The sequence below is a fragment of the Pseudomonas sp. IT-P44 genome, from assembly GCF_949768225.1.
Taxonomy (GTDB): Bacteria; Pseudomonadota; Gammaproteobacteria; order Pseudomonadales; family Pseudomonadaceae; genus Aquipseudomonas; species Aquipseudomonas migulae.
In genome coordinates this window covers 1-230686 of sequence record NZ_CATKQM010000101.1, presented here as the reverse complement: position 1 = coordinate 230686, position 230686 = coordinate 1, and the positions used below count along the sequence as shown (strand labels likewise).

At 60.1% G+C, this 230686-nt stretch carries 201 protein-coding genes, 1 tRNA gene and 1 riboswitch (1 of these 203 cut by a window edge); of the genes, 104 read left to right on the top strand and 98 right to left on the bottom strand.

Features of this window, described 5'->3' with window-relative positions; all coding sequences use genetic code 11:
• The 15 genes from pilG to madM form a co-directional block, all read left to right on the top strand.
• Nucleotides 1–282 carry the 3' portion of a twitching motility response regulator PilG gene (pilG, locus tag ACM6IO_RS30070; protein ID WP_008026200.1) on the top strand. It extends 123 nt beyond the left edge of the window, so only the last 282 of its 405 coding nucleotides appear in the window; its start codon lies beyond the left edge, outside the window; it ends in the stop codon at nt 280–282.
• A gap of 58 nt (nt 283–340) precedes the next feature.
• Nucleotides 341–706: a twitching motility response regulator PilH gene (pilH, locus tag ACM6IO_RS30065; protein WP_007897961.1), complete on the top strand. Its 366-nt coding sequence runs from the start codon at nt 341–343 to the stop codon at nt 704–706.
• A 10-nt stretch (nt 707–716) separates the two neighbouring features.
• Entirely contained in the window at nt 717–1250 is a 534-nt protein-coding gene (locus tag ACM6IO_RS30060) for a chemotaxis protein CheW (RefSeq protein ID WP_008026202.1), read from the top strand.
• Between the two features lie 145 nt (nt 1251–1395).
• Nucleotides 1396–3453: a methyl-accepting chemotaxis protein gene (locus ACM6IO_RS30055; protein ID WP_008026203.1), complete on the top strand. Its 2058-nt coding sequence runs from the start codon at nt 1396–1398 to the stop codon at nt 3451–3453.
• Nucleotides 3454–3490: 37 nt separating this feature from the next.
• Nucleotides 3491–9502 (top strand): Hpt domain-containing protein, encoded by a 6012-nt coding sequence (locus ACM6IO_RS30050; RefSeq protein WP_414912722.1) that lies wholly within the window; start codon nt 3491–3493, stop codon nt 9500–9502.
• The gene (locus ACM6IO_RS30045) at nt 9495–9950 is read left to right on the top strand and encodes a chemotaxis protein CheW (RefSeq protein WP_008045056.1); all 456 of its coding nucleotides are present in this window, start codon (nt 9495–9497) and stop codon (nt 9948–9950) included. The genes ACM6IO_RS30050 and ACM6IO_RS30045 overlap by 8 nt, the downstream gene beginning before the upstream one ends.
• A 201-nt stretch (nt 9951–10151) precedes the next feature.
• Nucleotides 10152–11822, top strand: a complete 1671-nt coding sequence (gene mdcA, locus ACM6IO_RS30040) for a malonate decarboxylase subunit alpha (RefSeq protein ID WP_008026213.1) — start codon at nt 10152–10154, stop codon at nt 11820–11822.
• Nucleotides 11822–12697: a triphosphoribosyl-dephospho-CoA synthase gene (locus ACM6IO_RS30035; protein WP_280162421.1), complete on the top strand. Its 876-nt coding sequence runs from the start codon at nt 11822–11824 to the stop codon at nt 12695–12697. Before mdcA ends, ACM6IO_RS30035 begins: the two co-directional genes overlap by 1 nt.
• Nucleotides 12697–12996 (top strand): malonate decarboxylase subunit delta, encoded by a 300-nt coding sequence (locus ACM6IO_RS30030; RefSeq protein WP_008026217.1) that lies wholly within the window; start codon nt 12697–12699, stop codon nt 12994–12996. The genes ACM6IO_RS30035 and ACM6IO_RS30030 overlap by 1 nt, the downstream gene beginning before the upstream one ends.
• Nucleotides 12989–13840 (top strand): biotin-independent malonate decarboxylase subunit beta, encoded by an 852-nt coding sequence (locus ACM6IO_RS30025; RefSeq protein ID WP_008026220.1) that lies wholly within the window; start codon nt 12989–12991, stop codon nt 13838–13840. Before ACM6IO_RS30030 ends, ACM6IO_RS30025 begins: the two co-directional genes overlap by 8 nt.
• Nucleotides 13837–14640, top strand: coding sequence for a biotin-independent malonate decarboxylase subunit gamma (mdcE, locus tag ACM6IO_RS30020; RefSeq protein ID WP_223434056.1), 804 nt, complete (start codon nt 13837–13839; stop codon nt 14638–14640). The genes ACM6IO_RS30025 and mdcE overlap by 4 nt, the downstream gene beginning before the upstream one ends.
• Complete coding sequence (locus tag ACM6IO_RS30015) at nt 14634–15254, top strand: malonate decarboxylase holo-ACP synthase (protein ID WP_414912721.1); 621 nt, start codon at nt 14634–14636, stop codon at nt 15252–15254. The genes mdcE and ACM6IO_RS30015 overlap by 7 nt, the downstream gene beginning before the upstream one ends.
• Nucleotides 15251–16162 (top strand): malonate decarboxylase subunit epsilon, encoded by a 912-nt coding sequence (gene mdcH, locus ACM6IO_RS30010; RefSeq protein WP_414912720.1) that lies wholly within the window; start codon nt 15251–15253, stop codon nt 16160–16162. Before ACM6IO_RS30015 ends, mdcH begins: the two co-directional genes overlap by 4 nt.
• Nucleotides 16163–16227: 65 nt before the next feature.
• Nucleotides 16228–16644 (top strand): malonate transporter subunit MadL, encoded by a 417-nt coding sequence (gene madL, locus ACM6IO_RS30005; protein WP_192227557.1) that lies wholly within the window; start codon nt 16228–16230, stop codon nt 16642–16644.
• Nucleotide 16645: 1 nt separating this feature from the next.
• Nucleotides 16646–17410 (top strand): malonate transporter subunit MadM, encoded by a 765-nt coding sequence (gene madM, locus ACM6IO_RS30000; RefSeq protein ID WP_008026230.1) that lies wholly within the window; start codon nt 16646–16648, stop codon nt 17408–17410.
• A gap of 112 nt (nt 17411–17522) precedes the next feature.
• Here madM and ACM6IO_RS29995 read toward each other — a convergent pair whose 3' ends face one another.
• Entirely contained in the window at nt 17523–18437 is a 915-nt protein-coding gene (locus ACM6IO_RS29995; RefSeq protein ID WP_414912719.1) for a LysR substrate-binding domain-containing protein, read from the bottom strand.
• 235 nt (nt 18438–18672) lie between these two features.
• Between ACM6IO_RS29995 and trhA the strand changes: the two genes are divergently transcribed.
• Nucleotides 18673–19290, top strand: coding sequence for a PAQR family membrane homeostasis protein TrhA (gene trhA, locus ACM6IO_RS29990; RefSeq protein ID WP_008033324.1), 618 nt, complete (start codon nt 18673–18675; stop codon nt 19288–19290).
• A 113-nt stretch (nt 19291–19403) separates the two neighbouring features.
• Here trhA and ACM6IO_RS29985 read toward each other — a convergent pair whose 3' ends face one another.
• Nucleotides 19404–20123 (bottom strand): 16S rRNA (uracil(1498)-N(3))-methyltransferase, encoded by a 720-nt coding sequence (locus tag ACM6IO_RS29985; protein ID WP_192416729.1) that lies wholly within the window; start codon nt 20121–20123, stop codon nt 19404–19406.
• 151 nt (nt 20124–20274) lie between these two features.
• The gene (locus ACM6IO_RS29980) at nt 20275–21681 is read right to left on the bottom strand and encodes an adenosylmethionine--8-amino-7-oxononanoate transaminase (protein ID WP_008045039.1); all 1407 of its coding nucleotides are present in this window, start codon (nt 21679–21681) and stop codon (nt 20275–20277) included.
• A gap of 223 nt (nt 21682–21904) precedes the next feature.
• Between ACM6IO_RS29980 and ACM6IO_RS29975 the strand changes: the two genes are divergently transcribed.
• The 3 genes from ACM6IO_RS29975 (at nt 21905) to ACM6IO_RS29965 (ending at nt 25104) form a co-directional block, all read left to right on the top strand.
• A complete protein-coding gene (locus ACM6IO_RS29975) occupies nt 21905–23671 on the top strand; it encodes a flavin monoamine oxidase family protein (RefSeq protein ID WP_192227561.1) in 1767 nt (588 codons plus the stop codon).
• Nucleotides 23672–23923: 252 nt separating this feature from the next.
• Nucleotides 23924–24475, top strand: a complete 552-nt coding sequence (locus ACM6IO_RS29970) for a cytochrome b (protein WP_414912718.1) — start codon at nt 23924–23926, stop codon at nt 24473–24475.
• 32 nt (nt 24476–24507) lie between these two features.
• Nucleotides 24508–25104, top strand: coding sequence for a YceI family protein (locus ACM6IO_RS29965; RefSeq protein ID WP_008033318.1), 597 nt, complete (start codon nt 24508–24510; stop codon nt 25102–25104).
• A gap of 238 nt (nt 25105–25342) precedes the next feature.
• On the opposite strand, the gene ACM6IO_RS29960 is transcribed toward ACM6IO_RS29965, so the two are convergent.
• From ACM6IO_RS29960 to ahcY, 4 genes are all read right to left on the bottom strand, one after another.
• Nucleotides 25343–27217, bottom strand: coding sequence for a DEAD/DEAH box helicase (locus tag ACM6IO_RS29960; protein ID WP_223434062.1), 1875 nt, complete (start codon nt 27215–27217; stop codon nt 25343–25345).
• Between the two features lie 222 nt (nt 27218–27439).
• Complete coding sequence (locus ACM6IO_RS29955) at nt 27440–28255, bottom strand: substrate-binding periplasmic protein (protein WP_226298183.1); 816 nt, start codon at nt 28253–28255, stop codon at nt 27440–27442.
• Between the two features lie 196 nt (nt 28256–28451).
• Nucleotides 28452–29297 (bottom strand): methylenetetrahydrofolate reductase [NAD(P)H], encoded by an 846-nt coding sequence (gene metF / locus ACM6IO_RS29950; RefSeq protein ID WP_008045026.1) that lies wholly within the window; start codon nt 29295–29297, stop codon nt 28452–28454.
• Nucleotides 29298–29488: 191 nt separating this feature from the next.
• Nucleotides 29489–30898 carry an adenosylhomocysteinase gene (gene ahcY / locus ACM6IO_RS29945; RefSeq protein WP_008045025.1) on the bottom strand — a complete coding sequence of 470 codons (1410 nt, stop codon included), beginning with the start codon at nt 30896–30898 and terminating at the stop codon, nt 29489–29491.
• A gap of 23 nt (nt 30899–30921) precedes the next feature.
• Nucleotides 30922–31020: riboswitch (S-adenosyl-L-homocysteine riboswitch) on the bottom strand.
• Nucleotides 31021–31218: 198 nt separating this feature from the next.
• Between ahcY and ACM6IO_RS29940 the strand changes: the two genes are divergently transcribed.
• Together ACM6IO_RS29940 and ACM6IO_RS29935 are read left to right on the top strand one after the other, a co-directional pair.
• On the top strand, nt 31219–31611 hold the full coding sequence (locus ACM6IO_RS29940) for an acyl-CoA thioesterase (protein WP_008033312.1): 393 nt from the start codon (nt 31219–31221) through the stop codon (nt 31609–31611).
• Nucleotides 31612–31793: 182 nt separating this feature from the next.
• Nucleotides 31794–32672 (top strand): formate/nitrite transporter family protein, encoded by an 879-nt coding sequence (locus tag ACM6IO_RS29935; RefSeq protein ID WP_414912717.1) that lies wholly within the window; start codon nt 31794–31796, stop codon nt 32670–32672.
• A 57-nt stretch (nt 32673–32729) separates the two neighbouring features.
• Here the strand turns inward: ACM6IO_RS29935 and ACM6IO_RS29930 are convergent, their stop codons facing one another.
• Together ACM6IO_RS29930 and ACM6IO_RS29925 are read right to left on the bottom strand one after the other, a co-directional pair.
• Nucleotides 32730–33449, bottom strand: a complete 720-nt coding sequence (locus tag ACM6IO_RS29930) for a hypothetical protein (RefSeq protein WP_192227565.1) — start codon at nt 33447–33449, stop codon at nt 32730–32732.
• A gap of 285 nt (nt 33450–33734) precedes the next feature.
• Nucleotides 33735–34904: an MFS transporter gene (locus ACM6IO_RS29925; RefSeq protein ID WP_192227566.1), complete on the bottom strand. Its 1170-nt coding sequence runs from the start codon at nt 34902–34904 to the stop codon at nt 33735–33737.
• A 283-nt stretch (nt 34905–35187) separates the two neighbouring features.
• Between ACM6IO_RS29925 and ACM6IO_RS29920 the strand changes: the two genes are divergently transcribed.
• Together ACM6IO_RS29920 and ACM6IO_RS29915 are read left to right on the top strand one after the other, a co-directional pair.
• A complete protein-coding gene (locus ACM6IO_RS29920) occupies nt 35188–36021 on the top strand; it encodes an EamA family transporter (RefSeq protein ID WP_414912716.1) in 834 nt (277 codons plus the stop codon).
• 41 nt (nt 36022–36062) lie between these two features.
• Nucleotides 36063–36446: an MAPEG family protein gene (locus ACM6IO_RS29915; RefSeq protein WP_008045013.1), complete on the top strand. Its 384-nt coding sequence runs from the start codon at nt 36063–36065 to the stop codon at nt 36444–36446.
• A gap of 173 nt (nt 36447–36619) precedes the next feature.
• On the opposite strand, the gene ACM6IO_RS29910 is transcribed toward ACM6IO_RS29915, so the two are convergent.
• Nucleotides 36620–37804: a murein transglycosylase A gene (locus ACM6IO_RS29910; protein ID WP_223556599.1), complete on the bottom strand. Its 1185-nt coding sequence runs from the start codon at nt 37802–37804 to the stop codon at nt 36620–36622.
• A gap of 128 nt (nt 37805–37932) precedes the next feature.
• On the opposite strand from ACM6IO_RS29910, the gene ACM6IO_RS29905 reads away from it, so the two are divergent.
• A complete protein-coding gene (locus ACM6IO_RS29905) occupies nt 37933–38382 on the top strand; it encodes a c-type cytochrome (RefSeq protein WP_008033302.1) in 450 nt (149 codons plus the stop codon).
• A 128-nt stretch (nt 38383–38510) separates the two neighbouring features.
• Here ACM6IO_RS29905 and ACM6IO_RS29900 read toward each other — a convergent pair whose 3' ends face one another.
• The 4 genes from ACM6IO_RS29900 to ACM6IO_RS29885 form a co-directional block, all read right to left on the bottom strand.
• Nucleotides 38511–38906, bottom strand: a complete 396-nt coding sequence (locus ACM6IO_RS29900; RefSeq protein WP_008045011.1) for a DUF1090 domain-containing protein — start codon at nt 38904–38906, stop codon at nt 38511–38513.
• A gap of 98 nt (nt 38907–39004) precedes the next feature.
• Nucleotides 39005–40678 carry an NAD-dependent DNA ligase LigB gene (gene ligB, locus ACM6IO_RS29895; protein ID WP_192227568.1) on the bottom strand — a complete coding sequence of 558 codons (1674 nt, stop codon included), beginning with the start codon at nt 40676–40678 and terminating at the stop codon, nt 39005–39007.
• 256 nt (nt 40679–40934) lie between these two features.
• Nucleotides 40935–42125: a methionine adenosyltransferase gene (metK, locus tag ACM6IO_RS29890; protein ID WP_008033298.1), complete on the bottom strand. Its 1191-nt coding sequence runs from the start codon at nt 42123–42125 to the stop codon at nt 40935–40937.
• A gap of 18 nt (nt 42126–42143) precedes the next feature.
• The gene (locus ACM6IO_RS29885; protein ID WP_207284861.1) at nt 42144–43139 is read right to left on the bottom strand and encodes an ArsR/SmtB family transcription factor; all 996 of its coding nucleotides are present in this window, start codon (nt 43137–43139) and stop codon (nt 42144–42146) included.
• A 260-nt stretch (nt 43140–43399) separates the two neighbouring features.
• On the opposite strand from ACM6IO_RS29885, the gene tkt reads away from it, so the two are divergent.
• The 6 genes from tkt (at nt 43400) to fba (ending at nt 49754) form a co-directional block, all read left to right on the top strand.
• Nucleotides 43400–45397, top strand: a complete 1998-nt coding sequence (gene tkt, locus ACM6IO_RS29880; RefSeq protein WP_414912715.1) for a transketolase — start codon at nt 43400–43402, stop codon at nt 45395–45397.
• Between the two features lie 183 nt (nt 45398–45580).
• Entirely contained in the window at nt 45581–46633 is a 1053-nt protein-coding gene (epd, locus tag ACM6IO_RS29875; RefSeq protein ID WP_008033294.1) for an erythrose-4-phosphate dehydrogenase, read from the top strand.
• Between the two features lie 12 nt (nt 46634–46645).
• Nucleotides 46646–47809, top strand: a complete 1164-nt coding sequence (locus ACM6IO_RS29870; protein ID WP_008033293.1) for a phosphoglycerate kinase — start codon at nt 46646–46648, stop codon at nt 47807–47809.
• A gap of 34 nt (nt 47810–47843) precedes the next feature.
• Entirely contained in the window at nt 47844–48065 is a 222-nt protein-coding gene (locus tag ACM6IO_RS29865) for a hypothetical protein (RefSeq protein ID WP_008033291.1), read from the top strand.
• 56 nt (nt 48066–48121) lie between these two features.
• The gene (locus ACM6IO_RS29860; RefSeq protein ID WP_414912714.1) at nt 48122–48454 is read left to right on the top strand and encodes an MliC family protein; all 333 of its coding nucleotides are present in this window, start codon (nt 48122–48124) and stop codon (nt 48452–48454) included.
• A 235-nt stretch (nt 48455–48689) separates the two neighbouring features.
• A complete protein-coding gene (gene fba, locus ACM6IO_RS29855) occupies nt 48690–49754 on the top strand; it encodes a class II fructose-bisphosphate aldolase (protein ID WP_007981624.1) in 1065 nt (354 codons plus the stop codon).
• A gap of 192 nt (nt 49755–49946) precedes the next feature.
• Here the strand turns inward: fba and ACM6IO_RS29850 are convergent, their stop codons facing one another.
• A complete protein-coding gene (locus ACM6IO_RS29850; protein WP_192227569.1) occupies nt 49947–50615 on the bottom strand; it encodes a polysaccharide lyase family 7 protein in 669 nt (222 codons plus the stop codon).
• A gap of 321 nt (nt 50616–50936) precedes the next feature.
• On the opposite strand from ACM6IO_RS29850, the gene ACM6IO_RS29845 reads away from it, so the two are divergent.
• From ACM6IO_RS29845 to ACM6IO_RS29835, 3 genes are read left to right on the top strand one after another with little or no spacing between them, the layout of a single operon-like run.
• Nucleotides 50937–53060: a putative bifunctional diguanylate cyclase/phosphodiesterase gene (locus ACM6IO_RS29845; RefSeq protein ID WP_192227570.1), complete on the top strand. Its 2124-nt coding sequence runs from the start codon at nt 50937–50939 to the stop codon at nt 53058–53060.
• 46 nt (nt 53061–53106) lie between these two features.
• Nucleotides 53107–53598, top strand: coding sequence for a YgjP-like metallopeptidase domain-containing protein (locus ACM6IO_RS29840; RefSeq protein ID WP_032832888.1), 492 nt, complete (start codon nt 53107–53109; stop codon nt 53596–53598).
• A 15-nt stretch (nt 53599–53613) separates the two neighbouring features.
• Nucleotides 53614–53910, top strand: coding sequence for a winged helix-turn-helix domain-containing protein (locus ACM6IO_RS29835; RefSeq protein ID WP_008033286.1), 297 nt, complete (start codon nt 53614–53616; stop codon nt 53908–53910).
• A 98-nt stretch (nt 53911–54008) separates the two neighbouring features.
• On the opposite strand, the gene ACM6IO_RS29830 is transcribed toward ACM6IO_RS29835, so the two are convergent.
• Nucleotides 54009–54461 (bottom strand): GNAT family N-acetyltransferase, encoded by a 453-nt coding sequence (locus ACM6IO_RS29830; RefSeq protein WP_414912713.1) that lies wholly within the window; start codon nt 54459–54461, stop codon nt 54009–54011.
• Between the two features lie 256 nt (nt 54462–54717).
• Here ACM6IO_RS29830 and ACM6IO_RS29825 point away from each other — a divergent pair, with 256 nt between their 5' ends.
• Nucleotides 54718–55455, top strand: a complete 738-nt coding sequence (locus tag ACM6IO_RS29825) for a substrate-binding periplasmic protein (RefSeq protein WP_008033284.1) — start codon at nt 54718–54720, stop codon at nt 55453–55455.
• Nucleotides 55456–55572: 117 nt separating this feature from the next.
• Here the strand turns inward: ACM6IO_RS29825 and yccS are convergent, their stop codons facing one another.
• The 12 genes from yccS to betI all read right to left on the bottom strand — a co-directional run bounded on the left by yccS (nt 55573) and on the right by betI (nt 71597).
• Complete coding sequence (gene yccS / locus ACM6IO_RS29820) at nt 55573–57756, bottom strand: YccS family putative transporter (RefSeq protein ID WP_192227573.1); 2184 nt, start codon at nt 57754–57756, stop codon at nt 55573–55575.
• Between the two features lie 240 nt (nt 57757–57996).
• On the bottom strand, nt 57997–59175 hold the full coding sequence (locus ACM6IO_RS29815; protein WP_192227574.1) for an NAD(P)/FAD-dependent oxidoreductase: 1179 nt from the start codon (nt 59173–59175) through the stop codon (nt 57997–57999).
• 132 nt (nt 59176–59307) lie between these two features.
• Nucleotides 59308–60645 carry an ATP-dependent RNA helicase DbpA gene (gene dbpA, locus ACM6IO_RS29810; protein ID WP_230427581.1) on the bottom strand — a complete coding sequence of 446 codons (1338 nt, stop codon included), beginning with the start codon at nt 60643–60645 and terminating at the stop codon, nt 59308–59310.
• Nucleotides 60646–60750: 105 nt separating this feature from the next.
• Nucleotides 60751–62178, bottom strand: coding sequence for a multidrug transporter subunit MdtD (gene mdtD, locus ACM6IO_RS29805; RefSeq protein WP_223413605.1), 1428 nt, complete (start codon nt 62176–62178; stop codon nt 60751–60753).
• Between the two features lie 112 nt (nt 62179–62290).
• A complete protein-coding gene (locus ACM6IO_RS29800; protein ID WP_253405274.1) occupies nt 62291–63628 on the bottom strand; it encodes a TldD/PmbA family protein in 1338 nt (445 codons plus the stop codon).
• A complete protein-coding gene (locus ACM6IO_RS29795; protein WP_223554212.1) occupies nt 63628–65070 on the bottom strand; it encodes a TldD/PmbA family protein in 1443 nt (480 codons plus the stop codon). The genes ACM6IO_RS29800 and ACM6IO_RS29795 overlap by 1 nt, the downstream gene beginning before the upstream one ends.
• Before the next feature lie 215 nt (nt 65071–65285).
• On the bottom strand, nt 65286–65636 hold the full coding sequence (locus ACM6IO_RS29790) for an AzlD domain-containing protein (RefSeq protein WP_414912712.1): 351 nt from the start codon (nt 65634–65636) through the stop codon (nt 65286–65288).
• The gene (locus tag ACM6IO_RS29785; protein WP_192227579.1) at nt 65633–66355 is read right to left on the bottom strand and encodes an AzlC family ABC transporter permease; all 723 of its coding nucleotides are present in this window, start codon (nt 66353–66355) and stop codon (nt 65633–65635) included. The genes ACM6IO_RS29790 and ACM6IO_RS29785 overlap by 4 nt, the downstream gene beginning before the upstream one ends.
• Nucleotides 66355–67356: a hypothetical protein gene (locus tag ACM6IO_RS29780; RefSeq protein WP_192227580.1), complete on the bottom strand. Its 1002-nt coding sequence runs from the start codon at nt 67354–67356 to the stop codon at nt 66355–66357. Before ACM6IO_RS29780 ends, ACM6IO_RS29785 begins: the two co-directional genes overlap by 1 nt.
• Nucleotides 67357–67537: 181 nt before the next feature.
• A complete protein-coding gene (betA, locus tag ACM6IO_RS29775; RefSeq protein WP_192227581.1) occupies nt 67538–69241 on the bottom strand; it encodes a choline dehydrogenase in 1704 nt (567 codons plus the stop codon).
• 182 nt (nt 69242–69423) lie between these two features.
• Nucleotides 69424–70896 (bottom strand): betaine-aldehyde dehydrogenase, encoded by a 1473-nt coding sequence (gene betB, locus ACM6IO_RS29770; protein ID WP_008033273.1) that lies wholly within the window; start codon nt 70894–70896, stop codon nt 69424–69426.
• A gap of 107 nt (nt 70897–71003) precedes the next feature.
• Nucleotides 71004–71597, bottom strand: a complete 594-nt coding sequence (betI, locus tag ACM6IO_RS29765; protein ID WP_008033272.1) for a transcriptional regulator BetI — start codon at nt 71595–71597, stop codon at nt 71004–71006.
• Between the two features lie 379 nt (nt 71598–71976).
• Here betI and ACM6IO_RS29760 point away from each other — a divergent pair, with 379 nt between their 5' ends.
• Nucleotides 71977–73926: a BCCT family transporter gene (locus ACM6IO_RS29760; RefSeq protein WP_414912724.1), complete on the top strand. Its 1950-nt coding sequence runs from the start codon at nt 71977–71979 to the stop codon at nt 73924–73926.
• Between the two features lie 202 nt (nt 73927–74128).
• On the opposite strand, the gene choV is transcribed toward ACM6IO_RS29760, so the two are convergent.
• From choV to ACM6IO_RS29745, 3 genes are all read right to left on the bottom strand, one after another.
• Nucleotides 74129–75307: a choline ABC transporter ATP-binding protein gene (gene choV, locus ACM6IO_RS29755; protein WP_008044794.1), complete on the bottom strand. Its 1179-nt coding sequence runs from the start codon at nt 75305–75307 to the stop codon at nt 74129–74131.
• A complete protein-coding gene (gene choW, locus ACM6IO_RS29750; protein ID WP_008033268.1) occupies nt 75304–76149 on the bottom strand; it encodes a choline ABC transporter permease subunit in 846 nt (281 codons plus the stop codon). Before choW ends, choV begins: the two co-directional genes overlap by 4 nt.
• Nucleotides 76150–76215: 66 nt before the next feature.
• Nucleotides 76216–77163: a choline ABC transporter substrate-binding protein gene (locus tag ACM6IO_RS29745; RefSeq protein ID WP_008033267.1), complete on the bottom strand. Its 948-nt coding sequence runs from the start codon at nt 77161–77163 to the stop codon at nt 76216–76218.
• A 437-nt stretch (nt 77164–77600) separates the two neighbouring features.
• Between ACM6IO_RS29745 and ACM6IO_RS29740 the strand changes: the two genes are divergently transcribed.
• The gene (locus ACM6IO_RS29740) at nt 77601–78977 is read left to right on the top strand and encodes an L-serine ammonia-lyase (RefSeq protein ID WP_207284848.1); all 1377 of its coding nucleotides are present in this window, start codon (nt 77601–77603) and stop codon (nt 78975–78977) included.
• 518 nt (nt 78978–79495) lie between these two features.
• On the top strand, nt 79496–80599 hold the full coding sequence (locus tag ACM6IO_RS29735) for a GlxA family transcriptional regulator (protein ID WP_008033265.1): 1104 nt from the start codon (nt 79496–79498) through the stop codon (nt 80597–80599).
• Here the strand turns inward: ACM6IO_RS29735 and aac(6') are convergent, their stop codons facing one another.
• From aac(6') to ACM6IO_RS29700, 7 genes are all read right to left on the bottom strand, one after another.
• Entirely contained in the window at nt 80600–81046 is a 447-nt protein-coding gene (gene aac(6'), locus ACM6IO_RS29730) for an aminoglycoside 6'-N-acetyltransferase (protein ID WP_192227583.1), read from the bottom strand.
• Nucleotides 81047–81100: 54 nt separating this feature from the next.
• The gene (locus ACM6IO_RS29725; protein WP_008033263.1) at nt 81101–81364 is read right to left on the bottom strand and encodes a hypothetical protein; all 264 of its coding nucleotides are present in this window, start codon (nt 81362–81364) and stop codon (nt 81101–81103) included.
• Nucleotides 81365–81736: 372 nt separating this feature from the next.
• Nucleotides 81737–82900, bottom strand: a complete 1164-nt coding sequence (locus ACM6IO_RS29720) for a gamma-butyrobetaine dioxygenase (RefSeq protein WP_414912711.1) — start codon at nt 82898–82900, stop codon at nt 81737–81739.
• A 13-nt stretch (nt 82901–82913) separates the two neighbouring features.
• Complete coding sequence (locus ACM6IO_RS29715; RefSeq protein WP_414912710.1) at nt 82914–83390, bottom strand: thioesterase family protein; 477 nt, start codon at nt 83388–83390, stop codon at nt 82914–82916.
• Between the two features lie 137 nt (nt 83391–83527).
• Nucleotides 83528–84493, bottom strand: coding sequence for an L-carnitine dehydrogenase (locus ACM6IO_RS29710; RefSeq protein WP_008044808.1), 966 nt, complete (start codon nt 84491–84493; stop codon nt 83528–83530).
• A 135-nt stretch (nt 84494–84628) separates the two neighbouring features.
• Complete coding sequence (locus ACM6IO_RS29705; protein WP_414912709.1) at nt 84629–85516, bottom strand: 3-keto-5-aminohexanoate cleavage protein; 888 nt, start codon at nt 85514–85516, stop codon at nt 84629–84631.
• A gap of 89 nt (nt 85517–85605) precedes the next feature.
• A complete protein-coding gene (locus ACM6IO_RS29700) occupies nt 85606–86550 on the bottom strand; it encodes a choline ABC transporter substrate-binding protein (RefSeq protein WP_008033257.1) in 945 nt (314 codons plus the stop codon).
• A gap of 194 nt (nt 86551–86744) precedes the next feature.
• On the opposite strand from ACM6IO_RS29700, the gene ACM6IO_RS29695 reads away from it, so the two are divergent.
• Complete coding sequence (locus ACM6IO_RS29695; protein ID WP_008033255.1) at nt 86745–87692, top strand: GlxA family transcriptional regulator; 948 nt, start codon at nt 86745–86747, stop codon at nt 87690–87692.
• A 132-nt stretch (nt 87693–87824) separates the two neighbouring features.
• Here ACM6IO_RS29695 and ACM6IO_RS29690 read toward each other — a convergent pair whose 3' ends face one another.
• Nucleotides 87825–88241: a DUF3010 family protein gene (locus ACM6IO_RS29690; protein ID WP_008033254.1), complete on the bottom strand. Its 417-nt coding sequence runs from the start codon at nt 88239–88241 to the stop codon at nt 87825–87827.
• 80 nt (nt 88242–88321) lie between these two features.
• Entirely contained in the window at nt 88322–88723 is a 402-nt protein-coding gene (locus tag ACM6IO_RS29685) for a lysozyme inhibitor LprI family protein (protein ID WP_223413619.1), read from the bottom strand.
• A gap of 235 nt (nt 88724–88958) precedes the next feature.
• Here ACM6IO_RS29685 and ACM6IO_RS29680 point away from each other — a divergent pair, with 235 nt between their 5' ends.
• From ACM6IO_RS29680 to ACM6IO_RS29645, 8 genes are all read left to right on the top strand, one after another.
• Nucleotides 88959–89936, top strand: coding sequence for a dipeptidase (locus tag ACM6IO_RS29680; RefSeq protein WP_008033250.1), 978 nt, complete (start codon nt 88959–88961; stop codon nt 89934–89936).
• A 78-nt stretch (nt 89937–90014) separates the two neighbouring features.
• A complete protein-coding gene (locus ACM6IO_RS29675) occupies nt 90015–90545 on the top strand; it encodes a DUF5943 domain-containing protein (RefSeq protein WP_008033249.1) in 531 nt (176 codons plus the stop codon).
• A gap of 15 nt (nt 90546–90560) precedes the next feature.
• The gene (dgcA, locus tag ACM6IO_RS29670) at nt 90561–92621 is read left to right on the top strand and encodes a dimethylglycine demethylation protein DgcA (RefSeq protein WP_008033247.1); all 2061 of its coding nucleotides are present in this window, start codon (nt 90561–90563) and stop codon (nt 92619–92621) included.
• A gap of 173 nt (nt 92622–92794) precedes the next feature.
• Nucleotides 92795–94744 (top strand): dimethylglycine demethylation protein DgcB, encoded by a 1950-nt coding sequence (gene dgcB, locus ACM6IO_RS29665; RefSeq protein WP_414912708.1) that lies wholly within the window; start codon nt 92795–92797, stop codon nt 94742–94744.
• The gene (locus tag ACM6IO_RS29660) at nt 94744–95964 is read left to right on the top strand and encodes an electron transfer flavoprotein subunit alpha/FixB family protein (protein WP_008044814.1); all 1221 of its coding nucleotides are present in this window, start codon (nt 94744–94746) and stop codon (nt 95962–95964) included. The genes dgcB and ACM6IO_RS29660 overlap by 1 nt, the downstream gene beginning before the upstream one ends.
• A 15-nt stretch (nt 95965–95979) precedes the next feature.
• Nucleotides 95980–96750, top strand: a complete 771-nt coding sequence (locus ACM6IO_RS29655; RefSeq protein WP_192416772.1) for an electron transfer flavoprotein subunit beta — start codon at nt 95980–95982, stop codon at nt 96748–96750.
• Between the two features lie 63 nt (nt 96751–96813).
• Nucleotides 96814–97380 carry a GNAT family N-acetyltransferase gene (locus tag ACM6IO_RS29650; protein WP_414912707.1) on the top strand — a complete coding sequence of 189 codons (567 nt, stop codon included), beginning with the start codon at nt 96814–96816 and terminating at the stop codon, nt 97378–97380.
• Nucleotides 97381–97456: 76 nt separating this feature from the next.
• Nucleotides 97457–98620: a retropepsin-like aspartic protease gene (locus ACM6IO_RS29645; protein ID WP_414912706.1), complete on the top strand. Its 1164-nt coding sequence runs from the start codon at nt 97457–97459 to the stop codon at nt 98618–98620.
• 810 nt (nt 98621–99430) lie between these two features.
• On the opposite strand, the gene gbcA is transcribed toward ACM6IO_RS29645, so the two are convergent.
• Nucleotides 99431–100726, bottom strand: a complete 1296-nt coding sequence (gene gbcA / locus ACM6IO_RS29640; protein ID WP_414912705.1) for a glycine-betaine demethylase subunit GbcA — start codon at nt 100724–100726, stop codon at nt 99431–99433.
• Between the two features lie 281 nt (nt 100727–101007).
• Here gbcA and gbcB point away from each other — a divergent pair, with 281 nt between their 5' ends.
• The gene (gene gbcB / locus ACM6IO_RS29635) at nt 101008–102108 is read left to right on the top strand and encodes a glycine-betaine demethylase subunit GbcB (protein ID WP_414912704.1); all 1101 of its coding nucleotides are present in this window, start codon (nt 101008–101010) and stop codon (nt 102106–102108) included.
• Nucleotides 102109–102229: 121 nt separating this feature from the next.
• Here gbcB and ACM6IO_RS29630 read toward each other — a convergent pair whose 3' ends face one another.
• Together ACM6IO_RS29630 and ACM6IO_RS29625 are read right to left on the bottom strand one after the other, a co-directional pair.
• A complete protein-coding gene (locus tag ACM6IO_RS29630) occupies nt 102230–103054 on the bottom strand; it encodes an SDR family oxidoreductase (protein WP_414912703.1) in 825 nt (274 codons plus the stop codon).
• Nucleotides 103055–103434: 380 nt separating this feature from the next.
• Nucleotides 103435–104475: a low specificity L-threonine aldolase gene (locus ACM6IO_RS29625; protein WP_008035042.1), complete on the bottom strand. Its 1041-nt coding sequence runs from the start codon at nt 104473–104475 to the stop codon at nt 103435–103437.
• A 133-nt stretch (nt 104476–104608) separates the two neighbouring features.
• Between ACM6IO_RS29625 and ACM6IO_RS29620 the strand changes: the two genes are divergently transcribed.
• From ACM6IO_RS29620 to ACM6IO_RS29580, 9 genes are all read left to right on the top strand, one after another.
• On the top strand, nt 104609–105319 hold the full coding sequence (locus ACM6IO_RS29620) for a TraX family protein (protein ID WP_414912723.1): 711 nt from the start codon (nt 104609–104611) through the stop codon (nt 105317–105319).
• A 284-nt stretch (nt 105320–105603) separates the two neighbouring features.
• Complete coding sequence (gene glyA / locus ACM6IO_RS29615; RefSeq protein WP_008035038.1) at nt 105604–106857, top strand: serine hydroxymethyltransferase; 1254 nt, start codon at nt 105604–105606, stop codon at nt 106855–106857.
• Nucleotides 106858–106880: 23 nt separating this feature from the next.
• Nucleotides 106881–108131 carry a sarcosine oxidase subunit beta gene (locus ACM6IO_RS29610; protein WP_007947735.1) on the top strand — a complete coding sequence of 417 codons (1251 nt, stop codon included), beginning with the start codon at nt 106881–106883 and terminating at the stop codon, nt 108129–108131.
• A gap of 14 nt (nt 108132–108145) precedes the next feature.
• Entirely contained in the window at nt 108146–108475 is a 330-nt protein-coding gene (locus ACM6IO_RS29605) for a sarcosine oxidase subunit delta (RefSeq protein WP_008035036.1), read from the top strand.
• Complete coding sequence (locus ACM6IO_RS29600) at nt 108472–111489, top strand: sarcosine oxidase subunit alpha (RefSeq protein WP_008035035.1); 3018 nt, start codon at nt 108472–108474, stop codon at nt 111487–111489. Before ACM6IO_RS29605 ends, ACM6IO_RS29600 begins: the two co-directional genes overlap by 4 nt.
• A gap of 136 nt (nt 111490–111625) precedes the next feature.
• A complete protein-coding gene (locus ACM6IO_RS29595; protein WP_008035033.1) occupies nt 111626–112258 on the top strand; it encodes a sarcosine oxidase subunit gamma in 633 nt (210 codons plus the stop codon).
• 116 nt (nt 112259–112374) lie between these two features.
• Nucleotides 112375–113232: a formyltetrahydrofolate deformylase gene (gene purU / locus ACM6IO_RS29590; RefSeq protein ID WP_008035031.1), complete on the top strand. Its 858-nt coding sequence runs from the start codon at nt 112375–112377 to the stop codon at nt 113230–113232.
• 197 nt (nt 113233–113429) lie between these two features.
• Nucleotides 113430–114629 carry a formaldehyde dehydrogenase, glutathione-independent gene (gene fdhA, locus ACM6IO_RS29585; protein ID WP_008035029.1) on the top strand — a complete coding sequence of 400 codons (1200 nt, stop codon included), beginning with the start codon at nt 113430–113432 and terminating at the stop codon, nt 114627–114629.
• 185 nt (nt 114630–114814) lie between these two features.
• Nucleotides 114815–115363, top strand: a complete 549-nt coding sequence (locus ACM6IO_RS29580; protein WP_192227599.1) for a DUF2780 domain-containing protein — start codon at nt 114815–114817, stop codon at nt 115361–115363.
• Nucleotide 115364: 1 nt separating this feature from the next.
• On the opposite strand, the gene ACM6IO_RS29575 is transcribed toward ACM6IO_RS29580, so the two are convergent.
• Nucleotides 115365–116252: an acyltransferase gene (locus ACM6IO_RS29575; protein WP_414912702.1), complete on the bottom strand. Its 888-nt coding sequence runs from the start codon at nt 116250–116252 to the stop codon at nt 115365–115367.
• A 310-nt stretch (nt 116253–116562) separates the two neighbouring features.
• Between ACM6IO_RS29575 and ACM6IO_RS29570 the strand changes: the two genes are divergently transcribed.
• The 4 genes from ACM6IO_RS29570 to creD all read left to right on the top strand — a co-directional run bounded on the left by ACM6IO_RS29570 (nt 116563) and on the right by creD (nt 120814).
• Entirely contained in the window at nt 116563–117066 is a 504-nt protein-coding gene (locus ACM6IO_RS29570; protein WP_008045158.1) for an ATP-dependent zinc protease, read from the top strand.
• Nucleotides 117067–117140: 74 nt separating this feature from the next.
• Nucleotides 117141–117821: a two-component system response regulator CreB gene (gene creB / locus ACM6IO_RS29565; RefSeq protein WP_414912701.1), complete on the top strand. Its 681-nt coding sequence runs from the start codon at nt 117141–117143 to the stop codon at nt 117819–117821.
• The gene (creC, locus tag ACM6IO_RS29560; protein WP_414912700.1) at nt 117821–119239 is read left to right on the top strand and encodes a two-component system sensor histidine kinase CreC; all 1419 of its coding nucleotides are present in this window, start codon (nt 117821–117823) and stop codon (nt 119237–119239) included. The genes creB and creC overlap by 1 nt, the downstream gene beginning before the upstream one ends.
• 204 nt (nt 119240–119443) lie before the next feature.
• Entirely contained in the window at nt 119444–120814 is a 1371-nt protein-coding gene (gene creD, locus ACM6IO_RS29555) for a cell envelope integrity protein CreD (RefSeq protein WP_207284833.1), read from the top strand.
• 211 nt (nt 120815–121025) lie between these two features.
• Here the strand turns inward: creD and ACM6IO_RS29550 are convergent, their stop codons facing one another.
• From ACM6IO_RS29550 to ACM6IO_RS29515, 8 genes are all read right to left on the bottom strand, one after another.
• Nucleotides 121026–121655, bottom strand: coding sequence for a glutathione S-transferase (locus tag ACM6IO_RS29550; protein ID WP_008045154.1), 630 nt, complete (start codon nt 121653–121655; stop codon nt 121026–121028).
• A gap of 157 nt (nt 121656–121812) precedes the next feature.
• The gene (locus tag ACM6IO_RS29545) at nt 121813–121992 is read right to left on the bottom strand and encodes a hypothetical protein (RefSeq protein ID WP_008045153.1); all 180 of its coding nucleotides are present in this window, start codon (nt 121990–121992) and stop codon (nt 121813–121815) included.
• Nucleotides 121989–123119 carry a PepSY-associated TM helix domain-containing protein gene (locus tag ACM6IO_RS29540; protein WP_008045147.1) on the bottom strand — a complete coding sequence of 377 codons (1131 nt, stop codon included), beginning with the start codon at nt 123117–123119 and terminating at the stop codon, nt 121989–121991. Before ACM6IO_RS29540 ends, ACM6IO_RS29545 begins: the two co-directional genes overlap by 4 nt.
• A 69-nt stretch (nt 123120–123188) precedes the next feature.
• The gene (locus tag ACM6IO_RS29535) at nt 123189–125597 is read right to left on the bottom strand and encodes a TonB-dependent siderophore receptor (protein WP_414912699.1); all 2409 of its coding nucleotides are present in this window, start codon (nt 125595–125597) and stop codon (nt 123189–123191) included.
• Between the two features lie 237 nt (nt 125598–125834).
• Entirely contained in the window at nt 125835–126806 is a 972-nt protein-coding gene (locus ACM6IO_RS29530) for a FecR domain-containing protein (protein ID WP_008035007.1), read from the bottom strand.
• Nucleotides 126803–127321: an RNA polymerase sigma factor gene (locus tag ACM6IO_RS29525; protein ID WP_032829214.1), complete on the bottom strand. Its 519-nt coding sequence runs from the start codon at nt 127319–127321 to the stop codon at nt 126803–126805. The genes ACM6IO_RS29530 and ACM6IO_RS29525 overlap by 4 nt, the downstream gene beginning before the upstream one ends.
• A 247-nt stretch (nt 127322–127568) precedes the next feature.
• Nucleotides 127569–128276 carry a PolC-type DNA polymerase III gene (locus ACM6IO_RS29520; RefSeq protein ID WP_414912698.1) on the bottom strand — a complete coding sequence of 236 codons (708 nt, stop codon included), beginning with the start codon at nt 128274–128276 and terminating at the stop codon, nt 127569–127571.
• Nucleotides 128273–130213: a putative nucleotidyltransferase substrate binding domain-containing protein gene (locus ACM6IO_RS29515; protein ID WP_414912697.1), complete on the bottom strand. Its 1941-nt coding sequence runs from the start codon at nt 130211–130213 to the stop codon at nt 128273–128275. Before ACM6IO_RS29515 ends, ACM6IO_RS29520 begins: the two co-directional genes overlap by 4 nt.
• Before the next feature lie 253 nt (nt 130214–130466).
• Between ACM6IO_RS29515 and ACM6IO_RS29510 the strand changes: the two genes are divergently transcribed.
• Nucleotides 130467–130913 (top strand): response regulator, encoded by a 447-nt coding sequence (locus ACM6IO_RS29510; protein ID WP_414912696.1) that lies wholly within the window; start codon nt 130467–130469, stop codon nt 130911–130913.
• Nucleotides 130914–131124: 211 nt separating this feature from the next.
• Here ACM6IO_RS29510 and ACM6IO_RS29505 read toward each other — a convergent pair whose 3' ends face one another.
• Complete coding sequence (locus ACM6IO_RS29505) at nt 131125–133302, bottom strand: malate synthase G (protein ID WP_008045142.1); 2178 nt, start codon at nt 133300–133302, stop codon at nt 131125–131127.
• A gap of 554 nt (nt 133303–133856) precedes the next feature.
• Here ACM6IO_RS29505 and ACM6IO_RS29500 point away from each other — a divergent pair.
• Nucleotides 133857–134375 (top strand): glycine cleavage system protein R, encoded by a 519-nt coding sequence (locus tag ACM6IO_RS29500; RefSeq protein WP_008045141.1) that lies wholly within the window; start codon nt 133857–133859, stop codon nt 134373–134375.
• A 215-nt stretch (nt 134376–134590) separates the two neighbouring features.
• On the opposite strand, the gene rarD is transcribed toward ACM6IO_RS29500, so the two are convergent.
• From rarD to ACM6IO_RS29475, 5 genes are all read right to left on the bottom strand, one after another.
• The gene (gene rarD, locus ACM6IO_RS29495; RefSeq protein WP_192227612.1) at nt 134591–135478 is read right to left on the bottom strand and encodes an EamA family transporter RarD; all 888 of its coding nucleotides are present in this window, start codon (nt 135476–135478) and stop codon (nt 134591–134593) included.
• 155 nt (nt 135479–135633) lie between these two features.
• The gene (locus tag ACM6IO_RS29490) at nt 135634–136608 is read right to left on the bottom strand and encodes a serine/threonine protein kinase (protein WP_008034976.1); all 975 of its coding nucleotides are present in this window, start codon (nt 136606–136608) and stop codon (nt 135634–135636) included.
• A 182-nt stretch (nt 136609–136790) separates the two neighbouring features.
• On the bottom strand, nt 136791–138692 hold the full coding sequence (locus tag ACM6IO_RS29485) for a PhoX family protein (protein WP_192227613.1): 1902 nt from the start codon (nt 138690–138692) through the stop codon (nt 136791–136793).
• Between the two features lie 58 nt (nt 138693–138750).
• Nucleotides 138751–139515, bottom strand: coding sequence for a TOBE domain-containing protein (locus tag ACM6IO_RS29480; RefSeq protein WP_414912695.1), 765 nt, complete (start codon nt 139513–139515; stop codon nt 138751–138753).
• Between the two features lie 171 nt (nt 139516–139686).
• On the bottom strand, nt 139687–140427 hold the full coding sequence (locus ACM6IO_RS29475; protein WP_414912694.1) for a ComF family protein: 741 nt from the start codon (nt 140425–140427) through the stop codon (nt 139687–139689).
• A 92-nt stretch (nt 140428–140519) separates the two neighbouring features.
• Here ACM6IO_RS29475 and bioB point away from each other — a divergent pair, with 92 nt between their 5' ends.
• The 10 genes from bioB (at nt 140520) to ACM6IO_RS29425 (ending at nt 153100) form a co-directional block, all read left to right on the top strand.
• The gene (bioB, locus tag ACM6IO_RS29470) at nt 140520–141575 is read left to right on the top strand and encodes a biotin synthase BioB (RefSeq protein ID WP_008024223.1); all 1056 of its coding nucleotides are present in this window, start codon (nt 140520–140522) and stop codon (nt 141573–141575) included.
• 137 nt (nt 141576–141712) lie between these two features.
• Nucleotides 141713–142891: an 8-amino-7-oxononanoate synthase gene (gene bioF / locus ACM6IO_RS29465; RefSeq protein ID WP_414912693.1), complete on the top strand. Its 1179-nt coding sequence runs from the start codon at nt 141713–141715 to the stop codon at nt 142889–142891.
• On the top strand, nt 142884–143615 hold the full coding sequence (locus tag ACM6IO_RS29460) for an alpha/beta fold hydrolase (protein WP_008035901.1): 732 nt from the start codon (nt 142884–142886) through the stop codon (nt 143613–143615). Before bioF ends, ACM6IO_RS29460 begins: the two co-directional genes overlap by 8 nt.
• A complete protein-coding gene (bioC, locus tag ACM6IO_RS29455; protein ID WP_414912692.1) occupies nt 143608–144420 on the top strand; it encodes a malonyl-ACP O-methyltransferase BioC in 813 nt (270 codons plus the stop codon). The genes ACM6IO_RS29460 and bioC overlap by 8 nt, the downstream gene beginning before the upstream one ends.
• On the top strand, nt 144417–145097 hold the full coding sequence (bioD, locus tag ACM6IO_RS29450) for a dethiobiotin synthase (RefSeq protein WP_414912691.1): 681 nt from the start codon (nt 144417–144419) through the stop codon (nt 145095–145097). The genes bioC and bioD overlap by 4 nt, the downstream gene beginning before the upstream one ends.
• A 120-nt stretch (nt 145098–145217) precedes the next feature.
• Nucleotides 145218–145514 (top strand): hypothetical protein, encoded by a 297-nt coding sequence (locus ACM6IO_RS29445; protein WP_008024213.1) that lies wholly within the window; start codon nt 145218–145220, stop codon nt 145512–145514.
• A 278-nt stretch (nt 145515–145792) separates the two neighbouring features.
• Nucleotides 145793–147598, top strand: coding sequence for a phenylacyl-CoA dehydrogenase (locus ACM6IO_RS29440; protein ID WP_008024212.1), 1806 nt, complete (start codon nt 145793–145795; stop codon nt 147596–147598).
• 274 nt (nt 147599–147872) lie between these two features.
• A complete protein-coding gene (locus ACM6IO_RS29435) occupies nt 147873–149159 on the top strand; it encodes a GGDEF domain-containing protein (RefSeq protein ID WP_008035909.1) in 1287 nt (428 codons plus the stop codon).
• 90 nt (nt 149160–149249) lie between these two features.
• Nucleotides 149250–151046, top strand: a complete 1797-nt coding sequence (locus tag ACM6IO_RS29430; RefSeq protein WP_414912690.1) for an acyl-CoA dehydrogenase C-terminal domain-containing protein — start codon at nt 149250–149252, stop codon at nt 151044–151046.
• Between the two features lie 275 nt (nt 151047–151321).
• Nucleotides 151322–153100, top strand: coding sequence for an acyl-CoA dehydrogenase C-terminal domain-containing protein (locus tag ACM6IO_RS29425; protein ID WP_008024204.1), 1779 nt, complete (start codon nt 151322–151324; stop codon nt 153098–153100).
• 227 nt (nt 153101–153327) lie between these two features.
• On the opposite strand, the gene ACM6IO_RS29420 is transcribed toward ACM6IO_RS29425, so the two are convergent.
• On the bottom strand, nt 153328–154248 hold the full coding sequence (locus tag ACM6IO_RS29420; protein WP_008024202.1) for a LysR family transcriptional regulator: 921 nt from the start codon (nt 154246–154248) through the stop codon (nt 153328–153330).
• A gap of 169 nt (nt 154249–154417) precedes the next feature.
• Between ACM6IO_RS29420 and ACM6IO_RS29415 the strand changes: the two genes are divergently transcribed.
• The 4 genes from ACM6IO_RS29415 to ACM6IO_RS29400 all read left to right on the top strand — a co-directional run bounded on the left by ACM6IO_RS29415 (nt 154418) and on the right by ACM6IO_RS29400 (nt 156855).
• Nucleotides 154418–155701: an aspartate aminotransferase family protein gene (locus tag ACM6IO_RS29415; protein ID WP_414912689.1), complete on the top strand. Its 1284-nt coding sequence runs from the start codon at nt 154418–154420 to the stop codon at nt 155699–155701.
• A gap of 241 nt (nt 155702–155942) precedes the next feature.
• Nucleotides 155943–156299: a type II toxin-antitoxin system RelE/ParE family toxin gene (locus ACM6IO_RS29410; protein WP_192227621.1), complete on the top strand. Its 357-nt coding sequence runs from the start codon at nt 155943–155945 to the stop codon at nt 156297–156299.
• On the top strand, nt 156292–156612 hold the full coding sequence (locus ACM6IO_RS29405; protein ID WP_207284820.1) for a helix-turn-helix domain-containing protein: 321 nt from the start codon (nt 156292–156294) through the stop codon (nt 156610–156612). The genes ACM6IO_RS29410 and ACM6IO_RS29405 overlap by 8 nt, the downstream gene beginning before the upstream one ends.
• 84 nt (nt 156613–156696) lie before the next feature.
• Entirely contained in the window at nt 156697–156855 is a 159-nt protein-coding gene (locus ACM6IO_RS29400) for a YqaE/Pmp3 family membrane protein (RefSeq protein WP_207284819.1), read from the top strand.
• A 112-nt stretch (nt 156856–156967) separates the two neighbouring features.
• Here ACM6IO_RS29400 and ACM6IO_RS29395 read toward each other — a convergent pair whose 3' ends face one another.
• The 10 genes from ACM6IO_RS29395 to ACM6IO_RS29350 all read right to left on the bottom strand — a co-directional run bounded on the left by ACM6IO_RS29395 (nt 156968) and on the right by ACM6IO_RS29350 (nt 167961).
• Entirely contained in the window at nt 156968–158794 is a 1827-nt protein-coding gene (locus ACM6IO_RS29395) for a prolyl oligopeptidase family serine peptidase (protein WP_414912688.1), read from the bottom strand.
• On the bottom strand, nt 158760–159935 hold the full coding sequence (gene pqqE, locus ACM6IO_RS29390; RefSeq protein WP_226298153.1) for a pyrroloquinoline quinone biosynthesis protein PqqE: 1176 nt from the start codon (nt 159933–159935) through the stop codon (nt 158760–158762). Before pqqE ends, ACM6IO_RS29395 begins: the two co-directional genes overlap by 35 nt.
• Nucleotides 159907–160182, bottom strand: a complete 276-nt coding sequence (pqqD, locus tag ACM6IO_RS29385; RefSeq protein ID WP_008024193.1) for a pyrroloquinoline quinone biosynthesis peptide chaperone PqqD — start codon at nt 160180–160182, stop codon at nt 159907–159909. Before pqqD ends, pqqE begins: the two co-directional genes overlap by 29 nt.
• Entirely contained in the window at nt 160179–160931 is a 753-nt protein-coding gene (gene pqqC, locus ACM6IO_RS29380) for a pyrroloquinoline-quinone synthase PqqC (RefSeq protein ID WP_192416808.1), read from the bottom strand. Before pqqC ends, pqqD begins: the two co-directional genes overlap by 4 nt.
• 129 nt (nt 160932–161060) lie before the next feature.
• Entirely contained in the window at nt 161061–161972 is a 912-nt protein-coding gene (gene pqqB, locus ACM6IO_RS29375; protein ID WP_192227626.1) for a pyrroloquinoline quinone biosynthesis protein PqqB, read from the bottom strand.
• 72 nt (nt 161973–162044) lie between these two features.
• Nucleotides 162045–162119, bottom strand: coding sequence for a pyrroloquinoline quinone precursor peptide PqqA (gene pqqA, locus ACM6IO_RS29370; RefSeq protein ID WP_009045898.1), 75 nt, complete (start codon nt 162117–162119; stop codon nt 162045–162047).
• 155 nt (nt 162120–162274) lie between these two features.
• Nucleotides 162275–164701, bottom strand: a complete 2427-nt coding sequence (pqqF, locus tag ACM6IO_RS29365; protein ID WP_414912687.1) for a pyrroloquinoline quinone biosynthesis protein PqqF — start codon at nt 164699–164701, stop codon at nt 162275–162277.
• A gap of 48 nt (nt 164702–164749) precedes the next feature.
• On the bottom strand, nt 164750–165544 hold the full coding sequence (locus ACM6IO_RS29360) for a carbon-nitrogen hydrolase family protein (protein ID WP_008027017.1): 795 nt from the start codon (nt 165542–165544) through the stop codon (nt 164750–164752).
• A gap of 12 nt (nt 165545–165556) precedes the next feature.
• Nucleotides 165557–167239 carry a flavin monoamine oxidase family protein gene (locus ACM6IO_RS29355; RefSeq protein ID WP_414912686.1) on the bottom strand — a complete coding sequence of 561 codons (1683 nt, stop codon included), beginning with the start codon at nt 167237–167239 and terminating at the stop codon, nt 165557–165559.
• Between the two features lie 260 nt (nt 167240–167499).
• On the bottom strand, nt 167500–167961 hold the full coding sequence (locus ACM6IO_RS29350) for an Lrp/AsnC family transcriptional regulator (protein ID WP_008027020.1): 462 nt from the start codon (nt 167959–167961) through the stop codon (nt 167500–167502).
• Nucleotides 167962–168135: 174 nt separating this feature from the next.
• Here ACM6IO_RS29350 and ACM6IO_RS29345 point away from each other — a divergent pair, with 174 nt between their 5' ends.
• Together ACM6IO_RS29345 and ACM6IO_RS29340 are read left to right on the top strand one after the other, a co-directional pair.
• Entirely contained in the window at nt 168136–170490 is a 2355-nt protein-coding gene (locus tag ACM6IO_RS29345; RefSeq protein WP_414912685.1) for a glucose/quinate/shikimate family membrane-bound PQQ-dependent dehydrogenase, read from the top strand.
• A gap of 145 nt (nt 170491–170635) precedes the next feature.
• Entirely contained in the window at nt 170636–171283 is a 648-nt protein-coding gene (locus tag ACM6IO_RS29340; RefSeq protein WP_414912684.1) for a peptidase M41, read from the top strand.
• A gap of 69 nt (nt 171284–171352) precedes the next feature.
• On the opposite strand, the gene ACM6IO_RS29335 is transcribed toward ACM6IO_RS29340, so the two are convergent.
• Entirely contained in the window at nt 171353–171661 is a 309-nt protein-coding gene (locus ACM6IO_RS29335; protein WP_414912683.1) for a DUF3077 domain-containing protein, read from the bottom strand.
• Nucleotides 171662–171987: 326 nt separating this feature from the next.
• Nucleotides 171988–172152 carry a hypothetical protein gene (locus tag ACM6IO_RS29330; protein ID WP_414912682.1) on the bottom strand — a complete coding sequence of 55 codons (165 nt, stop codon included), beginning with the start codon at nt 172150–172152 and terminating at the stop codon, nt 171988–171990.
• 34 nt (nt 172153–172186) lie between these two features.
• On the opposite strand from ACM6IO_RS29330, the gene ACM6IO_RS29325 reads away from it, so the two are divergent.
• The gene (locus tag ACM6IO_RS29325; RefSeq protein WP_008027032.1) at nt 172187–172492 is read left to right on the top strand and encodes a helix-turn-helix domain-containing protein; all 306 of its coding nucleotides are present in this window, start codon (nt 172187–172189) and stop codon (nt 172490–172492) included.
• Between the two features lie 77 nt (nt 172493–172569).
• Here ACM6IO_RS29325 and ACM6IO_RS29320 read toward each other — a convergent pair.
• The 5 genes from ACM6IO_RS29320 to rpsU all read right to left on the bottom strand — a co-directional run bounded on the left by ACM6IO_RS29320 (nt 172570) and on the right by rpsU (nt 181122).
• A tRNA-Ile gene (locus ACM6IO_RS29320) sits at nt 172570–172646 on the bottom strand.
• A gap of 15 nt (nt 172647–172661) precedes the next feature.
• Nucleotides 172662–176408: a bifunctional diguanylate cyclase/phosphodiesterase gene (locus tag ACM6IO_RS29315; RefSeq protein ID WP_223452638.1), complete on the bottom strand. Its 3747-nt coding sequence runs from the start codon at nt 176406–176408 to the stop codon at nt 172662–172664.
• Nucleotides 176409–176530: 122 nt separating this feature from the next.
• Nucleotides 176531–178378 carry an RNA polymerase sigma factor RpoD gene (rpoD, locus tag ACM6IO_RS29310; protein ID WP_008027035.1) on the bottom strand — a complete coding sequence of 616 codons (1848 nt, stop codon included), beginning with the start codon at nt 178376–178378 and terminating at the stop codon, nt 176531–176533.
• Nucleotides 178379–178445: 67 nt separating this feature from the next.
• Entirely contained in the window at nt 178446–180425 is a 1980-nt protein-coding gene (dnaG, locus tag ACM6IO_RS29305) for a DNA primase (RefSeq protein WP_253405187.1), read from the bottom strand.
• 481 nt (nt 180426–180906) lie between these two features.
• Nucleotides 180907–181122, bottom strand: coding sequence for a 30S ribosomal protein S21 (rpsU, locus tag ACM6IO_RS29300; RefSeq protein ID WP_002551877.1), 216 nt, complete (start codon nt 181120–181122; stop codon nt 180907–180909).
• A gap of 199 nt (nt 181123–181321) precedes the next feature.
• Here rpsU and tsaD point away from each other — a divergent pair, with 199 nt between their 5' ends.
• Nucleotides 181322–182347: a tRNA (adenosine(37)-N6)-threonylcarbamoyltransferase complex transferase subunit TsaD gene (gene tsaD, locus ACM6IO_RS29295; RefSeq protein WP_008027039.1), complete on the top strand. Its 1026-nt coding sequence runs from the start codon at nt 181322–181324 to the stop codon at nt 182345–182347.
• A gap of 23 nt (nt 182348–182370) precedes the next feature.
• On the opposite strand, the gene plsY is transcribed toward tsaD, so the two are convergent.
• A complete protein-coding gene (gene plsY / locus ACM6IO_RS29290) occupies nt 182371–182940 on the bottom strand; it encodes a glycerol-3-phosphate 1-O-acyltransferase PlsY (RefSeq protein WP_008035949.1) in 570 nt (189 codons plus the stop codon).
• A gap of 74 nt (nt 182941–183014) precedes the next feature.
• Between plsY and folB the strand changes: the two genes are divergently transcribed.
• Together folB and folK are read left to right on the top strand one after the other, a co-directional pair.
• Nucleotides 183015–183371 carry a dihydroneopterin aldolase gene (gene folB, locus ACM6IO_RS29285; RefSeq protein ID WP_008027044.1) on the top strand — a complete coding sequence of 119 codons (357 nt, stop codon included), beginning with the start codon at nt 183015–183017 and terminating at the stop codon, nt 183369–183371.
• A complete protein-coding gene (folK, locus tag ACM6IO_RS29280; protein WP_226298150.1) occupies nt 183362–183880 on the top strand; it encodes a 2-amino-4-hydroxy-6-hydroxymethyldihydropteridine diphosphokinase in 519 nt (172 codons plus the stop codon). The genes folB and folK overlap by 10 nt, the downstream gene beginning before the upstream one ends.
• 97 nt (nt 183881–183977) lie before the next feature.
• Here the strand turns inward: folK and ACM6IO_RS29275 are convergent, their stop codons facing one another.
• The 11 genes from ACM6IO_RS29275 to ACM6IO_RS29225 all read right to left on the bottom strand — a co-directional run bounded on the left by ACM6IO_RS29275 (nt 183978) and on the right by ACM6IO_RS29225 (nt 198172).
• On the bottom strand, nt 183978–185207 hold the full coding sequence (locus tag ACM6IO_RS29275; RefSeq protein WP_008027047.1) for a multifunctional CCA addition/repair protein: 1230 nt from the start codon (nt 185205–185207) through the stop codon (nt 183978–183980).
• 63 nt (nt 185208–185270) lie between these two features.
• Nucleotides 185271–186833, bottom strand: a complete 1563-nt coding sequence (locus ACM6IO_RS29270; protein WP_008027050.1) for a SpoVR family protein — start codon at nt 186831–186833, stop codon at nt 185271–185273.
• A complete protein-coding gene (locus ACM6IO_RS29265; RefSeq protein ID WP_008035961.1) occupies nt 186830–188101 on the bottom strand; it encodes a YeaH/YhbH family protein in 1272 nt (423 codons plus the stop codon). The genes ACM6IO_RS29270 and ACM6IO_RS29265 overlap by 4 nt, the downstream gene beginning before the upstream one ends.
• Before the next feature lie 204 nt (nt 188102–188305).
• Nucleotides 188306–190228 (bottom strand): PrkA family serine protein kinase, encoded by a 1923-nt coding sequence (locus ACM6IO_RS29260; protein ID WP_008027052.1) that lies wholly within the window; start codon nt 190226–190228, stop codon nt 188306–188308.
• 296 nt (nt 190229–190524) lie between these two features.
• Nucleotides 190525–190854, bottom strand: a complete 330-nt coding sequence (gene glpE / locus ACM6IO_RS29255; RefSeq protein WP_008027054.1) for a thiosulfate sulfurtransferase GlpE — start codon at nt 190852–190854, stop codon at nt 190525–190527.
• A gap of 33 nt (nt 190855–190887) precedes the next feature.
• Nucleotides 190888–191772 (bottom strand): symmetrical bis(5'-nucleosyl)-tetraphosphatase, encoded by an 885-nt coding sequence (locus ACM6IO_RS29250; RefSeq protein ID WP_226298148.1) that lies wholly within the window; start codon nt 191770–191772, stop codon nt 190888–190890.
• Nucleotides 191772–192152: a Co2+/Mg2+ efflux protein ApaG gene (apaG, locus tag ACM6IO_RS29245; RefSeq protein WP_008027059.1), complete on the bottom strand. Its 381-nt coding sequence runs from the start codon at nt 192150–192152 to the stop codon at nt 191772–191774. The genes ACM6IO_RS29250 and apaG overlap by 1 nt, the downstream gene beginning before the upstream one ends.
• A gap of 123 nt (nt 192153–192275) precedes the next feature.
• Nucleotides 192276–193094: a 16S rRNA (adenine(1518)-N(6)/adenine(1519)-N(6))-dimethyltransferase RsmA gene (gene rsmA / locus ACM6IO_RS29240; protein WP_192229278.1), complete on the bottom strand. Its 819-nt coding sequence runs from the start codon at nt 193092–193094 to the stop codon at nt 192276–192278.
• The gene (pdxA, locus tag ACM6IO_RS29235) at nt 193091–194080 is read right to left on the bottom strand and encodes a 4-hydroxythreonine-4-phosphate dehydrogenase PdxA (RefSeq protein WP_192229279.1); all 990 of its coding nucleotides are present in this window, start codon (nt 194078–194080) and stop codon (nt 193091–193093) included. Before pdxA ends, rsmA begins: the two co-directional genes overlap by 4 nt.
• On the bottom strand, nt 194077–195393 hold the full coding sequence (gene surA, locus ACM6IO_RS29230) for a peptidylprolyl isomerase SurA (RefSeq protein WP_192229280.1): 1317 nt from the start codon (nt 195391–195393) through the stop codon (nt 194077–194079). Before surA ends, pdxA begins: the two co-directional genes overlap by 4 nt.
• Nucleotides 195374–198172 carry an LPS-assembly protein LptD gene (locus ACM6IO_RS29225; RefSeq protein WP_192229281.1) on the bottom strand — a complete coding sequence of 933 codons (2799 nt, stop codon included), beginning with the start codon at nt 198170–198172 and terminating at the stop codon, nt 195374–195376. The genes surA and ACM6IO_RS29225 overlap by 20 nt, the downstream gene beginning before the upstream one ends.
• Nucleotides 198173–198302: 130 nt before the next feature.
• Between ACM6IO_RS29225 and ACM6IO_RS29220 the strand changes: the two genes are divergently transcribed.
• The 3 genes from ACM6IO_RS29220 to ACM6IO_RS29210 are packed head-to-tail and all read left to right on the top strand — an operon-like array spanning nt 198303 to nt 200759.
• Nucleotides 198303–199322 (top strand): aminoglycoside phosphotransferase family protein, encoded by a 1020-nt coding sequence (locus ACM6IO_RS29220; protein ID WP_192229282.1) that lies wholly within the window; start codon nt 198303–198305, stop codon nt 199320–199322.
• The gene (murU, locus tag ACM6IO_RS29215) at nt 199319–199990 is read left to right on the top strand and encodes an N-acetylmuramate alpha-1-phosphate uridylyltransferase MurU (RefSeq protein ID WP_223415943.1); all 672 of its coding nucleotides are present in this window, start codon (nt 199319–199321) and stop codon (nt 199988–199990) included. The genes ACM6IO_RS29220 and murU overlap by 4 nt, the downstream gene beginning before the upstream one ends.
• A 1-nt stretch (nt 199991) precedes the next feature.
• Nucleotides 199992–200759 carry a TerB family tellurite resistance protein gene (locus ACM6IO_RS29210; RefSeq protein ID WP_008035968.1) on the top strand — a complete coding sequence of 256 codons (768 nt, stop codon included), beginning with the start codon at nt 199992–199994 and terminating at the stop codon, nt 200757–200759.
• 118 nt (nt 200760–200877) lie between these two features.
• Here ACM6IO_RS29210 and ACM6IO_RS29205 read toward each other — a convergent pair whose 3' ends face one another.
• On the bottom strand, nt 200878–201870 hold the full coding sequence (locus tag ACM6IO_RS29205; RefSeq protein WP_192229284.1) for an alpha/beta hydrolase family protein: 993 nt from the start codon (nt 201868–201870) through the stop codon (nt 200878–200880).
• Nucleotides 201871–201943: 73 nt separating this feature from the next.
• Between ACM6IO_RS29205 and ACM6IO_RS29200 the strand changes: the two genes are divergently transcribed.
• The 14 genes from ACM6IO_RS29200 to ACM6IO_RS29135 all read left to right on the top strand — a co-directional run bounded on the left by ACM6IO_RS29200 (nt 201944) and on the right by ACM6IO_RS29135 (nt 217875).
• Nucleotides 201944–204340: a PAS domain S-box protein gene (locus ACM6IO_RS29200; protein WP_192229285.1), complete on the top strand. Its 2397-nt coding sequence runs from the start codon at nt 201944–201946 to the stop codon at nt 204338–204340.
• Between the two features lie 144 nt (nt 204341–204484).
• Nucleotides 204485–205114 carry a response regulator transcription factor gene (locus ACM6IO_RS29195; protein WP_003210977.1) on the top strand — a complete coding sequence of 210 codons (630 nt, stop codon included), beginning with the start codon at nt 204485–204487 and terminating at the stop codon, nt 205112–205114.
• A gap of 337 nt (nt 205115–205451) precedes the next feature.
• The gene (locus tag ACM6IO_RS29190; protein WP_008027079.1) at nt 205452–206576 is read left to right on the top strand and encodes an ABC transporter ATP-binding protein; all 1125 of its coding nucleotides are present in this window, start codon (nt 205452–205454) and stop codon (nt 206574–206576) included.
• Nucleotides 206577–206620: 44 nt separating this feature from the next.
• Nucleotides 206621–207664, top strand: a complete 1044-nt coding sequence (locus ACM6IO_RS29185) for an ABC transporter substrate-binding protein (protein WP_008035977.1) — start codon at nt 206621–206623, stop codon at nt 207662–207664.
• 207 nt (nt 207665–207871) lie between these two features.
• Nucleotides 207872–209119, top strand: a complete 1248-nt coding sequence (locus tag ACM6IO_RS29180) for an ABC transporter permease (RefSeq protein ID WP_008027082.1) — start codon at nt 207872–207874, stop codon at nt 209117–209119.
• 13 nt (nt 209120–209132) lie between these two features.
• The gene (locus ACM6IO_RS29175) at nt 209133–209957 is read left to right on the top strand and encodes an ABC transporter permease (RefSeq protein WP_008027084.1); all 825 of its coding nucleotides are present in this window, start codon (nt 209133–209135) and stop codon (nt 209955–209957) included.
• A gap of 217 nt (nt 209958–210174) precedes the next feature.
• The gene (locus tag ACM6IO_RS29170) at nt 210175–211323 is read left to right on the top strand and encodes an iron-containing alcohol dehydrogenase (RefSeq protein WP_223416347.1); all 1149 of its coding nucleotides are present in this window, start codon (nt 210175–210177) and stop codon (nt 211321–211323) included.
• Between the two features lie 80 nt (nt 211324–211403).
• Nucleotides 211404–212078 carry a ribulose-phosphate 3-epimerase gene (gene rpe, locus ACM6IO_RS29165; protein ID WP_008035979.1) on the top strand — a complete coding sequence of 225 codons (675 nt, stop codon included), beginning with the start codon at nt 211404–211406 and terminating at the stop codon, nt 212076–212078.
• Nucleotides 212075–212893 carry a phosphoglycolate phosphatase gene (locus tag ACM6IO_RS29160; RefSeq protein WP_084318377.1) on the top strand — a complete coding sequence of 273 codons (819 nt, stop codon included), beginning with the start codon at nt 212075–212077 and terminating at the stop codon, nt 212891–212893. Before rpe ends, ACM6IO_RS29160 begins: the two co-directional genes overlap by 4 nt.
• A 71-nt stretch (nt 212894–212964) precedes the next feature.
• Nucleotides 212965–214446: an anthranilate synthase component I gene (gene trpE, locus ACM6IO_RS29155; RefSeq protein ID WP_192229287.1), complete on the top strand. Its 1482-nt coding sequence runs from the start codon at nt 212965–212967 to the stop codon at nt 214444–214446.
• A 107-nt stretch (nt 214447–214553) separates the two neighbouring features.
• Nucleotides 214554–215147, top strand: a complete 594-nt coding sequence (locus tag ACM6IO_RS29150; RefSeq protein ID WP_008027095.1) for an aminodeoxychorismate/anthranilate synthase component II — start codon at nt 214554–214556, stop codon at nt 215145–215147.
• Between the two features lie 9 nt (nt 215148–215156).
• On the top strand, nt 215157–216206 hold the full coding sequence (gene trpD, locus ACM6IO_RS29145) for an anthranilate phosphoribosyltransferase (RefSeq protein WP_008027097.1): 1050 nt from the start codon (nt 215157–215159) through the stop codon (nt 216204–216206).
• Nucleotides 216203–217039 (top strand): indole-3-glycerol phosphate synthase TrpC, encoded by an 837-nt coding sequence (gene trpC, locus ACM6IO_RS29140; protein ID WP_253405170.1) that lies wholly within the window; start codon nt 216203–216205, stop codon nt 217037–217039. Before trpD ends, trpC begins: the two co-directional genes overlap by 4 nt.
• A gap of 134 nt (nt 217040–217173) precedes the next feature.
• Complete coding sequence (locus ACM6IO_RS29135; RefSeq protein WP_414912681.1) at nt 217174–217875, top strand: biotin/lipoate A/B protein ligase family protein; 702 nt, start codon at nt 217174–217176, stop codon at nt 217873–217875.
• Here ACM6IO_RS29135 and crp read toward each other — a convergent pair.
• Nucleotides 217872–218516, bottom strand: coding sequence for a cAMP-activated global transcriptional regulator CRP (gene crp / locus ACM6IO_RS29130; protein WP_008027103.1), 645 nt, complete (start codon nt 218514–218516; stop codon nt 217872–217874). The genes ACM6IO_RS29135 and crp overlap by 4 nt on opposite strands.
• A 231-nt stretch (nt 218517–218747) precedes the next feature.
• Here crp and ACM6IO_RS29125 point away from each other — a divergent pair, with 231 nt between their 5' ends.
• Complete coding sequence (locus tag ACM6IO_RS29125; RefSeq protein ID WP_007941657.1) at nt 218748–219170, top strand: OsmC family protein; 423 nt, start codon at nt 218748–218750, stop codon at nt 219168–219170.
• 239 nt (nt 219171–219409) lie between these two features.
• Nucleotides 219410–220204, top strand: a complete 795-nt coding sequence (speD, locus tag ACM6IO_RS29120) for an adenosylmethionine decarboxylase (RefSeq protein WP_008027106.1) — start codon at nt 219410–219412, stop codon at nt 220202–220204.
• 116 nt (nt 220205–220320) lie between these two features.
• Here speD and coq7 read toward each other — a convergent pair whose 3' ends face one another.
• The 6 genes from coq7 to hemJ all read right to left on the bottom strand — a co-directional run bounded on the left by coq7 (nt 220321) and on the right by hemJ (nt 224921).
• Nucleotides 220321–220968, bottom strand: a complete 648-nt coding sequence (coq7, locus tag ACM6IO_RS29115; protein WP_008027108.1) for a 2-polyprenyl-3-methyl-6-methoxy-1,4-benzoquinone monooxygenase — start codon at nt 220966–220968, stop codon at nt 220321–220323.
• 181 nt (nt 220969–221149) lie between these two features.
• Nucleotides 221150–221488: a histidine triad nucleotide-binding protein gene (locus ACM6IO_RS29110; protein ID WP_008027110.1), complete on the bottom strand. Its 339-nt coding sequence runs from the start codon at nt 221486–221488 to the stop codon at nt 221150–221152.
• An 81-nt stretch (nt 221489–221569) separates the two neighbouring features.
• Nucleotides 221570–222358: an SDR family NAD(P)-dependent oxidoreductase gene (locus ACM6IO_RS29105; protein ID WP_414912680.1), complete on the bottom strand. Its 789-nt coding sequence runs from the start codon at nt 222356–222358 to the stop codon at nt 221570–221572.
• Nucleotides 222359–222453: 95 nt separating this feature from the next.
• Entirely contained in the window at nt 222454–223398 is a 945-nt protein-coding gene (locus tag ACM6IO_RS29100; protein WP_414912679.1) for a DUF805 domain-containing protein, read from the bottom strand.
• A gap of 92 nt (nt 223399–223490) precedes the next feature.
• Nucleotides 223491–224459, bottom strand: a complete 969-nt coding sequence (locus ACM6IO_RS29095) for an NAD(P)H-dependent flavin oxidoreductase (RefSeq protein ID WP_192229290.1) — start codon at nt 224457–224459, stop codon at nt 223491–223493.
• Between the two features lie 33 nt (nt 224460–224492).
• A complete protein-coding gene (hemJ, locus tag ACM6IO_RS29090; protein ID WP_192229291.1) occupies nt 224493–224921 on the bottom strand; it encodes a protoporphyrinogen oxidase HemJ in 429 nt (142 codons plus the stop codon).
• 135 nt (nt 224922–225056) lie between these two features.
• Here hemJ and argC point away from each other — a divergent pair, with 135 nt between their 5' ends.
• Together argC and erpA are read left to right on the top strand one after the other, a co-directional pair.
• A complete protein-coding gene (gene argC / locus ACM6IO_RS29085; RefSeq protein WP_008027118.1) occupies nt 225057–226091 on the top strand; it encodes an N-acetyl-gamma-glutamyl-phosphate reductase in 1035 nt (344 codons plus the stop codon).
• A 168-nt stretch (nt 226092–226259) separates the two neighbouring features.
• Complete coding sequence (erpA, locus tag ACM6IO_RS29080) at nt 226260–226610, top strand: iron-sulfur cluster insertion protein ErpA (protein WP_007947969.1); 351 nt, start codon at nt 226260–226262, stop codon at nt 226608–226610.
• Between the two features lie 66 nt (nt 226611–226676).
• Here the strand turns inward: erpA and ACM6IO_RS29075 are convergent, their stop codons facing one another.
• Both ACM6IO_RS29075 and ACM6IO_RS29070 read right to left on the bottom strand, forming a co-directional pair.
• Nucleotides 226677–227768 (bottom strand): anhydro-N-acetylmuramic acid kinase, encoded by a 1092-nt coding sequence (locus ACM6IO_RS29075; protein ID WP_414912678.1) that lies wholly within the window; start codon nt 227766–227768, stop codon nt 226677–226679.
• A 3-nt stretch (nt 227769–227771) separates the two neighbouring features.
• A complete protein-coding gene (locus ACM6IO_RS29070; protein ID WP_008027123.1) occupies nt 227772–229190 on the bottom strand; it encodes a peptidoglycan DD-metalloendopeptidase family protein in 1419 nt (472 codons plus the stop codon).
• A gap of 211 nt (nt 229191–229401) precedes the next feature.
• On the opposite strand from ACM6IO_RS29070, the gene tyrS reads away from it, so the two are divergent.
• Entirely contained in the window at nt 229402–230601 is a 1200-nt protein-coding gene (tyrS, locus tag ACM6IO_RS29065) for a tyrosine--tRNA ligase (RefSeq protein ID WP_414912677.1), read from the top strand.
• The last annotated feature ends 85 nt before the right edge of the window (nt 230602–230686 follow it).

Sequence of the window (230686 nt, the reverse complement as noted above, 5' to 3'; positions counted from 1 at the left end):
GATGCGCTGGCGAAGATTGCCGATCATCATCCCGGCATCATCTTTGTCGACATCATGATGCCGCGTCTGGATGGCTATCAGACCTGCGCTTTAATCAAGAACAACAGTGCGTTCAAGTCCACGCCAGTGATCATGTTGTCGTCCAAGGACGGGTTGTTCGACAAGGCCAAGGGGCGCATCGTCGGCTCCGACCAGTTTTTGACCAAGCCTTTCAGCAAGGAAGAACTGCTTAACGCGATCCAGGCCCATGTACCGGGCTTCGCCGCCGTTTTGCCGCAGTAGGACACGCACAGTGACGCTCGGCCAGCGGGCCCGGCGTCGACAAGAAATGGGGAAAACCATGGCACGTATTCTGATCGTCGATGATTCGCCGACCGAAATGTACAAACTGACCGGCATGCTGGAAAAGCACGGTCATGAAGTGTTGAAAGCCGAAAACGGCGCCGACGGCGTGGCCCTGGCCCGTCAGGAAAAACCCGACGCCGTGCTGATGGACATCGTCATGCCCGGCCTCAACGGTTTCCAGGCGACCCGTCAGTTGACCAAAGACCCGGAAACCGGGCACATCCCGGTGATCATCATCACCACCAAGGATCAGGAAACCGACAAGGTCTGGGGCACGCGCCAGGGCGCCAAGGATTACCTGACCAAACCGGTCGACGAAGACACCCTGATCAAAACCCTGAACAACGTGCTGGCCGGTTGATCACCCGACCATGACCGAGTCGTTGACCGCCTTCGAACTGCTGCTGCAGATCGACCAGCGCTGTCGTCTGCTGGCGGCGGATCTGCCGTCGCAGCCAACCCGACAGGACAGTTGGAGCGGCATCGGTTTTCGTTTGGGCGAGGCGTGGTACGTCGCGCCGATGGGTGAAGTCAGCGAAGTCCTGCATGAACCGCGCTTCACCCAGTTGCCGGGGGTCAAGCCTTGGGTCAAGGGCGTGGCCAACCTGCGTGGGCGCTTGTTGCCGATGATGGATTTGAGTGCCTTCTTCGGGCACGAGTTGTCGGCGGTGCGCAAGCAGCGGCGGGTGCTGGTGGTGGAGCATAACGAGGTGTTTGCCGGGTTGATGGTCGATGAGGTTTTCGGCCTTCAGCACTTTGCCCAGGACAGTCTGGAGCCGGTGGATAACTTGAGTGGCCCGATTGCACCGTTCATCAAGGGCCGGTTTCAACGCGAGCAGAATTGGCAGGTGTTCAGCCCGTTTGCGCTGGTGCGGTCGCAAAGCTTCATGCATGTAGCGCTGTAAACGCGGCAACGCCGATCCTGTAGGAGCGAGGCTTGCCCGCGAAGAACGATAACGCGGTATTCCTGCAAGACCGCTTCGCCTGCTTCGCGGGCAAGCCTCGCTCCTACAGGGGCTTGGGTGAATTGGGTAGTACAGGCGAGGACCGATGATAAAAGCTAAAACAGGCAAGCCAGAAGGATCGCGCAGCCGCTCGCAGATCATCGCGCTGTTCATCGCGCTGATTGTCTTCATCATGCTGCTGTTCGCCAACTTCGCTTACCTCAACACCCAGGCCTCGTACGATAAACAGTACATCGGCCACGCCGGTGAGCTGCGCGTGCTGTCCCAGCGCATCGCCAAAAACGCCACTGAGGCCGCTGCCGGCAAGGCTGCGGCGTTCAAGTTGCTCAGCGATGCGCGCAACGATTTTGCCCAGCGATGGGGCTATCTGAAGAAAGGCGACCCTTCCACCGGGCTGCCGCCGGCACCGTCCGCCGTGCGCCCGGAAATGCGCGCCGTGCAACTGGATTGGGAGCGCGTGCTGAAAAACACCGACGCGATCCTTTCCAGCGAACAGACGGTTTTGTCGCTGCATCAAGTCGCCGCCACCCTCGCTGAAACCGTGCCGCAGTTGCAGGTCGAGTACGAAAAAGTCGTCGAAATTCTCCTGCAGCGCGGCGCGCCCGCCGCTCAGGTGGCGATGGCCCAGCGTCAGTCGTTGTTGGCCGAACGTATCCTCGGTGCGGTAAACACTGTGCTGTCCGGCGACGAGAATTCGCAACAGGCCGCCGACGCGTTTGGCCGTGACGCCGCGCGTTTCGGCCTGGTGCTCACGGGCATGCTCCAGGGCAACCCTGCACTGAAAGTCAGCCAGGTCGAAGACCACGATGCTCGTGCCCGCTTGATCGAGATTTCCGAGCTGTTCGAATTCGTCTCGGGTTCGGTGGATGAAATCCTCGAAACCTCGCCGGAACTGTTCAAGGTCCGCGAATCGGCGACCAACATATTCAGCCTGTCGCAAACCCTGCTCGACGAAGCCTCGCACCTGGCCTCCGGGTTCGAAAACCTCGCCAGCGGGCGCAATACAGACACCATTGGTGGCTACGTGCTGGGTCTGGCGGCGCTGATGTCGATCATCCTTATCGGGATGGTGATGGTGCGCGAAACCAATCGTCAGTTGCGCGAAACCGCCGAGAAGAACGAGCGCAACCAGAATGCGATCATGCGCCTGCTCGACGAGATCGAAGACCTGGCCGACGGCGACCTGACCGTGACCGCTTCGGTGACCGAAGATTTCACCGGGACCATCGCCGATTCGATCAACTATTCCGTGGACCAGCTGCGCGATCTGGTGGCGACGATCAACCTCACCGCCGGTCAGGTCGCCGCCGCCGTGCAGGAAACCCAGGCCACTGCCATGCACCTGGCGCAGGCCTCGGAGCATCAGGCGCAACAAATCAGCGAAGCCTCCACCGCGATCAACGACATGGCGCAGTCCATCGATCAGGTGTCGGCCAACGCCGCCGAATCCTCGGCGGTGGCCGAGCGCTCGGTGGAAATCGCCAACAAGGGCAACGAGGTGGTGCACAACACCATCCACGGCATGGACAACATTCGCGAGCAGATCCAGGACACCGCCAAGCGCATCAAGCGCTTGGGCGAGTCTTCGCAAGAGATCGGCGACATTGTCAGCCTGATCGATGACATTGCCGACCAGACCAACATTCTTGCACTCAACGCCGCGATCCAGGCCTCCATGGCCGGTGATGCCGGGCGCGGTTTTGCGGTGGTGGCCGACGAGGTGCAACGGTTGGCCGAGCGCTCGTCCGCCGCGACGCGGCAGATCGAAACCTTGGTGCGGGCGATCCAGGCCGACACCAACGAAGCGGTGATTTCCATGGAGCAGACCACCACCGAAGTGGTGCGTGGCGCGCGTCTGGCGCAGGATGCCGGTGTGGCTCTGGAAGAAATCGAAGGCGTGTCGAAAACCCTCGCGGCGTTGATCCAGAGTATTTCCAACGCGGCACAACAGCAGACGTCTTCGGCCGGGCAGATTTCCCTGACGATGAACGTGATCCAGCAGATCACCACGCAGACCTCGTCCGGTTCCACCGCTACGGCCGAGAGCATCGGCAACCTGGCGAAAATGGCCAGCCAGCTGCGACGTTCGGTGTCCGGTTTCACCTTGCCGGCCGCCAAGGCGCAGACTGTGGATAAAGTGTGAGGCGCCCGAGGGCGTTCGAACGATGAACGGAGTGGTTATGGGTGATCGGCACGACTATGTGGCCCTTGAGTGGGTCAAAGGCGAGATTGCCGAAACACTGAAAGTGGCTCACCAGGCGATTGAAACGTTGCTTGATGACCCTCAGGCGACGCACGCCCTCAGTGAATGCCTGGCGTGCATCCATCAGGTTCACGGCAGCTTGCAGATGGTCGAGTTCTACGGCGCGGCCCTGCTCGCCGAAGAAATGGAACAACTGACCGCCGCCTTGCAGCAGAACCGCGTCATTCATCGTGACGAAGCGATCCACTTGTTGCTGCAAGCGATCGGTCAATTGCCGATCTATCTCGACCGCGTACAAGGCGCGCGCCGCGACCTGCCGCTGGTGGTGTTGCCGTTGATCAACGACCTGCGCAGTGCCCGTGGCGAAAGCCTGTTATCGGAAACCAGCCTGTTCACCCCGCAATTACCGGACTTGCCGCCACTGGATGACGAGGCGCTGGCGTTGCTGGAGCCGGCGGACCTGCCGAACGTGCTGCGCAAATTGCGCCAGATGTTGCAGATGGCCCTGGTCGGGTTGCTGCGCGAACAGGATGACGACACCCATCTCGGTTACCTGAGCACCGTATTTTCACGCCTCGAAGGACTGTGCGGGAATGCGCCGCTGAGCCCTTTGTGGCACGTTGCCTCGGCGCTGGTCGAAGGCATGCGCGGCGGCTCGATCGCCAACAGCCCGGCCCTGCGCAGCCTGTTCAAGGACGCCGACAAAGAACTCAAGCGCCTGCTTGAGCAGGGCATGTCCGCGATCAATCAGCCGGCACCGCCGGAGTTGCTCAAGAGTTTGCTGTTTTACATCGCCAAAGCCGAACACCCCACCGGGCAGATGCTGACCATGAAAGATCGCTATGGACTGGACGATGCGCTGCCTGACAGCGCGATGGTCGACGAAGAACGGGCACGGCTGGCCGGCCCAGATCGTGATGCCATGCGCTCGGTGCTGGCCGCGCTGTGCGAAGAACTGGTGCGGGTCAAGGAACGCCTTGACCTGTTCGTGCGCAGCGACCGCCAGCATGCCTCGGACCTCGATAGCTTGCTGGCGCCCTTGCGGCAAATCGCCGACACCCTGGCGGTGCTCGGTTTCGGCCAGCCGCGCAAGGTCATCATCGATCAGCTTGCGGTGGTGTTGAGCCTCGCTCAGGGGCAACGCGAACCCAACGACGCGATCCTGATGGATGTCGCCGGCGCCTTGCTCTACGTCGAGGCGACGCTCGCGGGGATGGTCGGCACGGTCGAGCCGGAGAGCCAGGAAGACAGCCGCCTGCCGACCACCGACCTGACGCAGATCCACCAGATTGTGATCAAGGAAGCACGCATCTGCCTGCAACAGGCCAAGGACATGATCGTCGACTACATCGACGCCGACTGGGACCGCCAGCATTTGCAACCGTTGCCGGCCTTGCTCACCCAGGTGCGCGGCGCGCTGGCGATGATCCCGCTGAGCCGTGGGGCGAGCCTGATCGACGCCTGCAACCACTTTATCCGCGAGCATCTGCTGCTGGAGCCGGACCAGCCTGGCTGGCAGGCGCTGGACAGCCTGGCCGACGTCATCACCAGCATCGAGTATTACCTTGAACGCCTGAGCGACGACGCTGAAGCGTCCGGTGAACAATTGCTCGACGTTGCGGAAAAGAGCCTGGCAGCGCTCGGCTTTTTCCCCAGCGAACACAATGTCCCTGTGCTGGATGAAGTGCTAAGCCCGAGTGAGGCGCAGGTGATGCAGGACCAGCAGGAACTGGACGATCCCGACGTCGTCCAGACCCTGGCCGATGTCCTCGCCAACCCGGTGTCGGCGGTCAATCCACCCGCCCTGAATACGCCGGGCAGCCTGTTGCCACCGCCTCCGGGTGAAGAACCGGTGGACGATGAACTGCGCGAAGTCTTCCTCGAAGAAACTGACGAGGTCCTGGAAATCCTCCGGGAATACTTGCCGCGCTGGGCGGCCAACCCCGAGAGCGAATCGACCCTGGGCGAACTGCGCCGAGCTTTCCACACCCTCAAAGGCAGTGGCCGGATGGTGCGCGCGCTGGTGCTGGGTGAGCTGGCGTGGGCCGTGGAAAACCTGCTCAACCGCGTGCTGGAGCGCAGCGTTGAGCCGGGGCAGGCGGTGCAGCAACTGCTCGGCGATGTGCTGAACCTGCTGCCGGAACTGGTGGCTGAATTTGCCGGCAATGCTCAGCGACAGCGCAACGACGTCGACCAATTGGCCGCCCGTGCCCACGCGCTCGCCAAGGGTGACAAGCCGTTGGCCGATGAGGACGTGCAGGATGTCGCCGCCCTCGATCCGTTGCTGCTGGAGATCTTCCGCAACGAAGCCGAAACCCATCTGGCCAGCCTCAACCGCTTCCTCGATCAGGCCGCCGAACATGTGCCGTTGCAGGCCAGCGACGAACTGCAACGTGCCTTGCACACGCTCAAAGGCAGCGCCTCGATGGCCGGCGTGTTGCCGATTGCCGAGCTGGCGACGCCGCTGGACAAACTGGCCCGTGAATACAAGGCGCACCTGATCGCGCTGGACCTCGACGAAGTCGAACTGCTGCTGGAGGCCGAAGGCGTGTTCCGCGTCGGGCTGCGACAGCTCAAGGTCGATCCGTTGGCCGAGATTCCCGGGGCCCGTTCGTTGATCGAAAGAACCCAGGCGCTGCTGGCTGAACGCCTGGAAGCCCTGTTGAGCACGCCGAGCATGGCGCTCAGAACCAAGCGCGATCCGCAGTTGATCAACAATTTCCTGGCCCAGGGCATGGACATCCTGCTGGACGCCGAAAGCCTGTTGCAGCGTTGGCAGCAGCACCCCGGTGAACGTCAGGAACTCAGCGCACTGTTGGATGAATTGACCACCCTCGGCGAAGGCGCGCACCTGGCCGATCTGCATCCGGTGGATGAGCTCTGTGAAGCCTTGCTCGATCTCTACGGCGCTGTGGAAGAAAGCAGCCTGGCGGTCAGCGACCGGTTTTTCCACGAGGCGCAAAGTGCCCACGAAGCGCTGATCAACATGCTCGACGAACTCGCGGCCGGTCAGGAAGTCAGCCCGCAACCGGAGCGTATCCTGGCCTTGCGCGGCTTGCTCGATGAGAGCCTCGACCCATCGGCCATGGGCCTGATCCGCAGCGACGGCAGCCGCACCCTGAGCATTCGCGAACTGGGCGACGCCACCGCCGAACTTGAGCGCGCGCTACCCCCTGTAGGAGCCGGCTTGCTGGCGATGGATTCACAGACTCCGCGTTTATCCGATGAAAACGCGTCATCGTTAACGACCATCGCCAGCAAGCCGGCTCCTACAGAGAGCAGCGCTGTTGATCTGGACGACGAGATCGTTTCGATCTTCCTCGAAGAGGCGGTGGACATCCTCGAAAGTGCCGGTCAGGCCTTGCAGCGCTGGCTGAAAGACCCGGACAACGCCGCGCCGTTGTTGTCGTTGCAGCGGGATCTGCACACGCTCAAGGGCGGTGCGCGGATGGCCGAAGTCGAGCCGGTCGCAGGCCTCGCCCATGAGCTGGAAAGCCTTTACGAAGGGCTTGTCGATCGCCGTTACAGCCACAACGAAACCCTGGCGCAGCTGTTGCAGCAGAGCCATGACCGACTGGCGCAACTGCTTGAGCAATTGCAGCACCACAAGCCACTGGGTGATCCGGGTGAGCTGATCGAAGCCATTCGCCAGTTCCGCCAAGGCAACGCCAGTACGCCAGAAGTCGTCGAGCCTGTGCGGGCCGAGGACTCGCCGGGGCATGATCCGGAGTTGCTGGAGATCTTCCTCGAGGAAGGTTTCGACATCATCGAAAACTCCGGCGCTGCGCTGGTTCGCTGGCAGGCCGAACCTGCCAATCGTCAGGAAATGGAAACCCTGCTGCGCGATCTGCACACCCTCAAGGGCGGTGCGCGGATGGTGGAAATCGGCCCGATCGGCGACCTCGCCCATGAGCTGGAATTTCTCTACGAAGGCTTGTCCGCCGGTGTGTTGAAACCGACCGCCGCGCTGTTCGGCCTGCTGCAAAGCAGCCATGACCGACTGGCGCAGATGCTCGACGCGACCCGCGCCGGTCAGCCGTTGCCACCAGCGGATCGGCTGATCGATGCGATCAGGAATTTCAGCCATCCGGAAGTGCTGGAAACACCCGTTGCCACACCGGTTGCACCCAAGGTCGAGCCGCTTGCGCCACAAGCCGATACCGGTGCCGACATGGTCAAGGTCTCGGCGGAACTGCTCGACGATCTGGTTAACCTGGCCGGGGAAACTTCGATCTTCCGTGGCCGCATCGAACAGCAGGTCAACGATGCTCGCGTGGCGCTGAACGAAATGGAAACCACCATCGAGCGCATGCGCGACCAATTGCGCCGGCTCGATACCGAAACCCAGGGCAGGATTCTCAGCCGCCAGCAAGTCGACGCCGAACGCTCGGGCTACGAAGAATTCGACCCGCTGGAAATGGACCGTCACTCGCAGTTGCAGCAGCTGTCGCGGGCGCTGTTCGAATCCGCTTCCGACCTGCTCGACCTCAAGGAAACCCTCGACCGGCGCAATCAGGACGCGGAGAACCTGCTGCAACAGCAAGGCCGCATCAACACCGAATTGCAGGAAGGCCTGATGCGCTCGCGCATGGTGCCGTTCGAGCGGATGTTGCCGCGCTTGAAGCGCATCGTCCGCCAAGTCTCCAGCGAGCTGGGCAAGGAGGTGGAGTTCGTGGTCGGCAACGCCGAAGGCGAGATGGACCGCAACGTCCTCGAACGCATGGCCGCGCCGCTGGAACACATGCTGCGCAACGCGGTGGACCATGGTCTCGAATCCGCAGACGTGCGCATCGCGGCCGGAAAACCGGCGCAAGGGCGGATCACCCTCGACCTGTCCCGCGAGGGCGGCGACATCATTTTCGACATCCGCGACGACGGCGCCGGCGTGCCGCTGGACGCGGTGCGGCGCAAGGCAATCAAGCGCGGGCTGCTCGCCGCTGACAGCGATATCAGCGACCGCGACGTGCTGCAGTTCATCCTGCAACCGGGGTTCTCCACGGCCGAGAAAATCACCCAGATTTCCGGGCGCGGCGTGGGCATGGACGTGGTTCATGAAGAAGTCCGGCAACTCGGCGGCACGATGAGCATCGACTCTGTGGCGGGGCAGGGCGTGCATTTTCGCATTCGCCTGCCGTTCACCGTGTCGGTCAACCGGGCGCTGATGGTGCAGTGCGGTGAGGATCAATATGCGATCCCGCTGAACACCATCGACGGCATCGTGCGTGTGTTGCCCAACGAACTCGAAGGGCATTACCGGCTCGATCCGCCGACTTACAAATACGCCGGGCAGCACTATGAACTGTGTTACCTCGGTGAACTGCTGAAAACCAGCACACGCCCGAAACTGTTGGGCCAGAGCCTGCCGTTGCCGGTATTGCTGGTGCAATGCAACGAGCGCCACATCGCCGTGCAAGTCGATGCCATGGCCGGCACCCGCGAAATTGTGGTGAAAAGCCTCGGCCCACAATTTGCGGCGGTGCAGGGTTTGTCCGGGGCGACGATTCTGGGCGATGGCCGCGTGGTGCTGATTATCGATCTGCTGGCGCCGATCCGCGCGATGCAGGCGCAGGTGCCGCAGCGACGGCTGCTTCAAGACCCTGAACCCGAGCCGCACAAGCCCTTGCTGGTCATGGTGGTCGACGACTCGGTCACCGTGCGCAAGGTCACCAGTCGTTTACTCGAACGCCACGGCATGAACGTACTGACGGCCAAGGACGGCGTTGATGCCATGCTGCTGCTCGAAGACCACATGCCGGACCTGATGCTGCTGGACATCGAAATGCCGCGCATGGACGGTTTCGAAGTCGCCACCCAGGTGCGCGCCGACGAGCGACTGCAACACCTGCCGATCATCATGATCACCTCACGCACCGGCCAGAAACACCGCGACCGCGCCATGGCCATCGGCGTCAACGACTACCTCGGCAAGCCGTATCAGGAATCGGTGCTGCTCGAAAGCATCGCCCTGTGGAGCAAAACCCATGCTTGAGCATCGCACCAGCAACCTCACCGGGCTGCTGCTACCCCTGGCCGACCGCAACCTGATTTTGCCCAACGTCGCGGTAGCGGAGTTGATCGACTATCAGCCGGGGGCTTTCGATCTCGATACTCCGCCGTGGTACCTGGGGCGGGTGAGTTGGCGGGAGCGGCAGATTCCGTTGCTCAGTTTTGAGTCGGCGTGCGGCGATAAAATCGTCATTGGCGAGCGCGCGCGGATCGTGATTCTCAATGCCCTGGGCGGGCGGCCTGAGCTGAAATTTATCGCGTTGCTGGTGCAGGGGATTCCTCGTTCCTACAAGCTCGACAGTCAGCTCAGCTATGTGGATGTGCCGTTATGTGCGCTGGAACAGGCGGCGGTGCAGGTGGGCGATCAAGTGGCCAAGGTGCCTGACTTGCTGGCGCTGGAGGAGTTGCTTGTGAGTGCCGGGTTGACCTGACTGGCCCCTTCGCGGGCAAGCCTCGCTCCTACAATGGATCGGGGCGCACACAAAACCCCTGTAGGAGCGAGGCTTGCCCGCGAAGGCGTCTGTCCTGCCAACCATTACCCTGACCGTAACGATCCGTCTCTCTGCTTGATTGATGCCCCCCACCCAACCCTCCTAAGGTGACTCCCACGACAGCGAACCCGTGGAGTGGTCATGACAACAACAATATCCCCCGACTCGCGATGGACGCGGCGGCGCAGCGAAAAGCAGCGGCGTCTGGCGTTGGTCAAGGGCCTGGCTGACGGTGTGGTGCTGCCCACCGACAACATCGTGGCCGCGCTGGAGGCACTGATCCTGCCCGGCGACCGCGTGGTGCTGGAGGGCAACAACCAGAAGCAGGCGGATTTTCTTTCGCGCTCCCTGGCCAAGGCCGATCCTGCCAGGCTCCACGACCTGCACATGATCATGCCCAGCGTTGGGCGCTCCGAGCATCTGGACCTGTTCGAACGCGGCATCGCCCGCAAGCTCGATTTCTCTTTCGCCGGCACCCAAAGCCTGCGCATCAGCCAGTTGCTGGAAGACGGCCTGCTGGAAATCGGTGCGATCCACACCTACATCGAGCTCTACGCACGATTGGTGGTCGACCTGATTCCCAACGTCGTGCTCTCGGCCGGTTTCATGGCCGACCGCGCCGGCAACATCTACACCGGCCCCAGCACCGAAGACACGCCGGCATTGATCGAACCAGCGGCCTTCAGCGACGGCATCGTCATCGTTCAGGTGAACCAGCTTGTCGATGACGTTACTGACCTGCCTCGCGTCGACATCCCCGCGTCCTGGGTCGATTTCGTGGTGGTGGCCGACAAGCCGTTCTACATCGAGCCGCTGTTCACCCGCGACCCACGGCACATCAAGCCTGTGCACGTGCTGATGGCGATGATGGCGATCCGCGGAATCTACGAAAAACACAACGTGCAGTCGCTGAACCACGGCATCGGTTTCAACACCGCCGCCATCGAACTGATCCTGCCGACCTACGGCGAATCCCTCGGCCTCAAAGGCAAGATCTGCCGCAACTGGACGCTCAATCCACACCCGACCTTGATCCCGGCCATCGAAAGCGGCTGGGTCGAAAGCGTGCATTGCTTCGGCACCGAACTGGGCATGGAAAACTACATTGCTGCGCGGCCGGACGTGTTCTTCACCGGGCGCGACGGGTCGCTGCGTTCCAACCGGATGTTCAGCCAACTGGCGGGGCAATACGCGGTGGACCTGTTCATCGGCGCGACCCTGCAAGTCGATGGCGACGGCCATTCTTCCACCGTGACTCGCGGGCGCCTGGCCGGTTTCGGCGGGGCACCGAACATGGGGCATGACCCGCGTGGGCGGCGTCACGGCACGCCGGCCTGGCTCGACATGCGCCACGGCGATGCGCCGGAACCCTTGCTCGAACGCGGCAAAAAACTCGTGGTGCAAATGGTCGAAACGTTCCAGGAGGGCGGCAAACCGACCTTCGTCGAAACCCTCGACGCGATTGAAGTGGCGAAGAAAAGCGGCATGCCGCTGGCGCCGATCATGATTTACGGCGACGACGTCACCCACCTACTGACCGAAGAAGGCATCGCCTATTTGTACAAGGCGCGTTCGCTGGAAGAGCGTCAGGCAATGATCGCCGCCGTCGCTGGCGTGACTGCCATCGGCCTGCGTCACAACCCGAAAGACACCGCCCGGATGCGTCGCGAAGGCTTGATCGCCTTGCCTGAAGACCTCGGCATCCGTCGCACCGACGCCACCCGCGAATTGCTCGCCGCCAAAAGCGTGGCCGATCTGGTCGAGTGGTCCGGTGGCCTCTACAACCCGCCCGCCAAGTTCAGGAGCTGGTAATGCACGCATTCAACCTGCAACCCAAACCTCTGTCGCTGGCCGAACGGCTGGCGGACCTGGCAGTGGACGCGCTGATCGACGAAGCGGACCTGTCGCCGAAACCGGCGCTGGTGGATCGTCGCGGCAATGGCGCACACACCGATTTGCACCTCGGGCTGATGCACGCTTCGGCGTTGTCGCTGTGGCCAGCATTCAAGGAAATGGCGGAATCGGCCATCGCGTTTGGCGAAGTCGGTGTACCGCTGCGCGAAGCGATTGGGCGGATTGGCCGGGAAGGCGAGCAAACCATGCTCGCCACCACTAACGGTGTGAATACACATCGGGGCGCGATCTGGGCGTTGGGCCTGCTGGTCACTGCCGCCGCGCTGGACTGCTCGAATACCCACGCAAGCACGGTGACGTTGCGGGCAGCCCGACTGGCGATACTCGACGACCGTTTCGCCCCGCGTCCTCTGAGCCACGGCGCGCAAGTCGCCCAACGTTACGGCGCGCGTGGTGCCCGTGAAGAAGCCCAACTCGGTTTCCCTTCGGTGATTCAACGCGCACTGCCGCAACTCAAGCGCAGCCGCGCTGCCGGCCATGGCGAACAGAACGCCCGGCTCGATGCGCTGCTGGCGATCATGACTCAACTGAGTGACACCTGCGTGCTCTACCGCGCCGGCGAACAAGGCCTGCACACCATGCAACTCGGCGCCCAGGCAGTACTCGACGCGGGTGGCAGCGCCAGCCTCGCCGGTCGCCGGCGCTTGCATGAACTGGACGAACAATTAATCGCGTTGAATGCCTCGCCCGGCGGCGCTGCGGACTTGCTCGCAGCCTGCCTGTTCATCGACCGCATTGCGTCGGCTGACGGCATCAACCAGGGAGCGTTTTGATGGAAACCTTATCCTTTGAATTCCCCGCCGGGCAGCCGCCACGCGGTCGCACGCTGGTGGGTTGTGTCGGTTCGGGCGATCTGGAAGTGCTGATCGAACCGGGTCAGGCCGGCAAGCTGACCATCAAGGTGCAGACCTCGGTCAATGGCGCCGAACAACGCTGGCAGCATCTGTTCGCACGGATGTTCGACGGCCAGACACCACCGGCAATGGCCATCGATATCCACGATTTCGGCGCGACCCCCGGCGTGGTGCGCTTGCGTCTGGAACAAGGCTTTGAGGAGATCGGCCATGACTGACAGTGCAGCGCTCCTCCACAAGCACAGCTTCATCGAACTCGGCGCCCGACACCGGGCGAAAGCCTTGCTCGACGCCGGTACCTTCCGCGAATTGCTCGACCCGTTTCAACGCGTCATGTCGCCGTGGCTGTCGCGCCAGGGCGTGGTGCCACAAGCCGATGACGGCGTGGTGATTGCCAAGGGCAGCCTCGGCGGTTTGCCGGTGGTGATCGCTGCCATCGAAGGCGCTTTCCAGGGCGGCAGCCTCGGCGAAGTCGGCGGGGCGAAGATTGCCGGTGCGCTGGAGCTCGCCGCTGAAGACAACCGTAACGGCATTCCAACCCGCGCCGTGTTGCTGCTGGAAACCGGCGGCGTGCGCTTGCAGGAAGCCAACCTTGGGCTGGCGGCAATTGCCGACATTCATGCGGCGATTGTCGATCTGCGGCAGTACCAACCGGTGATCGGCGTGGTGGCGGGCAGCGTCGGCTGCTTTGGCGGGATGTCGATTGCCGCCGGGTTGTGCAGCTATTTGTTGGTGACTCAGGAAGCACGGCTTGGCCTGAACGGCCCACAGGTGATCGAACAGGAAGCCGGGCTTGAGGAATACGACTCCCGCGACCGTCCTTTCATCTGGAGCCTGACCGGTGGCGAGCAACGCTTTGCCAGCGGTCTGGTGGATCGCTTTGTCGCTGACGATGTGGCGCAGGTCCGACAGCAGGTCAGTGAATTGCTGCAACAAGGCTTGCCGGAACAACAACGCAGTCGTCAGGCCGATCTGTTCCTGCAACGACTGGCCCGCCTGGACGCCGAACCGCAAATCGATGCGGCGACGGTTCGCGATCTGTATCAAGGAGAGCGCTCATGAATTCGTATTCCCTGAGAGGTTTGAACTGGTTCAACGCCTTGAGTGCAGGCGCGAAACCGGTGGAGGGTTTGCCTGCATCACTGAAAGCCGCTGATGGTGTGGTGGGCGAACAACCGGTCCGGTTTATCGCAGTGGTGGCAGATCCCGACAACCGTTTCGTCCGCGCTCGCAACGGTGAAGTGGGTTTGCTGGAAGGTTGGGGCTTGGCCAAGGCTGTGGATGAAATCATCGTGGCTGACGCTGATAAATCGCATAAGCGCGCCGTGATCGCGATCATCGATGTGCCGAGTCAGGCTTACGGTCGGCGCGAAGAAGCGCTGGGCATTCATCAGGCACTGGCCGCTGCGGCGGACAGTTATGCCCGCGCCCGGTTGGCTGGCCACGCTGTGATTGGTTTGCTGGTGGGCAAGGCGATGTCCGGAGCGTTTTTGGCTCATGGCTACCAGGCTAACCGGCTGATCGCCCTGCGTGATCCGGGCGTGATGGTGCATGCGATGGGCAAGGCGTCAGCGGCGCGGGTGACCTTGCGCAGTGTCGAAGAATTGGAAGCACTGGCCGCCAGCGTGCCGCCGATGGCGTATGACATCGACAGCTACGCCAGTCTCGGTTTGCTGTGGGAAACCTTGTCGGTGGACCAGATTGAGCAGCCAACATCAGCGGATCTGGCGCGAGTGACGGAATGCCTGAATCTGGCGATTGGCGATGTTGCCGCAAGCGGTCGCGATTTGAGCAGCCGTTTGGGCGCGAGCAACCGCGCCGCGTCGAGCACGGTTCGCCAACTGCTGAGAGCGCAGTGGTGAACACGTTTCTGGCTCACGACCTGCTGTGGGGGATGACCCCGGAGCAGTTGCCTGCGCAGGCGCCTGCGTGGGTGATCGAGTCGATCCGCGTGGGTCAGCCGGTGGTGGTTCGGCGTGCGGTGAGTACGCCGGGTTTTATCGCGGTCGGGGTGCGTGGTCGGTTGCGTGAGCAGCGGTATGCGACGGTGATGGCGGTCGATGCGGTTCAGCGTCGGGTCACACCGGAAGCGCTGTGTCATGTCTCGATCGATCGGGATTTGCCCGCCGTGCAGGCCCTCAACCAATTGCGGCCGTTGCTCGATGACTGCGGTTGGGTGTGGGGCGTCAGCGGCAGTGCCGGGTTTGAATTGGCCAGTGGCATTGTTGCCTTGCATGAGGGCAGCGATCTGGATTTGGTCCTGCGTACGCCGCAGGTTCTGGAACGGTTAAAGGCGCAGGGACTGCTGAAGATTCTGGACAGCGCCGCGTGCCAGGTGGACATGCAATTGCAGACGCCATTTGGCGCCGTCGCCCTGCGTGAATGGGCCGGTCCTGCGCGTCGGGTGTTGCTGAAAAACGCGAGTGAAGCCTGCCTTGTGATCGATCCGTGGAACCCGCAGGAGCAAGCAGCGTGAGCAGTTTGTTGGTGTTCCCCGGCCAGGGCGCGCAGCAGCCGGGCATGCTCCATCGTTTGCCTCGCGAGACGGTGATCGAGGCGAGCGAAGTGCTTGGCGAAGACGCATTGCTGCTGGATTGCGCTGAAGCATTGAAATCGACACGGGCGGTTCAGCTGTGCCTGTTGATTGCCGGTGTCGCGGCTTCGCGTCAGTTATCCATGACGCCGGATTACGTGGCGGGCTTGTCCATTGGTGCTTATCCGGCCGCCGTGGTTTCGGGTGCCTTGAGCTTCAGCGATGCGCTGCATCTGGTCAGCTTGCGCGGTGAATTGATGCAGCAGGCTTATCCACACGGCTACGGCATGACCGCGATCATCGGTCTCGATTTATCTACAGTGGAAGGCTTGCTGGCGCAGGTTCACAGCGTCGACACGCCGGTTTACCTGGCCAACATCAACGCCGATAACCAGGTGGTGATTGCCGGCAGCGACGGCGCGATGAAGGCCGTCGCCGAGTTGGCGAAAGGACGCGGCGCAGGCCTGGCCAAGCGCCTTGCCGTCAGCGTGCCGTCGCACTGCCCGCTGCTGGATGCGCCGGCGAAAATCCTGGCCGAAGCTTTCACCAGCGTGCAGTTGAAAAGCCCGACGGTGGGCTATCTGAGCGGCAGTCGCGCCCGGCCAATCATCAACATTGAAGCCCTGCGCGAAGACCTGGCTTACAACATGTGCCGCATCGTCGATTGGCGCGGCACGGTACAAAGCGCCTACGAGCGCGGCGTACGGCTACAAATCGAACTGCCGCCCGGTGCGGTGCTGACCGGGCTGGCGCGCCGGGTGTTCGAGCAGGGCACCGTGATTGCCTTCGACGGGGCGCGGCTCGACACCTTGCAGGCGCTGTTGCGTGAGGAGGGAAGCCGCCAACTCTAGACCTCCAACTCAGGCCTTCGAACAACAAAAACAACATTCGACGATGCACTTTGAGGACTACAACAATGATTATTTACGGTGTGGCGCTGTTGGCGATCTGTACGCTGGCAGGGGTGATTCTGGGCGATGCGCTGGGCGTAATGCTGGGCGTCAAATCCAATGTGGGCGGGGTAGGGATCGCGATGATCCTGTTGATCTGCGCGCGGTTGTGGATGCAAAAGCGCGGCGGCATGACCAAGGATTGCGAGATGGGCGTCGGCTTCTGGGGCGCCATGTACATTCCGGTGGTGGTGGCGATGGCGGCGCAACAGAACGTCGTGACCGCATTGCACGGCGGCCCGGTGGCGGTGCTCGCGGCCATCGGTTCGGTGGTGCTCTGCGGCTGCACCATTGCCCTGATCAGCCGGACCCACAAAGGCGAACCGTTGCCTGATGAACCTGCGGAACTCACGCCCCTCGGCACGCCAGTAGGAGGCCGCTGATATGTTGGAAGTCATCGAGAAAGGCTTGGCAACTAACGGTCTGGTCACGGCGTTCGCGTTCGTTGGCGTGATCATGTGGGTGTCGGTGGTGTTGTCCAAACGCCTGACGTTCGGGCGGATTCATGGCTCGGCAATTGCCATTGTCATCGGCCTGGTCCTGGCGTGGGTCGGCGGCACCATGACCGGCGGGCAAAAAGGCCTGGCGGACCTGACACTGTTCTCGGGTATCGGTTTGATGGGCGGGGCGATGTTGCGCGACTTTGCCATCGTTGCCACGGCGTTTGAAGTGCAGGCCACCGAAGCGAAAAAGGCCGGGATGATCGGCGTGATTGCGCTGTTGCTGGGCACGGTGTTGCCGTTCATTGTCGGGGCGAGCATTGCCTGGGTGTTCGGTTATCGCGATGCAATCAGCATGACCACCATCGGTGCGGGCGCGGTGACGTACATCGTCGGGCCGGTGACTGGCGCGGCGATTGGTGCGAGTTCCGATGTGGTGGCGTTGTCGATTGCCACCGGGTTGATCAAGGCGATTCTGGTGATGGTCGGCACGCCGATGGCAGCGCGCTGGATGGGGTTGGATAACCCGCGCTCGGCGATGGTGTTTGGCGGGTTGGCCGGTACGGTCAGCGGTGTGACCGCCGGGTTGGCGGCGACGGATCGGCGGTTGGTGCCTTATGGCGCGTTGACGGCGACGTTCCACACCGGGCTTGGGTGCTTGCTTGGGCCATCGCTGCTGTATTTCATTGTTCGCGGGATCGTCGGTTAACCCGATGGGTCATTGTTGAATGTGCTGACGTCTTCGCGGGCAAGCCTCGCTCCTACAGAGACTGCATATCCCTGTAGGAGCGAGGCTTGCCCGCGAAGGGTGCGACGCGGTCTTAAGCCTGGCGATTGGCATACATCCGACACTCCGCCAGCAGCGCGAGCAAATTGGGGTCGCGCTCCTTGGCCTTCAAAAACACCACGCCAATGTGCTGCTGCAACCGATACTTTTCCTGCAACGGAATCAGCTTCACCCGGTTTTCATACACCGCTGCAATCCTTCCTGGCAGCAACGCATAACCCACCCCCGAACTGACCATGCTCAGCAGGGTGAAGATGTCGTTGACCTGCATCGCCACCTTCGGCTCGACCCCCGCCTGTTTGAACACCCGATTGCCATCCTGGTGCGTGGCGAAGCCTTGGGTCAGGGTAATGAACGTCTCGTCGCGGACTTCGGCCAGATCGACTTCCGTGCGTTGGGCAAACTTCGAGTCCGCCGGGGTGGCCAGGAAAATGTCATCGGAAAACAGCGGGATCTGCTCGCAATCCGGGTCGTTCACGCTCTCGTCCAAAGACACCAGGATCGCGTCGACTTCCATGTTCTTGAGCTTGTACAACAGGTCGAAATTCGAGCCGAGGATCAGGTCGATGTTGAGTTCGCTGCGGCGGATTTTCAGACCCATGATCAGTTGCGGAACGGTCTTCACCGTCAGCGAATACAACGAACCCAACTTGAAGCGCTCAGCCGAGAACCCGGCGGCTTCGCGGGTCAGACGCACGGTTTCGACCACGTCCTGAATCAGCTTTTGCGCCCGTTCTTCCAGCACGTAAGCACTTTCAAGCGGCGTCAGGTTACGACCTTCGTGCTTGAACAGCGGGCAGCGCAGGGCACTTTCCAGTGAGTGGATCGCCCGGTGCACACTGACGTTGCTGGTCTGCAACTCGGCAGCGGCGCGAGCCAGATTGCCGGTGCGCATGAAGGCGAGGAACACCTCGAGTTTTTTCAGGGTCAACTCTTCATCGATCAGCATGGGCGTGACTCTTATTCGAATGGCTCGATTGTGCCTAATTCATCTGGTTCGCGCAGACCTTTGTAGGAGCGGCCGGGCGGCGTTCCGTTTGCTGGCGATTGGGCCTCAAAATTTACGTTGATCTTGAGGCCGCCATCGCCAGCAAGCCGGCTCCTACAGTTTTGAAACATTGCGCTTTTACGCTTGAGGCCTGAGCCTTGCGCAACGCTGCATTGGATTGTGAGGTGAGCAACACATGTACCACGGGGAAAGATTGAACGCCTGGACGCATCTGGTCGGGGCGGTGGCGGCGACGGTTGGGGTGGTGTGGATGCTGGTGATTGCCGGCATGGACGGCAGCCCGTGGAAGATCGTCAGCGTGGCGATTTACGGGTTTACCTTGATGGTGCTCTACAGCGCGTCCACCGTTTACCACAGCGTGCGCGGGCGCAAGAAAGCGATCATGCAGAAGGTCGATCACTTTTCGATCTACCTGTTGATTGCCGGCAGCTATACACCGTTTTGCCTGGTGACCCTGCGCGGGCCGTGGGGCTGGACGTTGTTCGGGATTGTCTGGGGGCTGGCGCTGATCGGCATCCTTCAGGAGATCAAGCCGCGTTCGGAAGCGCGGATCCTGTCGATCGTGATTTACGCGGTGATGGGCTGGATCGTGCTGGTGGCGGTCAAGCCGCTATTGGCGGCGCTGGGCACGGCCGGGTTTGCCTGGCTGGCGTCGGGCGGGATTTTGTACACCGTGGGGATTATCTTTTTTGCCCTGGATCATCGGTTGCGGCATGCGCACGGGATCTGGCATTTGTTCGTGATCGCGGGGAGTTTGCTGCACTTTGTGGCGATTATGTTTTACGTCTTGTAGACCGTGTCGCGGCCATTCGCTAGCAGGCTAGCTCCCACAGAAATCTCCAGTGAACATGAAACTGGTGAACACCCAAAATTCAATGTGGGAGCTAGCCTGCTAGCGATGGCGGCCTAGAAATCACCCCAAAGTTGCTGGGCAACCGCCAGTGCAACCACTGGCGCAGTCTCGGTGCGCAACACCCGCGGGCCGAGGCGGGCGGCCTGGAAGCCGCTGGCCTTGGCCTGATCGACTTCGGCATCGGACAAACCTCCCTCCGGACCGATCAGGAATGCCAGACTTGAAGGTTTGGCATGACTCACCAACGGCTCAGCCACCGGATGCAGCACCAGCTTCAACTCCGCCTCGGTCTGCTTCAACCAGTCCGCCAACAACATCGGCGGGTGAATCACCGGTACCCGTGAACGCCCGCATTGCTCGCATGCGCTGATCGCCACCTGGCGCCAGTGCATCAGGCGTTTGTCGGCGCGCTCGTCCTTCAAGCGGACTTCACAGCGGTCGCTGAAGATCGGGGTGATTTCGCTCACGCCCAGTTCGGTGGCTTTCTGAATCGCCCAGTCCATCCGCTCGCCACGGGACAGGCCCTGGCCGAGATGGATCTGCAGCGGCGATTCGATTTGCCCGGCGAAGCTTTCGTCGATCTGCACCACGACGCGCTTCTTGCCGACCTCGACCAGCTTCGCGCGAAACTCATGACCCGAACCGTCGAACAGTTGCAACGCATCACCCTCGGCCATGCGCAGCACGCGGCTGATGTAATGGGCCTGGGCCTCGGGCAACTCGTGCTCGCCAGTGCTCAGGGGGGCGTCGATAAAGAAGCGGGACAGTCTCATGCGGGTTCTCTGGAAAGTGTTAAATCATCTGAATCGGTGGCGACTTCATTCGCGAGCAAGCCCGCTCCCACATTGAAATGCATTCCCCTTGTGGGAGCGGGCTTGCTCGCGAAAGCGGCAGCCCAGACACCCACAAGCTCAAGCCAATCAATCAACCCGGATCGCGGAAGCCGGGGTGGAAATCCTGCGGCACCGACACGCTCACACTGTTGCGTGTCGCAATGTCGATCCCTTCACTGGCTACTTCCGCCAGAAAGTCGATCTGCTCCGGGGTGATCACGTACGGCGGCAGGAAATACACCACGCTGCCCAGCGGTCGAAGTAAAGCACCGCGTTCCAGCGCGTGCTGGAACACCTTCAAGCCACGACGTTCCTGCCACGGATAAGCTTCTTTGGTCGCCTTGTCCTTGACCATCTCGATGGCCAGCACCATACCGGTCTGACGCACTTCCGAGACGTTCGGATGATCGGCCAGGTGCGCGGTGGAGGAGGCCATGCGCTGGGCCAGCGCCTTGTTGTTCTCGATCACGTTGTCTTCTTCGAAGATATCCAGTGTCGCCAACGCCGCCGCGCACGCCAGCGGATTGCCGGTGTAACTGTGCGAATGCAGGAACGCGCGCAAGGTCGGGTAGTCGTCGTAGAACGCGCTGTAGACATCTTCCGTCGTCACGCACGCCGCCAGCGGCAGGTAACCGCCAGTCAGGGCCTTGGACAGGCAGAGGAAGTCCGGGCGGATGCCGGCCTGTTCGCAGGCGAACATCGTTCCGGTGCGGCCGAAGCCGACGGCGATTTCGTCGTGGATCAGGTGCACGCCATAACGGTCGCAGGCTTCGCGCAGCAGTTTCAGGTAAACCGGGTGATACATGCGCATGCCGCCGGCACCCTGGATCAGCGGCTCGACGATCACCGCCGCGACGGTGTCGTGATTTTCGGCCAGGGTCTGTTCCATCGCGGCGAACATGTTCCGCGAATGCTCTTCCCAGCCCATGCCTTCAGGGCGCAGGTAGCAATCGGGGCTCGGCACCTTGATGGTGTCCAGCAGCAACGCCTTGTAGGTTTCGGTGAACAGCGGCACGTCGCCCACCGACATCGCCGCCATGGTTTCGCCATGGTAACTGTTGGTCAGGGTGACGAAGCGCTTCTTGTTCGGCTGGCCGCGGTTGAGCCAGTAGTGAAAGCTCATTTTCAGCGCGACTTCGATGCAGGACGAACCGTTATCGGCGTAGAAGCATCGGGTCAGGCCTTCCGGCGTCATCTTCACCAGACGCTCGGACAACTCGATCACCGGCTGATGGCTGAAACCGGCGAGGATCACGTGTTCCAGCTGATCGACCTGATCCTTGATGCGCTGGTTGATGCGCGGGTTGGCGTGGCCGAACACGTTGACCCACCAGGAGCTGACGGCGTCGAGGTAGCGTTTGCCTTCGAAGTCTTCCAGCCACACGCCTTCACCGCGCTTGATCGGGATCAGCGGCAACTGTTCGTGGTCTTTCATCTGGGTGCAGGGATGCCACAACACGGCGAGATCGCGTTGCATCCACTGATTATTCAGGCCCATTTCCAGTCTCCTCGAGGCGGTCCGCGACAGGCGCGGACATACAATCGCGCAAGCCTATGCAATGCGTGGCATCGGGACAACCCATTGTGTCGAATGAGCTACTTTGTATAGGGCGATAGACGTCGCTGGCGGCCCTTTGATGGCTAACGTATTCTTCGCGGTTCTTTGAGTCGTCTGACTCGCAAAACCGCTTTTTTCTACGTGTATTTCCGGAGTTCGCTGAATGTCTGCTGGTTGGCTGCGCGCCTGTGCGCTGGTGATGTTGGGGCTGTTCAGCGTGTCTGCGCTGGCCAAGGATAAAACGGCGATCGTGATTGGCGGCGGGCTCTCGGGCCTGACGGCGGCGTACGAACTGCAGAACAAGGGCTGGCAGGTCACCCTGCTGGAAGCCAAACCGACCCTGGGCGGTCGTTCCGGCATGGCCACCAGCGAATGGATCGGCAACGACAAGACTCAGCCGGTTTTGAACAAGTACGTATCGACCTTCAAGCTGAGCACCACGCCGGCCCCTGAATTCGTGCGCACGCCGAGCTACCTGATCGACGGCGTGTATTACACCGCCGCTGACCTGGCCACCAAAGAGCCGGCCACCGCTGACGCGCTCAAGCGTTACGAGAAGACCCTGGACGACCTGGCGCGCTCGATCGAAGACCCGCTGAACCCTGCCGCAACCAGCGCGCTGCATGCCCTGGACCAGATCAACGTCTCCAACTGGCTCGACCGTTTGACGTTGCCAGCCACGGCTCGTCAATTGATCAATCAGCAAATCCGTACCCGTTATGACGAACCTTCGCGCCTGTCGTTGCTGTACTACGCACAACAGAGCCGGGTTTACCGTGGCGTGTCCGACCGTGACCTGCGCGCTTCGCGCCTGCTGGGCGGCAGCCCGGTGCTGGCACAAGCCTTCGTCAAACAGCTGAAAACCATCAAGACCAGTTCCCCGGTCTCGTCCATCACCCAGGACAAGGACGGCGTGACCGTCAAGGTCGGCAGCGTCGGCTATCAGGCTGACTACGTCGTGGTCGCGGTGCCGTTGCGCGCCCTCAACAAAATCGTGATGACCCCGGCGCTGGATGCCCAACACATGGGCGCGATCAAAGGCACCAACTACGGTTGGCGCGACCAGATCATGCTGAAGTTCAAGACGCCGGTCTGGGAAAGCAAGGCGCGCATGTCCGGCGAGATCTACAGCAACACCGGCCTGGGCATGTTGTGGGTCGAGCCGGCGCTGAAGGGTGGCGCCAACGTGGTGATCAACCTGTCCGGCGACAACGCACGAGTGATGCAGGCCTTCGGCGACAAGCAGATGGCCGATCAGGTGCTGATTCGCTTGCACACGTTTTATCCACAGGCGCGCGGTTCGTTCACCGGTTATGAAATCCGTCGCTACAGCACCGACCCGTCGATGGGCGGCGCTTACCTGGCCTTCGGTCCGGGCCAGATCAGCAAGTTCTGGCGCCTGTGGGAACGTCCGCTGCAACGCGTAGCGTTCGCTGGCGAACACACCGACACCTTGTACCCGGGCACTCTGGAAGGCGCGTTGCGCACTGGTCAGCGTGCAGCCGGTCAGGTTGAAGACCTGGCGGCCGGCAAGTCGTTTGAACCGGCGAAGGTTGTTCCGGCAGCGACTGCTGCAGCAGCCGGCGCAGTGGCGGCGAAGAAAGGCAACTTCTTCAGCAACCTGTTCGGTGGTTCCTCGGACGACGACAAGAAGCCGGAACCCGTGAAAGCGCCAGAGCCCGTCACACCGCCAGCCCCGGCACCGGCTCCAGTAGCAGCCCCGGCCCCTGCGCCAGTGGAAGCGCCGAAACCTGCCGCACCGGTGAAAGCCGAGCCGGCCAAGAAGGCTGCGGCCAAGGCACCGGCGAAAAAGCCTGCGGCCGAAACCAAAAAGGCCCCGGCGAAACCGGCGGCAAAGAAAGCTGAAGCGGCGAAGAAACCAGCAGCCAAACCTGCTGCAACTCCGGTAGCTGATACCAAAGCGCAGTAAGCGTCTGGATTAAAGAAACGCGGCGCAAATGCCGCGTTTTTTTATGCCTGAAGAAAAGAATTGAATAAATCTCATGGCATTGGTGTTCTTGATCTGGACGTCATTTTTTTTCACACATTGGTCGTTAATCTTTCCTTAACTCACCGATTTCAGACTCTTGATCGTATTTCTCGATATTTCAAAGCGAAATTTTCCGCTTTAATTCGATAGATAACTCGATAGTCTTGGTCGCAATTCTCACAGGATTTGGGCATGCAGCTACGTAACTCTTCTTCCCGCTACGGTTGGGTCAGCATCTTCATGCACTGGGGCGTGGCGCTGGCGGTCTTCGGTCTGTTTGCACTGGGCCTGTGGATGGTCGATCTCGACTACTACAGCACCTGGCGCAAAGATGCGCCGGAGTTGCACAAGAGCATTGGCCTGGTGTTGCTGGCCGTGATGGTGCTTCGGGTGCTGTGGCGCTTTATCAGCCCACCACCGCCAACGCTGGAAAGCTATGGCCGGCTGACGCGCATCGGCGCGAAGTTTGGCCATTCGTTCCTGTACCTGGGTCTGTTTGCTGTGATGATTGCCGGTTACCTGATTTCCACCGCAGATGGTGTCGGGATTCCGGTGTTTGGCCTGTTCGAAGTTCCTGCACTGGTTTCCGGACTACCGGACCAGGCAGACACCGCCGGTGAGATTCATCTGTATCTGGCATGGGTGCTGGTAATTTTTTCCGGTCTCCATGCGTTGGCAGCATTGAAGCACCACTTTATCGATCGTGATGCGACCCTTACTCGAATGCTGGGTCGCAAAGCCTGAAGTTCAACCTCGACTCCAAAGGAATAGAAAGCATGTTGAAAAAGACCCTCGCCGCTCTGGCAATCGGTTCCGCTCTGCTGTCCGCCGGTAACGTAATGGCAGCTGATTATGTCGTCGACAAGGAAGGCCAGCACGCCTTCGTTGACTTCAAGATCAGCCACCTGGGCTACAGCTTCATCACCGGTACCTTCAAGGATATCGACGGCAAGTTCAGCTTCGACGCTGCCAAGCCTGAAGACGCCAAGATCGAGTTCAATGTGAACACCGCCAGCGTCTTCACCAACAACGCCGAACGCGACAAGCACATCGCCAGCGGTGATTTCCTGAACGCGAGCAAATTCGCTAAAGCCACCTTCGTTTCCACCAGCGTCAAATCCACCGGCAAAAACGCCGCTGGCAAAGACACTGCGGACGTGGCGGGTGATCTGACCATCGCTGGCGTGACCAAGCCAGTCGTGGTCAAGGCGACCTTCCTGGGTGAAGGCAAGGATCCATGGGGCGGCTACCGTGCCGGCTTCGAAGGCACCACCAACCTCAAGCGTTCCGATTTCGGCAAGCAGAAAGACCTGGGCCCAGCGTCCGACGCGGTTGAACTGTACGTGACGTTTGAAGGTGTCAAAGCGAAGTAATTTTCGCGCCTGACACAAAAACGCCCCCGATCTCACGATCGGGGGCGTTTTTTATTGCCAAGCGTAATCTGCGTCGCACCACGAATCCTGTAGGAGCGAGGCTTGCCCGCGAAAGCGCCAGCGGCCTCACCACAGAAATCCGGTTGACCCCTTCGCGGGCAAGCCTCGCTCCTACGAAGAGCAGAAAAAAATGCCCCGGATCGTGAGATCAGGGGCATTTTTCATTGCTGGGTAAAACTCAGCGGTTGCGAGTCAGCAACGCTGGTTTCTCACCGCGCGGACGGCCTGGCAATTGATCAAGCTGTTCAGGCGTCGGGAAACGATCGGTTTTCGACTCCTTGTGAATGATCTTCGGAGCCGGGCCACGCGGGTTTTGCACAGCCGGTTCCGAGCGTGACTGCTCGTCACGTGCCGGGCGACGGTTGCGGCCTTCTTCGCGACGGGCCTGACCGTCACGTGGCGCGCCGTTGCGTGGACCGCTGCGCTTGGCTGGCGGCGTGCCAGTGGAGGCGCCGTCGCTGCTGCGTGGACCGCTTTGGCGACCCTGAGGCTTGCCGCCGGTGCGTGGAGCACCTGCGCCAGCGGCCGTGCCTTGTGCCGGAGCACCCGGACGGCGGCCACGGCCCTGGGCCGGTTTGGCTTGAGGCACGTAGTCGACGCGGTTACCGAAGTTATCGATATCGTCGTCCAGGAACTCGTCCGGAGCGCGATCAGCGGCAGCGCGTGGCGCCGGGCGCTGTTGCTCGCGGGCAGGCGTGCCTTCGCGTGGCTTCTGCTCACGTGCCGGGCGCTCGCCACGGCCGCTGGCCGCCGGTTTTTCCTTGCCGCCCTTGTCCTTGCCCTTGTCTTTACGACCGCCACCACCGCCGCTGCCGTTCGGACCGTCGCCGCGCGGGCCACGTGGGTTGCGCGGGTTACGCACGTCCGGACGCTCGCGCACTTCCGGCTTCTCGGCTTCCACGGCGCTGGAATCGAAGCCCATCAGGTCGCCGTCGGCGATTTTCTGCTTGGTCATGCGTTCGATGCTTTTCAGCAGTTTTTCTTCGTCCGGAGCCACCAGCGAGATCGCCTCGCCCGAACGACCGGCACGGCCAGTACGGCCGATACGGTGCACGTAATCTTCGTCGACGTTCGGCAGTTCGAAGTTGACCACGTGTGGCAACTGGTCGATGTCGAGGCCGCGTGCAGCGATGTCGGTAGCGACCAGGATGCGCACTTCGCCGGCCTTGAAGTCGGCCAGGGCTTTGGTGCGCGCGTTCTGGCTCTTGTTACCGTGGATGGCGACAGCGCTGAGGCCATGTTTATCCAGGTACTCGGCCAGGCGGTTGGCGCCGTGCTTGGTGCGGGTGAACACCAGCACCTGTTCCCAGGCGCCCGCAGTGATCAGATGCGCCAGCAGCGAACGCTTGTGGTTGGCTGGCAGGCGGAAAACCCGTTGCTCGATACGCTCGACCGTGGTGTTCGGCGGCGTCACTTCGATGCGTTCCGGGTTGTGCAGCAGCTTGCCGGCGAGGTCGGTGATGTCCTTGGAGAACGTCGCCGAGAACAGCAGGTTCTGACGCTTGGCCGGGAGGCGGGCCAGGACCTTCTTCACGTCATGGACAAAGCCCATGTCGAGCATGCGGTCGGCTTCGTCCAGTACGAGGATTTCCACGTGTGACAAATCGACGCTGCCTTGGCCGGCGAGGTCGAGCAGGCGGCCAGGGCAGGCCACCAGCACGTCAACACCACGGGACATGGCCTGAACCTGTGGGTTCATGCCGACGCCGCCGAAGATGCAGGCGCTGACGAACTTCAGGTCACGGGCATAGACCTTGAAGCTCTCGTGTACTTGAGCCGCGAGTTCGCGGGTAGGGGTCAGGACCAGTACGCGCGGTTGACGCGGGCCATGACGCTGGGATTTGTCCGGGTGACCGTTAGGGAACAACCGCTCCAGGATCGGAAGGGCGAAGCCACCGGTTTTGCCAGTACCTGTCTGAGCCGCAACCATCAGGTCGCGACCTTGCAACACGGCGGGAATGGCCCGCTGTTGCACCGGAGTAGGCTCGGTATAGCCCGCTGCCTCGATGGCGCGGACTAAAGCCTCGGAGAGACCGAGGGAAGCAAAGGACATGAGTAATCCTGTTTTAGTTAGGGCTTGGCCCAATGGGAGTCTTGCCTGGCGCGAATGGCGTTTAAGAGGACGCAATCCCGTCCGGTCCTGCTGGGCCTCGAAGGCTCGTCTGGAGCGCTCGCGCGGGCTGAAAAGCTGCGCTGTAGCGGGGTCGAGATGCCTTGAACAAGTCCGAGCGTCCGGGCGTGAGCCTGGCGGGAAGGCCGGAGTATAACAGAGCAATCACTGCGCGCCGCTTTCCTGCTGCTCAACGGTTTTTTCGCGGGCAGCGGTGGCCCCGGCAGTTTTCGTGCTGGTAGCCGGATCGGCGCCATAACGGGCGCTCAGTTCGGCGTACGCGGGTTCGCGCTTGAATCGTTTGAGCTCGGCGCCGAAACGCTGCACCAGCAAATCCATGCCCGCGTTGCGGCGCACTGCCAGAAACTGGCTCTGCTGGCTGATGACGGTCGGGTTTTCGCTGATCTGGTCGCGGATATTCAATTCGTCGAGCAAATGCTGGCCCACCCGGCGGTCGGTGATCAGCAGGTCGATCCTGCCGCGCACCAGTTTGCCGAAGTTGGCTTCATGGGTGGGCGCCGGTTCGCGCGTGAACAGCGTCGATTCACGGAAGTCCGGGCTGTACAGATAGCCCGGCGAGGTGCCTATCGTCAGGCCTTTCAGATCGTCGAGGGTGCGAAACGGATGCGGGCGTTCGTTGGCATAGAACAGCACGAACTGGACTTCCGAGAGCGGTTCGCTGGGGTAGAGCAGGGTCGCCTCGCGCTCGTCGCTGTGAAAAATGTCCAGCGCGCCATCGGCCTGGCCGGTTTCAAGCATCGACAGGCAGCGTTTCCACGGCAGGAACTGCCACTCGACTTCGATCCCCAGGCGCTTGAAGACGATGGCCGTGGTTTCGTAGTCCAGGCCCAGTGATTTGCCATTTTCCTCGTAGACATAAGGCGCCCACGGTTCAGTGACAATGCGTAGCTTCTCGCCCCGAGCGGCGAAGCTCAGGCAAGTGAAAACCAGCACGGCAATTAACTGTGGGATCAAAGGCATGGGCTTGAGATTACGACGAGAAACGGGAAAGAGCCAGAAACCGACTGCAGATGCTCTATCTCCGTGTGTTGCATCACAATAAAAGTACGTAGAAAGCAAAAAATCGCAGCCTTCGACCGCTCCTACAGGGATTAAACATGCCCGAATGTAGGAGTGGCCGAAGGCTGCGATCTTTTGATCTTGCTTTAAACGTTTATCAGCGCGGCAACTTCAGGTTGTTCCACACCGCCAGACTCGCTTCAGCCTGGTTCAGTGTGTAGAAGTGCAGCCCTGGCGCGCCACCTTGCAGCAGGCGTTCGCACATTTCGGTGATGACTTGTTCACCAAAGCCTTGAATGCTCTGGGTGTCGTCGCCGTAGGCTTCCAGTTGCTTGCGGATCCAGCGCGGGATTTCCGCACCGCAGGCATCGGAGAAGCGCGCCAGCTTGCTGTAGTTGGTGATCGGCATGATGCCCGGCACGATCGGGATGTTCACGCCCATCGCCCGTACACGCTCGACGAAGTAGAAGTAGCTGTCGGCGTTGAAGAAGTACTGGGTGATCGCACTGTCGGCGCCAGCGTTGGCTTTGCGCACGAAATTGGTCAGATCGTCTTCGAAATTGCGCGCTTGCGGATGCATCTCCGGGTAGGCGGCGACTTCGATGTGGAAATGATCACCGGTCTCTTCACGAATGAATTGGACCAGGTCGTTGGCGTGGCGCATTTCGCCGCTGGCCATGCCCATGCCCGAAGGCAGGTCACCGCGCAGGGCAACGATACGCTTGATGCCGGCAGCCTTGTATTGCGCCAGCAGGCCGCGCAAGTCGTCCTTGCTGTCGCCTACGCAGGACAGATGCGGTGCGGCAGGGACTTTGACTTCGCTTTCGAGCTGCAACACGGTGTTGAGGGTTCGATCACGGGTCGAACCGCCAGCGCCATAGGTGCAGGAGAAGAAATCGGGGTTGTACGTGGCCAGCTGACGAGCAGTGGCGAGCAGCTTTTCATGCCCAGCGTCGGTCTTCGTAGGGAAGAACTCGAAGCTGTAGCGACGGTCTTGGGACATGGTCATATCCTTGGAAACGCGTAAGCCTTGCAGTCGCCACGTTTACTGTAGGAGCGAAGCTTGCTCGCGAAAGCAACAACACGGTGCTTCAGAAACAACGCGGTGATGCTTTCGCGAGCAAGCTTCGCTCCTACAGGGGAGCGTGGTTTCTGCTTAAGTCCGCTCCCATGGGGAGCGGACAGCAGGTCGAATCAGTAGCGGTAAGCGTGCGGCTTGAACGGACCTTCGACAGTCACGCCGATGTAGTCGGCCTGGGTCTTGGTCAGTTGAGTCACGACGCCGCCGAAACCGCGGACCATTTCCAGGGCCACTTCTTCGTCGAGTTTCTTCGGCAGTACTTCAACAGTCAGGCGCTCGGCTTTCTGGGCTGGCGACAGGTCGGCGTACTTCTGGCCGAACAGGAAGATCTGCGCCAGAACCTGGTTGGCGAACGAACCGTCCATGATGCGGCTTGGGTGACCGGTGGCGTTACCCAGGTTAACCAGACGGCCTTCGGCCAGCAGGATCAGGTAGTCGTCGTTCTGGGCATCGAATGCGCCAGGACCGGTACGGTGGATTTTGTGAACCTGTGGCTTCACTTCTTCCCATGCCCAGTTCTTGCGCATGAAAGCGGTGTCGATTTCGTTGTCGAAGTGGCCGATGTTGCAGACAACAGCGCGCTTCTTCAGGGCTTTGAGCATGTTCGCGTCGCAAACATTGACGTTGCCGGTGGTGGTCACGATCAGGTCGATCTTGCCCAGCAGCGCTTTGTCGATGCTTGCTTCGGTACCGGTGTTGATACCGTCGATGAACGGCGAAACCAGTTCGAAACCGTCCATGCAGGCTTGCATGGCGCAGATCGGGTCGACTTCGGAGACTTTAACGATCATGCCTTCCTGACGCAGGGACTGAGCGGAGCCCTTGCCCACGTCGCCGTAACCGATGACCAGCGCTTGCTTGCCGGACAGCAGGTGGTCGGTGCCACGCTTGATCGCATCGTTCAGGCTGTGACGGCAGCCGTACTTGTTGTCGTTCTTGGACTTGGTCACCGAGTCGTTGACGTTGATGGCCGGGATTTTCAGCTCGCCCTTGGCCAGCATGTCCAGCAGGCGGTGAACGCCGGTGGTGGTTTCTTCGGTCACGCCGTGAACGCGATCCAGAACCTGTGGGTACTTGTCGTGCAGCAGCTGGGTCAGGTCGCCGCCGTCGTCGAGGATCATGTTGGCATCCCAAGGCGCGCCATCTTTCAGGATGGTTTGCTCCAGGCACCACTCGTACTCTTCTTCAGTCTCGCCTTTCCAGGCGAATACCGGGATGCCAGCAGCGGCGATAGCAGCAGCGGCCTGATCCTGAGTCGAGAAAATGTTGCAGGACGACCAGCGAACTTCGGCACCCAGGGCAACCAGGGTTTCGATCAGCACGGCAGTCTGAATGGTCATGTGGATGCAGCCGAGAATCTTGGCGCCTTTGAGCGGCTGCTCACCGACGTACTTGCGGCGCAGACCCATCAGGGCTGGCATTTCGGATTCAGCGATGATGGTTTCGCGACGGCCCCAGGCAGCCAGGGACATGTCGGCGACTTTGTAATCGTTAAAATCTGCAGGCGTGATAACAGCGCTCATGAAGAGCCTCCATTCGTAATGTATGCGAATGGGCGCCGTTGTGCGTTTAGTGTCTGGCCGTGGCCAGTCAACGCCCCATCCGAGCCTGACAGGTTGAACCTGCTGCAGCGCCCCTCGGACAGGTGGCGGGAAAACGGTATCAATGGAACGTTACCGTTTTGAAACGGGGGCGATTATAGCGGGCTATGCTGATCTTCCAAAGCGTTTCTGTCGGTCAATGTCCGAACGGTAATCGTGACCATAGACGATGCTTAATAGAGCTCTAGTCCGGGCTCTGCCATGATGGCACCCATCATTCGGCAAGACGCTCAGGAGTGAATATGAATTTCCACACCCGCAAATGGGTAAAACCCGAAGACCTCAACCCCAACGGCACGCTGTTCGGCGGCAGCCTGTTGCGCTGGATCGACGAAGAAGCGGCGATCTACGCCATCGTCCAGTTGGGCAATCAGCGCGTGGTGACCAAGTACATTTCCGAAATCAACTTCGTCAGCGCCTCGCGCCAGGGCGACATCATCGAACTGGGCATCACCGCCACCGAGTTCGGCCGCACCTCGATCACCCTGACCTGCGAAGTGCGCAACAAGATCACCCGCAAAAGCATCCTGACGGTGGAGAAGATGGTCTTCGTCAACCTCGGTGAAGACGGCCTGCCCGCCCCACACGGCCGAACCGAGATCAAATACGTCAAAGACCAGTTCAAGGACGAGTAATGCGAGTTCCGTAGGAGCCGGCTTGCTGGCGATAGCGTAATCAGCGACAGCGCAGAAACCGAGTCGACCCCATCGCCAGCAAGCTGGCTCCTACAGAATGCGGTTTCATTTGTGGGGCCACTGAACAAGCGCCGAACCCCGCGTGTCGTACCTACATGACACGCCACCGGTTCCGGAGCTCTATGGACGCGCAAAAAGACGGCAAGACCCCGAACCTCTCGGCTGAAGAACGGCACGACGTCGAAAAAAGCCAGCCGCCACGTGCGGCTGTATTGCACGAAATCATCCGCACCCAGGGCGATCAGGAACTCGAACGCAGCGTCGCCGCGCTATGGTGGTCGGCGCTCGCCGCCGGCCTGACCATGGGCCTGTCGCTGATGGCCATGGGGTTGCTCAACTCGCGCCTGCCGGATGGTGAACACTTCAAGGTGATTGCCAGTTTCGGTTACTGCGCCGGGTTCCTTGCGGTCATCCTCGCCCGCCAGCAATTGTTCACCGAGAACACCCTGACGGCGGTGCTGCCGGTCATGACCAAACCCACCCTGAACAATTTCGGCCGGTTGTTGCGGCTGTGGTCGGTGGTGCTGGTGGGCAACCTTTGCGGCACCTTGCTGGTCGCGTATGTGATGTTGCACCTGCCGATTTTCGACACCAGGACCGACCTGGCCTTCCTCGATATCGGGCGCAAAGTCATGGAGAACGACGCGAGCAAGATGTTCGCCAAAGGCATCGTGTCGGGCTGGATGATCGCGACCATGGTCTGGATGATCCCGTCCATGGAGAGCGCCAAGATGTGGATCATCATCCTCATCACCTACCTCATGGCGCTGGGGGATTTCACCCACATCGTCGTCGGTTCGGCCGAGGTGTCGTATCTGGTGTTTGCCGGCGAGTTGCCGTGGAAGGATTTCTGGCTGGTGTTCGCAGGTCCCACGCTGGCGGGGAACATTATCGGTGGCAGCTTTATCTTTGCGCTGTTGAGCCATGCGCAGATTCGCAGCGAAAGCGGGCCGCCGAAAGATAAGGGAGGCGAGGCTGAATCAACATCCGAGGAACGCTAGGCAATGGGCCGGGCGAGTTCTCAGTGCTCGTCCGGCCTTTACGGTCCAGTGCAGCTATCAGTCAGATTCTCGGATGCCCATTTGCGTGATTGCCTCGGTCAAAACCACAGACTTCGGTCCCGTAGTTTCGGCATGCAGGCGTTTGACGGCTTGAAGCAGCTCCCGGTAGTCCGGGGCGCTTCGATGGTTGAGCTTCATCGCCAGCCACGCGGTTTTTCCGGGTGTATCGCCAACTTGATCTAAATAATGCATCGCTTCATGCATCTCTCTAGAGAGTTCCAGTCTGTCCCTCGATGTGGAAAAGGCATCAATCACTGCTTGTTTCAAGTCGTCCAAGGCGTGTTGAGCTTGCTGTCGGAAGGCGATGACTGCTTCGCAGGCTTGATCGTTCTTCAGCTCCAGCATCGCCGCTTCGAACATTTGGTCATCGAGGGCCAAGAGTGCGCCACCCATGGAATTGAAAGTGTATGTTTCGCTGGGTTCATGACCAGAGAAGGCGAGGCCTCCGGCGTTTCCACCGGTGTGCACCAGGCGCTCGATTTGGGGGCGTTTGAGGTGTATTTCGACCACGCCGTTTTCATAGCGACGGATCGACACCCCTTGATCGCTCAACGAATGCACCAGAGTTTCAGGCTGGCCCTGACCGACTTGCGTCGACCCGGTCATGAAATCACTCCAATCATTGTCAATCGGACCTGCAGATAAGCCACGGGTGGCATTGTCCGCGCTGGTCGATGGAAGCGGTGAGAGCGTTGAGGTATGTGTGAGGTTGTTCATGAGTGCCTCTTCCTTTGAGGGCGGTTCGGAAGTTGCACTTTAGGAGAGTGGCGGGGGCTCGGGAGCACGATGTATTAACTTGGAACACATGCCTCAAGTTGATTGACAAAGCCCCTCTGTATGACGCGAAAGGCTCTGTCCCGGGGCTTCCAGGTGGGCATCAGGATACCGGTCCAAGGGCCTGAAGAAACGTCACACAACGTGCGTCCAGATTGCCTTGACGCTGGCGCTCCGTTTTCTGACCGTCACAAAGGGGGCTGCCGGATGTCTCTATGACCTGTCAGGTCAGCCGGCCGGGTCCAGCGCAACGGCACCGCGACGTTGCAGATAAATGAAGAAAAGCGCTGTCAGCACCGTCAAGCCACTGACCAGCGCGCCGGTCCACGGCAAGTCCGCCAGATCCGCGCCGCTGGCGACCACCAGCCCGCCAATCCACGCGCCGGCCGCATTACCGAGATTGAAAGCGCTCTGGTTCAACGTCGAACCCAGATTGGGTGCTTCGTGCGCCTGATCAATGATCAGCAGTTGCAGAATCGGGCACAGGGCGAAGGCGAAGATCCCCCACAACACCAGCGTGATCGCCGCCGGAATCACCGAGTGACTGGTCTGCGTGAACGCGGCCAGCACGACCACCACCGCCAACGCCATGCCCACCAGTGAAGGCAGCAAGCGACTGTCGGCCAGGCGGCCGCCGAGCATGCTGCCCGCCGTCAAACCGACGCCGAACAACAGCAACATAATGGTCACGCCGTGCGGGCTGACCCCGGTGATGTCCTGCAGGATCGGCGCGATGTAGGTGAACACGCTGAACAGGCTGGTCGACGCCAGCACGCTCATGCCCAGGGCCAGCAGCACATTGACCTTGCCCAGCACCTTGAACTCGCTGGCGAGGTTGGCCTTGTCCATGGCGATGTCTTTCGGCAGCCAGACCCATTGCGCAATCGCGGCGATCACACCGATCACCGACACCGCCCAGAACGTCGAACGCCAACCGGCGTATTGGCCGAGCGCGGTGCCCAATGGCACGCCGAGCACATTGGCCAGGGTCAGGCCGGTGAACATCATGGCAATCGCCTGCGCCCGTTTGTTCGGCGCGACCAGGCCGGCCGCGACCACCGAACCGATGCCGAAGAACGCCCCGTGGCACAACGCGGTAACCACTCGGGCGGCCATCAGCGTGGCGTAGTTTGGCGCCAACGCGCACAGCACGTTGCCGAGGATGAACATCAGTGTCATGCCCAGCAGGGTGGCTTTGCGCGGCATATTGGCGGTGCCGACCGCGAGGATCGGCGCGCCGAACACCACGCCCAGGGCGTAACCGGTGATCAACAGGCCTGCGTGGGGAATGCTCACGGCGAGGTCGCGAGCGACGTCGGGCAGCAAGCCCATGATGACGAATTCAGTGGTGCCGATGCCGAACGCGGCAACAGCGAGGGCAAGCAAGGCGAGTGGCATGCGCAAGGTCTCTGTCGGTAGTCTTGACGCTGTGATCAGGCATACGCAGGCCGACGACCGTTCTCGAAGAGAGCGGGTCATGGCAGAAATTATTGGAATTAGTCTGTGCGCAACTGAGTGCGGCGTGGTCGCTTGCAGTATAAACAGCTGCTGACATATGGCGAATCAATTATCTCCCCGCCCTTGTAGGAGCACGGCTTGCCGGCGAAAGCGGTCTCAAGAACGCCTTCGCCGGCAAGCCGTGCTCCTACAGGGTGAGGATGATGAACAAAAGGAGTGTGCCGTGCTTGCAACGGCGTTGGTGTTGGTGGCGGCGCTGTTGCACGCGGCGTGGAACACCCTGATTAAATTCAGTGCGGAACGGTCGTTGGTCGTGGCCTGCATGGACAGCGTGGCGATGCTTTTTGTCGCGCTGATGCTGCCGTTCGTGGCGCTGCCACCGATTGAAATCTGGCCATGGATTCTCGCATCGGCCGCATTCGAATTGCTTTATCGCTATCTGCTGATTCAGGCCTATCGGGTGGGTGATCTCGGTTTGGTGTACCCGCTGATGCGTGGCTTGTCGCCGTTAGTGGTGCTGGCCTTGACGCTGATCTTTGCCGGGGAGGTGCTGACGAATCAGCAGATCTTCGGAATTCTGCTCATCCCGTTGGGCATGCTGTGCCTGCTGTGGCAGGGCGGTGGCGGTACGCGTTTGCCGTGGTCGATGCTGCCGGTGGTGGCGCTGATTGGCCTGTGCATTGGCTGCTACACCTTTATCGATGGCCAGGCGTTGCGGCGCTGGTCGCATCCGCTGGACTACCTGGTCTGGGTGACGTTGCTCAGCGCCTGGCCGTTTCCGCTGCTGGCGTTGGTGCGCAAGCGGCCGGCGTTCATGCTGTTCTGGCGTGAACAATGGCGCTTGGGATTGGCGGTCGGGTTCTGCGTGTTGTTCAGCTACGCTCTGGTGCTGTGGGCGATGCAGCTGGGGTCGATTGCAGAAGCGGCGGCATTGCGCGAGATCAGCGTGATTCTGGTGGTGCTGTTTGGCATGCGCTATCTGAAAGAACCTTTCGGTCGGCCGCGGCTCTTGGCCTGTGGGCTGGTGCTGATCGGCATGTTGGTGATGAAGTTTTGACCGGAATCCGGATTTTATAACTCGAAGAAAGGGACTGCGATATGACGGTTGCTCTGTGGTGCATTTTGATTGCGTTCTTCCTGCCCTATCTCTGCGTGGGTATTGCCAAGATCAGTGGCCGTTTTGGACTGAAAGACAATCATGACCCCCGGGATTTTCTCGAGTCACTGAATGGTTTGGGCCGGCGCGCCTATGCGGCGCAATTGAACAGTTTCGAAGTGACCCCGGCGTTCGCGGCGGCGGTGATCGTGGCCCACCTGGCCGGCAACGCCGAGCTGGTGACGATCAATGTGCTGTCGGTGTTGTTCATCACCAGCCGTCTGCTGTACATCATTTGCTACCTGGCGGACTGGGCGATTCTGCGGTCGTTGGTGTGGTTTGTGGGGATGGGGTTGATCGTGAGTTTCTTTGTGATTTCGGTCTGACATATCTGCGGTGTTTATTTTGGCCCCTTCGCGGGCAAGTCGGATCGCCGCCCGCTCGCTCCTACAGAGATCTGCGGCGAGCACACAATGTGTGATCGACAGCAATCCTTGTAGGAGCGAGCGGGCGGCGATCCGACTTGCCCGCGAAAGCTATCTATCTGCCGCCACAGTAATTAAGGGTTGGCTTTAACCGCATCAGCCACCTGAGGCACTTGCGGCAAGGCAGCGCCTTTGGGCCAGAGCATCCAGATTTGCCCCTGCTGTTTCATGTCGCCAGCCAGTTGCCCGGCTGCTTCGCCGGTGCCCCAGAACAAATCCGCACGGACTTCGCCGGCAATCGCGCCGCCAGTGTCTTGAGCCGCCACCGGGCGAACCAGCGCGGAGCCGTCCGGCCGCGTTGTGGATAGCCACAACAGGCTGCCCAGCGGAATCACTTTGCGATCCACCGCCGCGCTGTAACCCGCCGTCAGCGGTACGTTCAGCGAGCCGCGAGGGCCTTCATTGCTGTCCGGGTTGCGGGTGAAGAACACATAGCTCGGGTTGCTGCCGAGCAGTTCCGGAATGCGCGCCGGGTTGGCCTTGGCCCAGTCGCTGATTGCGCCCATGGTCACGTCTTCTTTCTTCAGTTCGCCTTGCTCTACCAGCCAGCGGCCGATGGGGCGATACGGATGACCGTTCTGGTCGGCATACGCAATGCGCAACTGGCGACCATCGTCGAGCTGAATGCGACCGGAACCCTGGATTTGCAGGAATTGCAGGTTCATCGGGTCGGTCAGCCACGCCACGACCGGCGCCTTGACGCCTTTGGTTTCGATGGTTGCCGCATCGTCGTAAGGCTTGAGCACGCGACCTTCGAGCCGTCCGCGCAGGCGTTTGCCTTTGAGCTCCGGGTAGATGCTGTCCAGAGAGACGATGATCATGTCCTCTGGAACCCCGTATACCGGGATGTTCGCCACGTCAGTTTGGGTCAGGCTGCCGGGGTAGACCGGTTCGTAGTAACCGGTGATCAAGCCGTTGGGATTGTCGTTGGCGGCGCGCAGGCCGTAGACGTCGAGGTTCTGTTTGAGGAAGCCGCGAATGTCACTGGCGGTTTGCGGCACGTTGGTGGCAGCGGCACAGGTCGAGCCCCAGATCGGGTCGGCCTTGAGTCGGGTGCAGGCGCTGCGCCATGAACCGAAGCCGGCGACCAGGTCGTTATCGGACACCGTCGGCAGGGCTTCCCAGGTGGCGCTGGAGTAAGTCGCCAGCGCGTGGGTCTTGGGTTTGTTGTTGTCACCGCCGGTGCAGCCTGCGAGCACGGCCACCATCGGGAGGGTCCAGGCGAGGCGGTGACGCCATGCCTTGAAACGGCTGTTCATGGAGTAATTCCTTTGTCGGTTGCCTGAGTGCTCCATGCGCTCAAACAACCCGTATTGATAATAGGGCTATTGGTCTTTGCCGATGACGCGAGGATACTGGCCGCCGTTTCCCGTGACCTGAAGCCACCATGACTCTTAAAAGACTTTCCGTTGTATTGCTGGCCTGCCTGACCTTGTCCGCGTGCGGCGGTGTCGATCCGAATTCGCCACTGGGCCAGCGCAAGGCAATCTTCAAACAAATGCTCAAGACCGGCGAAGACCTGGGTGGCATGTTGCGCGGCCGCATTCCATTCGACGGCCCGAAATTCGCTGACGGCGCGGTGAAACTCGATGCGCTGTCCCAGGAACCGTGGAAGCATTTTCCACAGGTGCGCGAAGAAGATCACACCAGCGCCAAGGGCGATGTGTGGCAGAAACAGGCACGCTTTCAGGAAATGGCCCGCACCCTTGAAGCCGCCACCGGTGAATTGGTGATTGCCAGCAAGGTTCAGCCTTACAAGGCCAGCAACCTGGGGCCGGCGGTGCAGAAGGTCGAAGATGCCTGCAGTGCGTGCCATAAAGAGTTTCGGGATCATTGATTTGCAGCGCTCTTGCTGACGCTTTCGCGAGCAGGCTCGCTCCCACATTGGAATGCATTCACCTGTGGGAGCGAGCCTGCTCGCGAAGCTCCCTGAAGAACGCTACAAATTCCTGACTTTACCTTTTCTTATTTATCCAGCTCGTCGAGCGCGTCCTGCAGTTCCTTGCGCGACTCGGCCAGTTTGTCTTTGCGCTTGTTGATCTTCTCGGGGTCGCCTTTCTTCATGGCTTTGTCGAGGTCGGCCTGGCGCTGGCTGACGTCATGCTTGGCGTCGAGGACCTTGTTTTCCCGCTCCTTCTTCAGCGAAGCGTCGGTGCAATGCGCAGTGACTTCGCTCAGTGCCGTTTCCAGGCCTGCCTGCTGTTCGGCGTTGCCATGGGATTTGGCCAGTTCGATCTGGTTGATGATGCCCTGTTTCTTGGCGGCACAACCGGTCAGCCCCGGGGCCTCTTCGACGGCCATCAGTGGCGCGGCCATCACGCTGCAAAGGGTCAGCAGGGCGAGCGGTGAAAGAAATTTCATAAAAGCTCCATGTGCAGGTGCAATCGGGTCGATAGGGCGATGGGCGTTTGAGCTCGTCGGCCTCTTTGGGTTCCCGGGCGGGCGAGAATCTGCGGTTGCTAAAAACCGTCGATCCCCGCCGCACGTAATGTGTCGCTCAAGGCCAGGACCTGCGGGTCGCGGAAAAATGCGCTCAATTGCGCCGCGCGTCCCGGGCCTATGCCGGCTTCGGCCTGCCATTGTTCGGTATTTCGTTGTGCCAGTTCCTGCCAGGAGTCGGCGAGGTTTGCCTGGCCGGTTGGTGGTAAACCCAGAGCTTTGAGCCAGCGAGCAAAAGGGCGTTGGCGGGCACTGTTGAAACTGTTTAGAAGACGAGTACTGCTGCGCTCGCCGAAGCCGTTAATGTTAGCAAGCTCTTGAGCATCGAGGGTCAACCAATCCAGCAGGCCGTTCAGGTGGCCTGTTTCGAAAAGTTTCTCCCATGTTCCTGGGCCGACATGAGGCATGGCCAACCCTTGCTTGCCGCTGAGCCAGGTCAGTCGCGCGAGAAACTGGCTTTCACAGCCCGGCGTCGGTTGCCAGCAACTCAAATGATGAAAGTCCGCTGCCAGCGGCGCGTTCAAGGCTGGGCGTTCGGCGGCGCGTAATACGACGCCGTCGAGCCGGGGAATGGTCAGTCCCGCGAGGCTGATGGACACCTGATCGCCGGGGCGGATGTCCAGCTCCTCCCAGCGCCGCAGTGAGCTGACGCTGACACGCTTGATCTGCCGGTCATCGAGCGTCACCGGTTTCAAGTCCAGCACGGGGGTGATCCGTCCGGTGCGGCCGACCTTGAAGTCGACTTTGCGTACTTCGGCCAACGCCTGGGCAAAGGGGTATTTCCAGGCGACGGCCCAGTACGGTGTTTTTGCCTGCCAGCGCTCGGCCGAAGGCCGTTGGCTCTGGCGCAGGACCACACCGTCACTGGCAAAGGGCAGGGGCGAGTGGTACCAGTAATCGCGCCAGTGTTCAGCATCGGCAACTGTCTGTACCGGCTGACTGTAAGGCGCGATGCTCGGCAAACCCAGCTCATCCAGAGCAGCGATGCGAGCAGGCAGACCGGCCGGGCCTTGTGGCCAGTCCCAGATAAACAGGCCGATGCCGGTGGCCTGCTCAGGGCTGAGTTCCTTGCGCGCCATCAAGCCGGCCACGGTGGTGCGGGCATTGAGGCTTCCGGCTTTGACTTGCACATGGTCGACCAGTCGCCAATAGAGTTCGCCTTGCACCAGCAAGTCCAGCGGGCGCGACAGTTGTCGGGGGATGGCGGGGATCAGTCGCGCCGAGGCCGTCCAGTCTTGCCCGTTTAATCCGTCGCCGCGACTGATTGCCTGGTGCAGTACGCCCTTGCGGTAGATCAGCGTCACCGCCACACCATCGACTTTGGGTTGTACCCAGATGTCCTCGCGGCTGCGCAACCAGTTTTCGACCGCATGACTGTCCCGCGCTTTTTCCAGGCCCGTGTGGGCAATGGGGTGGGTAATTTTGCCGCCAGCCGTGCGTAATGGTTCGGGCGTCAGGCCCAAGTCAAAGCAACTGCGCCATTCGGTGAGGCGAGCGAGGGCTTGATCGTAAAGTTCGTCGGCGACCAACGAGCGGCCATGGCGGTGATAACTGTCATCCCAGGTGTCGATCTGTTTTTGCAGGGTGGTGATTTCGTCCAGAGCCCTGACGGGCGGCCAGTCGGGACAGTCGGCTGCGGTTGTAGTGAGGCAAAAAAAGCTCAGAGAAAAAACAGAAAACAGGCGCAGAAGCATCGTGAGCGTCCTTGCTCAGGGGGATGCTTGAAGGCTAGTCAGTATTTTCTGGCGGGGACGGTGGGTGTTTTGCCTGGTGTTTCCGGGTGACTGGGCTGGCCTCTTCGCGAGCAGGCTCGCTCCTACAGGGAAATGCATTCCAATGTAGGAGCGAGACCGGCTTGCCGGCGATGGGGGCGACTCGGTCTCAAAGGCAAGACAATAAAAAGCCCCGCACGGCGAACCGTGCAGGGCTTTTGGTACCGCCGGGGAGGTCTTACAGGCCGGCAGCCGAACGCAGGTCGTCGGCGCGGTCGGTTTTTTCCCAGGTGAACGTGGTGAAGGTGTCTTCGCCCACGGTCTTGGTTGCCGGGGTGCGACCGAAGTGGCCGTACGCTGCGGTTTCCTGGTACATCGGGTGCAGCAGGTCAAGCATGGTGGTGATTGCGTACGGACGCAGGTCGAACACTTCGCGAACCAGTTTGACGATTTTGTCGTCGCTGATTTTGCCGGTGCCGAAGGTGTTCAACGAGATCGAAGTCGGCTGGGCAACACCGATCGCGTAGGAAACCTGAATCTCGCAACGCTCGGCCAGGCCGGCAGCGACGATGTTCTTCGCCACGTAACGACCGGCGTAGGCCGCGGAACGGTCAACCTTCGATGGATCTTTACCGGAGAACGCGCCGCCGCCGTGACGGGCCATGCCGCCGTAGCTGTCGACGATGATCTTGCGACCGGTCAGACCGCAGTCACCCACTGGGCCGCCAATGATGAACTGGCCAGTCGGGTTGATGTGGAACTGGGTGTCTTTGGTCAGCAGTTCGGCAGGCAGCACGTGCTTGACGATCAGCTCCATCACGCCTTCGCGCAGGTCTTTGTACGACACTTCAGGGTTGTGCTGGGTCGACAGTACAACGGCGTCGATACCGACAACCTTGCCGCCTTCGTAACGGCAAGTCACTTGCGACTTGGCGTCCGGGCGCAGCCAAGGCAGCAGGCCGGATTTACGGGCTTCGGCCTGGCGCTGAACCAGTTGGTGCGAGAACGTGATCGGTGCTGGCATCAGCACGTCGGTTTCGTTGCTGGCGTAGCCGAACATCAGGCCCTGGTCGCCGGCGCCCTGATCTTCAGGCTTGGCACGGTCAACACCCTGGTTGATGTCAGGGGACTGCTTGCCGATGATGTTCATCACACCGCAAGTGGCGCCGTCGAAGCCGACATCGGAGCTGTTGTAGCCGATGTCCAGAATGACGTTACGCACGATTTCTTCCAGGTCGACCCAGGCCGACGTGGTGACTTCACCTGCGATGATTGCCACGCCGGTTTTTACCAGCGTTTCGCACGCCACACGGGCGAACTTGTCTTCAGCAATGATGGCGTCCAGCACCGCATCGGAAATCTGGTCGGCGATTTTGTCCGGATGCCCTTCGGACACGGACTCGGAGGTGAAGAGGGAGTATTCGCTCATCTCGATTTTTTCCTGAATTTACCGATGGTGAGTGTCGCCAGTTGGCCGCTGAAAGTGGCGGACCTGAATCTGGAAACCATTACGTAAGCCTACATAGAGGCTTTCCCCGGGAACGAGTCCCGCAGCGGTGGCCCAACGGGCCAGATCGTCCTGTTCAAACCCCAACCAGAGATCACCGCAGGCCTCCCTGGCCCAACTCTGGTTGTGGCTACATAACTCTGTCACAAGCAGGCTACCGCCCGGTTGCAGCAATTTGGCCATGTGCTTGAGCGCATCGGCCGGCGCGGCAAAGTGGTGCAGCACCATGTTCAGTACAACGCAATCGGCCTTGAGGCTTACGCCATTCAATGCATCGGCCAGTTGCAGGCTGACGTTAGCCAGCGTTTCACGTTCGCAGACCTGCCGCGCCAATTCGAGCATCGCCTGGCTGTTGTCCAGCGCGGTGACGTGAGTGAAGCGGCGCGCCAGTTCCGGCAGAAAAGCACCGTCGCCAGGGCCGACTTCGATGGCCGTGGCGCCTTCGCTGAAGCTCAGTTTATCGAGCAAGGCCACCACGCTTTCGCGGTACTGCGGCAGGCCGGCAATCAGGTCTTGCTGGGCGCGAAACTTCTCCGCGACCCGTGAGAAAAAGTCTTGGCTGGCCGCTGCGCGTTGCCCGTGGACCTGGCCGATCCGCGACTGCACATCGGCAGGCAGGGTCAGGTTGTCCACTTCTTCGAGCAGCGCGGCGTGCAACTTGCCGCCGAGCAGGTCGGTGTGGGGCAGGGCGCGACGGTAGAAAATCGCGTTGCCTTCACGGCGCGTCGCCACCAGGTCGGCCTGGGCCAGTACCTTGAGGTGATGACTCATGCCCGACTGGCCAATACCGAAGATCTGCGCCAGCTCGAGTACGCCAAACGAGTCGTTGGCCAGCGCGCGCAATACATTCAGCCGCAGAGGATCGCCACCGGCCTTGCACAGGGCCGCCAGCTCATCGCTCTCGTCATGTTGAATGGAAGGCACGCGTAAATTCATAGGGCCAGCAGTCTAGTGACGGTCAGAAAGTACCGCAAGAGCAATATCAAAAAGTTTTGATATTGCTCGATGGGTGGCACTTCTGATGACTTGTTCCACTCTACAAACGAATAGCAGAAAGGTTTCACCAGCCGAAACCGTCTTTATCCATTGGAAAAACTCCTTCAGATGACTATCTGTCATTGCCGCGAGGCATGCCTGTGAGGGAAAATGCTCGCCTTTTTTCCGTTTCGTTTTATTCAAACCCTAGGAGATCAGCGATGCCCAGCCGTCGTGAGCGTGCCAACGCCATTCGTGCCCTCAGCATGGATGCCGTGCAAAAAGCCAACAGCGGCCATCCCGGTGCCCCGATGGGTATGGCGGATATCGCCGAAGTACTTTGGCGTGACTACCTGAAGCACAACCCGAGCAATCCATCGTTCGCCGACCGTGACCGCTTCGTGCTGTCCAACGGCCACGGCTCGATGCTGATCTACTCGCTGCTGCACCTGACCGGCTACGACCTGTCGATCGATGACCTGAAGCAATTCCGTCAACTGCACAGCCGCACCCCGGGTCACCCGGAGCTCGGCTACACCCCGGGCGTTGAAACCACCACCGGTCCACTGGGCCAGGGTCTGGCCAACGCCGTGGGTTTTGCCCTGGCTGAAAAAGTCCTGGCGGCGCAGTTCAACCGTCCGGGCCACAACATCGTTGACCACCACACCTATGTGTTCCTGGGTGATGGCTGCATGATGGAAGGCATTTCCCACGAAGTCGGCTCGCTCGCCGGTACTTTGGGCCTGGGCAAGCTGATCGCCTTCTACGATGACAACGGCATCTCCATCGACGGCGAAGTCGAAGGCTGGTTCACCGATGACACGCCGAAGCGTTTCGAAGCCTACAACTGGCAGGTGATCCGCAACGTCGACGGTCATGATCCTGAAGAGATCAAAATCGCCATCGAGACCGCTCGCAAAAGCGCGCAGCCGACCCTGATCTGCTGCAAGACCACCATCGGTTTCGGTTCGCCGAACAAGCAAGGTAAAGAAGACTGCCACGGCGCCCCATTGGGTGACGCGGAAATCGCACTGACCCGTACTGCTTTGAAGTGGAACCACGGTCCGTTCGAAATCCCGGCCGACATCTACGCCGAGTGGGACGCCAAGGAAGCCGGCCGCGCTGCCGAAGCCGAGTGGGACCAGCGTTTCGCTGCCTACTCCGCCGCTTTCCCGACCGAAGCGAACGAACTGATTCGTCGTCTGAGCGGTGATCTGCCGGCCGACTTCACCGAGAAAGCCGATGCTTATATCGCTGAAGTCGCTGCCAAAGGCGAAACCATCGCCAGCCGTAAAGCCAGCCAGAACGCTCTCAACGCATTCGGCCCGCTGCTGCCTGAGTTCCTCGGCGGCTCCGCTGACCTGGCCGGTTCCAACCTGACCCTGTGGAAAGGCTGCAAAGGCGTCACGGCTGAAGACGCCAGCGGCAACTACATGTACTACGGCGTACGCGAGTTCGGCATGACCGCCATCATGAACGGCGTTGCCTTGCACGGCGGCCTGGTGCCTTACGGCGCGACCTTCCTGATGTTCATGGAATACGCCCGCAACGCTGTGCGCATGTCGGCCTTGATGAAGCAGCGCGTGATCCACGTCTACACCCACGACTCCATCGGTCTGGGCGAAGACGGCCCGACTCACCAGCCTATCGAGCAACTGGCCAGCCTGCGCTGCACGCCAAACCTCGACACCTGGCGTCCAGCCGACGCCGTGGAATCGGCGGTGAGCTGGAAGTGCGCACTGGAGCGCAAGGACGGTCCTTCGGCCTTGATCTTCTCGCGTCAGAACCTGCAGCACCAAACCCGCAACGCGATTCAGATCGAAGAGATCTCCCGTGGCGGTTACGTGTTGAAGGACTGTGCAGGCGAGCCTGATCTGATCCTGATCGCCACCGGTTCCGAAGTCGGCCTGGCGGTTCAGGCTTATGACAAGCTGACCGAGCAGGGTCGCAAAGTGCGCGTCGTTTCGATGCCGTGCACCAGCGTGTTCGATGCCCAGGACGCCGACTACAAGCAATCGGTCCTGCCGTTGCAGGTCAGCGCCCGTATCGCCATCGAAGCCTCTCACACGGACTACTGGTACAAGTACGTGGGCCTGGAAGGTCGCGTCATCGGCATGACCACCTACGGCGAGTCGGCGCCTGCGCCAGCCTTGTTCGAAGAGTTCGGCTTCACCCTGGAAAACATCCTGGGTCAGGCTGAAGAGCTGCTGGAAGACTGATCCAGAAGTTGCGTTATCGGGGCTGACGCCTTCGCGGGCAAGCCTCGCTCCTACAAGGGATAGCGTTGTTGGCGGAATTGGGGTCATCCCGATCCTCAACAATCGCAAACCTGTAGGAGCGAGGCTTGCCCGCGAAGACGGCAGGCCTGGCGACCACATTCCCAAGCGTCATCGAGAACCCCCATGCCTCAACCGCGTCCCTACAAAGTTGCACTCAACGGCTACGGCCGGATTGGTCGTTGCGTCTTGCGTGCGTTGTTTGAGCGAGGCTCGGCGGCCGGGTTTGAAATTGTCGCGATCAACGATCTGGCGGACATGGCCAGCATCGAATACCTGACACGCTTCGACTCCACGCACGGGCGTTTTCCCGGCGAGGTGAAGGTCGACGGCGATTGTCTGCATATTAATGGCGACTGCGTGAAGGTCCTGCGCAGTGCCACCCCCGAAGGCATCGATTGGGCGTCCCTGGGCGTCGATCTGGTGCTGGAGTGCTCCGGCGCTTACCACACCCGTGAAGACGGTCAGCGTTTCCTCGACGCCGGCGCGCCACGCGTGCTGTTTTCCCAGCCGATGGCCAGCGAGGCGGATGTCGACGCCACCATCGTCTACGGCGTGAACCAGGATTGCCTGACCGGCGACGAGCTGCTGGTGTCCAACGCATCCTGCACCACCAACTGTGGCGTTCCGTTGTTGCGCCTGCTGGATCAGGCCATCGGCCTGGAATACGTGTCGATCACCACCATCCACTCGGCGATGAACGATCAGCCGGTGATCGACGCCTATCACCACGAAGACCTGCGCCGTACGCGTTCGGCGTTTCAGTCTGTGATTCCGGTGTCCACTGGTCTGGCGCGTGGCATCGAACGCCTGTTGCCGGAACTTGCCGGGCGAATTCAGGCCAAAGCCGTGCGGGTGCCGACGGTGAACGTGTCCTGCCTCGATATCACGATGCAGACCGTGAGCGATACCGACGCCACCGAGGTCAACCGGATTCTGCGCGAGGCTGCCACCAGCGGCCCGCTCAAAGGCCTGCTGGCCTACACCGAGCTGCCCCACGCAAGTTGTGATTTCAACCATGACCCACATTCGGCGATCGTCGATGCCAGTCAGACCCGAGTTTCCGGCCCACGGCTGGTGAACATCCTGGCCTGGTTCGACAACGAATGGGGTTTTGCCAACCGAATGCTGGACGTTGCAGAACACTATCTGCAAACAGCAACTTCAAAAAAACCGTAGGAAGTGCGACCCATGACCGTGTTGAAGATGTCCGACCTCGATCTGCAAGGTAAGCGCGTATTGATCCGCGAAGACCTCAACGTCCCAGTCAAGGACGGTGTTGTCACCAGCGATGCGCGAATCCTGGCCTCGCTGCCGACCATCAAGCTGGCCCTGGAAAAAGGCGCGGCCGTGATGGTCTGCTCGCACCTTGGCCGTCCGACTGAAGGCGAGTTCTCGGCCGAGAACAGCCTCAAGCCTGTCGCTGACTACCTGAGCAAGGCCCTGGGCCGCGAAGTGCCGCTGGTTGCCGATTACCTGGGCGGCGTTGACGTCAAGGCCGGCGACATCGTGCTGTTCGAAAACGTGCGCTTCAACAAGGGCGAGAAAAAGAACGCTGACGAACTGGCCCAGCAATACGCCGCCCTGTGCGACGTGTTCGTGATGGACGCCTTCGGCACCGCTCACCGCGCCGAGGGTTCGACCCACGGCGTGGCCAAGTTCGCCAAAGTTGCGGCCGCGGGCCCGTTGCTGGCCGCCGAACTGGACGCACTGGGCAAAGCCCTGGGCGCTCCGGCTCAACCAATGGCAGCCATCGTTGCCGGTTCCAAGGTATCGACCAAACTCGACGTGCTGAACAGCCTGAGCCAGATCTGCAACCAGCTGATCGTCGGCGGCGGCATTGCCAACACCTTCCTGGCCGCAGCCGGTCACCCGGTCGGCAAGTCGCTGTACGAACCGGACCTGCTGGACACCGCTCGCGCCATCGCCGCCAAAGTCAGCGTGCCGCTGCCGGTCGACGTAGTGGTCGCCAAGGAATTCGCTGAAAGCGCCACCGCCACCGTCAAGCTGATCGCCGACGTTGCGGCAGACGACATGATCCTGGACATCGGCCCACAGACCGCGGCGAATTTCGCCGAGCTGCTGAAGTCGTCCAAGACCATCCTGTGGAACGGCCCGGTCGGCGTGTTCGAATTCGACCAGTTCGGTAACGGCACCAAAGTCTTGGCCCAGGCCATCGCTGAAAGCTCGGCGTTCTCCATCGCGGGCGGCGGCGACACCCTGGCGGCCATTGATAAATATGGCGTAGCGGATCAGATCTCCTACATTTCTACCGGCGGCGGCGCATTCCTCGAATTCGTCGAAGGCAAGGTGTTGCCGGCCGTAGAAGTCCTGGAAAGTCGGGCCAAGGCCTGAGGTCGCTGATTTGACCAGGCAAAGGAGTGTTCAGATGGTCAAGACGCTAGCGCTGTTGATCGTCGCCGGTTCACTGGCGGCTTGCGGGAGTAACCCGAAGGCCGCACCGGAACCTGCGCCGCAATCGGTACAAAAAAGCTGCTACCAGGCTGACTGGCAAGCGGAAACCAACCCGGTGCTCAACAAGCGTTCCGGGCCTGATGGCCTGGACAAATACGAAACACAGACCCCCGCCAAGGAACATGGTTGTCCTTGACGGGTCTGACTCCTTACTCAGGGCTGGCAGCGTGCGCCGTCAGTCGAGGAACACGGATGAAAGGTTTTATCGCCATTACGGCGCTGGTGCTGCTGGCAGGTTGCTCGAATTTTGACCTGTTCAATCCGGCCCAATCGACGGACAGCTGGGCCACCTGGACCTGCGACAGCCAGGCCAAAGTGGTCTGGCGCTACACTGACGACAGCCATAAGGCCGTCGACGTGCGCCTCGGCGGGGCCGATCAGGTCTATCGCCTGAAGCTTGAACCAGGCGCCGAAGGTTCGCTGTACAGCAACGACATGCTGGCGTTTCACATAAAAGGTGAGGAAGGCCTGGTTTACTGGGTCGCCACCAACGATTTGATCGGCCGCGGTTGTAAAGCCGAGTAATTGAAGGCTTGTGCCAAGCCTGTAGGAGCGAAGCTCGCTCGCGAAGAGGGCGCCACATTCAACGCATGTGGTGTCAGTTAAACCGCTTTCGCGAGCAAGCTTCGCTCCTACAGGGTTTCTGCGTAATACCGAATGAGCGGACTGGATTAACCCCCGATCTGCAATAACTTGAATAGCCGCCGCCGCTCCGGCAGGCTGGCACGATTAACGACCCAAACCGGGAGAGACACACACAATGGCACTTATCAGCATGCGCCAGATGCTGGACCACGCAGCCGAGTTCGGCTACGGCGTTCCAGCCTTCAACGTCAACAACCTTGAGCAGATGCGCGCCATCATGGAAGCCGCTGACAAGACTGACTCCCCGGTGATCGTCCAGGCGTCGGCCGGTGCTCGCAAATACGCCGGCGCACCGTTCCTGCGTCACCTGATCCTGGCGGCAATCGAAGAATTCCCGCACATCCCGGTGTGCATGCACCAGGACCACGGCACCAGCCCTGACGTCTGCCAGCGCTCCATTCAGCTGGGCTTCAGCTCGGTGATGATGGACGGCTCCCTGGGCGAAGACGGCAAGACGCCGACCGACTACGACTACAACGTCCGTGTTACCCAACAAACCGTAGCCATGGCTCACGCCTGTGGCGTATCGGTAGAAGGCGAGCTGGGCTGCCTGGGTTCGCTGGAAACCGGCATGGCCGGTGAAGAAGACGGCATCGGCGCTGAAGGCGTTCTGGATCACAGCCAGATGCTGACCGACCCGGAAGAAGCTGCCGACTTCGTCAAACGCACTCAAGTCGACGCCCTGGCCATCGCCATCGGCACCAGCCACGGCGCGTACAAGTTCACCAAGCCGCCTACCGGCGACGTGCTGGCCATCGACCGCATCAAAGAAATCCACAAACGCATCCCGAACACCCACCTGGTAATGCACGGTTCGTCTTCGGTTCCGCAAGAGTGGCTGGCGATCATCAACCAGTACGGCGGCGACATCAAAGAAACCTACGGCGTACCGGTTGAAGAAATCGTCGAAGGCATCAAGCACGGCGTGCGCAAGGTCAACATCGACACCGACTTGCGCCTGGCATCCACCGGCGCGATGCGTCGCCTGATGGCCACCAACCCGAGCGAATTCGACCCGCGTAAGTTCTTCGGCGCGACCGTGACTGCGATGCGTGATGTGTGTATCGCTCGCTACGAAGCCTTCGGTACTGCCGGCAACGCTTCGAAGATCAAAGCGATTTCGCTGGAAGGGATGTATCAGCGTTATCTGAAAGGTGAGTTGAACGCCAAGGTTAACTAAGCCTTCAGCGTTTGAGTTGCACAAAAAACCCGCCGAGAGGCGGGTTTTTTTATGGGCGATGATTAATGGTCAATGCGATCCCCTGTGGGAGCGGGCTTGCTCGCGAAAGCGGTGTGTCATTCAAAATTGATGTCGTCTGACACTACGCTTTCGCGAGCAAGCCCGCTCCCACAGGTTCTGCCGTGATTCACATCACTTATCGTGATCAATATCCAGTTTGCTAAATGTCACTTTACCGCCTTCACTGGTGTACCCGGTGTTGTCCTGCACATACACCCCGGCCTTGAAGTACAGGGGTTTGACCCGCCACGTGGCGCTGATGTTGGTGTCCCACTGATAACCCGCGGCACTGATGCCCAACGCACCACCAGGGCTGAGGTGGATGAGGTAGGAGAACTCCTGATCCAGCTTCACGCCAGTGGCGATGGTGATTACCCGGCCTACGTCGTCATCGGGGTGCATGCGCACTTTGGCGACGATGTTGCCGGTCTTGGTGGTGGTCTTGTACTGATACTCGACCTTCACCATGGGTTTCTGGCTTTCGTAGGCGTGGATCTGGCCGATGACGATTTTGCCGGAGCTCGGCACCTGGTTCACCGCCAGGGTGGCGCGCAGGGAATTGTCGGCGTCCGGGTAGTACCAGTTTTTCAGGGTGCCGTTGCTGTAGGTTTCCCGTAGTTCGGTGCGGGGGTATTTGGCATTTTCGGTGCGGGTGCCGGTCACCGGCGACCAGAAAAACAGTGTGCCGGTGTCGGAGTGGAAGTATTGATCCTTGAACCCACTCACCAGTTTGGCCGTTTCAACGGTGTACGGCGGGTTACCGACGGGAACGCTGAGGTTCCAGGATGCGAGATCGATCATAGGCAAAGCTTCCACGAATTTTGCGGCACGGACGTACCAGAAGCTCTAGCACGCGCCTTTGGGGGCGGTCTTTATAAGCGTAGAAGGCTATTTTGTTAACGTCTGTCTGACAAATGGATGACGTCAAAATCCTGTTAAAAGGCCATCTTTCCCGGTTTTAGCGGGCTGTAGAGGCGACCGTTAGTCGGGCAATGAACCCTTTAGTTAAATGATGGCGTACTGATATCTTCTGCTTTCGCGAATCCCGGTCTAGAGTGAAGACGTAATATTTGTCCGGTTTTCACGAGAAACCGGCCTGACGCCCCGACATAGAGAAGCAGCATGGAATGCGCGCAACCCACGCCAGCCGAAGGCAGCTCAACCCTTTTAATCGTCGATGATTACCCTGAAAACCTGATCAGCATGCGCGCGTTGCTGCAGCGCCAGGACTGGCAGGTCATTACTGCTGCGTCCGGTTTCGAAGCCCTCGGCCTTTTGCTCGAACACGATATCGACCTGGTGCTGCTGGATGTGCAGATGCCGGGCATGGATGGCTTTGAAGTGGCGCGCCTGATGCGCGGCAGTCAGCGCACCCGTCTCACGCCGATCATTTTCCTCACCGCCAACGAACAGTCCCAGGATGCCGTGATCAAGGGCTACGCCAGTGGTGCGGTGGATTACCTGTTCAAACCGTTCGACCCGCAGATTCTCAAGCCCAAAGTCCAGGCGCTGCTGGAGCATCAGCGCAATCGCCGGGCGTTGCAGCGCCTGAGCCACGATCTGGAGGTCGCACGCGCCTTCAACGCCTCGGTGCTGGATAACGCCGCGGAAGGCATCCTGGTGGTCGGCGAGGACGGTTTGATCCGCTTTGCCAACCCGGCGATGTCGCGACTGCTCAACGCCACGGTGCAAGACCTGCAAGGCAAAGAGTTTCTGGATTACCTGCAAAAGCCACATATTCCGGTCTGGGCCGATTCAGAACTGCTGGCCGGTTACAAACGCGGCGAAACCCTGCGCCTGCACGATGCGCTATTGCGTACAGCGCCGGGCCAGCAGGTGCCTGTCGCACTTTCATGCGCGCCATTGCCAACCGAGCAACACGCGATGGTGGTGACGGTGCTCGACATGTCGGTGGTGCGTCATCTGCATCAGCAGCTGGAATTCCAGGCGGTGACCGACCCGTTGACCGGCCTGCTCAATCGCCGTGGTTTCTATCAGACCGTGGAAAACCTGCTGCTGCGCGGTGAGCGTAACGACAGCGCCTGGGTGTTGCTGTACCTCGACCTCGACGGTTTCAAACGGGTCAACGATTCCCTTGGTCACGATGCCGGTGACCGCGTGTTGCGCTGGGTGTCCGAACAGCTGAAGGCTTGCTTGCGACCCTTCGACATTCTGGCGCGCATGGGCGGCGATGAATTCACGGCGCTGCTCGATCTGGAGTTCCCCGAGCAAGCGGCCAAGATTGCCGAGAAGCTGATTGAGCGGGTGTCGATCTGTCAGCAGATCGATGGGCTGGATATCGCCCTCGGGGCAAGCATCGGCATCGCCACGTATCCGGATTGCGGGGCCAATCTCGATGGTTTGCTGCGAGCGTCCGACATCGCCATGTACGAAGCCAAGCGTGCCGGGCGTCAGCAATATCGCTTCTATGACCATGACATGAACGGTCGCGCGCGCTCACGGTTGATGCTCGAAGAAAGTGTGCGCACCGCCATCGAAAACCGCGATTTCAATCTGGTGTATCAACCGCAGGTGGCCATTGCCGGAGGGCAGATTCGCGGGTTCGAAGCCCTGCTGCGCTGGCAGCATCCGAGCGTCGGCGACGTGCCGCCAGGGCTGTTTTTGCCGTTGCTGGAAGAGGCGCGGTTGATCAGTCGCCTGGGCAGCTGGATTTATCATCGCGGCGCCGGGCAACGCAAAGCCTGGGAAACCTTGTTTGCCGAAGATTTGGTGCTGGGCGTCAGCTTGAGCAGTACACAGTTCGGCATGCCCAACCTGGTCACCGAGTTGCGTCAGGTGCTGGAGCGCCATGGCTTGCAGGCGCGGCATCTGGAGGTCGAGGTCACGGAAGAGGCCTTGATGCACAACCCCGATGAAACCCGCAAACAACTGCGCTTGCTGCGCAATCTGGGGGTGCGGGTGGCGCTGGATGATTTTGGCTCCGGGCCGTGCTCGTTGTCGCATCTGCGGGATCTGGAACTGGACACGCTCAAGCTTGACCGGCATGTGATCGCCCGGTTGCCGGACTCCTCGCGGGATGCGGCGTTGGTGCGCAATGTGATCGACCTGTGCAAGCAGTACGGGATGCTGGTGATCGCCGAAGGCGTGGAAACCATCGCGCAATATGAATGGCTGCAAGCCAATGGTTGCGAGTACGTGCAAGGTTTTCTGGTGGCGCGGCCGATGATGGCCGAGGACGTCGGCGACTTTGTGCGGCCGTTCGACTGGAGCACGTTGGTCGACTGAATTCGCTACACTGGCGGCCTTTCAGTAATTGATGTTGCCTATCCCGATGACCGCGTTGAAATACCTTCAGGCCTATCCCGTAGAGTTGCAGGACCAGGTGCGCTGGCTGATCACCGAAGGTCGGCTGGGCGATTACCTGGACAAGCGCTACCCGCAAAAGCACGACGTGCAGAGTGACAAGGCGCTGTATGCCTATGCCCTGGACCTCAAGCAGGAATACCTGCGTAACGCCCCGGCCATCGATAAAGTGTTGTTCGACAACCGTCTGGACCTGACCCATCGCGCCCTCGGCCTGCACACCACGATCTCGCGGGTGCAGGGCGGAAAACTCAAGGCCAAGAAAGAAATTCGCGTGGCCTCGCTATTCAAGGAAGCGCCTTGCGAGTTTCTGAAGATGATCGTGGTGCATGAGCTGGCGCACTTCAAGGAATCGGATCACAACAAGGCGTTCTACAAGCTGTGCGAACACATGTTGCCGGGGTATCACCAGGTCGAATTCGATTTGCGGGTGTACCTGACGTGGCGGGAAATGCAGTAGCCAAGGAGTGTGTGGATGGACGTGAGCAAGACCAAGAGCAGCTTCTATCGCCGTTTATACGTGGCGTACCTGATCGACAGTGGGCTGGCCAGCAGCGTCCCGGCATTGACCGACGTGACCGGCATGCCCCGGCGCACGGCGCAGGACACCATTGCGGCGTTGGCGGATCTGGATATCGTTTGCGAGTTCGAGCAGGAAGAGGGCGCGCGCAACCATGCCGGTCGCTATCGGATTCGCGAGTGGGGAGCGATTGATCGGGGATGGATCGAGCGGAATCTGCGGCAGATTAAAGCGGTGTTGGAGTATCCCTAGCTCCTGCGGTGTTTGATCTGGCGCCTTCGCGGGCAAGCCTCGCTCCTACAGAAACAATGAAGTCCATGTAGGAGCGAGGCTTGCCCGCGAAGAGGCCCTCAAGAACGACGCATCCCGATATGCGGAATGCCATCTTCCACGTATTCCTCACCCGCCACGACAAACCCGTACCGCCCGTAATACCCCTGCAAATGCGCCTGCGCCGACAGATAAACCGGCACATCAGGCCAACGCTTCGCAGCCTGCTTCAACGCCAGGGCGATCAGCTCATGACCCAACCCTTTGCCGCGCGCCTGCGGGGCGGTAAGCACCCGGCCGATCACCACGTCGCCGCCCTGTAATTCCGGGTCGAGCAAACGCAGGTACGCCACCAGCTGATCGCCGTCCCAGGCCATCAAGTGGCAGGTGTCACCCTCCAGATCCTGGCCGTCCACGTCCTGATAGACGCATTTCTGCTCCACAACGAAAACCTCTGAGCGCAGCTGCAGAATGGCGTACAGCTGCTCTTTGCCCAGATCACTGTGGTGCTTGCAGATCCAATCGATTGTCATCTTCACATTCCGTTGACCTAGTCGCTCCGATACTAATCGCCTGGGCGAAAGATGTCTTTATGGCAGAGAAATCTGTGACAAAGGCCAAAATGCCATCATTCAATTCGCGCGGCGTTGTCTTCTTTGTGTAATCTGGGCTGAAGCGCTGTGCAGTGGCTTCGATGAGCTAATGTTGGTACCTGGGTTTCGCCGTTACGGGGCCTTGGAGTTTTGGCTGAAAACACGTCGGGCAGCCGCCCGCTAAGGATTTTCGAGCATGCCGCGATTGCATCGAGCTTTGGCCTTGATCGGATTGCTGTTGCTGACTCAGAGCGCGGCAGCGGAAAAGCTGCGACTGGTAGCCGATGCCTGGCCACCCTTTACTGATGCGACGCTGCTCAATGGCGGCCTGGCGACGGACATTGTCAGCACCGCGCTGGCGCGAGCCGGCTATGCCAGTGACTTTGAACAGGTGCCCTGGGCACGCGCCCTGATGGGTGTGGGCGAAGGCCGTTACGATGTGCTGGTGAATGCCTGGTATACCGAAGAGCGCACCAGGCTCGGCCGGTTTTCCGGCGAGTACCTGCTCAACCGCGTGCGCTTTCTCAAGCGCAAGGACGCACCGATCGAATACAACAACCTGCAGCAGCTGCACACTTACCCGATTGCAGTGGTACGCGGTTACGCCTATTCACCGGCGTTCGATGAGGACGCCTCGCTGCAGAAGGTCCCGGTGCACAGCTTCGCCATGGCCGTGCGCATGGTCGCTGCCGATCGGGTCAAGCTGACGCTGGAAGACGAATACGTCGCGCGTTATTACCTGGCCCGGGAGTCCGCCAAGGTGCGCAATGCCGTGGAGTTCCTGCCCAAGCCGTTGAGCGAGAACAGCCTGCACATTCTGGTCAGCCTGAAAAATCCGCACCACGAAGAGATCGTGGCCAGTTTCGACCGTGAGATTGCGGAGATGAAAGCGGATGGCAGTTATGAGCAGTTGATGAAGCAGCACGGGATGTAGTTTTTGCGGTGTTGCTGATGGCCTCTTCGCTGGCAAGCCTAGCTCCTACAGGTATCGCGGCGATACTTGTAGGAGCGAGGCTTGCCCGCGAAGAGGCCGGCCCACTCACCACACATCTCAATCCTCGCCGGTGTCCTTGATCAAATGCGCCGCCAATGTCCGCAGCGGTCCCAGTTGCCGGCAGATCAACGCCAACTGCGTCTGCACCAGCCGCTGCCCTTCATCGATTTCATCCGGCATCTGCTCCAGCTCATTGGCCAGTGCCTCTTCCTCATCACTCTGAATCGCAATCGGCAGTTTGCTCGCCAACCCTTGAGCGATTTCATCGATGCTCGCCGCCAGTTTCACGCCGGCCCCTTCGATCAATTGTTCGCGCACGTCTGCCGGCAGTTGGGTTTCACGGTGTGCACCCAGTCCTGACAAATAGCTGAGCAAGGTGTGCGACAACACCAGGAAGCGGAACCCGACATCCGCCTCCTTACGGAAATGCCCCGGCTCCATCAGCATGTTGGCGAGCGTCGTCGAGAGCGCCGCATCGGCGTTGTGCGCGTTGCGCCGGGCCAGGCGATAAGCCAGGTCGTCGCTCTTGCCGGCGGCGTATTGCTGCATGATCTGGCGCAGGTAAATGCTGTTGCAGGTGAGGGTGTTGGCCAGCACTTTGTTCAAGCGTCGGCCCTGCCAGTCCGGCAGGAACAGGAACACCGCCAGGCCGGCAATCAGGCTGCCGAGCAAGGTATCGAACAGTCGCGGCAGGAACAGGCCGTAACCGTCGCCGACCTGGTTGAAGCAGAACAGCACCATCAGCGTGATCGCGGCTGTGGCCAGGGTGTAGCGGGTGGTACGGTTGATAAAGAACACTACGCCGGCGGCGATGGCGAAGCACGACTGGATCAGCGGATTCGGGAACAGATCGAACAGCGCCCACGCCACGGTCAGGCCGATGGCGGTGCCGATGATCCGCTGACCGAGCTTGCGGCGGGTCGCGCCGTAGTTCGGTTGGCAGACGAACAGCGTGGTGAGGATGATCCAGTAACCCTGCGACGGGTGAATCAAATGCACCATGCCGTAGCCGATGCTCAACGCCAGGGGCAAACGCAGGGCATGGCGGAACAGCAGCGAGGTCGGCGTCAGCTGCGTGCGCAAGCGAATCCACACATCCTTGAGGCTGCGTGGCGAACGGTCGAGCAGGCTGCTGTCGGTGGCGTCGGCGAGGGCGTCGGGGTTGCTCGCATCGCTGAGCAAACGGTCGAGGGTGCCGAGGTTGGCGGCCAGGGCGCGCAAGGAGCGCAGCAGTCCGCGCCAGGCCGGGTTGCTCTGGATGCGCAGGTGTTCGAGGGACGCGTGCAGGTCGCTGAGGGCTTCGGCAAAGCTGGCGTCATAGATGAATGGCTGGCGCATCTGGATCGATTCCGCCAGCGCTCGGCAAGCCTTGCCCTGTTGGCGCAGCAGGCGCTGACAGCGGAACAGCACGTCGCTGTGGAAAAAGGCGTCGGCCAGCGCGTTGTACGGATAGTGCGAGGAGCTGGCGCGCTCGTGGATGTCCTGAGCGAGGAAGTAGAGCTTCAGGTAACGGCTGACTTTAGAGCCCGGTCGACCGTTGCCGACCCGGTGCAGAATGATTTCCTTGGCAGCGTTCAGGGCCGCCACGACCCGACCGTTCTGCTGGGCCAGCTCCAGTCGGCGCGCTTCCACGTCCATCTGCCGGATCGGCTCGAACAGCGACGATTTCAGCTTCAGGTAAAAGCCCAGTTCGCGGAACAACCGCGCCAGGCTCTGTTGCACCGGCTGGTTGGAAAACATCGCCTGCCACAACACCGAAAGCAAACCGTACCAGGCCGCGCCGGCCACCAGCAGCACCGGTTCGTGCCAGAAATCGGTCACTGCGCCGCCGCGCTGGTCCACGCCGATCATGGTGTAGACCGACAGAATCAACGTCGCCGAGGCAATCGCGCCATAACGTTCGCCGAGCGCACCGAGCATGGTCAGGCAGAAAGCGGCCAATGCGAAAGCGATGATGAACAGGACGGGGTAGGGGAAGAGCAGTTCGACGGACAGGGCCGCGACGATGAAGCAAACCAGCGTTACGGCCAGCGAATTGAGGCGGCCCTGCCAGCTGTCGTCGGTTTCGGCCAGGGCGCTGGCGATGATCCCCAGGAACAACGGGATCAGCAGCCCCATTTCATCCTGATACCAACACAGCGCCATGCTGCCGGTCAGGGCGATGAACACCCGCACGCTGTAACTGAATTTATCCAGCGCCCAGAGGCGACGCAGGGACTGACGAAAAGGGGTCGATGGCATGAAGTGCGAGGGCCTTCCGAGGCAATGACGCTAAATTGAGCCAGTAATGACGCCGACGCAATGGCGCCGATCACATCTGACAGCAAAATCTGTTCCTTAAGTTCTATGTCGTCTGTCAGGACGCCTTCGCGGGCAAGCCTCGCTCCTACAGGTTTTGCGCCACCTGAAAACTGGCATATCACCTGTAGGAGCGAGCGGGCGGCGTTCCGACTTGCCCGCGAAGAACGATAACGCGGTACGTCAGACGAATTGCGCAGCGGCGTACCCGGAGGCCCACGCCCACTGGAAGTTGAAACCGCCCAGATGCCCGGTCACGTCGAGCACTTCACCGATGAAGTACAGCCCAGGGCTTTTCAGCGATTCCATGGTCTTGGACGAGACTTCGTTGGTGTCGACGCCGCCCAAGGTCACTTCGGCCGTGCGGTAGCCTTCGGTCCCGGCCGGCACCACTTTCCAGCTCGCCAGCTTCTCGGCGATATCGGCAATTTCCGCGTGGGTGTACTGCTTCATCGGTTTGGAAACGAACCAGTTGTCCGCCAGCAGGTTGGCCATCTTCTTGGTGAAGATTTCGCCGAGCAGGGTTTTCAACTCGCTGTTCGGCCGTTCGGCCTGCTGCTGTTGCAGCCAGCTCGGCACATCGTGATCCGGCATCAGGTTGATCTCTACCGGGTCGCCGGATTCCCAGAACGAGGAAATCTGCAAAATCGCCGGACCGCTGAGGCCGCGATGGGTAAACAGGATGTTCTCGCGAAAGCTCTGATCGTTGCAGCTCACCAGGCAATCCACCGATGTACCGGACAGTTCGGTGCAAAGCTCTTTAAGCTGATCAGTGATGGTGAAGGGCACCAGGCCGGCGCGGGTCGGCAGCAGTTCGTGGCCAAACTGCTTCGCGACCTGGTAACCGAAACCGGTGGCGCCGAGCGTCGGGATCGACAGGCCGCCCGTGGCGATCACCAAGGATTCACAGGTGATCTGGCCCAGTGTGGTGTCCAGCAGATAGCCGCTTTCCAGCTTCTCGATGGTCTGGATCGACGTGTCCAGGTGCAAGTTGACGCCAACCTGATCGCACTCGTTGAGCAGCATTTCGAGGATGTCGCTGGATTTGTTATCGCAGAACAACTGGCCGAGTTTCTTCTCGTGGTACGGCACGCCGTGCTTGGCGACCATGCCGATGAAATCCCACTGCGTGTAGCGCGCCAGTGCGGATTTGCAGAAGTGTTCGTTCTGCGAGAGAAAATTACCCGGTTCGGTGTACATGTTGGTGAAATTGCAGCGGCCACCGCCCGACATCAGGATTTTCTTGCCGGCCTTGTTCGCGTGGTCGAGCAACATCACCTTGCGCCCGCGCCCGGCGGCGGTCAGCGCACACATCAACCCTGCGGCGCCAGCGCCAATGATCACGACTTCGGTAGAGCGCAAAACGGTGTCCTCAAAAATTTCAAAACCGACATGAAACCTGTAGGAGCCGGCTTGCTGGCGATGCAAGCGCCGCGGTCCATCAGGCGGACCGCGTCATCGTTCATCGCCAGCAAGCCGGCTCCTACAAGGTGATCAGAGGATACGAACGCGCAGCGAACGGCCCTTGATCTTGCCGTCGTTCAGGCGTTGCACTGCCTGCTTGGCAACTGCGCGTTCCACGGCCACGAACGCCTGGAAGTCGAAAATCGCGATCTTGCCAACCTGCGCGCCCGGAATCCCGGCATCGCCAGTCAACGCACCCAGAATATCGCCCGGACGCACTTTGTCTTTACGGCCAGCGCCGATGACCAGCGTGCTCATTTGCGGCAGCAACGGACCACCGCCCTGGGACTTGAGGTTGTCCAGCTGATCCCAGCTCAACGGCGACTTCTGCAGTTGCTCGATGGCCTGGGCGCGGTGCGCTTCGGACGGGGCGACCAGGCTGATCGCGATGCCTTTTTCACCGGCGCGGCCAGTACGGCCAACGCGGTGAATGTGGATTTCCGAATCACGCGCCAGTTCGACGTTGATCACCATGTCCAGCGCATCGATGTCCAGACCACGCGCGGCGACGTCGGTGGCAACCAGTACCGAAGTACTGCGGTTGGCAAACATCGTCAGCACCTGGTCACGATCACGTTGTTCCAGATCGCCGTGCAGGCCGACGGCGGAGATGCCTTTGGCGGTCAGGTGATCGACGGTTTCCTGAACCTGCTGCTTGGTGAAGCAGAAGGCCACGCAAGAGGCCGGGCGGTGATGCGCGAGGACTTTGACCACGGCGTCCATGCGCTCTTCCGGAGAGATCTCGTAGAAGCGCTGCTCGATCTGCGTGTCGTCGTGAAACGCCTCGGCTTTCACTTGCTGCGGGTTGCGCATGAACTTGGAGGCCAACTGCTTGATGCCCACCGGGTACGTGGCGGAGAACAGCAGGGTCTGACGACGTTCCGGGCATTGGGCGATGATTTCTTCGATGGAGTCGTAGAAACCCATGTCGAGCATGCGGTCGGCTTCATCGAGGATCAGCGTGTTCAGGCCGTGAAGCACCAGCGAACCTTTGCGCAGGTGCTGCTGGATGCGGCCCGGAGTGCCGACGATGATGTGCGCGCCGTGCTCCAGCGAGCCGATCTGCGGACCGAACGACACGCCGCCGCACAAGGTCAGGACCTTGATGTTGTCTTCGGCGCGGGCCAGGCGACGGATTTCCTTGGCAACCTGGTCAGCCAGTTCACGCGTTGGGCAAATGACCAGCGCCTGGCAGCCGAAGAAGCGCGGATTGATCGGGTTCAGCAGGCCGATGCCGAAGGCTGCGGTCTTGCCGCTGCCGGTCTTGGCCTGGGCGATCAGGTCCATCCCCTTGAGGATCACCGGCAAGCTTTGCGCCTGGATCGGCGTCATCTGGGCATAACCGAGGGAGTCGAGGTTAGCCAGCATGGCGGCGGACAGCGGCAAAGTATTAAAAGCGGTGGCGATGGTGGTCACGGGACTGGCCTGCAAAACAAAATGTCGCGCAGTGTACCAGTCCCATGGCCATTGGCCCTAAGGTTCGATGTGTTCTTCCGGACGCTTGACGCGCCGTCCGTCTTCTCTCGACAGCTGCGAAAAGATCGTCGCGGCCAGCATTGCCATGATTCCGACGGTCACAAACGTGAGTTGGAACGCGCCCAGCACCGTGTCCACGCCGTCGTTTCCGATCTCTGCCGTGAACCCGCCGAGCAGCGCACCAGCGCATGCAACGCCCAGGCTCAGGGACAATTGCGCGACCACCGACAGCAGGCTGTTGCCGCTGCTGGCGCTGGCGTCATCGAGGTCGATCAGGGTCACGGTGTTCATCGCGGTGAACTGCAACGAGTTGATCGCGCCGAGAATCGCCAGCATGCCCAGCAGCAGCCAGTACGGCGTCTGCTCGCTGACCAGGCCCATGCTTGCCAGCATCAGCCCCAGCGCCAGGGTGTTGCCGGTCAGCACAATGCGATAACCCAGGCGCTCGATCAGTGGCCGCGCCACCGACTTCGCGACCATCGCCGCCGCTGCCAGCGGCAACATGCTCATCCCCGCCTGCGACGGCGAGTAGCCCAGCGCCACTTGCAGCAACAACGGCACGAGGAAGGGCAGTGCGCCGCTGCCGAGACGGGCGAACAGGTTGCCGAGGATGCCGACGGCGAACGTGCGGGTCTTGAACAGCGACGGCGCGAACAGCGGATTGTCGATGTGCCCGGCCCGCAGCCAATACGCCGCCAGGCATGCCATGCCGCCGAACAGCAGCAACATCACGCGCAGGTGTGGCAGGTGCAGTTCGCCGAGGCCTTCCATGGCAATGGTGATCAGCACCATCGCTGCGCCAAACAGCAAAAAGCCGAGGCTGTCGAACCGCGTGCGTTCAGTGCCGCGCAGGTCGGGGATGAATTTCCACACCGCGTAGCAACCGACGACGCCGACCGGCAGGTTGATCAGGAAGATCCAGTGCCACGTCAGGTATTCCACCATCCAGCCGCCCATGGTCGGGCCGATCAACGGGCCGAGCAGGCCGGGAATGGTGATGAAACCCATGATCCGCACCAGTTCCGAGCGCGGATAGGCCCGCAGCACCACCAGCCGCCCGACCGGCAGCATCAGCGCACCGCCCAGGCCCTGAATCACTCGGGCGCCAATCAGCATGCTCAGGCTGCTCGACAAGGCGCAGAGCAACGAACCGAAACTGAACAGCAGGATCGCGCCGAAGAAGATTTTCTTGGTGCCGAAGCGGTCGGCGATCCAGCCCGAGGCGGGGATCAGCAACGCGACGGTGAGCATGTAGGCGATGATCACGCCCTGCATGCGCAGCGGGTCTTCCGCCAGATCGCGGGCCATGGCCGGCAGGGCGGTGTTGAGGATGGTCCCGTCGAGGGACTGCATGAAGAAGGCAATGGCGACGACCCACGGCAACCAGCGGGCGGTGACAGCGTCGAGAGGCGGGCGGTTGGGCATGGGACCTCTTGTCAGTGTGAATCTGATTAACCGTGGCGGCTTCTTCGCGGGCAAGCCTCGCTCCTACAAGGTTTCGCTGTTCTTGTAGGAGCGAGGCTTGCCCGCGAAGCTTTTAGAGGGTCAAGGTCAATTTGCTGATCAGCGCGCCCGGCAACAGCGCCGATGCCGTGGCCCGCTGGCTGTAAGTGCTCGCCGACAGCAACAACTCGCGCTCTTCGGTCAACGCTTCCAGCTGCGAACCCAGCAAACTGTATGCACTGTCATCAAAACGCATGGTGCTGACCGGTGCCTGTATCTCGCCATTCTCGACCCAGAACGTCGCAAACCGCGTCATGCCGGTCATGCGTGCCATCGGTTGGTCCGAGTAATTCAGGTACCAGAGGTTGCTGATGTACAAGCCCGTGCCCAGTTGCTTGAGGATCTCGGCATCGGCAAGCGCGCCTGGCGCCATGTTCAGCGCGGTCGGCGATTCACCGCCGCTGGCGCCGTTGGCCGTCAGGCCATATTCGGCGGCGCTGCGTGAGCCGACCAATTGCGCGCCGGCCTTGCCTTCGACGATCAGCTTCAGATCACTGCGTGGATAACCTTCGCCAGAAAATGCCGGGCTCAACGAACCGCTGACTTGCTCGTCAAGGGACACCAGCGGACTGAACGAATGATCGCCCGCATAGAGTTTCTGCAACGGGCTGCTCTTGCTGGCAATCGACTGCGCCGAAAAGCCACCCCAGGACAACATGCCCATGATTTCTTCCAGCGCGGCCGGCGCCAGGTAAGCGCGATACTGACCCGGTGCCAACGTACGCAATGGTCGACCGAGGAACTCAAGCTGCTCTCGCGCCTGCTGGAAGCGCCGGGCAAACCCTTCGCTGTTCCAGTCATGGCCCGCGTAGCTGGCTTTCACCGCCTGGCCGTTTGCATGAAACAGGCTGAAGTCGAAGTTGAAGCTGTTGGCCTGATGCCAGCCGAACGCGCCTGAAGAACTGGCGAAGCCGCGACTGATCGGGCCGGCGGCGTAGAAACCCACCAGATCAAGCCCTTCGGCGGCCCGGGTGATTTCGGCGACCACCTGCTCGGTGTCCGGCAGCGGATGCTCCTGCACATTCTTGCTTTGCCAGCCGGTGTAGTTGAGCAGCAAGTACGGATCCTGCGGCAGCAGCGGCAGGGTGTCGCGCAACTGTTGCAGGCCTTCGGCCAAACGCTGGGCGTCAACGTGAGCATCGCCCGACAGCGTGATGTCGAGGTCGGCGTGGCGACCGTCGTTGATCAGTTTGAGACCGACGCTCGCCTGTTGCACCTGTCCGGCCTGCCGCACCTTGGCATGATTGAAACGCACGAAGGCCGACGACTCGGCGGCGTAGCTGAGGGTGAATTGCTCCGGTTCGCGAATCGCCTCGCGCAACCCGTTGACCAAGGCCTTGAACGAATCAGCCTGACTTTTTGAAGTGCTCATCAGGCGTCTCCCCCAAATACATCCACGTTGCTGAACACGCAGGCCGGTGATGCATGGCCGACACGGATCACCTGATTCGGTTCGCCCTTGCCGCAGTTCGGCGTGCCCAGAACCTTGAAGGTGCTGGCGTCGCCAACGGCGCTGAGGCTCTTCCAGAACTGCGCGGAAATCGCCCGGTAGTTCGGGTTTTTCACCACGCCTTTGAGTTCGCCGTTTTCGATCAACTGGCCCCATTCGCAGCCAAACTGGAATTTGTTGCGCGCATCGTCGATGGACCAGGAACGGTTGGTGCTCATCAAAATACCGTGCTCGATGTTGCCGATCAGTTGTTCCAGCGGCTGATCGCCGGGCTCGATATTGAGGTTGGCCATGCGGTCGATCGGTGGACGGTTCCAGCCGCAGGCGCGGCTGTTGGCAACACCGTCCATGCTGGCGCGGAACTGCGAAAGTGCACCGCCCAATGGACGCAGGAGCAAGCCCTGCTTGATCAGGAATTGCTTGCTCGCGGCAGTGCCGTCGTCGTCATGACCGTAGCTGGCAAGCTGCTCGGGAATGTCCGGGTCGAAGGTGACGTTCAGCAGTTTCGAACCGTACTGCAAATGGCCGAAGTCTTCGGCCTTGACGAAACTGGTGCCGGCGTAATTGCGCTCGTCACCGAGGATGCGATCGAGTTCCAGCGGGTGACCGATGGATTCGTGGATCTGCAGCATCATCTGATCAGGCATCAGCAGCAGGTCGCGCGGGCCTTGTGGCGTGTTCGGCGCGAGCAGCAATTGCAATGCTTGATCGGCAACTTTTGGACCGGCGCCGATCAGGCCGCAACGGCTGATGACATCAGCGCTGCCCTGCTGGCCGAAGTTCTCGCGGCCGAGGCTGCGGGTCTGGCTGTCGTTGCCGTCGTAGGCCGTGACATCGAGGCCCGGATAGACGAAACGCTGGGCCTGGCGCAGTTCGGCGCCGGCGCTGTTGAGGTAGATCTGCTCGACATGGGTGATGCCGATGCTGACCTGCCAGTTCACCAGTCGCTCGTCCTTGGGCACTGCCGCGGATTCGGCGCCGAGCAGTTGGTAGCAATCGCTCAGGGACGGGAAGGGCTGCTCGAGGTTCGGCGAAAAATAGTCGGCGCGGTCGCTGGAAACGGCTTGCTCACGCAGGTCGAGCAACGCGTGAGGCTTGAGCAGGCGAGCTTGTTGCTCGGCTCGGTCCAGCGCCGATTGCAGGCCTTGCGGCGACAGGTCGTTGGTCGCGGCGTAGGCTTCAACGCCGTTGACACGAACGGTCAGCATCGCGCCTTCGTCACGGCTCAGGCTCGGAGGTTCGGCAACGTTCTTGCGTACCGACAGGTACTGGCCGGACTCGCGCACGTATCGCAGAGAAAAGAATTCAGCGCCCGTGCGCAAGGCAGCAAAGCGCTGCTTGAGCTGGGGGTGGAAATCGAACATTCGGGAACCTCCTTGGTCTGGAGTGGCGATGCAGCGGTGTTGCGAAGGGGGGGTGAAACGTTTGCGTGGCGCTAGATTAGGCCTGCGTGGGGGTAGGATCAAGCGTAGAGCTGCGTAGGAAGTATTTAATCAGCGTGAAGGCCGAGGCTCGCGGGCAGACCGTGTCGTGATCTGCTCGCGATGGCATGGGTTACGGTGGTGAGAGGGGGCGGGGCTTACTGCCCGCCATAGAGGTAGACGACCGCCGTCAGATAAATCATCAGGCTGGCCAGGAAAGCGGGAAGTATTTTTCTGGTTTTGGCGACCACAACGAAGGTCCCCAGCAGCAGTATCAGCTTCAGTGCATCCAGGCTTTCAAACTGTTGCATCAGGCTCGGCGCATCCTGTTTGTTGAAGGCCGTGTCATAAATGATTACCCCCAGCATGGCTTGTGCGCTGTAGTTGATAAACCGATAAAACGAGCCGTGGGTGCGCGTCAGCGCCGTAGTGTTTTTAAAGGCAAAGGGCAGGGCGCGAAACGCCAGTGCGCTGGCGGCGGCAAAGCCGATCAAAAACCAAACTGTCATTGGCTGCGCGCTCCTTGTTTGGTCCAGGCGTTTTCAATCAACACGGTCACGCCACCGATCAAAAACGGTGTGATGAGCAAGCTGTAATCCTTGAAGAACAGCACCAGCACCGGCGCGCCGATGAAGCCCAGCCAGTAGCTGGACACTTCGGCGTAATGCGGCCAGTGTTTGCCGGCCAGTGCCGTGAACTGAAGCGGCAACAGCATCATCATCACGGCCGTGGTCACCGGCGACGCCAACCCGGCACCGGCGATGAAGCCGATGCAGGTACACACAATCGACACGGCAAATATCGGCAAGCCCACGCCGAGCATGTAAGTGAAGGGGTGATCGGTTCGTTGTTTGAAGCGGGTCATGCAGGCCGTGAATATCGACGGCGTTATCAGGATCAGCGAGGGCAGTATGTTGCTTGTCGAGACGTGCTTCAGGTACGGCGCCAGCGCGGCCGAGAGCAGCAGAAATCGCACGTTGAGCGCCAGAATGACCGGAATCAACAGCCAGCCATCGTTGTAGTTTTGTAGAAGCAAAAACTGGAGCGGCGTAGAAAATATCAACAAGGTTGTTGCCAGGGTCTGCCCCAGGGTTAACGACTGTGCGGCGCCTACCATCCCGATCGACAAATACAGAAACAGGAAGGCGACACCGAAGCTGATCGCATCCCGTGCGCCTTCCTGGAAGACCTTGGCTGACGAATGACAAGGCGGTTTTCCAGCAACCATCAGCAGGTTTCCCGCGGACAGTCGGATGCATTCAGCGCGTAATACTGCTTCCTGGGGCCTTTGCTGCGAAACAGCAGGCGAGGTGTGGTGGCCAGTGTTGAGGTGGCGGCCTGGGTGCGCACTGCATCTTCACTCATGTTCAGCATGGGGCGTGCGTGCAGAATCTTGTGGTTGGCCACGATCAGGAAGGTTCCGGTCTCGGCTGTCGAGACACTGTGCCTGGCGGTGGGCAACTGGGCTCTGATCTTGTCGAGGACATGTTGGCCGCCGTTGACCGCTCGCATCCGCTCACCGTTGTGCGGGTCGATCCGGAAGTCCAGAGAGAACCGGTAGCCGTAGTGGTCGTCGTATTCGACGACATTGCGAATTCGCTCTTTCGAACCCTTGACGTTTTTGCCGGAAATAAACCTGGCTTGCATGCCAAGCAGTGTTTCAATGTCTTCGTTATCAAGGTCGCAGAGCAAGTCCGCGGGAAAATAATAAGCCGTCGGCGTATGAGTAGTGTCTCGGCAAACTGTTAATGCCAGGAAGTCCACGCTGAGGTTTTCATACAAGTCGTCGGAATGCGGTGTGATATCTCCATAGCCATTTCCCCATTCCCGATATTTTTCTGCTGCCGGTTTAAGATATAAGGCTTTGTGTTCTTCATAGTCGTATTTGATGTCAACCAGATGGAACAAATCGGCGAGCGCTTCATGCACCGTCAGGGCCAGCCTGGGTGAATCGAGGTGGAAGATGTTCTTGATGCACACGGCGGCCACGCCGTCGTGCGCTTGCCCTAATTTATCGAAATAGTAGGCATCTTCCGGGTGGAGGTAAGTTGCAAAGATATTGATCAGCTGGATTTTCAGCTCATGAATACTCAGGTCGTGATTTTTCATCCACCACGCTTCGATCATGCCGCTGAGATAGTTGAAGTTCAGAGTGATTGTTGTTTCTTTTGCTATTGTTTGTCGGAATAAGCTGGCTGATACAGTTGGGTTTGCATAGTGGGTATTCATTATCATCCTTGATAATCAGGTTTTTGTTTGGCGCTGATCTTAATGCAACTATTAAGTTTGAAGTCCCCTATAAGTGTTGCGAGTTTTGTTGCGGGCTGGACAGGGTGGGTGGATTATTCAAGGCAATAAAAAACCGCCAGCCTCCGAAGAGGTGGCGGTTTGCGGTTTTGCAGAGCGGCTATCAGCGTGCTGTCGCGCTCACATCACGCACAGGCTTGCCTTTCACCGGTGCATCACCGGCCACGTAGTAGCTGGCAGTGCTGCGCGGCAATGGCTTGCGACCACGGATCTTGTCGGCGATTTTCTCGGCGATCATGATCGTCGGTGCGTTCAGGTTGCCGGTGGTGATGATCGGCATGATCGAGGCATCGACCACGCGCAGACCTTGCATGCCGTGCACACGGCCTTCGCCATCGACCACAGCCATCTCGTCGGTGCCCATCTTGCACGAGCAGGACGGGTGGAACGCGGTTTCGGCGTGTTCGCGGATGAACTTGTCGAGCTGCTCATCGGTTTGCACTTCAATGCCCGGGCTGATTTCGCGGCCACGGAAAGCGTCCAGTGCAGGCTGTTGCATGATTTCACGGGTCAGGCGGATGCCGTCGCGGAATTCCTGCCAGTCCTGCTCGGTGGCCATGTAGTTGAACAGGATGCTCGGGTACTCGCGCGGATCCTTGGACTTGGCCTGGATGCGACCACGGCTCGGCGAACGCATGGAACCCATGTGCGCCTGGAAACCATGCTCTTTCACACCGTTGCTGCCGTTGTAGTTAATCGCGACCGGCAGGAAGTGGTACTGGATGTTCGGCCATTCGAATTCCGGACGGGTGCGGATGAAACCGCCGGCTTCGAACTGGTTGCTGGCGCCGATGCCGGTGCCGTTGAACAGCCACTCGGCGCCGATGGCCGGCTGGTTGTGCAAGAGCAGCGACGGGTACAGCGAAACCGGCTGGGTGCAGGCGTATTGCAGGTACAGCTCGAGGTGATCCTGCAGGTTTTCGCCGACGCCTGGCAGGTCGTGGACCACCGGGATGTCGAGCTTGTTCAGCAGTTCGGCCGGGCCGACGCCGGAACGTTGCAGAATCTGCGGCGAAGCGATGGCGCCGGAGCACAGCAGCACTTCTTTGCGGGCGCGGACTTCAACGCGCTCTTCAGCGGCGCCGATCAGGTAACGCACGCCGACGGCACGCTTGCCTTCGAACAGGATCTTGTCGGTCAGGGCGTGAGTGACGATAGTCAGGGTCGAGCGCTTCTTGGCGACGTCCAGGTAACCGCGAGCGGTGCTGGCGCGACGGCCCTTCGGCGTCACGGTGCGGTCCATCGGGCCGAAGCCTTCTTGCTGGTAACCGTTCAGGTCTTCGGTGCGCGGGTAACCGGCTTGCACGCCGGCTTCAACCATGGCGTGGAACAGCGGGTTGTTGCCGGCTTTCGGCGTGGTCACGCTGACCGGGCCTTCGCCACCGTGGTAGTCGTTCGGGCCGATGTCGCGGGTTTCGGCCTTGCGGAAGTACGGCAGGCAGTTCAGGTAGTCCCAGTCTTCCAGACCTGGCAGTTTGGCCCAGTTGTCGTAGTCCATCGCGTTGCCGCGGATGTAGCACATGCCGTTGATCAGCGAAGAACCACCCAGGCCCTTGCCGCGACCGCATTCCATCCGGCGACCGTCCATGTGTGGCTCTGGATCGGTTTCGTACGCCCAGTTGTAGCGACGACCTTGCAGCGGGAACGCCAAGGCCGCTGGCATTTGCGTGCGGAAATCCATCCGGTAATCCGGGCCGCCTGCTTCGAGCAGCAGGACGGTGACGCCTTCGTCTTCAGTCAGACGGGTCGCCAGGGTGTTACCGGCCGAGCCGGCACCGATGATGATGTAATCGAATTCTTGGGACATTGAATGCACCCTCTTTGAAGTTGGTCAGGTCAGGCCTGGGCGAGTGCTGCGCACTCGATTCGCGGGCAAGCCTCGCTCCTACAGGTTTTGCGTCGAGCGCAAAATCTGCGGCAAACCTCGATCCTGTAGGAGCGAGGCTTGCCCGCGAAGGCGTCTTCGCGGGCAACACATGACTCGGGGGCTTAGAACACCGAGGCGTAATCGCCCAGCTCAACCTGTACCGATTTGATGCGTGTGAAGTTGTTCAGCGAGCTGATGCCGTTTTCACGACCCACACCGGATTGCTTGTAGCCGCCAACCGGCATCTTCGCGTCGGACTCGCCCCAGGCGTTGATCCAGCAGATACCGGCTTCCAGCTGATGAATCACGCGGTGAGCGCGGTTCAGGTCCTTGGTGACGACGCCTGCGGCCAGGCCGAAGTCGGTGTCGTTGGCACGACGGATCACTTCTTCTTCGGTTTCGTAAGTCAGGATCGCCATCACCGGGCCGAAGATTTCTTCGCGAACGATGGTCATCTCGTCGGTGCAATCGGTGAACACGGTCGGTGCGACGAACGCGCCTTTGGCGAATTCGCCGTCGGTCAGACGGCCGCCGCCGCACAGCACGCGAGCGCCTTCTTCTTTGCCTTTGGCGATGTAGCCCAGCACGCTTTCCATGTGGGCGAAGCTGACCAGCGGGCCGAAGTTGGTGTTTTCGTCTTCCGGATTGCCGACGCGGATGCGCGCAACGCGCTCAGCGATCTTGGCTTCGAAAGCGGCTTTCAGGTGGCTCGGTACGAACACGCGAGTGCCGTTGGTGCAGACCTGGCCGGAGCTGTAGAAGTTGGCCATCATCGCGGTATCGGCGGCGCGATCGAGGTCGGCGTCGTCGAAAATGATCAGCGGGGATTTGCCGCCCAGTTCCATGGTCACGTCTTTCAACGACGAAGCGGAAGCGCTGGCCATGACCTTCTTGCCGGTGTCGGTGCCGCCGGTGAAGGAGATTTTTTCGATGCGCGGGTGCTCGGTCAACCAGGTGCCGACTTCACGGCCGCTGCCGGTCAATACGTTGAACACGCCGGCTGGCAGGCCTGCCTCGGTGTAGATCTCGGCCAGTTTCAGCGTGGTCAGGGAAGTGACTTCGCTTGGCTTGAAGATCATCGCGTTACCGGCCGCCAGGGCAGGAGCGGATTTCCACAGGGCGATCTGGATCGGGTAGTTCCACGCGCCGATACCGGCCACGACGCCCAGCGGCTCGCGACGGGTGTAAACGAACGAAGTGGTGCGCAGCGGGATCTGCTCGCCTTCGATGGCTGGGACCAGGCCAGCGTAGTATTCCAGCACGTCGGCGCCGGTAACGATGTCGACATACTTGGTTTCGGAGAACGACTTGCCGGTGTCCAGGGTTTCCAGGGCGGCCAGTTCATCGTTGCGCTCGCGCAGGATGTCAACGGCGCGACGCAGGATGCGCGAACGCTCCATGGCAGTCATTGCAGCCCAGATTTTCTGGCCCTTTTCGGCGCTGACTACAGCGCGCTCAACGTCTTCCTTGGTCGCACGCTGTACTTTTGCGAGGACTTCACCGTTAGCCGGGTTGATGGCTTCGAAAGTGGCGTCGCTGCTGGCGTCGGAGTAACCGCCATCGATGTAGAGTTTTTGCAGTTCGAAACGGGCCATAGTGTCCTCGCAAGTGCATAAGTGGTTGGCGTTGACCACTGGGCGTGCCGTGTAGCGCTGGCACGCTGGTCAGTGGCGGTTCAGGGGTTGAGCGTTTTATGTGTGCTCTAACTCACCTGCTTGGCCAGTTGGAAATCCATGTATTCGTAAGCGATCCGGTGCGCCTGTTCCGTGTCGAAAGCATCTCCCGACAGCGCGCCGCGCAACCACAAACCGTCAATCAACGCCGCCAGGCCCCGGGCTGCACTGCGCGCGTCATCGAGCGGCAATACGCGGCGGAACTGGCAGCACAGGTTGGAATACAGACGGTGATCGTTGATCCGCTGCAACCTGTGCAAAGACGGGTGGTGCATGCTGGTGGCCCAGAAGGCCAGCCAGGTTTTCATTGCCGGGCCATTGACCTGGCTGGCGTCGAAGTTGCCTTCGATGATCACCTGCAGATGCGCCCGCGGGCTGGCATCTGTCAGCGCCTGACGGCGCGCGGTGACGTTCTCGCTGAGGACACTCATCAGGTACTGCGCCGTGGCAGCGATCAGGCCGTTCTTGTCCTGAAAATAGTGACTGATGATGCCGTTCGAGACACCGGCCAAACGGGCGATCAGCGCAATGCTGGCGTCCCCCATTCCGACCTGATCGACGGCCAGCAAGGTGGCTTCGATCAATTGCTGGCGGCGGATGGGTTGCATACCGACCTTGGGCATCTTGCACATCTCCTTAGGCCTTCCGGCAGACGCAAAACGTCTATCGGATTGAGGGCCAGTCTATTTTGTTTTGATTGAACGTTCAATCAACAAAGAATAAGATCTGCGACAAATCGTCGCTGCTTACAGGTTTTTCCTACGTGTAAATGGCGATAACCCGACATCCAAAACGGCTCGAAACCCCTACGCACTGGTGCTTAAGGGTTTCGGGCTTTTTTCGGGTTGTCTTTATATCACCCGCCGGTCGGCTGCCAACTAACCGATTGGTCGGGTAACGCGCTGCCTTGTGTTCTTCTCTCGCACTGCCTGGAGCATCTGTGCCATGAGTTCTGCCTCTCTAATAAAGACCCCGCCCGAGAAGGTGACGGTCAACGGTTGGGTGTTCTACACCTCTACCGCGCTGATTCTGCTGTTGACCGCCATTCTGATCATCGCCCCGCAAGAGGCTGGCAGATTGCTCGGTATCGCCCAGGCCTGGCTGTCCCGCAGCTTTGGCTGGTACTACATGGTGGTGATCGCCGCTTACCTGGTATTTGTGGTCGGCCTGGCGTTTTCGTCCTACGGCAAGCTCAAACTGGGCAGCAAGGACGACACCCCGGACTTCAGCTACGGCGCCTGGGCGGGGATGCTGTTCTCCTCGGGTATCGGCATCTCGCTGTTGTACTTCGGTGCGTCCGAGCCGCTGGACCACTACTTCAACCCGCCGGAAGGCGTTTCGGCCAGCAACCTGGCCGCACGTCAGGCGGTACAGCTGACCTTCCTGCACTGGGGCCTGCACGGCTGGGCGATCTACGCATTGGTCGGTCTGGCCGTGGCGTACTTTGCCTACCGTCATAACCAGCCGCTGGCGTTGCGTTCGGCGCTGTATCCGCTGGTCGGTGAGCGTTGGGTCAAAGGCGCGGCCGGTAACGCGGTGGACGGCTTCGGCATGTTCGTGACCCTGTTGGGTCTGGTGACAAACCTGGGGATCGGTTCGTTGCAAGTGTCGTCGGGCCTTGAAAACCTGTTCGGCATGGAACACAGCAACACCAACCTGCTGATCGTGATCATCGTGATGAGCACCGTGGCGACCATCGCTGCCGTGTCCGGCGTGGAAAACGGCATCCGTCGTCTGTCCAACCTGAACATCGTGCTGTTCAGCGGCCTGCTGATTTTCGTGCTGCTGTTTGGCCCGACCTTGCACCTGCTCAACGGCTTCGTGCAAAACGTCGGTGACTACCTGAACGGCGTGGTGCTGAAGACCTTCGACCTCTATGTGTACGAAGGCGACAGTGAGAAGTCCGACCGCTGGTTGGGCCTGTGGACTCTGTTCTACTGGGCCTGGTGGATTTCCTGGGCCCCATTCGTAGGCATGTTCATCGCGCGTATTTCCCGTGGTCGTACCGTGCGTGAACTGGTGGCCGGCGTGCTGCTGATCCCGCTGGGTTTCACCCTGGCGTGGCTGTCGATCTTCGGTAACTCGGCCCTGGACCTGGTGATGAACCACGGGGCGGTGGAGCTCGGGAAGACGGCGCTGCAACAGCCGTCCATGGCGATCTACCAGTTGCTTGAGCATTACCCGGCGTCGAAAGTGGTGATCGGCGTGTCGATTTTCGTCGGTTTCGTGCTGTTCCTGACCCCGGCGGATTCCGGCGCGGTGATGATGGCCAACCTTTCGTGCAAGGGCGGCAACGTCGACGAAGATGCGCCGCACTGGCTGCGGATCTTCTGGTCCGTTGTGATCACCCTGGTGACCATCGGCCTGCTGTTCGCCGGTAACTTCGAAGCCATGCAAACCATGGTGGTGCTGGCCGGTCTGCCGTTCTCGGTGGTGCTGGTGTTCTTCATGTTCGGCTTGCACAAGGCCATGCGCCAGGACGTGCAGATCGAACAGGAGCAAGCGGAACTGGCGGCGCGCGGTCGTCGTGGTTTCAGCGAGCGTCTGACTCAGTTGGACCTGCAACCGAATCAGTCGATTGTTCAGCGTTTCATGGACAAGCAAGTCAGCCCGGCGCTGGAAGAGGCCGTGGTGCAATTGCGTGGTAAAGGCCTGGACGTGCAAACGTTGCTGGGCAAGTCCAAGCGTTGCATGGGCGTGCGCATCGAGATGGAAGAGGGCAACCCTTTTGTCTACGAAGTGAGCCTGGACGGCTATCTGGCAGCGGCGAGCGACACGGTGTCGGCTGAAAGTGCCGATGAACCTCGCGCCCGTTACTACCGCGCCGAGGTGTACCTGCACAACGGCAGTCAGGACTACGACCTGATGGGCTTCACTCAGGATCAGATCACTCGTGACGTGCTCGATCAGTTTGAAAGCCATCGGCAGCTCCTTGGCCGGGTTTATAGCTAATAAGTTGTAAGTGACGCGGTGTTTCAGTCTGAAGCACCGCGTCGTGTTCTTCGCGGGCAAGCCTCGCTCCTACAGGTTTACGCTGGCCTTGTAGGAGCGAGGCTTGCCCGCGAAGGGGCCCGATGGGGCAATACACATCTCCCTCGATATCCCACAAACAAAAACGCCGCGATCCTGTCGCGGCGTTTTTGTGTGTGTTGCCTTACCCCAGGTTCTTGCCGAGCAGTGCGTGATACAGCTCGCTGTCGCCGAGAATCCCGACCACTTTGTTGTTGTCGTGCAGCACCAGTTTGTTGCCGGTGTGATAACGAATCTGCAGCGCATCGCGCATGCCGATGTTGGAGTCCACCAGCGTTGGGCGACGGCCCAGGCCTTCGACGGCTTGCCCCGGGATCCAGTTCTGCAGGTCCAGGCTCGCACCGTTCTGGCGTGCGCCTTTGATGGTGTTGCCTTCCGCCAGGTCCAGCCACGAATCGCCGCCCGGATCCAGGCAGACCGAACCGTTGATGCGCTTGCAGTTGTCCAGGGTGCGCATCAGGCTGCGACCGCACAAAACGTTCAGCGGATTGGTGTGGGCGACAAAGGTCCGCACATAGTCGTCCGCTGGGTTGAGAACGATTTCTTCCGGCTTGCTGTACTGGACGATCCGACCGTCTTTCATGATCGCGATACGGCTGCCCAGTTTCAGTGCTTCATCGAGGTCGTGGCTCACGAAGACGATGGTTTTGTTCAGCTTGCTTTGCAGCTCCAGCAGTTCGTCCTGCAGGCCTTGGCGGATCAATGGGTCGAGGGCCGAAAACGGTTCGTCCATCAGCAGAATGTCGGCGTCCATCGCCAGCGCGCGGGCCAGGCCCACACGTTGTTGCATACCGCCGGAAAGCTCGTTGGGTTTCTTGTTGCGCCATTGGGTCAGGCCCACCAGCTCAAGTTTTTCATCGACCAGTCGTTTGCGTTCCTTCTCCGGCCGACCCTGCATTTCCAGACCGAAACTGATGTTCTCGCGCACCGTCAGCCATGGCATCAGGGCGAACTTCTGGAACACCATCGCAATGCGCTTGGTGCGCATCATTTTCAGTTCCGCCGGGGTGCAGGAAGCGATGTCGATCTGCTTGCCTTCATGCTCGACGAACAGCTTGCCACGGCTCACGGTGTTGAGGCCGTTGATGCAACGCAGCAGGCTGGATTTGCCGGAGCCGGACAGGCCCATCAGCACGCAGATTTCGCCTTTCTCGATATCCAGGCTGGCCTTTTCGACGCCGACGATCTGCCCGGTCTTTTTCAGGATCTCGTTACGGGTCATGCCCTGGTCGAGAAGTTTCAAGGCTTCGCGCGGATCTTTGGTGAAGATCACGTCGACGTCTTCGAAGCGAATAATGCTCATGCGTCACCCCCTACTTTAGCGTCGGGTTGTTTGCAGATACGGTCGAGCATGATCGCCAGCAATACGATCGCCAGGCCTGCTTCGAAGCCCAGGGCGATATCAGCAGTGTTCAGTGCGTTGACCACGGGTTTGCCCAGGCCGTCGGCGCCCACCAGTGCCGCAATCACCACCATCGACAACGACAGCATGATGCACTGGGTGATACCGGCCGCGATGCTTGGCATGGCGTGGGGCAATTCAATCCGTGAGAGCAGCTGACGTCGCGAGCAGCCAAAGGCTTTGCCTGCGTCCATCAATTCTTCCGGGACATCGCGAATACCCAGGTAGGTCAGGCGGATAGGCGCGGCAATCGCGAACACCACCGTGGAGATCAGACCCGGGACCACACCCAGACCGAAGAGGGTCAGGGTAGGAATGAGGTAAACGAAGGTCGGTACGGTCTGCATCAGATCGAGCACCGGACGCATCAGGGTGTAGAACATCGGTTTGTGCGCGGCGACGATGCCCAGCGGCACGCCGATGACCACGCAGACCAGGGTGGCGAACAACACCTGGGCGAGGGTTTCCATGGTTTCCTGCCAGTACCCCAGATTGAGGATCAGCAGGAAGGAGGCGATGACGAAAGCAGTCAGCCCCCATTTTCGTTGAATAAAGTGTGCCAGTAGCGCGATGAGGCCGATCAATGCCAGCGGGTTGAACCAGGTCAGCGCAAAAGTCACGCCGTGGATCATCGTTTCCAGTGACACGGCGATTGCGTCGAAGGTGTTGGCGCCGTGTTGCGTCAACCATTCAACGAAGCCCGCGATGTACTGGCCTAGAGGTATTTTCTGATCAATCAGCATGGTAGTGAACGTCCGCATGCAAGGAAATAAACAGCCCGGGCGGGCGAGCCCGCCCGGCGTAAGCGATTACTGCGCGAGCTTGGCTTTAACGGCCTCCAGGCCTGGTTTACCGTCAATGGTGGTCACGCCAGCGAGCCAGGTATCGAGCACCTGTGGATTCTTCTTCAGCCAGGCCTTGGCGGCCGCGTCAGGCTTCATTTTGTCGTCCAGGACGTTGCCCATCAGCGTGCTTTCCATGTCGAGGGTGAACACCAGGTTTTTCAGCAACTGTCCAACGTTGCTGCATTCCTGGGCATAACCCTTGCGGGTATTAGTGAAGATGGTCGCCTGACCGAAGTTGGGGCCGAAGAACTCGTCGCCGCCAGTCAGGTACTTCATCTTGAATCGTGTGTTCATCGGGTGCGGTTCCCAGCCCAGGAACACCACGGCGGTGTTGCGGCGCTGGGCGCGATCGACTTGCGAGAGCATGCCGGCTTCGCTGGATTCGACCACCTTGAAACCGGCGGCTTTCAAGCCGAAGGCGTCTTTGTCGATCATGCTCTGGATCAGACGGTTGCCGTCGTTACCCGGTTCGATGCCATAGATCTTGCCGTCGAGTTCTTTCTTGAACTTGGCGATGTCGGCGAAATCTTTCAGACCTTTGTTATACAACTCTTCCGGGACGGCGAGTGTGTATTTTGCGTTTTCGAGGTTGGCACGCAGGGTGTCCACGGTGCCGGCGTCGCGGTAGGCCTTGATGTCGTTTTCCATGGTCGGCATCCAGTTACCCAGGAATACGTCCATGTTCTTGCCGTCGGCCAGCGACTTGTAGGTCACCGGCACGGAAATCATTGTGGTTTTGGTTTTGTAGCCCAGGGCATCGAGCACGACGCTGGTGGTGGCGGTGGTGACAGTAATGTCAGTCCAGCCGACATCGGAGAAGTTTACGGTACTGCACTGAGCGGGTTCTGCGGCTTGAGCCAGTAACGGCAGACTCAGCATGGCGGCCAACAACAACGACGGGGAACCTTTCATGGATGGACTCCTTGGTGTTTTTTTTGGCAGTGTTCCGACTGTGGACCACCGCACTTATAGGTTGCGGTTGGATGGCGTTTTGGAGACAGCTCTACCACGGCGCCTTGCAATCGAGTCGATACGATCATGTACCAGTGAAAATCTGACGCCTACAGGGTGCGTCGTATCCAGTACAGGGATGGTCGCATCCAGTGTCGGTGACGTCGTTTACAGATTTTTTCAGCCCCGTTTGCCCACCTGAGCCGCAAAAAAACGGCGAAAAAGCAGCGTAAAACGCACACGGCGCTGGTGGACAAGAGTGCGTCGGTACTGGACGTCGAGCGACACGGTAAAAGCCTGATGATGCAGCCATACCGGCGGATTGCAGCTTGAGCGTAGCAGCTCCGTCACCGGGCGCTTTTGCGCCTGGAGTTGGCATATCCAGGAGTTCGGCAGTAATGGCTATCAGCGTTTTCGACCTGTTCAAAATCGGCATCGGCCCTTCCAGTTCGCACACCGTGGGGCCGATGCGCGCCGCGGCGCTGTTCGTGCAAGGTTTGCGTGAACAGGGGCTTTTGGAGCAAGTGCGGCGTGTCGAGGTCCAGCTTTATGGTTCGTTGTCGGCCACCGGCATTGGGCACGGCAGCGACAACGCGGTGATCATGGGCCTGATGGGCGAATGGCCGGACGCGATCGACCCGTCGCAAATCGGCATCCGCATTGAAACCCTGCGCGAAACCCACACCCTGCTGCTGGACGGCCGCTTGCCGGTGCCGTTCATCTGGGCGCGGGACATGCGCCTGATCGACGAAAACCTGCCGTTCCATCCGAACGCCATGACCCTGGTCGCCGAAGGCGATGACGGTGAGCTGCATCGCGACACCTACTATTCCGTCGGCGGCGGCTTTGTCGTCGATGAAGCGCAAGCCACCAGCGGTGTGGTGGATCTGGATCGCACGGTGTTGCCGTACGATTTCTCCAGCGCCGCCGAGCTGCTCAGCCTCTGCCAGAAGCACAACCTGCGCGTGGCCGAATTGATGATGGCCAACGAGAAGGTCTGGCGCAGCGAAGACGAAATCCGCGCCGGCCTGATGAAACTCTGGCGGGCCATGCAGGATTGCGTCGAGCAAGGCCTCAAGCACGAAGGCATCCTGCCGGGTGGCCTGAACGTGCGCCGTCGCGCGGCCAAATTGCACCGCAGCCTGCAAGAACTGAACAAACCCAACGTCATCGGCTCGACCCTGAGCGCGATGGAATGGGTCAACCTGTTCGCCCTCGCGGTCAACGAAGAAAACGCGGCCGGTGGGCGCATGGTCACGGCGCCGACCAATGGCGCGGCGGGGATCATTCCGGCGGTGTTGCACTACTTCATGAAGTTCAGCGAGGTGGTGACGGACGCCAACGTGGTCGACTATTTCCTCGGTGCCGCAGCGGTGGGGATTCTGTGCAAGAAGAACGCCTCCATCTCCGGCGCGGAAGTCGGTTGCCAGGGCGAAGTCGGATCGGCTTGCGCGATGGCGGCGGCCGGGTTGGCGGAGATTCTCGGCGCCACGCCGGAGCAGCTGTGCAACGCGGCGGAAATCGGCCTGGAACACAACCTCGGCCTGACCTGCGACCCGGTCGGCGGGTTGGTGCAGGTGCCGTGCATCGAGCGCAACGCGATTGCTGCGGTGAAAGCGATCAACGCGGCGCAGATGGCGTTGCGTGGCGACGGCCAGCACTTTATTTCGCTGGACCGTGTTATCCGCACCATGCGGGATACCGGGGCGGATATGCATGACAAATATAAAGAGACATCGCGGGGCGGGTTGGCGGTTAGCGCGGTTGAGTGCTGAGACCGAGGCGATCCCATTCGCGAGCAAGCTTCGCTCCTACAGGGATCGTGCGGTGCTCTTGTAGGAGCGAGGCTTGCCCGCGAAGACGTCAGACCAGTCAAAACTGCGCGCTAAGTGAACACCGGATTGAAAACGCGCCACGTTTTGGCGCGTCGCTTACAGATAAGCGCATTGCAACACGTCAGGGATCCAAACCGGCCCTGACCGTCCGTCCCCTGTGCCTGCGGTGACACTCTTTCCGAAGTCGTCGCAGGCCTGTTCCCACAAGTGCTACCGATTTGCTCACACGCAACGCGGCAGAGCGCTTGACCCTGTGAATGCCACTTATAACCCCTACTCGTGACGCGGCTTATATAGACAGGCTGCGACGTCGTTTTCAGGAGTTATTGAACACGTATTCAATTTTAGGCATGGCAATTGCTCTGTCATTACAAAGCCCGTCTCCCACGCGAGAACGATGGCAATAACAAGAGCCTCCGCCTGAGGCCATCACCTGCTTTGTGTGAGGAGATACCGCGATGACGACGTTCAACTCCGGGGCTCAACCCCAGAACCGTGCGCCTCAATCCATCGGCTTTCTGCTGCTGGACAATTTCACGCTTATTTCTCTGGCCTCCGCCGTAGAACCCCTGCGCATGGCCAACCAATTGTCCGGTCGCGAGCTGTATCGCTGGACCACGCTCACCGTCGATGGCGGTCAGGTCTGGGCCAGTGACGGTCTGCAGATCACCCCCGACGCCTCCATGCACAAAGCACCTTCCATGGACACCATCATTGTCTGCGGCGGTATCGGTATTCAGCGCACGGTAACTCGCGAACACGTCTCATGGCTGCAAAGCCAGGCGCGTCAATCCAAGCGTCTGGGTGCGGTCTGCACCGGCAGCTGGGCCCTGGCGTGCGCCGGCCTGCTGGACGGTTTCGATTGCAGCGTGCACTGGGAATGTCTGGCCTCGATGCAGGAAGCTTTCCCGCGTGTGGCGATGAGTACCCGCCTGTTCACCCTCGACCGTAACCGTTTCACCAGCTCCGGCGGCACCGCGCCGCTGGACATGATGCTGCACCTGATCAGCCGCGATCACGGGCGTGAACTGTCCGCCGCGATTTCGGAGATGTTCGTCTACGAGCGTATCCGCAACGAACAGGATCACCAGCGCGTGCCGCTCAAGCACATGCTCGGCACCAACCAGCCGAAGTTGCAGGAAATCGTCGCGCTGATGGAAGCCAACCTCGAAGAGCCGATCGATCTCGACGAACTGGCGGTGTACGTCGCCGTGTCACGTCGGCAACTCGAGCGGTTGTTCCAGAAATACCTGCACTGCTCGCCGTCGCGTTACTACCTGAAACTGCGCCTGATCCGTGCTCGGCAGTTGCTCAAGCAAACGCCGATGTCGATCATCGAAGTAGCGTCGGTGTGCGGTTTCGTATCCACGCCGCACTTCTCCAAGTGCTACCGCGAATACTTCGGCATTCCGCCGCGTGACGAACGCGTAGGCTCCAACACCACGCAACAGGTGGCGATGATGCCGCTGCCGCAAGCATTGGTGCTGTCGCCGTTGTCCGGGCCGTTGTCGGCATTGAGTCAGGCGCGCAACGAGTCGACCTTCGCCAGCGTAAGGCTCTGATCAGAGCTGACGCCTGAAAAACACGACGCGCTCGGTTTCCTCGAAACCGAGCGCCTTGTGCGTCTCCTGGCTCGGCAGGTTGTCGACGTCAGTGTCCGAGGCCATTTCCACGCATCCACGTTCCCGTCCCCATTGCGCCACGTGTTCGATCAGGCGTGCGGCCACTCCATGGCGGCGCTGCTGCGGCACCACGTAGATACCTTCCAGGAACACCACCGGCGAGCTGTCGGTGCCATTGACGTAATCGTGGCGCAATGAAGCTTCGGCCAGGCCGACGGGTTGCTCACCCGCGTCGTAGGCGACGAAGTTGATATAGCGTTGCGGCTGACGCAGCTGTTCGGCGATTTCGTCTCGATGCTCCTGTTCCGAAGCATCAGGCCAGAGTGCCTGGCGCAAAGGCAGCCAGCCCGCTTGTTCGCCGGACTGGCAGTGTTGGATTCGGAACATCAGCGATCGCTCGTGGTGGTCAGGAAGCCACCACTCTAGCAAACCGCCGACGTGTCAGGCGCGGTGGCTTTGTTGGTATTCAGCCAATGCCGGCAGCAGCTGCTTGTCGATGGCCTGACGCACTGCCGGCAGGATGGTCGCGCTGCTGGTGTACATCTGCTTGACCATGGTGCGCAGCACCGTCGCACGTTCGTTGTTCAATCCTCTTACCGCGCACTCGCAAGCCTGCTCGGCGGTGGAGCCGTTCGGTACTTGAAAGCCCAACGATTTCAGCTGGCCCAACAGGTCTTCCTGGTCAATCAAATCGGCGTGCATCATGACGCAATCCTTCTTCAGGGAACGGTGTCGTGGTTCGATTCTCGTAGGGGCCGTTGGCATCGGCAAGGACGATTTGTCGCAATGGCCGCAATACCTATGAACAGGTCGTTTTCGGCTAACTCGTGAAGGATAGGAGTGGGCACACTGGATTCAGCTGGCTTCACGAAGGTTTGGTCACCCTCGCGCAACGGCTCCTCAACAGTACCCACCTCTGCCCCGATCCTGTCACGGCTTGATCGGGGTTTTTTTTGCCTGTGAGTCAGGGAAATATGGGGTGTCTGAGATGACGCCTTCGCGGGCAAGCCTCGCTCCTACAGAAGCCACGCTAACTCTGTAGGAGCGAGGCTTGCCCGCGAAAAACGATGACGCGGTCTAGCGTTGTAGCACGAGGATCCGCGACAACAACTCATCCCGATCGACATAGCAGCCCTGGAAATGCCGGGCACCACTGGCGGGATCAAACGCATTGCGCGCATGCAGCGTGCGGCGGTTGTCGAAGCACCAGAGTTCGCCGGGGTTGAGCCGTTGCATCAGCCTGAACCGCCCCTCGCGAGTCATCGCAATAAACCGTCGATAAGCGCGATACAGCCGGGGCATCTCCTCCACCGACGCATCGAACGGCCCACGCAAAAAGTTCGCCATACGAATTTCAGACACCTGCCCCAGCGCGTCCAGAGCGATGATCGGAGCGAGGCAGCGATAGTCGCTGTGACGGTCCTTGTTGCGAAACTCCACGGGGATTTCGCACAGGGCCTTGAACGATTCGGGATCTTCCTCGCGCAGCGCTTGGGCGATGGCAAAACCGTCGACAAAAATACTCTCGCCACCGTCGGCGTCATTGACCAGGCAATGCAGAAATTGCAGCCCCGGTTGCAACTCGCGCGTCGGCAAATCGCTGTGCAACGGCAGGTTGAAAGCGGTGTAGGCGTTGCTGTCGGCATCGGCCTTGGATTGCACGTTGAACAGCACGCCGAAATTGCTCTCGCGGATGAAGGAAATCCGCTGGGCGATCAGCTTCAACGAACCGGGTTCGGTGGGCACGCCGCGCACTTGCGTCAGGCCGATATCGCGCACCGCCAACAGCCATTGCAACAAGGCGTCGTTGTCGTCCATCAGCGCTTGATAATCGAACACCGGCAGCGACAAGTCGCTTTTCCACAGACGGGATTTTGGCTTTGCGGCGCGGCGTTCTGCGCGGGACTCGTCGTCATAGGCGTGGGCCCGCAACCAGCCCGGATCGAAGCGGCTGAGGTGACCGTCCTGCCACTGGATGCAGAGGCAACCTTCAGGGTCGACGCTTGTCTCTGCGGGCATCAGGTCTTGCGCAACGTCGACGATTTCCAGCACCTGCTCACGGGTCACCGTGTAGACGCACTGCGGGCAAGGGCAGTTGTCACGCAACCACTGGTGGTGGAAGGGGCTGACACGGTCATCGGCCCATTTCACGAGAACGCGATCCGCCAGGGCCTGCACGCCACTGAGCGCGCTGATCAACGGATAAGTACGGAAGTCAGCAAAAGCGGCGGCGGTGTTCATGGCGATCTCCTTGTTATTTTTTTGGGGGTAAAGCGATCACTCGGCCAATGTAGTCAGGGGTGGGCAGGTCGGTTTGTTGCGCAACGATGGCTTGCAGCTTGCCCAGCGTTTCTTCGCTGAAAGGCGCGGAGCGGGGGCCGGCGAGGTCGACGTGCAGCAACATCTGCTCGTTGCCCGCCAGCTCTTTGTCGTCACCGACCAGGTGCAGGCTGTGATAGAGGTGCAGGCGTTTACTGTCGTGAGCGATGATCTGGGTGTGCACTTCTACGTCGGCGTCGAGCTTCACTTCATGCAGGTAATTGAGGTGCAGTTCGAGGGTGAACAGCGAATTGCCGCTGGCTTCGCGGTTGTTGCTGTCCATGCCCAGCCGGTCCATCAGCGCGTCGGTGGCGTAGCTGAAGATCAGCAGGTAAAACGCGTCGCGCAGGTGGCCGTTGTAGTCGACCCAGTCGGGGGTGATTTTGGTGCTGTAAGTCGTAAGAGCAGGCATGCGATCAGTTCCTGAGATAACAGAGAACCTGTAGGAGCGAGGCTTGCCCGCGAAGGCGGTATTCCTGCCACAAGAGATCCGTCGGATGTACCGGCCTCTTCGCGGGCAAGCCTCGCTCCTACAAGTGGCGGTGGGGGTTAGTCGGCGAACGCCATCCCGTGCTTCTCTTTGGTGGTCTTCACCGCCTCCAGCACCGCCAGCAGGCAGTCATCACGATAGCGCTCCAGCGCCGAAATGCTGTGTTTGCCCAACTGATCGCTGGTGCCATCCACCACATCATCGATCAGCTTGTCGGTCAGCTCCGGTGCCGGCAGATACGTCCACGGCAACTGCAACGCCGGCCCGAACTGTGCCATGAAATGGCGCATGCCAGCGTCGCCGCCCGCCAGGGTGTAGGTCAAAAACGTGCCCATGAACGACCAGCGCAGACCCGCACCAAAGCGAATCGCATCGTCGATTTCACCGGTGGTCGCCACACCGTCGTTGACCAGGTGCAGGGCCTCACGCCACAGCGCTTCGAGCAAACGGTCGGCGATGAATCCCGGCACTTCCTTGCGCACGTGCAGCGGGCGCATGCCCAAGGATTCGTAGACTTTCATGGCCGCTTGTACCGCTTCGGGGGCCGTGTTCTTGCCGCCGACCACTTCCACCAATGGCAGCAGGTAAACCGGGTTGAACGGGTGACCGACGACGCAGCGTTCCGGGTGGGTCGAGCTCTCGTAGAACTCGCTTGGCAACAGGCCCGAGGTGCTGGAGCCGATCAGTGCATTTGGTTTGGCTGCGGCGCTGATTTTGCTGTGCAGTTCCAGCTTCAGCTCCAGGCGTTCAGGGGCACTTTCCTGGATGAAATCGGCGTCGCGAACACACTCTTCGATGGTTGCGACAAAGCGCAGGCGATCCTGCGACGCGCCGGGTGCCAGGCCTTGTTTCTCCAGTGCGCCCCAGGCATTGGCGACGCGTTTGCGCAGCGCGGCTTCAGCTCCGGGCGCCGGGTCCCAGGCCACAACATCGAGGCCGTGGGCGAGGGCGCGGGACACCCAGCCGCTGCCGATGACACCGCTGCCCAGGGCGGCGAAGGTTTTGATTTCGGTGATGAAGGTCATGGCAACTTCCTAAAAAATTCGGTGATCTTTGTAGGAGCGAAGCTTGCTCGCGAAGGCGGTGTCTCAGCCGCAGACAGTGTGGCGGATGTACCGGCCTCTTCGCGGGCAAGCCTCGCTCCTACAAGTGAGGTGTGGTTAACCGCGCGTGGTCAGGCCCATTTTTGCCCGGCCCTCAGCCGGTGTCAGAACCCGGGCGCCGAGGCGGCTGAGGATTTCCGAGGCGCGTTCGACCAGTTGGCCATTGGTCGCCAACACGCCCTTGTCCAGCCAGATGTTGTCTTCCAGGCCGACCCGCACGTTGCCGCCCAGCAGCACCGCTTGCGCCGCCATCGGCATCTGCATGCGACCGATGCCGAACCCGGCCCACACGGCGTTTGCCGGCAGGTTGTCGACCATGGCTTTCATGGTGGTGGTGTCAGCCGGCGCGCCCCACGGGATGCCCAGGCACAGCTGGAACAGCGGGTCGTCGAGCAGGCCTTCCTTGATCATCTGCTTGGCGAACCACAGGTGACCGGTGTCGAAAATTTCCAGCTCGGCTTTCACGCCCAGCTCTTGAATGCGTTTGGCGCCTGCACGCAGCTGCGCCGGGGTGGAGACGTAAATGGTGTCGCCGTCGCCGAAGTTCAGGGTGCCGCAATCGAGGGTGCAGATTTCCGGCAGCAGTTCTTCGACGTGGGCCAGACGGGTCAGCGGGCCGACCAGATCGGTGTTCGGGCCGAACTCCATCGGGTTCTCGCCCGCACCGATTTCCAGGTCGCCGCCCATGCCGGCGGTGAGGTTGACGATGATGTCGACGTCAGCTTCGCGGATGCGCTCCATGACTTCGCGGTACAGCGCCACGTCACGGCTGAATTTGCCGGTTTGCGGGTTGCGAACGTGGCAATGGACCACGGTGGCGCCCGCCTTGGCGGCTTCCACGGCGGCAGCGGCGATTTGTTTCGGGGTGACCGGCACGTGTGGGCTTTTGCTGGTCGTGTCGCCAGCACCGGTAAGTGCGCAGGTGATGATGACGTCGTGGTTCATGAGGTGGTTCCTTGCAGGCGTGGTGGTCCCGTTCGCAGCCCGGTCGGGCTGCGAATCGGTGGTTCGGTTTGGGTCTGTTTGCTGAAGAGCTACTTGCTGGTCAGTTGCAGGTTTTCAGCTGCTGGTTTGCCATCGAAGGTGGTTACACCTTCCAGCCAGCGCTGCTTGTCTTGCGGGTGATCTTTGAGCCATTGCTTGGCCGATTCGAAGGCGTCCTTGTGATCCAGCAGCGGCTGCATCATCCGGCTCTCGTCTTCGGCGGTGTAGGTCAGGTTGCTCAGCAAGCGGCCGATGTTCGGGCATTGCTCGGCGTAGGTCGGCGAAGTGACGGTCCAGACAGTCGCCATGCCTTCGTTCGGGCCCAGGGCGTCGTCGCTACCGGTGAGGTAAGTCATCTTCACGTTGACGTTCATCGGGTGCGGCGCCCAGCCGAAGAACACGATGGCTTCGTTGCGTTTGGTCGCCCGGGTCACCGCCGACAGCATTCCGGCTTCGCTGGACTCGACCAGCTGGAATTTGCCGAGACCGAACTGGTTCTTGGCGATCATCTCTTTGATCTGCGTGTTGGCACCCGAGCCTGGCTCGATGCCGTAGATCTTGCCGCCCAGCTCTTTCTCGAATTTGGCGATGTCGGCGAAGGTTTTCAGGCCCTTGTCGGCGAGGTAAGTCGGAACCGCGAGGGTGGCGCGGGCGTCTTTCAGGCTGGGCGCCTCAAGCACTTTGACCTGCTTGCCATCGACGAACGGCGTGATGGTTTGAGTCATCAGCGGGTTCCAGTAGCCCAGGAACAGGTCCAGGCGCTGGTCGCGGATCCCGGCGAAAATGATTTGCTGGGAGGCGCTGGTTTGTTTGGTGTTGTAGCCGAGGCCGTCGAGCAAGACCTGGGTCATGGCGCTGGTGGCGATCACGTCGGTCCAGTTCACGACGCCCATGCGTACGTTCTGGCACGATGCAGGTTCGGCGGCCATGACGCTGGCGCTCAGGAAAGCGGTACCGCTGAGTGCAAGAACACAGCTGCTGATCAGTCGTTTCATCTCAGGTTTCCTCGGCAGTTCGTTATTGTGGGTCCGGTCGTCTTTGTGCGCCGGTGATGCCAAGTTACGCAGCTAAAGCCCGGTGAAAACGCACTGCGGCGACCAGCTCTTGCACTGCAGCGACCTGTCCACTTGAATGCCGCTCGCAAGTGGCGTATCAACAGCACACGCTACCCGCGAATCGAGTGCGCTCCATGTCCCAGGATTTCTACTTCATGTTGATGCCGGGTTTCTCGGCCATCGGTTTCATCTCGGCCATCGAGCCGTTGCGGGTCGCCAATCGATTTCGCGGCGAGCTGTATCGCTGGCACGTGCTGAGTGCGGATGGCGGGGCAGTGCTGGCCAGTAACGGCATGTCGGTCAACGCCGATGCAGCACTGGAACCGCTGAAGAAAGGCGCGACCTTATTGGTGGTTGCCGGTTTTGAACCGCTGAAATTCGCCACGCCAGCTCTGGAGCACTGGCTGCGCCGGCTGGACAACGAAGGCGTGACACTCGGCGCCATCGACACCGGCAGCTTCGTCCTCGCCGAGGCCGGCCTACTTGATGGGCACCGCCTGACACTGCATTGGGAAGCCATCGACGCGTTCAAGGAGTCTTATCCACAGCTCAGCGTCACTCAGGAGCTGTTCGAGATCGACCGCCGGCGCATTACCTCCGCCGGTGGCACCGCCTCCATCGACCTGATGCTCGACCTCATCGCCCAGGCCCACGGCCCGGAACTGGCGATCCAGGTCAGCGAACAATTCGTACTCGGCCGCATCCGCCCGCGCAAAGACCACCAGCGCATGGAAGTCGCCACGCGCTATGGCATCAGCAACAAGAAGCTCGTTCACGTGATCGGCGAGATGGAACAACACAGCGAACCGCCGCTGACCACGCTGGAGCTGGCGGAGTCGATCAAGGTGACGCGGCGGCAGTTGGAGCGATTGTTTCGGTTGCACTTGAACGACACACCGAGCAATTTCTACCTGCGGCTAAGGCTGGAGAAGGCGCGGCAGTTGTTGCGGCAGACCGATATGAGTGTGCTGGAAGTGAGTATTGCGTGCGGGTTTGAGTCGCCGTCGTACTTCACCCGCAGTTATCGGGCGAAGTTTGAGCGGTGTCCACGAGAAGACCGGCGACAAACCCAAAAGGCCTGACACTACCAACGGAAAAAAACCGAATCCTGTAGGAGCGAGGCTTGCCCGCGAAGAGGCCGCCTCAATCGAAATCACCGTCGTTTGACACTCCGCCTTCGCGGGCAAGCCTCGCTCCTACAGGTCGTGTCGCGTTTACTTTTTCATCAGTGCCGAACAGGCGGCTTTGTAAGCCTCATGCTGATACTTGTTCAGCGTCCCCGGCAGCTCAAAATCAAACTTCTTGTTCTGCGCATTGATCGTCTGCGGCGACAGCAGAATCACCTCGCAACTCTCCAGCAACTGAAAAACGCCCTCGATCTTGAACGTGGTCGGCCCGCCGGCGAATTCGCCTTTCTTGCTGCGCTTCTTGATCGCGATCCGGTCGATTGAATTCTCACGGACAAACGACGCCACCTGAGCGGCAAAGACTTTGACGTTGGCGGCTTCGTCGTCATCGTCGAGGGCGATTTTCTTGGTGTTCAGCGCGACGTGGCTCAGTACCTGATCGTCGAGGGAGGCCACGGCGATGATCGCTTCGCTGCCTTTGATTTCGATGCCGCAGATTTTCATTTGAATCCCTCTACCAAATTATGGTGTGCAGCTTACCGCTCGCGTTGGCAGGGTGTAGAAACAATAAGCTCAGCTCTTAATCACTCCTGCCCAATCGACTCCAAAAACTCCGACCGCTCATCACTCATCCGCGCCACGCAATCGTTCTGCGCAATAGTGAACGCCTTGCTGCCGCTGGTCGCCGGAAACGCTTCAACTGTGCAATCCGCATCCCGGGTTTTCAGCCATTGCTGCTGGGCGGCCTTGAGTTTGGCGGTGATGTCGGCCAGTTGTGTCGGGTTCTTGCCGTAGAGCGTTTGCATGCGCTCGGTCAGGCTCTGGTAGTTGTCTTTGAGCAGGTCTTCGGCGGTGGTTCGGCTGTAGACCGAGCATTCCAGGGTCTGGACTTCGTTTTCGACCGCATCGCAGGGGTTGATGTCGGACTCTTCAGCCGCCTGTACGCCGGTCGCTATCAGTGCCATTGCCAGTAAGATCGATTTCATTGCGCCTCAGCCCCTTTTTTTGGCCCAAATTCCGTAATGCGCCGAATTCTGGCCCATGCGCAAGTCCTTGAACAGGTGGCCTGCGACGTTCAACGACGACCCTTTGTCGCAGATTGACGCTTTCGGCAAACCCCCTGTCGTTTTTGCACCCGGCTGCACCGGTACTCAGGCATATGCTGGCCCCAAAGCGCCGGCACACGATTCGGCGCATGAATCGCTAATAGGGGACAGCCTGATGAGCCCAGCCGAATTGCACGCCGACAGCATCGTTATCGACGGGCTGATTATTGCCAAGTGGAACCGCGAGCTGTTTGAAGACATGCGCAAGGGCGGTCTGACCGCGGCCAACTGCACCGTGTCGGTGTGGGAGGGCTTTCAGGCCACCGTCAACAACATCGCCGCCAGCCAGAAGCTGATCCGCGAAAACAGCGACCTGGTGATTCCGGTTCGCACCACCGCCGACATCCGTAAAGCCAAGGAGCAGGGTAAGACCGGCATCCTGTTCGGTTTCCAGAATGCTCACGCCTTCGAAGACCAGATCGGCTATGTCGAGGTGTTCAAGCAGCTCGGCGTCGGTATCGTGCAGATGTGCTACAACACCCAGAACCTGGTCGGCACCGGTTGCTACGAGCGTGATGGCGGCCTGTCGGGCTTCGGTCGCGAAATCGTTGCCGAGATGAACCGCGTCGGGGTCATGTGCGACCTGTCCCACGTCGGTTCCAAGACTTCCGAAGAAGTCATCCTCGAATCGAAGAAACCGGTCTGCTACTCCCATTGCCTGCCGTCGGGTCTGAAAATTCACCCGCGCAACAAATCCGATGAAGAACTGAAGTTCATCGCCGACCACGGCGGTTTCGTCGGCGTGACCATGTTCGCGCCGTTCCTCGCCAAGGGCATCGATTCGACCATCGACGACTACGCCGAAGCCATCGAATACACCATGAACATCGTCGGCGAAGACGCCATCGGCATCGGCACCGACTTCACCCAGGGCCATGGTCAGGACTTCTTCGAATACCTGACCCATGACAAGGGCTACGCCCGCCGTCTGACCAGCTTCGGCAAGATCATCAACCCGCTGGGCATCCGCACCGTCGGCGAGTTCCCGAACCTGACCGAAACCCTGCTCAAGCGCGGCCATTCCGAGCGCGTGGTCCGCAAGATCATGGGCGAGAACTGGGTCAACGTCTTGAAAGATGTCTGGGGCGAATAAGCCGCCGCACCTCTGAATTCTTTCCCCCGGCCATCCGTGCCGGGGGCAACACCAAAATTTTTCTGGAGTTAAGTTTCCATGGCCAAGATCGCCCCGCAATTGCCTATCGAAGTCGACAGCGAAACCGGTGTCTGGACCTCCGACGCCCTGCCGATGCTGTACGTGCCGCGTCATTTCTTCGTCAACAACCACATGGGCATCGAGGAAGTGCTGGGCGCCGACGCCTACGCCGAAATTCTCTACAAGGCCGGCTACAAGTCCGCCTGGCACTGGTGTGAAAAAGAAGCTGAATGCCATGGCCTGGAAGGCGTCGCGGTGTTCGAGCACTACATGAAGCGCCTGTCGCAACGCGGCTGGGGCCTGTTCAAGATCCAGGACATCGACCTCGACAAAGGCACCGCCAGCGTCAAGCTTGAACACTCCGCTTTCGTCTACGTGTACGGCAAGGTCGGGCGCAAGGTCGACTACATGTTCACTGGCTGGTTTGCCGGTGCCATGGACCAGATTCTGCAAGCCCGCGGCAGCAAGATTCGCACCGTTGCCGAACAAGTCTACGGTGGCTCCGAAGAAGGCCACGACGACGGTTTGTTCACCGTCAAGCCGTTGTAAGTCGAGGAACCCGCCATGGCTTTCGAAGCAATGTTCCAGCCGATCCAGATCGGCAAACTGACCATCCGTAACCGCGTGCTCAGCACCGCGCATGCCGAGGTCTACGCGACCGACGGCGGCATGACCACCGATCGGTACGTCAAGTATTACGAAGAGAAAGCCAAGGGCGGGATCGGCCTGGCGATTTGCGGCGGTTCGTCCGTGGTGGCTATCGATAGCCCGCAGGAGTGGTGGAGTTCGGTGAACCTGTCCACCGACCGCATTATTCCGCACTTCCAGAATCTGGCCGACGCCATGCACAAGCACGGCGCCAAGATCATGATTCAGATTACCCACATGGGCCGGCGCTCGCGCTGGGACGGTTTCAACTGGCCGACGCTGATGTCGCCGTCCGGTATCCGTGAACCGGTGCACCGCGCCACCTGCAAAACCATCGAGCCGGAAGAGATCTGGCGGGTGATCGGCAACTACGCCCAAGCGGCCCGTCGTGCCAAGGCCGGTGGCCTGGACGGCGTTGAACTGTCGGCCGTGCACCAGCACATGATCGACCAGTTCTGGAGCCCGCGGGTCAACAAACGTACCGACGAATGGGGCGGCAGCTTCGAAGGCCGCATGAAGTTCGGTCTGGAAGTGTTGAAAGCCGTGCGCGCCGAGGTCGGTGACGATTTCTGCGTGGGCATGCGTATCTGTGGTGACGAATTCCACCCGGACGGCCTGTCCCACGAGGACATGAAGCAGATTGCCAAGTATTACGACGACACCGGCATGCTCGATTTCCTCGGCGTCGTGGGTTCGGGTTGCGACACCCACAACACCCTGGCCAACGTGATTCCGAACATGAGTTATCCGCCAGAGCCGTTCCTGCACCTGGCGGCCGGCATCAAGGAAGTGGTCAAGGTTCCGGTGCTGCACGCACAGAACATCAAGGACCCGAACCAGGCGACCCGTATTCTGGAGGGCGGTTACGTCGACATGGTCGGCATGACCCGCGCACACATCGCTGACCCGCACCTGATCGCCAAGATCAAGATGGGCCAGATCGACCAGATCAAACAATGCGTCGGCGCGAACTACTGCATCGACCGTCAGTATCAAGGCCTGGATGTGTTGTGCATCCAGAACGCGGCGACCTCCCGTGAATACATGGGCCTGCCGCACATCATCGAAAAAACCACCGGCGTGAAACGCAAGGTGGTGGTGGTCGGTGCCGGTCCTGCCGGGATGGAAGCCGCCCGAGTGGCCGCCGAACGTGGCCACGACGTGACCCTGTTCGAGAAAAAGGAATTCATTGGCGGGCAGATCACCACGGCGTCGAAAGCGCCGCAGCGTGACCAGATCGCCGGTATCACCCGCTGGTATCAGCTGGAACTGGCACGGTTGAAAGTTGACCTGCGCCTGGGCACTGCGGCTGATGCACCGACCATCATGGACCTGCGTCCGGATGTGGTGGTGCTGGCTGTCGGCGGCCATCCGTTCCTGGAGCAGAACGAACACTGGGGCGCGGCTGAAGGCCTGGTGGTCAGCAGCTGGGACGTGCTCGACGGCAAGGTCGCGCCGGGCAAGAACGTGCTGGTCTACGACACTATTTGCGAGTTCACCGGGATGTCGACCGCCGACTTCCTCGCCGACAAGGGCAGCCAGGTCGAGATCGTCACCGACGACATTAAGCCGGGCGTAGCGATTGGCGGTACGTCGTTCCCGACTTACTACCGCAGCATGTACCCGAAAGAAGTGATCATGACCGGGGACATGATGCTGGAGAAGGTCTACCGCGAAGGCGACAAGCTGGTGGCGGTGCTGGAAAACGAATACACCGGCGCCAAAGAGGAGCGGGTGGTCGACCAGGTGGTCGTGGAAAACGGCGTGCGCCCGGACGAAGAAATCTACTACGCGCTGAAGGACGGTTCGCGTAACAAAGGCCAGATCGACGTCGAAGCCTTGTTCGCGATCAAGCCGCAGCCATGCCTTGAGCAGAGCGGTGACGGCTACCTGCTGTTCCGCATCGGCGACTGCGTGGCCCAGCGTAACGTGCACGCGGCGATCTACGACGCGCTGCGGCTGTGCAAGGATTTCTAAGAGCTTGTGGATAACCCTGTAGGAGCGAGGCTTGCCCGCGAAGGCGTCCTGACATTCAACATTGTTGTCGGCTGACCCATCGCATTCGCGGGCAAGCCTCGCTCCTACAGGAATCGGGCAAGGCATCCAGGTAGTTTGGCCTGCAAGACCCTGCGGTCTTTGGGAGCTCCACCATGTTGAACACCCTTCTTCCAATCCTGTTGTTCGCTGCCCTGGGCCTTGCTGTCCTCGGCGCGTTGCGGCGGGTGGCCATGTGGCGCCGGGGCCGAGCCTCCAAGGTCGACCTGATCGGTGGCCTGTTCGCCATGCCCAAGCGCTACATGGTCGATTTGCACCATGTTGTCGCGCGGGACAAATACATCGCCAACACCCACGTGGCCACGGCCGGTGGTGCGGTGGCGTCCATCGTGCTGGCGATTCTGGTGCACGGTTTCGGCCTGCATAACCGCATCCTCGGTTACGCGCTGTTGTTGATGACAGTGGTGATGTTCGTCGGTGCGATCTTTGTGTACCTACGTCGTCGCAACCCGCCGGCTCGCCTGTCCAAAGGGCCGTGGATGCGCCTGCCGAAAAGCTTGTTGGCGTTCTCGGCGAGCTTCTTCCTGTTGACTCTGCCGGTCGCCGGCATCCTTCCGGATAATTTTGGCGGTTGGGTGGTGGCAGCGATCCTCGGCATCGGCGTGCTGTGGGGCGTCAGCGAGTTGTTCTTCGGCATGACCTGGGGCGGGCCGATGAAGCACGCCTTCGCCGGTGCGCTGCACCTGGCCTGGCACCGTCGCGCCGAACGTTTTGGCGGTGGTCGTTCCACCGGTTTGAAACCGCTCGACCTGAACGATCCAAACGCACCGCTGGGCGTGGAAAAACCCAAGGATTTCACCTGGAACCAACTGCTCGGTTTCGACGCCTGCGTGCAATGCGGTAAATGTGAAGCCGCGTGCCCGGCGTTCGCCGCTGGCCAGCCGCTGAACCCGAAAAAGCTGATTCAGGACATGGTCGTCGGCCTTGCCGGCGGCACCGATGCCAAGTTCGCCGGCAGCCCCTATCCGGGCAAAGCCATCGGCGAACACGCGGGCAACCCGCATCAACCGATCGTCAACGGTCTGGTGGACGCCGAAACCCTGTGGTCCTGCACCACCTGCCGTGCCTGCGTCGAGGAATGTCCGATGATGATCGAGCACGTCGATGCCATCGTCGACATGCGTCGCCATCTGACCCTGGAAAAAGGCGCGACCCCGAACAAGGGCGCCGAAGTCCTGGAAAACCTGATTGCCACCGACAACCCTGGCGGTTTCGCACCGGGTGGCCGGATGAACTGGGCAGCGGATTTGAACCTCAATCTGCTCAGCGAGAAAAAATCCACCGACGTGCTGTTCTGGGTCGGCGACGGCGCCTTCGACATGCGCAACCAGCGCACCTTGCGTGCCTTCGTCAAAGTGCTGAAAGCGGCCAAGGTCGACTTCGCGGTACTCGGTCTCGAAGAACGCGACAGCGGTGACGTAGCCCGACGTCTGGGCGACGAAGCGACGTTCCAGTTGTTGGCCAAGCGCAACATCCAGACCCTGGCCAAGTACAGCTTCAACCGCATCGTCACCTGCGACCCGCACAGCTTCCACGTGCTGAAAAACGAATACGGCGCCTTCGACGGCAACTACCTGGTGCAGCACCACAGCACCTACATGGCCGAAATCATCGATGCCGGCGCGCTCAATCTCGGCCAGCACAAAGGCAGCAGCGTGACCTATCACGACCCGTGCTACCTCGGTCGCTATAACGGCGAATACGAGGCGCCGCGAGAAGTGCTGCGCGCCCTCGGGATTGAAGTGAAAGAGATGCAACGCTCCGGTTTCCGTTCACGCTGCTGCGGCGGCGGTGGCGGCGCGCCGATCACTGACATTCCGGGCAAGCAGCGGATCCCCGACATGCGCATGGAAGACATCCGCGAAACCGGCGCCGAACTGGTGGCCGTGGGTTGTCCACAATGCACCGCGATGCTCGAAGGCGTGGTTGAACCGCGGCCGTTGATCAAGGACATCGCCGAGCTGGTGGCGGACGCACTGCTTGAAGACGCAGCGCCAAGCAAACCGTCCACACCGGCCCAACGTGAACCTGCGGAGGCCCACTGATGAGCGACATTATCCGCCGCGACCCCCGCGCCGAATGGATTGCCCGTAACCGCCTGCACCCGCTGCACGCGGCCATGCAGCCGGCGCAACACAGCTGGATGGGGCCGAACGGCATCATTCGCAAGAACCCGCATGGCATCGGTTTTATCGGTCCCAACGGCATCAAGCGCATTGACCGCAGCGGCGCGCAGCAGGGCGGGGCAACCAAACGCTCGGCCGCTGTTGAAGTGCAATTGCCGCTGCATCAAGTGCCAGCACCTGCGTTTTACATCAGCGTGGTGCCGGACATGGTCGGTGGCCGCTTGAGCAGCCACGACAAGGATTTGCTCGGCCTGGCCCATCAGCTGGCCGGCAAGGACGGCGCGGTGTTGGCCGTGGTCTTCGGCGAACACAAGGAAAACGCGTTTGCCACCGCCGGCGTCGATCGCTTGCTGGTGCTCGAAGGCGACGAATTCAGCGGTTATGCACCGGAGCAACGTGTCCAGGGCCTGCGGGCTGTGGATAACCAGTTCAGCCCGCGTCACTGGCTGCTGCCGGACAGCCGCAGTGGCGGCGGCGAACTCGGTCGGCGCTTTGCCGCTGCCCTGGGCGAACGCCCGGCCACGCGGGTCTGGCAGGTCAAGGATCAGGAATGCATCGGCCGCGCTGGTGCTGGGTTGCAAGACCTTGCGCGTCCGGTCGCACGCTTGATTCTGGCCGCCGCCGAATGCGCCGAGCCGGTCAGCGAAACCCGTCATGAAGCCTTGCCGGTGGAGTTATCCACAACCGTGGCGCGCAGCCTGTCGCGGATCGAAGATCTGGGCGCTGTGGCCGTGGATCCGGCAGCCATTCCGATGGCCGAAGCCGAGTTCATCTTCTCCGGGGGCAACGGCGTCAAGGACTGGGGACTTTTCCACAGGACTGCCGAAGCGCTCGGCGCCACCGAAGGCGCATCCCGTGTGGCGGTGGACGATGGCTTCATGGCCCGTGACCGTCAGGTCGGGGCGTCCGGTACGTGGGTCACCGCGAGGGTCTACGTGGCGGTGGGGATTTCCGGGGCGATCCAGCACCTGCAAGGCATCGGTGCCTGCGACAAGGTGGTGGCGATCAACCTCGACCCGGGTTGCGACATGATCAAACGGGCCGACCTGTCGGTGATCGGCGAGAGCGCCGAGATTCTTCAAGCCTTGATCGATGCGATAGCGGCTTATCGCGACGACGCCAAGCGCGATGCGGCTTAAGGGAAGGAAAGGGTTATGAGCACGAAAATCATCAGCCTGGTGTCCATCGGCGCCCACCCGACCTCCGGCCGGCCACGTCGCGCGGAGCAGGATGCGCGGGCCGTGGAACTGGGTCTGCAACTGGCTGGGGATAACTTGCAAGTGCTGCATGCCGGCGACGTCGCGGAGCCTGCGCTGCGCGCCTATCTGGGCATGGGCCTGGAACAACTACACGTGCTGGAGCAACCATCCGGCGCGGATGCCTTGCCGGCGTTGACCGCCTATTTGCGCGATGCCGGAGCACAAGTCGTGCTGACTGGCAGCCAGGCAGAAACCGGCGAAGGCTCGGGCATGCTGCCGTTCTTGCTGGCGGAAAACCTCGGCTGGCCGCTGGTGGTCGGGCTGGCTCAGGTTGAATCCATCGATGGCAGTTCGGCGCTTGTCCTTCAAGCGTTGCCCCGTGGTCAGCGCCGTCGTTTGAAGGTGCGGCTGCCGTTCCTGGCGACTGTGGATAACGCGGCGCCGAAGCCTCGTCAGAGCGCGTACGGCCCGGCCCGGCGTGGTGTGTTGCAGGCGGATGAAGTCGAAGTGATCGATGATGCGTTGCTGGCCGTATCGACGCTGCAACCGGCCAAACCTCGGCCTAAACGCTTGAAAGTGATCAAGGCCAAAAGCGGCGCGGACCGGATGAAAGCGGCGACAGCCAAAGCCAGTGGCGGCGGCGGGCAGGTGCTCAAAGGCGTCACGGCGCAAGCGGGTGCCGAAGCGATTCTCAAATTGCTGATCGAAGAAGGCGTGGTCCGCTAACCAACACTCAGCACAGATCAAAATGTGGGAGCGAGCAAGCCCGCTCCCACAAGGGGAAAAACAGTGACCGTCAAATTTCGTTCGGCCCTGCGCGCGGATGCGCGGGAAATTGCCCGTTTGTTCCAGATCTCCTCAGAGGGCGCTTCGGATTACATCTGGAGCCAAATCGCCGAACCCGGCCAGGATCTGTTGGACGTCGGCGCCCTGCGTTACGCCCGTGACGACGTGGATTTCTCCTACCAGAACTGCCTCATCGCCGAGGCCGACGGCCACGTCATCGGCATGATGCACAGCTATGTGATGCGCCACGATCCGCTGGCCGAACCCACCACCGACCCGGTGCTGGCGCCGTATGCCGACATGGAAATCCCCGACACGCTGTACATCTCCAGCCTCGCGCTGCATGAAGGCTGGCGCAACCAGGGCCTTGGCAAGCAGTTCCTCGCCCACGCTCACGAACGCGCCAGCCAGTTGGGGCACAAGGGCTTGAGCCTGATCGACTACGCCGTCAACACCGGCGCCCGTCGTTTCTATGAGCGGCATGGTTTCCGCATCGTCGATACCTGCCAGATCACGCCACACCCGATGATTCGGGTGACCGGCGACGCTTACCTCATGCAGTGGCCCTAGTGAGCTACATTTCTTAATGAGCGGCCCGAGGCGGCAGCGCTGATTCATAAAACTCGTTTTCAGGAATGGGTTGCCGATGAACACGGTCAGTCGGCGTGAGACATGTCTGATCTGTGGCGTGATGCTGGTTGTGATGGCTGCGGCCGCTGGAACCCGCCAGGGCGATCCGGATTTCTATCAATGGATCGACTCTGCGCAGGGGCGGCACGCCTCCCTGGCACAGATGAAGCAATACTGCGATCAGGTGTTGGCGCCTGATAAAAACCTCAATTGTTCAGTCACCGTTCTCGCCCGAATGTTCGAGACCAAGGCTGCCAACCAGCTGCCCGATTACTACCTGGCAATCAAGCGGCGCCATGCTCAAGCCATCGCCAATGACCCTGAACTCCAACAGTTGTTCTCCATGTTCGGCCGTGAATCGATCGCGACCTTGCGGCAGGTCGCCGATTTCTCGCTGACAAGATCACCGCGACGCGAAGTGCTGCCGATTCATCCTTCCCCAGACGATGGCCACGAGACGAATGAGGTGCTGCCGTACCTCGATGTCAAAGCCGCCAACGGTGTTTCGGCGCGGTTCATTCTTGACACGGGCGCCCCGCAAACCCGGGTCAACAGCGAAACCGCGAAGCAGATGGGCATCAAGCTGCTGACCGACTCTGATTACGGCTACAGCACTTTCTACGGCGAGCGGGACCTGGCGGCCAAACTCGGAATCCTTGAGTCCCTGAAGATCGGTGCAAGCGAGTTCAGGAACGTCCTGGTGTTTGTCAGTGACCGGGATAACTTATTGGGGCTCGACCTGATCGGTAAGCTGGGACGATTGAACATTACGAAAAAGACGCTGGAGATCAACGCTGCGGCGCCCACACGATGTGATTCGCCGGTCACCTTCGTGCGTATCGACATCAATCAACGATTGACCCTTGCTGCGCGGCTGGATCGGCGTGCGACCGTGGCAATTATCGACACCGGCAATGTGGATTACCTGACATCCGCCTCGCCCGGCGCTTCACCTGTTCATGTCATCGATAAGCCGCACCACCAAATCTTCAAGGGCGAGTTGAGTTTGTCCGGGCGTACCCGTCTGATCGCCTACAAGTACTACCCGGACTTTACGATCCCGCCGTCGATGCTGCGTGGGCAGTACGTGCCGTCGATTTTGCTCGGATGGCGTGCATTCAATGATTACGAGTTGAATCTGGATATTGCTTCGGGCTTGTCCTGTTTCAACAGGGTTTGATCACGGTTACCCACAATCCCTGTTAGCGCTTCTGTGGATAACGTGTTCGCCCATCGCTACACGCCATACAAATCAAGCCCTGCAAGCCTTCGTACAAAAAACAACCAGCCTAAGTTGCGGTTTTTTCGGGCTTTTTCCAGAGGATAAGTCTGTTCGTTCGCCAATACTTGCCCCCAATCTCTGTTGGCGCTTCTGTGGATAAGATGTTCGCTGTCCGCTACAGACCATATAAACCGGGCCTGTTAGCTGCATGATTAAAAAATGATCAATTTGCCAGTTTGGAGGGGCGAACCTCGCGTAAACCCTGATTTATCGCGGCTTTCGGCGGTTTTCCACAGAGAGGGCGAAGTTGCCCCCAAAGTCTGTTGGCGCTTCTGTGGATAAGGTGTTCGCCATCCGCTACAGGCCACGTGCTGCGTGGCTTTCAGGTGTTAGGTTAAAAAACAACCAATCGCTGTTCAAAACCCTGCTTCTGGATAAGTCACGGATTTTCTTCGGTTTCTGTGGAGAAAGTTAGGGGGCATCGCACACTTGTCCCCATTAGCTGTGGGTGGAGGTGTGGATAACTTGTTTGCGGAAGGCTGGAAGCCACGAACGGCATAGCGCTGAACGGAATAGATCATATTTCGTACAGTTCTATGGAGGGGAGGGTATGGGAGAAAGAAAGGCGGTGACCATTAGGACGCCTTCGCGAGCAAGCCCACTCCCACATTGGATCTGCGTAGTGCACAAGTCTTGTGGACAACACGGTCAAGTGTGGGAGCGGGCTTGCTCCGGGCGGCGTTCCGACGAAGCTTTTGCTTTTGATCTTTAACCCTGAACCGGAACCCCTTTGAGGTAAGGCGCAGGCTCAGCACCAAGGTTGTTCAGCAGACGCTCGCTGTACCAATCCACAAAGTTCACCACACCAAACTCATAGGTCTTGGAGTAAGGCCCAGGCTGGTACGCCGAAGAGTTGATGCCGCGCTGGTTTTCTTCAGCCAGGCGACGGTCCTGGTCGTTGGTGGCATCCCAGACCTGGCGCATGCGCTCCACGTCGTAGTCGACGCCTTCGACGGCATCCTTGTGCACGATCCACTTGGTGGTGACCATGGTTTCCTGCGCGCTGATCGGCCATACCGTGAAGACGATGATGTGGTCGCCCATGCAGTGGTTCCACGAGTGCGGCAGGTGCAGGATTCGCATCGAGCCCAGGTCCGGGTTCTTGATGCGGCCCATGAGTTTGGCGCAACCCTGTTTGCCGTCCATGGTCATCGACACGGTGCCTTTGAGCAGCGGCATGCGCACGATGCGGTTACGCAGGCCGAAGCTGGCGTGGGCGTAAGGAATCTTCTCGGCTTCCCAGGCAGCGGCGGAAGCGGCGACGTGGTCCTTGAACGCCTGGTCGGCGCGCGGGTCGGTAACGTCGTCCCATTCCAGCAGGGTTTTCAGCAGTTCCGGGTGCGACGCGTTGCAGTGGTAGCACTCGCGGTTGTTTTCCAGCACCAGCTTCCAGTTGGCCTTTTCCATCAAGGTGGTGGTAATCGCCACCTTGGTGTTCTCCATGTCGTACGGTTCCATGTAATGGTTCAGCGTCGACAGGAAGTCATCGATGGCCGGCGGATTCTCCGACAGGCTGATGAAGATATAACCGCCGGCGGTTTTCACGTTCACCGGTTTGAGGCCGTACTGCTTCATGTCGAAATCGGCGCCCATCTCGGTGCCGGCGAACAGCAGGCGGCCGTCCAGCTCGTAAGTCCACTGGTGGTAGTGGCAGACCAGCTTGGCAACCTTGCCTTTTTCACTGGTGCACAGCCGCGAACCGCGGTGACGGCAGACGTTGTGGAAGGCGTGAACCACGCCTTCGGCGCCGCGAATCACGATGATCGGGTTCTTGCCGACTTGCAGGGTCAGGTAGTTGCCCTTGGTCGGGATCTCGCAGGTCATGCCGGCGATCAACCACTCTTTCTGGAAGATCTCCTGCATGTCGATATCAAACAGCCGCTCGTCAGAGTAAAACGGCTGCGGCAGCGAGAAGGTGCGCTCGCGCTCTTGCAGCATCTGCGCGGTGGCCTTGCGTGCGGGTTCCAGCGGATCGCCCAGGCTGATTTTTGCGGTGACGTCCATCGTGTATATCCTCAAGGCCATCTGCGTGGCCGCGAAAGTGGCTGATCAGGGTTGCTACGCAAGGTGTAAAGGTTATGTCTTGGTATGGGGCGAGTGTGGGGCCGGCGTTGCCCGGAACCTTATCCATGGGCGACATGGCCCAATCTGTTCCCGACGCGTAACCCCCGGCAGTTGGGGGCTGGTCGCGATAAGTATGTGAATGTCGCAGATAGGTAAATGGGTGGTCTGCGCTATACGCAGAATCGTCAACATAAGGCCGACCATCGGCGGTGGAGAACAGCATGTCCAACAGCTTCCTGAATCCGGTAACCACCCAGACCTGGGCCAATGGCCGACACATCGTCCGTTGCGTCAAAGTCATCCAGGAAACCTGGGATGTGCGCACCTTCTGCTTTATGGCCGACCAGCCGATCATGTTCTTCTTCAAGCCGGGGCAATTCGTCACCCTGGAGCTGGAAATCGAAGGCGTGCCTATCATGCGCTCCTACACCATTTCCAGCTCGCCGTCGGTGCCGTACAGCTTTTCGGTCACGATCAAGCGCGTGCCAGGTGGCAAGGTTTCCAACTGGCTGCACGACACCCTGCATGAAGGCCAGGAACTGGCGGTCCACGGCCCGGTCGGGCTGTTCAACGCCATGGATTTTCCCGCGCCCAAGGTCCTGTACCTCAGTGGCGGCGTCGGTATCACGCCTTGCATGTCCATGGCCCGCTGGTTCTACGACACCAACGGCAACGTCGACATGGTGTTTATCCACAGCGCCCGCTCCCCGAAAGACATCATTTACCACCGTGAGCTGGAACACATGGCATCGCGGATCGATAACTTCAGCCTGCACCTGATCTGCGAGAAGCACGGTCTGGGTGAGCCATGGGCCGGTTATCGCGGTTACCTGAACCACAAGATGCTCGAGCTGATGACGCCGGACTTCATGGAGCGCGAAGTGTTCTGCTGCGGCCCGACGCCGTATATGAACGCGGTCAAGCGCATGCTCGAGGCCGCTGGCTTCGATATGAAGCGCTATCACGAAGAGTCCTTCGGCGCCACGCCACCGGAAGCCCGCGCCGATGCGGTGGAGCAAGCCGAACAAGCGGCGGATGCGCCGGAAGTCGACGTGGCGGATCTGCATCAAGTGGAATTCACGGCTTCCGGCAAGAGCATTCGCGTGGCGCCGGGTGAAACCGTGCATGCGGCGGCGGCCAAGCTCGGTCTGTTGATTCCCAAGGCCTGCGGCATGGGCATCTGCGGTACGTGCAAGGTGATGAAGCTGGGTGGCGAGGTCGAGATGGACCACAACGGCGGGATCACCGAGGAAGACGAAGCCGAAGGGTACATCCTGTCGTGCTGCAGCGTGCCGAAGGGCGACGTGCGCATCGAATTTTAAACCGCACCGCAATACCTAATGTGGGAGCGGGCTTGCTCGCGAAGGCGGTGTGTCAATCGACATTAATGTCGACTGGCTCACCGCCTTCGCGAGCAAGCCCGCTCCCACATTGGTTTGTATTTCAGTCGACGAACAGGTCAGACAGCAGCTTATCGTCGCCGTCCGGCTCGAAACGGTAATGATTGAATTCGGTCACTCCGCGTTCTCGCAAAATCTCCTCATCAATCAACAAACGCCCGGTCAGGCTGCGTCCTGCGCTGCTCAAAATAACGTGGGCGGCATCCGCCATGATTTCCGGCGTGCGCGCGTGCTTGAAGGATTCACGCGAGCCGAGCTGAAACTCTATGGCCGCAGTGGCGATCATGGTCTGCGGCCACAGCGAGTTGACACTGATCCCGTAATTCTTGAATTCCTCGCTCATGCCCAACGTGAGCATGCTCATGCCGTATTTGGTCACGGTGTACGGGCTGTATTGGGCGAACCATTTGGTTGCCAGGTTCAGTGGTGGTGACAAGTTGAGGATATGACCGCTGCTTTTCTTCAGGTAAGGCAGGGCTGCCTGGCTGCACAGTAATACGGCGCGGGTGTTGATCTGGTGCATCAGGTCAAAGCGCTTGAGCTCGATGTGCTGAACCCCGGTCAGCTTGATCGCGCCGGCGTTGTTGACCAGCGCATCGATGCCGCCGAAATGCTCGTTGGCCTGGGCCAGTGCCTCACGCACCGCGACTTCATCACGCACATCCACCTGCAGCGCCAGCGCCTTGCCGCCGGCGGCTTCGACTTCCTTTGCGACGCTGAAAATCGTGCCCGGCAATTTGGCGTGCGGCTCGGCACTTTTGGCTGCAATCACGATGTTGGCCCCATCGCGTGCGGCCCGCAGCGCGATCTCACGACCAATCCCGCGGCTGGCGCCGGTGATGAACAGGGTTTTGCCTTGAAGGGACATGCGTGCGCTCCTGATTATTGTTATCTGAGCGCTTCAATGTAGACCAACATGCGTGGTGCATCTTGCTGGCGAGGGTGGTGTGTCAGGTGCACCGCGTTGCGGCAATCGCCAGCAAGCTGGCTCCTACAGGTTTTTCGTCGTACGCGGAATGGGAGGTGGGGCGGGAATTTGTAGGAGCTGGCTTGCTAGCGATGGCGGTGTGTCGGGTGTACCGCGTTGCGGCGATCGCCAGCAAGCCGGCTCCTACAGGTTTTGTGTCGTACGCGGGATGGGAGGCGGGGCGCGAGTGTGTAGGGGCCGGCTTGCTGGCGATGGCGGTGTGTCAGGCGCACCGCGTCGTGGCAATCGCCAGCAAGCTGGCTCCTACAGGGTTTGTGTTGTTAGCGGGACATCACTTCGCGAATATCCGCTGCCAATTCACGTACGCGTTCTTCCTCGGTGTCCCAGGAGCACATGAAGCGGGCGCCGCCGTTGCCGATGAAGGTGTAGAAGCGCCAGCCCTTGGCGGTCAGTGCGGCGATGGCCGGTTCCGAGAGTTGCAGGAACACGCCGTTGGCCTGCACCGGGAACATCAGTTCCACGCCCTGGATATCGCTGACCAGTTCCGCCAGCAGTTGCGCACAATGGTTGGCGTGACGGGCATATTTGAGCCAGGCGTCGTTTTCCAGAATCCCGACCCACGGCGCCGAGAGGAAGCGCATTTTCGAGGCCAGTTGCCCGGCCTGTTTGCAGCGGTAGTCGAAGTCTTCGGCCAGTTTGTGGTTGAAGAACAGAATCGCCTCACCCACTGCCATGCCGTTTTTCGTGCCGCCGAAGCACAGCACGTCAACACCCGCCTTCCAGGTCAGGTCGGCCGGTGTGCAGCCGAGGAACGCGCAGGCGTTGGAGAAGCGCGCGCCGTCCATGTGCAGGTTCAGGCCGAGTTCTTTGCAAGTGGCGCTGATGGCGCGGATTTCTTCCGGGGTGTAGACGCTGCCGACTTCGGTGGCCTGGGTCAGGGTCACGACGCGCGGTTTCGGGTAGTGAATGTCCTGGCGCTTGAGGGCCACTTCGCGGATCGATTCCGGGGTCAGCTTGCCGTTCTCGGTGCGGGCGACCAGCAGCTTGGAGCCGTTGGAAAAGAATTCCGGCGCGCCGCATTCGTCGGTTTCGACGTGGGCGGTTTCCGAGCAGATCACGCTGTGGTAACTCTGGCACAGCGACGACAGGGCCAGGGAGTTGGCGGCGGTGCCGTTGAAGGCGAAGAACACTTCGCAGTCGGTTTCGAACAGTTTGCGGAAATCATCGGACGCGCGAGCGGTCCATTCATCGTCGCCGTAGGCGCGCTGGTGGCCGTGGTTGGCCTGTTCCATCGCCGCCCAGGCTTCAGGGCAGATACCGGAATAGTTGTCGCTGGCGAATTGTTGGCTCTTATCGGTCATGGCCCTGCTTTCCGTGGTCGGGACGCTTATGGTGAAGCGTCTCGTGGTCAATGATGGTGCGCACTTTACCGAAGATCATCCGGGGAGCACACAGGATGCGTCTGACAGAAAAATACAAAGACGACGGGCGATTATGCACATGACTCAACGGGATGGGGCACTGGATCTGCTCAAGTGGCTGGCGTTGCTGAGCATGGTGCTCGATCACCTGCGATATATCGGTTATTCCCTCGATCTGCTGTATGTGCCCGGACGACTGGCATTTCCGTGGTTCTGTCTGGCAATGGCGGCGAACCTGTCGCGTTCACGACAAGTCACGCATCAATGGCGGTATCTGGGCTGGTTGATTCTGTTTAGTGCTATCAGCGAAATCCCTTACAGGATGTTCATCCCCGATCCCGACACCTTGAACGTGCTGCCTACGCTGGCGCTCGGATTGTTGGTCGCGCGTGGCTGGCAGCAAAAAACGCTGCCATCGCGCCTGCTTGCGGTTGCTGCCTTATTGCTGGCAGCGGTGTTCACGGAATACCTGATGTTCGGCGTTTTTGGTGTGTTGTTGCCACTGGCGATGTTGCTGGTGCTCAAGCGGCCCTGGTATTTCAGCCTGTTGCCGGGGTTGATCTGTCTGGCCGCCAATCAATGGGAGGTGCTGTATTACTCAGCCCGGTTGGGTAACAGTGCGGCGATCCCAGGCATTGCCACTTGTCTGATCGCGCCATGGCTCGGGTTGTTCTTGTTGCGACATGCGCGACGCGTCAATCCTCCACCTATGCGGCGTTGGGCGTATGCCTTGTATCCGCTGCATTTCCTGCTGCTATTACTCGTCCGCCAGGTCGCCACCTGACCCCTGTGGGAGCGGGCTTGCTCGCGAAGGCGGTGTATCAGCAGACATAGATGCCGCCTGACACACCGCCTTCGCGAGCAAGCCCGCTCCCACAGGGGATTCCCGCTGGTTCGGGGGGCGTGTTCGGCATGCCATTCCCCGCCATGTCGTAAACGCACCTTTGCGTGGCGTCCGTAGGCATTTGACCTGTCTGCGCCGGTCATACCATCGCTATCAAAGGGCACTGCCGAAACGCCGTGCCTTACCGAGACGAATGGCGCACAGATGCCGCTGGGAGAGACGCGATGTTCAGCAAGCAAGACCAGATCAAGGGTTACGACGATGCACTGCTGGCGGCGATGAATGCCGAGGAGCAACGCCAGGAAGATCACATCGAGCTGATCGCGTCCGAAAACTACACCAGCAAACGCGTCATGGAAGCGCAGGGCAGCGGCCTGACCAACAAATACGCCGAAGGTTATCCGGGCAAGCGCTACTACGGTGGCTGCGAGCACGTCGACAAGGTTGAAGCACTGGCCATCGAACGCGCCAAGCAACTGTTCGGCGCCGATTACGCCAACGTGCAGCCGCACTCCGGTTCTTCGGCCAACAGCGCCGTTTACCTGGCCCTGCTGCAAGCCGGCGACACCATTCTGGGCATGAGCCTGGCCCACGGCGGTCACTTGACCCACGGCGCCAAGGTTTCGTCCTCGGGCAAGCTGTACAACGCCGTGCAGTACGGCATCGACACCAAGACCGGTCTGATTGACTACGACGAAGTCGAGCGCCTGGCCGTCGAGTGCAAGCCGAAAATGATCGTTGCCGGTTTCTCGGCTTACTCCAAGACCCTCGACTTCCCGCGCTTCCGTCAGATCGCCGACAAGGTCGGTGCGCTGCTGTTCGTCGACATGGCCCACGTTGCCGGTCTGGTCGCTGCCGGCCTGTACCCGAACCCGCTGCCGTACGCCGACGTGGTGACCACCACCACCCACAAGACCCTGCGCGGTCCGCGTGGCGGCCTGATCCTGGCCAAGGCCAACGAAGAAATCGAGAAGAAGCTCAACGCTGCCGTGTTCCCGGGTGCCCAGGGCGGCCCGCTGATGCACGTCATCGCCGGTAAAGCGGTGTGCTTCAAGGAAGCGCTGGAGCCAGGTTTCAAGGCTTACCAGCAACAAGTGATCGATAACGCCCAGGCCATGGCCGGCGTATTTATCAAACGCGGCTACGATGTAGTGTCCGGCGGCACCGATAACCACCTGTTCCTGGTCAGCCTGATTCGTCAGGGCCTCACCGGCAAAGAGGCGGATGCAGCACTCGGTCGCGCCCACATCACTGTGAACAAGAACGCTGTCCCGAACGATCCACAGTCGCCGTTCGTCACTTCCGGCCTGCGCATCGGCACCCCTGCGGTGACCACGCGCGGCTTCAAGGTGACCCAGTGCGTCACGCTGGCCGGCTGGATCTGCGACATCCTCGACAACCTCGGCGACGCCGATGTCGAAGCGAACGTCGCGCAGCAAGTGTCGGCCCTGTGCGCGGACTTCCCGGTTTATCGCTGAGCGCGGTTTTGGAGTAAATGACTATGCAACGCTACTCGGGCTTCGGCCTCTTCAAACACTCCCTCAGCCATCATGAAAACTGGCAGAAAATGTGGCGCACGCCGACCCCTAAAAAGGTCTACGACGTGGTCATCGTCGGCGGTGGCGGGCATGGTCTCGCCACGGCTTACTACCTGGCCAAGGAACACGGCATCACCAACGTGGCCGTGGTCGAAAAAGGCTGGCTGGGCGGCGGTAACACCGCGCGCAACACCACCATCGTTCGCTCCAACTACCTGTGGGACGAGTCGGCGCACCTGTACGAACACGCGATGAAACTGTGGGAAGGCCTGTCCCAGGACCTGAACTACAACGTGATGTTCTCCCAGCGCGGCGTCTACAACCTGTGCCACACCCTGCAGGACATTCGTGATTCCGAGCGTCGGGTCAGCGCCAACCGCCTCAACGGCGTGGACGGCGAACTGCTCGATGCCAAGCAAGTAGCGGACGAGATTCCGTACCTCGACTGCTCCAAGAACACTCGCTACCCGGTGATGGGCGCTACCGTCCAGCGTCGCGGCGGCGTCGCCCGTCACGATGCCGTGGCATGGGGCTTTGCCCGTGCCGCTGACGCACTCGGCGTGGACCTGATCCAGCAGACCGAAGTGATCGGTTTCCGCAAGGAAAACGGCGTGTGCATCGGCGTTGAAACCAACAAGGGCTTCATCGGCGCCAAGCGCGTCGGCGTGGTCACGGCCGGTAACTCCGGGCACATGGCCAAACTGGCCGGTTTCCGTCTGCCGATCGAATCCCATCCGCTGCAAGCGCTGGTGTCCGAGCCGATCAAGCCGATTATCGACAGCGTGATCATGTCCAACGCCGTACACGGTTACATCAGTCAGTCCGACAAGGGCGACCTGGTGATCGGCGCCGGTATCGACGGCTACAACGGCTACGGCCAGCGTGGTTCGTACCCGGTGATCGAGCACACCATCCAGGCCATCGTCGAGATGTTCCCGGTCTTGTCCCGCGTACGCATGAACCGCCAGTGGGGCGGCATCGTCGACACCACGCCGGATGCCTGCCCGATCATCTCGAAAACCCCGGTCCCGAACATGTTCTTCAACTGCGGTTGGGGCACCGGTGGCTTCAAGGCAACACCTGGCTCGGGCAACGTGTTTGCCGCGAGCCTGGCCAAGGGTGAAATGCACCCATTGGCCGCACCTTTCTCCATCGACCGTTTCCACAACGGTGCGTTGATCGATGAACACGGCGCTGCTGCGGTTGCCCACTAACAGGAGAAATCCCCATGTTGCATATCTTCTGTCCTCACTGCGGCGAGCTGCGCTCTGAAGAGGAATTCCACGCATCCGGCCAGGCGCACATCCCGCGTCCACTGGATCCGAACACCTGCACCGACGAGGAGTGGGGCGACTACATGTTCTTCCGCGATAACCCTCGCGGCCTGCACCACGAGCTGTGGGATCACGTTGCCGGTTGCCGTCAGTACTTCAACGTCACCCGCGACACCGTGACCTACGAGATTCTCGAGACTTACAAGATCGGCACCAAGCCACAATTCACCGACAAGACCGATAGCTCGAAAGCGGCTACGACGGCTCTGGGAGAGAAGGTATGAGCCAGATCAATCGCCTGTCCAACGGCGGACGGATCGACCGCAACAAAGTGCTGAGCTTCACCTTCAACGGCCAGACCTACAAAGGCTTTGAAGGCGATTCCCTGGCCGCTGCACTGCTGGCCAACGGCGTCGACATCATCGGTCGCAGCTTCAAGTACTCCCGTCCGCGCGGCATCTTCGCCGCCGGTGCCGAAGAGCCGAACGCCGTGCTGCAGATCGGCGCGACCGAAGCCACGCAAATCCCGAACGTACGCGCCACGCAACAAGCGCTGTACCAGGGCCTGGTCGCCACCAGCACCAACGGCTGGCCGAGCGTGAACAACGACATGATGGGGATTCTCGGCAAGGTCGGCGGCAAGCTGATGCCGCCGGGCTTCTACTACAAAACCTTCATGTACCCGCAATCGTTCTGGATGACTTACGAGAAGTACATTCGTAAGGCTGCCGGTCTTGGCCGCTCGCCGACCGAGAACGATCCGGACACCTACGACTACATGAACCAGCACTGCGACGTGCTGATCGTCGGCGGTGGCCCGGCTGGCCTGGCCGCTGCTTTGGCAGCCGCTCGCAGCGGTGCTCGCGTCATTCTGGCCGATGAGCAGGAAGAGTTCGGCGGCAGCCTGCTCGACTCCCGCGAAAGCCTCGACGGCAAACCTGCCGTGGAATGGGTCGCCAGCGTCCTCGACGAACTGAAGAACACCCCGGACGTGCTGCTGTTGCCGCGCGCCACGGTCAACGGCTACCACGACCATAACTTCCTGACCATTCACGAGCGCCTGACCGATCACCTCGGTGACCGCGCCCCGATTGGCCAGGTGCGTCAGCGCATCCACCGGGTTCGCGCCAAGCGCGTAGTCCTGGCGACCGGCGCTCACGAGCGTCCACTGGTCTACGGCAACAACGACGTGCCGGGCAACATGCTCGCCGGCGCTGTGTCGACTTACGTCCGTCGCTACGGCGTGGCACCGGGTAAAAAACTGGTGCTGTCGACCAACAACGATCACGCCTACCGCGTTGCACTGGATTGGCTCGACGCCAGTCTGCAAGTGGTGGCCATCGCCGACGCCCGCAGCAACCCGCGTGGTGCACTGGTTGAAGAAGCCCGTGCCAAAGGCATTCGCATCCTGACCGGCAGCGCCGTGATCGAGGCCCGTGGCAGCAAGCACGTGACCGCCGCTCGCGTTGCAGCGATCGACGTCAAAGCCCACGCCGTGACCAGCCCAGGCGAGTGGCTCGAATGCGACCTGGTTGCCAGTTCCGGCGGTTACAGCCCGGTGGTTCACCTGGCTTCGCACTTGGGTGGCAAGCCAATCTGGCGTGAAGACATCCTCGGTTTTGTACCGGGCGAAGCACCGCAGAAACGCGTGTGCGTCGGTGGCATCAACGGCGTCTACGGCCTCGGCGATTCGCTGGCCGACGGTTTTGAAGGCGGCGCTCGCGCAGCCAGCGAAGCCGGTTTCAGTGTGGTCGAAGGCTCCTTGCCGAAAGCCCTGAGTCGCCTGGAAGAGCCTACGTTGGCGCTGTTCCAGGTGCCGCACGAAAAGAACACCGCACGTGCGCCGAAGCAATTCGTCGACCTGCAAAACGACGTCACCGCCGCCGCCATTGAACTGGCGACCCGCGAGGGCTTCGAGTCGGTCGAGCACGTCAAACGCTACACCGCACTGGGCTTCGGCACTGACCAGGGCAAGCTCGGCAACGTCAACGGCCTGGCCATTGCCGCCCGTTCGCTGAATGTGACCATCCCGCAGATGGGCACCACCATGTTCCGTCCGAACTACACGCCGGTGACTTTCGGCGCCGTGGCCGGCCGTCACTGTGGGCACATCTTCGAACCTGTACGCTTCACTGCGCTGCATCACTGGCACGTGAAGAACGGCGCCGAATTCGAAGACGTCGGTCAGTGGAAACGTCCTTGGTACTTCCCGAAAAACGGTGAAGACATTCACGCCGCCGTGAAACGCGAATGCAAAGCCGTGCGCGACAGTGTCGGCCTGCTGGATGCGTCGACCCTCGGCAAGATCGACATTCAAGGCCCGGATGCGCGTGAGTTCCTCAACCGCGTCTACACCAACGCGTGGACCAAGCTCGACGTGGGCAAGGCGCGTTATGGCCTGATGTGCAAAGAAGACGGCATGGTCTTCGACGACGGCGTCACCGCTTGCCTCGCCGACAACCATTTCGTGATGACCACCACCACCGGCGGCGCTGCGCGCGTGCTGCAATGGCTGGAAATCTACTCACAGACCGAATGGCCAGAGTTGAAGGTGTACTTCACTTCCGTGACGGATCACTGGGCAACCATGACCTTGTCCGGGCCGAACAGCCGCAAGCTGCTCAGCGAAGTCACCGACATCGACCTGAGCAACGAAGCCTTCCCGTTCATGACCTGGAAAGAAGGTCTGGTCGGCGGTGTACCGGCGCGGGTGTTCCGGATCTCGTTTACCGGTGAGCTGTCGTACGAAGTCAACGTGCAAGCCGACTACGCCATGGGCGTGCTCGAAAAAATCGCCGAGGCCGGCAAGCAGTACAACCTGACGCCGTACGGCACCGAAACCATGCACATCCTGCGTGCGGAGAAGGGCTTCATCATCGTCGGTCAGGACACTGACAGCTCGATGACCCCGGACGACCTGAACATGGGCTGGTGTGTCGGTCGCACCAAACCGTTCTCGTGGATCGGCTGGCGTGGCATGAATCGCGAAGACTGCGTGCGTGATCAACGTAAACAACTGGTGGGCCTGAAGCCGATCGATCCGACCAAATGGCTGCCGGAAGGTGCGCAACTGGTGTTCAACACCAAGCAGACGATCCCGATGACGATGGTCGGTCACGTCACCTCCAGCTACCTGCACAACTCTCTCGGCTATTCGTTTGCCATGGGCGTGGTCAAGGGCGGCTTGAAGCGGATCGGCGAGCGCGTATTCGCACCGCTGGCCGATGGCAGCGTGATCGAGGCGGAAATCGTTTCTTCGGTGTTCTTCGATCCGAAAGGCGATCGCCAGAACATCTGACACCACAGCCCCTGTAGGAGCGAGGCTTGCCCGCGAAGAACGATGACGCGGTGCCTCAGTAAAACCGAGTCGATGCCTTCGCGGGCAAGCCTCGCTCCCACAGGTGAGATGCAAGAACTTCAGGAACAGGTGCTTTATGACCGCAGCCAATGTTTACCAACAACGCCCAACCACCGGGGCCAAGGCCGAGTCGTCGCTGCATCATGCCGACCTCGCCAGCCTGGTCGGCAAGGGTCGCAAAAACGCCGGCGTGATCGTGCGTGAGAAAAAACTCCTCGGCCACCTGACCATCCGTGGCGATGGCCACGATGCCGCGTTTGCCGCTGGCGTGCACAAGGCCCTGGGCATCGAATTGCCGAGCGCGCTGACTGTGATCGTCAAGGGCGAAACCAGCCTGCAATGGATGGGGCCGGATGAGTATTTGCTGATCGTGCCGACCGGCGAAGAATTTGCCGCCGAGAAAAAGCTCCGTGAAGCGCTGGGCGACCTGCACATCCAGATCGTCAACGTCAGCGGTGGCCAGCAGATCCTCGAACTGAGCGGTCCGAACGTGCGCCAGGTGCTGATGAAGTCCACCAGCTACGACGTACACCCCAACAGCTTCCCGGTCGGCAAGGCTGTCGGCACCGTGTTTGCCAAGTCGCAACTGGTGATCCGCCACACCGCCGAAGACACCTGGGAACTGCTGATCCGTCGCAGCTTCTCGGATTACTGGTGGTTGTGGTTGCAGGATGCGGCGGCCGAGTACGGGCTTAGCGTTCAGGCCTGAGATTGCCTTCGCGGGCAAGCCTCGCTCCTACAGGGAGATGCATTCCAAATGTAGGAGCCGGCTTGCCGGCGATCAACCGCGCAGCGGTTGCCCATAACAACAGGAGTCACCGCACTATGAGCCGCGCCCCAGACACATGGATTCTGACCGCCGACTGCCCAAGCGTCCTCGGCACCGTGGACGCGGTGACCCGCTTTCTGTTCGAGCAGGGCTGCTACGTCACCGAGCACCATTCGTTCGATGACCGGCTCTCGGGTCGTTTCTTCATTCGCGTGGAATTCCGGCAGCCTGACGGCTTCGACGAACAAGCCTTCCGCGCAGGGCTGGAAGAGCGTGGCCAGGCGTTCGGCATGATCTTCGAGCTGACCCCGCCGCATCACCGCCCGAAAGTGGTGATCATGGTCTCCAAGGCCGATCACTGCCTCAATGATTTGCTCTACCGCCAACGCATCGGCCAGTTGTCGATGGACGTCGCCGCCGTGGTTTCCAACCACCCGGACCTCAAGCCGTTGGCCGACTGGCACCAGATTCCGTACTACCACTTCCCGCTCGACCCGAACGACAAACCGTCGCAAGAGCGCCAGGTGTTGCAGGTGATCGAAGAATCCGGTGCCGAGCTGGTGATCCTTGCGCGCTACATGCAGGTGTTGTCGCCGGAGCTGTGCCGCAAACTCGATGGCAAGGCGATTAATATCCACCACTCCCTGCTGCCCGGTTTCAAAGGCGCCAAGCCGTATCACCAGGCCTATAACAAGGGCGTGAAACTGGTCGGCGCCACGGCGCATTACATCAACAACGACCTGGACGAAGGCCCGATCATCGCCCAGGGCGTGGAGGTGGTGGACCACAGTCATTACCCGGAAGATTTGATCGCCAAGGGGCGGGATATCGAAGGGCTGACGTTGGCCAGAGCGGTTGGGTATCACATCGAAAGAAGGGTGTTTTTGAACGCCAATCGCACCGTCGTTCTTTAGATCGCCTTCGCGGGCAAGCCTCGCTCCTACAGGTGAGCGAGTTGCCCTTGTAGGAGCGAGTGGTGCGGCATCCCGACTTGCCCGCGAAGGGGCCATAACAAACAACACAAGACACACAGGCAATAACCCGAGCAATCAACGCGCCGCCGATCCTGGGCGACGCGGCTATTACATAAAAACAACAGCGAGGTGAAAGCATGTCTGGCAATCGTGGTGTGGTGTATCTCGGCGCTGGCAAGGTCGAAGTACAGAAAATCGACTATCCGAAAATGCAGGACCCGCGTGGCAGGAAGATCAATCACGCCGTGATCCTGCGCGTGGTTTCCACCAACATCTGTGGTTCCGACCAGCACATGGTGCGTGGTCGTACCACCGCACAAACCGGTCTGGTACTGGGTCACGAAATCACCGGTGAAGTGATCGAGAAGGGCAGCGACGTCGAGAACCTGCAGATCGGCGACCTGGTGTCCGTTCCGTTCAACGTGGCTTGCGGGCGCTGCCGTTCCTGCAAGGAAATGCACACCGGCGTCTGCCTCAGCGTTAACCCGGCACGTCCGGGCGGTGCTTACGGTTACGTCGACATGGGCGACTGGACCGGCGGCCAGGCTGAGTACGCAATGGTGCCGTACGCTGACTTCAACCTGCTGAAACTGCCTGACCGCGATCGCGCGATGGAAAAAATCCGCGACCTGACCTGCCTCTCCGACATCCTGCCGACCGGCTACCACGGCGCAGTGACTGCTGGCGTTGGCCCAGGTAGCACGGTGTACATCGCCGGTGCCGGTCCGGTTGGTCTGGCGGCTGCCGCTTCCGCTCGCCTGCTGGGTGCGGCAGTGGTCATCGTCGGTGACGTCAACACCGTTCGCCTGGCGCACGCCAAGGCGCAGGGCTTCGAAATTGCCGACCTGTCCCTGGACACTCCACTGCACGAACAAATCGCCGCATTGCTGGGCGAGCCAGAAGTGGATTGCGCCATCGACGCCGTGGGCTTCGAAGCGCGTGGTCACGGCCATGACGGCGTGAAGCACGAGGCTCCGGCCACCGTACTCAACTCGTTGATGGGCGTGGTTCGGGTAGCCGGCAAAATCGGTATCCCAGGCCTGTACGTCACCGAAGATCCGGGTGCCGTGGACGCGGCCGCGAAAATGGGCAGCCTGAGCATTCGCTTCGGTCTGGGCTGGGCCAAATCCCACAGCTTCCACACCGGCCAGACTCCGGTGATGAAGTACAACCGCCAGCTGATGCAGGCGATCATGTGGGACCGCATCAACATCGCCGAAGTGGTGGGCGTTCAGGTGATCAGCCTGGATCAAGCACCTCAGGGCTACGGTGAGTTCGATGCAGGCGTGCCGAAGAAGTTTGTGATCGATCCACACAAACTGTTCAGCGCGGCATAAGGCTTCACGCAATGCAAAACGGCGACCCTCGGGTCGCCGTTTTTGTTTGAGCCATTCATCTGTCCAGTGACGAACGGGCTCAAAATGGGCGTAGCGCTGAGGAACATGCCGGCAGAAGCCGAGTCAAACCGGCAGGTTTTCCCGCCCATTGCCGGGCGGTTTTCATGGCGCAAGAGGATGTCTGGATGAAGTTTTCACGTGGTTTTGTACTGGCATCGCTCATGACTCTGGCGGCCAGTCCGGTCTTCGCGCAGTTCAGCTTGAGCGATGCAGCCAGTGCCATTTCCGGCATGAAAGACGATAACGCCACCACAGCGGCAGCGCCGACTGCTGAAACAGCCGATCTGCTGGGTGCGCTCAGCGAGTTGAACCTGACGCCACAACAATTGCTTGGCGGTACCGGAGCGATGCTCGGCCTGGCGAAGAATCAATTGAGTTCAACCGACTATTCGGAACTGGCCCAAAGCGTACCGGGCATCGACATGCTGTCCGGCGGCGGTGAACTGGGTGCCATCGCCGGTTTGCTCGGTTCGTCCGGCAAGGTGGCCGGACTGGACAATGTCTTGGGCAACGTCAAGGACACCAATGACCTGAACAATGCGTTCAGCGCATTGGGCATGGAAAGCGGCATGATCGGTCAGTTTGCCCCGCTGATTCTGCAATACCTCGGTCAGCAGGGCGTCGCCGGCTCGCTGCTGCAGAACCTGGGCGGGATCTGGGGCGCCGGCACCTGATTCAGCGGCGCTCGGCGCGCAAGGCGTCGATGCGCCGGTCCTTCTCGATCCAGAGCTGGTTGACCCAGTTCTGGACCGTTTCGCGAAACACCGGATCGTTCTCGTAATCGCCCTGCCACAGCGCGGGGTCGAGTTCGCGGGTCTTGATGTCAATGATGACCCTCGGCACGTTGCCGCTGATCAAATCCCAAAACCCCGGAATCTTCTGCTGCGGATACACCACCGTCACATCGAGAATGGCGTCCAGCTGTTCACCCATTGCCGCCAGCACAAACGCCACGCCGCCGGCCTTGGGCTTGAGCAAATGGGTGAACGGTGACTGCTGCTGAGTGCTTTTCGCCGCCGTGAACCGGGTGCCTTCCAGGTAATTGACCACCGTCACGGGCTGGCGCTTGAACAGTTCGCACGCCGCTTTGGTGATCTCCAGGTCCTTGCCGGCAAGCGTCGGGTTCTTCGCCAGAAACGCCTTGGTGTAACGCTTCATGAACGGGTAATCCAGCGCCCACCACGCCAGGCCCAGGAACGGCACCCAGATCAGTTCTTTCTTGAGGAAGAACTTGAAGAACGGCGTGCGCCGGTTGAGGGTCTGGATCAGTGCCGGAATGTCCACCCAGGATTGGTGGTTGCTGATCACCAGGTACGACGTGTCGACCCGCAGGTCATCGCCGCCCCGCACGTCCCATTGCGTGGGGATGCACAGTCGGAAGATCAGCTTGTCGATCTCGGCCCAGGTCTCGGCGATCCACATCACTGCCGCTGATGCGTAATCACGCAAGCGGCCGGGCAGGACCAGTTTGAGCAGGGCAAACACCATCAGCGGCCCGAACAGGACCAGGGTGTTGAGCAACAGCAGCAGGGTAACGAAACAGCCGGTGAGCAGGCGGCGCATAAGTAACTCTTGAAAGCGTTTGGGCGCGCCATGATAAGCAGCTTCGGGCGACAGGCCAAATCGGGGGGAACGAATGTTTCACGGTTGCGTGAGTATGCTGGGGCTGTGGTGATCATTCCGGCCTCTTCGCGGGCAAGTCGGGATGCCGCACCACTCGCTCCTACAGTGGATTGGGGGTGTACGCATGTTTTTTTGAACGACGCGAAACCCTGTAGGAGCGAGGCTTGCCCGCGAAGCGATCCCAAGAACGAACGAATTGCTCACCGACGGTCTAAAATTCCGCTGCCCACTTTCCCAGGATGCCTCTTACGTGAAATCCCTCCTCGCATTGCTTTCCCTCGTGGCCCTGCCGGTCCTGGCCGCCGAGCCGACCCTGTACGGGCGCTACGAATACATTGCGCTGCCGGAAATCGGCGGTGAAGTGCTCAAGGCCAAAATGGACACCGGCGCCCTGACCGCCTCGCTGTCGGCCAAGGACATCGAAACCTTCACCCGCGACGGCGAAGAATGGGTGCGCTTCCGTCTCGCCACCAAAGACGCGAGCAACAAGGTCTACGAACACAAGGTCGCGCGGATCAGCAAGATCAAGACCCGCTCCGAAGAGGACGAGGATGAAGATGTCGCGGCGCCCACCAAGCGCCCGGTGGTCGATCTGGAACTGTGCCTGGGCAACGTCAAGCGCACGGTCGAGGTCAACCTCACCGACCGCAGCAGCTTCAACTACCCGCTGCTGATCGGCGCCAAAGCCCTGCGTGAATTCGGCGCGGCCGTGAACCCGGCGCGGCGTTTTACGGCGGACAAGCCCGACTGCTGATTTCAAGTGGTCTCATTGACGTGACGTGAGGCATGGGGCACCGTTCGCCCACTCAACTGCCGGGCTCGGACGCCATGCCTCATATCCTGATTGTCGAAGACGAAGCGGCGATTGCCGACACCCTGATTTTCGCCTTGCAGGGCGAAGGGTTCACCACGACGTGGCTGAGCCTTGGCGCCGCCGCGCTGGAGCATCAGCGGCAGACGCCGGCCGATCTGATCATTCTCGACATCGGTCTGCCGGATATCAGCGGCTTCGAAACCTGCAAGCAACTGCGCCGTTTCAGTGAAGTGCCGGTGATTTTCCTCAGCGCGCGTGATGCGGAAATCGACCGTGTCGTGGGCCTGGAAATCGGTGCCGACGATTATGTGGTCAAGCCGTTCAGCCCACGGGAAGTGGCGGCGCGTGTGCGGGCCATCCTCAAACGCATGGCGCCGCGTGCGGTGGCCGACCCAGGATCTGCGCTGTTTCGCATCGACAGCGAGCGGGTACAGATCTGCTATCGCGGTCAGTTGCTGAGCCTCACCCGCCACGAATTCCGTCTGCTGCAATGCCTGTTGGAACAACCCGAACGCGTGTTCAGCCGCGAGCAGTTGCTCGATGCGCTGGGCGTCGCCGCCGACGCCGGGTATGAGCGCAGCATCGACAGCCACATCAAGAGCGTGCGCGCCAAATTGCGTCTGGTGAAGGCTGACGCCGAACCGATCCAGACCCATCGCGGCCTCGGTTACAGCTACAGTCCGGGGCACAGCTGATGCCCTTGGGGATCCGGATATTCCTGGTCTATGTGCTGTTCATCGGCCTGACCGGTTACTTCGTGCTCAACACCGTGATGGAGGAAATCCGCCCCGGTGTGCGTCAGTCCACCGAAGAAACCCTGGTCGATACCGCCAACCTGATGGCCGAGATCCTGCGCGACGATTTCAAGGCCGGCACGCTCAATCAGAACCGCTGGCCCGAATTGCTCAAGGCCTATGGTGAGCGGCAACCGAAGGCGAGCATCTGGGGGTTGCCGAAAAATCAGGTCAACCACCGCATCTACGTCACCGACGCCAAGGGCATCGTGGTGCTGGATTCCAGCGGTGTAGCGGTGGGTCAGGATTACTCGCGCTGGAACGATGTTCTGCTGACTTTGCGCGGTGAATACGGCGCCCGCTCCAGTCGCAGCGATCCGAACGATGCCAGCTCTTCGGTGATGCACGTTGGCGCGCCGATCCGCGACAACGGTCGGATCATCGGCGTGGTCACCGTGGCCAAACCCAATAGTTCGTTGCAGCCTTACGTCGATCGCACCGAGCGTCGATTGCTCGCGTATGGCGCCGGGCTGATCGGCCTCGGCTTGCTGTTTGGCGCGTTGCTGTCGTGGTGGCTGAGCGCGGCATTGCGGCGCTTGACCGCTTATGCGAAAGCCGTGAGTGAAGGCCGGCGAGTCGAGGTTCCACACTATCGCGGCGGTGAGCTGGAGCAACTGGCAACCGCCGTGGAACAGATGCGCACGCAGCTCGAAGGCAAGGCCTACGTCGAGCGTTACGTGCACACGTTGACCCATGAATTGAAAAGCCCGCTGGCGGCGATTCGTGGTGCGGCGGAGTTGCTGCAAGGGGAGATGCCGTTGGCGCAACGGCAGCGTTTCGTCAGCAACATCGACAGTGAAAGCGTGCGGATGCAGCAGTTGATCGAACGGTTGCTGAACCTGGCGCAGGTTGAGCAGCGCCAAGGCTTGGAAGAGCGGGTGGCTGTGCCGTTGGCGGGTTTGGTCGATGAGCTGCTGAGTGCTCAGACCGGGCGCATCGAAGGGAAACGGTTACGCGTGGATCAGTCGATTCCGACGGATCTGGCAATCATTGGCGAACCGTTTTTGTTGCGTCAGGCGCTGGGTAATCTGCTGGAAAATGCGCTGGATTTCACGCCGGTGAATGGCGTGCTGCGATTCAGCGCCGAGCGGATTGGCGAACAGATTGAGTTCAAACTGTTCAATCAGGCCGAAGCGATTCCCGAATACGCGTTGCCGCGATTGAGTGAGCGCTTTTATTCGTTGCCGCGTCCGGACAGTGGGCGCAAGAGCACAGGGTTGGGGCTCAATTTTGTAGAGGAAGTGGTGAAGCTGCATGGCGGGACATTGAGCATTGGCAATGTCGAGGGTGGGGTTGAAGTGAGTTTGCGCCTGGCTTAGGACCGCGTCGCTCCCTTCGCGAGCAAGCCCGCTCCCACAGTCGATCTGTTGGGGGCGCACATTTTGTGTTTACTGGAGATCCAATGTGGGAGCGGGCTTGCTCGCGAAAGGGGACAGCCCAGTCTCCACATAATCTCCATACTCCCCCCACAAAACCCCCACACACCCATCCCAGACTCTCCCCATCCAAACAGGGAGAGTCCCATGAACCGAAATCTGACCATAAAACTCGGGGCCATTGCCCTGCTGATTCTGTTGCTGCTGATCCCGTTGCTGATGATCAACGGCGTGATCCAGGAGCGCCAGGAACTGCGCGACGGTGTGCTCGAAGACATCGCGCGCAGTTCCAGCTACAGCCAGCGCCTGAGCGGGCCGCTGATGGTGGTGCCTTATCGCAAAGTGGTGCGCACCTGGAAACTCAACGAAAAAACCAACGAGCGTTACCAGGACATTGGCGAAGAGCGCGGCCGTTTGTACTTCCTGCCGGAGCGTTTCGAACTCGACGGGCAGGTTCAGACCGAGCTGCGTTCCCGGGGCATCTACGAGGCGCGGCTGTTCCACGCCGACAACCGCATCAGCGGACACTTCTCGGTGCCGGCGCAACTGGGCATCAAGGAAGATTTCGCCGACTACCAGTTCGATCAGCCATTTCTCGCTGTCGGGATCAGCGACATTCGCGGCATCGAGAATGCATTGAAACTGGAACTCAATGACCAGCGCCTGGACTTCATCCCCGGCAGTCAGGTGGGCTGGTTGGGCGAAGGTGTGCACGTGACGCTGCCAGCGCTTGACCCACGTCAGGCCACGGAGCTGGCCTTCGGTTTCGACCTGCGTTTGCAAGGCACCGGCCAGTTGCAGGTTCTCCCGGTGGGCAAGACCAGCAAAGTCTCTCTGGCCGCCAACTGGCCGCATCCGAGCTTCATCGGTAACTACCTGCCGACCCAACGCGAAGTCTCCGATCAGGGCTTTACCGCGAATTGGCAGACCTCGTTTTTCTCCACCAACCTGCAAGAAGCGTTGAGCAGTTGCGTGTCCGGCGGCGACTGTGACGCGTTCAGCGGCCGCAGCTTCGGCGTGAGCTTCATAGACCCGGTGGACCAGTACCTGAAAAGCGACCGGGCGATCAAATACGCGCTGCTGTTCATCGTCCTGACCTTCGCCGGTTTCTTCCTCTTCGAAGTCCTGAAGAGCCTGGCGGTGCACCCGGTGCAATACGCGTTGGTGGGCGTGGCGCTGGCGTTCTTTTATCTGTTGTTGCTGTCGTTGTCCGAGCACATCGGTTTTGCCCTGGCGTATCTGTTGTCGGCAAGCGGCTGTGTGTTGTTGATCGGTTTCTATGTCTGCCACGTGCTGCGCAGCGTGCGCCACGGCTTGAGTTTTTCGGCAGGATTGGCGGCGTTGTATGGCTTGCTCTATGGCTTGTTGAGCGCCGAGGATTACGCGCTGTTGATGGGGTCGTTGTTGCTGTTCGGGTTACTGGGCGTGTTCATGGTGCTGACCCGCAAACTGGACTGGTACGGGATCGGACAGAAGGCGGCCAAGCCGCTGGAGTTCGATATCGGGGTGGTGGAATGAGCCGGTCGTTGGGGTTGCGTGAGGATCAGCGGGAAGGGGAAGTTTTGGCGACGCTGATTTTTGGGTTGTTTCCGGTAGATCCGGTGTGGTGCATTCGCGAGCAGGCTCGCTCCCACAGTGGATCTCCAGTGTGCACAGAATTTATACACACCACAGATCAAAATGTGGGAGCGGGCTTGCTCGCGAAGAGGCCGGAACAGTCAGCGAAAATCTAGCCCTTCGGCATCGTCGCCACCATCGAAGGCCGCTGGCTCACCTCAAAATACCAGTCCGCCAGCTTCGGATTCACCTCGCGCCATCCCAGGTCCGGATGGCGCAAATCCACGTAACCCAACGCACACGCCACACTGATCGCTGCCACATCGAAATGGCTGGTCAGCTCGGCAATCGCGTCTTTTTCCAGCAGCGCCAAGGCGCGGCGGATCTTGTCGCGCTGGCCATCGAGCCATTCGTCCCAGTGTTTTTCCGGGGCGCGCAGAGCGACTTCGTAACGCACCAGCACCGCAGCGTCCATGATCCCGTCGGCCAGGGAGGCCAGGGTCAGGCGACGCCAGCGTGCCGAGCCTTCGCGGGGAATCAGCGGGTTGCCGACGTGTTGGTGGTCGAGGTAGTCGAGAATCACCCGGCTGTCGTGGATGACGTTGCCGTCGGCCAGGCGCAGGGCCGGGATTTTGCTCAGCGGGTTGTCATCGATCAGGGGCAGGTCCGGGGCGACCGGGGTCAGCACACAGTTTTGCAGTGCGACGCGGTCTTGCTGACCGGTCTCGTGCAGCAGCACCATGACTTTGCGAACGAAGGGCGACAACGGGTTGTGGTAGAGGGTCATGCTCGGTGCGGACATGGCAGCATCTCGGTCGGTTTGCAGTGTCGGGAGCATAGCGCGTGGATCACGTAACTTGTAGGAGCGAAGCTTGCTCGCGAAGGGATCGCCTCGGTTCTTCAGTCAGATCGAGGCGATCCCTTCGCGAGCAAGCTTCGCTCCTACAGGTTTGGTGTGGTTATCGGCGTTGTAGGAGGCCGCGCAAGGCGAGGACGGCCGGGATGCCCAGGCCCAGCCAGCTCAACGCATCCCAAACGCCATCGCCCAGCAAGGCCGCAAACAACCCGGCAGCGCTAAGCAGCGCAATGACAATGGGCGTGGAGAAGACCTTCCAGAAGTTCGACTGCCGCGGCTTCATGCGTTGGCCTCCGCTTGTTCCAGTACAGGCCTTGCCGCCTTGCGCCGCACCACCCACAGGTAAACCCCGCTGCCGAGCACGATGATGGTCAGCACATCGAGGGTCGCCCAGAGGATTTTCATCGGCATGCCGCCGTAATCGCCGAAGTGCAACGGCTGCGACATGCCCATGGCGTCCATGTACCACGGCCGTTCGGCCACGGCGGTGACTTGCAGGGTGCTGGCGTCGATCAGCACCGGTGTCAGCAGATGCGAGGTCAGGTGCGTGCTGCCCTTCATGAACACCGCGTAATGGTGCTCACTGGAAAACCGCGTGCCGGGGAAGGCGATGAAGTCTGGCTGCATACCGGGCGCGACTTCTTTGGCGATGTCGAGCAAGCGGGTCGCAGGCGCGAGTTGCGTCAGCGCCGGCGCATCGCGATACGGTGCGACCATCGCGCTCAGGCTGTCATTGCGCCACGCGGCGATCAGCAGGTCGGCGCAGGCACTGATGACGCCGGTGACGCCGACCACCAGCGCCCAGGTCAGAGTGACGACGCCGATCAGGTTATGCAGGTCGAGCCAGCGCAGGCGCGTGGATTTGTCCTGGCGTACGGTGGCGAATTTCAACCGGCGCATGAACGGCAGGTACAGCACCGTCCCGGACACGATAGCCACTACAAACAGAATCCCCATGAACGCCAGCAGCAGCTTGCCCGGCAGGCCGGCGAACATGTCCACGTGCAGGCGCAGCATGACCATCATGAAGCCGCCGTTGGCCGATGGCATCTCCAGCGCTTCACCGGTGCGGGCGTCGAGCATGAACGTGTGCGACGAATTCGGTTCGGTGCCGGCTGTGGCCGCCATGATCGCGATGGCGGCGTTCGGTTCGTCTTCGTCGAAGCCGAAATACTGCATGACCTCGCCGGGGCGATGTTTTTGGGCGGCCTGCACCAACTGCTGCAGATTCAGCTGCGGGGTGTCGGCCGGCAGTTGCTGCAACTCGGCGGCATCGCCCAGCAAGTGGTCGATTTCGTGGTGGAAGATCAACGGCAGGCCAGTCAGTGCCAGCATCAGCAGGAAGACCGTGCAGATCAGGCTGGTCCAGGTGTGGACGAAGGACCAGCGGCGAATGGTTTTGCTTTTCATGACCCATCCAAATGCAAAAGGGCCACGGCTGTACCGTGACCCTTGTGTGGCTGTAAACCGTTCAGCGGATTACCACTTGTAGTTGACTGCCGCCACGACATTGCGCTCGTCGCCGTAGTAGCACCAGGTGCCATCACAGGTCGACAGGTAGTCCTTGTTGAAGAGGTTCTTCGCGGTGACGTCAACCGAAACGCCCGCCAGTACCGGGTTGATGCGGCTCAGGTCGTAATGCACGGCGGCGTCGTACACGGTGTACGAACCCACGTGACCATTGTTGGTGTTGGCCGTGTTGCCGTAGGTATCGCCGACATAACGCACGCCCGCGCCCACGCCAAAACCGTCGAGCACACCGGTGTGCCACGTGTAATCGGACCACAGGGAGGCCTGATTGCGCGGGACCAGTTTCATCCGGTTGCCCTTGTCGTCGCCCTTGAGGATCTCGGTATCGGTGTAGGTGTAGGAGCCCACCAGTTTCAGGTTGTCGGTGACATCGGAGACGGCTTCCAGCTCGATACCGCGCACTTTCAATTCACCGATCTGGCTGGTGACGTTGTTCTGCGACACCGACACGTTCTGCTGGCGCAGGTCGAACGCGGCGGCGGTCAGCAAGGTGCGGCTGCCCGGTGGCTGGTACTTCACGCCGACTTCGGTCTGCTTGCCTTCGGTGGGTTTGAACGACTTGGTCGAACTGGCATCGGCGCCCATCGAAGGCTGGAACGACTCGGTGTAGGAGATGTACGGCGTGATCCCGGAGTCGAACACGTAACTCAGGCCTGCGTTACCGCTGAAAGCCTTGTCGCGCTGGGTGTTGGTGGCATCGCCCTGGTTATTGAACTGCGTCGAGCTGTGAATCCAGTCTTCACGACCGCCGAGGGTCAGGCGCCATTTGTCCAGGGAGATCTGGTCCTGGGCGTAGAGGCCGGTCTGGTTGGTTTTCTGGTTGTAGTCGTAAAAGGTGGTGTACGCGACGTTGGAGAAGTCCGCACCACGGATTGGCTTGATCACGTTGCTGTCGGGCGCGTTGCCTTCCAGCCATTTGTAATTGGTGTTGGTCCGCTGGTGGTCCAGGCCCAACAGCACGACATGGCTCAGCGCGCCGGTCTGGAAGTCGGCCTGGAAGTTGTTGTCCACGGCGAACTGGCTGATGTCCTCATCAACCTGATCGACCAGGCGGCGCAGCGTGCCATCCGCCGCCACGACGTCACCGAACGACGCATAGGCTTGCTGGAACGACAGATCGCTTTTGGTGTAACGCAGGTTTTGCTTGAACTGCCAGACATCGTTCAGGCGATGGTCGAAGGCGTAACCCAGTGCGTAATAGGTGCGGTCGTAGTGATCGGAGTCCGGATCGCCAAGGTTTTTATGGTGCGAAATTTTCGCCCCGGCCGGAGAAGCCAGCTTGGTGCCTTGCAGAGGCAGGAACTGGCCGCTGACCCCGGTATCGTCGCGGGTGAACTGCGAGAGGAAGGTCAGGTGTGTATCGTCATCGATGTTCCAGGTCAGGCTCGGCGCGAGGTTGTAGCGCTTGTCATCAATGTGGTCGACCGGCATGCCGCTGTCACGCACCACGCCGTCGACGCGGTACAGGAACTGACCCTCGTCATCGATTTTTCCGGTGCTGTCGAAGCTGATTTGCTTGCGATTGTTGCTGCCGACTTCAGCTCGCACTTCGTGGCTGGCAATGACGTCGGGACGGCGGCTGACCATGTCGAGCATGCCGCCCGGTGGCGTCTGGCCGTATACCGAAGAGGCCGGGCCGCGCAGGAGCGTGATGCGTTCCAGGTTCCAGGTTTCAGCCTTTGGGTTGGCGTAGGAACCTTTTGGCAACGGCAGGCCGTCGAGGAACTGGGTTGGCTCGAAGCCGCGTACGCGCAGCCAGTCGGCGCGGGAGTCGCTGCCATAGCTGCTGGCGATCACGCCTGGCATGTAACGCACGGCGTCATCGAGATTCTGTACGCCGCGATCTTCCATCTGGGCGCGGGTGATCACCGACATCGAGCGTGGTGCTTCGACAATCGGCGTATCGGTCTTGGTGCCGGCAGCGGTGCGAGTGGCGACGTAACCGTCTACCGGGCCCCAGGCGTTTTCAGTGTTTTCTACGCCGATCACGCTGGTTTCCGGCAGGGCCACCACGCCCTCAGGCATGGCCACCAGGCTGTAGGTGCCAGTGCTGCTCTGTTCCAGTTGCAGACCGGTGCCACGCAAAGCCGCCTGCAAGGCGCCAACCGCGTCGAACTGGCCATTGACCGGTGCCGACGTCTTGCCCGCCGCCAGCGACGGATTCAGCGACAGCGCCAGGCCCGACTGGCTGGCGATCTGGTTCAACGTTGTGGCCAATGGCGCGGCCGGCAGGTTGTAGGCACGAACGCTGGACGCTTGTTCGGCGGCGATCAGTTGGCTACTGGCCAGAGGGGCGCAAAGGGCAATGGCGACCGCCAGCAAACTGGGGCGCAACAAGGTGTTTAGCGAACGGGACATGCAACGGCTCCTGAAAGGGAATACTTCTCAATTGCCTAGGTGCCGGACGAGAATCAAAAAGTGATAGGGCTGGATGAAAATAATTTAGATTCAGCAATTGTGGTGAGGCTGATGGCCTCTTCGCGGGCAAGCCTCGCTCCTACAGGGTTTTGTGTCATACACAGAATTACCGTTCGACACAAAACCCTGTAGGAGCGAGGCTTGCCCGCGAAGGCGTCCGCTCAGACGACAACTTTCTCAGGGCTTGGCATCAGCCTTCGCCACCGTCACCCACCACGGTGTGTGCTGTTCGATCTGCACCGGCAGCGTCGGCAACAATGCGCTCAGCGCCAAGTCGGTGTCGTGCAACGGGAAACTGCCGGTGATGCGCAGGTCGGCGATCTCGGGCGCTACGCCCAGATGCCCACGCCGATAACGACCGAGCTCGTGAACCAGGTCTTCCAGCCGTGCGTTGTCCACCACCAGCATGCCGCGCGTCCAGGCATCGGCGCCGAGGTTGAGCGCGATGATCGGCCCCAGGCCATTGTTGCGCATCAGCACTTGCTGGCCTTCGTGCAGGATCTGTTCTTCAGTGCTCGACTCAGGGTGGGCGGCCACGGCGGACTGCAACACGCTCAGGCGCGTGCCTTCTTCCTCGCGCTTGACCAGGAACCGCGTGCCCAGCGCGCGCATGCTGCCTTCGCGGGTTTCGACGATAAACGGCCGGGCGTCGCCATGGCCGGTTTCGACGAGGATTTCCCCTTCCTGAAGAATCACCCGGCGCTGCTTCTCATCAAAACGCACATCCACGGCGCTGTGAGTGTTGAGGTTGATCAGCGTGCCGTCGCTCAGGCGCAGGGTGCGTTGCTCGCCGGTGGCGGTGCGCTGATCCGCCAGCCAATAGTCGACCGGCAGATAACGATCACCGGCAAACAGCGCCAGGCCAAGCACCGCAACGATGCTGGCCACGCCGCTGCCGAGTTTGCGCACCCGTCGGCGAATGCTTTCGCGCGATTGCAGCAACGCGGTGCGGGCCGGGCCGCTGGCCACGCTGAAACGCTGGTCGAGCATGCCCAACTGGCGCCAGGCGCGGGCGTGCTCTTCGTGGGCGGCGTGCCATTTGGCAAACTCTTCGCGCTCCACCGGGGTGCCGGAATCCAGCGACAATTGCCAGGCAATCGCGGCGTCCAGCACCTGTGCCGAGACCGGCTTGGAACTGACCGGGTTCACACCGGCTCACCGTACAGTGCGATGTAGCACTGACGAATGCCCTGAGCCAGGTACTGACGCACCCGCGGCACCGACACGCCCAGACGCTGGGCGATTTCCGCGTGACCGAGGCCGTCCAGACGGTTGTAGAGAAACGCCGCCCGCGCCTTGCTCGACAGCTTGCCAAGCAGGCGGTCGATGTTTTTCAGGTCTTCGAGGATCATCTGCTGTTCTTCCACCGACGGTTGTTCGCCTTCGGGGATCAGCATCAGTTCGGTGAGGTAGGCCTGTTCCAGCGCAGCGCGGCGGAAATAGTCGAACAGCAGGCCCTTGGCAATCGCCACCAGAAACGCCCGCGGTTCGCGAGGTTCGTTCAGTTGATCACGGCCCAGCAAGCGCACGAAGGTGTCCTGACTCAGGTCTTCGGCCCGTTGCGGGCAGGCGACATTGCGTCGAAGCCAGGCCAATAGCCAACTGCGGTGGTCGCGATATAACGCACCGACGAGCTCACTGTGGGGGCTTTGGACTGACGACACGCAGCATCACCGATTGGGAAGTGTTAACTAACGAGAATTGTTCGCGATTGTGGCAGAGGCGGGGGAGGTAAGCAATTGGCCACTGGTCAGGTGGTTTTGGTGGGCGTGTGTTCAGTCAGACCGCGTTATCGTTCATCGCCGGCAAGCCAGCTCCTACAGGAGTTGTGTCGCTCACGGAATCGGCGGGCAACACAAACCCTGTAGGAGCTGGCTTGCCAGCGATGGCGTCGGGACAGTCGCTACAAATTCAGAACGAAGGCACCCGCTGCCTGCGCTTCCACTGACTCAACCGCTGTTGCAGATTCAACGGGCTATGAATCTGCTGCTGCCGCGCGCGGCTGAACAGGATCAGCGCCAGTTCGGCGGTCGCCAGCGCATCGGCACTGGCGTTGTGGCGTTCGAACACCTCGAGCTTGAACCAGTCGATCCACTCATCCAGCCCCGCCTCGCGAATGTGCGCCTGAGGGCAGAGCAGGGGGGCGATATCCGCCACATCCAGAAACGGATGCTGCAACTTGTAGCCCAGATGATCTTTCAGTGCGCGGCCGAGCATGTGCTGATCAAACGGCGCATGAAACGCCAGCACCGGGCTGTCGCCGACAAACTCCATGAACTCGACCAACGCCTGCGCCGGATCGCTGCCGGCGGCAATCGCGCTCGGGCCCAAGCCGTGAATCAACACGCTCGGCGCCACTTTCATGTCCGCGCATTGCAGGGTGCGTTCGAACTGCTGACTGAAGTCGATTGCCCCGTCCTCAATCACCACCGCCCCGATGGACAGCACCCGGTCCTTGTTCAGGTTCAACCCCGTGGTTTCCAGATCCAGCACCACCCAGCGCTGCTCGCGCAGGCTGCATTCTCTGAGCTCGGCCCGCGCCGGCAAACGTTGCAGACGTTGCTGCAAGTCCCCGGACAGCATCGGCCCTGCCGGGCGCAGCCATGAAAACAGGCTCATAGCTGATACCGCAGGGTCAGGCTGCTTTGCAGGCGTTGGGCCTGGCGCAGGGATTCACGCAGGATGCGTCGGTCCAGATGATTGAGGCTGTCGGGATCGACCCGGTTGGAGTAGGGCAAATTCTCCCGGGTCTGTAGCTGATGTTGCTGCATGCGGGTTTGCTGAATGAAGTGATACGCCTCTTCGTACGCCGCACCGTCCTGTCGATCAATGACTTCTTTATCGACCAACTGGCGAAAGCGCTCCAGCGTATTGTTCGCCTCGATGCCATGGGCCAAGGCCAACAGTCGGGCGCCGTCGACAAACGGGGTCAGGCCCTGGACTTTCAGGTCCAGCGTGGCTTTCTCACCATTCTTGCGCGCCAGCACAAACTCGCGGAAACGCCCTACGGGTGGACGGTTGCGCAGGGCGTTCTCGGCCATCATTCGCTGGAACAATCGATTGTCGGCAACCTGATCGAGAATCCCCCGACGCAACTGCTCGCAGCTTTGCTCGTCGCCCCAGACCACGCGCAGGTCGAAATAGATGCTCGAACCCAGCAGGTTTTCCGGCGTCGCCTCGCGAATAAACGCCGCAAAACGCCGCGCCCATTCGGCCCGGGACAAACACAGCTCGGGGTTGCCGGCCATGATGTTGCCTTTGCACAGGGTGAAACCGCAGAGCGCCAGGCTCTGGTTGATCTGCTGAGCGATGGGCAGCAACTTGCCGCGAATCTCGGCGGCGTGCGCGGCGTCCCGCGCTTCGAACAGAATGCCGTTGTCCTGGTCGGTGTGCAGCGTCTGCTCGCGGCGGCCTTCGCTGCCGAAACACAACCAACTGAACGGTACGCCCGGGTCGCCTTTCTCGGCGAGGGTCAGTTCGATCACCCGGCACACGGTGTGATCGTTGAGCAGGGTGATGATGTGGGTGATCTGGGTCGAGGACGCACCGTGGGCCAGCATGCGCTCGACCAATTGACCGATCTCGCCGCGCAGCGCCACCAGGTTTTCCACGCGCTGGGCGCTGCGGATGGTTCGCGCCAGATGCACGAGGTCGACCCGTTGCAGGGAAAACAAGTCGCGCTCCGAGACCACGCCACACAGACGCTGGTCCTTGACCAGGCAGACGTGGGCGATGTGCCGCTCGGTCATGGCAATCGCGGCATCGAAGGCGCTGTGGTCCGGCGTCAGGAAAAACGGCGCCTGGGTCATGTGCCGTTCGATGGATTCGTTGAAGTCGTTGATGCCTTCGGCCACCACGTGGCGCAGGTCGCGCAGGGTGAAAATACCCAACGGCGCCTTGTGTTCATCGACCACCACAATGCTGCCGACCTGCTGCTCGTGCATCAGGGTGACCGCTTCCCGCAGCGGCGTGGTCGGGCTGCACGTCACCGGGTGACGCATGGCCAGTTCGCCCAGACGGGTATTCAGCGAGTATTGGGTGCCGAGGGTTTCCACGGCTTTTTGCTGGACTTGCTGGTTGACCTGGTCCAGCAAACTGCTCACGCCGCGTAGGGCAAAGTCGCGAAACGCGTTGGAAAGTGCGAACAGTTTGATGAACGCCAGCTTGTTCAGCTGTAGGCAAAAGGTGTCTTCGGCGGCCAGATGTTCGGTGCGCGTCGCACGCTCACCCAGCAACGCGGCGAGGGGGAAACATTCGCCGGTGGTGATTTCGAAGGTGGTTTCCGTGCCGCCCTTGGCCGTGTGGGGACGTTCACCCACGACCCGGCCCTGTTTGACGACGTAGAAATGCTCAACCGGGCCATCGGCGGGCTTGATGATGCTCTCGCCGGGGGCATAAAAACGTAGCTGACATTGTTCAACCAGGTACGCCAGGTGAGCGTGTTCCATTTGATTGAAGGGCGGGAAGCGCTGAAGGAATTGCAAAGTGCCCTGGATGTTCTGCAATACCGCGGTTTTCCCTGCCTGTGTGAAGGCGTCCGCTTTACTCATAACCATTACCGCAGTCTTTTATGAATTGTTGTTGTCGGGTGACTCAGTCATGGTCGGCCCCTGCGCGCAGGGTGCCCATTGGACGTAAGTCTAGGTCGGGCCTTGCGGCGATGAAATTTCGGAAATGCCTTACACAATCTTGGGAAGAACCTATCCTTCCCCCTATAGGAAATAAATCCGACGAAGTGCACATTGACGGCCCGCTTAGTGATGTCTCACCACTGTGCTAGGGAATGATATTGGAAACTTAGAGAAAACCATGTCCGACCACGATATTTTGAGTGACGCCGAGCGCGAGGCGCTGAGTGCCGTCATGCTGGAACCCGACTTGCCGCCGCAACGGGTGCTGATCGTCGATGACGATAAAGATGCGCGCGAGCTGTTGTCGGAGATTCTTGGTCTGGATGGTATTCGTTGCATGACCGCAGCCAGCGGTGAAACCGCGCTCAAGATGCTGGCGGAGAAACCCTCGATAGGCCTGGTGATTACTGATCTGCGGATGGGCCATATGGATGGCCTGGATTTGATCCGCAAGGTGCGCGAATCGGTCCGCGCGGCGATGCCGATCATCATCGTTTCCGGCGATGCCGACGTGAAGGACGCGATTGCCGCCATGCATTTGAGCGTGGTGGATTTTTTGCTTAAACCGATCGATACCGGCAAGTTGCTGGGGTTGGTCAAGCATGAGCTCGGGATGGCGCCCTGATCCAGGCTATCTGTTGCCCATTTGATCGCCTTCGCGGGCAAGTCGGATCGCCGCATCGCTCGCTCCTACAGGATAGTGCGTTACTCACGAACAACGTAAACCCTGTAGGAGCGAGGCTTGCCCGCGAAGGCAGCACCACTGATCTCAAGCAAACAAAAAAGGCCCTGATCCGAAGATCAGGGCCTTTTTTTGTCACGGCATCAACGCTCGGTTACAGGCCATTGGCAGCCTTGAACTCGCGACGACGACGGTGCAGAACCGGCTCGGTGTAGCCGTTCGGCTGTTTGGTGCCTTCAACCACCAGTTCGACCGCCGCCTGGAAGGCGATGTTGCTGTCGAAGTTCGGTGCGAGCGGACGGTACAGCGCGTCATTGGCGTTCTGACGGTCAACCACCGGCGCCATGCGCTTGAGGCTTTCCATCACTTGCGCTTCGGTGACGATGCCATGACGCAACCAGTTGGCGATGTGCTGGCTGGAGATACGCAGCGTGGCACGGTCTTCCATCAGGCCGATGTCATTGATGTCCGGCACTTTCGAGCAACCAACACCCTGGTCGATCCAGCGCACCACGTAACCGAGAATGCCCTGGGCGTTGTTGTCCAGTTCGTTCTTGATCTGTTCCGCGGTCCACTGCGGGTTGACCGCCAGCGGGATGGTCAGGATGTCATCCACCGAGGCGCGTGCACGTTTGGCCAGTTCGGCCTGACGGGCGAACACGTCGACCTTGTGGTAGTGCAGCGCGTGCAGCGCAGCCGCCGTTGGCGACGGCACCCAAGCAGTGTTGGCGCCGGCCAATGGGTGAGCGATTTTCTGTTCAAGCATCGCCGCCATCAGGTCGGGCATCGCCCACATGCCTTTACCGATCTGTGCGCGACCTTGCAGGCCGGTGCTCAAACCGATATCGACGTTCCAGTTCTCGTAGGCGCCGATCCACTTTTCAGCCTTCATGTCGGCCTTGCGCACCATCGGGCCGGCTTCCATGGAGGTGTGGATTTCATCGCCCGTGCGGTCGAGGAAACCGGTGTTGATGAACACCACGCGCTCGCTGGCGGCCTTGATGCAGGCCTTGAGGTTGACCGTGGTGCGGCGCTCCTCGTCCATGATCCCGACTTTCAGGGTGTTACGCGGCAAGCCGAGCACGTCTTCGATACGACCGAACAGCTCGTTGGTGAACGCAGCTTCTTCCGGACCGTGCATCTTCGGCTTCACGATGTAGACCGAACCGGTGCGGCTGTTCTTGCGCGAGCTGTTGCCGTTGAGGCTGTGGATCGCCGCCAGGCAGGTCACCAGGCCGTCGAGAATGCCTTCCGGTACTTCGTTGCCATCTTTATCGAGGATCGCGTCGATGGTCATCAGGTGACCGACGTTGCGCACGAACAACAGCGAACGACCGTGCAGGCTCAGTTCCTTGCCATCAACGCCGGTGTAGGTGCGGTCGGCGTTCATGGTGCGGGTAAAGGTTTTGCCGCCCTTGGAGACTTCTTCCGACAGGTCGCCCTTCATCAGGCCGAGCCAGTTGCGGTAGATCACCACTTTGTCATCGGCATCGACAGCGGCGACGGAGTCTTCGCAGTCCATGATGGTGGTGAGTGCAGCTTCCATCAGGATGTCTTTGACGCCGGCAGCGTCGGTCTGGCCGACGGGGGTGCTGGCATCGACCTGGATTTCGAAATGCAGGCCGTTGTTTTTCAGCAGGATCGCGGTCGGTGCAGCGGCATCACCGTGGAAACCGATCAGCTGAGCGTCGTTGCGCAGGCCGCTGTTGCTGCCGCCTTTGAGGGCGACCACCAGTTTGCCGCCGACGATCTTGTAGCCGATGGAGTCGACGTGGGAGCCGGCAGCCAATGGCGCCGCTTCGTCGAGGAAGGCACGGGCGAAGGCAATCACCTTGTCGCCGCGAACCTTGTTGTAGCCTTTGCCTTTTTCCGCGCCGTCAGCTTCGCTGATGGCGTCGGTGCCGTAGAGCGCGTCATACAGCGAACCCCAGCGGGCGTTCGAAGCATTGAGCGCGAAACGCGCATTCATCACCGGCACCACGAGCTGCGGGCCGGCCATGCGGGCGATTTCGTCATCGACGTTTTGCGTCGTTGCCTGGAAATCGGCCGCTTCTGGCAGCAGATAACCGATGTCTTGCAAGAAGGCCTTATAAGCCACGGCGTCGTGCGCCTGACCGGCACGGGATTGGTGCCAGCCGTCGATACGAGCCTGGAAATCATCGCGTTTGGCGAGTAGGGCTTTGTTCTTCGGCGCCAGGTCGTGAATGACCTTGTCGGCACCGGCCCAGAATTTATCGGCGGTGAGGCCGGTTCCGGGAATGGCTTCGTTGTTCACGAAGTCGAACAGGACTTTGGCGACCTGCAGGCCACCGACTTGAACGTGTTCAGTCATTGCTTGCCTCACTCTGCTCAGCTATTTCGCTTTTCAGCTCTTCAAATTAACAATGAAGCCTCTGGCTATTTAAACCACAAACCCCTTCCACCAGTACATGCCATTTCGGGCGGCTGGGATGGAACCGATCAACGGCGTTGAGGCCTTGCTGATAGGGCTTTCAGGGCTGCGACCGCGCCTGTGGCAGACATCGATCCAACGTTATGTAGTGCGCGCTGCGGCATACTACATGATGAATTGCGGTTGTGAAAATTAGACTAATTACGTCGTTCTGCGACCCCGTGACGCATTGCAGTCACGTCGGGGATAGGGATGTTCTCAAAAAAGTATGAGATTGTTCCAGTTAAATATAAGAAGTTGTACACGATTTGTTTTTTGGCAGGTTCATCGGTGGTGATCCATTCGCGGGCAAGTCGGATCGCCGCACCGCTCGCTCCTACAGGGATGGCGCAGGTCTTGTAGGAGCGAGGCTTGCCCGCGAAGGCGTCGGCCGATTCAGCGCAGCAACATCCCTTGCCTATACTTCTCTTTCTACAACAAAAGAGGGCTGCGCCATGGACCACCTCGTACTCACTGTTTTCGCACCGGACAAACCTGGGCAGGTCGAGCGCATCGCCCAGTGCATTGCCGAGCACGGCGGCAACTGGCTGGAAAGCCGCATGTCACGCATGGCCGGGCAGTTTGCCGGGATTCTTCGGGTGGGCGTGCCGGCCGAGGCCTACGACGAATTGGTCGATGCCTTACAGGCGTTGTCCGTCCATGGCATTCGCGTGCTGATCGCCGAAAGCGGCATCGAACAATCCTGCACCTGGAAACCGATTGCCATGGAACTGGTCGGCAATGATCGTCCGGGGATCGTGCGCGACATCACGCGTTTGTTGAGTGAGCAAGGGGTCAACCTGGAGCGGCTGGTGACGGAAGTGCGTCCGGCGCCTATGAGCAGCGAGCCGTTGTTCCACGCCGAAGCGATTCTTGCGGTGCCGCTGACCTTGTCGCTGGACGTGTTGCAGTCGCGCCTGGAAACCCTGGCGGACGATTTGATGGTGGAGTTGGTATTGCGCAGCGACCCCTGACAGGGTTATCCAAGTTATACGTGCACCTGCCTGTGGATAACCTGTAGAGACAGCCCGCCAGCCCACGCCGGCCGGGCTTCTTCAAGATCTGATCAAAAAACCATCAGTTTCAACAAGTTGCGCACAAACGCCGGGGATCACGCTGTGGATAACCTTGGGAAGGATCGATGCAGGCCACGAGAAGCGTGGCCTGCAGAGGTTTGTACGATTTTTGATCAGCTGCGGCGGCGCAGACTTATCCACGCATCGATGCTGTAAACCGCCAGGCCTGCCCAGATAAAGATGAAGGCGACCAATGTGCTGGACGACAGATGCTCGCCAAACAGCAGCACGGCTTGCAACAGCACCAATGTCGGCGCCAGGTACTGGAGAAATCCGAGTGTCGTGTAGGGCAAATGCCGTGCGGCGGCGTTGAAACACACCAGCGGCACCAGCGTTACCGGACCCGCGGCGACCAGCCACCAGGCTTCGGACGTGGTCCAGAATTCGGGTTGGGCGCTGACAGCCGTCTGATTGAACAGCAGCCAGGCGATGGCAATCGGCACCAGCATCCAGGTTTCCACCACCAGGCCCGGTAGCGCCTTGACCGGCGCCTGCTTGCGGATCAATCCGTAGAAGCCGAACGTCAACGCCAGCACCAGCGACACCCACGGCAAACTGCCGACTTGCCACACCTGTTGCGCGACGCCGACCGCCGCCAGTCCCACGGCGATCCACTGCATACGCCGCAACCGTTCGCCGAGGATCAACATCCCCAGCAACACGTTCACCAGCGGGTTGATGTAGTAACCGAGACTGGCCTCAAGCATGCGCCCGTTGTTCACCGACCAGACGTACGTCAGCCAGTTGGCCGCGATCAGCGTGCCGCTCAAGGCCAGGATCGCCAGCCGTTTCGGGTTGTCACGCAACTCGCGCCACCAGCCCGGATGCTTCCACACCATCAGCAGCAACGCGCCGAACAGCGCCGACCAGAGCACGCGATGGATGATGATCTCCACGGCGGGCACGTTGGCAATGGCCTTGAAGTAGAGCGGGAAAAGTCCCCAGATGATGTAGGCACTCAGGCCCAGGATGTACCCGCGACGGGGGTTGGCGGCTTGCATGCAGAATCCTTGCTTAGGCAGCTAACAAAGAAGGGATTGTATAGACATGTGTTTTTTTTTGTAGGAGCGAGGCTTGCCCGCGAAGAACGATTACGCGGTGTATCTGGCTAACCGCGTTATCGTTCTTCGCGGGCAAGCCTCGCTCCTACAAAGGGTTAGAACAGTTTCAGGGGTTCTTCGTTGAGGGCGGCGAGTTGCTCGCGCAACGCCAACACCTGATCACCCCAATACCGCTCCGTCCCGAACCACGGAAAACTGTGCGGGAACGCCGGGTCATCCCAGCGGCGTGCCAGCCACGCGCTGTAATGCATCAGGCGCAGCGCGCGCAGCGGTTCGATCAGCGCCAACTCCCGCGGGTCGAAATCGTGAAACTCGTTGTAGCCGTCCATCAATTCCGACAACTGCCCCAGGCATTCCTGACGGTCACCGGCGAGCATCATCCAGATGTCCTGCACCGCCGGGCCCATGCGGCAGTCGTCCAGGTCGACGATATGGAACATCTCGTCGCGGCACATCATGTTGCCGGGGTGGCAATCGCCGTGCATGCGGATGTTCTGGTGCGGCGTGGCGTTGTAGACCTCTTCCACACGCTTGAGCAGATCACGGGCGACAGATTCGTAGGCCGGCAGCAGGCTTTTGGGGATGAAGTTGCCTTCGAGCAAGGTTGTCAGCGAGGCATGACCGAAGTTCTTCACGCCCAGGGCTTCACGGTGTTCGAACGGTTTGGTCGAGCCGACGGCGTGCAGGCGACCGAGCAGTTGGCCCAGCCGATACAGCTGATCGAGATTGCCCGGCTCCGGTGCGCGGCCGCCACGGCGGGGGAACAGGGTGAAACGGAAACCGTTGTGTTCGTGCAGGCTGGCACCGTTGTGAATCATTGGCGCCACCACCGGCACGTCGCACTCGGCGAGTTCGAAGGTGAACTGGTGTTCTTCGAGAATCGCTTCGTTGGTCCAGCGCTGCGGGCGGTAGAACTTGGCGATCAGCGGTTCGGAGTCTTCGATGCCGACCTGATAGACACGGTTCTCGTAGCTGTTGAGCGCCAGAACGCGCGCGTCGCTGAGAAAGCCGATGCTTTCGACGGCATCGAGCACGAGGTCTGGGGTGAGGGTTGCAAACGGGTGGGCCATGCTGACTCCTGCGCGCAGCAGGCTGCCGCGTCCGGCCAAGCATGGTAGCGCAGACGGGCCGTCTTTAGTGGTTGGGGTTGAGATGAGTGTTGTTTGGGCTGACGCCTTCGCGGGCAAGCCTCGCTCCTACATTTGGAATGCATTTCCCTGTAGGAGCGAGGCTTGCCCGCGAAGAGGCCCGATCAGGCGCCGACGATCCCGCCGTCTTCGCGGGAAATCGCCATCACCGAAGACCGCGGCTTGCCGTTCGGCAAATGCTCAGGGAACGTCGAGCCACCGTTTTCCCCCGGATGCTGAATCCCGACAAACAGCGTCTTCTGGTCCGGAGAGAAGCTGATCCCCGTCACCTCGCAACCCACCGGCCCGACCATGAAGCGGCGGATCTCACCGGTCACCGGGTCGGCACAGAGCATCTGGTTGTTGCCCATGCCGGCAAAATCACCGGCGTTGCTCGAATCGCCATCGGTCAGGATCCACAACCGTCCGGCCTTGTCGAAACCCAGGCCGTCCGGGCTGTTGAACATGTTCTGCGGCGTGATGTTCGACGAACCACCCTTCGGCGTGCCGGCATGGACACCCGGATTGCCGGCGACCACAAACAGATCCCAGGCAAAGCTTTTCGAGCCGTGATCATCACGGTCGGTGCGCCAGCGCAGAATCTGCCCGTAGACGTTCTTCTCGCGCGGGTTCGGCCCGCCCACCGGCTGACCGTCTTCACCGCGCTTGGCGTTGTTGGTCAGCGTGCAATAGACCTGGCCGTCCTTGGGGCTGACGACGATCCATTCCGGACGGTCCATGCGCGTGGCTTTCACCACCGTGGCGGCGAGGCGTGCATGAATCAGCACTTCGGCCTGATCGGCAAAACCGCTGCTGGCGTCGATGCCGTTTTTGCCGTGGGTCAGCTCGATCCACTCGCCCTGGCCTTTCGGGTGATCGGCATTGCCGTCGCCCGCGTCGAAACGCGCTACGTACAAGGTGCCGTGGTCCAGCAGGTCGCGGTTGGCTTTCGGGTTCTTGTGGTTGATCTTGTCGCGGCTGACGAACTTGTAGATGAACTCGCCGCGTTCGTCGTCGCCCATGTACACCACGGCGTGGCCGTCATGGGTTTCGGCCAGGGCCGCGTTTTCATGTTTGAAGCGGCCCAGCGCGGTGCGCTTGACCGGTGTCGATGTCGGATCGAACGGGTCGATTTCCACCACCCAGCCATGACGGTTAAGTTCGTTGGGGTTCTTCGCCAGGTCGAAGCGCTCGTCGTGTTGATGCCAGTTGATCTCTTTACTGGTCGCCACTGCACCGTAGCGTTTTTGCGCGGCGTCGAATTTCTGCTCGGCATTGCTGCTGCCGAAGCAGTCGGTGAAGTTCTCTTCACAGGTCAGGTAGGTGCCCCACGGCGTCTTGCCGTTGGCGCAGTTCTGGAAGGTGCCAAGCACGTTCTTGCCGTGCGGGTCGGCGCTGGTTTTCACCAGCGCGTGGCCGGCGGCCGGGCCGCTGAGGCTGATCGGTGCGTTGCCGTGAATGCGGCGGTTGTAGCGCGAGCCCTGAACGAATTGCCATTGGCCGTTCTTGCGCTGCACCTCGATCACCGACACGCCTTCGCAAGCCAGCGCCTTGCGCACTTCTTCGGCCGATTGCGGCATGCCGCCGTGCGGGTAGAGGTAGCGGTAGTTGGTGTATTCGTTGTTGATCGCCATCAGCGCCCGGTCTTTCTCACCCGGAAATTCGAACAGGCTCATGCCGTCGTTGTTGTCGCCGAACTGGACTTCCTGTTGCTCGGCGCTGCCGTTGCCGCTTGGATCAAATGCCGGACCGTTCTTTTGCAGCGGCTGGCCCCAGCTGATCAGCACCGAAGACTTGTAGCCCGGTGGCAGGGTGATTGCGTCGCTGGTGGCGGCGGGGATGCTGTCGAAACCCAACAGTTTGCTGGTGCCTGCGCTGACACTGGCCGCGAGCACGCTGCGGCTCAGCAGGTTGCCGCCGAGGAACATCGCGGCACCGCACAGGGCGCCCGCGCTGATGAAACCACGACGGCTGAGGCCGACCATTTGCTCGAGGTCAGTGGATTGGTTGTCTTCTAATAGGCTCACATCAGGCTCCCTGCTGGTTTTTGCAGTCACCTTAAAGCGCGTTAATGACGCTTGTGTTTCAGAGCGGTGTACCGAGCAGCACATTGGAGGGGGAAAATTGCACCCGCAGCGCTTTGCCGGTGGCCAGAGCGTGGGTTCGCAAGTGCAGCGGTTCGGCCAGCGCGCACAGCGTCTGGCCATTGGGCAGGCCGATGCGCACTTCACTCGGGCCGTCTTCGGCGTCGAGGATTTCTTCAAGGGTGCCGGTCAGGCAATTGTGTCCAGGCGTTGCCTCGTCATCGATACCCAACAGGTCGAGCCAGCCGGCCTTGATCAGGGCAACGACTTCGGTGCCGATTTGCAGTTCCAGGCGCAGGGTGCTGTCGTGAGTGATCTGCGCCACGAGGATCAAGCCTTCAGCCAGTTCCAGGCGGATCAGGTCGTTGCGTCCCTGAGCTTCGATTTCCACGACTTTGCCGTGCAATTGATTGCGCGCGCTGGTTCTGAGCATCAGGCGGCCGAGCAGGTTGAGGTCGCTGGCGTCTTCGGCGGCCTCCAACACCTGCGTCTGCAACGTTTGCAGCTTTTGATACAGACGCAAAACGCGCTCGCCTTCGCTGGACAGCTTGGCGCCACCGCCGCCCTTGCCGCCGACGCTGCGCTCCACCAACGGTTTCTGCGCGAGGTTGTTCAGCTCGTCGATGGCATCCCATGCAGCTTTGTAGCTCAGGCCCGCGCTTTTCGCGGCGCGAGTGATCGAGCCCTGTTCGGCGATGTGTTGCAGCAAAGCGATGCGCTGCGGGCGACGGACAATGTGCTGGGACAACAACGTAGGCAAGGACATGGCGAGACGCTTTGGCGGGTGATGATGGTGAGGACGTTGGCGGCTGGAAGCCCGGGAGTCAAGTCGGGCCACGTTCCTTGTGGGAGCGGGCTTGCTCGCGAAAGCGTCCGTTCAGTCGACATCTCTGTTGAATGACAGTCCGTCTTCGCGAGCAAGCCCGCTCCCACAGGGTCAGGCGGTGTCGCCGGGTTTGGGTGTTCGGGCCAGGCAGTAGACGTCGACTCGCGCTGCGCCCGCATCCATTAACAATCGAGCCAATGCCTGGGCCGTGGCGCCGGTGGTCAGTACGTCGTCAACCAGCGCCAGGTGACGGCCCTTGATCAGTGCTCCGGGCATCAGCGCGAAAGCGTTACGCAGGTTCTTCCTGCGCGCATCGGCCTTCAGCTCCTGTTGCGCGCTGGTGTCCTGAATCCGTTTGAGCAGCTGTTCGTCACAGGGGATATCCAGGCTGGCGCTCAACCAGCGGGCCAGCATCGCGGCCTGGTTGAAACCCCGTAGACGCAGACGTTTAGCGGAGAGCGGAACGGGGACCAACGCATCTGGCCGTTCCAACCCTTCATCGAAGCGATGTTGCAGGTATTGAGCAAGAAGTTCGGCGAGCAGGCGACCATACGGCCACTTCGCGCTGTGCTTGAATCGGGTGATCAGACTGTCGACCGGAAAACCGTAGGTCCACGGGGCAATGACTTGCTCGAAAGGCGGCGGTTGCTGCAAGCACTGGCCGCACGTCAGGCCCGCCGCAGGTAATGGCAGGGCGCAGGTCTGGCAGTGATCGCCGAGCCAGGGCAGCTCGGTTTCGCAGGCCATGCAGATCGGCGTGGCTTCTTCGGCTGTCTCGTCGCAGAGCAAACAGGGCTGGTTGTTTTTTAACCAGATGTAAACCGGTCCTTCGTATCGTGGTTGACAGCGCATCGCTCTTCCTTAAATATGCCGAACATCCGTGTCGCGTCTGTGGGTATTCCGTCCCCCGACCGCTTGCCCAGCATAAAACAAAGGAAACGCCCATGAGCGCCAGCACCTCTGCAACCCTGCGTCATGACTGGTCTTTGGCCGAAGTCAAAGCACTCTTCGTTCAGCCATTCAATGACCTGCTGTTTCAGGCGCAGACCGTGCACCGCGCGCATTTCGACGCCAACCGCGTCCAGGTTTCCACGCTGCTCTCGATCAAGACCGGCGCCTGCCCGGAAGATTGCAAATATTGTCCGCAGTCCGGTCACTACAACACCGGCCTGGAAAAAGAAAAACTGATGGAAGTGCAGAAGGTCCTCGAAGAGGCCGCTCGCGCCAAAGCCATCGGTTCGACCCGTTTTTGCATGGGCGCGGCGTGGAAACACCCGTCGGCCAAAGACATGCCCTACGTGCTGAAGATGGTCGAAGGCGTGAAGGCCATGGGCCTGGAAACCTGCATGACCCTCGGTCGTCTCGATCAAGAGCAGACCGAAGCACTGGCCAAGGCCGGCCTCGATTACTACAACCACAACCTCGACACTTCGCCGGATTTCTACACCAGCATCATCACCACCCGCACCTACAGCGAGCGCCTGCAAACCCTGGCCTACGTGCGTGATTCGGGGATGAAGATCTGCTCCGGCGGCATCCTCGGCATGGGCGAGTCTCTCGATGACCGCGCCAACCTGTTGATCCAGCTGGCCAACCTGCCGGAGCATCCGGAATCGGTGCCGATCAACATGCTGGTGAAAGTCGCCGGTACGCCGCTGGAAAACGCCGAAGACATCGATCCGTTCGACTTCATCCGCATGCTCGCCGTGGCGCGCATCCTGATGCCGAAGTCCCACGTGCGCCTGTCCGCCGGCCGTGAAGCGATGAACGAGCAGATGCAGGCCCTGGCGTTCTTTGCCGGCGCGAACTCGATTTTCTACGGCGACAAACTGCTGACCACCGCCAACCCGCAGGCCGACAAGGACATGCAACTGTTCTCGCGCCTCGGCATCCTGCCGGAAGCGCGCGAGGAGCACGCCGACGAGGTGCATCAGGCCGCCATCGAACAGGCGCTGGTGGAGCAGAAGAGCAGCGAGCAGTTCTACAACGCCGCCGTCTAACCAACGCGAAACCCTGTAGGAGCGAGGCTTGCCCGCGAAAGAGTCACTGCGGTCGTTCAGTCAGGCCGCGGCGTTCCCTTCGCGGGCAAGCCTCGCTCCTACAGGTTATGTATGTTTTCCTTACTTGCGAGGCCTGCATGTCTTTCGATCTCGCCGCACGCCTTGCTGCCCGTCGTGCCGAAAATCTCTATCGCCAACGCCCCTTGCTCGAAAGCCCTCAGGGCCCGGAAGTGGTGGTCGATGGCCAGCCGTTGCTGGCGTTCTGTAACAACGATTACCTGGGCCTGGCCAATCATCCGCAAGTGATCGAGGCCTGGCGCGCCGGGGCTTCTCGATGGGGCGTCGGCGGCGGCGCTTCGCATTTGGTCATCGGCCACAGCACGCCACATCACGAGCTGGAAGAAGCGCTGGCTGACTTGACCGGCCGCCCGCGCGCGTTGCTGTTCACCACCGGCTACATGGCCAACCTCGGTGCGGTCACCGCGTTGGTCGGGCAGGGCGATACAGTGCTCGAAGACCGCCTCAATCACGCCTCGTTGCTCGATGCCGGTTTGTTGTCCGGCGCGCGCTTCAATCGTTATCTGCACAACGATGCAGCGAGCCTGGCCAATCGTCTCGAGAAAGCCACCGGCAATACGCTGGTGGTCACCGACGGTGTGTTCAGCATGGACGGCGATATCGCCGACCTGCCAGCGCTGGCCCGAGAAGCCAAGGCCAAAGGTGCGTGGCTGATGGTGGATGACGCGCACGGTTTTGGTCCGCTGGGTGCCAATGGCGGCGGGATCGTCGAGCATTTCGGCCTGAGCCAGGAAGACGTGCCCGTGCTGGTCGGCACCCTCGGCAAGGCGTTCGGGACGGCGGGCGCGTTCGTCGCCGGCAGCGAAGAGCTGATCGAGAGCCTGATCCAGTTCGCCCGTCCCTACATTTACACCACCAGCCAACCGCCGGCCCTGGCCTGTGCGACGCTGAAAAGCCTGGAATTGCTGCGCAGCGAACACTGGCGGCGTGACCATCTGAAAACGCTGATCCGTCAGTTCCGCCGCGGCGCCGAGCAGATCGGCCTGGAGTTGATGGACAGCTTCACGCCCATTCAACCGATCATGATCGGCGACGCCGGGCGTGCGGTGCGACTGTCGCAGATGCTGCGCGAACGCGGCTTGATGGTCACGGCGATTCGTCCGCCGACCGTGCCCGCCGGCAGCGCCCGGCTGCGGGTAACCCTGACCGCCGCGCACAGCGAGGCGCAGGTGCAGCTATTGTTAAATGGACTGGCCGATTGTTTTCAACAACTGGGACCGGAGCCAAGCCATGCGTAATCGCCTGATTCTGCTACCCGGCTGGGGCCTCGGGATTTCTCCGCTGGAACCCTTGGCGGCTGCGTTGCAGGGGCTGGACGAACACCTGCGCGTCGAGATCGAACCGTTGCCGGATCTGGAGTCCAGCGATCTTGAAGAATGGCTCGACGAACTCGACTCGGCCGTGCCTCAGGATGCGTGGCTTGGCGGCTGGTCGCTCGGCGGCATGCTTGCCTCCGAGTTGGCGGCGCGACGCGGTGATCGTTGCTGCGGCTTGCTGACCCTGGCGAGCAATCCTTCTTTTGTTGCCCATGAACAGTGGCCGAGCGCGATGCCCGGCGAGACGTTTGATGCGTTTCTGGCAGGCTGCAATGCCGATCCGCGCATGACCTTGAAACGCTTTTCGCTGCTGTGCGCACAAGGCGCCGAAGACCCGCGCGGGCTGTCGCGGCTGCTGCTCGGTGGTGCGCCAAACGCCTCTGCTGCGGTGTTGATGAGCGGCCTGGAGTTGCTGGCACAACTGGATACCCGCCAGGCGTTGCAGGCCTTTCGCGGTCCGCAGTTGCACCTGTTCGCCGGCCTTGACGGACTGGTTCCGGCCGAAGCGGCGGGGGACTTGCTGGCGTTGCTGCCGGATGTCGAAATCGGTCTGATTGAACAGGCCAGCCACGCGTTTCTTCTGGAAGACCCTCACGGTGTGGCGGGGGCGATCCAGGCCTTTTTGCATGAGTCCGGTGATGACTGATTTATCCCTTCCCAGCCTGCCCGGCGGCCTGCCGGACAAACGCCAGGTGGCGGCGTCCTTTTCCCGCGCGGCGGCCAGCTACGACAGCGTGGCCGAATTGCAGCGTGACGTCGGCAGCCAGTTGTTGAGCCGTTTGCCGGACGATTTCGTGCCCGGTCGCTGGCTGGACCTGGGCTGTGGCACCGGGCATTTCAGTCGTGTGCTGGGTGAGCGTTTTCCTGGCGGTCACGGCGTGGCACTGGACATCGCCGAAGGCATGCTCAATCACGCGCGCCCATTGGGCGGGGCCACGCACTTCATCGCCGGGGATGCCGAGCGGTTGCCATTGCAGGATTCGACCTGTGATCTGATCTTCTCCAGCCTGGCGGTGCAGTGGTGCGCGGACTTCGCGTCGGTGCTCAGTGAAGCCCATCGTGTGCTGAAACCCGGCGGAATGTTTGCGTTTGCTAGTCTGTGCGTGGGCACACTGTTTGAGCTGCGAGACAGTTGGCGTCAGGTGGATGGCATGGTGCACGTCAACCGCTTCCGCGAGTTCGGGGTTTATCAACACCTGTGTGCGGCCAGCGGTTTGAAGGTCGCGAGTCTGCAAACCCGTCCTCACGTGCTGCATTATCCGGATGTGCGCAGCCTGACTCATGAACTCAAGGCGCTGGGCGCGCACAATCTGAACCCCGGTCGGCCGGGTGGTTTGACCGGCAGGGCACGGATCCTCGGCCTGGTCGAGGCGTATGAGCAGTTTCGTCAGGCCCAAGGCCTGCCGGCGACTTATCAAGTGGTGTACGCCGTTTTGGAGAAACCCTTATGAGCGCAGCGTATTTCATCACCGGGACTGACACCGATGTCGGCAAGACCACCGTGGCTGCGGGTTTGCTGTATGCCGCGCGGTTGGCCGGCCTGAGTACGGCGGCGGGAAAACCGGTAGCCTCCGGTTGCGACGTGACGCCCAAGGGTTTGCGCAACGCCGATGCGTTGGCGCTGCTGGCGGAATGTTCGGTGCCGCTGACGTATGCACAAGTCAACCCGGTGGCCTTCGAACCTGCCATCGCTCCGCATCTGGCGGCGCGCGAGGCCGGCGTCGCGTTGACGGTGCAATCGTTGCTGACGCCAATGCAGCAGATTCTGGAGATGCAGGCAGATTTCACCCTCATTGAAGGCGCTGGCGGCTGGCGCGTGCCGCTGGCGGATCAGGACAACCTGTCGGACCTGGCCATGGCGCTGGATCTGCCGGTGATTCTGGTGGTCGGCGTACGGCTGGGCTGCATCAACCATGCGCTGCTGACGGCCGAGGCGATTGCCCGGGACGGTTTGCAACTGGCGGGTTGGGTGGCCAACATCATCGATGCCAAGACCGCGCGCCATGAAGAAAACCTGGCCACGCTGGCCGAGCGGATCCCCGCGCCGTGCCTGGGGCGCGTACCGAAACTCAAGGTGGTGACGGCAGAGGCGGTGGCGGAACACCTTCAGCTGGATTTGCTGGACTGAGGTTTCAAGCACTGGTTTTACCTATGACAAGGCACTGTGCCATTAGTGTTTTTGTCGGGCCTTTTGCAGGCGGGTCTGGTTCAATGGCCGCTGTTGATCCTTTGTAGGACGAGTTCTCCCATGGAAATCTCAGGAAGTACCGCTTTTTATGCTGGTCTGAGCACTATTCAGACGGGGCAGAACCGTGTCGATCAAGCCTCGGGCCAGATTGCCAACAATTCGGTCGAGCGTTCGGTGACCAGCCAGTCCTCCGATGCTCAGGTCAATCGCCTGCGCTCGGTCGATCGCAGCCAGCAGTCGGACCTCGCCAGCAACATGGTCGAGATGGCTCAGGGCAAGTTTCAGGTCGAGGCCGGTGTCAAAGTTGCCAAAGCTTCCGATGAAATGCTCGGTACGCTGATCGACACATTCGCTTGATCATCTGCTGAAACCGCTCTGCCAACGCCGCGACCCTTCGCGGCGTTTTTGTGTGTAAGTCCTTCTCTCCCAACTAAACTTTTCTGCAGGACGTGTTGCTCAGTCAACGGCGTTGCGTTGTCGCGTGTGCAGCTTTGCGCGGGGAGTGAAGCCGAACGGCAAAAGATCGGCGCTTGACAAGATTTGGGCGTAAACGTATGTTTCAAACAACTGTTTGACCGTCACAACAAATCAACGCGGTCGTTCATTCCCGGTTACATCAGCAGAGGTTTATCGCTATGCCTGACTACAAGGCCCCCTTGCGTGATATTCGCTTCGTTCGTGACGAACTGCTCGGCTACGAAGCGCACTATCAGAGCCTTCCGGCTTGCTCGGACGCAACTCCGGACATGGTTGACGCCATTCTCGAAGAAGGCGCCAAGTTTTGTGAGCAGGTACTGGCTCCGCTGAACCGCGTGGGTGACACCGAAGGCTGCACCTGGAGCGAGTCCGGCGTTAAAACCCCGACCGGCTTCAAAGAAGCCTACAAGCAATTCGTTGAAGGCGGCTGGCCAAGCCTGGCCCACGACGTAGAGCACGGCGGCCAGGGCCTGCCGGAGTCTCTGGGTCTGGCAGTCAGCGAAATGGTTGGCGAGGCCAACTGGTCGTGGGGCATGTACCCGGGCCTGTCGCACGGCGCGATGAACACCATTTCCGAGCACGGCACGCCTGAGCAGCAACACGCCTACCTGACCAAACTGGTTTCCGGCGAGTGGACCGGCACCATGTGTCTGACCGAACCGCACTGCGGCACCGACCTGGGCATGCTGCGTACCAAGGCCGAACCTCAGGCCGACGGTTCCTACAAAGTCTCCGGCACCAAGATCTTCATCTCGGCCGGTGAACACGACATGGCCGACAACATCGTCCACATCGTGCTGGCTCGCCTGCCGGATGCACCGGCTGGCACCAAAGGCATCTCGCTGTTCATCGTTCCGAAATTCATGCCGAACGAAGACGGTTCGATCGGTGCGCGCAACGCCGTGTCCTGTGGCTCCCTGGAACATAAAATGGGCATCCACGGCAACGCCACCTGCGTGATGAACTTCGACGCGGCCACCGGTTTCCTGATCGGCCCGGCGAACAAAGGCCTGAACTGCATGTTCACCTTCATGAACACCGCACGTCTGGGCACTGCGCTGCAAGGCCTGGCCCACGCCGAAATCGGTTTCCAGGGCGGCCTGAAATACGCTCGCGATCGTCTGCAAATGCGCTCCCTGACTGGCCCGAAAGCGCCGGAAAAAGCCGCCGACCCGATCATCGTGCACCCTGACGTTCGTCGCATGCTGTTGACCATGAAAGCGTTCGCCGAAGGCAACCGCGCAATGGTTTACTTCACCGCCAAGCAAGTCGACATCGTCAAGTACGGCGTGGACGAAGAAGAGAAGAAGAAAGCCGACGCACTGCTGGCGTTCATGACGCCAATCGCCAAAGCCTTCATGACCGAAGTCGGTTTCGAATCCGCCAACCACGGCGTGCAAATCTACGGCGGCCACGGCTTCATCGCCGAGTGGGGCATGGAGCAGAACGTTCGCGACAGCCGCATTTCGATGCTGTACGAAGGCACCACCGGCATCCAGGCACTCGACCTGCTGGGCCGCAAAGTGTTGATGACTCAAGGCGAGGCCCTGAAAGGCTTCACCAAGATCGTCCACAAGTTCTGCCAGACCAACGAAGGCAACGAAGCCGTTCAGGAATTCGTCGCACCGCTGGCTGCAATCAACAAAGAATGGGGCGAGCTGACCATGAAGGTCGGTATGGCAGCCATGAAAGACCGCGAAGAAGTCGGCGCGGCTTCCGTGGACTACCTGATGTACTCCGGTTACGCCTGCCTGGCCTACTTCTGGGCTGACATGGCACGTCTGGCGGCCGAGAAACTGGCAGCCGGCACCACCGAAACGGCGTTCTACACCGCCAAGCTGCAGACTGCGCGCTTCTACTTCCAGCGCATCCTGCCGCGTACCCGCACTCACGTTGCAACCATGCTGTCGGGCGCCAACAACCTGATGGACATGAAAGAAGAAGACTTCGCACTGGGCTACTAAGCCTTAACGCAGCCTTCTGAAAAAACCGCTGCTCCTTCGGGAGTGGCGGTTTTTTTTCAACTCGACTTTGGTGAAAAAAACACGGTCGAGGGCAGTTCTCCCGTCTTTTATAACGACCTTTGATGGGGGAACCGTGCATTGCTGGTTGGCCGGATAGTAGTCAGTAATGCGGCGTCAAAAAAACCTTAGCAAATCACTCAGAAAATCAGGGTCACTGCCGTTAAAGTAGTGGGCACAATGCCATCTATAGACATGACGGGTCGGAGCTTTACCCTTGCCGCGTTCTTCCGCTGTACGTTTCAGTCATTTCCTACCCTCACTTCTGCTTTTGCTTGCGGGGCTGGCGGCTGCGTACGTCAAGGACCTGAACGTCTTCTTCACTTCGCTGTTCAACGTGCTGCCTACGTTGGTGCTGTTGCTCGGCGGCGCTTATTGCGCGGTTTACCGACGTCAGCGTGAACTGTTTCTGATGGTCACGGTATACATCGCCTACTACCTGCTCGACACCCAGACCGACTATTACCGCGACAACGGCAGAGTGCGTGAAGACGCCGCCGTGGTCTTTCATCTGTGCTGTCTGTTGCTGCCGCTGATGTTTGGCATATTCGCCGCGTGGCAGGAACGCACCCATCTGTTCCAGGACATGATTGCGCGTTTCGCGGTGTTGCTGGCCGTCGGCAGCGTGGCGTTGGGCCTGGAGCAAAGTTACCCACAGGCGCTGTTGATGTGGCTGTCGGAAATCCGCTGGCCAGCCTTGCATGGCGCGTGGATGAGCCTGATTCAGCTGTCCTACCCCGTGTTTATCGCCTCGTTCCTGCTGCTGAGCTGGCAATACTGGCGCAACCCCAGGCCTTTGCACGCCGCCCAACTGGTGGGTTTGCTCGGGTTGTTCTGGGCGTTGCCGAAGACGTTCATCCTGCCGTTCACCCTGAACATCATGTGCAGCCAGGTGATGTTAATGATTGCCGCGGCGGTTGCCCATGAAGCCTATCAAATGGCCTTCCGCGATGAGCTCACCGGTTTGCCTGGCCGCCGCGCGTTGAACGAACGCATGCAGCGCCTGGGGCGCAATTACGTGCTGGCGATGAGCGACGTCGACCACTTCAAGAAATTCAACGACACCCACGGCCACGATGTCGGCGATCAGGTGCTGCGGCTGGTAGCCAGCAAACTGTCGAAAATCGGCGGCGGCGGTAGGGCGTATCGCTACGGCGGTGAGGAATTTGCGCTGGTGTTCGCGGGCAAGACGCTTGAAGAGTGCATGCCGCACCTGGAAGTCATCCGCGAATCCATCGCCACCTACAACATTCAACTGCGTAACCAGGACAACCGTCCTCAGGATGACCAGCAAGGTCGTCAGCGTCGTGCCGGATCAGGGGCTTCGAGTGTGTCGGTCACCGTCAGCATCGGCGTCGCCGAACGCGTGGAACAGCGCAACCCGGAAAAAGTGCTGAAGTCTGCCGACGAGGCGCTCTACGCCGCCAAAGGCGCCGGGCGTAACTGCGTGGTGGCTTACGGTCAGAACCGTCGTGGTGCGGTGCGCGAGGCGGCTGCGGGTTGAGTGATGATGGCGCATTCAGCGTCTGGACTGTGATTGTGAGGCGTGGTCGGCGGCAGTAGGTTTGATCAATCTGCTGCCGGAGAAATGACCATGCCCGAGTACAAAGCTCCCCTGCGCGACATGCGCTTTCTGATCGACCACGTCTTCGACTTTCACAGCAACTACGCCGCTCTGGGCGCCACGGATGCCAGCCCGGACATGGTCAATGCGATCCTCGAAGAAGGCGCGAAGTTCTGCGAGAACGTGCTCGCACCGCTCAATCGCAGCGGCGACGAAGAGGGCTGCCATTTCGACAACGGCGTGGTGACAACGCCTACAGGCTTCAAGCAAGCCTTCGCACAATACGTCGAAGGTGGCTGGCATGGTCTGGCGGCCGATCCCGCTTATGGCGGCCAGGGCTTGCCGAGTTCCCTGGGGCTGGTCATCAGCGAGATGGTCGGGTCCAGCAACACTTCCTGGGGCATGTACCCGGGCCTGACGCACGGCGCGATGTCGGCGATCCACGCCCATGGCACCGAAGAGCAGAAAAACACCTACCTGAGCAAGCTCACCGCGGGCCAATGGACCGGCACCATGTGCCTGACCGAAGCCCATTGCGGCACAGACCTGGGCATCATCAAGACCCGCGCCGTGCCGGCAGCGGATGGCAGTTACGCGATCTCCGGCAGCAAGATTTTCATCTCTGCCGGCGAACACGACATGAGCGACAACATCATTCACCTGGTGCTGGCGAAACTGCCGGATGCGCCTGCGGGCACCAAGGGCATTTCGCTGTTCATCGTGCCTAAATTCCTACCCGATGCCGAAGGTGAGGCGGGTGCGCGCAACGGCGTTTCCTGCGGCTCGATCGAACACAAAATGGGTATCAAGGCCTCGGCCACCTGCGTGCTGAACTTCGACGAGGCCAAGGGCTTTCTGATCGGTGAACCGAACAAGGGCCTGAACTGCATGTTCACCATGATGAACCATGCGCGTCTCGGCACCGGGATGCAGGGTTTGTGTCTGGGGGAAGCGAGTTTTCAGGGCGCGATCAAGTACGCCAATGATCGTTTGCAGATGCGCTCGCTGACCGGCCCCAAAGCACCGGAAAAAGCCGCCGACCCGATCATCGTTCATCCTGATGTGCGTCGAATGTTGCTGACCATGAAGGCCTTCAACGAAGGTAATCGCGCGCTGACCTACTTCACCGCGCAACTTCTGGATGCCGCGCACCTGAGCCCGGATGAAGCCGCGCGGCAGGACGCTGAAGACCTGTTGGCGTTCCTGACGCCGATCTGCAAGGCCTTCATGACCGACACCGGGCTGGAAGTGACCAACCACGGCATGCAGGTGTTCGGCGGCCACGGCTTCATTCGTGAGTGGGGCATGGAGCAGTTGGTTCGCGATTGCCGGATCGCACCGATCTACGAAGGCACCAACGGCATTCAGGCGCTGGATTTGCTCGGGCGCAAAGTGCTCGGCAGCCAGGGCAAACTGCTACGCGGTTTTACCAAAATCGTTCACAAGTTCTGCGCGGCGAACGCCGATCATCCGCAACTCGCCAGCTACGTGGCGCAACTCAACGGGTTGAACCAGCAGTGGGGCGAACTGACTACCCAGGTGGGCATGGCCGCGATGAAGAATCCGGACGAAGTGGGCGCCGCGTCGGTGGATTACCTGATGTACAGCGGTTACATCATCCTCGGTTACTTGTGGCTGCGCATGGCGCTGGTGGCTCAGGCGCAACTGGATGCGGGCAGCGGCGATGCCGATTTCTGCCGGGGCAAACTGGCGACCAGCGAGTTTTACTTCAAGCGATTGCTGCCACGCACGGCTGCTCATCGCGCGGCCATCGAGGCGGGTAGCGATTGCTTGATGCAGCTGCCAGCGGAGTTGTTCTCGGTGTAACGGTTGCGTTTGAAAAGCTTCGCGGGCAAGTCGGATCGCCGCATCGCTCGCTCCTACAGGTCCTTCGTTGTGCACGCATGGTGTGCACGACATAAAACCTGTAGGAGCGAGGCTTGCCCGCGAAGGCGTTCTGGCAGACACAAAAACGCAATGACCAAAAATTACAAAACGGTCACAGCCTGACCCTATGTGTCGCAAAAGTTGTTGGGTTACACTCGGACCCAACGAAAACACTCTTCCTACGAATCACCTGTAAAGATCCTGCGAGGTTTGCCATGGCTGACTACAAAGCGCCCCTGCGCGATATGCGCTTCGTCCTCAATGAAGTATTCGAGGTCGCCAAGCTCTGGGCCGAGTTGCCTGCACTGGCCGATACCGTCGACGCAGAAACCGTTGAAGCCATTCTTGAAGAGGCCGGCAAGGTCACCAGCAAAAGCATCGCGCCCCTGAGCCGTGCGGCTGACGAAGAAGGTTGCCATTGGGCGGACGGTGCTGTCACCACGCCGGCAGGTTTCCCACAGGCTTATCAGACTTACGCTGAAGGCGGTTGGGTCGGTGTCGGTGGCGATCCGACCTACGGCGGCATGGGGATGCCCAAGGCGGTTTCGGCCCAGGTCGAAGAAATGGTCAACTCCGCGAGCCTGTCGTTCGGTCTGTACCCGATGTTGACCGCCGGTGCTTGCCTGTCGATCAACGCCCACGCCAGCGACGAGCTGAAAGCCGCCTACCTGCCGAACATGTACGCCGGCGTCTGGGCCGGTTCCATGTGCCTGACCGAGCCGCACGCCGGTACAGACCTGGGCATCATCCGCACCAAGGCTGAGCCTCAGGCGGACGGTTCCTACAAAGTCAGCGGCACCAAGATTTTCATCACCGGCGGCGAACACGACCTGACCGAGAACATCATTCACCTGGTACTCGCCAAACTGCCGGATGCACCGGCGGGGCCGAAAGGCATTTCGCTGTTCCTGGTGCCGAAGTTCATGGTCAATGCCGATGGCAGCCTCGGCGCACGTAACCCGGCGACCTGCGGTTCGATCGAACACAAGATGGGCATTCAGGCCTCTGCAACTTGCGTGATGAACTTCGACGAAGCCGTGGGTTACCTGGTCGGCGAGCCGAACAAAGGCCTGGCGGCGATGTTCACCATGATGAACTACGAGCGTCTGGGCGTCGGTATCCAGGGCCTGGCCTCTGGCGAGCGCTCTTACCAGAACGCCGTTGAATACGCCCGCGACCGCCTGCAAAGCCGTTCGCCGACCGGCGCGCAGAACAAGGACAAAGTGGCCGACCCGATCATCGTCCACCCGGACGTGCGTCGTATGCTGCTGACCATGAAAGCCTCGAACGAAGGCGGCCGTGCCTTCTCGACTTACGTGGCCATGCAACTGGACACCGCCAAGTTCAGTGAAGACGCGACCACCCGCAAACGCGCGGAAGACCTGGTGGCGCTGCTGACCCCGGTAGCGAAGGCATTCCTGACTGACCTCGGTCTGGAAACCACCGTTCACGGCCAGCAGGTTTTCGGCGGCCACGGTTACATCCGTGAGTGGGGCCAGGAGCAACTGGTTCGCGATGTGCGCATCACTCAGATCTACGAAGGCACCAACGGCATCCAGGCGCTGGACCTTGTAGGGCGCAAGATCGTTGGCAGCGGCGGGGCGTTCTACAACCTGTTCGCCGACGAGATTCGTCACTTCACCGCGACGGCCAGCGCTGAGCTGGACGAGTTCACCAAGCCGCTGAACGATGCCGTGACCACCCTCGACGAACTGACGGCGTGGTTGCTGGATCGGGCGAAAAACAACCCGAATGAAATCGGTGCGGCTTCGGTCGAATACCTGCAAACTTTCGGTTACGTGGCTTACGCCTACATGTGGGCACTGATGGCCAAGGCCGCCTTCGGCAAAGAAGCGCAGGACGATTTCTACGCGAGCAAATTGGGCACGGCGCGGTTCTATTTCGCACGCCTGCTGCCGCGTATTCACTCGTTGAGTGCGTCGGTGAAGGCCGGTAGCGAGTCGCTGTTCCTGCTGGACGCGGCGCAGTTCTGACAATGTAACGTCATGTAAGCATTCTCTTACATGACGTGCTGCTTTTCTCCCATAGATGCAAATTGGATCCACGGCTAATCTACTTCACATGGACGTCGCGCAGGAAGCGCAAAGCAACAACACGGACACGTAGGATTCTGCCAGGACGGCGGAGTGAAATGGATGTCAGGGAAACAGTCTGCAAAGCCCCGCTTCGGCGGGGTTTTCTTTTGCCCGCAGAAAAGTAGTCAGCTCATCCCGTCCAGGGTTGTCGGGACTTCATTCGGGCCATTCATCACTTCTTCAAGCAAGGTCCGCAACAACGCCAATGACGCTTGTTGCCGTTGCACATCGCGACACACCAACCCGACTTTCAATGGCACCCGTGGCTCGGTCAGCGGCTTCCAGAGCAGTTCGTCATTGCCCAGCATCTTCTGCGAGCGACCTGGCAGGACAGTCGCCAACCGGGTGTGCGGCAGGCTGTCGAGAATCCCCGCCATGTTGTTCAGTTCGGCCTGCACTTGCGGGCGTCGTCCCAGGCTGGCCAGTTGCGTCTGCCAGATCTGCCGCACCTGAAACTCTTCACCCAGCAGCAACATCGGCAACTCGGCGGCCTGACTCATGGAGACTTTCTTGAATTCACGCAGCGGATGATCCGCCGGGATGACCAGTGTCAGTTCATCTTCGTACAGCATCACGCCGTGTAGCCCCGGCTGACGGGGCGGCAGGTAACTGATGCCGATGTCCAGTGAACCGTTGAGCAGCCGTCGTTCGATTTCCAGTCCCGTCAGTTCATAGATCTGCACCACCAGGTGCGGCTGCGCCTTGCGCACGCGTTCGAGCATCTGCGGCACCAGGCTGGTGTGGACGGTTTGCAGCACGCCAATGGCCAGGGTGCGCAGCGCTTGTCCCTTGAAGTTGCCCAATGCTTCACGCGCCCGTTGCAGGCCGTCGAGCAAGGGCAGGGCGTGGTTGTACAGCGTGTGCGCGGCCAGGGTCGGCAGCAAGCGTTTACTGCTGCGCTCGAACAGGCTCACATCGAGGTGTTGTTCGAGCTGGCGAATCTGTTGGGAGAGTGCCGGTTGGGAGATTGAAAGCCGCTCGGCGGCCCGGCCCACATGGCCCTCTTCGTAGACCGCGACGAAATAACGCAGTTGTTTAAAATCCATAAGTTTTACTTATTGAAAATGCTGGGAAATCGAAATGGCTCAAGGTCCTGCCTGAGCCTAGTCTAACCGCATTCACAGGGCTTACAGGGCCATAGAACGCGATGACTACCGTTTACGCCGAAGGTGTTTACATAGGTAAGGCAAAACACTTCACACGAGGTGTTTTCGGATGAATTTGTTCAATTTACGACGCAACGCTCCCAGCCTTGATGACCTGAGCGCGGACACTTTCCTGTCGTACAGAAGTGACAATCTTTCCAGTGAGTGCCTGATGCCCAGTGTCGAGCGGCCGAAACAGATTTTTGTGCGCGGTCAGGGCTCCTGGCTGTGGGACAGCGAAGACCGCGCCTATCTGGATTTTTCCCAGGGGGGCGGGGCCAATAGCCTCGGGCATAGCCCTTCGGTACTGGTCAACGCAATCACGGCGCAAGCTCAATCGCTGATCAACCCCGGTTTCGGCCTGCACAACCGCGGCATGCTCAACCTTGCCGAGCGGCTCTGCGTCAGCACTGGCAGTGACCAGGCGTACCTGCTCAACAGTGGCAGTGAAGCCTGTGAAGCGGCGATCAAACTGGCGCGCAAGTGGGGCCAGCAACATCGCGGCGGTGCGTCGCGGATCATCGTGGCCAACAACGGTTGCCATGGCCGTAGTCTCGGGACGATCCCGGCGTCGGACAGTTCCAGGCTGACCAACCGCTTCGAGCCGCAACTTCCAGGCTTCAGCCACGTACCGTTCAATGATCTGGCCGCTCTGCACGCCGCCGTTGATGCCCGGACCGTGGCAATCATGCTTGAGCCGATCCAGAACGAAGCCGGGGTCATTCCCGCTACCGAGGATTACCTCAAGGGTGTCGAACGCCTGTGCCGTGAGCTTGGCATCCTGTTGATCTTCGACGAAGTGCAAACCGGTCTTGGTCGACTCGGCACCTTACTCGCGGAACAGTCCTACGGTGTGCGAGCCGATATCGTCGTCCTCGGCAAAGGCCTGGGCGGTGGTGTGCCCTTGGCGGCGCTGCTGGCACGTGGCAAAGCCTGCTGCTTCGACGTCGGCGAGCTGACGGGCACTCATCATGGCAACGCGCTGATGACCGCTGCTGGCCTGGCTGTGCTCGATAGTGTGCAGGACAAGGGCTTTCTCGAGCATGTCAGGGAAACTGGCCAGCACTTGTGCGAAGGCCTGGCACGTCTGGCTCATCGCTATGGACACGGCGAACTGCGCGGTCAGGGATTGCTCTGGGGTCTGACCCTGTCCGACGATTCGGCTGACGCCGTAGCCAAAGCAGCGCTGTACGAAGGCTTGCTGCTCGACGCCCCGCAAACCGATTGCCTGCGATTCACCCCAGCGCTCACGGTCAGTAAATCCAACATCGACGAAATGCTCCTGCGCCTGGCCCGCGCCTTTTCCCGCGTGCGCACCGCACAACTGCAATGCCGCAAAGGGATTGCCGTCTGATCAGAACCGCCCTACACGAATTTCCGAACCGTCTCGCGGTATAACGCATCGCCCCACGTTTGATTCTTTTGACGTGGGGCGTTTTTTTGTCTCTGCGTTTTTCCAGGCGCACTTCGTCGCTTGAACGGGAGATAAATCGGTGGCTTTTTAGAAAAGCCGGCAGGGAGTGCCGGTGTCAGTGAAGGATTCCTGGTTTTGATTTCTATACCACTCAGTGGTATGTTTTTTGGAAGGGATGCCAATGTCACCAAGGTTGTTCAAGACAAAGCGTTTTGCGATGCAGGCGGGTAAGGCCTGGATTGGTGATGATGAGCTTCGGGAGGCATTCACCGAAATGCTCAAGGGCCAGGTGGAAAGTCTCGGCGGCGGGGTTTGGAAGAAGCGTTTGAATGCCAACCGCCATCGCTCGATTGTTGTGGCGAAGGGCGGTCGTTACTGGATCTATCAGTTGCTGTTTGCGAAGAAGGATCGGAGCAATATCAGTTTTGCGGAACTGACCGAACTGCGTGGTTTAGCCAAGGTTTATGGCGTTATGACCGACATGCAAGTCCAGCACTTGTTGGATACCGAGGAGTTTGTGGAGATACACCATGAGTAAGAAATACAAAAGCGACGTGTTTGAGTCGATTCACGAATCCGCCAGTGCCTTGTACGCCATCGGCGCAATCAGCAAGGCAACCATGCGCGAGTTCGATGAATCCTGTCTCGCGACGGTGCCGGACGCGATTCCTGCGGAGCAGATCAAAGCACTGCGCGAACGCAACAACGTCAGCCAGCCGGTATTTGCGCGTTATCTGAACACCAGCGCGTCGACGGTCAAACAGTGGGAAGCAGGGGATAAACACCCCAGTGGCATGGCGCTGAAGTTGTTGAGCATTGTGCAGAAACACGGTCTGGAGATACTGGCCTGAGGAACAGCACTGAACCCTGACGAACGGTGTTGGTCGATTAGCAGTAAGGCTCACATGAGCCCACTTCAATTCAGGAGCTGCCCCATGGACTTCATTCGCATCCTCATCGCCATTCTATTGCCGCCACTGGGCGTGTTTCTGCAAGTCGGTTTCGCTGGCGCGTTCTGGCTGAATATTCTGCTGACGTTGTGCGGTTATATTCCAGGGATCGTGCATGCGGTGTACATCATCGCCAAGCGCTAAGGTTCGCATCGCAAGATAGATCGCATTCGCTGGCAAGCCAGCTCCCACAGAGTTTGTGCACGCTGAAGATCCTGTAGGAGCGTGGCTTGCCCGCGAAGGGCGCGACACGGTTTCAGCTTTCGAGCGCCATCACCCGTCGATAAAACAACCACTCCTGTTCCAGCGCATGGGCCTGATTGCCGGCCTTGCGGAAGCCGTGACGTTCGTCCGCGTAATAATGCGCCTGTACCAGAATGCCGTTTTGCTGCAACGCCTCGGCCATATCGCGGGTCTGTTGCGGCACGACCACAGCGTCCAGTTCGCCCTGAAAGAAAATCACCGGCACGTTGATGTTGCTCGCATGCAGCAGGGGTGTGCGTGCGGCGTAGCGCTCGGCGTCCAGCTCGGGATCGCCAATCAGCCAATCCAGGTAATCGCCTTCGAACTTGTGGGTTGCGCGGCCCAGGGCAACGGGATCGCTGACGCCGTAAAGGCTGGCACCAGCGCGAAAGACCTTCTTGAACGCCAACGCACACAGCGTGGTGTAGCCGCCGGCACTGCCACCGCGAATAAACGCCTGGTCGCCATCGATCAATCCGCGCTCTGCGAGATGGGCGACTACTGCGCAGGCATCTTCCACATCCACTTCACCCCAACTCAAATGCAGCGCCTGGCGATAGGCCCGGCCGTAGCCGCTGCTGCCACGGTAGTTGAGGTCGGCCACGGCGAAGCCGCGTTGTGCCCAGTACTGGATGCGCGGATCAAGCATCGGGTAGCACGCCGATGTCGGGCCGCCGTGGATGAATACCACCAGCGGCGGTTTCGCTTCGCCGGTCATCGCAGGGTAGAAGAAACCATGAGCCTCGCCCGAACCGCTCGGGTAGCGCAGGGTTTGTGCGATGCTGATCTGATCGGCGGGCAGCGGCGCGATTCCACCGGCCAATACCCTGACGGCTCGGGTCTTGCGGTCGATGGCGATCACGGCTGATGAACTGACCGGCGAAGCGGCGATGCAGTAGATGAATTGTTCATCCAGTGCGAGATGTCGGAATCGGCTGTAGTCCCCGGTGAAATCTTCTGTAGCGTCACCGCCAATGCCCAGTCGGCCGAATCCGCCTTCGGTCCAACTGGCCAGATAGCTGTTTTCACCCAAGGGCAGCCAAGTGCAGCCACCCAACTGCCAGGGCGCTGGTCCATGATCCGCCGCAGTGCTGGGCAACGGGCGCAACGCATCGGAAGACTCCGCCCACGGCTGCCAGTAACCGCCGCGATCCGTCAGGCAAAGCAGTCGGCCACGGTCATCGAATCGCGGTTGTTGCAACGACTCCTGAATATCTTCACCCGCCAGGCAGCGCGCTTGAGCGTAACGGCCATCGCTCTGGCGCTCGGCAACCATCAGGCGCGTCGCGGTCCATGGCTGGTCCGGACGGCTCCATTCGATCCAGGCCAACCGTCGAGCATCGGGGCTCAGTGTCGGCGCGGCATAAAAGTCGGCACCCTCGGCCAACAGATGCCGTGTGCTGTCCGCCAGATCGATGGCCACCAGTCGATGCCGATCCCGATGTTCTTCAACGGCCAACACTTGCCCGTTGGCAAATTGCAGATCGCCGTAGCGGCATTCACCGGACGTCAGCGCTTCGGGCATTTCGTCTTTGAGCGATTGGCGATACAGCTGCTGATCCGCCTCGTTGACGAAAACTACCCCGTCATCTGTCAGACAGAACGCTCCGCCGCCATATTCGTACACCCGACTGCGCACGCTGAAACCCATTGGCGTCAGGCAATGGGCCTGGCCATCACGCCAATGCCAGATTCGACAAGCGGCGTCCTCGGGACGGTACTCGTTCCAGAACAGGCCATGCTGGCCAACCTGCAGTTCGGCAAAGTCGACACCGGCAGCGACCGCTTTGGCGGCGCTGAAGGGTTCAGCTTTTTGCGATGAGTCGTGAGTTTCGTTCATTGCGAAAGGCCAGTTGTTCGATGGTCTGGGTCGCGTGCTCGGCTTCTTCGCGGGCCTTGAGAATCACGCCGTGATGTTCCGACTTGCTGCACACCGGGTCGGCGTTGCTGGCGTCACCGGTGAGCATGAAGGCCTGGCAGCGGCAGCCACCGAAGTCCTTTTCTTTCTCGTCGCACGAGCGGCATGGCTCGGGCATCCAGTCGTAACCGCGAAAGCGGTTGAAGCCAAACGAGTCGTACCAGATGTGCTGCATGCTGTGGTCGCGCACGTTAGGAAACTGCACCGGCATCTGTCGGGCGCCGTGACACGGCAGCGCGGTTCCGTCCGGGGTTACTGTCAGAAAAATACTGCCCCAACCGTTCATGCAGGCTTTCGGTCGTTCTTCGTAGTAGTCCGGCGTGACGAAAATCAGCTTGCACGGATGCCCTTCGGCTTCCAGTTTTGCGCGGTATTCGTTGGTGATGCGTTCAGCCCGGACCAGTTGTTCCTTGGTCGGCAGCAGACCGACCCGATTGAGCTGCGCCCAGCCGTAGAACTGGCACGTGGCGAGTTCGACGAAGTCCGCCTCAAGGGCGATGCACAGCTCGATGATCCGGTCGATCTTGTCGATGTTGTGCCGGTGGGTGACGAAGTTCAGCACCATCGGATAACCATGTGCTTTCACTGCACGAGCCATTTCCAGCTTCTGCGCGAAGGCCTTTTTCGAGCCGGCCAGCAAGTTGTTCACCTGCTCGTCGCTGGCCTGGAAGCTGATCTGGATATGGTCCAGGCCGGCCTCCTTGAAGTCGCTGATTTTCTGCTCGGTGAGGCCGATGCCGGAGGTGATCAGGTTGGTGTAGAAACCCAACTTGCGCGCCTCGGCAATCAGTTCGGCGAGGTCCTGGCGCACCAGCGGTTCACCGCCGGAAAAGCCCAGCTGCGCCGCGCCCATTTCCCGTGCTTCGCGGAACACCTTGATCCACTGCTCGGTGCTCAGCTCTTTGCCTTGCTCGGCGAAATCCAGTGGATTGGAGCAGTACGGGCATTGCAGCGGGCAGCGGTAGGTCAGCTCGGCCAGCAGCCACAGCGGCAGGCCGATTTCCGGTTTGGGCGGTAACTTGTCCGACACGGAATCAGGCAAGTTCGATCCAGTGCTGAGCACGGGCGACCTCCATGAATTGCTCGATGTCATCACCGAGCTCCGGCACGCCAGGGAACTGCGCGTCCAGCTCGGCGATGATCGCCGCGACGTCACGTTCGCCGTCGATCAAACCGCCGATCAGCGCGGCGCTTTCATTCAGTTTGATCATGCCTTCCGGGTACAGCAGCACATGGCCTTTCTGCGCAGGTTCATACTGGAACCGGTAGCCTGGACGCCAGGTTGGGGTCTTGCTGCGATCAAAACTCATAAGCTGATTCCTTTGTGCCAGACCCGTTGCTCGGTCACGCTGTGATACGGCGGGCGTTTCAGTTCGTAGGCCATGCTCATGGCATCGAGCATGCTCCAAAGAATGTCCAGTTTGAACTGGAGAATTTCCAGCATGCGCTCCTGGCCTTCCCGCGTCGTGTAGTGCTGCAAGGTGATCGCCAGACCGTGTTCGACATCGCGGCGCGCCTGGCCCAGACGGGTGCGGAAATATTCGTAACCGGCCGGGTCGATCCATGGGTAATGCTGCGGCCAGCTGTCGAGACGCGACTGGTGGATCTGCGGCGCGAACAGCTCGGTCAATGAGCTGCTGGCGGCTTCCTGCCAACTGGCCCGGCGGGCGAAGTTGACGTAGGCGTCCACGGCGAAACGCACGCCGGGCAACACCAGTTCCTGCGAGCGCAGTTGGTCCGGGTCGAGGCCGACGGCCTGTCCCAGACGCAGCCACGCTTCGATACCGCCGTCTTCGCCGGGGGCGCCGTCATGGTCGAGCAGGCGTTGAATCCACTCGCGGCGGATTTCCCGGTCCGGGCAATTGGCCAGAATCGCAGCGTCCTTCAGGGGGATGTTCACCTGATAGTAGAAGCGGTTGGCGACCCAGCCCTGGATCTGCTCGCGGGTCGCCCGGCCTTCGTACATCGCCACGTGATAGGGGTGATGGATGTGGTAATAGGCGCCCTTGGCGCGCAGGGCGGCTTCGAATTCGGCGGGGGACAGTGGGGTGTCAGTCATTTCGGTCTCCGGGGGAATAACCGGTGGATTCTGTTGTGTCTTATCGGACGCTTTCGCGGGCAAGCCTCGCTCCTACAGGTTCGGCGCTATCCCTGTAGGAGCGAGGCTTGCCCGCGAAGAGGCCATCCGCTACAACACAATACTCATGCCGTCATACGCCACTTCAACGTCCCGCCGAGCCAGCTCGGCGCGCTCCGGCGAATCCTCATCAAGGATCGGGTTGGTGTTGTTGATGTGAATAAGCACCTTGCGCTGCTTGGGCAACTGTTCCAGCACTTCCAGCATGCCGCCGGGGCCGTTCTGCGCCAGATGGCCCATTTCCCGACCGGTGCGGGTGCCGACACCACGGCGCTGCATTTCGTCGTCGTCCCACATCGTGCCGTCCACCAGTAGGCAGTCGCTGCCGGCCATGATTTCCAGCAACGGCGCGTCGACCTTGCCCAGGCCCGGCGCGTAGAACAGCTTGCCGCCGGTGTTCAGGTCTTCAATGATCAACCCGATGTTGTCGCCCGGATGCGGGTCGAAACGGTGCGGCGAATACGGTGGCGCGGCACTGCGCAGTGGCAGCGGAGTGAAACGCAGACTCGGGCAGGTCGGGATGGTGAAGCTGCAGTCGAGTTCGATGCGGTTCCAGTTCAGCCCGCCATTCCAGTGGGTCAGCATGGTAAACAGCGGGAAACCGGTGCTCAGGTCTTCATGGACCATGTCGGTGCACCAGACGTTGTGCGGGCAACCCTCGCGCAGGCTGAGCAGGCCGGTGGTGTGGTCGATCTGGCTGTCCATCAGGATGATCGCGCTGATACCGGTATCGCGCAGGGCGCGGCCCGGTTGCATCGGGGCAAAATTCTGGAGCTGGGCGCGGATGTCCGGCGAGGCGTTGCACAGCACCCAGTTCACGCCGTCATCGGAAATCGCGATGGACGACTGGGTCCGCGCCTTGGCATTCAGGCTCCCGTCGCGAAAACCTGCGCAGTTCACGCAGTTGCAGTTCCACTGGGGGAAACCGCCGCCGGCGGCGGAACCTAGAATCTGGACAAACATGGGTGCTCCATCATTTAAACGCTGAAAATAAAAACGCCTCGGCAAACCGAGGCGCTGAACGGCAGGACAAGCTTAGCGGCTTGCGAAGTACATGGTGACTTCAAAGCCGATACGCAGGTCGGTGTAAGCAGGTTTGGACCAGGACATGGGAGCGCTCCTTCAGGTGATGGGACGGTTGAGATCTATACATATAGTCCACCTCCAGCCGGAGATGTTCAGATAGTTAGGTGGCTATGTTACTCAAAATTACAGAGCGATTGGCCTGCAATCTCGGAAAAAGCTAATTGCACCAGCGGTAATGATCATTTTGCCACTTGCCAAGGCGCCTCCGGCTGCGAACTGCTGGCCAGACCGCGCCAGCCGCCCTCGGCGTTGATCAGGCGCAGTGCGGCGGCGCGCAGGGCAGAACGATCGATGTCCAGAATGGCTTGGGGAAGCTGCGTCAGATAATCCGACGAGTGGCCGGCCAGCTTGCCCTGCCATTGCAGTTCGGCGGCCTGGGCGACGGGCAACGCAGCGATCTGGAATTGATCGGCCAAGGCCTGACGCTGGGCAACGAAGGTCGCCTCGTCGATGCCGTCGATCATTGCGGGCAGGTCGTTCAGAAAGTCTTCCATATGTTGCAGCAGGTTCAGAGGCGCGACGCTCGGTGATTGCACGCCGAACAGAACGCCCGTCTGCCCATGGACCTGCCGCAGCGCACTGAACACCGCATAACCCAGTTGCAACTCCACGCGAAGGCGCTGGTAGAACGGCGTCTGACAAATGTGCGCGAGCAAACGCCACGCAGCGTCGTCAGAGATTTCCTGCGTGGCCGTCGGACAGAACAGCAACAGCGTGTGTTCGCTGGAACCGGTGTCGACGGCGGTCCACAGACGCAGCCCGTTGATCGAGGGCGGCGACGACGGTTGAGTGTCCGCAATGCCGGGCACGCGACTCAGGGCGAACCCCATCGCTGCTTGAGTCTGTGCCGACAACCCGATTGCCAGGCCTTCCCAGCGCGCCGTCGACCATAGCTGCTGCAAGTCATCAGCGACTGAGCTTTGCTCAAGGCAATGATCAGGCAGCGCTTTCAGCAGTTGTTTAATCGGTATCAATGCGGCGCTTTTCGGTTCTTCCTGTGAGAAACCGGCATCAGGGTTTGTCAGCTCTTTCAGCGCATGTTCGAGGACGGTCGGCATCGACTCTTGCAGCCCCGTCATTTTCAGCAACCATTCATTTCCTGAAGCGCTGAAGGAAAAGTCGACGCCTGCCTGACGGGCATCCTCGCGCAGCGGCTGCAGGCGGTTTTCCAGACCCAGCTGATGGCGGGGTTGAGGTCTGGACTCTAATCGCCAGCGCAGATAAATCGCGCCTTCAGCGGTGTTATCGGGCAGGGCCTGGCTGAATTGCATCGGCGAGTTTTCGCGACGGCTGCGCGAGCGGTCCTGCGCGAATGTCCGCAGGCCACGGTGTTTGCTGGTCTGGCCGCGAATCAGGCCGGCATTTGAGGGTGGTGCCTCGGCGCGCAAGAACGGATTCGGTGTCGGCAGTTGCCATTCACCGCTGAAGTTATCCACAGCGCCGATTTTCTTCAGGATGTCCTTGAGCGCTACAACGCCTTGCTCGGATAACCCGGTTTCAAGCTGTTCGCTGTCGAGTCGGGCCAGTTGCAGCGCACTGCTGACTTGTTGCTGGCGCTGAAGCACGGCAGCGTACTCCTCACGCAGAAGGGTCCAATTTTGTTGAGCTGCAAAAAAGCCCAGCCAATCCAGGAGCTTCTCGCTCAGGATGCTCGCCGACGCGGTCGTTGTGAATTCAACGTGCAGCACGGCTTGTCCGGCAAATTGATACAGCGGCTTGGCATTCAGATGCTCAGCCAAACCGCATTCGCGCAATACAGTCAGCAGCCCGCCGGGCTTCGCGGCGTTCAACCAATGGCACAGAAACGCCAATGCTTCGGTCGACGCATTGGGCAGTGCTTCGAAGGTAAACAGCAGATCCAGCCGACGCTCGCCAGCCTGTTGATAACTTGCGACTGAAGACTCCATCAGCGGCACAGGAGCCTGTTGCGGGAGGTTTTTTCCCTCGGAAATCACCGCGCCGAACTTCAGCGCCATTTGCTTCAGCTCTTCGATACTTTGCGGACCGGCCAGGCTCAGCGTCATCTGTCCGGTCTGATAAAACCGCTGATGGAAATCCTGCAGCGCTTGCTGAAACTCCGGTTGCTGCACGGGCAGGCTGTCGCGGTTGCCGGCATGAAAGCCGCGCAACGGATGAGTCGGCGAAAGCCCATCGAACAACGCCAGTTGCTGCTGTGCCGTAGGATCCTGCGACCAGGCGACAAACTCCGCGTGCAGCACTTCCCGTTCCCGCAACTGATCGTCCAGATTCATACGCGGATGAGCGAGCATGTCTGACAGACGCTGCAGTCCTCCGTTGAAAACTTGAGGCGGCAATTCGAAAAAGAAGTCGGTGGTGCGCTCGCTGGTCCGTGCATTCACCTGCCCGCCATGACCTTGTACGTAGGCCATCAGCCCTTGTTCCGCAGGAAAACGCTCGGTACCGAGAAACAACAGGTGCTCAAGAAAATGCGCCAGGCCTGGCCATGCCAATGGCACGTCATGACTGCCCGCAGCGACCCGCAACGCGGCCGCACAACGCTTCAGATTCGGGGCATGACGCAGCGTCACTCGCAGGCCGTTGGCCAGGGTTTCAGTGTGAGGGCGAGGGGGATTCAGCGCAGGCATGAGCACTTCCAGAACAGGGAAGCGCTAATGCTAGCGGATTACTGGGTGTCAGCGCTTGTTCAGCTCGCCGTAAAGCTCGGGGCGGCGATCGAGGAAGTAACGATTGGCGGCGCGGGAATCGATCATCAACTGGCGATCCAGCTCACCGACAATCAGCGCTTCATCGAGGCCCGCCTGTGCGATGCGGCTACCATCCGGCGCGGCGATGCTGCTCTGGCCGCAGTAGTGGATGTCGCCTTCGTTGCCGCAGTAATTGGCATAAGCCACGTAACACTGGTTTTCGAAGGCGCGGGCGCGGACGGTGACGTCGGCGATGAAGTCGTAAGGAATCATGTTCGCTGTCGGCACCAGAATCAGCTCGGCGCCGGCCAGGGCCAGACGCCGCGCGTTCTCCGGGAACTCCATGTCGTAGCAAATCAGGAAACCGAGCTTCCAGCCGTTGAGCTCCACCAGCGGAAAATCATCCTGGCCGGCGCTGAACATCGAGTGATCGAGGTCGCCGAACAGGTGAGTCTTGCGGTAGTTGCACAGGCGCTCGCCATTGGCGTCGATCAGTTGCACGGCGTTGTAGATCTGCCCGTCTTCGGTGCGCTCGGGATAGCCATACAAAATGGCGATCCCCGCCGTCTTGGCAATGCGCGCGATCTGCTGCGCCGATTCACCGTTGTGCACCTCCGCCAGGACGCTGACGGCATCGACGCCGATGTTGTAGCCGGTCAGGAACATCTCCGGCAGCACCAGCAAATCGGCGCCTTTGGCCTCCAGCGCCAGTTGATGCAGGCGTTGCAAATTGCCGGCGACGTCCAGAGGCAGCGGTGGACATTGGTAAAGGGCTACGCGCATTTCGAACTCCTTTTACTCGGGCAGGGCGATCGGACCGATCTCGTTGAACACATCTCCTGGACCCGGGTTCTCGGCGTGAGTTTCACCGCCGAAGTGTTTCATGATGCCCCACACCGCATTGAGCGAGGTCTGCACCGCGCCTTCGACCCACGCCGGCGTCCACGAAACGTCGTCGCCGGCGATGAAAATCCCGCGCTGTTCGGCCGGCATATCAGCCTGCATGAAGTGTGCGTACATGCGCTGGTTGTAACGGTAGTGACCGGGCAATGCGCCTTTGAAGGCGCCAAGGAAATGCGGGTCGGCTTCCCACGACACGGTGATCGGATCGCCGATGATTCGCGCGGCGATGTCGACTTTCGGGTAGATCTTTTTCAGCGCGTTCAACGCCAGCTCGACGCGTTTTTCCACCGGGTGCGGAAGCATTTTCAACGCATCGCTCATCCACGAGTACGACAGGCAAATCACGCCCGGCTTGTCGTCGCCGTTGTCGAACAGATAGGTGCCGCGGGTCAGGCGATCGGTGAGGGTCATGCTCATCAGGTCGCGGCCGGTTTCCGGGTCCTTGTCCTTCCAGAACGGGCGGTCGACCATCACGAAGGTTTTGGAAGATTGCATGTAGCGGGTGCGGTCGAGGGCCATCCACATCTTTTGCGAGAACAGGGTTTCGTCGCACTCGATCTGGGTGGTCAGCAGCCAGCTCTGGCAGGTGGTCAGCACTGCCGCGTACTCGCGGGTATCGCCGTTGTTATCGGTGACCGCAAAACGACCGTCCGCGGCGTGAGCGATTTTTTTGACCCCGGAGCGTGGCGCGCCCCTGTGCAGCGACTTGAGGCTGGTGCCTTCGGGCCAGTGCACGCAACGTTCCGGCACATGGCGCCAGATGCCTTGCGGCACTTGTTCGACGCCGCCGACGACCAGGTGTTGGTGATCGTCGCAGTTAGTCATCACTACGCGGAAGATTTCCAGCATCGAATTCGGGAAGTCCGAGTCCCAGCCGCCGGTGCCGAAACCGACCTGGCCGAACACTTCGCGGTGATGGAACGACAGCTTGGCGAAGGCTTCGGAGGTGGCGACAAAGTCGTAGAAGGTGCGGTCGTCCCACAGCGGAACCAGGGTGTTCCACAACTCTTTGAGGCGTGGCACGTCGCGGTCGCGGATTGCTTGTTGGATATCGGAGAACTGTGAGCCGGCTTCCAGTGCGTCCGCCCATGCGTCAGCCACTTCCTGGAACAGTGCCGGAAGATCCGCCAGTTTCTGTGCGTAATGGGTTTTGCCTTCCAGGTCGATGACGGTGCTGCCAGAGGCAGGGGTCAGCGGATTGGGAAAGGGTTTGGTCTGGAGGCCGAGCTTGTCGACGTAGTGGTAAAACGCGGTGGACGACACCGGGAAGCGCATGCCGCCCAGTTCAGCGACGATGCCATCGGTCCCGTTGAACGCCTGCGAGCGCAGACGGCCGCCCAATTTAGAGGCTTCATAGACGACGGGCTTGAGGCCCAGTTTCATCAGTTCGTAGGCCGCGACCAAACCGGCGATACCGGCGCCGACAATCGCTACTTCGGCGCCGTGGTTGTGCGCAGGAATGCTGCCGAGGCCGGCCGGGTGTTCGATCCAGTCGTCGAAAGCGAAAGGAAAGTCCGGGCCAAAAATGGTGACTGGTTTTTTACCGTCTGCAGGATGGCGATTGTTCTTGTTCATGGCTGACCTTGCTGGCGACCGGACGCGGGGTGCGCGTCTGAGTATAGGAAAAGATGGCAGCCATTCTAGAGAGCGTAGAACACGTTAATAAGACGCAATGTGTCGTCGTTTTGCTAATTAATTGATCATAGTGACGAGGTGTCGATACACACTGTCCACTGTGGGAGCGGGCTTGCTCGCGAAAGCGGTATGTCTGTTATTTCATTTTTCAATGGCACACCGCTTTCGCGAGCAAGCCCGCTCCCACATAAAGATTGCGGTTAAACCGGCTGGCCGCGATCTATCTTGCTGCTGAGAATGATCGACGTGGTCGTCTTCTCCACCCCGTCCACACTGCCGATCTGATCCAGCAACTGATCCAGTTGCTCCGGCGAATCAGTGCGCAACCAGGCCACATAATCAAATTCGCCACTCACCGCACACAACTGCTGAACCTGAGCCATCGCACTCAAGCGCCGCAACACCTCCTTGCCAGAGCGCGGTTGCACCGTGATCCCGACGTACGCCTGCAATCCGCCGTCCACCACACGCTGGCCCAGGCGCACGCCGTAACCGGTGATGACCCTGGCCTTTTCCAGCCGCGACAGCCGCGACGTTACGGTGGTGCGGGCGATGCCCAATTGCCGGGCGAGCATGGCCACGCTTTCGCGGGCATTGATTTGCAGGGCCGCGATCAATTGGCGGTCGATTTCGTCAAGAACGGGCGGGCGAGTGTCAGGCAATGGTCGTCTCCAGCAACACAAATCAATGGGTCAGCATGTTACAGCACCGCTCGCATACCGGATGTTTGATCTAGCCTCAGTACCGTTCATGCCATTTTTACCTGCGACAATTTGCCATAAGTAACTAGGTAGTACATTATTCCGCGCTTGTCACAAATGGGGAAAATTACCGACATGAATAATTCTGGGGCTGCCGGCGGCGGCAAATGGTTGCTGTTGGGGCTGGGTGTCCTGATTGCGTTGATCGGACTCGGCCTGGCCGGTGGCGGCGGTTATCTGGTCTCGCTGGGCGGCAGCTGGTATTTCCTGCTGATGGGCCTGGCGATGCTGGTGTCCGGGCTGATGATCGCCCGTCGCAAGCCGCAAGGTGCGTGGCTGTATGGTGTGGCGCTGATTCTTACCGCGATCTGGGCCGTATGGGACACCGGTTTCGAATACTGGCCGCTGGTCTCGCGCGTGCTGACCTTCGCCGTGATCGGCGTGGTCGTTGCGCTGATCTATCCGATGCTGGTCCGTGCTTCAGGCGCGACTGCCGGCCGTGGCGCTTATGGCCTCGCCGGTATCCTGGGCGTCGGCGTTGTCGCAACGATGGCCTACATGTTCGTGCCGACCCATGTGGTCAAGGCCAGCATTGAACCGGCTGTTACGCCGGTCGCTCCGGGTACCGAACAGAAAGACTGGGCCCATTGGGGTAACACCACCGCTGGCAACCGCTTTGCTGCGCTGGACCAGATCAACAAAGGCAACATCGACAAGTTGCAGGTGGCGTGGACCTTCCGCACCGGCGACATCCCGCAAAGCACCGGCGCTGGCGCTGAAGACCAGAACACCCCACTGCAAATCGGCGACACGGTCTACACCTGCACCGCTTACGGCAAAGTCTTCGCGCTGGACGTCGACACCGGCGCCCAACGCTGGAAGTTCGACCCGCAAGGTACTGCGCCAAACTGGCAGCGTTGCCGTGGCCTGGGTTATTCCGAGACGCCAGTGTCTTCGGATAACCAGCCGACTGCCTGTACGAAACGTCTGTTTCTGCCGACCGGCGATGCCCGTCTGATCGCGATCAATGCCGAGACCGGCAAGCCGTGTGAAGAGTTTGGCAACAAAGGCACGGTCGATCTGACCACCGACATGGGTGAAGTGAAGCCCGGTTACTACCAGCAAACCTCAACCCCGCTGGTCGCAGGTGACGTGGTGATCGTCGGTGGTCGTGTGGCCGATAACTACTCCACCGGCGAGCCGCCAGGCGTGGTCCGCGCTTACGATGTACGCAGCGGTGAACTGGTGTGGGCGTGGGATCCGGGCAATCCGAACACCACCAAACGTCCACCGGCTGGTGAGACCTATACACGCGGCACACCAAACGTCTGGTCGGCCATGTCCTACGACGCCAAACTCGGTCTGGTCTACTTGCCCACCGGCAACGCCACGCCAGACTTCTTTGGTGGCCAACGCACGGCATTCGATGACAAGTGGAGTTCGTCCATCGTCGCGATCGACGTGAAGACCGGTCAGGTGCGCTGGCACTTCCAGACCACCCATCACGACCTGTGGGACTTCGACCTGCCGGCCCAACCGTTGTTGTACGACGTGCCGGACGACAAGGGCGGCCTGCAGCCAGCCTTGGCGCAAGTCACCAAACAAGGCGAGATCTTCCTGCTCAACCGCGAAACCGGCGTGCCGATCGCGCGCGTCGAAGAGCGCCCGGTTCCGCAAGGTAGTGTGCCCGGCGAACGCTATTCGCCCACCCAGCCGTTCTCGGTGGACATGCCGTCCATCGGCAACAAGACCCTGACCGAAGCCGACATGTGGGGCGCCACGCCGTTTGACCAGTTGATGTGCCGCATCCAGTTCAAAGGCATGCGCCACGAAGGCGTCTACACCCCGCCGGGCATGGACCGCGCGCTGCAATTCCCGGGCTCGTTGGGCGGCATGAACTGGGGTAGCGTCTCGGTTGACCCAAACACGAACTACATGTTTGTCAACGACATGCGCCTGGGCCTGGCCAACTACATGATCCCGCGCAACAAGATCGCCGCCGGGGCCAGCGGTATCGAAATGGGCGTCGTGCCACAGGAAGGCACACCGTTCGGGGCGATGCGCGAACGCTTCCTCTCGGCGGTGGGCATTCCGTGCCAGAAACCGCCGTTCGGCACGATGTCTGCCATCGACCTCAAGACCCACAAACTGATGTGGCAAGTCCCGGTCGGCACCGTACAGGACACCGGTCCGCTGGGCATCCGCATGCATTTGCAGATTCCGATCGGCATGCCGACCCTCGGTGCTTCTCTGGCCACCCAGTCCGGCCTGCTGTTTTTCGCCGGTACCCAGGACTTCTACCTGCGGGCGTTCGATACGGGTAACGGCAATGAGATCTGGAAGTCGCGTTTGCCGGTGGGTAGTCAGTCGGGTCCGATGACTTACGTTTCGCCGAAAACCGGTAAGCAGTACATCCTGCTGACGGTGGGCGGTGCGCGTCAGTCAACGGATCGTGGGGATTACGTGATTGCGTATGCGTTGCCTGAGTAAAGGCTGAGTCGCACGTACGAAAAAGCCGCGCGATTGCGCGGCTTTTTTTTGTTGAGCGAACCGACCCGAAGCCAGCAACGCACAGGATGGACAGCAATCGCCACTCGTAGTCGAATGCTAAGTCGAGGGATGCAAGGAGACGGAGATGACGAAGCAGATGCCTTCAGCCATGCGCGATCGTGCATTGCAGATTGCCAATCACGAAATGGGCCACTACGTCGTGGCCCGCGCATTGGGGTTTGCAACCGGCGGCGTGACCCTGTCCGTGACCATGGACTTGCGGCATCAAGGAGGCGCTGCCATTACCCTGGCGCGCCCGATTTCATCGATGGAAGCAATGAAAGCGCACGTGGAAGCCCGAATAATGGTCCTGATGGCTGGCGCCATGGGGCAGACATTGTCTTCGACACATCGGTCCGGGAATCGCGTCGACAAGACGAAAGCCGTCACCATCCTGAAAGGTGCGCTGGGGGCGGAACAGGATTACGCAAAAGTAAAAGAGCTTCAGCATTTGCTGCGCAACATCACCTGTCCCGATACGGATCCCACATCATCTGACCTTATTGCGGCTGAGCTTCAAGCGATGACTGATCGCATGTGGGGCCGGACTCAAGCAATCGTCGAAGACCTGGCGGACACGATTACCGAATTGGGACGCGTGTTGGTCGACGGCATGGTCATCGTGGAGCAGTGGGGCAGGGCAACGGATACGTATGAGGTGGTGTTTACGCGTGAGATGCTTGAGCGGTTGCGGCCAGTGCAGGCCATTCCGGCGTTGGGTGTTTGGGCGTAAGACAGCGCGCCACCGATCATCCTGTGAAAGCCCCGAATTCTCGGGGCTCATTCCACGGCCCATCGGCCGTTATTTTTTGGACTTCGTATCGGTGCGATCAGGTCCACGCTCCAGCACCTTCATCACATCATCGACCACGGCTTTGCTCATCGACGTCAGGTAATGCGCGGCCCAGGCGTGGCGGTCGGTGTCTTTGGCGTAGGCGGCGTCCATGGTCAGTTCCTTGGCGAGGTACAACAGATTTGAGGCCTGAGCTAGAGCGTCGGCGAGGGGGACGCCACTACTGACATGGAACAGCGCCTGGTTTGAGCAGTAGATGAAGGGGGTGAGGCCGATGGTTTGTAGTTCTGAAAACGCGGTCGAATCTGTTTTGCTCATAGTCTTGCTCCTTGACATAGGGAGCTGCCGCATTCGTTACCACACGAATGGGAGGCAGCTGTGCGCAGGGTGGTAAACCGGGAGCCAAGGAGACCGGCACGCCCTAGAGCGTCCCACGCACAGCTGCCATAACACAGGATCACAGCCGTAAAGAACTGACTGTTTATGTGATGGAAACGCTGTTGCGCCTTTTCTCGCCGGGTTACCACACCCGATCACTGCATTTGCAGCGACGTCCGGAGACTATCCCGTCGAAGAACAGCGCAACAAGGCATCAAAGTGCCCACAAAACACGATTCGGAGTTTGCCTACAAGGTCTGCGGACGTCATCCGATATTGCGCCACCTGAAGTAAACAAAACCAAACACCAGAAGCCGAACACCCACATCCCGCTCGAAACCGCCCTTAACAATTGCATTGGCAACCAAGGTGGCCGCACGGCCGCTAATGCCTAAAGTTATTCCCTTGAGATCATATTCCTTGGGTGGCATATTCGTTTGCCATTGCGTAAAGAGGGCCGCAACGATGGCTAAAAAATTTGCTGAACTTCAAGCTCGTATGACGCCAGAGTCTCGCGCAAACGCAGAGCGGTTGTTCCAGCAGCACCTGAAGGAAATGCCCCTGCACGAGCTGCGTAAGGCCCAGGAGTTGAGCCAGGAAACACTGGCCAAGATGCTGCATGTCAATCAAGCGGCGATTTCCAGGATGGAACGACGTACAGACATGTACATCAGCACGCTGCGCAACTACATACGCGCAATGGGAGGCGAGCTGGAAATCATCGCGACCTTTCCTGAGGGCCAGGTAAAGATCGAAAATTTTGCGAACTGAGCGATCCGAAAAATAGTGCTACAAAAACCAGTCACTCAGACACGAAAAAGCCGCGCATTAAGCGCGGCTTTTTTGTTTGGTGGGCCCACACGGACTTGAACCGTGGACCAAAGGATTATGAGTCCTCTGCTCTAACCAACTGAGCTATAGGCCCTCAGTAGGCCGCGGATTATAGCGACGGTTTCTCGGCTGTGCTATCCGAAAAATCCGATACGGCTATACGAAGAAACGTCGCGGCGAATTCGTCCGCTCGCAACGGCAAGCTGACGATGTAGCCCTGAATCTGTTCGCAGCCTTCTTCGGCGAGAAATAGTTGCTGCGCCAGAGTCTCGACGCCTTCGGCTATCACGGTGAATTGCATGCTGCGACCCAGCGCGATGATGGCGCGGACGATTGCCGCATCGTGGGGGTCATCCGGCAGGCCGCGGACGAAAGACTGGTCGATCTTGAGAATATCCAGCGGCAGGCGTTTGAGGTAGCTCAGGGAGGAATAGCCGGTGCCGAAGTCGTCGATGGCCAGTTGCACACCCAGGTGTTTGAGTTGATGCAGCACCGCCAGCGCTTCCTCGGCCTGGCTCATGATGAAGTTCTCGGTAATTTCCAGTTGCAATAACCCGGGCTGAAGACCGTTGTCCTTGAGCAGTTGTTCGATCCGGCCGAGCAGGTTGGGTTGACGCAGTTGTGCGCCTGCGAGGTTGACCGACAGCGGGCCGAGGCATTCATAGGTCTGATTCCATTCGTACATCTGCCGACATGCGGTCTCGAGCACCCAGTCGCCGATTTGCAGAATCATCCCGTTCTCTTCGGCCAGCGGAATGAAGTGCTCTGGCGGTACGGCGCCGAAGGTCGGGTGATGCCAGCGGATCAGCGCTTCGGCACCGACAAGGCGATGGTCCTCCAGGCTGATTTTGGGCTGGTAGCACAGGGATAGCTCATTGCGCTCGATGGCACGGCGCAGTTCGTGCTCCAGTGCGACGCGCTCGCTGGCCTGGGCGGTCAGGTCGCGGGTATAGCTTTCGACCCGGTTGCGGCCCTTGGCCTTGGAGCGATACATCGCCGCGTCGGCGTTTTTGACCAGTGTGGCGACGTCGCAGCCGTCCTTGGGATACAGGCTGGTGCCGATGCTGGCGCTGATGAAGAACTCATGCTCGCCGGCCTGGAATGGCGCGCTGAAGCAGTTGAGCAACTTGGTTGCGATATTGTCGGCGTCGGTGGATTGCTGCAGGCCCGGTAGCAGGATGATGAATTCGTCGCCGCCCAGCCGCGCCACGGTGTCGATATCGCGCAACTGCTCCTTCAGACGCACGGCGATGCCCTTGAGCAGCAGGTCGCCGACCGGGTGGCCGAGGCTGTCGTTGATGTGTTTGAAACGGTCCAGATCGAGGAACAACACCGCGCCCTGGCCGCCGTTTTCCTGCTGGTTGTTGAGCGCGGTCAGCAGCCGGCTTTCGAACAGTGTGCGGTTGGGCAGGCCGGTGAGCGGGTCGTGGTGCGCCTGATAATCGAGTTTGGCTTGCGCGTGCTTCAGGCTGGAAATGTCCGCAAACACGGCAACAAAGTGGGTGATGAACTTGTCGCGGTTGCGCACGGCGCTGATGGTCAGCCAGCTCGGGTACAACTCGCCGTTTTTGCGCCGGTTGGAAATCTCGCCCTGCCAATGGCCTTCGGCGGTCAGTTGATGCCACATGGCGGCGTAGAAAGCGCTGTCGTGCAGGCCCGAGGCAAGCAGGCGCGGGGTGTGGCCCAGTGCTTCACTTTCGCTGTAGCCGGTAATCTCGGTAAACGCGCGATTGACCGCGCTGATGTGTTGCTGCGTGTCGGTGATCAAAACCCCCTCGGCGGTGCTCTCGAACACCGTCGCGGCTTGTTGCAGTTTTTCCTGCATCAGATGTCGCTCGGTGATGTCCCGGGCGATGGTCAGCATGCAGTCTTCATCGCCGATCGGCAGCGGCCGGCTGGACACCTCGCAGAGGCGGATCTGCCCGTCGCTTCGGCGGATATGGCAACTGAAGTCACGGACGAAACCGTCCCGGTGCAGCAGGTCGAGCATCTGTTTGCGTTCGTTGAGGTTGACCCAGATCCCCAGCTCAAGCGCCGAACGATCCACCGACATCGCACTGTTGAAGCCGGTAATGCGGCTGAAGCCTTCGTTGACCTCCAGCAGCAAGCCATCGCTCTGCCGGGACAGCAGCAAACCGTCGGGGGACGCGTGGAAGGCTTTGGCGAATTTTTCTTCGGATGTTTGCAGCTGTTGCTGGGTTTCCTTGAGCTTGCTGATATCGCGCACAACCACCACCAACGCCGGGGTCGTATCGAGATCGAAAGGTTCGGCGGAGATCAGGCCGGTAAACACTTGGCCATTGCTGCGGCGAAAGGGCATCTCCAGGTTACGGATACTGCCGGCCTGCAAGCGTTGCAACAGACCTGGCCCAACGCCGGGTATGCCCCAGATGTTCAGGTCGGTGGCGGTCTGACCGATGACTTCCTCGGCTTTGAGACCAATCTGCTCCTCGAACGCTTCGTTGACCTCCAGCAGGCAGCCATCCGACAACCGCGCAATGACCAGAATGTCCGGGCATTGCTGGAATACCGAGGCAAACTTCTGCTCCGACAGGCGCAACGCCTCTTCGGTGCGCTTGGTTTCGCTGATGTCGATCATCAGCCCGCGCATCACCGGCTCATGACCGTGCTCGATCAGGCTGACGATGTCGCGCACCCACAGGCAACGGCCGTCAGCGGTGATGACCCGGTAATCGAGGCTGTGATCGCGCCCGGCCAAGACTTCGTGATCGCAGAAGGTCTGAGCGCGAGTCAGGTCGGCGGGGTGGATGATGTTGCGCCAGAACCCCGGAATCAGCCAATGGGACAGGGGATAACCAAGCAATTCTTCGGCGTGGGGTGACACATAGCTGTAGGTGAAATCGGTGATCCGCGCTTCCCAGGCAATGGCCGAAAGGCTCTCCACCAGCCCGCGATAATGGTATTCGCTGCTGCGCAGTTCCTGTTCCAGGTCGACGCGGCGGGAGATTTCCGAACTCAGTCGACGATTGATCCGGATGACCACCGCCAGCACGGTGATCAGCAACAGCAACCCCGGCAGGCCGTAAACGATCAGATCGGACCAGAAGGTTCGATGATCGAGGACGTTACCGACCCAATGCTCCTGGATGGCGCTGATTTCTGCCGGTGTCATGTCCGCCAGGACTTTGTCCAGGATGCCGACCAGAATCTTCTTGTTCTGAGGCACGCCCATGGCCAGTTGATAGCGATAGGGCGTCTCGCCGCTGACATAGAGCCCATCGAGCTTGAGTTGGCGCAGGCTCCAGACGCTGGAAGCGAGATCGCCGACCACCGCGTCCACTTCATCGGTCGCCAGTGCCTGCAAGGCTGAACTGACGTTGGGCATGCCCACCAGATTCAGGTCGGGGTGGTGAGTGCGCAGCAGTTCATGAGGCGCGTAGTTTTCCACCACGGCGATTTTCAGACCGTACAACTCTTCAAGCTTGTGCGGTTGAGCGCCTCCGACGTGGGCAAGGATGACGATCGGAAAGTCGAGGTAGGGGCGCGTAAACGCCAGGTATTTCTGACGCTCCGGGGTCGACATGATGCCCGGCAACAGGTCCAGTTTCGCTTGTCTGGCCTGCTCAAGCACAGCCGTCCAGCTCACAGGCTCGATGGGCGTGAGCTTAATGGCCAAGCGTTGGCGAATCAGGTCGATGTAATCCGCCGCAAGGCCCTGATAGCGGCCCTGATCATCACGAAACTCAAAGGGTGGCCATGACGCATCGACACCCAAGCGTAAGTCAGGGTGGGCCGTCAACCAGCTACGTTCTTCGTCGGTCAGAGTCAGCGCGCCAGCCGTTGCGGTCCAGGTCATCAGCGACAGCAAAAAAAGCACGGTCGGCAGTCTGGGCATAACGGTCTCGTTATGGCTCGGGGGAATGTTTCGAGTGTAGACGGGCAATTCGGCGGGAGGGAAGTGCGGGGGATTTAATCTGCATAAAGCAAAACCCCCGGCCTGGGCCGGGGGTTTTGTGATCACTCGTCGAGGAAGGAGCGCAGATGCTCGCTTCTCGTCGGGTGGCGCAGCTTGCGCAGCGCCTTGGCTTCGATCTGACGAATCCGTTCACGGGTCACGTCGAACTGCTTACCAACCTCTTCAAGCGTGTGGTCGGTATTCATGTCGATACCGAAGCGCATGCGCAGAACCTTGGCTTCACGGGCAGTGAGGCCGGACAGGACTTCGCGAGTCGCTTCTTTAAGGCTCTCAACGGTAGCAACATCGATTGGCGACTGCATGGTCGAGTCTTCGATGAAGTCACCCAGATGGGAGTCTTCGTCATCACCGATCGGGGTTTCCATGGAGATCGGCTCTTTAGCGATCTTCAATACCTTGCGGATCTTGTCCTCAGGCATTTCCATGCGTTCGCCCAGCTCTTCCGGGGTCGGTTCGCGACCCATTTCCTGCAACATCTGCCGGGAAATACGGTTGAGCTTGTTGATCGTCTCGATCATGTGCACCGGAATACGGATGGTGCGGGCCTGGTCGGCGATCGAGCGAGTGATCGCCTGACGGATCCACCAGGTGGCATAAGTCGAGAATTTGTAGCCGCGGCGGTATTCGAACTTGTCTACCGCTTTCATCAAACCGATGTTGCCTTCCTGGATCAGATCGAGGAATTGCAGGCCACGGTTGGTGTACTTCTTGGCGATGGAGATCACCAGACGCAAGTTCGCTTCGACCATCTCTTTCTTCGCGCGGCGGGCCTTGGCCTCACCGATCGACATGCGACGGTTGATGTCCTTGATCTCGGCGATCGTCAAACCTGTTTCGGTTTCCAGCGCGGTCAGCTTCTGCTGGCAACGAATGATATCCGGCTGCAGGCGACCAATGGCTTCAGCATATTTGCTTTTGCCTTTGGCCAGAGCGTCGCTCCAGCTTTCGTCAACTTCGTTGCCCGGGAACTGGCGCAGGAAGTCGGCACGCGGCATACGGGCATCACGCACGCACAATTGCATGATCGCGCGCTCTTGCTGACGCAGACGATCCAGGGCACTGCGAACACGCTCGACCAGGCCTTCGAATTGCTTCGGCACCAGTTTGATCGGCATGAACAGCTCAGCCAGGGCCAACAGTTCAGCAATAGCTGCCTTGTTGTTGCGACCGTGCTTTTTCAGAGCCTTGCGGGTGATTTCCATCTGATCAGCGACAGCGCCAAAGCGCTGTGCGGCGATGATCGGATCCGGACCGCTTTCGGCTTCTTCTTCGTCATCCGAAGCTTCGGCGTCATCGTCGTCGGTATCGTCGTCCGCTTTCACGGCTTTCGGATCGACTGGCGGCGGCACTTCTGCAGCAGGCGGCGCAATGCCGTCGTCCGGGTCGATATAACCGCTCAGGACGTCGGACAGGCGGCCACCTTCGGTGGTGACGCGAGTGTATTCGGAGAGAATATGGTCAACCGTGCCAGGGAAGTGCGCAATTGCGCCCATCACTTCGCGGATGCCTTCTTCAATACGTTTGGCGATTTCGATTTCGCCTTCACGTGTCAGGAGCTCTACCGTACCCATTTCGCGCATGTACATGCGCACCGGGTCGGTGGTGCGACCGATGTCGGTTTCGACCGCTGCCAACGCTGCTGCTGCCTCTTCGGCCGCGGCTTCGTCGGTATCGGCGTCGGCCAGCATAAGGGAATCCTTATCTGGCGCAACCTCGAATACGTTGATCCCCATGTCATTGATCATGCGGATGATGTCTTCCACCTGTTCCGGATCTGAAATATCCTCCGGCAGGTGGTCGTTGACCTCCGCGTAAGTCAGGTAGCCCTGCTCACGACCAAGTGTGATCAACTCTTTGATACGAGACTGCTGTTGCGCTTTTCCGGACATAACACCCTATCCACTGAAGGTCTTGGCGGGCAAAAAACAAGCCGAGGATTATACCTGAGCTATGACCTCACGCGCCAGTTGAGGTCGGGTTTGGTACAGTCATATTGCGTTTTAATAGGTCGCGCATCTGATTTGCGATCTGATTTGCTTCCTCTGCGGTCAATCCCGGCTGTCTTGCTTTTCTGATAAGTGCTTCCAGGCTATCGGTGTGTTGACCGGCTGATAGCCTAGTAATGGTGTCTAAAAACTGTTGTTCAAGGTTGCCGCCTTCAATCAGCCATTCCTTTTCCGCCAATGCTTTGAGAAGACGTCCCTGCTCCGTCCCATGCCAGCGGGCCATTAACTGAATTGAGTTTAGCTTAGGATTTTTTTGCACGGCCTCGATAAGGGCTACCAGCAATTGCGCGTAGGTGTTGCTCTCATTGGCGAAGTGATCGGCGGTTTCTACCTTGCCGGCCAGTTCCGGATGATGAATGAGCGTGCGAAGCGCAATCAGGGTCGGGGCTTCCACGGCAATTGGTGTGCGCGGGGCGCTTTGTTGATCGCGATCACCGCCACGCTTGCCATTTTTGTCCCACGGTTTCTTGTCCCATTTCTTTCCGCCGGCGCCGGGTTTCTTCGGCGTCCATTCCTGCTGCGGCACGTACATCTCTTGTGCCTGCGGCTGATGGTAATCGCCATAATCCGGCATCGCGTCGTAATCGATGCCTGGGTCATAGGCAGGCGGCGCGTCCTGAGGTGCGCTTTGCACCAGTTGGGTCACCGCTTCGCCACTGAGCCCGGTGATTTCGGACAGGCGCTTGCGCATGAGGATCCGCAGGTTCGCGCCCGGAACCTTGTCGATCAGCGGCGCCGCGAGGGTGGCCATGTGGGCCTTGCCTTCGAGCGAGCGCGGGTCCGATTCCTCGGTCAGTTGCTGAAAGAAGTAGTCTGCCAATGGCTGCGCGTGCTGGTTGATCCGCGCGCGGAAAGCATCGGTGCCTTCGGAGCGGACCAGCGTATCCGGGTCTTCGCCCTCGGGCAGAAACAGAAAGCGCGCCCGTCGCCCGTCTTGCAGGCAGGGCAGGGTGGCTTCCAGTGCTCGCCATGCGGCGTTGCGGCCAGCCTGGTCGCCGTCGAAGCAGAACAAAACGTTGGGCACGACGCGAAACAGACGCTTCAAGTGCTCTTCGCTGGTGGCGGTGCCGAGTGTGGCGACGGCGTTGCGCAGGCCTTGCTGGGCGAGGGCGATGACGTCCATGTAGCCTTCGACGACGATGATTTCGTCGAGGTTACGGTTGTTTTTGCGTGCTTCATAAAGGCCGTAGAGTTCCTGGCCCTTATGGAATACCGGGGTTTCCGGTGAGTTCAGGTATTTCGGTTTGTCATCACCCAGCACCCGGCCACCGAAAGCGATGATGCGCCCGCGGCTGTCGCGGATCGGAAACATCACGCGATCGCGAAAGCGGTCATAGCGTTTGCCGGTTTCGGCGTTTTCGATCAGCAGGCCGGCATCGACCATGGCTTTCTGTTGCAGCGTGTCGCTGCTCAGGTGCTTGAACAGATTGTCCCAGCCGGGCGGAGCGAAACCGAGGCCGAAGTCCCGGGCGATCTCGCCGGTCAGTCCGCGACCCTTCAAGTAATCCACCGCGGCTTTGCGCGACGGATGGCTTTTCAGTGCCTGACGATAGAAATCGGCGGCGGCAGTGAGCAACGGGTACAGCGGCGAATCGGTCGGCTGCCGCGGTTTGTGCGGCCGGCCGCTTTCTTCGCGGGGGATTTCCATGCCGGCGGCTTTGGCCAGTTCTTCGACAGCCTGGATGAAGTCCAGGTTGTCATGGTCCATCATGAAGCCGAGGGCGTTACCGCCAGCACCGCAGCCGAAGCAGTAATAGAACTGCTTGTCGGGGCTGACGCTGAAGGAAGGGGTTTTTTCTTTGTGGAACGGGCAGCAGGCAGTGTAGTTCTTGCCGGCCTTTTTCAGTTGCAGGCGCGAGCTGACCACATCGACGATGTCGGTGCGGTTCAGAAGGTCGTCAATGAAGCTCTGGGGAATTAGCCCGGCCATGGCGGTCTCGTCATCTGCGCTGAAATGGACCCAAAACGAAGGGCCGGCGAACGCGGGTCATTGCTTGAGGCGCGCAAAGTGTGCGGCTCGACCAGTGTCGTCTGCGTAATCGCTGTCGGGAAGTGTATCTGCCGAAAATCCACTGACGTTAATACCAATCAGTATTCGACTATTTGAAAGTGTTTCGCTGAATCCGCTGCGGCCAGTCGATGGCCTCGGATAGCTCATAAGCGGGCACGCAAGAAGGTGCCTTGGGCTGATCGTCGTGAGAGGAATCAGTGGGTGTGCTCGTCAGTAGCCTTGGAAGGCTCGTCAGAAAAGACGTGCACCGCTGGCAAAAGAGCCAGGTCTGACGCTGTGAAGCAGGTTTGTCTCGGTCGCGTCTGCGGCTTTGACGGTGAAGCATCAAGCGTTGTCCGCAAATGCCATTAGCCCGGCTGAGGGCCGGGCTTGGCAGAAGCTTGCTACGAACGTCTGTGTATTAGTACAGACGAACGGCGCGGCGCTGTTCGCGCTGAACTTTCTTGGCGTGACGCTTAACAGCGGCTGCTGCTTTGCGCTTACGCTCAGAAGTTGGCTTCTCGTAAAATTCGCGGCTACGAACTTCAGCCAGTACACCGGCTTTTTCGCAGGAGCGCTTGAAACGACGCAGAGCTACGTCGAAGGGTTCGTTCTCTTTTACTTTGACGGCTGGCATCCAGAGCTACCTTCATTCATTACCGGGGTCAACATCCTCGCGGCAAAAGAGCACTTGAAGACGTCGGTTTTTAAGGGTTGCGGATGTTAACCCCTCATCGCTCGGAATGCAAAGCCTCTGATCGAAAACCGCTAGTCGGGGCATCACATGGCGACTATTATGCGCGCCTTCGAATTCAGCCTAAACAAGGCGCAAACCCATGCTAGTACTGGGATTAGAAACCTCCTGCGACGAAACCGGTGTCGCATTATATGACAGTGAACGCGGCTTGCTGGCCGACGCGCTGTTCAGCCAGATCGACCTGCATCGCGCCTATGGTGGCGTGGTGCCGGAGCTGGCTTCGCGTGACCACGTCAAACGCATGCTGCCCTTGATTCGTCAGGTGTTGGCCGAGGCGGGCTGCGTGCCCACCGAGATCGACGCGATCGCCTACACCGCGGGTCCGGGGCTGGTCGGGGCGCTGCTGGTCGGTGCTTCCTGCGCTCAGGCGCTGGCCTTTGCCTGGGGCATTCCGGCGCTCGGCGTGCACCACATGGAAGGCCATTTGCTGGCGCCGATGCTGGAGTCGCAACCGCCGGAATTCCCGTTCGTCGCTTTGTTGGTGTCGGGCGGTCATACGCAGCTGGTTCAGGTCGACGGGATCGGTCAATACACGCTCTTGGGCGAAACCCTCGACGATGCTGCCGGTGAAGCCTTCGACAAGACCGCGAAGATGATGGGGCTGAATTATCCAGGCGGTCCGGAAATCGCTCGTCTGGCGGAGCAAGGCGTTGCAGGACGTTTCACTTTTCCGCGTCCGATGTGCGACCGCCCGGGCCTGGCTTTCAGCTTCAGTGGCCTGAAAACCTTCGCCCTCAACACCTGGCAGCAGAGCGTCAGCGCCGGGGACGACAGCGAGCAAGCCCGTTGCGACATCGCGCTGGCGTTCCAGCAGGCCGTGGTGGAGACTTTGACCATCAAGTGCAAGCGCGCCCTGAAACAGGCGGGCATGAAGCGTCTGGTCATCGCAGGGGGCGTCAGCGCCAACAAGGCGCTGCGCTCTTCACTGGAAAAAATGCTCGGCGACATGAAGGGCGACGTGTTTTACGCCCGTCCGGAGTTCTGCACCGACAACGGCGCAATGATTGCGTTTGCCGGCTGCCAGCGCTTGCAGGCCGGTCAGCACGAAAGTCTGGCGATCAGCGTGCAGGCACGCTGGCCGATGGAGCAATTGTCAGGGCTGTGATGAGCGGCGCTCACGTCCGGTATTTAAAAATGCCGTTCGCGCCCGGCAAACAGGTCGCGTAGATTGCCTCGATGACGCCAGACGATCATGCCCGTGAGCGCGCTCATGGGCAGCAAGGCCGCCGGTTCCTGCCAGGCCAGCAGCGGCAGGGTCAGCGGTGTGGCGATCAGCGCTGCGAGTGAGCTGGTGCGGGTCAGGTAGAACGTCAGCAGCCAGGCACAGACCGCCAGCAGGGCTGCTGGCGGGTAAAGCCCCAGTAACATGCCGGCAGCAGTGGCGACACCTTTGCCACCGCGAAAGCGAAAATACAGCGGGAACAGGTGACCGATGACGGCACAAACGCCGATCCAGGCCTGTTCTTGCAGCGAAAGACCCGCAACACCGGCGATCAGTACCGGCAGCAGCCCTTTGCAGAGGTCGCCGATCAAGGTCAGGATGGCGAGTTTCTTGCCGGCCAGACGCAACATGTTGGTGGCACCGGCATTGCCCGAGCCACTCATTCGCGGATCGGGGCTACCGGTCAGGCGGCTGAGCAAAATGGCGAAGGACAGAGAGCCGAGCAGGTAGGCGAGAGTCGCCAGTAACCAAAACATGCTAACTATTCCGGGCGAGGACGCCCTGATTCTAACGGCGCATTGCGCCCTTGTCGTGCAGCGGAGAAAAGTGCTTGGACAGAGTGTTTATCGAGGGCCTGGAAGTCGACACCGTGATCGGTGCCTACGACTGGGAGCGAGGCATCCGACAGTGCTTGCGTCTTGATCTGAGCTTCGCCTGGGACAATCGCCCGGCCGCGGCGGGTGATGACCTGACCCTGGCGCTCGATTACGCGAGCGTTTCGTCGCGCATCCAGGCCTTTGCCGAGCAAGCGCAGTTCCAGTTGGTCGAGACCTTTGCCGAGCGCCTGGTTGAAGTGCTGATGAGCGAGTTCAACATTACCTGGATGCGTCTCAAACTGACCAAGCCAGGTGCCGTCCCGGCGGCCACCGGTGGTGTGGGCGTGGAGATCGAGCGCGGATGTCGCTGACTCAGGTGTACCTCGGGCTCGGTAGCAATATCGAGCGCGAAACCCATTTGCAGGCTGGCCTGGAAGCCCTGGCGGGTTTTCTGGTGGATATAAGATGCTCGGCGGTGTTTGAAAGCCAGCCGGTGGGGATCAAGAGCGGGCCGTTCTTCAATTTCGTGGTCTCGGCTTACACCGATTTGCCGCTGATAGAGCTGGACCGCCGACTGAAATTCATCGAGGCGGACAACGGCCGTTATGCACCGGACCGCAAGGGTTTGCCACTGGATATCGACGTGCTGTTGTTCGGTGATTTGGTGGGCAACTTCGACGGATTGATTCTGCCGCGGGCAGAGATCCTGAAAAACGCCTTCGTGTTGTGGCCGTTGTCGCTCATTGCGCCGGATCGTGTGCATCCGGGTGTAGGCAAAAGCTTTGCGACGTTGTGGGGCGAAGCGCAGATTGATCAGGTGTTGGCGCCAGTGGCGTTTGAATGGCGTGGGGAGCAGCTGACTCCCCAGAACTTGCTGTGACCTGAATGACGCCTTCGCGGGCAAGCCTCGCTCCTACAGGGCAACGCATACGTGTAGGAGCGAGCGGTGCGGCGATCCGACTTGCCCGCGAAGCTTTTCAGGAAGGCGCCGTCTCTTTGTAAATCTTCAGCGCTTTGAGCCGCTCACGCTTGATCGCCTCTCCCAACTCCGGCCCCTTGAATCCCTTCTCCAGCAGCGGTTGTACCGCCACGCTGCGGGCTGCATTCGCCGCCCCGCGCAAATAATCCGCCTGTGGATAACTTCTCTGCTCCAGTCCTTTGCGCCCGCGCGCGTCCATTTCACACGCCGCAATAAACTCTTCAAACCGCTGCGGACGACGATAGACGTCAAAACTTTGCAGCAGCTCCAGCAGCGTCGAGGGCTTTAGCTCCAGGGCGCGATGGCCATGGGTGTGATACTGCCCCACCAGCAAAGCCAGTTCCTGGCAGTCCTTCGGTGCCTTGAAGCGTTCATTGACCGCTTTGATCAGCTTCAGGCCGGTGTGTTCGTGGGCGATGTGCCGCGGCCAGTCTTCTTTCGGCGTCAGTCCTTTGCCCAGGTCATGCAGTAGGCAAGCCCAGCGAACAGTCAGTGGTTGTTTGTGCAGCGCTGATTGCTCAAGCACGCTCAAGGTGTGCACGCCCGTGTCGATTTCCGGGTGATGAGCTTCCGGTTGCGGCACGCCGAACAGGGCATCGACTTCTGGCATCAGTACCTTGAGAGCGCCGCACTCGCGCAGCACTTCGATAAACACCTGCGGTTGATCTTCCAGCAGTGCGCGGGAAATTTCTTTCCAGCTGCGTTCGGCGGTCAATGCCTCCAGTTCGCCCGACTCGCTGAGTTGGCGCATAAGCTCCAGCGTTTCCGGTGCGACGGTGAAGCCCAATTCCGCATAACGAGCGGCAAAGCGCGCAACACGCAGAACACGGAGCGGATCTTCGGCGAATGCGGGGGAAACGTGACGCAGAACGCGAGCTTCGAGATCGCGTTGGCCATGGTACGGGTCGGTCAAATTCTGTTGATCGTCTTCAGCCATGGCGTTGATCGTCAGGTCGCGACGAATCAGGTCTTCTTCGAGAGTGACTTCAGGGCTGGCGTGAAAGGTAAAACCGCCGTAACCGCGTCCGCTTTTGCGTTCAGTCCGGGCGAGGGCATATTCCTCACCACTTTTTGGATGAAGAAACACCGGGAAGTCCGCGCCCACCGGGCGATAGCCCTTGGCGAGCATTTCTTCGGTGGTGGCGCCGACCACGACCCAGTCGATATCGGTGACAGGTTTGCCCAGCAGGCGATCGCGTACCGCACCGCCGACTTTATAAATCCGCATAAAAAACCTCCGTTAGCCCGACAGAATAACCGTTGCGTCGAGCTTGCGGAGGCACGAACAGGATCAAAGATGAATGACAGCCAGGTCCAGCCGGCCGTATTCGCCTTCGCTGTGCTCGCTTCTGGGTGGTACGTGGTGGGTTTTCATCACCTGATCCCCTTGCAGGGTTTCCAGGTGAATGTCGAAGCCCCAGAGGCGGTGCAAGTGTTTAAGCACTTCCTCGGTGGACTCGCCCAGCGGTTTGCGGTCGTGTTGCTGGTGACGCAGGGTCAGGGAGCGGTCTCCGCGGCGGTCGATGCTGTAGATCTGGATGTTGGGTTCGCGATTGCCCAGGTTGTACTGCGCGGCCAGGGTTTCACGGATGGTGCGGTAGCCATCTTCGTCGTGGATGGCCGGTACCAGCAGGTCGTCCTTCTGGTCATCATCGAGAATGCTGAACAATTTCAGGTCGCGGATCACCTTCGGCGACAGGTACTGCAGGATGAAGCTTTCATCCTTGAAGCTGCTCATGGCGAACTTGATGGTGGATAGCCAGTCGGTGCCGGCGATTTCCGGGAACCAGCGATAATCTTCCTCGGTGGGGGTTTCACACATGCGCCGGATATCACGGTACATGGCAAAGCCCAGGGTGTAGGGGTTTATTCCGTTGTAGTACGGGCTGTCGAAGCCCGGCTGGAAGACCACGCTGGTGTGGGACGTCAGGAACTCCATCATGAAGCCGTCGGTGACCAGGCCTTCGTCGTACAGGTCGTTCATCAGGGTGTAATGCCAGAACGTGGCCCAGCCTTCGTTCATCACCTGAGTCTGGCGTTGCGGGTAAAAATACTGGGCGATCTTACGCACGATCCGCACGATCTCCCGCTGCCAGGGCTCCAGCAGCGGCGCGTGTTTTTCGATGAAGTACAGGATATTTTCCTGCGGTTCGGCGGGGAAGCGTGCGTTGTCCCGGTCGCTGTACTTGTCCGCGCCTTTCGGAATGGTGCGCCACAGATCGTTGATCTGTTTCTGCAAATGCTCCTCCCGGTCCTTTTGCCGACGACGTTCTTCCTCGGCGGAAATCGGGTAAGGGCGTTTGTAGCGGTCAACCCCGTAGTTCATCAGCGCATGGCAGGAGTCCAGCAGGTCCTCGACCGCGTCGATGCCGTGGCGCTCTTCGCACTGCATGATGTACTGCTTGGCGAACACCAGGTAATCGATGATCGAGCTGGCGTCGGTCCAGGTGCGAAACAGGTAGTTGCCTTTGAAGAAGCTGTTGTGCCCGTAGCAGGCGTGAGCCACCACCAGCGCCTGCATGCAGATGGTGTTTTCTTCCATCAGGTAGGCGATGCAGGGGTCCGAGTTGATCACGATTTCGTACGCCAGCCCCATCTGCCCGCGAGTGTAGGATTTTTCGGTGCTGAGGAAGTGTTTGCCGTACGACCAATGGTGATAACCCAGCGGCATACCGACGGAGGCATACGCATCCATCATCTGCTCGGCCGTGATCACTTCGATCTGGTTAGGGTAGGTGTCGAGCGCATAACGAGCCGCGATACGACTGATTTCGCGGTCGTAGGCCTGGATCAGCTCGAACGTCCATTCGGAGCCGGTGGAAATGGGTTGGCGCTTCTGCTCTTTGGCGGTCATGTCACTAACCTGCGCTGGAAGAGTTCACGGAAGACCGGATAGATATCCCCGGCCGAGACCAGTTGTTGCTGGGCAAAAGTGTCAGAAAAGGCTTCGGCGATGCGCTCGTACTCGAACCACAGGGCCTGATGTTCGCGCGGGGTGATCTCAACGTAAGTGTAGTACTGCACGAACGGCATGATCTGGTTGATCAGAATGTCGCGGCAGATCGGCGAGTCGTCATTCCAGTTATCGCCGTCGGAAGCCTGGGCGGCGTAGATGTTCCACTCGTTGCTCGGATAGCGTTCGGCCATGATCTCCTGCATCAGTTTCAACGCACTGGAAACGATGGTGCCGCCGGTTTCGCGGGAATAGAAGAATTCTTCCTCATCCACTTCCCGGGCACTGGTGTGGTGGCGGATGAAAACCACGTCAATCTTGTCGTAGTTACGCTTGAGGAACAGGTACAGCAGGATAAAGAAACGCTTGGCGATGTCCTTGGTCGCCTGGGTCATGGAGCCGGACACGTCCATCAGGCAGAACATCACCGCCTTCGAACTGGGGTTGGGTTGCTTGACCAGCAGGTTGTACTTGAGGTCGAAGGTGTCGAGGAACGGTATGCGATGAATGCGCGCACTGAGTTTTTCTATTTCCGCCTCGATTTCCTGAATATCGCCGAAGTTGTCCGGTTCTTCCTGCCTGAGTCGCAGCAATTCCTCTTTGGCTTCGCGCAGTTTCGCCCGGCTGCTGCCGGACAGGGCGATTCGTCGGGCGTGGGCCGAGCGCAAGGTGCGGATGATGTTGATCCGCGACGGGTTGCCTTCGTTGCTGATGCCTGCACGAACGGTTTTGAAGGTATCGGTGCCGGTCAGGTTGCGCTTGACCAGATTGGGCAGTTCCAGGTCCTCGAACATGAACTCGAGGAACTCTTCCTGGGTGATCTGGAAGACGAACTCGTCCATGCCTTCGCCCGAGTTGCCAGCCTTGCCGGGCCCTCTGCCGCCGCCACCTCCGGGCGGACGGGCGATGTGCTCGCCACTGGTGAACTCTTTGTTGCCGGGGTGCACGACGGTCTGTTTGCCCCCGCGACCGTGGTGAAGCACCGGCTCGTCGATGTCGCGGCCGGGAATGCTGATCTGTTCGCCGTGTTCCATGTCGGTGATGGAGCGCCGGCTGACCGCCTCTTCGACAGCCTTTTTGATGTGATCACGGTAACGCCGCAGAAACCGCTGACGGTTCACCGTGCTCTTGTTCTTGCCATTGAGACGTCGGTCGATCACATAGCTCATGACTGCTCCTTAGAAGCTGTCCTGAAAGGGGCGAGCGGTGATGCAGCATCGGACCGAAGGCCAAGGGATATTCAACGCTCCCCCAAGCGCTTTGGATGCTGCCTGAACTCGCTACCGACTTTCGAACACCTTCCAGAGGCCTGTGTAACAGAAAATGCGTACACAGGCCTCTGGCTGACGACAACCGGTCTGACCGGCAGCGGGTTATTGTGATTTTCTGACCCGCAGGTACCACTCGGACAGCAGTCGTACCTGTTTGTCGGTGTAGCCCCGCTCGACCATCCGTGTGACGAAGTCGTTGTGTTTCTGCTGGTCCTCTTTGCTCGCCTTGGCGTTGAAGCTGATGACGGGCAGGAGGTCCTCGGTGTTGGAGAACATTTTCTTCTCGATGACCACCCGCAGTTTTTCGTAGCTGAGCCAGGTCGGGTTTTTGCCGTTGTTGTTGGCACGGGCGCGCAGCACGAAGTTGACGATTTCGTTGCGGAAATCCTTCGGATTGCTGATACCGGCCGGTTTTTCGATTTTCTCCAGTTCTTCGTTCAGCGCCACGCGATTGAGGATCTCGCCGGTTTCCGGGTCGCGGTATTCCTGGTCCTGGATCCAGAAGTCGGCGTACAGCACGTAGCGATCGAAGATATTCTGGCCGTACTCGCTGTACGACTCGAGGTAGGCGGTCTGGATTTCCTTGCCGATGAACTCGATGTAACGCGGCGCCAGGTACTCCTTGAGGAAGCGCAGGTAGCGTTCGCGGGTTTCAGCCTGGAATTGTTCCTGTTCGATCTGTTGTTCCAGCACGTAGAGCAAATGCACCGGGTTGGCGGCGATTTCGTGCGGATCGAAGTTGAAGACCTTCGACAGAATCTTGAACGCGAAACGGGTCGACAGGCCGTTCATGCCTTCGTCGACACCGGCATTGTCGCGGTATTCCTGGATCGACTTGGCCTTTGGATCGGTGTCCTTGAGGTTTTCACCGTCGTAGACCCGCATCTTGGAGTAGATATTCGAGTTTTCCGGCTCCTTGAGGCGCGAGAGCACGGTGAACTGGGCGAGCATCTTCAGCGTGTCCGGTGCGCAGTGCGCCTTGGCCAGGGAGCTGTTGAACAAGAGCTTGTCGTAGATCTTCACTTCGTCGCTGACCCGCAGGCAGTACGGCACTTTGACGATGTAGATCCGGTCGATGAAAGCTTCGTTGTTCTTGTTGTTGCGGAAGGTGTGCCATTCCGATTCGTTGGAGTGAGCCAGCAGGATCCCGGTAAACGGAATCGCCCCCAGACCTTCGGTGCTGTTGTAGTTGCCTTCCTGGGTGGCGGTCAGCAATGGGTGCAGCACCTTGATCGGTGCCTTGAACATTTCGACGAATTCCATCAGGCCCTGGTTGGCCCGGCACAGAGCGCCCGAATAGCTGTAGGCGTCGGCGTCGTTTTGCGGGAATTCTTCCAGTTTGCGGATATCGACCTTGCCCACCAGTGCCGAGATGTCCTGGTTGTTTTCGTCTCCCGGCTCGGTTTTGGCCACGGCGATCTGGTTGAGGATCGACGGATAGAGCTTCACCACGCGGAACTGGCTGATGTCGCCGCCGAACTCGGCCAGGCGTTTGGTGGCCCATGGCGACATGATGGTGTTGAGATAGCGCCGCGGAATGCCGAAGTCTTCTTCGAGGATCGCGCCATCTTCGGTGGCGTTGAACAGACCCAAAGGAGATTCGAAAACCGGCGAGCCTTTGATCGCGTAGAAAGGCACCTTCTCGATTAGCTGTTTCAGCTTCTCGGCCAGGGACGATTTACCACCGCCGACGGGGCCGAGCAGATAGAGGATTTGTTTTTTCTCTTCCAGACCCTGAGCGGCATGGCGGAAATACGAGACGATCTGGTCGATGCATTCTTCCATCCCGTGGAAGTCTTCAAAGGCCGGATAGCGGCGGATCACCTTGTTGGAAAAGATTCGCGAAAGCCTCGAGTTGGTCGAGGTGTCGAGCAGCTCCGGTTCTCCGATGGCCAGCAACAGACGCTCGGCGGCGGAAACGTAGGCGCTGCGGTCCTTTTTGCACAGCTCCAGGTACTCTTGCAGTGAGAGTTCTTCCTGGCGTGTGGACTCGAAGCGTTGTTGGAAGTGGCTAAAGATACTCATGACGTCACCTCGCTCGATACGTGGAGCCGACGCCGGATCAGTCAGTCGATGCTGGCAGCGACCGGATATGCAGTCGCTGTTTACCCCCCAGAACCCTTTCAAAGCGTACCGCCCCGAAAGCTACTCCCGATGACCCGCGCGCCGGTGTACCGGCTCTCCCCTGTTTTGGATGGCCTGCGCTTAAGGATAGTTGCTTATTCGGGAGGTAAAGGCGAGATACGTAATTAGTTGTGGCAGACCGTTCGTCTGCCACCGCGCGAGCCCGCGGCAGCCGGGGCTTGCACGTTACAAAAAAATTATTCGGAAGTGCCTTGCGCAGTTTCCGAAGGATAAGTCGTACGCCACAGCTCAAAACCGCCGTCCATGCTGTAGACATCGGAGAAACCCTGGCTGATCAGGTAGGCCGCTGCGCCCTGGCTGGAATTGCCGTGATAGCAGACCACCACCGTCGGTGCGTCCAGGTCTGCACCCTGAATGAAAGCATGCAGGGAATGGTTGTCCAGATGCTTCGAGCCGCTGATGTGCAGCGCGGCAAATGTTGCCGGGTCTCGAACATCGACCACCACTGCGCCTTGTTCGCGCAGGGCCTGGGCCTGTTCTGGGGGGATACGTTTGAATTCGCTCATGGCGGGCTCCTGTGGCTCGGCTGAAAGCGCAGTCTAGCGCCGGGCGCTGGCTGGCGTTTGTTCGGAAATAGGGGAGGCGACTGACGGCAGGAAGGTGTGGCCATGCTCGTCGCATTTGCACTGAAGGCGTTCAAGGGTGTCGACGTTCATCAGAGTCATCGAACCGCCCCAGACGCAACCGGTGTCGAGGGCGAAGATGCCCGGTTCGTTGCACTGACCTTCGAGCGCTGCCCAGTGGCCGAAGATGATCTTCACGTCCCTGGTCTTGCGCTCCTTGTAAGTGAACCACGGCGCATAACCTGGCGGCGCGGTGTCGACGCCTTCCTTGCCCTTGAGGTCGAGTTTGCCTTCGCTGGTGCAGAAACGCATGCGGGTGAAATAGTTGGTGATCACACGCAGGCGGGTTACGCCTTTGAGATCGCTGTCCCATTTCAGCGGTTCGTTGCCGTACATGCCGTCGAGGTAAGGCGTGAAGCGATTGTCGTCGCGCAGGGCTTCTTCGACTTCGGCGGCGCACTTCAGGGCTTTGCGCAGCGACCATTGCGGGGGGATGCCGGCGTGGACCAAGGCGATGTTGCGCTGCTCGTCGTAGTGCATGAGCTTTTGCTGGCGCACCCATTCCAGCAGTTCCACACGATCCGGTGCTTCGAGAATCTCGCGCAGGGTGTCGGCTTTCTTCAGGCGTTCGATGTTATGCCCGGCGGCCAGCAGATGAAGATCGTGGTTGCCGAGCACGCACACCAGTGATTCGCGAATGCTATAGAGGAAGCGCAAGGTTTCCAGCGACTGCGGGCCACGGTTGACCAGATCGCCCACCAGCCACAGTTTGTCCCGGGCAGGGTCGAAGGCGACTTGCTTGAGCAGGCATTTCAACGGTTCGAGGCAACCTTGCAGGTCGCCAACGGCGTACGTCGCCATCAGTGCAGGGCTCCGGGCACCGCCAGGCGGAATGGAGCGATGATGGCGTCGAAGTGTTTGCCGTCTTCGGCAATCATTTGATAGCTGCCTTGCATGTTGCCGACCTTGGTCGTCATCACCGTGCCACTGCTATAGGTATGGCTCTCGCCTGCCTTGATCAACGGCTGTTGGCCAACCACGCCGGCACCGCGAACCTCCTCGACATGCCCGTCACCATCGGTGATCACCCAGTGCCGCGACAACAGCTTGGCCGGTAATTCGCCATTGTTGTGCACGGTGATGGTGTAAGCGAAGGCAAAGCGGTTTTGCTCGGGTTGCGATTGTTCTGCCAGATAGCGGGTGACGACGCTGACGTCGACCTGATAACGAGGATCGGACATTCAAGAGGCCTTAAAAACGAAGCGGGACGCGGGGCGTAGCTGATGGAACTCAGTCTAGGCCAAGTATCGGGTAGTAAACCAGACATGAGGGCTGGTGTCCTACCCGATAACGCTTGTTGCCTGTCAGTCGGCGGCGGGTTTCTGTAGGACTTGTTCGCTGAGCTTGTCGGCCAAGCGTACGAAGGCGGCCAGATCGAGCTGCTCCGGACGCAGGCTGCCGTCGACACCGGCGGCGGCGATTTCGTCGTTGCTCAGCAGCAACTTGAGGGTGTTGCGCAGGGTCTTGCGGCGCTGGTTGAAGGCTTCGCGCACGACGCGCTCCAGCAAGCGGTGATCCTTGGCCGGGTGCGGCAGTACGGCGTGAGGCACCAGGCGCACGATGGCAGAATCGACTTTCGGCGGCGGGTTGAATGCGCCGGGGCCAACGTTGAACAAGTGCTCTACACGACAATGGTACTGGACCATGATCGACAGACGCCCCCAGTCACCGCCGCCAGGGCCTGCCGCCAGACGCTCGACCACTTCTTTCTGCAGCATGAAGTGCATGTCGCGAATGATGCCTGCGTTGTGCAGCAGGTGGAAAATCAGCGGCGTGGAGATGTTGTAAGGCAGGTTGCCCACCACGCGCAGGCTGTTCGGCGCAGCGTTCAGGCTGTTGAAGTCGAACTTCAGCGCATCACCCTGGTGCAGGTTGAAATTGCTCTTGCCGGCGAACTGCTGGTTGAGGATCGGGATCAGGTCTTTATCCAGCTCTACTACGTCCAGCTGGGCACCGCTGTTCAGCAGGCCCTGGGTCAGCGCACCCTGGCCCGGACCGATTTCCAGCAGGCGGTCTTCGGGCTTGGCATGGATGGAGCGCAGGATGCGGTCGATAACGCCGGCATCGTGCAGGAAGTTCTGGCCAAAGCGTTTGCGCGCCTTGTGTTGGTAATGCTCGGTCATAAACGGGTCTCGGCCATCTGGTAGGCGGTTTCCAGGGCGACTTGCAGGCTGCCGGTGTCGATTTTGCCGCTGCCGGCCAGGTCCAGGGCGGTGCCGTGGTCGACCGACGTGCGGATGATCGGCAAGCCGAGGGTCACGTTGACTGCTGCGCCGAAGCCTTTGTATTTCAGCACAGGCAAGCCCTGGTCGTGGTACATCGCCAGCACCGCGTCGCAGTGCTCCAGATATTTGGGGGTAAACAGAGTGTCGGCGGGCAGGGGACCGCGAAGGTCCATGCCTTCGCCACGCAGGCGCTCTAATGTAGGTTCGATGATGTCGATTTCTTCATGGCCCAGGTGTCCACCTTCGCCGGCATGGGGATTGAGCCCGCACACCAGGATACGCGGCTGGGCGATGCCGAATTTTTGTTGCAGGTCGGCATGCAGAATCCGCGTGACCCGCTCCAGACGCTCCGGTGTGATTGCATCGGCAATCTCGCGAAGGGGCAGGTGAGTGGTGACCAGCGCCACGCGCAATCCGCGGGTCGCAAGCATCATCACTACTTGCGCGGTCTGCGTCAGGTCGGCGAGAAATTCTGTATGCCCGGAAAAGGCGATACCCGATTCGTTGATCACGCCCTTGTGCACAGGGGCGGTGATCATGCCAGCGAAGTGCCCGTCCAGGCAGCCCTGACCAGCGCGGGTCAGGGTTTCCAGTACGAAAGCGGCATTGGCTTTGTCGAGTTGACCGGCAGTCACCGGCGCATTGAGCGGTGTATCCCAGACATACAGGCTGTTGGCTGGCGCGGGGACATCCGGCCAGCTGTCCGGGGTCACCGGCAGCAAATCAACAGCCACGCCCAGCTGCGCGGCCCGCTCAAGGAGCAGGTCGCGGCTGGTAATGGCAATCAAGGGATGTGGCTGGGCTTGCGAGGCAACCAGCAGGCACAGGTCAGGACCTATGCCGGCCGGTTCGCCGGGTGTCAGCGCGAAACGTTGGGGTTTCACTGCGCTGCCTGGTCTGCACCAGGGAGTTTGATCTCTACGTACGCTTCGTCACGGATCTGACGCAGCCAGGTTTGCAGCTCTTCGTCGTATTTGCGGTTACGCAGTACGGTCATTGCTTGCTGCTCACGGGCCTGGGTGGTGCTGTCCGTGGCGCGGCGGCCAAGGACTTCCAGGACGTGCCAGCCATATTGGGTCTGGAACGGCTTGGACAGCTGACCTTGCGGGGTCTTGGCCATCACTTCGCGGAACTCGGGCACCAATGCATTCGGGTCGATCCAGTTCAGGTCGCCGCCGTTGAGGGCGGAACCCGGGTCTTCCGAGAAGCTTTTCGCCAGTTCGCCGAAATCTTCGCCCGATTCGATACGGGTGTAGAGCGATTGGGCCAGGGCCTTGGTTTTTGCTTCGTCGCGGATCGGGCTAGGTTTGACCAGGATATGACGCACGTGTACTTCGTCACGGGTCTGGGTCTCGCCGCCACGCTTGTCGAGGATCTTCAGGATGATGAAGCCGCCCGGCGTACGCATCGGCTGGGTGACATCGCCGACCGACATGGTGCTCAGCATGCGATCGAACGGAGGTGGCAATTGAGCGGCTTTACGCCAGCCCATGTCGCCGCCTTCCAGTGCGGTTTCGCTGGCGGATTTGGCGATTGCCAACTGAGCGAAGTCAGCGCCTTGCTTGAGCTGCTGGTAAACCGCGTCGGCCTGTTTGGCAGCACTCTGAATCGCATCGGAATTAGCACTTTCCGGTGTAGGAATCAGGATGTTGGCCAAGCGGAACTCTTCGGACAGCTGCATTTTGCCAAGGTCGGAAGCGAGGAAGTTCTTCACTTCCTGCTCGGACACTTGAATGCGCTCAGCCACACGGCGTTGACGCACGCGGCTGATGATCATTTCACGACGAATCTGCTCGCGAGCGTCTTCATAAGACAGGCCATCACGAGTCAGGGCCGCGCGGAATTGATCGATCGACATGTTATTGCGCTGGGCAATGGTGCCGACCGCCTGATTCAGCTCTTCATCGGTGATGCGAATGCCGGAGCGTTCGCCGATCTGCAGTTGCAGGTTTTCGACGATCAGGCGCTCAAGCACCTGCTGATCCAGCACGCTGGCCGGCGGCGCAGCAGAACCGCGTTTGGCGATGGTTTGCTGAACTTCATGAACACGTTGGTCCAGCTGGCTCTGCATGACCACATCGTTGTCGACAATGGCCACCACTTTATCGATGGACTGTACCGCGGCATTCGCCGCAGTACCCAGGAACAGCGCGCCCAGCATCAGCGGGCGCAGACAATCAGAAAGCTTGGTCTTCACGTTCACGATAACCTTGGATGCCTTTGTCGAGGAAGCTCTCTACTTTTTGGCCAACAACGCCGCCGAGACCTTTCAGAACGATTTGGAGGAAGATGCCATGGTCGCCTTTTTCGTTTTGCGGAACTTCCTGACTGAATTCGTCATAGGAAACCCAGTAACGGTTGATCAGGCGCAGTTTCCAGCAGCAGTTGTCGTACTCGAAACCACCGAAGGCTTCCAGGGTACGGTTCTGGTTGTAGTCATACTGCCAGCGGCTGATGGCGTTCCATTGCGGCACGATCGGCCAGATCACCGAGAAGTCGTGCTGCTGGATCTTGTAGTAGTCCTTCACGTAACCCGGGGTGCCCGGCGTGCCGTAGTCACCACCGCCCACCGACCATTGGCCGGTGTTCTGGTCGTAACGGACCTGGTCATTGCGATAGCGATAGCCGGCGTTGATGACCTTGTTCGGGTTGTCTTCAGGCTGGTAGTGGAACATCGCACTGCCCGAGCGAGGGCTGTGGCTGTCCGGATCCCAGTTGTAATCGGCAGTCGTGCGCCAATCGCGGTTCCAGCGGTATTCGTATTCCAGCGCATACGGAGAAACGTTGGCCTGCGCATCTGCGCGGGTTTTTGCGTCGATACCCGGCAACTGGACTTCGCGATCCTTGAAGTACAAGGCCTGGCCGACGCTGATGCGTTGACGTTCAAAGCCGTTTTCTTCGATCCAGCGGCTGGTCACGCCCAGCGACAGTTTGTTCTCGTCGCCGACGCGGTCGGAGCCCGAGAAGCGGTTGTCGCGGAACAGCGACGCATAGTTGAAGGTGTACTCGCCGGTGTCGAAAACCGGAATGTCCTTCTGGTCTTCTTCAGGGACATACAGGTAGAACAGGCGTGGTTCCAAGGTCTGGCGGTAGTTCTTGCCGAACCAGGAGGTGTTGCGATCGAAATACAGGCCGCTGTCGACGCTGGCGATCGGGACGCCGCGGTTTTGCGAGCTGCTGAACGACTCGCCAAGCGCCGAAGCGTTATTGCGGTTCGTCAGGAGGTCGTTTTTACCGGTGCCATCGAGATCCAGGTCGTACTGGGTGTATTGATATTTGAGCGATGGCTTGACGAAGCCATACGTCCAGTCCAGCGGCAGGCTCACGCCTGGCTTGAGGTTCAGACGATTACCGTTGGCACGAGCCAGGCCCGCTACGTTGGTGTCCAGACGAGGCGACAGGTTGCCGTCTTCATCGGAGAACGAGCCCGTTTTCAGGTCGCGCTCGAATCGCACGATTTCTGTTTCGTAGTCGAAATTCAAACCGTTCGGGTGCGTTGGCAACTGACCGTTGAAGGTGAGCTGTGGCAAGCGGTCGTACGGTGTGATGTTCGATACGGTCGCCAGCTGATAGGCCTGGGCATTGAGGCGTGCAACGTAGCTGTCGCCACGATAGCTGACAGAGCCCTGCTGGTTCACGTAATCGGACGACTTCACGCCAAGCTGGTCGGTCTGCAGATCCTGGAAGTAATACGGATCGCTGATCTTGGTGTAGTCGACCTGCGTGAATACTCGCGAGTCGAGACCGCCCTTGTGCTGCCAGTTGTACATGTAGCGGGTTTTTTCGGAATCCGTTTGAAGCTTGCGATCGTCGTTCTCGTCGTTGAGGTACGCGGCGCCGAACTGACCTTCGGTGGACTTGGTCAGGTAACGGAACTCGCCTTCCATCAACAGGCCGCGCTTGCTCATGTAGCGCGGGTACAACGTGGCGTCGTAGTTCGGCGCCAGGTTGAAGTAGTACGGGGTGACCAACAGGAAGCCAGTGTCGCTGCCGCTGCCAATGGTTGGCGGCAGGAAGCCGGACTGACGACGGTCGTCGATCGGGAAGTAGATGTACGGCGTGTACAGAACCGGAATGTCCTTGACCCGCAGCGTCACGTTGGTCGCGGTACCGAAACCGGTCGCCGGGTTCAAGGTGATGTTGTTGCCCTTGAGCTGCCAGGCGTTGCTGTTCGGTTCGCACGTGGTGTACGTACCATCCTTGAGGCGGATGATCGCGTTTTCGGCACGCTTGGCGTACAGCGCGTTACCGCGGATACGGGATTTGTGCATCACGTATTCGGCGTTGTCGACCTTGGCTTCGCCGGTGTCGAGCTGCACTTCGGCGTGGTCGCCGACGATCAGCGCGCCGTTGTCGCGAATGCGCACGTTGCCGTCCAGCTCGCCACGGCTCTCGGCCTGGTAGAGGTTCGCTTCGTCGGCTTCGGCCTGCATGCTGCCCTGACGCAGGACCACGTCACCGGCCAGGGTAGCGATCTGTTCATCCTGCTTGTAGCGAGAAGCCTTGGCACCGACAAACGTCGGGGCGTCACTTTTATTCGTCTTGTCATTCATGCCAGGACGAATTGGTTCGATATAGGAACCAGAGCAGTAAGGACCGGTTTCGGCCAATTGCGCTGCAGTGAGATTCTCGCGCGGAACCCAGTCGAGGTGACTGTAGTCTGCGCTACGGGACTTGAGGGCGCGGCCTTTGGATTCGGTGACCAGCACAGGCTTGGTGCCGGTGTCTTCACTGGCGCCGCTCTCGGTAGGTGCTTCACCGGTTGCGGAGACTGCGCTGCCCTCATGGATGGGACGCGGTGGCAATGCAGCCGCCGACGTCTTGGGCGCACAGTTCCAGGCACCCGAAGCAGAGACTGAGCAGTCATACTGTTCCGCGGCGACCACGAACGAAGTGGCTAGAGGTTGCAGGGCCAGCAGACTGCCAGTGACCAACAACGGAAATTTTTTACGAAACGCGGGGGATTTCAATGCCATCTTATTAGTCCGGGCTTCCTGCGTGCCATCTGCCCGCGGTGTGGGCCGCACGCCTCTCGATGGTCTGAAAAAGATGCTGGATAATAAAGCATGACCCGCTTGACGGCTAGCGCCGTCGGAGACCCTTGCAATGCCTGACCAAGATGTACGTTTGCAACACCTGAAAGTTTGGCTCGATGAGCAGTTGGCGACCCTCTTTGCAGAGCAGAGGTGGGGCGCCGTACCCCCGGCCACGTTGACCGCGGCCAGCAGTGATGCGAGTTTTCGGCGCTATTTCCGTTGGGAAGGCGGCGGCAAAAGTTTCGTCGTAATGGACGCGCCGCCGCCCCAGGAAAACTGCAAACCCTTCGTGGATATCGCTTTTTTGCTGGCGAAATCCGGAATAAATGTGCCGAAAATTTATGCCGAAGACCTCGAGCGCGGTTTTCTTTTGCTCAATGACCTGGGCAACAAGACCTATCTGGACGTTATCGACAGCGAAAATGCCGACGATTTGTTCAAGGATGCCTTGCAGGCTCTGTTGGCTTTTCAGCAGTTGCCGATGGTTGCTCCGCTGCCGAGTTATGACGTGGCGCTGCTGCGTCGCGAGCTGGAATTGTTCCCCGAGTGGTTTGTGAAGCGTGAGTTGGGCATCGAGTTCGACGCTGCGCAGCAAATGCTCTGGCAGAACGTGTCGCAGCTGCTGATCGACAGCGCCCTGGCGCAACCGAAAGTCCTGGTGCATCGCGACTACATGCCGCGCAACCTGATGCTCAGCGAGCCGAATCCCGGCGTGCTGGATTTCCAGGATGCGGTCTATGGCCCGGTGACCTATGACGTGACCTGCCTGTTCAAGGACGCGTTCCTGAGCTGGCCCGAGGAGCGTGTGCACGGTTGGCTGCAAGATTACTGGCAGCAAGCGGGTGCCCTCGGCATTCCCGTCCAGCCAGACTTCGAAGACTTCCTGCGCGCCAGCGACCTGATGGGCGTGCAGCGTCACCTGAAAGTCATCGGTATCTTCGCCCGCATCTGCCATCGCGATGGCAAGCCGCGTTACCTCGCCGACGTGCCGCGCTTCTTTGCTTATATAGAAGCAGTGATCGCCCGCCGTCCTGAACTGGCGGAACTGGATGTGTTGCTGCTGAGTCTGCGTGCTGGAGTGAATGCATGAAGGCAATGATTCTGGCTGCGGGCAAAGGCGAGCGCATGCGCCCGCTGACCCTGACCACGCCAAAACCGCTGGTCCGCGCTGGCGGGGTGCCGCTGATCGAGTATCACCTGCGCGCGCTGGCCGCTGCCGGGTTTACCGAAATCGTGATCAACCATGCCTGGCTGGGACAGCAGATCGAAGACTATCTGGGCGATGGCTCGCGTTATGGCGTGAGTATCCAGTACTCGCCCGAAGGTGAACCGCTGGAGACCGGTGGCGGGATTTTCCGTGCATTGCCATTGTTGGGTGATGAGGCGTTTGTGGTGGTCAACGGTGATATCTGGACCGACTATGACTTCAGCGTCTTGCATCAACCCATCAGCGGCCTGGCGCATCTGGTGTTGGCGGATAACCCGAGCCACCACCCGGCAGGCGATTTCACGCTGGTCGACGGGCAAGTGCACGACGGCCAGGCAGATTCGCCGACCCTGACTTACAGCGGCATTGCAGTGTTGCATCCGCAGCTGTTCGACGGGCACACCGCCGGGGCGTTCAAGCTTGCACCGCTGCTGCGCACGGCCATGGCCGATGGGCAAGTCTCGGGTGAGCGGCTGAGCGGACGGTGGGTGGATGTCGGAACTCACGAGCGTCTGGCGGAAGTTGAAACTCTGATTGAAGCGAGTCGCTGAGATGCTGTGGCCAGGGACTCTGATTGGAGCCGGAGCGGGCTTTGCCATTGCCAGCATTCCGGGGGCCTTGCTCGGCGCTTTATTGGGGCAGGCGCTGGATCGGCACCTGCAATTGCATTCGTGGGGGCATTTGCGTGAAAAGCTCGGTGGCAGGCCGGTGCTGCGCAACGATGAGCTGCTGTTCGTATTGCTGGGACGGCTGGCCAAATGCGATGGGCGAGTGGTCGACGGGCATATCCAGCAGGCGCGCCTGGAAATGCAGGCACTGGACATGTCCGAGTCGGCCAAGCGTCGGGCGATTGCCGCGTTCAACCGCGGCAAGTCGGGCCGTGACCGGTTGCGTGGTTATCTGCGACGCTTGAGTGAGCAACCCCACGCGGCGGAAGGCGTATTGCGCGCCTGTTGGCGAATGGTCTGGGCCGATGGTCGTGCCGGGCATGCCGAGCGCGAATTGATTCGCCAATGGGGTAAATGGCTGGGCTGGACGTCGTACCAGGTGCAGGCGCTGGCGTCTGACTATGAGCCGCACAAGCAATCGTCGGCCGGCACTGCCATTACTTATCAGGAAGCGTTGTCGCTGTTGGGTGTGTCTGCCACCACCGAACCGGCGCAGATCAAACGCGCCTATCGGCGCCTGCTGAGTCGTCATCATCCGGACAAAATTGCCGGCAGCGGTGCGACAGCGTTGCAGGTGCGCGAGGCGACGGACAAGACGCGCGAATTGCATAACGCCTATACGTTGATTCGTCAGCGGCGGGATTTCAAGTGATGCGTCGTCAGTGATGACGCCTTCGCGGGCAAGCCTCGCTCCTACAGGTACGATGAAGTCCTGTAGGAGCGAGCGGTGCGGCGATCCGACTTGCCCGCGAAGGGCGCGCCTCGGTCTATCAGTCCGCCGCAGCCTGAGGATTCAACCAGCCCCGCACCCGGCGAACCAACTGCTCTTGCTCTGCTTTCGAGTCACCCGGCAACGCCTTGAGCGATACCTGACTGAACGCCGAACCCTTCAAGCGCTTGCTGGCCTGCAAGCGTTCCAGAGCTGCATTGCGGTCCAGCGGCTTGTCCTTATAGAAGATGTCGGCGGTGGGCAGTTTTAGTGTCGGCGTCAGCTCAGCCAGGCCAGGTTTCGCTGCCACGGGCGTCTGCGCGGCGACCATCGCGAACTTCTCGACTTGCGAGGGCTGCCTCTCGCTTAGATAACGCGCGGCCCAGTAAGCGCCGGTGCCATGCCCCAGCACCACGATGCTGCGAGCGCTCTGCTGTTCGGCGTAGGCAACAGCCGCATCGATGCGTGCAAAAATTCGTTCGGCGTCAGCTTTGACCTGTTCATCGCTGGTTTCAGCAATGGCCTTGTCGGCCACCTCCGCTTCACCGCCCGCCGCCTGCTCGATGGGCGCCGCCGTGGTCGAGTCCTTGCTGCCGGCATCGGGTGCTTTGGGCGATGGCGTTACTTCAACAATACGTGGCGCAATGGCATCGCTTTGCACGTCTGGCAAGGTGATACTCAGGCTGCTCCACTCGGCGTCCGGCAATTGGCGCCGCAACGGGCCGATTGCCTGCGGCCAGTCAACGGTTTCGCCCGCGCCCGGGATGATAATCACCGCACCCTTGGGGTCAGCGGTATTGGCCGGTTTCCACAAGGCCAGAAACGTGTCGCTGCCGGCTTGGAGTTGTTGCTGTTCCTGAGCGGGGATTTTTCGCTCAAGTGCTGCCGCTTCTTCCTGACTACGCTCAAGCAGCGGCTGACGTTCAACCGGTTTTTCTTCTGCGGGTTTTTCCGCGGCGGCCGGTGCCGGGTCTGCGGCCTCGACGGAAAAGGCGCAAGGCAGGATCAGCGACAGGCACAATGCTGGCAGTGCCAGGCGGTAGACAGGGGGCATCGGATATTCCAGGCCAGAAGTGGTTCCGGCAGCCTAATGGGTTGGTCAGTATTTGTCAGTGTGTGAGATTTCAATGATGCGTTTTTGCTGTCTGTGGGTTATCGGCTGTTTGTGGTTTCCCTTGATGGGCTGGGCGGCGCCTGCGCCACCGGAGCACATCGCGCAGTTGTCTGCGAGCCAACAGCAATGGCTCGCGCAACATAATGAATTACGCGTCGGACTGGTGTTGCAAGTGCCCTATGCGCAATACGATCGCCGCTTGCAGCGGTTGTCCGGGGTTAACGTCGAGCTGATGAAATGGCTGGCAAAAGCGCTCAAGGTCGAGCTGAGCTGGCGTAACTATCCCGACCTTGCGCAACTGGAAGCCGCCGCGCGCGAAGGTGAAATCGACATCGCTCCGGGGTTGGCGCAAACCCCCGGCGGCCTGCGCCTGTGGCAGTTTTCCGATCCATACATGCGGGTGCCGCAACTGGTGGTCAGCGACCAGAAGGGCGCCGGCGTGGTCGAGTTGGAAAAACTCGATAGCCAGACCCGCGTCGCCGTACGCATGCCCAGCGCCACCGCCGATTACCTGCGCAGCAATTACCCGCACTTGAACCTCCAGGGCGTGCCGATCGAGCGTCAGGCACTGCAACTGTTGTTGAGTCAGCAGGCCAGTTATGCCGTGGTCGACGAAGCGCAATTCGGGCGTTTGTCTGTCGAACCGGAGTTTGCCGGGTTGGTGGTGGTCGGTGATATTGGCCTGCCGCAACTGCTGCGCGTGGCTACACGGCGGGACTGGCCGGAACTCGCCGGCATCATCGAAAGCGCGCTGCGGGCGATCCCCGCCAAAGACCTGGAACAACTGCACAACCAATGGCTGCAAGCCAAATACCCGCGACTGACCGAGTCGCCGGGTTTCTGGCAGAACCTCTGCCTGCTGTTGGCGGTGTTGATGCTGAGCTGCATGGCGATCGTGGTCTGGCAGCGTCGGCAGCAACACAGTCTTGAGCAGCGGTTGCTGGTAGCACGGGAAGACATTGCCTTGCGTGCCGCCAGCGAAGAAGCGCTGCGCCTCACCCAGTTTTCTATCGACCAGAGCACCGTTGGCATTCTCTGGGTCAACTGGGACAGCCATGTGCGCTACGCCAACCGCGCCGCGGAAACCATGCTCGGCTATCCGTCGGGTGGCATCATCGATCGGCCGTTGATCGACTTTGAACCGGGTCTGCACATGGACCGCTGGCTGAACCTGTGGAAACGCGCCCGCGCCAGTGAAGAAGGGCCTCTCAGCTTTGAAACCAATTGCCTGCGAGCCGATGGCAGTATTCTGCCGACGGATGTGTCGTTGAGCTTCCTGCGTTTTCGCGATGGCGAATACCTGGTGGTCTACCTCAACGACGTCACCGAGCGTCGTCGTGCGCTGGCCGCGTTGCAGGAAAGCGAGGCGCGTCTGCAAGGGATCGCTGCCAACGTACCGGGATTGGTCTTTCGCCTGGAGCGGGCACCGATGACAGGGCAGATCGACTTTGCCTACATCAGTGAGGGCAGCGAGAGCCTGGTCGGTTACTCGCCGGCGACCCTGGCCCACCGCGACAAAGGCCTGCGCAGCCTGGTGCATCCGGACGACAAGGCCAGTTACCACCAGACGCAGGATCATGCGCTGGACACTGACAGTGACTGGTCGTGGCAAGGGCGGATTCTCACGCGCCAGGGCGATCAGCGTTGGGCCGAGATCAAGGCCATCACGCGTCGCCTCGATGACGGCACCTATGTCTGGGACGGCATCGTCTGGGACATCAGCGAGAGCAAGCGCATCGAGCTGGAACTGGCCAGCTCCCGTGAGCAATTGCGTGAATTGTCCGCACACCTGGAGAGCGTGCGAGAAGAGGAAAAGGCGCGCATCGCCAGGGAAGTTCACGACGAGTTGGGTCAGATGTTGACCGTGCTGAAACTGGAAACGTCCATGTGCGAACTGGCCTACGCCCAGCTCGACCCAGGTCTGAATGAACGTTTGAACAGCATGAAGCGCTTGATCGCTCAGTTGTTCCAACTGGTGCGCGATGTGGCCACGGCACTGCGGCCACCGATTCTCGATGCCGGGATTGCTTCGGCCATCGAATGGCAGGCCCGGCGTTTCGAGGCGCGCACGCAGATTCCGTGTCTGGTGCAAGTACCGGAGAACTTGCCGGTGCTCAGCGATGCCAAGGCGATCGGCTTGTTCCGGATCCTTCAGGAAGCGCTGACCAATGTCATGCGGCATGCCCAGGCGCATACTGTTGAACTGACATTGACGCTTGAGGGCGACGAGTTGTGTCTGACTGTCAGCGATGATGGCGTAGGATTTGTCGCCGCTACTGGCCGGCCAACATCCTTCGGGGTTGTGGGCATGCGCGAGCGGGTGTTGATCATGGGCGGGGAGCTGTCGCTTGAAAGTGAGCCGGGGGAGGGCACGACGTTGAGTGTGCGCGTACCTTTGGATGAGGCCTGAAGAATTTGTGTTGATGGTACTTACGCCTTCGCGAGCAAGCCCGCTCCCACATTTGATCCCTGTGTGCCAGCGATTTGCTCATTTACACAAATCCAATGTGGGAGCGGGCTTGCTCGCGAATGATCTTGAATCTGGAGAAAGACCGTGATCCGTGTACTGGTAGCCGAAGACCACACCATCGTTCGCGAAGGTATTAAACAACTGATCGGCCTGGCCAAGGACTTGCTGGTGGTGGGCGAGGCGAGCAATGGCGAGCAGTTGCTCGAAACCTTGCGTCATGTGCCTTGCGAAGTGGTGTTGCTGGACATCTCGATGCCGGGCGTCAATGGCCTGGAAGCGATTCCGCGGATTCGCGCACTGAACAATCCACCGGCGATCCTGGTGTTGTCGATGCACGACGAAGCGCAAATGGCTGCCCGGGCGTTGAAGGTCGGCGCGGCGGGTTACGCGACCAAGGACAGCGACCCGGCGCTGCTGCTGACGGCGATCCGCAAGGTCGCGGCGGGCGGTCGATACATCGACCCGGACCTGGCCGACCGCATGGTTTTCGAAGTCGGCCTGACCGATTCGCGGCCGCTGCATTCGTTGCTCTCGGAGCGCGAATTCTCGGTGTTCGAACGCCTGGCCCAGGGCGCCAACGTCAACGACATCGCCCAGCAACTGGCCCTGAGCAGCAAAACCATCAGCACCCACAAGGCGCGGCTGATGCAGAAACTCAACATCACATCCCTGGCTGAACTGGTGAAGTACGCCATGGAACACAAACTGCTCTAACACGATTCACCACGGATCCTGTAGGAGCGAGGCTTGCCCGCGAAGCTTTTAGCGTCAGTAAGATCGCCTTCGCGGGCAAGCCTCGCTCCTACGAAACGTTGTGGCATGTCCATTTGCGACATGCCTTTAAAACCGCTATCGCCGCTCCGTAAGGCTCGCAGCTCACCACCTGCCCCCATCCCGAAACGACATACCCATTCCCGCCATCCTTGTAGGGCAATCCCTACCCCCAACCTTCCATCCGGCTGAGGCGATTCTCTCCTGCGCCCCGATTTGCGTGCTCCCCAGCGTCCACTAGGCTTAGCCCACAGCAGTCATCAATAACAAAGGTGTGGGTATGAGCCAGGTCGATTCAAGCGCAGGGGCCAATGACATTCTGGTCAGCTTTCGTGGAGTGCAAAAGAGCTACGACGGCGAGAACCTGATCGTCAAAGACCTCAACCTGGACATTCGCAAAGGCGAGTTCCTCACGTTGCTCGGGCCATCCGGTTCCGGCAAGACCACCAGCCTGATGATGCTCGCCGGTTTCGAAACCCCGACCGCCGGTGAAATCCTCCTGGCCGGGCGCGCCATCAACAACGTGCCGCCGCACAAGCGCGACATCGGCATGGTGTTCCAGAACTATGCATTGTTCCCGCACATGACCGTCGCCGAGAACCTCGCGTTCCCGCTGACCGTGCGCGGCTTGAACAAGAGCGATGTCAGCGACCGGGTCAAACGTGTCCTGAGCATGGTTCAGCTCGAGACCTTCGCCCAGCGTTATCCGGCGCAACTGTCCGGCGGTCAGCAACAGCGTGTGGCCCTGGCCCGTGCATTGGTGTTTGAGCCGCAACTGGTGCTGATGGACGAACCCCTCGGCGCACTCGACAAACAACTGCGCGAACACATGCAGATGGAGATCAAGCATCTGCACCAGCGCCTCGGCGTGACCGTGGTCTACGTGACCCACGACCAGGGCGAAGCCCTGACCATGTCCGACCGCGTGGCGGTGTTCCATCAGGGCGAAATCCAGCAGATCGCCCCTCCACGCAGCCTCTACGAAGAACCGAAAAACACCTTCGTCGCCAACTTCATCGGCGAGAACAACCGTCTCAACGGCCGCCTGCACAGCCAGACCGGCGATCGTTGCATCGTCGAACTCGGTCGCGGTGAAAAGGTTGAAGCGCTGGCGGTCAATGTCGGCAAGACCGGCGAACCCGTCACGCTGTCAATTCGTCCGGAACGCGTGAGCCTCAATGGTTCGAGCGAGTCCTGTGTCAACCGCTTCTCAGGGAGGGTGGCGGAATTCATCTATCTGGGCGACCACGTCCGGGTTCGCCTGGAAGTCTGCGGCAAGACCGACTTCTTCGTGAAACAACCGATTGCCGAGCTCGATCCCGGGCTTGCTGTCGGCGACGTGGTACCGCTTGGCTGGGAGGTCGAACACGTTCGCGCGCTCGACCCACTTCTAGAGGCGAACTGATCGCCCCCTGCTTCAACCAACCCTGCACGTGGAGAGAACAATAAATGTTGAGATCCCTGAAATTCACCGCCCTGGTCATGGGCATGATCGGTGCGGCACACGCGATGGCGGCGGGCCCGGACCTGACCGTGGTGTCCTTTGGCGGGGCGAACAAGGCCGCGCAGGTCAAAGCCTTCTACGCACCGTGGGAAGCGGCGGGTAACGGCAAGATCGTGGCGGGCGAGTACAACGGCGAGATGGCCAAGGTCAAAGCCATGGTCGACACCAAGAGCGTGTCCTGGGATCTGGTGGAAGTTGAGTCGCCAGAACTGTCCCGCGGTTGCGACGAAGACATGTTCGAGCAACTCGACCCGGCGCTGTTCGGCAAGACCGAAGACTACGTCAAAGGCGCTATCCAGCCTTGCGGCGTAGGTTTCTTCGTGTGGTCGACCGTGTTGGCCTACAACGCCGACAAGCTGGCCTCCGCACCCACCAGCTGGGTGGATTTCTGGGACACCAAGAAATTCCCGGGTAAGCGCGGCCTGCGTAAAGGCGCCAAGTACACCCTGGAATTCGCACTGATGGCCGACGGCGTTGCGCCGAAAGACGTCTACAAAGTGCTGGCCGGCAAAGACGGTCAGGACCGCGCGTTCAAGAAGCTTGATGAGCTGAAACCAAACATCCAGTGGTGGGAAGCCGGCGCACAACCGCCGCAATACCTCGCCTCCGGTGACGTGGTCATGAGCTCGGCCTACAACGGCCGGATCGCTGCCGTGCAGAAAGAAAGCAACCTGAAAGTCGTGTGGAATGGCGGTATCTACGACTTCGACGCATGGGCCATTCCAAAAGGCCTGGACAAGGCACGTGCTGAAGCGGCGAAGAAATTCATCGCGTATTCGGTGGCGCCGCAGCAGCAGAAGACCTACTCGGAAAACATCGCCTACGGCCCGGCCAACACCCAAGCCGTACCGCTGTTGTCCAAGGATGTCCTGAAAGACATGCCGACCACCCCGGAAAACATCGCCAACCAAGTGCAGATCGACGTCAGCTTCTGGGCTGACAACGGCGAGCAACTGGAGCAGCGCTTCAATTCCTGGGCTGCGAAATAAGACCACCCCGTGGGCTTATCGACTCCCGTAGGAGCGAGGCTCGCCCGCGAAGACGTCAGCACATTCAACATCAATGTTGACTGACACGCTGCCTTCGCGAGCAAGCTTCGCTCCTACGGGGGGTGATGTGTAGTTATCAAGAACAGAGGCGGCCTCGCGGTCAATGGATGCCGCCTCTGTAACGATCAAAGATTTCCGGAGTACGCCATGGCCACCGCCATTCCCCTGAACGCGGGCACTGACCCCACCTTGAAGCAGCGGCTCAAGCACGCCGAGCGGATCAACCGCTGGAAGGCCCAGGCCTTGATCGCGCCATTGGTGCTGTTTCTGTTGCTGGTGTTCCTGGTGCCCATCGTGGCGCTGCTCTACAAAAGTGTTGGTAACCCGGAAGTGGTCGGCGGCATGCCGCGCACCGTGGCGGCCATCGCCAGCTGGGACGGCCGTGGCCTGCCCGCTGAACCGGTTTACAAAGCGGCCAGCGAAGACCTCGCTGAAGCGCGCAAGAATCAGACCCTGGGCGACCTGTCCAAGCGCTTGAACATGGAATTGGCCGGCTATCGCAGCCTGCTGACCAAAACCGCCCGCGCCTTGCCGTTCGCGACCGAACCGGCCTCTTATAAAGACGCGCTGGAAGGGCTCGACGAGCGTTGGGGCGACCCGGCCTACTGGCAAGCGGTGCGCCGCAACACCAGCAACATCACGCCGTACTACTTGCTGGCCGCGGTCGATCACCGCATCGACGACCTCGGCGAAATCGCCCCGGCCACGCCCGATCAGGCGATTTACCTCGACATCTTCGCCCGCACCTTCTGGATGGGCCTGATCATCACCGCCATTTGCCTGGTGCTCGCCTATCCGTTGGCTTACCTGCTGGCGAATCTGCCGTCGCGTCAAAGCAACCTGCTGATGATCCTGGTGTTGCTGCCGTTCTGGACCTCGATTCTGGTGCGCGTCGCCGCGTGGATCGTATTGCTGCAATCGGGCGGGCTGATCAACAGCGGCCTGATGGCCATGGGCATCATCGATAAGCCGCTGGAGCTGGTGTTCAACCGCACCGGGGTTTACATCTCGATGGTGCACATCCTGCTGCCGTTCATGATCCTGCCGATCTACAGCGTGATGAAAGGCATCTCGCCGACCTACATGCGCGCCGCGATTTCCCTCGGTTGCCACCCGTTCGCCAGTTTCTGGCGGGTGTACTTCCCGCAGACCTATGCCGGTGTCGGCGCCGGCTGTCTGTTGGTGTTCATCCTCGCCATCGGCTACTACATCACCCCGGCCTTGCTGGGCAGCCCGAACGATCAGATGGTCAGTTACTTCGTCGCCTTCTACACCAACACCAGCATCAACTGGGGCATGGCGACCGCACTCGGTGGGCTGCTGCTGTTGGCGACCGTGGTGCTTTATCTGATTTACAGCTGGCTGGTGGGCGCCAGTCGCCTGCGCCTGAGCTAAGGGGAGAATCGAAATGCTGAGTCCTTATATGTCGCCCATCGAACGGGTGTGGTTCTACAGCTTGCGGATTCTCTGCGGCTTGATTTTGCTGTTCCTGATTCTGCCGGTGTTGGTGATCATCCCGTTGTCGTTCAACTCGGGCAGTTTCCTGGTGTATCCGCTGCAAGGTTTTTCGCTGCACTGGTATCAGGATTTCTTCGCCTCGGCGGAATGGATGCGTGCACTGAAGAACAGCATCATCGTCGCCCCGGCGGCGACCGTGCTGGCGATGGTGTTCGGTACGCTGGCGGCGATTGGCCTGACTCGGGGCGACTTCCCGGGCAAGGCGCTGGTGATGGCGTTGGTGATTTCGCCGATGGTGGTGCCGGTGGTGATCATCGGTGTCGCGAGTTATCTGTTCTTTGCACCGCTGGGCCTGGGCAACAGCTTCTTCTCGTTGATCGTGGTGCACGCGGTGTTGGGTGTGCCGTTTGTGATCATCACGGTGTCGGCAACGTTGCAGGGGTTTAACCACAACCTGGTGCGCGCCGCTGCCAGCCTCGGTGCTTCGCCGCTGACCGCGTTCCGCCGCGTGACCTTGCCGCTGATTGCTCCGGGTGTGATCTCCGGTGCACTGTTTGCCTTCGCGACCTCGTTCGATGAAGTGGTGGTGACGTTGTTCCTCGCCGGTCCCGAGCAAGCGACCTTGCCACGGCAGATGTTCAGCGGTATCCGCGAAAACCTCAGCCCGACGATTGCCGCCGCGGCAACGCTGCTGATCGCCTTCTCGGTGATCCTGCTGCTGACCCTGGAATGGCTGCGTGGCCGCAGCGAAAAACTGCGCACCGCCCAGGTCTGATTAGTTTTTGATTTTGTAGGAGCGAAGCTTGCTCGCGAAGAGGCCGGAACATTCAGCATCGATGTTGACTGACATGGCCCCTTCGCGAGCAAGCTTCGCTCCTACATTAGATTTGTGTTGTTCCCATGTTTGATCATTCACGCCCTGAATAGCAGACAAACCCCAATCCCCAGCTACTATTGTGCCCAGCTCCCCTATCTATAAGAGGCTGCGCACGATGAGTCTTTCCTCTTTCAAAATCGCACACAAACTGATCACCGGCGCTGCTGCCATCGAGCAACTGTCCGCCGAGCTCACGCGCCTGGACATCGACAACCCGCTGATCGTCACCGACGCCGCGCTGGTCAAGTCCGGCACGGTGGAGCTGGCGCTCGCGCAGTTGGGGGACCGTAGCTACGAAATTTTCGACCGTGTACTGCCAGACCCGGAAATCGCCATCGTCGAAGACTGCATGCGCGTTTACCGTGAAGGCGGGCACGACGGGCTGATCGGCCTGGGCGGCGGCAGCGCGATCGACATCGCCAAAAGTGTTGCCGCGTATGCCGGTTATCACGGCGCGCTGGAGGATCTGTTCGGCATCGACCAGGTGCCGCGCAAGGGCCCGCCGCTGATCGCCATCCCGACCACCGCCGGCACCGGCTCGGAAGTGACCAACGTCGCGATCCTCTCCGACAAGGTCGCGCAACTGAAAAAGGGCATCATCAGCGACTATCTGTTGCCGGACGTGGCGCTGGTCAGCCCGCAAATGACCCTGACCTGCCCACGCAGTGTCACCGCCGCCAGTGGCGTCGATGCGCTGGTGCACGCCATCGAATCTTATTTGTCCCTCAATGCTTCAGCGATTACCGACGCACTGGCCATCGGCGCGATCAAGTTGATCACCCAGGCGTTACCCAAGGCCTACGCCAATCCTTCCAATCTGCAGGCGCGTGAAGACATGGCCACCGCCAGCCTGATGGCCGGCATGGCGTTTGGCAATGCCGGGGTCGGTGCGGTGCATGCGCTGGCGTATCCGCTGGGCGGACGTTTCAACATCGCCCACGGCGTCAGCAACGCCTTGTTGCTGCCGTACGTCATGACCTGGAACAAGATGGCCTGCGTCGAGCGCATGCAGGATATTGCCGAAGCCATGGGCGTGAAGACCGCTCATCTGAGCGCCAATGACGCTGCGGACAAAGCCGTCGAGGCGATGACCGCGTTGTGCGCAGCGGTAGAAATCCCGTCGGGCCTGCGCAGTTTCGGTGTTCCAGAGGATGCGATTCCGGCCTTGGCCCTGGAAGCAGCGGGTATCGAGCGCCTGATGCGCAACAATCCACGCAAACTGAGTGCGATTGATATCGAGAAGATCTACCGCGCGGCCTACTGATCATCGTCCTTACGGTGCGCGCGTCAAAGCATGAGGTATACAATGCGCGCCATCGTGATTCTGCTCAGAAAAGGTGCGTCATGCAGCCCTTCGTAATTGCTCCGTCGATTCTCTCCGCCGACTTCGCCCGCCTGGGTGAAGAAGTGGACAACGTTCTGGCCGCCGGCGCCGACTTCGTGCACTTCGATGTCATGGACAACCACTACGTGCCGAACCTGACCATCGGCCCGATGGTCTGTGCCGCGCTGCGCAAGTACGGCGTAACCGCGCCGATCGACGCGCACCTGATGGTCAGCCCGGTTGACCGCATCGTTGGCGACTTCATCGAGGCCGGCGCGACGTACATCACCTTCCACCCGGAAGCCACGCAGCACGTCGACCGTTCCCTGCAACTGATCCGCGAAGGCGGCTGCAAGTCGGGCCTGGTGTTCAACCCGGCGACCCCGCTGGACGTACTCAAGTACGTGATGGACAAGGTCGACATGATCCTGCTGATGAGCGTCAACCCGGGCTTCGGCGGGCAGAAGTTCATCCCCGGCACCCTCGACAAGCTGCGTGAAGCACGCGCATTGATCGATGCCTCGGGCCGTGACATCCGCCTGGAAATCGACGGCGGCGTGAACGTGAACAACATTCGTGAAATCGCGGCGGCTGGTGCCGATACCTTCGTGGCCGGCTCGGCGATCTTCAACGCGCCGAACTACCAGGAAGTCATCGAGAAGATGCGTTCCGAACTGGCGCTGGCCCGTCCATGAGTGGCTTTGAGCAGCTGTTCCCGGGGCGTCTGCCACGGCTGGTGATGTTCGATCTGGACGGCACGCTGGTCGATTCGGTCCCTGACCTCGCCGCGGCGGTGGATAACATGCTGCTCAAACTCGGGCGCCAGCCTGTCGGCATCGAATCGGTGCGTGACTGGGTCGGCAACGGCGTGCACATGCTGGTGCGCCGGGCCTTGGCCAATCACATCGACGCCGAAGGTGTCGATGATGTCGAGGCTGAACATGCCCTGGAATTGTTCAACGGCTTTTACGAGGACGGTCACGACCTGACGGTGGTTTACCCCGGCGTGCGTGACACCCTCAAGTGGCTGAACAAGCAAGGCGTGGAGATGGCGCTGATCACCAACAAGCCGGAGCGCTTCGTCGCGCCGTTGCTGGATCAGATGAAAATCGGCCGCTATTTCAAATGGATCATCGGCGGCGATACCCTGCCGCAGAAGAAGCCTGACCCGGCTGCGCTGTTTTTCGTGATGAAAATGGCCAACATCCCGGCGTCGCAATCGCTGTTTGTCGGCGATTCGCGCAGCGATGTGCTGGCGGCGAAAGCGGCGGGGGTCAAATGCGTGGCCCTCAGTTATGGTTATAACCACGGTCGGCCGATTGCCGAAGAGTCGCCGGCGCTGGTCATCGACGACCTGCGCAAGTTAATTCCCGGTTGCCTGGATCCGGCCGCTGAGATAACGTTGGCCGACGCTGTTCAACCCCCTTCTGGAAACGCCATCGTGGTGGTCACCCGCAAACTCTGGATGAAAGTCATCAAGGCCCTGGCCCGCTGGCGTTGGCGCGCCTGACTTGTTCCTGGCCGGTCTACCGGCGCGTTTGCATACCTGACTGTTAGCACCTCAAGCCACGAGGCTACCCCATGATCCGCGAAGAATTCCTGCGTTTGGCCGCTGCCGGCTATAACCGCATCCCGCTTGCCTGCGAAACCCTGGCCGACTTCGACACGCCGCTGTCGATCTACCTGAAACTGGCCGACGAGCCCAATTCCTACTTGCTCGAATCCGTGCAGGGCGGGGAGAAGTGGGGCCGTTACTCGATCATCGGCCTGCCGTGCCGCACTGTGCTGCGGGTTCATGACCATCACATCAGCGTGACCCATGACGGCGTCGAGATCGAAAGCCATGAAGCGGAAGACCCGCTGGCGTTCGTCGAGGAATTCAAAGCCCGTTACAACGTACCGACCATCCCCGGCCTGCCACGCTTCAACGGCGGCCTGGTGGGTTATTTCGGTTACGACTGCGTGCGCTATGTGGAGAAGCGTCTGGGCAAGTGCCCGAACCCGGATCCGCTGGGCGTGCCGGACATTCTGCTGATGGTGTCCGATGCAGTGGTGGTGTTCGACAACCTCGCCGGCAAAATGCACGCGATTGTCCTGGCCGACCCGTCGCAGGACGATGCCTTCGAGCAAGGTCAGGCGCGCCTGCAAGAGCTGCTGGAAAAACTCCGCCAGCCAATCACCCCGCGCCGAGGCCTGGACTTCAGCAAGCAACAATCGGCTGACCCGGTGTTCCGCTCCAGTTTTACCCAGGACGATTACGAAAAAGCCGTCGACACCATCAAGGAATACATCCTGGCCGGTGACTGCATGCAGGTCGTGCCGTCCCAGCGCATGTCGATCGACTTCAAGGCGGCGCCGATTGATCTGTACCGGGCGCTGCGTTGCTTCAACCCGACGCCTTATATGTACTTCTTCAACTTCGGCGACTTCCACGTCGTCGGCAGTTCACCGGAAGTGCTGGTGCGGGTCGAAGACAATCTGATCACCGTTCGCCCGATTGCCGGCACCCGTCCGCGTGGGGCCAACGAAGAGGCGGACCTGGCGCTGGAGAAAGACCTGCTCTCCGACCACAAGGAAATCGCCGAACACCTGATGCTGATCGACCTGGGTCGTAACGACACCGGTCGCGTATCGGAAATCGGCTCGGTGAAGCTCACCGAGAAAATGGTTATCGAGCGTTACTCCAACGTGATGCACATTGTTTCCAACGTCACCGGGCAACTGAAAGCCGGGCTGACGGCAATGGACGCATTGCGGGCGATCCTGCCGGCGGGCACCTTGTCCGGCGCACCGAAAATTCGCGCGATGGAAATCATCGACGAACTGGAGCCGGTCAAGCGTGGCGTCTATGGCGGCGCGGTCGGATACTTTGCCTGGAACGGCAACATGGACACGGCGATTGCGATTCGCACCGCCGTGATCAAGAACGGCGAACTGCACGTGCAGGCCGGTGGCGGCATCGTTGCCGACTCGGTGCCGGCGCTGGAATGGGAAGAAACCCTGAACAAGCGTCGTGCCATGTTCCGCGCAGTCGCCTTGGCTGAACAAACCCCGGAAAGCTGACCGATGAACGTGACCCGTATGCCATGTCGCTTTGGCTGACAAAGCGCTGCGGGTCGCTCATTCGAAGGCAGCCTTTATAGTCCGTGAATTCAAGAGGTTCTCAAGCCATGTTGCTGATGATCGATAACTACGACTCTTTTACCTACAACGTTGTGCAATACCTCGGTGAGCTCGGCTCCCAGGTCAAAGTCGTGCGCAACGATGAACTGACCGTTGCCGAAATCGAAGCCCTCAACCCTGAGCGCATCGTTGTGTCGCCCGGTCCTTGCACGCCGACTGAAGCGGGCGTCTCGATTGACGTCATCAAGCATTTCGCCGGCAAACTGCCGATTCTCGGCGTGTGCCTGGGTCATCAATCCATCGGCCAGGCCTTCGGCGGCGATGTGGTTCGTGCCCGCCAAGTGATGCACGGCAAGACCAGCCCGGTGTTCCACGAGGACAAAGGTGTCTTCGAAGGCCTGAACCATCCGCTGACCGTCACGCGTTATCACTCGCTGATCGTCAAGCGCGAAACCTTGCCGGACTGCCTGGAACTGACCGCCTGGACTCAGCTTGAAGACGGTTCGGTCGACGAAATCATGGGCCTGCGCCACAAGACGCTGAATATCGAAGGTGTGCAATTTCACCCTGAGTCTATCCTGACCGAGCAGGGCCACGAGTTGTTCGCCAACTTCCTCAAACAAACCGGCGGCACGCGCTAAGGACTTCCCATGAATATCAAGACAGCCCTCAGCCGTATCGTCGATCAACTCGACCTCAGCACCGATGAAATGCGCGATGTGATGCGCGAGATCATGACCGGGCAATGTACGGACGCGCAGATCGGCGCGTTCATGATGGCCATGCGCATGAAGAGCGAAAGCATCGACGAGATCGTCGGCGCCGTGTCGGTCATGCGCGAGCTGGCGGACAAGGTCGAACTGAAGACCCTCGACGGCGTGGTTGATGTGGTCGGCACCGGCGGCGATGGTGCGAACATTTTCAACGTCTCGACGGCTTCGTCCTTTGTGGTGGCAGCCGCCGGTTGCACTGTGGCCAAGCACGGCAACCGTGCGGTCTCGGGTAAAAGCGGCAGCGCCGATCTGCTGGAGGCGGCGGGCATCTATCTGAACCTGACGCCGGTTCAGGTAGCGCGTTGCATCGACAACGTCGGCATCGGTTTCATGTTTGCCCAGACTCATCACAAAGCCATGAAATACGCCGCCGGCCCGCGCAAGGATCTTGGTCTGCGTACCCTGTTCAATATGCTCGGCCCGCTTACGAATCCGGCTGGCGTGAAACATCAGGTGGTGGGCGTGTTCAGCCAGGCGCTGTGCCGGCCATTGGCTGAAGTCTTGCAACGTCTGGGCAGCAAGCATGTGCTGGTGGTGAACTCGAAAGACGGCCTGGACGAATTCAGTCTGGCTGCGCCGACCTACGTGGCGGAATTGAAGAATGACCAGATCACCGAGTATTGGGTCGAGCCGGAAGATTTGGGCATGAAGAGCCAGAGCCTGCACGGCCTGGCGGTGGAAAGCCCGGCCGCTTCGCTTGAGCTGATTCGCGATGCCCTGGGCAAGCGCAAGACCGAGAGCGGTCAGAAAGCTGCCGAGATGATCGTGCTCAATGCCGGTGCTGCACTCTATGCCGCCGACCTGGCGACCAGTTTGAAAGAAGGCGTTGCCCTGGCGCACGATGCGCTGCACACAGGCCTCGCTCGGGAAAAACTTGAGGAGTTGGGTGCATTTACCGCGGTATTCAAAGTGGAGAATGAGGGATGAGTGTACCGACGGTTCTGGAAAACATTCTGGCGCGCAAAGTCCAGGAAGTCGCCGAGCGTAGCGCTCGTGTGAGCCTGGCCGAGCTGGAAAGTCTGGCCAAGGCGGCCGATGCACCCCGTGGTTTTGCCAAGGCATTGCTGGCGCAGGCCAAGCTAAAGCAGCCAGCGGTCATTGCTGAAATCAAGAAAGCTTCGCCGAGCAAAGGCGTTATTCGCGAGAACTTCGTTCCTGCCGATATCGCCAGAAGCTACGAGAAGGGCGGCGCGACCTGCCTGTCGGTGCTCACCGATATCGATTATTTTCAGGGCGCAGATGCGTATCTGCAACAGGCCCGGGCGGCGTGCAAACTGCCGGTGATCCGCAAGGATTTCATGATCGATCCGTATCAGATCGTCGAAGCCCGTGCATTGGGCGCCGACTGCGTGCTGTTGATCGTCTCCGCGCTGGACGACGTGAAAATGGCCGAGCTGGCGGCGGTGGCAAAAAGCGTTGGCCTCGACGTGCTGGTGGAAGTCCATGACGGCGACGAACTGGAGCGGGCCTTGAAAACCCTCGACACGCCGTTGGTCGGCGTGAACAACCGCAACCTGCACACCTTCGACGTCAGTCTGGAAACCACGCTGGATTTGTTGCCGCGGATTCCGCGTGACCGTTTGGTGATCACTGAAAGCGGCATCCTCAATCGGGCCGATGTCGAACTGATGGAAATCAGCGACGTGTATGCGTTCCTGGTCGGCGAAGCGTTCATGCGCGCCGAAAGCCCGGGCACCGAGTTGCAGCGTCTGTTCTTCCCTGAGCGTGGTGTTGCTGTCAGCGGTTCGACTCTGGACTGAACATTCAAAGATTGAGTCGACACTATCGCGAGCAGGCTCGCTCCTACAGGTTTGGTGTGATCCATGTAGGAGCGAGCCTGCTCGCGATGGCGGCATAAGAAGCACCACAGACTGACCGTCCTATGGAAGACCTTATGACCTCTCCTGTTTCCTTGACCATCGAAGCGGGCCTGCAAGCGGAACAGGATTTGCTGGCCTCAGTCTGCACCGGCGATTCGGAGTTTGCTCTGCTGTTCTGGCAGCCAAACGACAAAGCACTGGTCATGCCACGCCGCCTGAACCGCCTGCCCGGTTTCGAAACCGCTTGCGAGGTATCGGCCGCCGCAGGCTGGCCGGTTCTCTTGCGTGAAACCGGCGGTGAACCCGTGCCGCAATCCGCTTCAACCATCAACATCGCACTGGTCTACGCGCCGCCGCGTAGCGAGGGCGACCAGAACCGCATCGAAACCGCCTATCGCCGACTTTGCGATCCGATCTGTCAGTTGCTGGATGAACTGGGCGGCGTTTCGTCCCTGGGCGAAATCGACGGTGCATTTTGCGATGGCCGTTTCAACGTCAATCTCGACGGTCGCAAGATGGTCGGCACCGCCCAGCGCTGGCGCCAGAGCAAGGGCGGCACGCGCCCGGTCGGGTTGGTGCACGGTGCGTTGTTGCTGGATAACGAGCGCGAATCAATGGTCGCGGCGGTCAATCGCTTCAATGAAGCGTGCGGCCTGGAGCAACGGGTCCGCGCCGAAAGCCACATCGCACTCCATGAGAAGTTCGCCGCACCTGACGCATTGGCACGGCTCGATGCACTCTATCGCCAGTTGCTGGCAGACATGTTCAAGGCTTAGCGCGTCCCGAAGACCACCATGGTCTTGCCTTTGACGTCCACCAGGTTGCGTTCTTCCAGATCTTTAAGAACGCGACCGACCATCTCCCGGGAACACCCGACAATCCGCCCGATTTCCTGACGGGTCACCTTGATCTGCATGCCATCGGGGTGGGTCATCGCATCGGGTTGTTTGCACAATTCCAGCAGGCAACGGGCAACGCGGCCTGTCACGTCAAAGAATGCGAGGTCACCGACCTTGCGTGTGGTGTTGCGCAGGCGCTGTGCGATTTGTCCGCTAAGTACGTAAAGAATGTCCGGGTCTTGCTGGGACAGCTCGCGGAATTTGGCGTAGCTGATTTCCGCGACTTCGCACTCGATCTTGGCGCGCACCCAGGCGCTGCGCTCCTGTTCCAGGCCGGCCTGTTCAAACAGACCCAACTCGCCGAAGAAGTCTCCGGAGTTCAGGTAGGCAATGATCATTTCACGGCCGTCATCATCCTCGATCAGGATGGTGACCGAGCCTTTGATGATGAAGAACAGCGTCTCCGAGCGGTCGCCGGCGCAAATGATATTGCTCTTGGCCGCATAGCGACGGCGCTGGCAATGCATCAACAGTTTGTCGAGGTTCTTGATCTTGGGTGTAGGGGCAATAGCAACCATGGTTGTATCCCGGAAAGACTGCACGGTGTGTTTGGTTTTTTTTATGAGGCGCTGAGGTTGCTACAAAGCTGGCAATGCGCCAGCGAATTGGCGCCAGCTTAACAGACACTTCCTGCAATATTCGAGATTTTACCTACAAAGCAAAAGGTTCTGTCCTAGGACGGCAAGCGCTGTCAATCCAGGGCCCTGTGCTAAGCTGGCGACCCTTTTTTATACAGTGGAGTCTTGGCGATGAAGGCACGCATCCAATGGGCTGGCGAAGCCATGTTCCTCGGCGAATCCGGTAGCGGTCATGTCGTGGTCATGGACGGTCCGCCCGATGCCGGTGGTCGTAACCTGGGTGTCCGGCCGATGGAAATGCTCCTGCTGGGTGTCGGCGGTTGCAGCAATTTCGACGTGGTCAGTATTCTCAAGAAGTCCCGTCAGGCCGTCGAAAGCTGCGAAGCCTTCCTCGAAGCCGAGCGCGCGACCGAGGACCCGAAGGTCTTCACCAAGATCCACATGCACTTCGTGGTCAAGGGCCGCGGGCTGAAAGAAGCCCAGGTCAAGCGCGCCATCGAGCTGTCTGCCGAGAAGTATTGCTCGGCCTCGATCATGCTCGGCGCGGCGGGTGTCGCGATTACCCACGACTACGAAATCATCGAACTCGGTTGATTCGACATTCAACTATCATAAAAGCGGTGCAGACTCTGGCGATCCCAAGCTGACGTCTGCATAATGCGCCACTTTTTTCAGGGTCGTGGTCCGTCAACCGACAGGCCGCTCGCCCGAACAGACAACCAAAATCGCCATCGCGAAGAGGTGTTAACCGTCCTACGCAGGTGCGTCGTTCGCATCTGACGGGCATGCTTGATCACGCGGCCCGGGCCGCAATACATAGAGAGTTTTTAACGGTGAAAAGCAAACTCAAGCTCCACGGGTTCAATAACCTGACAAAGACCTTGAGCTTCAACATCTATGACATCTGCTACGCGGAAACCCCGCAAGACCAGCAGGCTTACGTCGAGTACATCAATGAAGAGTACAACGCGAAACGCCTGACGCAGATCCTCACGGAAGTTGTCGATATCATTGGTGCCAACATCCTGAACATTGCCAGTCAGGACTACGACCCACAGGGCGCCAGCGTCACGATTCTGATCTCTGAAGAGCCGGTGACCCCGACCGACAGCCAGATCGAAGAGTCTCCGGGCCCGTTGCCCGAAATCATCCTGGCCCACCTCGACAAGAGCCACATCACGGTGCACACCTACCCGGAAATCCATCCGGACGACGGTATTGCGACCTTCCGTGTGGACATTGACGTGTCGACCTGTGGCGTCATTTCACCGCTTAAAGCGCTCAACTTCCTGATTCACCAGTTCGATTCGGACATCGTGACCGTGGATTACCGTGTGCGCGGTTTCACCCGTGACGTCGAAGGCAACAAGCACTTCATCGATCACGAGATCAACTCGATCCAGAACTACCTGTCCGAAGACACCCGCGACGCGTACCAGATGACCGACGTGAACGTGTACCAGGAAAACCTGTTCCACACCAAAATGCTGTTGAAGAACTTCGAACTGGATAACTACCTGTTCGGCGACGCGACCAACAACCTGTCCCCTGAGCAACGCGCCCAAGTGACGGATCGTGTGAAACACGAAATGCTCGAAATCTTCTACGCGCGCAACATGCCGACCTAAGATTCTCGAGCACAAAAAAAGGCGACTCCCTCACGGCAGTCGCCTTTTTCATTGCCGCAGATCCCATGTAGGAGCGAGGCTTGCCCGCGAAGAGGCCCTAACGAACAACACAATCGTCAGATTCTGTAGGTACTCTTGGTCATCACCTTGGCCATCAAGCTCATCCCGAACTTCACCGGTGCCGGAAAACGAAAGCCCCCAGCCTCCAGCGCACTTTCGGCATGTTGCTCTTCATCAACACGCATCTGCTCAAGAATCGCCCGGGACTTTTCGTCCTCGGCCGGCAGTTGCTCAAGGTGTTCGTTCAAGTGCTTGCACACCTGATGCTCGGTAGCCGCAACGAAACCCAGGCTGACCTTGTCGCTGATCAAGCCGGCCACCGCGCCAATCCCGAATGACATGCCGTAGAACAGCGGGTTGAGAATGCTGGTATGGCTGCCCAACTGCTTGATGCGTTGCTCGCACCAGACCAGATGGTCGATCTCTTCTTCAGCAGCATGTTCCATGGCGGCGCGCACCTGCGGCAACTTGGCGGTCAGGGCCTGCCCTTGATACAGCGCCTGGGCGCAGACTTCGCCGGTATGGTTGATGCGCATCAGACCGGCGACGTGCCGGGTGTCTTCGTCGCTCATTTGCGTTTCCGGCTGCACGATCGCAGGGGACGGACGGTACGGCTGGCCGCTGAAGGGCAGCAGGGTACGCATCGCGGCATCGGCTTGCAGCAGAAGACGGTCAATGGGCGAGTAGTGACGTTGGGTAGTCATGCTGATCTCCGGGAGGAATCTCGGCGGCCAGTTTAACCCAATCGGCCGGGGAAGGTTTGCGCTGGGTCATCAACCCTGTAGGAGCGAGGCTTGCCCGCGAAGAACGATAATGCGGTCTATCTGAACAACCGCATCGACCTTTTCGCGGGCAAGCCTCGCTCCTACAGGGATGCGCAGTGGATCAACCCGGCGGCCAGTGCATCTGACGCTGACCCAGCACATGCATATGAATGTGGTAGACAGTCTGCCCACCTTCTTCATTGCAGTTCATGACAACGCGAAAACCTTTTTCGCAACCCAGTTCCAGTGCCAGGCGCTGGGCAGTGAACAGAATATGCCCGGCCAATGCCTTGTCGTCCTCGGTGAGGTCGTTCAAGGTGCGCACCGGTTTCTTCGGGATCACCAGAAAATGCACCGGTGCCTGCGGGGCGATGTCGTGGAAGGCCAGTACCTGGTCGTCCTCGTAAATGATCTTCGCCGGGATTTCCCGGTTGATGATCTTGGTGAACAGAGTATCCACAGCTGTTTTCTCCGTTGTTTGGGCTGGCCTGAGTGTACTCATGGGGGATCCCCGAGCCCAGCCTTTTGCCTTGAAGCCAGGTCAGCGCGGGCAATAGGCCTTGTTGACCATGCCTGTGATGGTCCTGATCAGCCAGCGTGAGCCGAGCCGTGGCAGGAAAGCGAACCAGCGGTTCAGCCTGCCCGGAATAATAATGGCGCGATTCTTATCCAGAGCCCGCACGGTATAGAGCGCGACTTCCTCGGGACTCATCAGCAGTTTGCTGTCGACCAGTTTGTCGCTGTTCAGTTGTGCGGTGCGGAAAAACGCGGTGCGGGTCGGGCCGGGGCAGAGTACGGAAACCTTGACTGCGCATTTCTTCAGCTCGACGTGCAACCCTTCGGAAAAGTGCAGTACATAGGCTTTGCTGGCGTAGTAAGTGCTCATCCACGGGCCGGGATGGAACGCTGCAACCGAGGCGACGTTCAAGATCTGCCCGCCGCCCTGCAAGGCCATGCTGTTGCCGATGGCATGGCACAGGCGAGTGAGGGCCAGAATGTTCACCTCGATCAGGTCTTGTTCGGTCATCCAGTCCTGCGCCAGAAACGGGCCGCAGGTGCCGATGCCGGCGCAGTTCACCAGCAAGTCGATCTGCCGGTCGCCTTCTTCCAGTTCCAGCAGAAACCCGGACAGGCGCAGCGGCTCGCCGAGGTCGCAGGCGCGGAACAACACCTCCACGCCAAAACGTTGGGTCAGTTCAATTGCAATACTTTCCAGCTGATCACGCTGTCGGGCCACCAGAATCAGGCTGCGGCCACGGCGGGCCAGCGCTTCGGCCATCGCCAGGCCGATGCCGCTGGAAGCGCCAGTGATCAGAGCGTAACGGGTCATGCAGTTCTCCATCGCAACAGCTCCGCGCCTGCGACGCAGGTGTCACGGGCGGGGAGCGCTGTTCATTCTTTCGCAGAGTCTACAGGGGCCGGGGCTTATTGGGCTTCCTCGTCTGCGGAATCCGGCACTTCTTCAGCCTCTGCGGCGGGCTCGACTTCCACTTCTTCGGTGGTTAGCGAGCTGCTGTCATAGCTGAGTCCGGCAGCGTCTTCGTACTCTTGCTGGATCGCACTGAAAGCGCCGGCCAATACACCGACAAAGACGATGGCAATGAATACCACCCACAGCGAAGACAACACTTTGACTGCGGTGGTGTTTGGCGGTGGTGGTGGGCCGTAGCGATTGGCGATGGTGTTGCCCGGCACGCACATGAGCACAAACGGAAAGAAGCTGCCTATGAACGGCACTAGATTGAGCAGCCAGAGCCAGCCGGACCAGCCGATGTCGTGCAGGCGCTGAACGCTGATCTGAACGGTGACGACCGCGATGGCGATGCACAGGAGCACCACCACCAGGCCGCCGACAATCAGGCCTGCAGTCGAGTCGCTGGCGATCAGGGCGATGGCGAAAATGGCGACGACCGACCCGACGCCGAGCATGACCAGCGTCAGCACCATGGTCCAGGCCAGATAGCGCAAACGGCCGATTCGCCCTTCGACGCCAAAAGGCTTGAGCGTGCCGAACGGCGGCAAGTTTTCGCCGACCCTGGCCTGAGGTGGTGCGTACGGCGACTCTGGTTCTGCGAACGCGGGTTTACTGCTGGCGGGGGCGTGGTGGTGAGCGTCGGCCAGGTTCAGTTCAATCGAGGGCTCGGCTTCAATGCGGGCTTCGATGCCGGTTTTCGTCAGCGCCTGAAGGTAGGTTTGCGCGTCAGTCTGCGACAGGCCTTGCTTGAGCGTAACAGCCTGTCCGTTGAACAGTCGTTCGACGGCTGCCACTTCGCTTTTGTACAACGCCGCCAGATTGAGTTTGGCGGTGGTGAGGTCGATCCCTGGCAGCAGAGCGCCGTCGAATACGATCTTGAAACGGTTGTCGCTCATTGCGAAGCATCCTTGTCGCGGGTGTTTGAATAGTTAGAGAGTTGCGAGCCCGGAGTGTAAGGCCAGTCGAGGATGACTGGCCAAATTTCCTGCTAACGCGGCCAGCGTTTCGGCAGTTGTGCTGCCAGCTCCAGCGCCTGGCGGTATTCAGCGTCCAGCCGGGCAACCAATTGATCCACGCTCGGTAAATCGTCTATCTCTCCGACGCCCTGGCCGGCGGACCACACGGTTTTCCAGGCCTTGGCTTCATCGCTCAATGGCTTGAGCTTGGAGCCGAAGTTGACCTCGCCCTTGTTTTGCAACGCCGCCATGTCGAAACCGGCGGCTTCCAGGCTTTGGCGCATGAAACTCGCCGGAACACCCGACACCGCTGGAGTATGAATGATGTCTGCCGCTCTGGATGTCAGCAGCATCTCCTTGTAGGCCTCAGGCGCATGGCTTTCAGTGGTGCCGATAAATCGCGTACCAAAGTAGGCCAGATCCGCGCCGAGCAATTGTGCCGCGAGTATCTCGTGACCGTGATTGAGGCAGCCGGCCAGCAACAGCGTCTTGTCGAAGAACTGGCGGATTTCGGCAATCAGCGAAAACGGGCTCCAGGTACCCGCGTGTCCACCGGCGCCTGCGGCAACGGCGATCAAGCCATCTACGCCAGCCTCCGCTGCTTTCTCTGCGTGGCGACGAGTCGTTACGTCATGGAATACCAGGCCGCCGTAGCCGTGGACTGCGTCGACCAGTTCTTTAACGGCACCAAGGCTGGTGATCACGATCGGCACCTTGTGCTCGATGCAGATCTCCAGGTCCGCTTGCAGGCGCGGGTTACTGTTGTGGACGATCAGGTTCACGGCGTAGGGCGCCGGGTTTTCCATTGTCGCCAACCCTGCTTCGATCTCTTCCAGCCAGGCCTTGAAGCCGCTGCTCTCACGCTGGTTCAGCGCGGGGAAGCTGCCCACCACACCATTACGGCAGCAGGCGAGTACCAGTTGCGGGTTGGAAATCAGGAACATCGGCGCTGCCACCACGGGCAGGCGCAAACGTTGTTCGAGCAAAGCGGGCAGCGACATTGGAAGTACCCCGGTGAGTGGTGCCGATTGAAGTTAGAACGGCCGAACGACGACCAGAATTACGATAGCCAGCAATATCAGAACCGGCACTTCATTGAACCAGCGATAAAAGACATGGCTGCGGGTGTTTTCGCCACGGGCAAATCGTTTCACCTGCGCGCCGCACATGTGGTGGTAGCCGATCAGGATCACCACCAGCGTCAATTTGGCGTGAATCCAGGCACCTTGGCTGAATATGCCTGGGTTCAGCGCAATCAGCGCAATGCCGAATACCAGCGTGGCGATCATCGCCGGGCCCATGATGCCGCGATACAGCTTGCGCTCCATCAGGCTGAAGCGTTCCTTGCTGACGGTGTCTTCGCTTTGGGCGTGATAGACGAACAGGCGCGGCAGGTAAAACAGGCCGGCAAACCAGCAGACCATGCTGATGATATGAAGCGCTTTGAGCCACAGATAAAGCATTTTTGGTTATTCCCAGGTTCACGGTAGCGAAGATAGTAGAGGGTAGAGCGTCCGCACGTCACCTTGACGGTTGTCGCAGGGCGATACGGGCCCTATTATCGACGGCTTTCCAGTAGGTTCGTTGAGGGCAGGTTTATGGTCAAGGTCGGTATCGTCGGCGGCACGGGTTACACCGGTGTCGAACTGCTGCGTCTGTTGGCACAGCATCCGCAGGCAGAAGTGGTGGTGATCACTTCCCGATCCGAGGCCGGTCTGGCCGTGGCTGATATGTATCCGAACCTGCGCGGCCATTACGACGGCCTGGCGTTTAGCGTTCCGGACATCAAGACCCTGGGCGCCTGCGACGTGGTGTTCTTCGCCACGCCTCACGGTGTTGCCCACGCGCTGGCCGGTGAACTGCTGGCGGCCGGAACCAAGGTCATCGACCTGTCCGCGGACTTCCGTCTGCAAGATGCCGATGAGTGGGCCAAGTGGTACGGCCAGCCGCACGGTGCGCCGCAGCTGCTGGAAGAAGCGGTCTACGGCTTGCCGGAAGTCAATCGCGAACAGATCAAGCAGGCTCGCCTGATCGCCGTACCGGGTTGCTATCCAACGGCTACGCAATTGGGTTTCCTGCCATTGCTCGAAGCCGGTCTGGCCGATACCACGCGCTTGATCGCTGACTGCAAATCCGGCGTCAGCGGTGCCGGTCGTGGTGCTGCCGTAGGTTCGCTGTACGCCGAAACGTCGGAAAGCATGAAGGCCTACGCCGTGAAAGGTCACCGTCACTTGCCGGAAATTCGCCAGGGTCTGCGTCGTGCTGCAGGAAAGGATGTCGGCCTGACCTTCGTTCCGCACCTGACGCCGATGATTCGCGGCATTCACTCGACGCTCTACGCGACGGTCGTGGATCGTTCGGTGGATCTGCAGGCACTGTTTGAAAAGCGCTATGCCAACGAGCCGTTCGTTGATGTGATGCCAGCAGGCAGCCACCCGGAAACCCGCAGCGTGCGCGGCGCCAACGTCTGCCGCATCGCCGTGCATCGTCCGCAGGACGGTGACCTGGTGGTGGTGTTGTCGGTCATCGATAACCTGGTAAAAGGTGCGTCGGGTCAGGCGGTGCAGAACCTGAACATCCTGTTCGGTCTGGATGAGCGTCTGGGCTTGTCGCACGCCGGCATGTTGCCGTAAGGCTTTAACCCGCTCAGCAAAAAGGCCCGTTGAACGGGCCTTTTTGCGTTTCGAGCCGGCGATCGGGTTTATTGATATACCGTAACAATAGTTGACCGCTTTTCTAGGAGAAGCGGATAATGCGCGTCATCACGCATTATGGCGGCGTAACGCCGGGAGATAGTCAGCATGAGCGTCGAATCCTTCACCCCCACGGCTTTGCAATTTACCCACGGTGCCGCGCACAAGGTGAAGAGCCTGGTCGATGAAGAGGGGAATGATCGCTTGAAGCTGCGCGTATTCGTTACGGGCGGCGGTTGTTCAGGTTTTCAGTACGGCTTCACCTTCGATGAAGAAGTGGCCGATGACGACACCATCGTCGAGCGCGAGGGCGTGAGCCTGGTCGTCGATCCGATGAGCTTCCAGTACCTGGCAGGTGCCGAGGTGGATTACCAGGAAGGTCTGGAAGGTTCGCGTTTCGTGATCAAGAACCCGAACGCCAGCACCACGTGTGGTTGCGGCTCTTCGTTCTCGATCTGATCGCGATTCACCGCATTACAAACGCCGCATGGCCTCAGGGCTCTGCGGCGTTTTGCTGTCTGGCGTTCAGGCCGGGTAGATGGCGCCGAGTATGCGCAGGCCGCGAGCGCCGGTGACGCTTGGACGATTGGCCGCGATACCTTCCAGGCAGCAATGAGCCAGCCAGGCGAAGGCCATGGCTTCGACCCAGTCCGGGTCAACGCCATGAGTGGCGGTGCTGCTGACGTTCGCGTTTGGCAGCAGGGCGGCCAGGCGCTTCATCAGCGTGGCGTTGTGTGCACCGCCGCCGCAGACCAGCAACTCTCGGGTATCCGCTTGGGCGCTTTGCAATGATTCGACGATGGTCAGCGCGGTCAGCTCAAGCAGCGTTGCTTGCACGTCTTCGGCGGCGAAGGTCGGCAAATGCGAAAGATGCTGTGTCAGCCATGGCAGATTGAACACTTCACGGCCGGTGCTCTTCGGGCCTTTGGTCACGAAGAACGGATCACTGAGTAGCGCTTTCAACAGAACAGGTTCGACTTGGCCGCTGGCTGCCCATTGGCCGTCACGATCAAAGTTTTCGCCGCGTTGCTGATGAATCCACGCGTCCAGCAGTACGTTCCCGGGGCCGCAGTCGAAACCGGCTACGGGTTGGCCGGGTTCGATCAGGCTGAGGTTGCTGAAACCGCCGACGTTCAATACCGCGCGGTTGCCTGCCTGTTTTTCAAACAGCGCTTCGTGAAACGCTGGCACCAGTGGTGCGCCTTGCCCGCCGGCCGCAACGTCGCGACTGCGGAAGTCACTGACCACGGTGATACCGGTCAATTCGGTCAGCAGGGCAGGGTTGCCGATCTGTACCGTGAAGCCGCGTGCCGGTTCGTGGCGAATGGTCTGGCCATGGCTGCCAATCGCGCGAATGTCTTCGGGTTTCAGGTTTTGTTGGTCAAGAAGGGTGCGAATGCCCTGCGCCGCTAGGGTGACCCAGTTTTGCTGGGCGATGGCGGAGCGGGCAATCTCGTCCGGGCCACTGGCGCACAAGCCAAGCAGCTCGGTGCGCAGGGAATCAGGCATGGGAATGTAGTGCGTGGCGACCAGTCTGATCGCCGGGTTCAACTCAACCAGCGCGATGTCCAGGCCATCGAGACTGGTTCCGGACATCACACCTATATAGAGCGTCATGGCTTAGCGCTTGCTCGAAGCCAGTTGGGTGGATTTCTCTTGGTCCATACGCGCCATCAGAGGCTGACTCTGCGCGAGGAAACGTGCCCGTTCTGCTTTGGAAATTGGATCGGCCATCGCCACTTTTTGACCCAGCGGATCGACGTGCACACCATTGACCTGGAACTCGTAGTGCAGATGCGGTCCGGTGGACAGGCCGGTAGTGCCGATATAGCCAATCACTTGACCCTGCTTGACGGAGCTGCCGGTCTGGACACCTTTCGCAAAGCCCTGCATATGGCCGTACAGCGTGCGATAAGTGTTGCCGTGCTGGATGATCACGGTATTGCCATAACCGCCGCGACGGCCGGCCAACAACACCTTGCCATCACCGGCCGCCTTGATTGGCGTACCGCGCGGAGCTGCGTAGTCGACGCCTTTGTGAGCGCGGATCTTGTTCAGGATCGGGTGTTTGCGGCCCATGGAGAATTTCGAGCTGATGCGGGCAAAGTCTACCGGGGTGCGGATAAACGCCTTGCGCATGCTGTTGCCGTCAGCAGTGTAATAGCTGCTGTTGCCTTGTTTGTTTGTGTAACGCACGGCGGTGTAGGTCTTGCCGCGGTTGGTGAATCGCGCGGAAAGAATCGGGCCATTGCCGACAGCCTTGCCGTTGACGACTTTCTGTTCGTAGATCACGTCGAACTCGTCACCCTGGCGAATATCCTGGGCGAAGTCGACGTCATAGCCAAACACGCTGGCCATGTCCATGGTCAGGCTGTGGGACAGGCCTGCGCGCGCGGCGGATTGCGACAACGAGCTGTTGATCACGCCGTGAACGTAGGCGGAGCGCACGGTAGGCTTGGCGGTGATGCGGTTGAACACATAACCCTTGTCATTCTTGGTCAGGGTGATGCTTTCGAGGTCGCTGACCTTGCTGTGCAGGTTGGTCAGCTGACCTTCGGGGTTCAGTTCGAATTCGAGTTTCTGGCCGTGTTTGAGTTGGCTGAATTGCTTGGCCTGCTTGTCGCTGGCCAATACTTCATGCACCGAAGTGGCCGGAAGGCCGACTTTCTCGAACAGCGTGGAGAGCGTATCGCCTTTGGCGACGATCACTTCCCTGTGATTGGGCCCCTTCTTTTCTTCGACAACCGGCGCGGGTTTGGCCTGGGCAGTTTGCTGGGGCTCTTCGGTGCTGTCTTCGATCTGCGCGAAAGGGGAAGTTACCGGCTCATTTGTGGCTTGGGCGACGTCGGCAGCGTCTTGATCTTGTGTCAGTTGTTCAGCAGGGCTTTCCAGTTCAAGACTCAGTGTCGTCTTTTTGGCTTCTACATCACTGGAAGGAAATACCAGAAGCGCCAGGCTCAGAAGGGCGGCGATACCACTTGCTGCGAGCAGGTGGGTCTTCGGGTAAAGCGGGGGCGCTTTAGACGATTCTTTGGTCATAGGTAATTTTGACTTTGAAAAAGATGAATTGGAAAAGATGAATGACATGATGAAGATGAAATAACTGTATAAAATATAACCAAATCATCTCTGAAGCAAGTCCGCGGTCACTCTGTCAGCGGATTGGCGTCATTGCGCCGGCCAAACTTTGTATTTGACGCGTGATCTTGTATGGTTGGTTCCCTTTGAATTCGAGCCTTGCGGGTCTGTTATGAAGTCGGTTGAAGAGCAGCTAGCGCTGATCAAACGTGGTGCAGAAGAACTGTTGGTCGAGTCCGAGCTGATCGAAAAGCTCAAGCGTGGCCAGCCGCTACGTATTAAGGCAGGCTTCGATCCGACCGCGCCGGATTTGCACCTGGGTCACACGGTGCTAATTAATAAGCTGCGCCAGTTCCAGGAACTGGGGCATCAGGTGATCTTCCTTATAGGTGACTTCACCGGGATGATCGGTGATCCGAGCGGCAAGAGCGCTACGCGTCCGCCGCTAACCCGTGAGCAGGTTCTCGAGAATGCCGAGACCTACAAGACCCAGGTTTTCAAGATTCTTGATCCGGCCAAAACCGAGGTGGCGTTCAACTCCACCTGGATGGATCAGATGGGGCCGGCCGACTTCATTCGTCTGACTTCGCAGTACACCGTTGCTCGCATGCTCGAGCGCGACGATTTCGACAAGCGCTACACGACCAATCAGCCAATCGCCATCCATGAGTTCCTCTATCCGCTGGTTCAGGGTTACGACTCGGTCGCCTTGCGCGCGGATGTCGAGCTGGGCGGTACCGATCAGAAGTTCAACCTGTTGATGGGGCGTGAGCTGCAGCGCGGTTATGGTCAGGATCCTCAGTGCATTCTGACCATGCCGTTGCTTGAAGGTCTGGATGGCGTGAAGAAGATGTCCAAGTCCTTGGGCAACTACGTCGGTATTCAAGAAGCGCCGGGAGTGATGTACAGCAAGCTGGTTTCGATTCCGGATGCGCTGATGTGGCGTTACTTCGAATTGCTCAGCTTCCGCTCCATGGATGAGATCGATGCGTTCCGCGCCGATGTCGAGGCGGGTGCCAATCCGCGCGACATCAAGATCAAGCTGGCCGAAGAGATCGTTGCGCGCTTCCATGGTGAAGAGGCGGCAGCCAATGCTCATCGTGCAGCGGGCAATCGTATGAAGGATGGCGAGCTGCCGGACGATCTGCCGGAAATCGAGTTGACCGCTACTGAAGATATGCCGATCGCTGCTGTCCTTAATAAGGCAGGCCTGGTGAAGAACTCGGCGGTAGCGCGTGATCTGCTGAATTCCGGCGGTGTACGTATAGATGGTGAGGTTGTGGATCGCACCTTTATATACGTGCTGGGCGCGACCCATGTTTGCCAGGCTGGCAAGAAGGCATTTGCGCGTATTTCGCTCAAATCCGAATAAAGCTGGAATTAGGGGTTGACGGCAGATTCTGGAAGTCTATAATTCGCCCCACTTCCGGCGCAGTCGAAACGGAAAACTCCTTGGC

Coding starts and splice junctions, on each gene's coding strand:
- ACM6IO_RS29885 (WP_207284861.1), bottom strand. CDS start 43,139: ATGAATTTACGCGTGCCTTCCATTCAACATGACGAGAGCGATGAGCTG.
- bioB (WP_008024223.1), top strand. CDS start 140,520: ATGAGCGCCAGCACCTCTGCAACCCTGCGTCATGACTGGTCTTTGGCC.
- ACM6IO_RS29210 (WP_008035968.1), top strand. CDS start 199,992: ATGCTGTGGCCAGGGACTCTGATTGGAGCCGGAGCGGGCTTTGCCATT.
- gbcB (WP_414912704.1), top strand. CDS start 101,008: ATGTCCAACAGCTTCCTGAATCCGGTAACCACCCAGACCTGGGCCAAT.
- ACM6IO_RS29910 (WP_223556599.1), bottom strand. CDS start 37,804: ATGAACAGCCGTTTCAAGGCATGGCGTCACCGCCTCGCCTGGACCCTC.
- pqqF (WP_414912687.1), bottom strand. CDS start 164,701: ATGCCTGCGCTGAATCCCCCTCGCCCTCACACTGAAACCCTGGCCAAC.
- rpsU (WP_002551877.1), bottom strand. CDS start 181,122: ATGCCAGCCGTCAAAGTAAAAGAGAACGAACCCTTCGACGTAGCTCTG.
- ACM6IO_RS30035 (WP_280162421.1), top strand. CDS start 11,822: ATGCACGCATTCAACCTGCAACCCAAACCTCTGTCGCTGGCCGAACGG.
- ACM6IO_RS29785 (WP_192227579.1), bottom strand. CDS start 66,355: ATGGTTGCTGGAAAACCGCCTTGTCATTCGTCAGCCAAGGTCTTCCAG.
- ACM6IO_RS29955 (WP_226298183.1), bottom strand. CDS start 28,255: ATGCCTTTGATCCCACAGTTAATTGCCGTGCTGGTTTTCACTTGCCTG.
- ACM6IO_RS29960 (WP_223434062.1), bottom strand. CDS start 27,217: ATGTCCTTTGCTTCCCTCGGTCTCTCCGAGGCTTTAGTCCGCGCCATC.
- ACM6IO_RS29915 (WP_008045013.1), top strand. CDS start 36,063: ATGACGGTTGCTCTGTGGTGCATTTTGATTGCGTTCTTCCTGCCCTAT.
- ACM6IO_RS29545 (WP_008045153.1), bottom strand. CDS start 121,992: ATGAAGCCGCGGCAGTCGAACTTCTGGAAGGTCTTCTCCACGCCCATT.
- ACM6IO_RS29975 (WP_192227561.1), top strand. CDS start 21,905: ATGTCTGCTGGTTGGCTGCGCGCCTGTGCGCTGGTGATGTTGGGGCTG.
- ACM6IO_RS29790 (WP_414912712.1), bottom strand. CDS start 65,636: ATGACAGTTTGGTTTTTGATCGGCTTTGCCGCCGCCAGCGCACTGGCG.
- ACM6IO_RS29835 (WP_008033286.1), top strand. CDS start 53,614: ATGGACGTGAGCAAGACCAAGAGCAGCTTCTATCGCCGTTTATACGTG.
- ACM6IO_RS29860 (WP_414912714.1), top strand. CDS start 48,122: ATGAAAGGTTTTATCGCCATTACGGCGCTGGTGCTGCTGGCAGGTTGC.
- ACM6IO_RS29205 (WP_192229284.1), bottom strand. CDS start 201,870: ATGCCCCCTGTCTACCGCCTGGCACTGCCAGCATTGTGCCTGTCGCTG.
- pqqC (WP_192416808.1), bottom strand. CDS start 160,931: ATGACTGACACCCCACTGTCCCCCGCCGAATTCGAAGCCGCCCTGCGC.
- creC (WP_414912700.1), top strand. CDS start 117,821: ATGCCCTTGGGGATCCGGATATTCCTGGTCTATGTGCTGTTCATCGGC.
- ACM6IO_RS29415 (WP_414912689.1), top strand. CDS start 154,418: ATGAATTTGTTCAATTTACGACGCAACGCTCCCAGCCTTGATGACCTG.
- ACM6IO_RS29225 (WP_192229281.1), bottom strand. CDS start 198,172: ATGGCATTGAAATCCCCCGCGTTTCGTAAAAAATTTCCGTTGTTGGTC.
- ACM6IO_RS29160 (WP_084318377.1), top strand. CDS start 212,075: ATGAGTGGCTTTGAGCAGCTGTTCCCGGGGCGTCTGCCACGGCTGGTG.
- choV (WP_008044794.1), bottom strand. CDS start 75,307: ATGAGCATTATTCGCTTCGAAGACGTCGACGTGATCTTCACCAAAGAT.
- ACM6IO_RS29325 (WP_008027032.1), top strand. CDS start 172,187: ATGGCTAAAAAATTTGCTGAACTTCAAGCTCGTATGACGCCAGAGTCT.
- ACM6IO_RS29645 (WP_414912706.1), top strand. CDS start 97,457: ATGAACACGGTCAGTCGGCGTGAGACATGTCTGATCTGTGGCGTGATG.
- ACM6IO_RS29675 (WP_008033249.1), top strand. CDS start 90,015: ATGGCCAAGATCGCCCCGCAATTGCCTATCGAAGTCGACAGCGAAACC.
- ACM6IO_RS29460 (WP_008035901.1), top strand. CDS start 142,884: ATGCGTAATCGCCTGATTCTGCTACCCGGCTGGGGCCTCGGGATTTCT.
- ACM6IO_RS29170 (WP_223416347.1), top strand. CDS start 210,175: ATGAGTCTTTCCTCTTTCAAAATCGCACACAAACTGATCACCGGCGCT.
- ACM6IO_RS30055 (WP_008026203.1), top strand. CDS start 1,396: ATGATAAAAGCTAAAACAGGCAAGCCAGAAGGATCGCGCAGCCGCTCG.
- ACM6IO_RS29550 (WP_008045154.1), bottom strand. CDS start 121,655: ATGTCCGCACCGAGCATGACCCTCTACCACAACCCGTTGTCGCCCTTC.
- ACM6IO_RS29500 (WP_008045141.1), top strand. CDS start 133,857: ATGGACCACCTCGTACTCACTGTTTTCGCACCGGACAAACCTGGGCAG.
- apaG (WP_008027059.1), bottom strand. CDS start 192,152: ATGTCCGATCCTCGTTATCAGGTCGACGTCAGCGTCGTCACCCGCTAT.
- ACM6IO_RS29260 (WP_008027052.1), bottom strand. CDS start 190,228: ATGAGTATCTTTAGCCACTTCCAACAACGCTTCGAGTCCACACGCCAG.
- betB (WP_008033273.1), bottom strand. CDS start 70,896: ATGGCCCGTTTCGAACTGCAAAAACTCTACATCGATGGCGGTTACTCC.
- ACM6IO_RS29825 (WP_008033284.1), top strand. CDS start 54,718: ATGCCGCGATTGCATCGAGCTTTGGCCTTGATCGGATTGCTGTTGCTG.
- ACM6IO_RS29690 (WP_008033254.1), bottom strand. CDS start 88,241: ATGAAAATCTGCGGCATCGAAATCAAAGGCAGCGAAGCGATCATCGCC.
- ACM6IO_RS29870 (WP_008033293.1), top strand. CDS start 46,646: ATGACCGTGTTGAAGATGTCCGACCTCGATCTGCAAGGTAAGCGCGTA.
- ACM6IO_RS29620 (WP_414912723.1), top strand. CDS start 104,609: ATGCACATGACTCAACGGGATGGGGCACTGGATCTGCTCAAGTGGCTG.
- ACM6IO_RS29925 (WP_192227566.1), bottom strand. CDS start 34,904: ATGCCACTCGCCTTGCTTGCCCTCGCTGTTGCCGCGTTCGGCATCGGC.
- ACM6IO_RS29850 (WP_192227569.1), bottom strand. CDS start 50,615: ATGATCGATCTCGCATCCTGGAACCTCAGCGTTCCCGTCGGTAACCCG.
- ACM6IO_RS29425 (WP_008024204.1), top strand. CDS start 151,322: ATGGCTGACTACAAAGCGCCCCTGCGCGATATGCGCTTCGTCCTCAAT.
- bioC (WP_414912692.1), top strand. CDS start 143,608: ATGACTGATTTATCCCTTCCCAGCCTGCCCGGCGGCCTGCCGGACAAA.
- fba (WP_007981624.1), top strand. CDS start 48,690: ATGGCACTTATCAGCATGCGCCAGATGCTGGACCACGCAGCCGAGTTC.
- dgcA (WP_008033247.1), top strand. CDS start 90,561: ATGGCTTTCGAAGCAATGTTCCAGCCGATCCAGATCGGCAAACTGACC.
- ACM6IO_RS29445 (WP_008024213.1), top strand. CDS start 145,218: ATGGAAATCTCAGGAAGTACCGCTTTTTATGCTGGTCTGAGCACTATT.
- madM (WP_008026230.1), top strand. CDS start 16,646: ATGTTGGAAGTCATCGAGAAAGGCTTGGCAACTAACGGTCTGGTCACG.
- madL (WP_192227557.1), top strand. CDS start 16,228: ATGATTATTTACGGTGTGGCGCTGTTGGCGATCTGTACGCTGGCAGGG.
- ACM6IO_RS29625 (WP_008035042.1), bottom strand. CDS start 104,475: ATGACCGATAAGAGCCAACAATTCGCCAGCGACAACTATTCCGGTATC.
- ACM6IO_RS29715 (WP_414912710.1), bottom strand. CDS start 83,390: ATGCCTGCTCTTACGACTTACAGCACCAAAATCACCCCCGACTGGGTC.
- ACM6IO_RS29695 (WP_008033255.1), top strand. CDS start 86,745: ATGTCCCAGGATTTCTACTTCATGTTGATGCCGGGTTTCTCGGCCATC.
- metF (WP_008045026.1), bottom strand. CDS start 29,297: ATGTCCCAAGACCGTCGCTACAGCTTCGAGTTCTTCCCTACGAAGACC.
- trpE (WP_192229287.1), top strand. CDS start 212,965: ATGATCCGCGAAGAATTCCTGCGTTTGGCCGCTGCCGGCTATAACCGC.
- ahcY (WP_008045025.1), bottom strand. CDS start 30,898: ATGAGCGCTGTTATCACGCCTGCAGATTTTAACGATTACAAAGTCGCC.
- dnaG (WP_253405187.1), bottom strand. CDS start 180,425: ATGGCCGGGCTAATTCCCCAGAGCTTCATTGACGACCTTCTGAACCGC.
- yccS (WP_192227573.1), bottom strand. CDS start 57,756: ATGCCATCGACCCCTTTTCGTCAGTCCCTGCGTCGCCTCTGGGCGCTG.
- ACM6IO_RS29505 (WP_008045142.1), bottom strand. CDS start 133,302: ATGACTGAACACGTTCAAGTCGGTGGCCTGCAGGTCGCCAAAGTCCTG.
- ACM6IO_RS29840 (WP_032832888.1), top strand. CDS start 53,107: ATGACCGCGTTGAAATACCTTCAGGCCTATCCCGTAGAGTTGCAGGAC.
- ACM6IO_RS29995 (WP_414912719.1), bottom strand. CDS start 18,437: ATGCTGATCGATGAAGAGTTGACCCTGAAAAAACTCGAGGTGTTCCTC.
- ACM6IO_RS29845 (WP_192227570.1), top strand. CDS start 50,937: ATGGAATGCGCGCAACCCACGCCAGCCGAAGGCAGCTCAACCCTTTTA.
- ACM6IO_RS29275 (WP_008027047.1), bottom strand. CDS start 185,207: ATGCGGATTTATAAAGTCGGCGGTGCGGTACGCGATCGCCTGCTGGGC.
- ACM6IO_RS29580 (WP_192227599.1), top strand. CDS start 114,815: ATGAAGTTTTCACGTGGTTTTGTACTGGCATCGCTCATGACTCTGGCG.
- ACM6IO_RS29070 (WP_008027123.1), bottom strand. CDS start 229,190: ATGACCAAAGAATCGTCTAAAGCGCCCCCGCTTTACCCGAAGACCCAC.
- ACM6IO_RS29515 (WP_414912697.1), bottom strand. CDS start 130,213: ATGGTTATGAGTAAAGCGGACGCCTTCACACAGGCAGGGAAAACCGCG.
- ACM6IO_RS29410 (WP_192227621.1), top strand. CDS start 155,943: ATGTCACCAAGGTTGTTCAAGACAAAGCGTTTTGCGATGCAGGCGGGT.
- glyA (WP_008035038.1), top strand. CDS start 105,604: ATGTTCAGCAAGCAAGACCAGATCAAGGGTTACGACGATGCACTGCTG.
- rsmA (WP_192229278.1), bottom strand. CDS start 193,094: ATGACCGAGCATTACCAACACAAGGCGCGCAAACGCTTTGGCCAGAAC.
- ACM6IO_RS29125 (WP_007941657.1), top strand. CDS start 218,748: ATGAAGGCACGCATCCAATGGGCTGGCGAAGCCATGTTCCTCGGCGAA.
- choW (WP_008033268.1), bottom strand. CDS start 76,149: ATGCTGATTGATCAGAAAATACCTCTAGGCCAGTACATCGCGGGCTTC.
- ACM6IO_RS29700 (WP_008033257.1), bottom strand. CDS start 86,550: ATGAAACGACTGATCAGCAGCTGTGTTCTTGCACTCAGCGGTACCGCT.
- betA (WP_192227581.1), bottom strand. CDS start 69,241: ATGTCCCAAGAATTCGATTACATCATCATCGGTGCCGGCTCGGCCGGT.
- ACM6IO_RS29220 (WP_192229282.1), top strand. CDS start 198,303: ATGCCTGACCAAGATGTACGTTTGCAACACCTGAAAGTTTGGCTCGAT.
- rpoD (WP_008027035.1), bottom strand. CDS start 178,378: ATGTCCGGAAAAGCGCAACAGCAGTCTCGTATCAAAGAGTTGATCACA.
- ligB (WP_192227568.1), bottom strand. CDS start 40,678: ATGCTTCTGCGCCTGTTTTCTGTTTTTTCTCTGAGCTTTTTTTGCCTC.
- mdtD (WP_223413605.1), bottom strand. CDS start 62,178: ATGCCCAACCGCCCGCCTCTCGACGCTGTCACCGCCCGCTGGTTGCCG.
- mdcA (WP_008026213.1), top strand. CDS start 10,152: ATGACAACAACAATATCCCCCGACTCGCGATGGACGCGGCGGCGCAGC.
- ACM6IO_RS30060 (WP_008026202.1), top strand. CDS start 717: ATGACCGAGTCGTTGACCGCCTTCGAACTGCTGCTGCAGATCGACCAG.
- ACM6IO_RS30030 (WP_008026217.1), top strand. CDS start 12,697: ATGGAAACCTTATCCTTTGAATTCCCCGCCGGGCAGCCGCCACGCGGT.
- ACM6IO_RS29930 (WP_192227565.1), bottom strand. CDS start 33,449: ATGAACAACCTCACACATACCTCAACGCTCTCACCGCTTCCATCGACC.
- pilH (WP_007897961.1), top strand. CDS start 341: ATGGCACGTATTCTGATCGTCGATGATTCGCCGACCGAAATGTACAAA.
- mdcE (WP_223434056.1), top strand. CDS start 13,837: ATGAATTCGTATTCCCTGAGAGGTTTGAACTGGTTCAACGCCTTGAGT.
- ACM6IO_RS29985 (WP_192416729.1), bottom strand. CDS start 20,123: ATGAGACTGTCCCGCTTCTTTATCGACGCCCCCCTGAGCACTGGCGAG.
- betI (WP_008033272.1), bottom strand. CDS start 71,597: ATGCCCAAGGTCGGTATGCAACCCATCCGCCGCCAGCAATTGATCGAA.
- ACM6IO_RS29940 (WP_008033312.1), top strand. CDS start 31,219: ATGAATTTCCACACCCGCAAATGGGTAAAACCCGAAGACCTCAACCCC.
- ACM6IO_RS29655 (WP_192416772.1), top strand. CDS start 95,980: ATGAGCACGAAAATCATCAGCCTGGTGTCCATCGGCGCCCACCCGACC.
- ACM6IO_RS29735 (WP_008033265.1), top strand. CDS start 79,496: ATGACGACGTTCAACTCCGGGGCTCAACCCCAGAACCGTGCGCCTCAA.
- glpE (WP_008027054.1), bottom strand. CDS start 190,854: ATGAGCGAATTCAAACGTATCCCCCCAGAACAGGCCCAGGCCCTGCGC.
- ACM6IO_RS29600 (WP_008035035.1), top strand. CDS start 108,472: ATGAGCCAGATCAATCGCCTGTCCAACGGCGGACGGATCGACCGCAAC.
- epd (WP_008033294.1), top strand. CDS start 45,581: ATGCCTCAACCGCGTCCCTACAAAGTTGCACTCAACGGCTACGGCCGG.
- ACM6IO_RS29710 (WP_008044808.1), bottom strand. CDS start 84,493: ATGACCTTCATCACCGAAATCAAAACCTTCGCCGCCCTGGGCAGCGGT.
- ACM6IO_RS29105 (WP_414912680.1), bottom strand. CDS start 222,358: ATGACCCGTTACGCTCTGATCACTGGCGCTTCCAGCGGCATCGGCCTG.
- creD (WP_207284833.1), top strand. CDS start 119,444: ATGAACCGAAATCTGACCATAAAACTCGGGGCCATTGCCCTGCTGATT.
- ACM6IO_RS29595 (WP_008035033.1), top strand. CDS start 111,626: ATGACCGCAGCCAATGTTTACCAACAACGCCCAACCACCGGGGCCAAG.
- ACM6IO_RS29355 (WP_414912686.1), bottom strand. CDS start 167,239: ATGAACAAGAACAATCGCCATCCTGCAGACGGTAAAAAACCAGTCACC.
- ACM6IO_RS29830 (WP_414912713.1), bottom strand. CDS start 54,461: ATGACAATCGATTGGATCTGCAAGCACCACAGTGATCTGGGCAAAGAG.
- ACM6IO_RS29900 (WP_008045011.1), bottom strand. CDS start 38,906: ATGAAATTTCTTTCACCGCTCGCCCTGCTGACCCTTTGCAGCGTGATG.
- trpC (WP_253405170.1), top strand. CDS start 216,203: ATGAGTGTACCGACGGTTCTGGAAAACATTCTGGCGCGCAAAGTCCAG.
- dgcB (WP_414912708.1), top strand. CDS start 92,795: ATGTTGAACACCCTTCTTCCAATCCTGTTGTTCGCTGCCCTGGGCCTT.
- ACM6IO_RS29630 (WP_414912703.1), bottom strand. CDS start 103,054: ATGTCCCTTCAAGGCAAAACCCTGTTCATCACCGGCGCCAGCCGCGGG.
- ACM6IO_RS29175 (WP_008027084.1), top strand. CDS start 209,133: ATGCTGAGTCCTTATATGTCGCCCATCGAACGGGTGTGGTTCTACAGC.
- ACM6IO_RS29705 (WP_414912709.1), bottom strand. CDS start 85,516: ATGAACCACGACGTCATCATCACCTGCGCACTTACCGGTGCTGGCGAC.
- pqqB (WP_192227626.1), bottom strand. CDS start 161,972: ATGTTTGTCCAGATTCTAGGTTCCGCCGCCGGCGGCGGTTTCCCCCAG.
- erpA (WP_007947969.1), top strand. CDS start 226,260: ATGAGCGTCGAATCCTTCACCCCCACGGCTTTGCAATTTACCCACGGT.
- ACM6IO_RS29395 (WP_414912688.1), bottom strand. CDS start 158,794: ATGAACGAAACTCACGACTCATCGCAAAAAGCTGAACCCTTCAGCGCC.
- ACM6IO_RS29660 (WP_008044814.1), top strand. CDS start 94,744: ATGAGCGACATTATCCGCCGCGACCCCCGCGCCGAATGGATTGCCCGT.
- ACM6IO_RS29480 (WP_414912695.1), bottom strand. CDS start 139,515: ATGTCCTTGCCTACGTTGTTGTCCCAGCACATTGTCCGTCGCCCGCAG.
- ACM6IO_RS29970 (WP_414912718.1), top strand. CDS start 23,924: ATGCAGCTACGTAACTCTTCTTCCCGCTACGGTTGGGTCAGCATCTTC.
- crp (WP_008027103.1), bottom strand. CDS start 218,516: ATGGTTGCTATTGCCCCTACACCCAAGATCAAGAACCTCGACAAACTG.
- ACM6IO_RS29720 (WP_414912711.1), bottom strand. CDS start 82,900: ATGAACACCGCCGCCGCTTTTGCTGACTTCCGTACTTATCCGTTGATC.
- hemJ (WP_192229291.1), bottom strand. CDS start 224,921: ATGCTTTATCTGTGGCTCAAAGCGCTTCATATCATCAGCATGGTCTGC.
- ACM6IO_RS29420 (WP_008024202.1), bottom strand. CDS start 154,248: ATGGATTTTAAACAACTGCGTTATTTCGTCGCGGTCTACGAAGAGGGC.
- murU (WP_223415943.1), top strand. CDS start 199,319: ATGAAGGCAATGATTCTGGCTGCGGGCAAAGGCGAGCGCATGCGCCCG.
- ACM6IO_RS29150 (WP_008027095.1), top strand. CDS start 214,554: ATGTTGCTGATGATCGATAACTACGACTCTTTTACCTACAACGTTGTG.
- ACM6IO_RS29905 (WP_008033302.1), top strand. CDS start 37,933: ATGACTCTTAAAAGACTTTCCGTTGTATTGCTGGCCTGCCTGACCTTG.
- ACM6IO_RS29430 (WP_414912690.1), top strand. CDS start 149,250: ATGCCCGAGTACAAAGCTCCCCTGCGCGACATGCGCTTTCTGATCGAC.
- ACM6IO_RS29795 (WP_223554212.1), bottom strand. CDS start 65,070: ATGTTCGATTTCCACCCCCAGCTCAAGCAGCGCTTTGCTGCCTTGCGC.
- ACM6IO_RS29315 (WP_223452638.1), bottom strand. CDS start 176,408: ATGCCCAGACTGCCGACCGTGCTTTTTTTGCTGTCGCTGATGACCTGG.
- ACM6IO_RS29935 (WP_414912717.1), top strand. CDS start 31,794: ATGGACGCGCAAAAAGACGGCAAGACCCCGAACCTCTCGGCTGAAGAA.
- ACM6IO_RS29335 (WP_414912683.1), bottom strand. CDS start 171,661: ATGAGCAAAACAGATTCGACCGCGTTTTCAGAACTACAAACCATCGGC.
- tkt (WP_414912715.1), top strand. CDS start 43,400: ATGCCCAGCCGTCGTGAGCGTGCCAACGCCATTCGTGCCCTCAGCATG.
- ACM6IO_RS30025 (WP_008026220.1), top strand. CDS start 12,989: ATGACTGACAGTGCAGCGCTCCTCCACAAGCACAGCTTCATCGAACTC.
- creB (WP_414912701.1), top strand. CDS start 117,141: ATGCCTCATATCCTGATTGTCGAAGACGAAGCGGCGATTGCCGACACC.
- rarD (WP_192227612.1), bottom strand. CDS start 135,478: ATGCAAGCCGCCAACCCCCGTCGCGGGTACATCCTGGGCCTGAGTGCC.
- ACM6IO_RS29265 (WP_008035961.1), bottom strand. CDS start 188,101: ATGAGCTATGTGATCGACCGACGTCTCAATGGCAAGAACAAGAGCACG.
- ACM6IO_RS29520 (WP_414912698.1), bottom strand. CDS start 128,276: ATGAGCCTGTTTTCATGGCTGCGCCCGGCAGGGCCGATGCTGTCCGGG.
- purU (WP_008035031.1), top strand. CDS start 112,375: ATGAGCCGCGCCCCAGACACATGGATTCTGACCGCCGACTGCCCAAGC.
- ACM6IO_RS29510 (WP_414912696.1), top strand. CDS start 130,467: ATGTCCGACCACGATATTTTGAGTGACGCCGAGCGCGAGGCGCTGAGT.
- ACM6IO_RS29135 (WP_414912681.1), top strand. CDS start 217,174: ATGACCTCTCCTGTTTCCTTGACCATCGAAGCGGGCCTGCAAGCGGAA.
- ACM6IO_RS29965 (WP_008033318.1), top strand. CDS start 24,508: ATGTTGAAAAAGACCCTCGCCGCTCTGGCAATCGGTTCCGCTCTGCTG.
- ACM6IO_RS29680 (WP_008033250.1), top strand. CDS start 88,959: ATGAGCCCAGCCGAATTGCACGCCGACAGCATCGTTATCGACGGGCTG.
- trpD (WP_008027097.1), top strand. CDS start 215,157: ATGAATATCAAGACAGCCCTCAGCCGTATCGTCGATCAACTCGACCTC.
- ACM6IO_RS29405 (WP_207284820.1), top strand. CDS start 156,292: ATGAGTAAGAAATACAAAAGCGACGTGTTTGAGTCGATTCACGAATCC.
- pqqD (WP_008024193.1), bottom strand. CDS start 160,182: ATGAGTTTTGATCGCAGCAAGACCCCAACCTGGCGTCCAGGCTACCGG.
- ACM6IO_RS29095 (WP_192229290.1), bottom strand. CDS start 224,459: ATGTCGCTGCCCGCTTTGCTCGAACAACGTTTGCGCCTGCCCGTGGTG.
- gbcA (WP_414912705.1), bottom strand. CDS start 100,726: ATGGACGTCACCGCAAAAATCAGCCTGGGCGATCCGCTGGAACCCGCA.
- ACM6IO_RS29745 (WP_008033267.1), bottom strand. CDS start 77,163: ATGAAAGGTTCCCCGTCGTTGTTGTTGGCCGCCATGCTGAGTCTGCCG.
- ACM6IO_RS29725 (WP_008033263.1), bottom strand. CDS start 81,364: ATGATGCACGCCGATTTGATTGACCAGGAAGACCTGTTGGGCCAGCTG.
- ACM6IO_RS29610 (WP_007947735.1), top strand. CDS start 106,881: ATGCAACGCTACTCGGGCTTCGGCCTCTTCAAACACTCCCTCAGCCAT.
- ACM6IO_RS30050 (WP_414912722.1), top strand. CDS start 3,491: ATGGGTGATCGGCACGACTATGTGGCCCTTGAGTGGGTCAAAGGCGAG.
- ACM6IO_RS29340 (WP_414912684.1), top strand. CDS start 170,636: ATGACGAAGCAGATGCCTTCAGCCATGCGCGATCGTGCATTGCAGATT.
- argC (WP_008027118.1), top strand. CDS start 225,057: ATGGTCAAGGTCGGTATCGTCGGCGGCACGGGTTACACCGGTGTCGAA.
- ACM6IO_RS29540 (WP_008045147.1), bottom strand. CDS start 123,119: ATGAAAAGCAAAACCATTCGCCGCTGGTCCTTCGTCCACACCTGGACC.
- ACM6IO_RS29270 (WP_008027050.1), bottom strand. CDS start 186,833: ATGACCGCCAAAGAGCAGAAGCGCCAACCCATTTCCACCGGCTCCGAA.
- ACM6IO_RS29440 (WP_008024212.1), top strand. CDS start 145,793: ATGCCTGACTACAAGGCCCCCTTGCGTGATATTCGCTTCGTTCGTGAC.
- ACM6IO_RS29330 (WP_414912682.1), bottom strand. CDS start 172,152: ATGCCACCCAAGGAATATGATCTCAAGGGAATAACTTTAGGCATTAGC.
- ACM6IO_RS29685 (WP_223413619.1), bottom strand. CDS start 88,723: ATGAAATCGATCTTACTGGCAATGGCACTGATAGCGACCGGCGTACAG.
- ACM6IO_RS29800 (WP_253405274.1), bottom strand. CDS start 63,628: ATGAGCACTTCAAAAAGTCAGGCTGATTCGTTCAAGGCCTTGGTCAAC.
- ACM6IO_RS29605 (WP_008035036.1), top strand. CDS start 108,146: ATGTTGCATATCTTCTGTCCTCACTGCGGCGAGCTGCGCTCTGAAGAG.
- metK (WP_008033298.1), bottom strand. CDS start 42,125: ATGAGCGAATACTCCCTCTTCACCTCCGAGTCCGTGTCCGAAGGGCAT.
- bioF (WP_414912693.1), top strand. CDS start 141,713: ATGTCTTTCGATCTCGCCGCACGCCTTGCTGCCCGTCGTGCCGAAAAT.
- ACM6IO_RS29575 (WP_414912702.1), bottom strand. CDS start 116,252: ATGCGCCGCCTGCTCACCGGCTGTTTCGTTACCCTGCTGCTGTTGCTC.
- ACM6IO_RS29075 (WP_414912678.1), bottom strand. CDS start 227,768: ATGACGCTCTATATAGGTGTGATGTCCGGAACCAGTCTCGATGGCCTG.
- ACM6IO_RS29780 (WP_192227580.1), bottom strand. CDS start 67,356: ATGAATACCCACTATGCAAACCCAACTGTATCAGCCAGCTTATTCCGA.
- ACM6IO_RS29345 (WP_414912685.1), top strand. CDS start 168,136: ATGAATAATTCTGGGGCTGCCGGCGGCGGCAAATGGTTGCTGTTGGGG.
- ACM6IO_RS29535 (WP_414912699.1), bottom strand. CDS start 125,597: ATGTCCCGTTCGCTAAACACCTTGTTGCGCCCCAGTTTGCTGGCGGTC.
- tyrS (WP_414912677.1), top strand. CDS start 229,402: ATGAAGTCGGTTGAAGAGCAGCTAGCGCTGATCAAACGTGGTGCAGAA.
- ACM6IO_RS29250 (WP_226298148.1), bottom strand. CDS start 191,772: ATGGCGACGTACGCCGTTGGCGACCTGCAAGGTTGCCTCGAACCGTTG.
- ACM6IO_RS29185 (WP_008035977.1), top strand. CDS start 206,621: ATGTTGAGATCCCTGAAATTCACCGCCCTGGTCATGGGCATGATCGGT.
- ACM6IO_RS29360 (WP_008027017.1), bottom strand. CDS start 165,544: ATGCGCGTAGCCCTTTACCAATGTCCACCGCTGCCTCTGGACGTCGCC.
- bioD (WP_414912691.1), top strand. CDS start 144,417: ATGAGCGCAGCGTATTTCATCACCGGGACTGACACCGATGTCGGCAAG.
- trhA (WP_008033324.1), top strand. CDS start 18,673: ATGTACCACGGGGAAAGATTGAACGCCTGGACGCATCTGGTCGGGGCG.
- ACM6IO_RS29200 (WP_192229285.1), top strand. CDS start 201,944: ATGATGCGTTTTTGCTGTCTGTGGGTTATCGGCTGTTTGTGGTTTCCC.
- ACM6IO_RS30045 (WP_008045056.1), top strand. CDS start 9,495: ATGCTTGAGCATCGCACCAGCAACCTCACCGGGCTGCTGCTACCCCTG.
- ACM6IO_RS29475 (WP_414912694.1), bottom strand. CDS start 140,427: ATGCGCTGTCAACCACGATACGAAGGACCGGTTTACATCTGGTTAAAA.
- folK (WP_226298150.1), top strand. CDS start 183,362: ATGTCGCTGACTCAGGTGTACCTCGGGCTCGGTAGCAATATCGAGCGC.
- ACM6IO_RS29740 (WP_207284848.1), top strand. CDS start 77,601: ATGGCTATCAGCGTTTTCGACCTGTTCAAAATCGGCATCGGCCCTTCC.
- ACM6IO_RS29400 (WP_207284819.1), top strand. CDS start 156,697: ATGGACTTCATTCGCATCCTCATCGCCATTCTATTGCCGCCACTGGGC.
- rpe (WP_008035979.1), top strand. CDS start 211,404: ATGCAGCCCTTCGTAATTGCTCCGTCGATTCTCTCCGCCGACTTCGCC.
- tsaD (WP_008027039.1), top strand. CDS start 181,322: ATGCTAGTACTGGGATTAGAAACCTCCTGCGACGAAACCGGTGTCGCA.
- ACM6IO_RS29490 (WP_008034976.1), bottom strand. CDS start 136,608: ATGGCCCACCCGTTTGCAACCCTCACCCCAGACCTCGTGCTCGATGCC.
- ACM6IO_RS29180 (WP_008027082.1), top strand. CDS start 207,872: ATGGCCACCGCCATTCCCCTGAACGCGGGCACTGACCCCACCTTGAAG.
- ACM6IO_RS29980 (WP_008045039.1), bottom strand. CDS start 21,681: ATGGGCCTGAATAATCAGTGGATGCAACGCGATCTCGCCGTGTTGTGG.
- dbpA (WP_230427581.1), bottom strand. CDS start 60,645: ATGCTGGCTAACCTCGACTCCCTCGGTTATGCCCAGATGACGCCGATC.
- ACM6IO_RS29865 (WP_008033291.1), top strand. CDS start 47,844: ATGGTCAAGACGCTAGCGCTGTTGATCGTCGCCGGTTCACTGGCGGCT.
- fdhA (WP_008035029.1), top strand. CDS start 113,430: ATGTCTGGCAATCGTGGTGTGGTGTATCTCGGCGCTGGCAAGGTCGAA.
- plsY (WP_008035949.1), bottom strand. CDS start 182,940: ATGTTTTGGTTACTGGCGACTCTCGCCTACCTGCTCGGCTCTCTGTCC.
- ACM6IO_RS29100 (WP_414912679.1), bottom strand. CDS start 223,398: ATGAGCGACAACCGTTTCAAGATCGTATTCGACGGCGCTCTGCTGCCA.
- coq7 (WP_008027108.1), bottom strand. CDS start 220,968: ATGACTACCCAACGTCACTACTCGCCCATTGACCGTCTTCTGCTGCAA.
- ACM6IO_RS29190 (WP_008027079.1), top strand. CDS start 205,452: ATGAGCCAGGTCGATTCAAGCGCAGGGGCCAATGACATTCTGGTCAGC.